The sequence below is a fragment of the Sulfurospirillum arsenophilum NBRC 109478 genome (assembly GCF_000813345.1).
Taxonomy (GTDB): Bacteria; Campylobacterota; Campylobacteria; order Campylobacterales; family Sulfurospirillaceae; genus Sulfurospirillum; species Sulfurospirillum arsenophilum.
The window spans coordinates 459,739-640,000 of sequence record NZ_BBQF01000002.1; the positions used below are offsets into that span (position 1 = coordinate 459,739).

Consider the following 180,262-nt stretch of genomic DNA (forward strand, 5'->3'; position numbering starts at 1 on the left):
GATAACGTGATAAGCTTTTCCTGGTTCATTATTGGTAAAATAGACAGCTGCTTTTTGTTGTTTAGGGGAATAGATAATTTTATAGATATACGTTGGTACTAAGACACTATTACCAATGGATTTGAGTGTTCCCTTATAGATAGGTCCTGTAATAACATACAGTGATCCTTCTTTCTTAGCTAAGTAACGTGTTGCTGATTCTATATTAGACCAAATACCTGTATTATGATTATGATCTTGAGGCACCATATTAGCTAAACTAAAGCTCTCCGCTTGAGCTGATTCAGTTGGCATATCAGCAGAGGGACTCATATGCCCTCTATCGTAACCACTTTTTGCATAATCTTTTAGTTCTGCTCTTTCACCTTGAGGTAAAAGTGTCTCTTCATGAAATTTATCTTTTCTAGGAACATCTGCATCAATGGCTGATGTTGTTAAATACTCTGCACTCCATAAAGGTGTTTTTGAAATACCACTATGCATGACACCAAATGCCTGAAAACATAATTCTTTGGATTTAGCTGCCAGTTTCTCATTTACGATATCTGGTGCTTCACCATCCACGTAAAACTTTGAACAAGCCGTTGGTGCTGCATAGAGCATGATGGAAAACAATGAAGTGAGTAGCAATGCTTTTTTCATAAATGAAGTCCTAACTAAAAGAAGATTCTTTTTAAAGCGGGATATTAGCATATCAATGTGAGATTTTATCTAAATGCACGATATAGCGTCTTCTGTTTTTTGATATATAGTAATTGTAAAAGAAGAATGGACTAACTCCATCCTTCTCTGAAACACAGAAATTTATTAATAAAGAATCCCATAAATATTGTTTTGCTCAACAGTAATATTTTTAAATTGACTGTTGGTAAAATCTTTATCTACTGTTAGTTTTCCACCTTGAAAAGTATAAATTTTCTTATCTTTGAAAAATATTGGTTGTGGTTGATTGTGATATGTTACGTATTTTCCAATAGGTGTTTTGCTGAGATTGATTTCTCCTAGATATGTCAGATGTTGATCTTTGTCCACATTATAAAATTTCGTCAAATGCTGATCGCTTGAGGTTTCACCTATTAAAGAAAATGAACTATCTGCTGGAGTACAATAGATGTATAATAATTGGTTTTCTTCCAGAATTTTTTCCCATTCATTATCAAATTTTGATAATTTTTTTCTGTAGATGATTGTCTTTTTTGCTTTTGGATCGTTACTGAAATCATGATGTTGCAAATAAACCCATCCGTCAGGCGATATTGTTAGGTTGTCACCATATGGAACTTTAATTTTTTGTTTGATTTTTTCAGACTTTGGATCAAATATAACAATATTTTTTTCTTTCTCTATTTTTTCAATAAAATATAATTCATCGCTATGATCACTGACAACGAGATTACAACACTCATCTTTAACTTGGGGAAAACTCATTGTCTTATTCTTGTACAAAAGAACTGTTTTTTCTTGGTCATCTCTTTGTAAATAAATATTGTTTTGACTTTTTACAACATCAAACATGTCAAAAGGACCTTTGATTGGCGGTGAATATTCATAGGATGCCACGAGGTTTTTTAAACTTCCTGTTCCTAGATCGTATATGGTCACTTTGTCCGCATAGAGAGTGGAAAAACACAAAGATAAGATTAAAAAAAATGTTTTCATTGTTTTGCTCCTTTATGCAACACAAATGCCATATTTAGGCAGGATATCATGAAGAACTGTTAGCCTATGCTCCTGAATTGCATCATGAAAAAGCTTCCAATCGCTCTTTAAAAATTCTTTTGAATATGGGAATTTCTCATTGTGATCATCTTTTTCTTCTAACTGACCTGTTGCTTTATGTTTCCAAGAATCTTTGCCTTTGGCAATATATGTGAGATCTTGAGCTTCAAAACTAAAGTCACCTTTTGCAATAGATGCTAGCCATCGTGCATGCCTCTCATTTTCATCTGGTTCAGTAAAAGATTCAAGATTTCTTTTTATTCTTGCAAAGTTGAATTCGGCATTTTCTGTCAACTCATCACTAAGTTCACCCATTCCAGAGTCAAACCTGTATCTAACTAACTCTCCAAACATTGCTTTTGCTGCCATCATAAAATCATCCAAATTATCTCTTTTGATTCTTTCACCTAGACCATTTACGTATGACCATCTAAGATAAGGCTTATCTGGGCATTGCAGGGCGGGACCGTGTCCCATTGGAAAAGTTGCGCTTAAGGTGGCAGAGTTTGCTTTATTAAATAAACCCATATCTTCGTTTTCCATTTCTAAATCTTCTATTTTGTTCATATCGTGGATCATCCCTACAAAACCTTGATGTGCGTATGTATCAGCATAAACGTGCATTGTAATTCCAAGTCTATGAAGGGAGTAATCTTTATCACTGTTTTTTACGCAATAACTAACCATTTCTTTTGCAACATAGCTATCGGGTTTGCACACTAATTTGTCGATAAACGATGTATCAGGGTTTTCATTTTCCATTTTACCTTCATTGCCAGGTAAAAAATGAAAAGGAACCCAAACCAAATGGTTTTCGTATTCATTCATGTGCTCACTCAAATCATACACACCATGTGCAGAGCATATTCTAGAATACATTGCACCATTTTCAAACTTTATTAGTCCCGAATTTGTGGCATCATCTACATACTGTGCTGCATATGCAATTACCTCCGCCTCTTCGTGTTTAAAACCCGCCATTCTCGCTAGAACATATGTCATACCATGGTGACAATCTATTTGCATCTATACTCCTTTTTAAGAATTTCTATTATTCAATTATTGAATTATTAAACTCTATTGACCAATTATAACCTTCATCTCTGTTGTAATTATAGAGGACCACTGTTCCATGGCTATTATCCATATAGGTTCGCCCCATATTAAGACAAAATGACGCTTGAGCGCTGACAAATAAACAAACTTTTTTATGTTGACTTAGTCTTTCTATATATTGAGATAATTCTTTTAATAAGTCATCTTGAGAAATTTTGTTTGAAAGTAAATCATGTCCCATTCCCGCAGAGTTTTTGAGATAGAGCGTTTGGTTTTGCAAATGGGTAGGTAGGGAACTTTTTTGAATCTCAAAGGTATACGATAGTGCTATACCTACTTCATTGCCTTCATTACTCTGTAGTTGTAAAATGATGTTTTCTATTGTGTGCCCTTGAGGATGCTTATTATCGTCTAAGACGCTATGTACGTGATTACCTATTTCGCTCAATGTGTACCATTCGCTCCTACCCCTATTATAATCCATTATATTGACTTTTCGATAGCCATTTCTTAGCAAACTTCCTAGTAGAAATAAATAAGGAAAAGAACCAAGAGAGGCCATATAGATATTTTTTGCTTCCCTGTGCTCTATATGTCCTCGAAAAGTTTTTTTGTTATATTTGTAATCATCTACTACTTCATTTTTGTTATAGGTGTCAATTTGTTCTAAAGGTACAGAAATGCAAAAAGCCTTTATAAATGAAGGTAAGAATTTTTGTGCTTCATCTTGAGAAGTACCATGAATATTTGCCCCTAAATAAAGAATAGACATATTGTCTTTATTGGCATTTACAAATTTATAAATACACATCCCTAAGCCAACAATGATCAAAATGGAACCAAAAAAAGTCAACGCATATGAAGGTGGTTGAAATGACAAAGCCCAATCAGCTTTTGAAATAACAAACTGCTGTAAGAGCGAAGTGAATATGGGTCCTCCTGTTAATAATACAACCCCACTTCCTAACATATAAGTTGCAATTCTGACTTGAGGATCTTTTTTAAAAAGCTCAAATACCCTGAGGGCAATATTAAGCAGTTTGTCAAACATTTTTTAGCCTTTCAATATTGATTTTCCTTCGTGCTAAGCAAATCTTTTCAGCTTTTTTTATAACCGTATTCTTAGTTTTAGAATCAATTTCTGAATTTGAATTTTTAGCTTCTTTCTCTCTTATTTCTAAAACTTCAGGATCATTTGGCTCAAGTCCTCCACCTTTCCATTCTCCAGAATATAGCCACTCTTCATAGTAATATAACCATAAAATTGTCCAAGGAATGTATGTATCTGGCAAAGTCTTACTGCTTTGCCATTCGTTATAGTCTGGAAAAGTTAAACAAAGTCTTTGTGTCTTATGATTGTAGATATGAGGAACAGGATATCTCTTACTCCCAGTTTTTGGGAACATCGGATAGAGTAAATAGATATAAGGGTTGTACCCAATAAATTCAATAAAGAGAATTCTATACTCTTCGCTTATTGGAGTGGGCTTAATTGAGAATTCAAACCAAAAATAATCATTGTCCCGATGCCACTCTTTTTGATAGATAGGAATATTGCCTTTGTAGTTGGTACAATGGATAAAATCTAATAAAAAGCTTTGTAGTTTTTTGGGCCGAGAATTTTTTTTATTCCGACGTTTTTTATTTTTTGTCAATTGTGTTGCTCGCTACCATAAAAAGTATTTTTAGCGACATTGCTAGATAAACCATTATGACTTGATATGATACCTCCAGCTAATAACCCATTTGCTCTACTATTCGCTACTTCGTGATTAAGTGATTCCATTGCCAATGTGACATATTTTTGACCAAAAAAGTCATTCATTCTGTTGCCAACAACATTTAAGCCTTCAAGTTTCAATATATCCTCAATATCATTGTAGAGACTTTCTTGCCATAGCTTAAAAGCTGTATAGTAGTTCTTGTCTGTGTTCCACTTTTCAGCAAAATTTTCTTGCGCATTTGTTGGGTTTTCAACCCAATATTCTCCACGCAATGTTTTTATGCGATTAGGTAAGTTCCTAATAATGATTTTTAAAAGTTCTATAGGTGAAGCAGAAATACCACCCTGCACTAAATCTTTATATAAGTTGGCTGTCATAGTTGTTAATAGGATAGAGATAGGCTTATAGTTAGTTAATTCTTTATTTTTTTCAGCAAAATAAACATCTCGATGCCTTTTGAAAAGTTGAATACTTCGTTTTAAAAAGCCTTTAAATGCTTCAGCGGAAGGTAGCATTTCGATATTTGCGTCAAATGCCAAACCTCTATTTTCATTTGAAATTGAAACTGGCATAATTTTATCTATCTCGTCAAACCATTTAGCAAATCCTTTAGGATTGCTATCTTTCCAATCTTGAAGCTTTTTATCTGGAACATATTCGGCATCATGTCTGTAAGGATTTGTACCAAAATGTGTATTAGTATTAGGTATTGAAGGTGTGATATCCATATGAAAATCACCTGCATAATTTAATCTCCACCCTCTATTTAGAGGCTCTAGTATAGTCTTATAGTACCCATGTTCCAATAATCTTTTCCCTATGAGATTTCTTATTACATTTGGATTGTTATCCATTGTTATGTTTGGTAAATGTGCTACCAAATCAATATCAAATTCTTCTTCATTGTAAGGTTTAATTGTAGTTCCTAACCTCATTGAACCTTGTGGATAAATATCTGTTTTTGCAAAATGTCCATCCCCTGAATCTGCAAGCCATCTAGCAACAGCTAAATATTTTCCTTCTGCGTCCTCAAATTTTGATTGTGGTAAACTCATTTGATCCGTAATGGCAACTAATAATTTCCAATACAAAGAGTCTTTTTGTTGTAAAGCCAAGCTGTCTCCTTTAAGAAGATAATATTTTTATTATAATATTAGCACTATTAAGAAACACAAACACTATATATTTCAAAATGAAATGCTAATATTTAAAAAAATTAACAAAAGGCTAGTTGTTAATCTTCCACTCATCATATCCTCGTTACAATAACTGATAATTCATCTCGTTTATTTAAAGGTCACTTTGTGTCATTATTCATTATTGCTGATACGCACTTTTGCCATGACAATATTAAACTCTATGAACCTTTACGTGAAAATATTGATGATGAAATGATGATTGATTTATGGAACAGTGTTGTGCGTGCTGAAGATGAAGTGTGGCATTTAGGTGATTTTGCCTTTAAATCCAAAGGTTGGGATTATGCCAAAGTGCTTAAAGGAAAGATTACACTTTTAAAAGGTAATCATGATTTTAAAAAAAGCACCTCTTTTTTAAAAGAACATGGTTTTGAAAGAGTGATTGATTCGATTGTGTTCGATATCCCTTTAGAAGAAAAGCAAGTAATTGAGCAACGTTTGCAGGATACTTTCTCTCAAGAACTTTTAGACTCATGTATCTGTTGGATTCAAGACTTTCAGGGCAAACGTATCTTATTCTCCCATTACCCTTGCTTTTATCATGATGTGTATGCACAAGAGATCGAGAATGAACGCAAAGCAGTATTAGAAACATTGTTTGATTGGTGCCACTGTGATTTAAATTATCATGGGCATATTCACTCTAAAATCAACGAAGATAAGCGTTGTGTGAATGTTGGTGTGGAACACACACGGTTTATGCCTTTAAAGCTCTGCTAGATAGCTTAAATAAGGAAATCCTTTCTCATGAAAATTGATATTCTCAGTGACACCCATTTTGATAGCTGGTTTGGATACTCTCATACACAAAGTCCTACCTTCTTTCCTTCCAAAGATGCCGTGATTGGTTTTTGGCGTACGTTTAAACCCAAAGGGAATTATTTAATCCTAGCAGGAGATATTGGACACAGTATTGAACAAAACATTCATATCCTCAAACATCTCAAGGAAGCTTTTTATCAAGAGATTATTCTGGTCTTAGGCAATCATGACTATTATCTTATTGGACATGAATACATCACCACGTATACAAAAGGCGGTCTTCAAAAAGCAGAAGCTGCCAAAGAAGCGTATAGAAATAATGGTTTTATTGTATTGGATGGAACCACAGTTACATTAGAGGGAATCACCTTTGGTGGTGCTATGGGGTGGTATAACAGTGCTTATGTTCAAAAAAATCTTCACTCTCTTAAAGCCATGCAAACATTAGCCTATTACTATGGTGATATTGAAGCTTTTTTACAAGATCTTTGGGGTGATGCTATCAATGATAAGAAACACATGAAGATTGATTATTTCGATGCCCTATACCAAGAAGAATATACCAAATTAGAAAGTATTCATCAACACTGTGATGTTATGATTAGTCATTACAATCCAAGCATTGATATGAAACATCAAACACCTGGTTGGGAGAAGAATCCAACCACATCTTTTTTCTGTTTTAATGCAGAAGAACTGATTCAAACAATGCGTGCCAATCTTTGGATATATGGGCATAACCATACCTCTTATGACTACACACGTCAGGATAAACGCTTTATCACTAATGCGTTAGGTTACAAAGGGGAAGCTAAGGAGATGAAGATTGTTACGATTGAGTTATAAGAGTATTTATATCAAGGCTATTTTATGAGTAACGAGTTTGAAGCTGGTGTGTACATTGATTCATTATAGTATGAATTAGTACAAGATACTTTGAATGTTCACAACACTTGGCAGATCACCTGAGAGTTGATTAGTAATACAAAATCAATACAATCTTTGGCTTGCAAAAAAAGGCATTGAATATTGGAAGTTAAAAGGTTGATTTGGCATTAAATATAATATGCCAAAGAGTAACCATAAATTGTGCTACAATTTTCATCTCAAAAGTAGTGTGATGTATGCCCCCTTTTAGTTGGACATTCCAGTGTCCTTCCACTTCTCACATGTACTATCTTTTCATAATGATGCTAAGGTCGGAGTGCTAAAGGCTCGGGCCTTACTATTTTCACTTTTTATTTCTTATTTCTGAACCTATAATTCAACCATATAAATATCACATTTTTAAGGAAGGTATATAAAGAGCCTAATTCAAGGGCTTTTTTTATAAGTTAAATATCACATTTATAAGTCAATGATGTTAACTTACAAGAAACGATTAGAATATCGCATCATCTTGTAAGTTAATTTGTAAGTTTATTAGGCGAAGTATGTGACATTATAGGTGGCTATTTTAAACTCTAACGCACTGAGTAAAAGTGGGATAAAAAGCAGACTCCAACGGATCAATTGTCACTCCCGATCATCGGCTCAAACTCGCCTGACTCGGTGTTAAAGTACTCAAGTTCTCCTGTTTCTAAATGATAGTACCATGACCTTATAAAAAGATCGCCTGCATGAACACGACGCTCAACATCAGGATACGTTAAAAGATTTTTAGATTGAAACAACAGTGAAATTTTCTCGGTCAACTCTAACCTTTCAGGTTGAGTCACATCTTGACTAATCAACTTTTGAGTGACATAATTTTTAGCGTCAAGTCCTAATTCAAGCCATTTTTTGACATGCACTAAGTTAATGTCGGTGATTTTGGTGTACATCGTCTCAATCGCGCCACAATGCGAATGACCACAGATGATAATGTCCGTTACTCCCAAAACCGAAACCGCATACTCAATACCCGCCGCAGTAGCATGAAAATCGTTGTCGGGGGCAAAAGGAGGAACGAAATTGCCAATGTTTCGCAGTACAAAAAGCTCTCCCGGTGCAGAGTTGGTAATCAAAGAGGGATCAACCCGTGAATCGCTACACGCGATAAATAAAACTTTTGGATGTTGACCATTTTTCACAAGATCCAAAAATTTATTTTCATACTTTTTAAATTTGGTATCTTTAAACTTCTCATATCCGCTAATAAGCTCAGCTATCTTCATCATCAAGCACCCTTTTGAATTTTAGATGGGTAATTATAGTGAATCAGAATGAAAAAGAAATTACAAGCACAAAATAACTATAATTGCATCTATATCATTCATTATAAAAGGGAAAAAATGGAATTTAAAAATGTTGCTGTAAAGAAAAAAGCAAACGTTTACTTTGATGGCAAAGTCATCAGTTATACGCTCACATTTGAAGATGGATCAACCAAAACACTTGGCTTCATGCAAGTAGGAGACTATACGTTTAACACAGGTGCTGCCGAGATTATGGAGTTTTTTAGCGGAGATCTTACGGTAGAGCTTCCAAACCAAAAAGAGCCTTTAGTCATTCACGGCTCTGCCATATTTGAAGTGCCTGCAAATTCAAGTTTTACATTACATGTAACTTCTATTGCAGACTACTGCTGTTCTTTTGTACAATAATCTCAGGCGCTCTGAGTAGCGCTTCTAAATCGGTGACATTCAAGGGTTTACTAAAGTAGTACCCTTGAGCTTCATCGCATCCATTTTCTTTTAAAAAGTCTAACTGCCCTTTGGTTTCAACACCCTCAGCAATGGTCTTAAGTCCCAAACTTTTACCCAATGCAATAATCGTTTTAACAATCGCGCGATCTTCTGGATCAACGTCAATGTCGCGAATAAAGCTCTGATCAATTTTAAGCTTATAGACTTTAAAACGTTTCAAATAACTAAGTGACGAATACCCTGTACCAAAATCATCAATGGAGAGACGTATTCCTTTTGCAGAGAGCTCATTCATCGTCTCTATCGCATGAATAGGATTTTGTGCTGCGGCACTTTCGGTCAATTCAATCTCCAAAAACCATGGTGGAAGCTTAACTTCATCGATGATGGTACTGACCAGTTGTGAGAGATGTGCATGGTGAAACTGAACAGCTGAGAGGTTGACTGCGACACTTATGGCTGGAAAGCCCATGTCGATCCACGCCTTCATTTGCTTCGCGGCAGTGCGCATTACCCATTCACCAATCAACAGTATCTGTCCACTCTCCTCTGCAATAGGAATAAATTCTACAGGAGAGATCATACCAAGCTCTGGATGATGCCAGCGAAGTAACGCCTCAACTCCCACAATTTTACCATCGCTCAATGAGATTTGAGGCTGATAATGAAGAGTGAGTTCGCCTCTTATATGCGCATAACGAAGTGCATTTTCAAGACCTAAGATACGAGCAGACCTGCTTTGAATCTCAGAGGTAAAGAAACGATAATTATTTCTACCATTTTGTTTTGCCAAATACATCGCAGCATCGGCACATTTAAAGAGTGTATCGATATCTTTGCCATCATCGGGATAAAGCGCTATACCAATGGAAGCGGTAATAATCAGTTCATTATTTTCTAGCTTAATAGGCTGTTCAATCGCTTGCAGAAGCCTTTTTGCCATATGCGCGGCATCATCCACGCTCACCCCTGGTAACACAACGATAAATTCATCGCCACCTTGGCGAGAGAGTGTATCGACTTGACGAAGCAGTGGTTTAAGTCGTTTGGAAACTTTCACCAAAAGATCATCACCTATGGCATGCCCTAGTGTGTCATTGATATTTTTAAAGTGGTCAAAGTCAATAAACAGTACCGCCAACTGTTCATTTTGGCGCTGAACGATGCTGAGATCATGCTCTACGCGAAGACGAAGTTGGAGTTTATTAGGAAGTGCCGTAAGCGGGTCAAAGTATTCTAGTTTTTGAATTTTTTCTTCATTTTCCTTACGTGCGGTGATGTCACGAGCAATACCAAGAACACCTAATAACTCTTTTTCTAGGCCATAAACAGGTGTTTTAATGGTTTCAAAAATCCCGTTATACCCATCTTCTTTAAAACTCAGTTCTTCTTCATTTCGTGTTGGAGCTTCTGCTTCCATCGCAATAATATCATGCGTTCTAAAAAAATTTGCAAGTTGAAACTCTACAAAATCATAATCGCTTTTACCTACAATATCTTTCTCTTTTGCACCAAAAAAACGCTCAAATGCTTTATTGCAAAAGAGATAAATACCATTAGGGTCTTTCAGCCAAATAAGATCGGGAATGGCATCTAAAAGAACTTCAAATTGACGCTCTAATATGTTTTTTTCGCCTGTCGTTTGAATCACTTTGGATTCAAGTGCAATTTTAATAATTTTAAGCTCAATTAACAGCTTTGCCATATACGCTAACATTAAGGCAAAGACCAATGCACCAAGCTCCAGCAGCATAAAGGCCATAGGGTTACCCCACCCTTTTGTAGGTGCTAATGTAATCGTCCATGTATTATTAGGGACTTCAAATGTATACGAAATGGGGTCGATCAACTGTGTATGCGCGGACTTAAAGATGATCTGTTTCTCGGACGTATCAGGATGTTTACGCCACATCTCATACGAAAGCCCTTCCGCTTCAAGCTGTACATTTTTAGCCGTATCAAAAATCTCAGAAATGCGAATAACGGCTACTGCAAACCCAAAAAAATTCTCTTTTTTAGCTCTATCTTCAAAAATAGGCAAACGACCGAGTAAACCAATGCCGCCTTGAACCAATTCAAGGGGACCTGCTAGGGTTAGATTACCGCTTTCTCGTGCTAAAAAGGACTCTTTACTTTGATTTTTTGCTTCAAAGAGATTAAGGCCAAGCGCTTTTTCATTGCCAGCAAGAGGTGCTACTTGCTCAACGATACCACGAGGAGCAATCGCAAGTTCAATGACACCCGGATAGGAGGGTAAAATTTCCGTTACAATTTCTTCAAAATTGCGGATAAATTCACCATTATTTTGTTTCAATAAAGCTTCAAGGGTATAGGTAGACGAGAGTGCTCGCTCAAGGTTAAATTTGATGTCATAACTATAATTTGCAGCAATAGTATAAACTCTTGCACGCTCTTTTTCAGATTCAAGCGTGTGGAAATTAAAAACGGTTAAAGAAAGCAGTGAAAAGGAGAGTGCAAAAACAATGACTAAGATAGTTTTAGGATTGCGTAGTTGAAGTAAAATAGATTTATTCACGCTACACCCTCTTTTTAAGATACTTCTATTGTATCAAAAAATTGCTTTGGCAAGAAGGGAAGCCGATGCAAACGCCCACTGGAAGTTAAACCCGCCAAGCTCTCCTGTCACATCCAGCACTTCACCAATAAAATAAAGATCTTTGCATTTTGTGCTCTCAAAACTAAGAGGATTGATTTCATCTGTACAAACCCCTCCCCTTGTCACTTCAGCTTTGGTGTAACCAAAATTGCCCGCAGGTGCAAATGTATAGGCTTTAAGCGAACACAATGTTTCTCGCTCTTGAGCAGTAAGTTTAGAGAGCACTTTATCTTCCATACCACCTGCATCCAAAAATGCTTTAATCAAACGTCTAGGAAGCCCCAGTGCGGTGATAATCTGTTTTTTACTCTGCTGTTTAAAAAGAGTATCCATGTTCTTAATATGCGGAAGAAAATCAATCGTGATGTTACCTTTTTTCCAGTAGAGCGAACCACTCAGCACAACAGGACCACTAATGCCTTTGTGCGCAAAAAGAAGGTTTTCGCTAAAGCTTTTTCCCTCTACATGTAATGTGACAGGAAGTGCTATGCCACTCAGCTCCTTCATCCAAAACTGCTCTTTTTGAAGCGTTAAACCAACCAGTGCAGGTGAAGGACTCACGATGGTGTGCCCAAAATGCTCTGCAATTTTATAGCCTATATCACTCGCCCCAATGCTAGCATAACTAAGACCTCCACTGGCAACAACCACTTTTCTAGCATAGATTTCGCCTTTGTCTGTTTGAATAACAAAGTGCTCATTTTTCTTTACATGTAAAACTTTTGTTGAGAGATAAAAGGTGCAGTAAGATGTGAGTCGCCCAAAGATAGAAACCAACTCTTTAGCACTGTTGGCACAAAAAATCTGCCCGTGAGAGCGTTCCTCAAGGCTAAGTCGGTGTTTTTTAACAAAAGAAAGGGTTGCAGAAGCATCAAAAGAAGAGAGCACCGGTGCTATAAAAGAGGCATCACCCAGATAATTCTCTGAAGTTGCAAAACGGTTGGTGAGATTGCATTTTCCACCACCCGAGATAAGCAGTTTTGCACCTATTTTAGGGTTGGTATCAACAAGCGCTACATCGTGCCCTTCAAGATGACTTGCCGCCATCAGAGCGCTTGCACCCGCGCCAATGAAGAGAATATCGTGGATTTTCACGCTTGTTCAAAACTCTCAAAATTTTGACGAATCGCATCGTAGAGAATAATACCAGCAGAAGTGGCTTGGTTCAAGCTTCTGCCAAGTTTGCCCATAGGAATGGTAATCGCATTTTCCCATTTGAGTTGCATAAGCTCCATCGGAAGCCCTGTGGATTCACCACCGAAAAAGAGAAAATCACCTGGTTTAAATGAGGCTTCAAAATAGGTCTTTTTCGTTTTGGTTGTGGCAAAAAAGAAATGATCTACTTTGTCTTTATGCGCCTCTAAAAAAGCGTCTAAATTTTCCCAAACTGTAACGTCCAATAAATGCCAATAATCAAGCCCTGCACGCTTAACAGTCTTATCGCTTATCTCAAACATCGTGGGTTTGATGATGTGCAGTTTACAGTCAGCATTGACGCACATGCGCCCAATGCTACCTGTATTTTGAGGGATTTGAGGGTGAACTAAAACGATGTTAAACATAAAATAATCTCCAAATTAACAAAACTGACCACGATCTTCTTTCTGCCACGCATGTGGCTAGCTTTAGTGCCTAGTGCAACGTAGCTTTTCGGGCTTTGCCCAAAAAGCGTGTAGGATTAAAATATGATCGTTTTGTTGTCATGAACAAAAATGCGCTCTTCAAAAACCAAATCAAGCGCATTTGAAAGGACATTTTTCTCGACATTTCTGCCTGCACGTTGCATATCTTTCCATGTCATTTCGTGATTGATGTGAATGACATCTTGCGCGATGATCGGACCTTCATCAAGATTGTTATTGACAAAATGTGCAGTGGCTCCAATGATTTTAACACCACGAGAGAACGCTTGTTTGTAAGGGTTTGCTCCAATAAATGCAGGTAAGAACGAATGATGAATGTTGATCATTTTCTCTTCATAATGACCTACAAATTCGCTCGATAAAATACGCATGTATTTGGCTAAAACGATGTAGTCCACAGTATAAGCACTTAAAACTTCCAACACTTTTGCTTCGTGTTCTGCTCTGTTTAACCCTTCATGGCTCACGCAGTGGAAAGGAATGTTAAACTTATCGCTTAAACTTTTTAAATCTTCGTAATTTGAAACGATCGCTAAGATGTTTGCATTCAGATCATCGCTATCGTGTTTGAGTAAAATATCACCCAAGCAGTGTGTCTCTTTCGTACCCATTAAAATGATGTCTTTTTTGCGTGCTTCAGCCACATAAATATCTGAATTAGCAGGTAGCATCGCTTGGAGTGTGCCTTTAAATGCACTCATATCCATTTCACCACTCAGTTCTGCTCGCATAAAGAATTTGCCATTGTCACGGTCAACAAACTCATCATTCTTAATGATGTTCAGCTGATATTTAAAGACAACATCCGCAATACGGTAGATCAAGCCCTTCTCATCCGAACAGTCAATTTTTAAAATATAATTTTTAGTTACTTCCATTTTTCATGCCTCACACAGTTGTTTTATTTTTTCAATTCGTCTTCTTCGTAACTCTTCACCGATGTCACGCCCCGTAAAACCATCACGGATCACCTCTTGGACATTGACATTTCCGCTAAATATCTCATCCCAAATGCCAAGCGCGCACGCTCGCTCTTTAATGCCTTCACGGTAATTTCCAAGCCACAATTTGATAGGCATCTCTAAGCTTACATGTAAAAGCATTTTATCGCTTATCTCCCCTTCAAAAAAAGGCTGATGCTTGAAGGTTTGCAGGTAATGATTGGGTGCATCAAGCATCCTAAACCATTGCAAAGGTTCTTGCTTTAATCTATTGGCTACGATATAAACAAAATAGTAAGGCTTAAGTGCCTCTTCAAAATTTTGCTTGTATCGTAGCAATTCACGTGCTATCTCAAAAAAGCGGTTTTCCACTTTACATGTAAAGCACTTTTCAAAGAGACCCAGAGTGTACATGTAAAATAATCCGTAGTGCAAATAAGAAGCTTTGAAAAGCTTTTCAAACTCCCATAAAATGCGCGGTTTACTTAAATCAAGCAGTGAAATGCTTCGCATCACTTCCACACTTTTGGACTCTATTCTAAAGCCAAGGCGCGCGCTAAACTGCATGGCTCGAAGCACTCTTAGGCTATCTTCTCTAAAACTCTTTTCATCAATCATTTCAAGACTCTTGCGCTCAATCGCCTCTTTGCCACCCCAAAAATCAAGGAGTTCTCCATTGAAGATGTTTAGCATCATGGCATTAACGCTAAAATCACGACGCCTAGAAGCCTCTTTCTCATCTTGACACACGTGTACATCAAAAGCCGTATGTCCAACACCACTTTTGCGCTCAACACGAGGCAGTGAAAAGTCAATGTTTCCAAGTTTATACACAAAAAAACTTTTGCCAACCCCCACAGCACCAACGCTGTGCATCAACGCTTCAAAAGCGACGGGTTCAATGTCATACACTTCAATGTCTAAATCATGCAAAGGCTCATCCAAACAGAGATCTCGCACACTTCCCCCAACCAAATAAGCTCTCTTGGTATGAGGTTTTAAAAAAGCGATTGCTTCTTCTATTTGGCTTTGAAAATGCGCAGGGAAAACGCAATTTAGTTTCATTTTTTGGACGTGTCCATATGCTCCAATTGCTCGTCAATCGTCGCTAAAAGGTATTCTAAAAAATTGAGTGTTAAATCGATCTTGGCTTCAATATTTTTATTATTAGGCGATTGGAAACCTTCAAAAAGTACCAAAATACGCTCTCTTAGATTCATATAGAACTGTTTTTGACTATACTCATCTTCCACTTCTTCATGAGGCATAGCGTATGCTTTGAACGTATTGATCTCTTCAGTAATTTCTAAAAGCGGTTCTGGTTCAAATGAAACTTCCTCAGATTCACGCTTGCGTGGTGGTTGAAGTATTTGTTGTTGCTCTTCCTTGGGTACTACCTCTTCAAGCTCTTTGAGCGTTGAGAGAATCATATCTTTTAATTCCATAGCTTTACCAACCACCTTTCAAATTCTAAAAATTCCACTTCTGAGTTCATATTTAAAAAAAACTTCTTCATCTCTTCGTCCACACCACGATACTTTTTACGAATCCCTGAAAGGCGTTTGATGGCAATTTTGGCATCTTTGTTATCAGGATTTTCACGCAGTAACTCTTTGTAAATCTCCAAAGCCTCATTTTTGAGGCCTTGAAGTTCGTAGATCGAAGCTAATGTAAGGGTCTTCATATTTTAGCTACATAATCCGCAATAATTGAACCCATTTGTGTTGTTGAACACACCTCTTTGGCGCCAAAATCCGCTAAATCTTTCGTACGATAACCATCTTTAAGTACTTGCTTAATCGCATTTTCAATACGATCCGCCGCTTTCGTCTCACCAAGAGCAAAACGAAGCATCATAGACGCACTTAAAACCGTCGCTAAAGGATTGGCAATGCCTTGACCTGCAATGTCAGGAGCGGAGCCGTGAATTGGCTCAAAAAGACCCACTTTGCCACCAATAGAAGCAGATGGTAAAAGACCGATAGAACCACTAATCATACTGGCTTCATCGCTTAAGATGTCACCAAAGATGTTACCGGTTAAAATAACGTCGAATTGACGAGGATTGCGTACTAATTGCATCGCTGCATTGTCAACGTACATGTGTGTCAGTTTGACTTCTGGGTACTCTTTAGCGATCTCATTAACCGTATCTCTCCAAAGTTGTGAAACTTCAAGAACATTGGCTTTATCGACAGAACAGACTTCTTTACGACGTTTCATCGCAGACTCAAACGCAACATGGGCAATACGCTCTATCTCAGGTTTGGTATAAACCATCGTGTTGTAGCCTTTAAAGCCATCATTGCCACGAGGTTCACCAAAGTAGATGCCACCTGTTAACTCACGAACCACGAAAAGGTCAACCCCTTTAAGTACTTCAGGTTTAAGGGTACTAGCATCCAAAAGCTCATCAAAAACAGAAGTTGGACGAAGATTTGCAAAAAGTCCTAACGATTTACGAAGTTTCAAAAGTCCTGATTCTGGGCGAAATTCACGGGGTAAGGTATCCCATTTTTGACCGCCAATAGCACCGAAAAGAACGGCATCTGCTTTTAGACAGCCTGCAATCGTCTCATCAGGAAGGGGTGTGCCTTTAAAATCATACGCCACGCCACCCATAAGGTAGTCTTCATAACGAAGCTCAAAATCCTCTTTCACACATACGCTGTCTAAAACTTTGATCGCTTCATCAATGATCTCAGGACCAATGCCATCGCCTCTAATAACCGCTATATTGTAGATTTTTTTCATTTCTTCATCTCTTTTTGTGCGTAATTCATAAGTCCACCAGAAGAAAGTAATTCTTGCATGAAAGGAGGAATTGGAGTAAATTTATAGGTTGTTGCACCATTCTTAACTTCACCACTCTCCATAGAAATAGCGATGGTATCGCCTTCTTTGATGGTATCGGTTTCAGCAAGCTCAAAAATCGGAAGTCCAGTGTTAAACGCATTTCGGTAAAAAATACGTGCAAAACTTTTTGCAACAACAGCACTCACACCCGCAGCTTTAAGCGCAATGGGAGCGTGTTCACGACTGCTACCACAGCCAAAATTTTCGCCAGCAACGATGATGTCACCCGCTTTGACTTTGTTGACGAACTCTGGATCTGCATCTTCCATAACATGTTTAGCAAGCTCTTTAGGATCAGAAGTGTTCAAATACCTCGCCGCAATAATAAGATCGGTGTCGATGTTATCGCCAAAGTGCCATACTTTTCCGCTAATAGTACCCATGATAATCCTTGGTGGTCTCTTGATTTGATTAAAAATTTTATCTAAATGGGGTTGTGAAAAAGTTTAATCACCCAACACTTTGAACAAAATAGCGTCCTTTTTCACACTTTACATGTAAAGGAAGATCAAAAACATGCGAAAGGTGCTCATCATTTAAAAGCTCTTCTTTCTTACCTTGAGCATAAATATGTCCTTGTTTGATGAGTACGACTTGCGAAATTTCCTCAAAAATCTCTTCCAAATGATGTGTCACCAAAATGATGGTGCGCTGTGTTGCAATTTTACGTAACATCTCTATAAAATTGAGCTGTGCTTTGATGTCAAGTCCCACCGTTGGTTCATCGAGGATCATCGCCTTTGGATCATGCACCAAAGCTCTTGCAATAATACATTTGCGAATCTCACCTGTGGACATTTCAGAGATGAGTTTATCGCGCAGATGTGTGATCTCTAGGTAGTGTAAAACCTCTTCCACTTTCTTTACATGTAAAGGTGAAAATTCTTGGTGCTCGTAGATGTGAAAGCTACTAAAAAAGCCTGAAAGCACCACTTCGAAGCCTTTTAAAAAAGCCGCTCTTTGGGTAAATTCGTAATGCAAATCGTTGGTGATGATGCCCAACTGCTTTTTAAGCTCCCAAATATCCCACACCGTTTTGCCAAAGACCTCTTTGGTAGTCGCTTCATTAAAACGTGGATAAATATCATTGGAAAAAAGTTTCAGAAGTGTGGATTTTCCTGAGCCATTTGCGCCCAATATAACGGTATGTTGACCCTCTTTAATGCGTAAATTGATCTCATGCAAAACATTTTGTTCTTCATAAGCGACATTAACATGCTCAAAATGAATAATTTCCATAGTACAACTCCTCATACAATCTCACGATTATATCACATCATTATTCACAAAATTTAGTTAGAATGTGACATTTGTAAACATAAGTAAAGGTAATGCGTCCCGATGTTTTCTAAATTTTTTATCAACCGACCCAATTTTGCCATTGTTATTTCACTTATTATTGTTATCGCTGGTATTATGGCGATTCGCACACTACCTGTTCAAGAGTATCCCGACATTGTCCCTCCCCAAATCATTGTCTCTACAACCTATGCAGGTGCCGATGCGGTTACGCTGGAAAACACCGTAGCATCCGTACTGGAAGAGAAAATCAATGGTGTTGACAATATGCTCTATATGATGTCAACAACGTCCCCTAGTGGTTTACTGACGATGAACCTCTACTTTGAGGTGGGTACGGACATGAATCAGGCAAAACTGGATGTCAATAACCGTGTGCGCCTTGCGGAGAGCAAACTCCCCGATGCTGTTAAACGCCAAGGTATTGAAGTTGCAGAACGCTCCAGTGATGTTTTACGTATCCTTGCTTTAACGTCACACGAAAATCGTTACAGCACTACGTATATGGCAAACTACGCCATCAACAACATCCTTGAAGAGTTCAAGCGTATTCCCGGAATTTCTGAAGCCATTGTCATTGGAAATCAAGAGTATGCCATTCGTGTCTGGATTGATCCACAAAAACTCTCTTTTTATAACATCACAACAACCGAAGTTATTAACGCGATTAAAGCACAAAATGAGCAGTATCCTATGGGGCAAATTGGACAAGAGCCTGTTCAAAAAAACATTGCATTTACCTATACCGTTTCATCCACAGGAAGGCTCAACACACCCGAAGAATTTGAAAAAATCTTAGTCAAATCAAACCCTGATGGTTCCTCCCTAAAACTGGGCGATGTTGCTGAAATTGAGTTAGGAGCAGAACGCTACTTTTTCAAGGGAATTTTCAATAAACAACCCACATCGATGATTCGAATTACGCTCACCTCAAAAGCCAATGCTCTTGAAGTCTCTGAGTTACTCGACAAAAAAATTGATGAGCTCAAAAAAAGCTTCCCAGAAGGGTTGAAAATTGATGCTACGTACGATCCTACGCAATTTGTAAGAGCTTCCATTAAAGAGGTGATTGAAACCCTTTTAGAGGCTGTTGTTCTGGTCGTTTTTGTTGTCTATCTCTTCTTGGGCAATATCAGGGCGACCATCATCCCAGTTCTGGCTATTCCCGTCTCCATCATAGGCACATTTGCAGGCTTTTACGCTACGGGCTTTTCCATCAACCTACTCACCCTTTTTGGCTTAACTTTAGCCATTGGTCTTGTAGTCGATGATGCAATTATTGTTATTGAAAATGTCGAGCGGATTTTGCGCAAAGAAGCACTCAGTGTTAAAGAAGCGACCATTAAAGCGATGCAAGAGATCACAGCGCCCGTTTTAGCCATCGTTCTTGTTTTGAGTGCTGTTTTTATTCCGTCTGCATTTATGGGTGGGCTCAGTGGTACGATGTCGCGTCAATTTGCCATTACCATTGTCATCTCCGTTGCCATTTCAGGGCTTGTTGCCTTAACACTAACCCCAGCACTTTGTTCACTCCTTCTGAAACATGAAGAAGAGGAACCTATTTGGATTATTCGTAAGTTCAACGCCTTTTTTGACTACATTACCCACCACTTTGGCCAAATTGTACAAACAACCATTCGCTATAGCCTTTTCAACCTTCTTATTTTTGCCATTATCATTTTTGCCATTACAAAACTCCTGCATACGATTCCTTCAGGGCTTGTCCCCAAAGAAGACAAAGGTACGTTTTTTGCCGTGAGTACACTGCCTCCTGGATCTTCACTCTCTCGCACCCATGAGGTCAATGAATTTGTAAGTGAGGTTTCACTCAAACACCCACTGGTCACGCTAGTCGGTGGTTTTTCAGGCAGTGATTTTAGCTCAAAAGCCTATACAACTGACGCAGCATACAGTTATGTACGCCTTGCTGATTGGAGCAAGCGCACGGGAGAGAACCAAAACATCGATGCTGTTGCCAAAGAAGTTATGGCAGAACTTTCCAAGAATAAAGAGGCAAGAATTATGCCTGTTGGCTCTTCAACGATTATTGGGCTTGGGGTTGCAGGTGGATTTGAGATGTATGTGCAAAACAAAACAAGTGGCAATTATCTACAGTTAGAAAGTTACGCTAAAGAGATTGTAGCCAGGGCAAGTGAGCGCAAAGAGCTTCGTGCTGTTAGGAGTACGCTCAGTTCAAATACGCCACAATACCGCCTTGAAGTAGACCATCAAAAAGCTAAAGCATATGGCATTGATATTGCCGACATCTACGCTACGATTCAAACGACTTTTGGAAGTATGTATGTCAATGACATCAACATTTTTGGACGAAATTACCGTGTCAATGTCCAAGCTAAAGGTGATTTTAGAGAAGATACTAAAAATTATCGTGATATTTTTATACGATCAAACGATGGAAATAGCATCTCATTAAGTGATCTTATCACACTCAAACGTGTCATCAATCCTAATATTACCAAACGTTTCAACATGTTCCCATCGGCTCAAATTTTAGGTGAAACCAACATGGGTTACTCTTCCGGTGAAGGGCTTAAAATCATGGAAGAGATAGCGGCAGAAGTGTTACCGGAAGGCTATTCCATCGCATGGGGTGGAGCTTCACTTCAAGAGAAAAAACTCTTAGAAACAGGCAATCTCTCTTTTATCTTTGCGATTATTTTTATTTTTCTTATTCTCGTTGCACTGTATGAAAGTTGGATGATTCCTTGGGCAATTGTTTTAGCCGTTCCTTTTTCCTTTTTGGGTGCAGAACTGAGTGTTTGGTTACGAGGTCTTCAAAATGACATCTACTTCCAAATAGGACTCATCACACTGGTGGGACTTTCGGCTAAAAATGCTATTTTGATGGTCGAATTTGCACTGCAAAAGCTCGAAGAAGGCTATACGCTCCTTGATGCGACAATAGAGGGAGCAAAAATCCGTTTTCGTCCTATCATCATGACCTCCTTTGCTTTCATCGCAGGGACTCTTCCTCTAGCACTGAGTTCTGGTGCGGGTGCCAATAGCCGTCATGTCATCGGTACTACCGTTGTGGGCGGCATGATCACGCTCACCCTCATCGGTGTCTTTTTTACCCCACTCTTTTTCTATCTTATTATGAGACTAAAAGAAAAAATATCACTTACGTTCAAGTCCTAAAAGCCCAAAGCCAAGAGCGATGAAAATCGCTCCGCTTATGCGGTTAAACCACAACGCTCTTTGGTTGGTCAAAAACCATGACTTTAAACGCTTCGCAAAAAAAGCGTAACTCATAAGCGTGATAAATGAAAGTACCATGAAAGTAAATGTTAAAATGAAAAACTGCTCTAAAAGTGGTGCTTCTGGATTTAAAAATGGTGGAAAAAGTGCCGTAAAAAAGATGATTGGTTTAGGGTTTGTGATACAGATTAAAAACCCTTTTTGAAGAATCTTTACATAGTGAGCAACACCTTTTTTATGCGTTAACTCAACACTCTTAAAAATGCTACTAAGCGTACGAAACTGCTTGATTCCAATGTAAATCAAATAACATGCTCCTAAAATTTTAAACGCCAAAAAAAGCACTAATGATGTTTTTAGAACAACGCCAAGACCAAGCATAGCAGCGCTAGAAAGCGCAAAAAGCCCAAGAATATTACCTAAGGATGAAAAAGCGGTGGCTTTAAGATCATAGATGATCGAATTGTTGATAGCAAGCAATACCGCTGGACCAGGACTCGCGATAGCAATAAGTGCGACAGTGACATACAAAAGCCATGTGTGAAGTTCCATTTTGTTGCCTTTTTATTTTCGATATATTATAGCTTATTTTATATATCAATATATCTTGATATGAAAATCTCGTTGTGCTATACTGTCAAAAAATAAATTGTGAGAAACCCTATGGATAATTTTTTAAAAACGGTTGGAGCGCTGAATGATGAAACGCGTGTACAAATCCTTCGTTTCATTCACCAAAAAGGTGAAGTGTGTGTCTGCGAAGTCGAAGATGCTTTTTCGATGATTCAGTCGCGCATATCAAGGCATCTTAAAATCCTCAAAGATGCAGGTTTTTTACGTGTTGATCGTCGTGGGAAGTGGGCATATTATGCTATACGCTCGCCACTGGATCGTTTTAGGCTTGAATGCCTAGAAGAGATAAGCTACCTAGAGATGCCCACACCCTCTTCTGTTTGTGAGTGCAAGGATATAAAATGATACTCGCTTTTTCACTTTTTCTCATCACACTGTTGTGTGTCATCATTCAACCTCGAGGGCTTCAGATTGGCACTTCTGCCATCATTGGTGCAGGCTTTGCCCTCCTCTTAGGCGTGGTGAACTTTGCAGATGTCTTAGTCGTCACCAACATTGTTTGGGATGCCACTTTAGCGTTTATTGGCATCATTATTCTCTCATTAGTCCTCGATGAAATCGGTTTTTTTGAATGGTGTGCGATTTGGATGGCAAAATTCTCAAAAGGCAATGGACACTTGATGTTTGTCTATTCGCTTTTACTGGGTGCTCTTATCTCTGCCTTGTTTGCCAATGATGGAGCAGTGCTCATTCTAACGCCTATTTTACTGGCTAAAATGCGCATCTTAAAACTTGAACCCAAAACCATTGTGGCGTTTTTACTTGCAGGCGGATTTATCTCAGATTCGGCTTCGCTTCCGTTTGTCTTTTCAAACCTCACCAACATCGTCACCGCAAACTATTTTAACATTGGATTTTCCACCTATTTAAGCATGATGTTTACGCCTTATGTTGTAAGTACCTTCGTTTCCATCACGGTTTTGTGGCTCTTTTTACGCAAAGATATTCCTTTACATGTAAACGTGGAACTCTTAAAACATCCCGATGAAGTGTTAAAGTCCAAACCACTTTTTTACCTCGCATGGGTTTTTATCGCAGCCCTTATGGGAAGCTACTTTGTGGGAGAACAGTACCACATTCCGATTAGCTTTATCGCTCTTGGAGGCGCTCTTCTTTTTCTTGCTATCGCACGCTACTTTAAAGCAGTACAACCATGGCAAATTATCAAAACGGCTCCGTGGCAAGTGGTGTGGTTTAGCATCGGGCTTTACATCGTTGTTTACGGGCTTAAAAATGCGGGACTTACAACGTATCTGAGCCACATTTTAAATGCCCTTAATGCCCAAGGCAATACCATCGCTATTGTAGGAACGGGTTTTATCGCGGCAATTTTAAGTGCTGTCATGAACAATATGCCCAGTGTTATGATTATGGATATAGCCCTGCACGACATCCCCAACTCAGCGCTTGCCTATGCGAATATCATCGGATGTAACTTAGGACCTAAGATGACACCGTTTGGCTCACTCGCAACCCTTTTGTGGCTTCATGTTATGGCAAAAAAAGGGGTAAAAATAAGCTTTTGGGAGTACTCAAAGTTTGGACTACTTATCACCCCACCGATCCTTTTAGTCGTACTTCTAAGCCTTGTTTAGTCTTTACATGTAAAAAGGAAAAATAATGGAAATGACCCTACGAAAAGCGACAGAGAATGAGTACCGAGCCATCATTCATCTGCTTGCATCAAACGCTCTTCCAACGGCTGATATTTATGAGAAAAACATCACCCTTTTTGTGGGGTTGATAGACAATGAAATCGTCGCAACGATTGGCGTTGAACAGTATGGTAACGAGGCACTTTTGCGTTCATTGTGCGTCAAAGAGGGATTTAAAAACCAAAAGCTTGGAGCAAAAATGCTCTCGTATCTTCTGAGCTTTTGTGCCAATGAAAATATTAAAACGCTCTATCTGCTGAGCACAACCGCTGAGCACTATTTTGTGCGCTATGGCTTTACAAAAATTACACGAGATGAAACACCAAAATCCATCCAAAATACCCGCGAATTTAAGGATATCTGCCCAGCTTCAGCTATTATTATGAAATTAGAACTCTAAAATAAACTCTCTTTACATGTAAAAGGAAAATTGATTATGAAACTGGTCTCATGGAACGTGAATGGTATTCGCGCTGTTGCCAACAAAAATGCGTTTGCGTGGGTCGATGAGCTCGCTCCTGACATCTTGTGTCTGCAAGAGATCAAAGCTGAGGCTGAGCAGATTCCTACTCCTCTTTTTAGCCATGCATTTACATGTAACCATGTCAATTCGGCTTCGAAGAAAGGCTACTCAGGCACGATGAGTTTTTCAACGCTTGCTTTTGAGAAAACCGACACCGCTTGGCACATCGACCATACACACGAAGGGCGCATTTTGGAGCATCACTTTGGCGATGTCGTTTTGTTTAACGTCTATTTTCCAAACGGTCAACAAAACGAAGAGCGCCTCGCACACAAGATGAAATTTTACAGTGATTTTTTAGCGCATACAGAAGCTTTAAGACGTGAAGGAAAAGGCATTATCATCTGTGGTGATGTCAATACGGCTCACCGAGAGATCGACCTTAAAAACCCTAAAGCCAATGAAGACACTTCGGGGTTTTTGCCGATTGAGCGCGCGTGGATCGACACATTGTTAGACAAAGGCTACATTGATACGTTTAGACACATCCACGGCGACATCACAGAAGCCTATTCGTGGTGGTCGTACCGCTTTGGAGCGAGGGAGCGTAATGTGGGATGGAGGATTGATTATTTTTTCATTTCTAAAGAGTTAGAGCCTCGTTTAAAAGATGCGTTTATACTGAACCACATTGAAGGCTCAGACCATTGCCCAGTAGGCATTGAGATCGATTTATAATACACGCTAAGGCTTTACATGTAAAGCCTTAGGAGCATTTCAATTTATACTTCTCTAGCGTACTTCGAAGATCGTGAATATCCGTGTGTGTTCCGACAACTTTGGACGGATAGCCATGTTGATTATACGAAATCACTTTGGCTTGATCTAATACCCATTTGTAGCTTCCATCCTTACACAGCATGCGATGTTGATGCTGATAATGATCGCTTCTGCCACTTAAAAGCGCGGTTAACGCATTGAGACAGTTGTTCAAATCTTCAGGATGAATGAGCGACATCCATTTGTCTTTAGTCTGCTCAAACTCTTTATAGTCGTATCCTAGCATGGTCACCCATTGTTGCGATAAAACGATGCGATTACCGATAGGATCCCACTCCCAAAATCCATGCCCTATGCACTCTAAAATATTTATATATTCTTTTTTCATTATCTCTAACCTTTTATATCTATCGTTTTCAATGAGAATTTTACAGTGCCAATGTGACATTTGCGTTATATTAATCTTTACATGTAAAAGTTTTTACCACCAATACGTCGGATAGTGCCTTTGAGAGTTTTGAGAAAGATTATTGACCAAAAGTGCGACTAATAGCATAATGAGCGCACCTGCCCCAATAGGGGTAAATGGATACACCCAACCCAAAGCGTGGATATGTTCATTGCCCATAACATAAATGAGTGCGGTTGCGCCGCCTGGGGGATGCATGGTACGACTAAAGTGCATCACCATAATCGAGACAGACACACTCAGTGCGCAAAGCAGTTCTGTTGAGAAGACTGACGAAAAAACTTTCAGCAGACAAACCGCTACTAACGCGGAGAGAACATGACCACCAATGATGTTACGAGGTTGCGAAAAATCCGCCTGAGGAGCACCATAAATCAATACTGCCGAGGCTCCAAAAGAACCTAAGAGAAAAAAATTGTCTTCAATGGAAAAGTAGTAACCAAAAATGGCAACCAAATAGATACCTAAAAAAGCCCCAAACCCCGACCAAAGTATCTTACTCAAAGGTTTTCGAGAAGGTGGTCGTGACTTTGCTTTCATTCTTCGTACATAACTTTTTATCACAAATTCTCCAAAATAATTTTAGGTATTTTAGGAAATTTGACGTTTTTTTGGTATGACACACATCAAGCCACTTGTGTATTTTTCCTCATTTTTTCTTTTAAATTTACATATAATTTACGTAAACTCACTACGATACGCGCCAAAACAAAAAGGAGAACTATGTTATTGGCGACGATCAAAAACAAACTTGCATTTTTACTCATTATTATTTTTTTAGGATTTAGTGCATTGGGACTTGAAAGCCTCAAAGAGGGAAACGATGCGAAAATGGCAGCAATTCGACTCACCAATATCGCTGATATTGAAAATACGATGATGGCATTGCGCGTTGAACAGCGTGATTATCAGCTCTATTTTAAACAAACCAATTTGGATCGTTATGAAAAAACTTATCAACAATTAATTGGAGATTTGGACGCGCTGAAACTCATTCTTCAAAGTCCTTCAAATCACCAACGTATTGAAACGCTTAAAAAACTCTTGGTTCAATGGCATGATGTCAACGTTCCACGAATGCAACTTTTTAAAAAATACGGCGCAACCATGCATGAACCAAGTTTCGCTCAAAATTATCCTGAAGATGCCAAAAAACTTGATGAGTACTACAAACAAAGCAGCCAAAGCTTTGTTGTTCTCTCGGAAAAAATAGACGATTTGGCAAGCTCTGTGAAGAAAAATAACTTCAACCGCCTTGACACCAACATCATGATGTCTCAAATTACGTTAGGTATCATTTTGGTCATTGTTCTGGTCATCTTTTTCATTGTAACGCGTTCGATTAAAAACTCTGTTGCGCGTGCCAAAGTGGGATGTGAATTGATGCGCCAAAACAAAGATTTGAGTATGAAGATAAACATTGATTCTAAAGATGAGATCAACGACATCATCCAAGCGGTTAACTCCCTTGTTGCAGATGTAGCTAGTGCGCTAAATGATGCCAAAGACAATGCCATCGAAAATGCTTCTGTTGCGGAAGAACTCTCCAGCACAAGCCTCCAGATCGGGAAGCGCGCCGAAGAAGAGGCAAAAGTCGTTTTTGAAACAACCAACGATGCCAAAGAGGTTGCGAATGCCATCACTGATGCCAGTGTGCAGTCACAAAATGTTAAAGACATCACCGCACATGCCCAAGAGAGCCTTCTAAGTGCGCAAAAACTGCTCAATGAAACCATCTCGCAACTCAGTAATACGTCTGAGGCAGAAGCAGCCATCAACGAGCGCCTGAACCACCTCTCAAACGAAGCCCAACAGGTCAAATCCGTTCTTGATGTCATCGGCGACATCGCTGACCAGACCAATCTTCTAGCGCTTAATGCCGCCATTGAAGCAGCAAGGGCGGGTGAGCATGGGCGTGGATTTGCTGTCGTTGCCGATGAAGTGAGAAAGCTGGCAGAACGTACCCAAAAAAGCCTTATCGAGACCAATGCCACGGTCAACGTCATCGTTCAGTCCATCAGTGACATCAGCGGCGAGATGAATCACAACGCCAAACGCATCCATGAACTCTCCGAATTTTCCAACCAAGTGACGACCCAAACCAACGATGCCGTAGGCATGCTTGACCAAAGTGTTCTTGCAACCGATGAAGTCGTTGAAAAAGCAAATAGCAATGTCAAGCTCATCAAAACAGCGGTCATCGAAAAAATAGGAGAGATCAACACACTCTCAAGCTCCAATGCTAGAAGTGTCGAAGAGATCGCCGCTGCGGCAGAACACCTCTCCAAACTCTCTTCCACACTTAGCCATACTCTAGCACAATTTAAAACAGCCTAACCTCCTTCGTCCAAAGAGAAACAACCTCTTTGGACACTTTTTTAACCAATAATTCGCTATCATTTTGGACTTTACATGTAAAAGGTTTGACGTGTTAGAACAGACTATTTCCTTGAAACTCACTCCACTTTTTAAACCACGCGATGAGAAGCCGAGCATTCTTTTAGGTTTTTGTGGCGATGCCCTTTTGATGGCAGTGGACGGCACGTTGCCTCCTTCGCATCTTTTTGAAAATTTGGGTAAACCACGCCATAGTTTTCACATCGGTGAGATCGAAGAGTCACTCTATACGCTCCTTATTTGGGATGAAACGCTTGCCCTTCCTGAACACCTTGTCAAAACCAATCTTCGAGAGTTCCTTGACTTCCACCCACCGCATCTTTTTGCCATGCTCGCTCGAGCCAAACAGCTCGCACACTGGCTTTACGACAACCAATACTGCGGTCGTTGTGGCGATCCCGTAGGCTATGCTCCTGAGTTTTCAGCGCTTACATGTAAAACCTGTGGCTTTACTATTTTTCCACGTCTTTCACCTGCGTGCATTGTGCTTATCACCAGAGGCGAAGAGATACTGCTAGCCCGTTCACCCTACTTTCAAGCAGGCATGTACAGCCTTTTGGCTGGCTTTGTGGAAGCGGGAGAAAGTGTTGAAGAGAGCGTACATCGTGAAGTGTTTGAAGAAGTAGGCTTACGCGTCAAAAACCTTCGCTATTTTGGCTCACAACCATGGCCTTTCCCTCACTCGTTGATGATCGGCTTTTTTGCAGAGTACGAAAGTGGCGAACTACGCTTGCAACCCGAAGAGATCGAAGATGCCAAATGGTTTACCAAAGAAACGTTGCCAAAACTTCCAAACCTTGCCACCATCTCGGGAATGATTATAAACGAGTGGCTTAAAGATCATTGATTTTTTATTGATATTTCTGTGTTAGAATGGATGAACTTTGTAAGAGGAGTTTACCATGAATATCACCCCCGAAGCACTTTTTGAGGCACGTCGCCACTTTTTAAAACTCGGAGCTGGAGCTTTGGTGAGCAGTACCGCCATCTCACAGCTTTTAGCCGAGCTTCCCAAAGACCTTAGCCTCTCTTTTACACCCGATGCCAACCTACTAAAACTCTCATCCAACACGTTTGAGCAGATCACTAACTACGTCAATTTTTACGAGTTTTCTACCGATAAAACAGCACCGGTAAAACTCTCTCAAAATATGAAAACAACCCCTTGGAATGTTAACTTCTCAGGGGAACTCAAAACCAAACAGACACTCGAAGTGGATGATCTTATCGCTAGATTTGGACTGGAGGAGCGCATTTACCGTTTTCGCTGTGTTGAGGGCTGGTCGATGGTCGTTCCGTGGATCGGCTTTCCGCTTTACAAACTACTCGATTACCTCGATCCAACCAGCAAAGCCAAGTATGTTAAGTTCACTACACGCCATGACCCTGCGATGTTTCCAGACCAAGCAAAAGGTATCTTTTCATCCATCAACTACCCTTACGTCGAAGGACTTCGCATGGACGAAGCGCGCCATCCACTCACCTTCATCGCAGTAGGCATGTACGGAAAACGCCTACTTCCGCAAAATGGCGCACCGATCCGCCTCGTCGTGCCATGGAAATACGGCTTTAAGTCCATCAAATCACTCGATAAAATAGAGTGCGTCGAAAACGAACCACTCAATACATGGCAAGTACAAAACCCCAAAGAGTATGGCTTTTACGCCAATGTCAATCCAGCCGTTGACCATCCACGCTGGACGCAAGCTAAAGAGCGCTTACTTGGAAAAATCACCAAACAAGAGACACTACCGTTTAACGGCTACGAAAAAGAGGTCGCAGGGCTTTACGCAGGAATGGACTTAAGGAAGTTCTTTTGAAAGCCTTCCTCATCCTTCTTGCCCTACTTCCTTTAGTCGTTGCCTATTACACATTGGACAATGCCATAGACCCGATTAAAATGATCTACAACACCACAGGCATCGGGGCGATTTTGCTTCTTTTACTCTCACTCGTACCTTCTACATGTAAAAGAGTCTGTGGGCTAAATTGGCTTCGATACCGCAAAACCATCGGCTTGCTTGCATTTGCCTACGCCCTTTTACATGTAAGCGTTTTTGTAATCTTAGACAGTGAATTTGACTTCGTCACTATCTTTGAGAAAAGCCTCAAAAAGCCATTTATCTATGTTGGAGCTATCGCTTTTGTCATTCTGCTTTTGATGGCGCTCACCTCATTTAAAAAACTCTTTGCCAAGTTTTCCAAGTACCATAAAGCGGTCTATCTCGCTCTTGCACTTGCGCTTCTTCACAGCTTCTGGGCACAAAAGGTAGCGGGAGTATTTGAGTATAGTGTTGTTACCGTTGGTGTGGTGCTTTTAGGGGAGAGAGTTTGGGTGTGGAGAAAGGGCTGAAGTTTTACATGTAAAACTATTTTCGTTATACTCTGCAAAATTATTTCTAAAGAACCAATATGCAAACATTTGAAGAAATTTTCAATACGTATCAAGAAAAAATTGATCGGCAATGTCAAGAATCTCAAACTAGGCAAATAGCATTAACAATTGACCAACAGACTACCCATAATGCATCAATAAACACTAATGTCTTTGAAAAAATTACAAACACATCTTACGATTATGAAAGAAAAATTAAACTTGAACAAATAGCAATCGACCTTAAAAAGGAAGATCAACTATTTAACAAACTTGAAGCAAAACGACTTAAACCTCATTTATCAGATATTTTTGAAACTCCTGAGTCAATTATTGAACTCAAAGATATAGACTTTGGCAAATTATTTTTGACAAGGAATGGTTTTAAATGTGGTGATTTAGTCATCGTTATTGACAAGCATTGTAAATTCGTCAACTGCAATATAACATCGCTAAAATTTGAAAATTATTCTAATTTAGTGGAAGAGCAAAAATATGATCTTATATTTGATGACCTTCATAATAAAGATGATAATAATCTCAATATCCTTATTGAAAATTCTCATTTTTACGGTAAATTTTATATCAATAGAAAAAATCTACAAGAAAATACCTTTAATGAAAGAGATATAAAAATTAAAAGCTTTTATATCAAGAATTCTACATTTCACCAGAATTTCAAACTACACAATGCCTCAGTTGAAGAGTTTGACATTAATGATTCTAATTTTGAAGATAAGGCAGATTTTTTCAAAACGCAGTTTATTAAAGGTAAAAATCAAAAATCACTTATTAGTTTTTATGCCATAAATTTTAATGAACTTGCCATTTTTGAAGAGTGTGAGTTTTGCGAAAAGGTGGATTTTACCTATGTAACGTTCAAAGGGTTAAGCCAATTTAGAAAAGCTACTTTTAAAAAAGGGCTTAATTTAGACAATACCAATATTGAAAAAGATATGAACTTCTTTGAGATTCAAAGTGTTGATTCATCCGAATCAAAAAAGCAGACATCTCAAGAAACCTACAGAATCATTAAACACCAACTTGAAAAACAAAATAATAAAATAGAAGCCAATCGTTATTACAGTTGTGAACTTGAAAAAAGAAGAAAAAACTTACAAGATATTCTTAAAAATATTAAATTAGAAAAATTCAAAGAAAATATCTCAAATAATTTAGAAAATCTCGGAAGCTATCTTGTTTTTGCTTTACATAACATGACTTCGGCACATGCAAGAAACTGGTTTTTAGTTTTACTATGGATACTTACAACTGGACTTTTTACAACATTAGCACTTAATAATGAAGTCGGAAAATCAATATTAGGTTTTTTAATAACCATTATTTTAATGTCTGGACTTTTTTGCCGTACTTATGTACCAATTATTTTAGGTCTTATAGCTTCATTTGGAATGTTTTACATACATCAAATCACATTTTTGAATGTAGAAAACATATTTCAATATACAAGTTTATTAGCAAAATTAGATTCTCAAAAACCAGATACTTCTTCCTTCTCATTAATTCTTTTTGCCAATAAAATTGCTTTAGGCTATCTATACTATCAATTTATCACATCCGTGAGAAAAGATACGAGTAAATAAACTCTTTACATGTAAAATACTATTTCACCACAAAGAACACCCATGAACGCATTTATATCAGGTTTTAGTCTAGGAATTTCTCTCATTCTTGCCATTGGAGCGCAAAATGCTTTTGTACTCAAGCAAGGTATTAAAAAAGAGCATGTGTTTGTCATCTGCTTTGTCTGCGCGCTCTCGGACGCCATCTTGATTTTCGCTGGCGTTTCGGGTTTTGGGTATTTGGTGGAGCAATTTCCCTCTCTTCAAACCGTCGCAAAGTATGGTGGTTTTGCCTTTTTGTTTATCTATGGTTTGAAAAGCTTTTACTCTGCTTGGAGCATGTCACATAAGCTAAATCCGCTCGACCAACCCACAACATCGCTTGCAAAAACCATTCTTCTCTCCCTTGCGTTTACGTGGCTCAACCCTCATGTTTATCTGGATACCGTCATCTTACTCGGGTCTGTCTCGACCAAGTTTGGCTCCCTTGCACCGCTGTTTGGATTGGGAGCCATGACATCATCTTTCGTGTTTTTCTTTTCACTCGGTTATGGAGCGAGGATTTTAACGCCTATTTTTCAAAAGCCAATTTCATGGAAAATTCTTGAAGTACTCATCGGCATTGTCATGCTCTCTTTAGCCTTTATGCTGTTAGGTTTGTAGAGTGGAGATAAAGCGCTAACTTTATCTCCGTAACGCAGAAGAAAGAAACGAAGTTAAGACTTAAATTGGTTCAGTTTACTATTGAGATTTTCCGCTAATTTAGAGAGATGATCTGCCGCAGAGGCGATCTCTTCAACACTACGTGCATTTTCGCTGGTGAGGGAATTGATGTTGGTGACCATAGAGACAATTCTGTCGGTATCACTGGCGATGCGAATGGAGTTTGCCGCACTGGTTGTTACAGAAACAACACTCTCTTGCATCACACTGGTTGTTCCAAGAATGGTCTCTTCCACACCTGTTGAAACATCGGAAAGGCGTCTAATGTTTTTTGCATTTCGTCCCATCTGTTCTGAAGAATCAACGATGGACTGAACGATGACGTTAATGGTCGCATTGATCTCGGTAAGTGAGTTTTGAGTTCGCTCTGCCAGCTTTCGTACTTCATCGGCTACAACGGCAAACCCGCGTCCATGCTCCCCTGCTCGTGCGGCTTCTATGGCGGCATTAAGTGCTAAAAGGTTGGTTTGATCGGCAATATCAGAGATGACCGTCAAGATTTGTTTTACTTGGTCAGCATCCACACTCATCTGCTCCAATTTAGAAGCTAACGCGGTTTCCGCTTCACTCGCAAGTCCTACTTCATTACGAAGGCTTACCACTTCATTTTTGGCATTATCAAGTCTTTGTCCAGCATCGGTGATGCTTTTTTTCATCTGCTCTGAAAGCATCGCTGTCTCTTGCACAAAGGTTTTAATCGTAGCAATCTCTTGAATGGTACTTTCAACGATCGTAGTACTCTTCTCTGCATTTCGACCTATTTGCATACTGGTGGTACTGAGTTCATGTGACACCGAAGCATTTTCACTCGAAGAATTTTTGGCATCAACAATGGTTTGTTCTAGTGTGGTGATTAAGGCATTAAAACTATCGGATATATCTTTAAGTTCGTTCTTCTTATCGTAATTAATTCTAAATTTGAGTTCTTTATGTTGAACAAAAGAGACCATGCTATCGCGGATAATATGTACCCCTTGGATGATATTGCGACGGATAGACAATCCAATTAATAAAAGGGTAACAACAGAAGCGATAGAGAGAAAAATCATCATAAGTGTAGCATTTTGTTTTTCATCTATTGCGTTATCTGCTGATTTTTTCGCGAGATCAAAGTTATATTTCATATGCTCAGCAAAGACATGTGTTAGATTCTGAATGATCGGTTTATTGGCACCAACCATTGCATTAATTTCTGACTGTTTATTTTCTCTTGAAAGGCTTATTAATTTACCAAGTAAAACATAATACTGTTCGATTGCTTCATTATCTTTGATGAAAAGCTCTTTGTCTTTTTCATCAGAAAGTAAAAGCTCGTAACGTTTCATGCTATCTTTAAGGGCGATTTTTGCTTTTTCAATATTCTTTTCTACTCTTTCCCACTCTTTAATCTCTGATTGCGAAATATGCTCCCATATAGACAATCTTAAACTAAACGCACTTTGCATAGCTTCATTCAGTGCTAAGATACTCGGAAGGGAGTTAACATTACTGTAGTTTGTCTCCTCAAAGACCGTATTCATTTTAGCAAAACTAATTCCAAAAATAGTAAATGTAGCCAGGATTGCAACCGCAAGCATCACTAAAAGCTGTCTTGAAATACTCATGATAAACTCCTTTTCTTTTGTATTACGAAATCATATCGATCAAGTGTTGCAAAGGAGTTGTATATTTTTCGATGATGCATAACATCAAATAAAATAATTTAAACAGTACCTATCTTTGATTTTACATGTAAACGTAAAATAACACTGGTGATTATCACTTTTTAGAGAGGTTGCGTTATACTAATCCAATGATAGATTGAAGTAGCAGGAGTACATGATGAAATGTAAAGATGGCTATGAGAAGCTTGCTCAAAAGCTCGAAGAAACACTTAAAGTTCAACTGTTCGATCAAAATTTTGCCATTGAGTCAATAACCAAGACACTGGTGCAAATGCGCCTCGTAAGCTCCAAAGTTAGAGCGCTTTTTACCTTCATAGGACCTCCCAATTGCGGTAAACGCTACCTTGCAGAACTTCTTGTAACAGCTGATCCACAGATACACCAACTCAAAACCTTTCAGATGGATCAGTACAATGATACGTATAGCGCTGAGCAACTCTCCGCTTCAAACATTGAGGAAGATGTCACCGAATTTGTCGAAAAAAATCCTAACGCTATTTTACTGTTTGAAGACATCGACAAAGCAGACACGCAAGTGCAACTCTCTTTATACACGCTCTTTTCAGACTCAGAAAAAAATATCGTTGATTTTTCGCATGTCATTGTCATTATGACGACAACACGTCTCAGTTCACTTTTAGGACGCCAAGACTTACTGGAACTTTTTAAAAATGATCCTCTGCAAGCGCATACATTTTTAATGGAACGCTTGGGGCAAGAAGAGATTGTGATTAGCGGAATAAAAGAGAAAGTGTTCGATAAAAAGCTTCTTTCCCTACTCAATGAATGCACGCTTGTACCTTTTAACCGTCTCAGTCTCACCGCTCTCATCAAAATCGGTGCCCAAAGCTTGCATGGTATGTCACAAAACTTTATCAAAGACAGTGGCATTGAGATCGAGTACACCAACATCGATGTGCTTATTTCTCTTTTAACACTTTCTCTAGCGCCTTATCTCAACGCTCGTCACATTCGCAAAAAGCTTCCTGAAGTCGTCTTTAACCGCATCTATGACATGCTCAAATGCCATGAAAACATCACTAAAATAAGCTATAAAGTCTCTCAAAAAGCAGGTGCTTTTGTCAAAGAAGCACTTAAAGACCAGCCTTTACTGCTGAAAAAAATCAGCAAACAACATGAAAGCATTGAGCTTGAATGGCATGTTCGTGTTCTCAAAGGAGTGGCAGAATTCACCATCAAAAACGCTTTTTTCCGCAAAGAAAAATTACCCATAACATCCGAAGATGCCCTACATGTTTCGGATGTCACATTTGATGCTATTGCAGGGCAACAACGTGTTAAAGCGGAACTTTTGGAGATTCTAACGCTCATTAAAGAGCCTGCACGTCTTAAACAGTTTGACATGCCTCCTCCAAAAGGAATGATACTCTATGGACCTTCGGGTATGGGTAAAAAATTACTCGCGCGTGCCTTTGCAAACGCCGCAGATATGCCTTTTACCGTAGTGCGTGATGCGGACTTGTTTGATGCGGGTAAAATTCACAAAGCTTATGCTCAAGCGTATAGTTCCGCTCCTGCCATTGTACTTTTGGAAGATATTGATGTGCAAGGTCTTGTCGGTGGCGTTATCGCAACGATGAGCATCCAACCCTTGATCGACGAGTTAGATGCGATCAATCAGAGTTTTGATGCACCCATTTTTACCATCATCACCATTGGTGAGAGCAGTCCCATCCCTGATCCGTTGGTGCAAACAGGACGCATTGATATTCGCATCGAAGTGCCAAAACTCGACATGGAAGCCCGTCGTTTTTTCATCGAAGAGATTTTAAAAAAACCGCACGATGCGAACATTGACATTGAAAAAGTGGTGCGCTACATCTCAGGTATGGGTGGTGATGAGCTGAAACGCATCGGACAAGAAGCGGCACTTTTTGCGGCACGAAAAGGACTAAAAGAGATCACTGAAGAGATACTTTTAGAGCAGATCAACATCATCAAATACGGCAATAAACTTGAAAACAAACAGATACGCGACATTGAAATATCGATGGCAAAAACGGCTTACCATGAAGCAGGACACGCTGTACTCTCTTATGTTCTTTGCCCAAACATCAAGATAGAGCAAGTCACCGTTGCGCCTCGTAGTGATGCGCTTGGCTTTGTTTCATACCATAATGACGACTATGTCAATGCCATTTCCAAAGATGAACTGTTTGCCAATATCTGTGTTTTGCTAGGCGGTCGCATCGCCAATATGGAAAAATACGGCAATGCAGGTATGGAAACGGGTGCTATTACGGATCTTGAAATTGCGAGTATGCAAGCGTATTCTGCGATTGCTCTGTTTGGTATGGATGAGGAACTAGGCTACATTAACATCAGCGGTATTGAAGACGCGTACGACAAAGAGCTTTTAGCAGAGAAGTTGGAAACAAGGCTTTTGAGCTGGATAGATGAAGCTAAAAAGCAGACTGAAAAAGAGGTGAAACGACTCTGGCCTGCCATCGAAGCAGTCGCCCTTGCACTCATCGCAAAAGAGGTCATTGATGGGTTGGAACTTAAAAAAATCATCGAAGAGAAGATACCAAATCTCGCGAAATAATCTTTACATGTAAAAGTTTATTTCGCTGTTTTTAGCTCTGTTTTGAAAAATCACTTTGGTGCTTGGTATCGCTTTTGGGTGGTAGTCCATACATACGTGTGTACTCTCTGCTAAATTGTGAAGGGCTGGCGTAGCCTACTTGAAATGAAGCATTGGCGGCATCAACTTTCTGTGATAAAAGCAGTTTTCGCGCCATCTGTAAACGCACCTTTTTTTGGTATTGGATGGGAGTTAAGGTCGTCACTTTTTTAAAATGTCTGTGAAAAAGTGAGTTACTCATGCCAAGTTGATGTGCCATCTCAGTGATGCGCAATGGCTCTGCAAAATGGGTATTGATGAGACGAATGGCTTGCATAATACGGTAGGCATAGCTTCCCATCGTCGCAAACTGTTTGATAAACATCTGAGGATGATGGTCTAACAATCGGTACAAAACTTCTTTAATAATGAGCGGTGATAATGCTGAAATCATTTTTGGATTTTTTAAAAGTGAAACCAAACGTATCAACGCATCCAAAAGCGCTTCGTCCATCGCTCCCATCACCAAAGCACAATCACATTTTTTAGTACACGGTTGAGCAAATGCATCGCCGCTTTCTTGCACCACTTCCATAATTTCATCCAAACTAAATGTCAGTTTAAGCGCCAAGTACGGAGCTTCTTGGCTCGCTTCTGTGATCTTTCCACTCAGAGGTAAATGCACCGAAGAGAGCATATACGTAGAAGCATCGTAGGTATAAATTTGTTCTGCCAAATGAACTTCCTTGACACCTCTGGCGATAAAATAGACCGAAGGCTCGTACATCGAGCAGGCAAACTCTGATGTTATAGAAACCTTAGAAAGGCTCAAAGCAGCAATGTCAGTTTGTAGCAGCCCATCTTCTGGCAAAAGAGACTCTAAGAGCTGAATAAAATCATTATGTTTGGAAACAGAATACATTTAAATCCTTTGGCATCAAAAAATATATTCTACAGTAATAGGCAATAAATTTATCTAAATAGTCTATCGCTCTTTGAAAGAGTTACGTTACAATTCAATCAACAAGTACCAAAAAATAGAGGAGATAGAAGAGTATGAAAGTAGTAGCCATCAATGGAAGCCCGAATAAAAAAGGAAATACCGCACAGCTTATTGATACGATTGCACAAGAATTAGCCAAAGACAACATTACCACGGAAGTGTTGCACATCGGCAATAAAACCATTCGTGGCTGTTTTGGCTGTGGTGGCTGTGCAAAAAACCAAGATGAGCGTTGTGTGGCAAAAGACGATGAATATGTCAATGAGTGCATTCAAAAGATGAAAGAAGCCGATGGAATCATCCTTGGAACACCTGTTCATTGGGCGGGCATCGCAGGAACGATGAAGTCCTTTTTAGATCGCGCTTTTTATGTCTCTTCTGCCAATGGCAACCTTTTCCGTCATAAAGTCGGTGCAAGCATCGTAGCCGTTCGTCGTTCTGGTGGCGTGAGCACCTTTGATGCGATGAATCACTACCTTACGTACGCTGAGATGATTATGCCAACAACGAATTATTGGAATGTGGCACACGGAAGAATGCCAGGTGAAGTACATGAAGATTTAGAAGGTATTCAAATCGCACGCATTTTGGGGAAAAATATGGCATGGACACTTAACGTCATGCAAAATGCTAAAGAAAACAACATCGTAGCTCCAGAGCGTGAAGCAAAAATTATGACCAATTTTGTACGTTAAGCGCTTTTACATGTAAAGACTTTCTAGGGCAAAACTGCCCTAGAAATGAAGATTATTTTTGAATAAGATAACGAATGGTTGGACCATCTTGGATGATCTCTAAAACCGTATAGCCGTAGTTTTTTGCATCGTGAGGAATGTTGTTGATCGACTGAGGACAGTCGCTAATCACCTCTAAAATCTCGCCTTTTTTGAGTGTTGGTAACGCTTCAAGGGTCGCTATTGCTGGGTAAGGGCAAGGCTCGCCACGCATATCCAGTGAATAATTGGGTACGATAACTTCTTTCATAACGTGCTCCTTTATTGATGATTATTTTGGTATTGGCTTTTTTTAGCAAGGAAACGTCGTTCCCACCAAACCACAAATGCAAATGATGCCGCCATGAGCGCATAGTTCACATACAAACCACCATACGTTCCGAACATCTTAAGCATGTTGATCTTCTCATAACCATACACCAAGCTTGGCGCTAGGCTATCCCATGAAAGTGCTAACAGAAGAGAACCTAGAACATTACCGATGCCAACCCACCAAAAGTGAATTTGCCCTTCCATAGCTCTATACATCCAACCCGTCTCACAACCACCCGCGATCACGATACCAAAACCAAACATCAAACCACCGATGATGGCATTGGGTCCTGCCCACATGATTTTTGGCTCCATACCTGTTTGCACAAACGCAAAAACACCGATGGCACTCACCGCCATACCAATGATAATCGCTTTTGCAAGCAAACCACGTCCGGTGATCCACATATCACGAAACGCAGACGTAAAGCAAACTTGCGCCCGTTCGATACAAATACCAAAACCTAAACCAAAAAGCATCGCCATACCTAGTTTTGGTGCATCAAAGCTTCTCGTAATTGCTGTAATCGCAATCGCAAAAAAGAGCATACTCCCGATAATAAACTTGATCTTTGCACTTTGTTTGTTCTTCTCAAGAGGCGTCGCTTCGGTAACTTTTTTGAGTTTCAAAGGGATGCGAAAGAGAGAAAGCATCGAAACTTTAGCGCCTGCAAAACAGCCAATAGCTGTAGCAACAGCAAAAAACCACGCATGAAGGGAAAACTGAGGAATACCCGTAAAAAACGCCGCCAAGTTACATCCCATCGCCAAACGTGCACCAAAACCAGCGATGATGCCACCCAGCAATGCTTGGAAGATGCGAATACGGGTTGATGGCAAACGAAGCTTGACATTGTCCGCCCAAAGAGCTGCCGCGAGAGCACCCGCAAACATACCGATGATCATCACACCATCGATGCGATCCCAAGGTGTTCCTTTAAATCCAAGAATTTTAAGGTACGTCCACTCAGCAGGATTTGCGCCAAAAAGTTGAGCCAAGTGCCCACCCCAGCGCGTAAACTCACCCGTCACTGCCCAAAACGTTCCAAGCAAACCAAAATAATAGGTCGATAAAATCCCCAGAGCAATTACCGCAGGAATAGGCGACCAAAAGCGTACAAGATAGTGTTGTTTAAATTCACTCCACCATGACATAAAAACTCCTAATATAAAAAGTGAGTTTTGATTGTGAAGTACATAAGAAGGATTTAGCAAAAGCTAAAAGGAGCAACAAAAGAAGAGATTTTTGAGCATTATGTACTCTTGCGACCGCAAGCAAACCAAAAAAGAGACTTTATCAGAGTTTCTCTTAAAACTCGTTTTTCTGACGAAAAAAGTCGAAGTTAGAGGCTACTTACGCATGCCTCTAAAAAGCTGAGAAAAACGTGAACGTCTGCTTATCTCGGTAGGGAAACTAGGATCGCTTGCGTGTCTCACATCTTCGATGGAGTAAACCGCTTGAGGATTGTGCAGGGCAATCAACTCTCGAACACGGGTAATGTCGGAACGTTTAATGACCGTAAAAATGATATTTACAGCACCGTTGTTGCCCTCACCTTCCACGACCGTAACACTGTAACGAAGAGCGCGAAGGGCTGCGACCAATATATGCGAATCACGCTTGGTGATGATGCGTACAACCACCATACCGATGGCTAAACGACTCTCGATGAACATACCGATGTAATTTCCCAATGAAAAACCAACAGCATAGGCAATGTAATTTATAGGATTGGTAAGATTTGCCATAACTTTAGAAATGGCTAAAAGCCAAATACTGACTTCAAAAAAACCAAGAATGGGAGCCCAAAGTCTGAGTCCTTTGGAGACAAAAATGATGCGTAGTGTACCAATGCTGACATCGGTAATACGTGCAAGGGCAATCAAAACAGGAATACCGTACAAAGTAAACCACTCTTGTTGAAGCAACTCACTCATAGTTTCTCCTCATATTATTTCATTTTTTATTAGACTTCTTGCATAATGCATTGACAAAAGCCTATTATAACACCGCCACTTTAAAGCTGGCAAAAGCGTAAAATATGGGATTAATTAAGAAGTTACCTCATAATCCTATGATACTATTGTATCTGTAATAAAATATATTCTGTATAGAGAACTCCATGCTTGTAAAACTCTTTTTTCTTTCTCTTTTCCTGTTGAACACTGTGCATGCTAAAGAGTATATTTTTGCGATATACCCTTCCAACAACCCAACAAAAATCATACAAGCGGTAACGCCTTTAATGGAGTATCTAAGCGAGCAAAGTGGCGATACGTTTAAACTTATTGTCACCAAAGATTACGATGAACTCACACAGCGTATTGAAGAAAAAAGCGTTGATTTTGCATGGGTCAATAGCAAAAATTTTGTTTTACTCAAAGAAAAAAAGCCCTCACTTCGTTACCTTGTCACCTACCTTGAAAACTCTAAAAGTGGTCAAATTACCCCTTATTATCGGTCGTTTATTATCGCACTGAAAGAGACAAACATCACCACGCTTGAAAATGCTAAAGGAAAACACTTTGCCTTCACCGATAAAGAGTCAACCTCAGGTTATGCTTATCCGATGATGATTTTTGAAGATCATCACCTCAATCCCTATACCTTTTTTCAAAAAGTTTTTTTTCTTAAAAAGCATGACAAAGTCATTGAAGCACTGATCAATCATTCTATTGATATTGGTGCAATATCCGATGGTACATACTACAGTGCTCGTGAAAAGTATGGTGACAAATTTAACATTCTTGCCTCCTCCGCACCCATTCCCCTTGATGCCATCGTCGCTTCTGAAAATGTTTCGATTGAAGAATCCCAACGCATCTCAAAACTTCTTGAAAATATTCCCAAAGATGCACCTTCCAACAAAGCTTTTGAAGAGCATCTAGGGTGGTTAAGTGCAGGCTTTGTGAAAAAAGATGAACACTTTTACGATACATTCAAAAAAACACTTAAAGTGCCTATCTATGAAACTTTACGATAAAATTCTACTCCTCACTACCCTGCAAATTGTTGCCATTTTTATTTTTGGCATTTATCAAATTCAATCACTCTACCTCACTCAAAAAAAGGCATTTGATCAAAAAAATCTCATCCAAATAGAGATGATTCAAAAGCGCTTTGAAGAAAAACTGATTGAGCTTCAAAAAACAGCTCATATCTTAATCAATTCGCAAGAAGTCATTACGGGAATTCTCAGTAATGACACCGATATGCTTTACAATTGGAGTAAACTCTTTCTCTCTTCGTCCATTGATAAAATTCATTTTATAGATTTAGATGGTACAGTGATCAGCCGAGGGGAAGCAGAATTTCGTTTCGCAGATGATATCTCCAAACAGTTTTACACACAACAAGCTCTTTTGAACAACACTTTTTTGGGTATAGATCGTGTCGATGGAGAAGAGTGTTTGGTCTATACTGAGCGCGTCAAACAGTATGGAGAAAAACCTATAGGTATCATCAGTGTGGCTTTGGTGATTGACCATGAATTTCTCTCCTCCTTGGTTGAAGGAACAACGATGAGCCTCGCCTATCAATCAGAGCATCAAAGCATCTCAACCGCCAAAGAGAGAACGCTCATCAACGCCTCTTCATTATCGTTGATGTTGCAATCAGGAAGCATCAACGATGCAACCTTTAGCATCGGCTTAACCTCAGAGAAAGAACTTCTTGCACTCAAAGAAGCCCGTACCAATTTTTTTCTTGGCATTGCACTTGCGTTGATTGTTCTTGTGATTGCTTTACATTTTACGCTGCTAAAATACCTCAAAGAGTATGAAACATTGGCGCAAGTTTTGATTGATTTTTATGAAGATCGCCTTGATATAAAAGATGTCATTGGCAAAATAAAACTCTCCATACACAAGCAACCGACCACAGAAATCAAAAAAATTGCCGAAGCACTTTTTAATATGAGTCAAAAAGTCTCAGACACCCAAAATGCACTCGAGCTTTTAAGCAGTACCGATCAACTTACAGCCCTTGCCAACAGACGTAAATTGGAAGAGTATTTGGAACAAAAACTCAAAGAAAGTAACAGAGGAAACTTTTTCTCAATTGTGATGCTCGATATTGATCGTTTTAAAGTCATTAATGACACCTATGGCCACGAGATAGGTGACCACGTTTTAATTCATACAGCAAACCTTATGCAATCGGTGATTCGAGAGAGTGATATGTTAGGGCGTTGGGGTGGTGAAGAGTTTTTACTGATTTTACCTCAAACGAATTTAGAAGGTGCGTTGGTTATGGCAGAACAGTTGCGCTCAAAAATTTATCATTACCAATTTGAGCACTACCCACAACGTGTTACGATGTGTTTAGGAGTTGCAGAATACCGCGTTAACGATACGCCTAATAGCATTCTAAGACGTGCAGATCACGCACTCTATCGTGCTAAAAACAATGGTCGAAACAAGGTTGAATATGAAAATTAAACGCCTTTTATCAACCCTTTTATTACTTTGTATTTCACTGTTTGCCAATGAAAAAATTGTTTTTGGTGTCAATCCCTATAAAAGTCTTACCGAACTGCACATGATTCATGCTGAACTCATTGCGTATCTCGAAAAAGAGCTTGATAAAGAGATTGTTTTCGTGGTATCCAAAGATTACAATCACCTCTTAACACTGATAGAAGAAGGGCATATTGATATTGCTTCGCTTTCTCCAAAGCTTTTTGCCACCTCCCGACAAAAAGGGATGCAAACACATTACTTAGCAACATTCAAAATCAATGATGACCAAGAGCATGCAAGATGTACCTATCATAGTTTGATCGTCACACACAAAGAGAGTTCCATCCAAACGATGAGCGATTTAAAGCACAGAAGCTTTGGATTTACCGATACACAATCAACATCAGGCTACTTTTACCCTCGCCTTTTGATGCGCCAAAATGGCATTGATCCCCAAAAAGATCTTGGAAAAGTGTATATGTTGAAAAAGCACTCTAAGATTATTGAAGCTATCTTGGAAAAGTCAATCGATGCAGGGGCATTTTACGAGGGCACGTATATGACACTTGCAAAAGAGAAGCAAGAGAAAATTCGCATTCTCGCTACCTCGGAAGAGATACCTTACGATGCGATGGTCGCATCCAAACGACTCGATAAAGCATTGGTATCAAAAATTCACGATCTTCTTTTGAAGTTTCATTCTACCCAATCAAAGCCTTCTAGCATTGCGGGATTTGGGGAAAAACCTCTTTTTCTTTACGATAAACTCAACCAATTGGAATGATTTTATCTTTTTACATGTAAACGTGAAAATCTTAGAGAATGATCTCTTTCACACGCCCAACTTCACCGCTCTCTAAACGTACTTTGATGCCATGTGGATGATTGGATGAGTTTGTGAGTATATCTTTAACCACACCCTCTGTGAGCTTGCCACTACGTTGATCTTCTTTTAAAACAATTTGTACTTTAACACCTTTGTGGATGTTACTTCGACTCTGTCCTGCACTCATGTTTATCCTTTACATGTAATCGTTATATTATACCGTTTTCTTTACATGTAAAGCCTATGAGAGCTTGGCGCACAGCTCCAAAAAGGCTTCGCCATACCGCTCAAACTTCACTTCACCCACACCACTCACATCGAGCATTGCTTCTTTATCATGCGGCAATTTCTCCGCCATCTCTTTAAGTGTTTTATCACTAAAAACCACGTAAGGAGGGATGCCATTTTCTTTGGCGATCTCTGAACGAAGGGTGCGTAAACGCTCAAATGTGGAGAGCTCAAACGCTCCGCTAGCAACCTTACTCGCTTTTTTAGAAGCTTTTTTGCGCTCTTCTAAGCGCTTGGCATGAATGCTGACAGATAAACGCTCTCGAATCATCTGAGCGCCGTATTCACTCAAACTCACCACACGATATTCTCCTACTTTGAGTGCTTCAAGCTCCATGAGTCTGTCACCAATGGTTAGCCACTGGGTTTTCGTTTTATCTTTGCCGATGCCAAAAACAGAGAGACTTTGATGCCCATTTTGCTCTATCTTTTCGCTGTTTGCACCCATTAAAACATCGACCACATATTGCAGTCCAAAACGCTGCCCCGTTCGGTACACGCTCGATAGCAGTTTGAGTGCTTCATGCGAGATATCCACACTCTCTTTTTCGCCATCCACACAGTTATCGCAACGTGTTGTACACAGAGAAATCGTATCATCAAAATAAGTCGCAATCTGTTGGTGTCGACACACTTGAGATGCGGCAAACTTGGCGATAGCATCCAGTTTTTCATAGGCTACTTTTTGATACTCAGATGCAGGTTGCTCGCCGATGCGACGTTTATGTTCTACAATGTCGGACGTTGAGAAGAGAAGTAAGGTCGAAGACGGCAGTCCATCACGCCCTGCACGCCCTATCTCTTGGTAATAGTTCTCAATGGTCTTAGGCAGTGACATGTGCACTACAAAACGGATATTGCTCTTATCGATGCCCATACCAAATGCTATGGTTGCCACAACAACTTGAATCTCATCGTTTAAAAATGCGCGAAAGGTCTCATTTTTCTCTTCAGTGGGAAGTCCGGCATGGTAAGCACGTGCGAGAATTTTGTGCGTTCCTAAAAACAGCGCTAAACTTTCGGTATCTTTTCGACTCAAGGTATAGATGATGCCACTCTCATTTTTAAATGCACTTAAAAAACCGAGAAGCTGATCGCGTCCATTGGCATTGCGATACTCTGCTTTGATCGTTAGATTGTCTCGTTCCACTTTCGCACGAATGATTAAAGGATTGACAAGACTTAACTGATGAAGAATGTCATGCTCAACGATTTTCGTCGCCGTAGCCGTAAAAGCCGCAATGGGAGTATTGGGAAAGTAGTGTTTGAGGCGAAACAGTTGTCGGTAATCTTCTCTAAATTCATGCCCCCACTCACTCACACAATGCGCCTCATCGATGACAAAAAAATTGATGGAAAGGGTTTGTAAGAAGTTTAAAAACGACTCACCTTTTAAGCGCTCAGGTGCGACATATAAAAGTTTAAGCTCACCATTTCGGCACGCTTGCATCGTCTCTTGTATCTCGGAAGGTGACTGCATCGAAGAGATCATGGAAGCTTTAATGCCAAAGGCAGAGAGTGCGGTGATTTGGTCGTGCATCAAGGCTAAAAGAGGCGAGATCACCACGCTCATGCCTTCCATCACTAAGGATGGAAGCTGATAACAGAGTGACTTTCCAGCCCCAGTAGGTAAGATCATCATAATGTCTCTGCGCTCTAAAATCGCATTGACTGCCTCTTCTTGATTGGCTCTAAAATGGTGGTGTCCAAAGACACTTTGGAGAATTTGGTATTTTTTATCCACCTACAGTTCTATCTCGTCTTTATCTTTTCCATCGCTCTCAAACCACTCATCTTCTATGAAATCATTTTCAACGATTTGTGTAACATTACGCTTCATATAGCGACCTGATGCGGTGACGGCTATTTCGCCATTAGGAAGTATAAGCTCACCTGTGCCTTCAAAAATACGCCCTTTATCGCTCGTCATACGTCCCACGACTTTGAGTTCAACATCCAAAGGAACGGGCTTTTTATATTTTAAATTCAGCTCTATCGTCACACCAAAGCTCTCTTTCCCATAATACGCCATAATCGCCCGACCGATCGTCTCATCGAGAATCGTCGCGGAAATGCCACCATGTAAAATACCAGGGTAACTTTGAAGGTAGGTATGGGGCGTAAAATACGCCACAACCTCTTTGTTTTCAAGCTCGTAAAATTTGGTTTTCAAACCACAAGGATTTTCTACACCACACACCAAACAGTTTTTGGAAATGTGCTGTTTCCCCGTTACTTTAAATTTCACTCCCCTACTCCATGCACCTTTTCAAGTTCTTTGCGCACTTTGGAGTAAAGTTTGAGATCAACAATTTTATAGCTTTTTAAAAGCGCATCCAAAAGAGCGGCTTCAAGCTCGTTGTGATCTTCTTTATTTTCTGGAACAATTTTATCTTTGACCGTACAGTTGTTATAAAAATCATAGACGTATTTCAAATCAACCTGATAATCTAAACGGTGTGTCAATTCATTTTTAAGTTTTCTCGTCTCATTCATAATGACAAACTCTTGCTCGTTGATAACCTTTAACGCTCTCAACTCTTCCAGCAATTTAAACTGTGTCATGCTACGAGAAGTACCAGGGATGAGCACTTCTGCGACAAATTCATAGTACGCTTCGACTGCCAATACCATCACATAAAGGTTCTTCCCGATTGGGTTTTCCTCTTTCTCAATAAACTCTTTAAAATAGTGCAATTTTTGCATTTCAACCATCATGTATTCGCCTTTTACTTATTTTACTTTACAATTTTTAGCACCAACACCACACGATGTTTTAGCCGCTTTTTTAGCTTTTGATGCTTTGATCTCTTCGCGTTTTTTACGAAGACTCATTGGTTTTCTATTGGCTTTATCACGATCAATCTTCGCTTTGATCGTATGTTTCTTTGACTCTTTATCAACCCACTCTTTAGTCTCAAAACCGGGATAGAACTCTGTTTTAAGCGTGTATTTTAAGATCTTCTCAATCTCTTTTAACCTTAATTTTTCTTCTTGGCAGACAAACGAAATCGCCCGTCCCTCTTTACCAGCACGACCCGTACGTCCTGCTCGGTGTAGGTAATCTTCCGCATCGCCTGGGAGTTCATAGTTAATGACATGAGGTAAATCTTCGATGTCAAGACCACGAGAAGCAATGTCTGTTGCTACAAGCACACGAATGGAATTTTCTTTAAATGCCGCAACCGCCTTGGTGCGTTGTGAGTGTGCTTTGTCACCATGCAATACCAATGTTTTTAAGCCACTTTTACTGAGGTAATCGCCCACTTCATCGGCACTCTGTTTCGTTTTGGTAAAGACCAAAACTTGATGCCAGTTTTCAGTACCGATCATGAAAGAAAGCATCTCGCATTTGCGTTCTTTGTCCACCACGTAAATGGTTTGTTGTACATTCTTGGCAAATTCACCTTGGTTGTTAATAGCCACAGTGATGGGCTTTTTCAGACTCACTTCGGAAAGGCGTTTGACCGACTTTGAAACACCCACGGAGAAAAGAAGGGTTTGACGTTTTTTAGGTAAAAGTGAAAGCAATGTCTCAACCTCATCCCAAAATCCCATATCGAGGATTCTATCGGCTTCATCGAAGACAAGCATCTCCACACGAGAGAGATCAACATTGTCCAGTTTGATATGCTCAAGAAGCCTTCCAGGTGTGGCGATAAGAACATCAATGCCCTTTTCTAACCTCTTCACTTGCGGTGTAAACTTCACACCACCGTAAATCGCCCCAATATTTAACTCAAGGTTTTTACCATACTCTTGCACGTTCATATTAACTTGCGATGCCAACTCACGAGTCGGCACTAAAATAAGCGCACGAACGACTTTTTTCGTGGTTGATTTTTGTGTTTTTTTGCTCAAAATTTGTAAGAGTGGAAGTGCATACGCAGCCGTCTTTCCCGTGCCCGTTTGTGCCGTTGCCATAACATCTTTACCCTCTAATACCAAAGGGATGACCTTTGTCTGCACAGGCGTTGGTTTTGTGTACCCAAGTTCAGTTACTGCTTCTTGTATTGGTGCAATCAAGCCTAGCTTTTCAAATAACATCTCTATCCTTTATTTATCTTAATGACACGATTGTATCTAAGTTTTATTTAAAGAATCGAACTGCCCTTGTTTAAGGCATCTGAATGCTAAAGCTATTGCTGCCTTTACATGTAAAAGATTTATTGCCAAATTTCATTAAAGTAGCCTGTCCCCTTTATTTTCATTTTGCTATTCCTTGATTAGTTTGTTGTTTATATGGATTAGGAATGATTTTTTGTTTAAAATCATCTTCAAATATCGCTCCATAACTTGTCCCTTTATTGTGTCCAAACATAGACCAAGCTATATTGAAGAACCAACCACCCCAAAAGGTTATTTCTCTATTTTTGCCAAGAATCTCTTGTGTTTTTGTGTCTTTCATGGTTCTTGTATCTATTGTAATTGAAAGAGGAAGCAAAGTGATCCAACTCATAGATGCACTATATTGACTCTTAGGCACTTTGATTACATTTTCCAAGTGGTACTGCGCGATAAGCTCGTCGGCATTGGTGCATGATTTTTTGTAGTTTTCATGCTCTTTTGGAAGGGTATTGTAGGTGTCGATGCAATAATTGAGATAGACTATTTTAAAACCATCTTTTGCACAAACACGATTTCCAACAGTGCCATCTTTTACTAAATTGGTACAAATACCTCTTTTTACAAGACTATTTTTTTCCAAATATTTATATTCTTCATCATTATAGGAATTATTAAATACATTCAATCCCTCATAAAACCAATACGCCCTTTGCTCTTCTACATTAGTAACTGTTTTATAGATATGCATACCACCGACACTAAAGCACAAAGCTTTATAAACGACATATCCTACAATATGGTCGCCTATAGGAAAAAGTACTAATAACCAAAAGAAAATAGCTTTTTTACGTTGGTTTTCGATTTCTTCGATAATACCTCTATTCACTAGAGGTACAACTATTGAATAATAGATAATAAGCGGTACAACTAAAATTATTAGCCCCATATTCTTTCCTTTACATGTAAAGCTAAAGTTTTAACGCATAATTCCCACCAAGAAAATAAGGGGTCAGGGCTAAACTTTTAACTTTCATTTATCAACTCCATCAATAAGCACAATGAAACTCATGTAAAACGTATTGAAAAACTATTCAACCCCTCTTTACATGTAAGCTCAAATCCAAACCCATGTTTTTGCACGATTTTTTTGACAATACTAAGCCCCAGTCCAAATCCTTCCACGCCTCTAGCATCATCACCTTGGGCAAACGGTTCGCAGTAATAATCCAAAGTGTGTTCGAGTGCTTCGCCTCTGCTTTTAACGCTAATCGTGTGCTCTTTTACTTCAATGACGATAGGCTTTTGAATGCCGTATTTTAGGGCATTATCGATTAAGTTTTTAAGCGCGATGGAGAGGTAATTGAGATCACCCTTGATTTCAAAACTCTCTTCGATGTGAAGCTCCACCAAGCTTTCATCATCAATCAGTGCGCGTGAAAGGGACTCTGAGATGAGTGTTTCGGCATCGAAACGCGTAAGGTTAAGTTGTTCCATATTGGCATTAAGCCTCTCAATATCTAAAAGCTCTTTGGTCAGTTCATCGATCTGCGAAATCGCTTTTTTAAGACTCTGCTGATACTTCCCCTCGCCTAGCATTTCCAAAGCAAGTTTGGATTTGGCAAGAGGCGTTCTTAGTTCATGTCCTATGTCACGAAGCAAGCGTTGACGTGAGAGAATAAGCGCTTCGATGTTGGAAGCCATCGCATTGAAGGTGTCTGAGAGCTTTCCAAGCTCGTTGGAACCAAAGCGTTTCATTCTTACATGTAAAGCACCTTCACCAAAGGTTTGAAGCGTTGAAGCGATCTGTTTGAGGGGAAAAATAAGCTTCATAATCATCAAAAAGGTAAGGACAAGCACAAAAATATCGGCAAAGATCAGATACGTCACTATGCCTTGCCCTAAAATGCTCTCATCTTGTCCCCTATCTCGCACCAGTAAACTTTCATCCAAATAACTCATCAGCAAAAAATACCTATCTTTTGGATCAATCAGAATTTTGATCTCCCCAAAAGAGGTGTTTTTTTCATACACTGTTTTTGAAAGTTCTAACACACTTTGCGGACTAGAAATCACTTCAAAATCTAAGGATTGAAGTCTCTTTGTCAGAGCATTTTGGTCATTATTGGCAAGGTCGCGAAAGAGGTCTGTTGAGGCTTGAAGGTACTTCTCTTTTAAAAGCATCTCAATTTTAGCTTGGGTCAGTTGGCTGGTTTCGCGCGAGACAAAGAGCATCAAAGAGAGGCTGACGATAAAGAGTAGAAAAAGTTTGGTAAAAATGGACATTCTAGCCTACCAACTTATAACCGATACCCCAAACCGATTTAATGTACTTGGGATTTTTGGGATCATCGCCTATTTTGGCGCGTAGGTTACTGATGTGCATATCAACCGTGCGATCTTTTGAGTTGTAACCGATGCCATTGATGGCGTTGAAAATCACCTCGCGAGAGAAAACTTTACCTTGATTGAAGAGTAAAAGAAGCAAGATGTCAAATTCGATTTTCGTCAAATCTAAAAGATAGCCTTCCAAAGAGACTTCCATCTTCGCTTCATCGATCTCAAAATCACCCACGCACTTTTTCGAGAGAGTATTTCTGCGTAAAAAGGAGTTGATTTTAAGCACCAATTCTCTGGGTTCATACGGCTTCGCGAGGTAGTCATCCGCGCCTACACCATAGCCTAAAATTTTATCGCTGAGTTCATTACGTGCGGAAGAGATAATAATATGCGCATCACTAAAAGAACGAATTTCCTTGCAAACATCAAAGCCATCCATCTGAGGTAACATAAGATCAAGAACGATGACTTTATATTGTGTGGGACTCTCTTTCAGATGAGAGAGCGCCTCTTTGGGTTTATCGTAAGCTTGAACCTCAAAGTCATAATTTTGAAGGTACTCACAAATGAGAGATTGCATCTCCAAATCATCCTCGATGAGTAAAATTTTCTCGCTCATTCGACTTCCCACTCTTCAAGGTTGCGTGCAAATTTTTTGCGTTGCTCTGGGGTTAAAAGGTTGTGCATTTGCACTAAAAAACGACTCTCGATTGTACTGGCTTTTTGGCTGATCGCTTGGTTGATTTTCTGCAAATCATCTTCATTTAAAACCTCACGCATCACTAAACTCTCTTTTTCATCTTCCATCTTCTCTTTAAACTCACGAAAGGCTTTAATGTCTATGCGAAACTGTTTAATAATGCCTTTTGCAATCTCTTTTTGCTCAGAGGTCAATTCCAAAGAAGAGAGATCTTTGCTAAGGTGATGCTCTTTTTTACCATCACCGGCATACAATGAAAATGCAAGTAAAAAGAGTAGTAGTAGTTTCATTTACAGCCTTTTAATGTCTCTATTGTTAAGTAAGCCATTTTCAATATTATCATGGCATGCCTTACAATTGGATGGTTTTCCGATTTCTTTTTGTGCAAAAACAGCTTTATCGATCTTTTTGTGGCGATTTTTCCAAAAAGGCGTTTCGGTGATAGCAAGATAAGTTTTCTCCTGTTTCAAGCTTGCTAGAATACGTAAAGAAGACTCTTTAGTGGAAGACTCTGCGCTGTTTTTCACTAAAAATTCCTTAATAGATTCGTTCGTTTTTACATCCAAAGAGGCATCGTCTCCAAAATGGTTTTCCAATGTGTCCATCATACTCACCCACGACTTTTGTGGCAGTAAAAAGGGAGGATAGAGTGTATGGCAACTGATACACTCTTTGTAAAACGCTCCATTCTCTTTGGTATAGTCCATTTTCGGGTTACCATCGGCGATCAAAAGACTATTGGGAGCAAATAGCATATAAATAAATGCAAAAATAGAAAAACCAAGCGCTAAAACACCAAATATTTTCTGCAACAGTGTAAGTTTCAAACCCTCTTCGTCGCCTAGCTTATAACCATCCACCATTGACTCTAAGGCACATGACTTATGCACAATTTTATCAACCAAAACACCGGCGATGTGCGCAAATATAACTGCCATTAGCGCGTTAGAGAAAAACTCATGTACCTCTTTGAAAAGCTTCATATCGCGAAAAAGCGTATGGTTCATAAAAGCAAACACGCCCATGCCCTCTTTCACACCGTACGTTAAAGCACCGGTGATAACGGCTAAAAAAGTCAAAACAATCATCGCGATAATGGCATAACTCGATGCTGGATTGTGTCCTATGTACTCTTTTTTGTTGCCAAAAATGGCGAGCATATATGCTTTAAGAGCCATCAAACTAAAATTAAAATCTTTAAATTGAGAATACTTCACATCCATAAAACCCCAAAGAATTCTAAAGAGGAAAAGCAGTGCGAGTGTGTATCCCAGCGCTACATGTAATGTAAGGAGTCGTTTGACTTCAGGTGTGAGAAAAACCGCCAGCATCATGACCATCAGCATGACATGGGAAACGCGTGTGTAAAGTCCCCAGACTAAGATTTTTTTCATTCCCATCTCCCGTAATTTGGAATTACAATAGCACGTTCACTGTAATTACCTTTATCTGCTGTGGTGTGGCACGCTAGACAATTAGCGATTGAATTCACCTCTTTTTGCTCAATGAATTTTGCAGGAATTTTGCGATGCTCTTTCATAAAATAAGGTGACTTTGTGATCTGCATAGAACTATTGTTAGCGGTTATTTTACCACTTCCTGCGTTGGTAACAAGATAGTTCAAAATCTGCTCACGCTCAACCTTGCCCAAAGAGGCGTCTGTACCAAAGTGATCACTGAGATTTCCCATTACCTTTTCCCACGAAGCTTTGTTAAGAAGGGCGGGTTGATAACCAAAATGGCAACTCGCACACTCTTTTTGGTACTGGGCATTATCAGCGGGTGCGACACTGCCTGCAAAGGCGAGGCTCAGTCCAAGTGCTGTGATTAAAAGTATCTTTTTCATGGTATATATCCTTATTGGTTAATAATGTACGTTAAAACATCACCTTTTTCAAGCGCACTTCCCTCACGCGCAAACACATCGTTAAAATTACGTCTTAGCCACTTTTCGACCTCAGCAACATCGGTAAGTCGAGCAGCATTTGCGGATGGTGCAAGGGCTGTGATAGGCTTGTTGGTATTGACATTTTGCCCACCGTTTTTGAGATTGGTTGAGTGACAGGTGGTACAACTCATCTCGCTTCCTTTTTTCCCCGTGTGTTTTGAAACAAAAATTGCCTCACCACGCTTGGCATCAAAGCCCGCAAAATTTGGATTTTGAGCTTTTGCTTCCGCGCTTAATTCGTTCATGTAGGTTTGCATAGGCTCATTAAACGCTTTGGCATTGAGTAGTGTCAGTGTCAGTAGTATAAAACAGAGTGTTTTTTTCATGGTTAACTCCTAAATTGATACTGAAATCTTAGGATAACAGTGTCAATTTAGGATTGACGTTTCCTTTACACTTTCTTTACATGTAAAGATTTAGAGAAGATCAGTTCGCGGCTCAAACGGTGAGATATTGTTTAAAAACAGAGGCCCATACGGTGTCTGCTTTTCGATGTCATAGTAACAATCAATCAGTGTTTTGTCGGAGACGATGGCTCCTTTAATGATACGAAGAATTTTTGCGGCATCGGTTCGAAGAATATGGTTTGGCGCTTGAGAAGCAGAAGTAAAATAGCGATGCATACGGTAAATCAGCTTTTTGTTTTGAATCTCAACGATAAGCGAGTCAATAGGCATTTTAAAAAACATAAAATTTTGTTTGACATTGATGGAGATGTACGCTGTATCCATCCCGTATACCTTTGTAGAATGCGAGTCAAAGAAATAGAGGCTTTTGTTGTAGTTGTCATAAAAGGTATCGTGCATCAGCTCTAAGATTTGTATCTTTTCATTTTTTGTGTAAAAATTACCTATACGTGAAAAAGAAAAACGCAAAAGTGATTCGATGGAGTACCACTCGGTTGATTCAAACGCATAATTAGAAATCTGATCATACCGCAATTTTTTAAGTTCAACCGCTTCGGCGGAAATAACCCGTTTATAGGGAGTTGGCACAACCTTATCTCTATACGCAGGCCCAGGAAACTGCGGATGAATCACAAAGCGATCTTGCGCCTCTTTATCTAAAATATACCGAAGCCCACCCTCATACCCTTGATCGATAATGCGTATCTCATCTTTAGGAATATGTTCCAACATATCTTCAAAATCAACCCCGTTACACTCACTTTCCCAAATGGTAGCAGGATAGCGAAAGAATTTTGAAATGGAGATTTTAACCTCAGCAGACGGCTCTTTGGTGACCAGCCTGTCGATCCATGCGGTCAAGGTCCTGCGGTCTTTGTTAATGATGGAAGCAAACTTAGAAATACTCAGTCCCGAACGGTTGTAAATAGCAACTATCTTATCGATGGCGTTATCGTACATTGAGCTCACCTTTTAGTACTTTTTTTATCCATTTTGTATGAAAATTGTACGAGTTTAGCATCTATGTCTAAAAATTGTTTTAAAAAATCAAAACTAGTACACTGAATTAAACCTTAAGTCGTTATATAATTGTTCAAAATTTGTACTATAGGAGATCCACGTGTCATCGAAGTATGAGTCAACCTACAAAGAATCCATTGAAAACCCAGAGAAATTTTGGGCACAAGCGGCGACGAAAGTCCATTGGTATCACCAATGGGATAAAGTCTTAGATGTAGTCGATAACCACTATAGATGGTTTGTTGGCGGGTGCATGAACAGCTGTTACAATGCGCTGGATTTGCACATAGATAACGGTAGAGGTGACCAACTTGCCATTATCTACGACTCACCTGTTACAGATACCAAAAAGACTTATACCTATAGAGAGCTTCGTCAAAGAGTCTCTAAAACCGCTTCCATTCTTGTGAACAAAGGTGTGGTAAAAGGGGATCGTGTTGTCATTTATATGCCGATGATTCCTGAAGCAGTCATCGCCATGCTCGCATGTGCACGTATTGGTGCTATTCACTCTGTTGTCTTTGGTGGATTTGCAGCGCACGAACTAGCCACTCGAATTGACGATGCCAAACCACGCGTCATCATCAGTGCCTCGTGCGGTATCGAAATCAGTAAGCTCATCAAATACAAACCTCTTTTGGATGAAGCGATCAAACAATCAACCCATAAACCAACCACCTGCCTTATCTGGCAACGTCCGCAAGAGAGAGCCAATATGCTTCCATGGCGTGACATTGACTGGGAAGTCGAAGAGGAAAAAGCAGGCTTGGTCGAGTGTGTCCCTGTGGATGCGACTGATCCTCTCTACATTCTTTACACTTCTGGAACAACGGGTAAGCCTAAAGGTGTTATCCGCTCCAATGGCGGTCACTCGGTTGCCATGAAATGGTCGATGGACAATGTTTATAACGCCAAACCGGGCGATGTCTTTTGGGCAGCCAGTGATGTGGGTTGGGTCGTAGGACACTCGTACATCGTCTATGGTCCACTCATGAATGGCTGTACCACCGTCGTTTATGAAGGAAAGCCTGTACGAACGCCAAATCCAGGAGCTTTTTGGAGAGTCTGCGATGAGTACAAAGTCAATATTCTTTTCGCAGCACCTACCGCATTTCGTGCGATCAAAAAAGAAGACAGCCAAGGCGAATGGGTTAAAAAATACGACCTCAGCTCCCTAAAAAGCATCTTTCTTGCGGGTGAACGCTGTGACAGCGATACGCTTGAATGGATCACTAAAATTACCAATAAACCAGCCATTGATCACTGGTGGCAAACCGAAACGGGTTGGGCAATTGCCGCCAATCCTATGGGACTTGATCCGATGCCTATAAAAGCGGGTTCTCCAACTAAGCCTATGCCAGGGTTTAACCTCAAAGTCCTCGATGAACAAGGTAAAGAGTGTAAACCAAACCAACTGGGCAACTTGGTACTCAAACTCCCTCTTCCGCCTTCATGCTTAATGAGTATTTGGTCGGATGACACACGCTATAAAAAATCTTACCTTAGCTTTTACCCAGGCTACTACCTCACAGGCGATAGCGGCTACATCGATGAAGATGGTTATGTGTGGGTTATGGGTAGGATGGATGGCGTTATCAACGTCGCAGGACACCGTCTCTCTACGGGTGAAATGGAAGAAGTCATCTCCAAACATCCCGATGTGGCTGAGTGTGCGGTTATCGGTGTGGATGATGAACTTAAAGGTGAAGTGCCGATGGCATTTGTCGTTTTAAAAGATGGCATCGAGCGCGATCATCGCTCCATTGCTGATGGTGTGGTGCAATTGGTACGTGAAGAGATCGGTGCGGTTGCGGCACTTAAACTGGCTACCGTGATCGAAAAACTTCCTAAAACACGTAGTGGTAAGATACTAAGAGCTACCATGCGTTCCATGGCGGATGGTAAAGAGTGGAGTGTTCCCTCCACCATTGAAGATGAAAGTGTACTACCTGAAATTCAAAAATCAATCGAAAAACTGGGATACCCAATCCCTAAAAAAGGAAAAAAATGAGTATGATCAGCGCAGGAGCTACTTTTAGAAAAGCGGTTAAAGAGAATCATCCGCTTCAAATCGTCGGTGTCATCAACGCCTACAGTGCGATGCAAGCAGAGCGTGTTGGTCATAAAGCCCTTTACCTCAGTGGTGCAGGCGTTGCAAATGCCAGCATCGGACTACCCGATCTTGGTATGACTAACCTAGAAGATGTCTGCATTGATGTTAGACGCATCACAAGCGCAAGCTCATTACCTCTACTAGTCGATGCGGACACGGGTTGGGGTGGAGCTTTTAACATCGCTCGCTCCATCAAAGAACTTACCCGTGCAGGTGCGGCGGCATGTCACATTGAAGACCAAGTGGCACAAAAACGTTGCGGTCATCGTCCCAATAAAGAACTTGTCAGCAAAGAAGAGATGTGTGATCGCATTAAAGCTGCAATGGATGGCAAAATTGATGATGAGTTTGTCGTTATGGCACGCACCGATGCTCATGCTATGGAAGGTCAACAAGCCGCCCTTGAACGTGCTCAGGCATACGTTGAAGCGGGTGCTGACATGATCTTTGCAGAAGCCATTCATACACTTGAAGAGTACAAACAATTTACCAAAATCATCAAAGTACCTGTGCTTGCCAACATCACCGAATTTGGTCAAACACCCTACTTTACATGTAAAGAGTTAGAGTCCGTTGGCATCTCTATGGTGCTCTACCCACTCTCAGGTTTTCGTGCGATGAATCAAGCAGCCTTAACCGTCTTTAAAGACATCTTGAAAAATGGCAGTCAGAAAAATTCGATCCCGCTCATGCAAACGCGTACAGAGCTTTACGACATGTTGAACTACCACGCTTTCGAAGAAAAAATAGACGCTCTGTTTACATGTAAAGATCAAAAATAATCGTTTACATGTAAACATTTCTGCCAACACCGTTGGCAAGCTTCAGTGCCCCAGTGGCTAACGTAGGTAAAGGAGCTTTGCTTCTTTACCGTGTGAGAATGAAAAGTATAAAGGATAAAAAATGGAAGCAAAAGAGAAGAAAAAAACGGGTGGACTCGCAGGTGTTGTTGCAGGTCGTTCTGCTATTTGTACCGTAGGAACGGGGCATGGGCTTAACTACCGAGGTTATGACATCTACGATCTTGCGCAAAATGCAACTTTTGAAGAGGTCTCTTACCTTTTAACCAAAGGCGTTTTACCAACGCAAAGTGAGCTTGAAACCTATAAAAAAGAACTTATAAAAGCACGTGCATTACCAGAAGCACTCAAAGTGGTTCTTCGCACACTGCCTAAAAATGCTCATCCGATGGATATTATGCGCACAGGCTGTTCAACACTGGGTTGTTTAGAGCCAGAAGCCGATGATTTTAGCGATCAAGATGCAAAAATTACGCGTTTGATGGGCATTTTCCCTTCCATCTTACTTTACTGGCATCATTACCACATCAATGGCAAAGAGATCGATACGAACAGTTCACAAGATACCATCGGTGGTTATTTCCTCGAAAAACTACACAACAAACAACCAAGCGAACTGTGGATCAAAGCGATGCATGTCTCATTGATTCTCTACGCAGAGCATGAGTTTAATGCCTCAACCTTTGCGGCACGCATTGGCGCTTCTACGCTCTCCGACATCTTCTCCGCAATTACAGGCGCTATTGGCGTCCTTAGAGGACCATTGCATGGAGGGGCGAATGAAGCGGCAATGGAGCTTATCTCAGAGTATAAAACTGCCTCTGAAGCGACAAAAGGTATTCATGCCAAACTGGAAGCAAAAGCAAAAATCATGGGCTTTGGTCACCGCGTTTACGTCAGCAACGACCCACGTAACATCGTTATCAAAGAGTGGTCACGTAAACTCGCAGACGATGTGGGCAATACAAACATTTTTCCCATTTCAGAAGCCATTGAAAAAGTAATGTGGGATGAGAAAAAACTCTTTCCAAATCTTGATTTTTACAGCGCTTCAACGTACCATTTTATGGGTATCCCCACAGCGTACTTTACGCCTATCTTTGTCATGAGCCGAACAGCAGGTTGGGCAGCACACGTGGTCGAACAACGCGGTGATAACAAACTCATTCGCCCAAATTCAGAGTACATAGGACCCGAGAACAGAGCCTATGTTGACATTAAAAACAGATAATTAAAGGAACACTATGAGTACAGATATGGGTATTTTAGATACCAAGCGACCAGAATTTGATCCACTTTTAACGGACATCGCACGCTATGCTTCTGAATTTGCCATTAAAAGCGATGATGCTTACGATACAGCGCGTTACTGTTTGATGGACACCCTAGGATGTGGGCTTTTGGCCCTTAAATTTCCTCAATGTACCAAACTTTTAGGACCTGTGGTTCCAGGGGCTTCTATGCCACAATTAGGTGCAAAAGTACCGGGTACTTCGTACCAACTCGATCCTGAGCGTGCCGCATTTAACGTGGGTGCGATGGTACGATGGCTTGATTTTAACGACACATGGTTAGCCGCTGAATGGGGACATCCTAGCGATAACTTAGGCGCCATTTGGGCGGTGGGCGATTACATCAGCCGTCGCAATATCAGCGAGGGCAAAGCACCCCTTAAAGTCAAAGACATTTTAACTGCGATGATCAAAGCGCATGAAATTCAAGGTATTTTAGCGCTTGAAAATTGCTTCAACAAAGAAGGTATGGATCACGTTCTTTTAGTCCGTGTAGCTTCCACGGCTGTTGCTGCAGCAATGCTTGGCGGAACGTTTGAAGAGATCAGAAATGCTGTCTCACATGCATGGGTCGATGGTGGAGCACTTCGTTGTTATCGCCATGCGCCCAATACAGGTTCTCGTAAATCATGGGCTGCAGGCGATGCCAGCAGTCGTGGTGTGAATCTTGCCCTTAAAGCACTCGCAGGCGAGATGGGTTATCCTTCCGCTCTCAGTGCAAAATTTTGGGGTTACGAGGATGTCAAAATGGGCGGGAAGAAACTCACCATTCCACAACCATTTGGCAGTTACGTGATGGAGCAAGTGCTGTTTAAAATCAGCTTCCCAGCCGAATTTCACGCCCAAACAGCGGTTGAGTGTGCAGTAAAACTTCATAATGAAGTCAAAGAGAAACTTGATACCATTGAAAAAATCGTCATTACCACTCAAGAGTCAGGTCATCGCATCATCAACAAAGTAGGCCCTCTAGCAAATCCAGCCGATCGTGACCACTGCATTCAGTATATGGTCGCCATTCCACTGATTTATGGTACCTTAGTAGCAGAACACTATGAAGATCTTTATGCAAACGATCCTCGTGTCGATAAACTTCGCGATAAAATGGAAGTTGTTGTGGACGCGCGTTACACCAAAGAGTACCTTGAAGCCGATAAACGCTCCATAGCCAATGCCGTGCAAATCTTCTACAAAGATGGTAGCAAAAGCGAAAAAGTCGAAGTCGAGTACCCCATCGGACATAAACGAAGACGCGTCGAGGGCATTCCTCTTTTGATCTCAAAATTCAAACACAATCTAGCAGGAAGACTCAGCCCAAAACAGTGTGCAACCATAGAAAGAGCATGTGAAAATCAAGCAACTCTAGAAGCCATGAATTTTAACGAATTTAGTGATCTCTTTGCACTTTAAGCGCTAAGAAGCCCTTTTCAAAGGGGCTTCTTCTTCCCAAACGCTTATTAACATTTCTAATGTACAATAGCATATCTCGTTTTTACATGTAAGGACTTTTTATGCGTACACTTATGACGACTCTCCTTCTGTTTGCAACATTTATGTTCAGTGGTTGTGCCCCAAAAGAGGTTAATTTAGCAACCATCAACCCCGTTTTAAGTCCCGCACCCAACCAAATTATTGCTATCTATGATCCTGATCGAGATACGATTATGTTTCATGAGTTCTCACTTAAAAATGCTGTTTTGGTAGAGCAAACGTGGGGCAAAGTCTTACCCTTTCGAGTCGAGTTTATGGATATGTGGGTTACAGGCTTGGGGCATGATCTTCGTCGTCTCACCAATGGAAATGCAGAAACCATCAAAGATGCTCTCATGTATGATGCAGGATTACAGGGAATGCAGACATTACATGTAAACCAAAAAGATTACATCATCAACTACGAATTTGCTCGAGATATGGTGACTGCCATTGATCGCTACGAAGAGAAAATTAAACGCTATGAGAGAGACCGAGAATTTCCCTATCTTCTAAGACGTTAGTGGCTGTTTAGCTCTTTTTGAGGCGTGAAATGGCATACTCATAGGAAATAAACTAAAGAGAGATACGATGCAACTACCTGCTTGCCCTAAATGTAACTGTGAATATACCTATGAAGATGGTGAAATGATCATCTGTCCTGAATGCGCCCACGAGTGGTCTAAAAATGCTGCTTCAAACGAAGAGAATACATCTGTCATCAAAGATGCACACGGCGCTATTTTAGCGGATGGTGATACCGTTGTGGTCATAAAAGACCTTAAACTCAAAGGCTCTTCTGCGGTGATTAAAGGTGGTACAAAAGTTAAAAATATCCGTTTAAACTATGAGAGCGACCACAATCTTGACTGTAAAGTCGATGGTATCGGTGCGATGGGGCTTAAATCGGAATTTGTTAAAAAGGCTTAAAGCACTTTTTGAATAAGTACCATATAAACCAGTGTTGCGATAAAAATGCTCAGAAGCGCATTTTTAAACTTTACATGTAAAGCGATCGCAACACAAACCCCAATGATTTCTGCCAAACCATACGGGTAACTTTCCCACTTTACATCTTTAAGCGCATAAAACACTAAAATGACCATAATCATCAAAGGCATGTTGAGTTCAATGTACTTAATCAATGGCGATGGTTCACGGGTACGAAAAAGTAAAAACGGAATAATGCGCGTAGCATATGTCGCTAAAGTGGCAACAATAATGCTTCCAATGATGTAACTACTTTCCATTTTCCATACTCCTCTTAAAAACAACCAATACAAATGCAGCGGCGCAAAGTGATAAAATCAGCATCTTTTGCGGTGGAAATAAAATCATGCCAAACAACCCAATAATGAGTGCCACAAAAAAGGGCTTATGCAGTCTATTTTTCTTATACAACTCAATGGAAAGCACCACAAAAAGAGCTGTCAATGAAAACTCGATGCCTTCATAATTAAAGGGCAGTATATTACCAAGCATAGCCCCCACAACACTTCCTATAATCCAATAACATTGGTTTAAAACGCTAATCAGTAAATAGGCTTTTTCGCGATTAACTTCCGGCACTTCACTGGTTTTCAAGAGTGCAAATGTCTCATCGGTCAGACCAAAAATAAGATAATGCTTTTTCCATGAAAAACCTTTAAAGGTCGAAATCATTGAAAGACCGTAAAACGTATGGCGAAGGTTGAGCAAAAAAGTGGCGATGCCAATCTCTAAAATAGTCGCTTGTGAAGCAAAAAGCGTGAGCAGTAAAAACTGCCCCGAGCCCGCATAGATAAAAGCACTCATAAAAAAGGCGTAATACCACGGGATCAAAAGCTTTGAAAGCAGCAGTCCAAAAGCCATACCAAGAGGAATATAGCCCATCATAACAGGGATTGTGAGTTTAAAAATTGTCAAAAAATTCATCTGTTTTCTTTTACATGTAAAGGTTATTTTTTGATGTAGCGATCCAGATACTTCTGCGTAGCATTCATATCGCTTGCCTTTTGCTGTAGCTCTTTTTTAGAGCTTGTATCTTTAGGAGTTATGTCACTAAAATAGAGCTGATCGATCGCGACAATAATCGCGACCAAGATCAGAAGAGGCACTAAAATGAGCATTTTAAACTTATTGTTTCAAGGCGTTAACAGTTTGAAGCATCTCATCACTGGTCGTAATCGCTTTTGAGTTTGCCTCATACGCACGTTGACCTGTAATTAAGTCCGTCATCTCTTCAACCAATTGAACGTTACTCATCTCAACAAATTGCTGTCTTGTTTGACCAAGACCATTAAGACCAGGGTTACTGACAATGGGATCACCTGACGCACTTGTATTAATAAAGTTATTATCGCCTAAAGAGTGAAGACCTGCTGGATTGATAAAGTTGGCAAGTTCAATTTGACCAATTTGCTGAGTCGCAGTTGCACCTGCTTGAAGGACGGAGACCATACCATCCACACCAATGGTAATTTGTGTCGCATCCGCAGGGATTGTTAACTGGGGTATCATTTGATAACCATCGCTGTTGATGACATTACCATCAGCATCCAATTTAAACGAACCATTTCTAGTATAGCCCGTTGTTCCATCGGGAAGCAAAATTTGGAAGAAACCATTTCCTGTAATCGCCATATCCAACGAGTTACCTGTCTCTTTAAAGTTACCTTGTGTAAATATCTTTGCAATAGCAGTTGGACGAACACCCAGACCGATTTCAATACCTGTTGGTGAAACCGAAGTACCACTGGTTGACGTTCCAGCATACGTCATGGTTTGGTACATCAAATCCGCAAACTCAGCACGTTGCTTCTTATAACCAATCGTGTTAACGTTTGAAATATTGTTTGATGTGGTATCAATCTGCGTTTGTTGGGCAATCATTCCCGTTGCGGCAGTATAAAGTGATCGAATCATTTTTCTTCCTTACTTATTATGCTTTAGTCGAGGCGAGTTTAGAGATAGCTTCTGAATTGAGGTCATTCATATGCGATTTCATAACTTTTTGATACATATCTACAAATCTATTGGTTTCAATCAGCCCAACCATTTCACTGACAGGATTGATATTACTGGTTTCCAAAAAGCCTTGCATCACCAAACTTCCATCTGTCAGTTCGGTTAATTCATCGGTACTTTTGAATTTATAAAGGCTAGCGCCCTCTTTGATGAGTGACTTGACATCATCACTTTCAACAATGTAAAGACGTCCAAGTTCATCGTCTCGGTTATAAATTCCACCGCTTTGATCGACTCTTAACTCGCCATCATCAGGTATTGTAATGTACTGTTGATTTTGAAAATAGGTTGCGGGTAAAACAGGATACCCCTCTTTTGTAGTTAAAACACCTGCACTGTTAAAAGAGAAAGAACCATTTTGTGTTAAACGAATACCATTAGGAGTCTCCACCATAAAAAAGGCATCATCACGCTTTAGTGCAAAATCAAGCGTATTACCCGTGTTTTTAATTGCACCTTGGTCGTATTTAATATACTCTTCAACCACTTGAGGCACTCTTGTTCCAACGGCATTGATAAACTTGCTTGCTTCTTTGGTATTGTCACGAAGGGGCATCTCATCTTTGTATTCTTGAAAAATACGTTTAAAATCACCCACAACAACATCATCTCTTTTGAACGCTGTGGTATTTAAATTGGCAAGATTGTTGGAGATGACATCCAGTTTATTAAACTGTGTGACCATCGCTCCCGTTACGCTGTAATAGCTGCTTTGCATTGTTTTTCCCACTGTTTTTAGAATCTTTCCCTAGTTAAAGCAACTCCTGTTCCACTTTATGAGATGAGAGCATTCAATGACATTTAAAAAAAAACTCGGTATAATCCACATCTTTTATTAAAGAAATTTAGAAATTTTCCACCTCCACATACCTTACTCAAGGAGAGTTACACTTATGGCTTCAAAAGAACTCTATACAGCATTAGAAGAACTTTTTGCAGAAAATGAAAAAGCATACGTCACTTACGAAAACGTAATGGATCTTTTTATCAAGCCTCCAACCCCTGCAAATGTTAAAAAACTAATGACCCTTTTAGAAAAATACAAAGTCACCTTAATCTCTTCTGCTGAAATTGCCAAAATGCGCAACAAAGAAGAAGCGAGAAGAAGAGAAGAAGAGCGCCAAAAAATCAAAGATGATGCTCTTGAAGAAGAGTTTGACCTTGCCAGCGAAAAAGAACTCCTAGAGTGGTCACGCAGTGATAGCCCTGTTAGAATGTATCTTCGTGAAATGGGACAAATCTCACTTCTAACCAAAGATGAAGAGATCGACATCAGTAAAAAAATCGAATTCGGTGAAGATATCATCATCGATGCGTTCTGTTCCGTTCCTTACCTTATCGACTTTATTCTAGACTATAAAGAAGCACTGATCAACCGTGAACGTCGTGTAAAAGAGCTTTTCAAAACCTTTGAAGATGACAGCGATGATGGTGATGATGAAGAAGAGTTTGACGAAGAAGATGGTGAAGAAGGTGAAGAGAAAAAAACCTTCTCAAAAAAAGACAACACGAGAACTGAAAAAGTTATCGAGAGCTTTAAGTCATTAGAGAAAGCGAAAAAAGATTGGCTCAAAAGTCTTACAAGACCACCTGAAGAGAATTTAGATGATGCTGAAGAGATGATGAACTACGATCTTGGTTTGGCGTACAAAAAGAAACTTCTTAAAGACGCATTGATGGATCTAGGGCCTACCAGTAAGCTCATTAACGAACTTGTAAAATCTATGGAAACAGCGCTTAAAAGTGACTTTGAGTTCGATAAAGAGCTTAAGCGTTTAGAGTACCGTTTACCACTTTTCAATGATACACTCAGAGAAAATCACGTTAAACTTTTGACGAGCATTGTTGATCTTAACAAAGAAGACATCACCACAATGGTTCCTGAAGCCACAATGGTTTCTACCTATATGGAGATCAAAAAGCTTTTCCAAACCAAGGAAGCGAGTAAACAAGGTTTCGATCTTGATCCTGAAAAACTCAAAGAAGTTCTTGAGCAGATCAAACGGGGTAAGAAAATTGCTGACGAGTCTAAAACCCGTATGGCAAAATCAAACTTACGTCTGGTTGTTTCCATTGCAAAACGTTACACCAACAGAGGTTTACCATTCTTGGATCTTATTCAAGAAGGAAATATCGGTTTGATGAAAGCGGTTGATAAATTTGAGTACAAAAAAGGCTACAAATTCTCGACTTACGCCACATGGTGGATTCGCCAAGCCATTTCACGTGCCATTGCTGATCAAGCGCGTACGATTCGTATTCCGATCCACATGATCGAGACAATCAACCGTATCAATAAGATCATTCGTAAACACCTTCAAGAAGAAGGTAAAGAGCCTGACATCGAAACCATCGCTTTAGAAGTGGGTTTGAGTGCCGATAAAGTTAAAAACGTCATCAAAATCACCAAAGAGCCTATTTCGTTGGAAGCACCTATTGGTAATGAAGACGATGGTAAATTTGGCGATTTTGTTGAAGATAAAACCTCTGTTGCACCGCTTGATTTCATCTTGAAATCGGATCTTAAAGATCAGATCGATGAAGTACTCGATCAACTCAATGACAGAGAAAAAGCGGTTATTCGTATGCGTTTTGGTTTAATGCACGATGAGAGTGATAGAACGCTCGAAGAGATTGGTAAAGAGCTTAACGTAACGCGTGAGCGTGTTCGCCAGATCGAAAGTTCTGCGATTAAAAAACTGAAACATCCTAAAGTGGGACGTAAACTTAAAAACTACATCGAAAGTTAACCATGAGTAGTTTTGCAGAAGCATGGATTGAACACGATTACAATCCTTTTATTGTTTTTGATAGTACCGGTAAGATCATTTCCCTCAACCAAGAAGCGCAATACCTTCTTGGTGAGGTCAACCACAAAAAAATCTTTGATATCGCCCAAACCTATGCCAGTATGACCTATGGTTTTAAAACCACCATCGTGGATATCTCGTTTAGTTCGTATAAATTTTATGCGATTACGGTGGGTTATACCGATGAAACATCCATAGGCATCAAGCTTTATAAGAGTGCCACTAAGAAATTTGCAAATGTTGAAGAGTATGGCGAGAGCGTGAACATCTACGCACTTCTAGATCTGTGCATCAGCGCTTCTTCTACCAATGCAAATATCAAATTTAAAAAAGAGTTTGACCCAACCTTCCCAGATGTTCGACTCAAAGTCGAAGACTTTATGAAGCTCCTCACCAAAGTCTATCAGTCTCATATCAACTCTACCGTCATCACCACACGTTTAGCGCTGATTACAGGTGAATACATTCGATTTAACACTAAAAAATACCCTATTTTTGCCATCTCCATCAAAGGTGATAGCAGAGATAGGAACTATGAAAAAAACATTGAAGAGATTGCCGTAAAAGCTAACTGCACCATCCATTTTGAAAACGATGAAACACTGATTCACTCGGCGATGGTTTCCTAAAAAATCTTTACATGTAAAGTCATTTGGCTTTACATGTAACTTTTATTTATGAGCTTAAACACGATTCTCCATCAAGCGCCTCACCTGGTTTCATATGCTCTTTTCCCCACTGATACATTAAACTTAAAATAGGTATGAGCGTTTCGCCCTCTTGCGTGAGTGAGTATTCCACTTTCGGAGGTACTTGATTGTACTGTTCCCTGTGAATAATGTTATTACGCTCTAACTCTTTGAGCTGTTGGCTTAATGTTTTGTGTGCAATGGGCTGTAACATCTCTTTTAAGCGATTGTAGCGAATGACTTTTGATTCAGATATCTTCCACAAAATAATCCACTTCCACTTTCCCTCCAAAATCGACATCGCATAATACATAGGACATTTTTCGTATTTATCACTGAAATTTTCCATTTTTTGCTCCATTACTTCCCTTTTGGTTAGTATATAACTAAAAAGTTCATTCTATACTTAAGTCATAAATAACCCTATAATTCAATTCAACAAACTCTTTAGAAGGAATACCGATGAAAATTATAGCGATCAATGGGAGTCCACGCAAAAATGCCAACACCGCAACCCTGCTTAAAAATGCCCTTGAAGGTGCCGCAAAACAAGGTGCGCAAACAGAGCTGATCCATCTTTACGATCTTAACTATCAAGGATGTGTGAGTTGCTTTGCCTGTAAACTCAAAAGCGGAAAATCCTATGGCAAATGCGCGCATAAAGATGAGCTCAAACCCCTTCTTGAAAAGCTACGAGATGCCGATGCCATTCTCTTAGGCTCACCCATTTACTTTGGAAATATTACTGGCATGATGCGCTCTTTCATCGAACGATTAGCCTTTCAATACACCCTTTACGATGTCAATTACTCCTCTTTATTTCCCAGAAAAATACCTATAGGATTAATGTATACGATGAATTTAGATGAAAAAAGAATGCGAGAATGGGGTTATGTTGAAGCACTTAGTGGTCTTGAAAAGAGGCTTGGAAGTATTTTTGGTTCTTCTGAAGCACTTTATGTCACCGATACCTATCAGTTTAAAGACTACTCCAAATACGAAGTAACCGCTTTTAGTGAACCTCTCAAAGCCAAAAGGCGCAAAGAGGTGTTTCCAATAGATTGTGAAAAAGCGTTTGATATGGGCGTACGATTTGCCACACAAGGTGTTTCATCTTCTTTTTACAGTGAAGTTGAGCCTCATTAAAAGCAGAGTAACGTTTACATGTAAAGTTTTCAATTTTACATGTAAACATTTTTAATGCAAAAAAGCCTATAGCCCCAATCGTCTAATATTGCTTAACGAAATAAGATGAGCTGTCATAAAAGGGGTAGCTCCTTTTTTGTAGATATCAAGCTTTTTCTTTTCACTTAAGTGAGCCAGTTTTTCTTCATTAAGCGTAAAAAATCCATTAATGGTATGTGCTTTACCTTCTTCATCGAGAACATTGGCACTTTGTTGAACCAATAATTCCCACGTTTCTAACTCTTTAATAAAAGTGTTACACGCGTGTAACTCGCCTTGGAAACGAACAAGAAAATCCAAAGTATTTTTTGTCAAATCACTGGGTGTTTTATCGTCCTTAAAGAGAGCACGTTGTTGGTTAGATGCCGTTAATTCCTCCAAAGCATCTTCTTCAATTCCTAAAGAAAAACCCTCTTGTCCTTCATTTTGAACCAAAACAAACGGATAACGTCTCAAAAATGCAGGAAGATATTTTCCTTTTTTAAAGCGACGATTTTCATCCAAGTAAACATTTTTATCGTTAAAGCCAAGGAGTGCAATAGCGAGCCAATCTCCTTCTTGATTTTTAGTAAACAAAATCGGATAATCTTTGCATGCTTCGTAAAACTCTCCAATTCCCAAGGGTACGCTTATCATCGTTTCTAAGTTGGGGTAACGAATTGCGTCATTGACGGCTTTAGTTTGATCGTGTGGTTGGTTTATAATATGCATTGCCATGATGTTATGTTCCTCTAATTGGTAGTTGTATAGAGTGTATCATAGCATTTTCAGTACAAATTTTTACTTGCTTGGTGGAAGAGAGATGAAGTTATTTTGTTTAGATAAAGAAGCGGTTACATTTTACATGTAACCGCGGTGAAAGACTAAAATTCGATAAGGTTTTGGATTTTCTCAACGATACTTGGATCTTCAAGCGTTGAGATGTCTTGCGTAATAGGCTCTTTTTTCGCAATTGAGCGAAGGATTCTGCGCATGATTTTACCACTTCTAGTTTTTGGTAAACCCGGTACGAAGCGGATTGCATCAAGTTTAGCGATATTACCGATCTCTTTAACAATGAGCTTGTTGAGCTCTTGGATCATGTAAACCTCTTCACTGAGTGAATCCGTACTCTTAATAACGATGTATGCAAAGATGCCCTCACCTTTGATCGCATCTGGGCGTCCGACAACAGCAACCTCTGCAACGTTTTCATGGTGAGCAAGAACTGCTTCAATCTCCGCTGTACCGATTCTATGTCCTGAAACGTTGATAACGTCGTCTGTTCGTCCTGTAATGACGATGTAACCATCATCATCGTACATCGCACCATCGCCTGAGAAGTAAACCGGTTTACCGTCTTTCTTACAATCCCCAAAATAGGACTTCACAAAACGGTCACTATCGCCCCAGATATTACGAATCATTGAAGGCCAAGGTTTGGTGATACACAAGAACCCTTTTTCACCTTTTGGTGTTGGATTGCCGTGCTCATCAATGATTTCTGCTTTAATGCCCGGAAGTGGGAATGTAGCAGAACCAGGTTTAATCGGTGTTGCACCCGGAAGTGGCGTAATCATATGACCACCCGTCTCTGTTTGCCACCATGTATCAACGATTGGGCAGTTTCCTCCACCAATTTGCTCATAGTACCACATCCACGCATCAGGATTGATCGGCTCACCAACAGTTCCAAGCACTTTTAGAGAACTTAGGTCGTACTTTGAAGGAGCATCCGCACCCTCTTTGTGAAGTAAACGAATCGCTGTTGGAGCGGTATAGAACTGATTGACTCTGTGTTCTTCGATCATACTCCACCATCTGCCTACATCTGGGAATGTTGGAACACCTTCATACATAATGGTCGTTGCACCCATCGCAAGTGGACCATAAACAATGTACGTATGTCCTGTAATCCAACCAACATCCGCTGTACACCAGAAAGTGTCATTCTCTTTAACATCAAAAACGTGTTCCATCGTGTACTGTGCCCAAAGAATGTAGCCAGCACTTCCGTGTTGAACACCTTTTGGTTTACCTGTACTTCCTGATGTGTAGAGCAAGAAGAGCGGATCTTCTGAGTCCATCCACTCAGGATCACAGTACTGAGACTCGTTCATTATAATCTCGTTGTAAACATAATCGCGTCCTGGAACGTACTCGATATCTTCAAAGTTTCTCTGAACGATAAGCACTTTTTCACAACATTCACAGCCAACGCTAAGAGCTTCATCAACAACAGGTTTTAACATATACGGTTTACCACGACGGAATGCACCATCGGCTGTAATAACCAATTTTGCCTCAGCATCTTGGATACGATCACGCAAAGCTTCAGCAGAGAATCCACCAAAAACAACAGAGTGAATCGCACCAATTTTTGCACAAGCAAGCATCGCAAAAGCAGCCTCAGGAATCATTGGCATATATAAAACAACCCGATCGCCTTTTTTGATACCAAATTTATTACGCATCAAGTTCGCTAAACGGTTAACGCGGTAAAAAAGTTGAAGATAGGTGATGATACGACGTTTACCATCTTCACCTTCCCAGATAATCGCCGCTTTATTTTTACGTGTCTTTAGATGACGTCCCAAACACTGATGCGTAACATTTAATTTGCCACCTTCGAACCATTTGTAGAACGGAGCATTATCTTCATTTAATACTCTGTCATAAGGCTTAAACCACTCAATTTTCTCACGTGCTAGCTTATCCCAATATCCTTCAAAATCCTCGTCTGCTTGGATACAAAGCTCCTTATACTCACACATGTTCTTAATTCTGGCTTCTTTGCTTAAAGCTCTACTTGGTTCAAAAAGTTGTGACATAGTTACTATCCTTTTTCATAATTTATTAACACCTCTTGGTTTTATCCAAGAGGTTGAATTTTTATACTATTTAGTGACTTGAAGAGCCTTCCGCTCCGATACCTGTTTGACTTCTGATATACTGATGGTCATACGCCGCTATCTCTTTTGCCGCATTTTCGCTCTTATCCATTAAAGAGAAGATCCAGATGCCTGCAAACGCTATGGTCATTGAAAACAACGCTGGGTTGCCGTAAGCATAGATCGCTGTTTTATTGCCTAAAACATCCACCCAAACTGCTTTACTAAGAACAACCAACACAATCGCTGTTAAAAGTCCCAAGCTACCGCCCCAGACTGCACCTTTAGTTGTAAGCTTTCTCCAGAACATTGAGAGGAAAAGAATCGGGAAGTTAGCACTTGCTGCAATCGCAAACGCAAGTCCTACCATGAACGCGATATTTTGCTTTTCAAATGCAATGCCTAAAATAATCGCTACGATACCAAGAGCAATCGTAGAGTACTTAGAAACTCTCATCTCTGTCATTTCATCCACACGACCTCTTGCAAATACGTTTGCATAAAGATCATGGCTTACAGCACTTGCACCTGCAAGTGTAAGGCCAGAAACAACCGCTAAAATCGTTGCAAATGCAACCGCTGAGATAAATCCTAGGAATAAGTTTCCACCAATCGCATGTGCTGTGTGAATCGCAGACATGTTACCACCACCGATGATACCACCTTTGATTGGATCAAGGTACGTTGGATCATTTGTAAGTAATACGATAGCACCGAAACCTATGATAAATGTTAAAATATAAAAATAACCTATAAATCCAGTTGCAAAAAAGACAGATTTTCTTGCCTCTTTAGCATCGCTTACAGTAAAGAAACGCATCAAGATATGTGGAAGACCTGCGGTTCCAAACATCAAGGCAATTCCTAAGCTAATCGCTGAAATTGGGTCACTTACCAAGCCTCCGGGAGCCATGATAGATGCACTTTTTTTAACAGCAACCGCTTGTGCAAAGAGTGACTCAAAGCTAAATCCTACTTTGTACATAATCATGATTGCCATGAACGATGCACCTGAAAGAAGTAAAACTGCTTTGATGATCTGAACCCATGTTGTTGCCAACATGCCACCAAAAGTAACATATAAAATCATCAAGATACCCACCATGATGACCGCATACTCATAATCAAGTCCAAATAAGATCTGAATCAACTGACCCGCACCAACCATTTGAGCGATCAAATAAAGTGCTACCGTTGCCAATGAACCAAGGGCAGCAAGTACACGAATCGGTGTTTGTTGTAAACGATACGATGCAACATCACTAAAGGTATATTTACCTAAGTTTCTAAGCTGTTCTGCGACCAAGAAAAGGATGATCGGCCAACCGACTAAGAAGCCGATAGAATAGATAAGACCATCAAATCCTTTGAGGTAAACAAGTCCTGAAATTCCTAGGAATGATGCAGCAGACATGTAGTCACCCGCGATCGCTAGACCATTTTGGAAACCTGTAATGCCTCCGCCTGCGGTGTAAAAATCTTTAGCCGTTTTGGTTCTTTTTGCAGCCCAGTAGGTAATGCCTAATGTTGCAAAAACAAAGAGAACAAACATAATGATTGCAGAAACATTCAAGTCTCGCTTACCACTAAATTGAGCATCGCCTGCTGCAAATAAAACATTTGAAAGTGCTAAAAGTAATAAGCCCCATTTCATTTTTCACCCCTTGCTTCTTCTTTGATTTGATTGGTTAAGTCATCAAATTCACCATTGGCTCTTTGAGTATAAATACCCGTAAGCACAAACGCAATAATAATAACGCCAAGTCCTACAGGAATACCAACTGTAGTAACGCCCTCACCAAGCTTAATCGCAAATGTGGTAGGGGAAAAAGCAATTACAAGGATGAAAGAGTAGTACACAACCAGCATAACAATCGCTAGTTTCCATGCAAAACTACTTCTTTTTTTTACGAGTTCGGCGAATTTTGGATTGGCCTGTACTCTGTCGTAGATGTTCTGACTCATAAATGCTCCTTCTATTTGATGTGGTAGCTATGATGTCATTGTAAAGAAGTAACGTAGCATTACCGTAGCATTTGCAAGTTTGAAAGAAAAGGAGGATTTTTTTTAAATAATATGAGTAAATAAGTAACTTTTAACGGTTTTTCTCTGGAAAGTACTTCTCTATTTTATAGCCAACACCTTTGAGATTTATAATAAAATCTTCTTTAAGAAGCTTGCGAAAACGGCTAATTTCAGCCCTAATTGAGGCATTATCAATGGGTTCATCGTTCCAAACATAACTTCTGAATTTTTCAAAGTCAACAACGACGCCCATATTCTCACAGAGCAATGTAACAATTTGTAACTGTTTCTTCGTAAGCACTTGAACATTGTTGTTGTAAAAGAGCATCTGCTCTTCTTTGGAGAAGACATACTTAGAACTGAGGATGATATGCTGAAGCTTTTTAATCTCATACTCTTTTTTAATTTTATCGATGCGAATTCCCAACTCTTTAAGATGAAATGGCTTTTTGAGGTAATCTGAAGCTCCTAGTTCAAACGCACGACTTATGTCATCAATGTCAACGTTGGCACTAATAAAGATAGTAGGAAAAGCATGTTCTATTTCATTCAGTGCCTTAAGCAAGCTCAGACCATTCATTTTAGGAATGTTGATGTCTAACAGCAAAAGATCAAACACATCTTTTTTGATCGCTTCATACGCCTCTTCACCATTGCCATACGCTATGACTTTATGACCCAGTGCTTCTAAGTACTCTTCAATGGAGCTTCTAAGCATCAACTCATCTTCAAGCAGTAAAATCTTCATAGTTTATCCTTTAGCAAAGCGGTAGCGGAAAAGTGTCTTAGCCTCATCGGAGAGGACGGTAATAGCAACATCATTGGCATCGCAAATCTCTTTAACGATATTTAACCCCAAGCCAAACCCACCACGCGCTTCATCTTCACGGTAATAACGATTAAAAAGCTGATCGGGTGCTTTGATCTTTTCGCCAGAATTTTGTACCTCAAAAACAATACTCTCTTGCTCTGCATAAAGCTTTACATGTAAAGGTTGTTTTTCGTAGCTGTACTTGATGGCATTGGAGAGATTATTGTCACAAATGCGCTGAAGTTCGATCTCGTTAAAAACGATAAACAGATCACGTTTTATATCGGTAATGATATGCAGTTTATTGCCCTCAGCGACATCTTCAAAGTACTCTACCCTCTCGGTTAAAAACTTAGAAAAATCGATCATCGCTTTTTCATACACAACTCTGTCTTTTTTCACGACATACGCCAAATCTTCATAGATGTTGTCAAGCACTTTGACGGCGGCTTCGATTTTGAGTAGATACGGATTTTTCTCATATTTTAAGTTGTAAAGATCTATGTTCATCAAGATAATGGATAGTGGTGTATTGATCTCATGAATCGCATTTTTAATAAACCGATCCTGCTTTTCAAGCAATTCTTGCGTAAAGTCAACGGAGCGTTTTAGCTCTTCCGTCTTTTGCTCAACGATCATTTCAAGATTGCTATTAAGCTCCACAAGTGCGTGATTTTTACTCTTAATCTCTTCGATCATCACATTGGCATGCGTCACAATCTCTTCAAACTCTTGAAACTTGATCTTTTCCATATCAATGAACTCATAACTTTGAGAAGCTTTCTTAAACGAATAGACAATAAAGCGAATTTCACGCTTCATAATGTCGCTGACATAGCGATACTCAATCGTACTAACCAAATACAAAAAGAGTGTTAGCATATAGATTTTAAGGACAAAATTGATGATTTTATCTTGATAGTCTTTCTTTTTCTGCGCCAACACATCTTCAATGCTACGCGTACTCACGCCACTGCCTAAAATAAGCCCTAGTGGTTCAAATGCCTTGGTGACAACGATGTCTTTACTCGTCTCTTCAGCAGGCGTTATAGGAGAAGAACGGTAAAGCATCTGCCCAGAACTGCGCTCTAAAAAAAGGTAATTTTGCGTTTCCGTGTTCGCCATTAATGCGGTGACATCTTCTTTGAGTTTTTGGTATATCTGCTCTTTGGGAAGGTTTTGACTCTGTTTGTAGCGATACTCGGTAATGTTATAAAGAAGATTGAGTTGCGTTGATGCACTCTTTTGTTGCGTTTGGATGTAACTCTCTTCAATAATTTTAATCTCTTTTTGAAACTCCAAATACTCATTAACGATGACTAAACACGCAGAGATAAAGGCAAAAAGACCTGCAAAAAGAATCGCCATAAAATTAATCTGGTTGATACTTTTGTTATCTTTTTTTTTCAGTAGCAAAAAAATCCTTTACATGTAAAAACTTATGGAGGCTATTTTACCTATATTCTCCCCAAAAAAGGAGATACAAGCCATTTTTGGTATAATTTGATTCAAACCTACGCTACAGGGAGTGACACAATGAAAATCCGAATACCTGCCGAATGGGAAGAGCAAGAAGCACTTATCGTCGTTTTCCCTCCAAAAGAAAGCGATTGGGCACACTCAATTAATGAGATCCATCAAACGTATTTGACGTTTATCACAACCATTGCACGCTTTCAAAAGTGTATGGTTATATGTGAAGACAAAAAAGCACTGGCAAATTCATTGCCAAATCTACAAAACATTGAACTCATCCAAATGCCGACAAATGACACATGGATACGCGATTTTGGTGGCATCAATGTTTATAAAAATCATAAACGTCGCACGTATGATTTTATCTTTAACGCTTGGGGAAATAAATTTGAAGCCAGTTTAGACAATAGCATCACCAAACAACTCTTTGAAGAGGGTTATTTGGAGGGAAAACTCAAAAGCTTAGACTTTGTACTAGAAGGTGGTAGCATCGACAGTAATGGTCGTGGCGTTATGCTTTCAACGGCATATTGTCTGTATGAACAAAATCGTAATTCGCATTTATCCAAAAAGAAGATCAAAAAAACACTCATCGATCTCTTTGGACTCAAAGAATTGATCGTGCTTGAACATGGCGCTCTGATGGGTGATGACACCGACTCTCACATCGATACTTTGGCTCGTTTTATCAACAAAAATACCATTGCCTACGTGAAGTGTTATGACAAAGAAGATGAGCACTATAAGGAACTTCGTAAAATGGAAAAAGAGCTTCAAAAAACAGACTTTCATCTGCTTCCGTTGCCTCTTCCATCAGCTAAATACTTTAACAACCACCGCATTCCAGCGACCTATATGAACTTTGTGTTAATTAATAACGCCGTACTGGTTCCAACCTATAGCGACGCATACGATGCAGAAGTTTTAGCCATCTTTGCAAGATGTTTTCCAGAGCGCGAAGTTGTGGGTATAGAATCTTCCATACTCATTCGTGAACACGGAAGCCTACACTGCGCTTCAATGAATATTTATAAAGAAAGAGACAACGACGAATGACTTTACAAAAGAAAGCAACGGTTATTTCCAGTGGAACTGCCACTGTTCTTATTATTATCAAACTTTTTGTGGGAATCATGAGTGGCTCTGTTGCCGTTTTAGCTTCTGCCATTGACTCTGTTTTAGACTTAATTGTTTCCGCCTTTAATTACTTTGCTATTAGCAAAGCCGAGCAACCCGCCAACAAGAAGTTTAACTATGGCAAAGGTAAGATTGAAGCTTTAGCCGCAGTTATTGAAGGAACGGTTATTACCGTTTCAGGTCTTTTTATTTTTTACACTGCTATCAAAAAAGCTATTAAAAGTGAACCATTAGAGTATCTTGGCAATTCGATTATTGTTATGGTCATCTCACTGGCATTAACCATTGCACTGGTCATTTTTTTGAACTATGTCGCTAAAAGAACACGAAGTATGGTCGTCAAATCAGACGCGCTTCATTACAAAACAGACGTTTTAAGCAATGGCGCTATTCTTGTCTCATTAGTGCTTATTCAAGTCACTGGATTTGAACTAATCGACTCCATTATGGGTGTTGTTATTTCTATCTATATTATCCACTCCGCCTATGAGATTATTCGTGATGGTGTCTATATTTTGCTGGATGCATCACTGGATGAAGAGATGGTTGAAAAAATGCGAAATTTCATTTTAGAAGAGAAAGAGATCAGTGATTTTCACTACCTCAAAACACGTAAATCAGGTAACACCAATTTTGTCGATGTCCATTTGGTTTTTAGCCCAGGTATTTCATTGATGCGAGCACATCATGCGGGAGATAGGATTGAAGAGAAGATCAAAGAGCTTATTCCGGATGAAGAGTGGGTCATCAACGCTCACCTCGACCCCTACGATGACTCAGAGATGAACGATAAAAATGCGGTAAAGATGGCGTAGTCTATTAACGTTCTTACAACCTTGCAAGAACGTTTTACACGCCTTTAGAGCAAAGCTCCAAAGACTACGCTAACGCTGTGTTTCCCTCGGCGGGAAGCCCGTGCACCTTCGGTACTTTCTTACTTACCCTCTTACCCTAACAGTAACGCTACTCTATACCCAACAAATGCCAATCCCCACGCAATCGCAGTCGTAAAGACAAAAAGATAAACGAGATACTTATAACTTCCACTCTCTTTTGTAAAGACAATGCTTGCTGCCATACAGGGCAAATAGAACATGACAAAAATGATAAACGAAACTGAAGAAGCAAACGAAATCTGTTGTTGAAGTGCTCCGATGAGACTCTCATTTCCCTCATCCACACCTGAACCAAGAGCATATAACACACCCAAGGTTGAGACAACAACCTCTTTAGCCGCTAGACCCGATTCTAAGGCTATCGTCATTTTCCAGTCAAAGCCAATCGGTGTAAAGAGCACATCGGTTGATTTGCCGATCATCCCTAAAAAACTTTTCTCCAAGAGTAGTTGTGCTTTTTCATTTTCAAGCGTTACTTTTTCTTCAGTGTTTTGAGCCAGCTCAATTTTTTGTGCGAAACTCTCTTCAATGCTTGGATATTTTGGATAGTTACTGGCAAACCAAATAAGCAAGGAAGCCCCTAAAATGAATGTCCCCGCTTTTTTGAGATACATAATCGCCTTGGTTGCAACCGTATGCCAAATAAGTCTCACTGAAGGTAAACGGTACTTCGGCATCTCCATAACAAAAGGCTCATCGACCCCTCTAAAAACAAATTTTTTCAAAAATTTTGCCGCGATCAACCCTATAAATGCGCCTGCAATATAGATGAGAAAAAGGACATTTCCCGCATGCTCTTGACCGAAAAAAGCACCTGCAAAGAGAACATACACAGGTAGTTTCGCGCCACAGCTCATAAAGCCGATGATAAAAAGCGTAATGAGCCTGTCTTTATCGTTTTTCAGTGTACGCGCACTCATATACGCAGGCACAGAACAGCCAAAACCCGTTACCAATGGAATGAAACTTTTACCATGCAAGCCAAAACGGTGGAAAAAGCCATCGAGTAAAAATGCGACGCGCGCCATATACCCTGTCGTTTCCAAAAGCGCGATACCAAAAAAGAGAATGACAATGTTAGGAAGAAACATTACCACCGCACCCACACCAGAAATGGCGCCATCAGCGATCATCGAGCCAAGCTCTCCATTCCCAAAAATCGTTTTCGCGTAATTTCCGAGTGACACAAAAAAAGTGTCAATCCAGTCCATAGGGATGGAGCCAAGCTCGAAAGTAAGTTGAAACAAAGCCCACATCAAAAAGATAAAAATAGGAATACCAAAAAATTTATGAATCAAAAGTGCATCTATTTTTTCGGTCATATTTCGAGACACGCTCTTTTTACATGTAAGCGCTTCCGTGACAGCACCTTTTGCAAAAGAAGCTCGCTCTTCCGCAAAAATTTCGCCAACATCTTTCGTCTCATGGTGCAAATAAAGATGCTCCAACGCCTCTTTCAGAAGTGGCGAAAACTCAAGCCAAATCGGCTCATCGTGCATCTTATGGTAAATTTTCGGGTTTTCTTGTAGAAGTTTCAGTACCAAATCACGATACACCAATTCTGTTTTATAACGCTTTTGCTTTAAAAAGAAAGAGAGTTTTTCCACCTCTTCTTCCACAACATCGCTGTAAATGAGCTTGGACTTTTCATGCGGGAAATTCGAGATGTCGACAGTACGGTTGAGAAGCTTCCCGATGCCTTTTTTCGTTGCAGCTGAAACCTTAACACAGGGCACACCCAAAATGGAGCTTAGAAGCTCATGGTCAATGCTGATGCCCTCTTTTTGAGCTTCATCCATCATGTTTAATGCTACGATCATCTTTTTATCAAGTTCTAAAAGTTGCGTCGTGAGGTATAAGTTGCGCTCCAAATTGGTCGCATCAACGACGTTAATGATAAGATCGTAATGCTCATTTTCCAAAAAATCTTTCGTAACACGCTCATCTTGCGTATAGTCATTGAGTGAGTACGTCCCGGGTAGATCAACGATTTTGATAGCGCGATCTTGCGTCATAAAACGCACTTCTGCTTTTTCAACCGTCACCCCTGAAAAATTGCCAACTTTAAGACGTGCATCAGCAATGGAGTTGATGAGCATACTTTTGCCAACATTGGGTTGTCCCACAAGTGCGATGATAAGTTCGTTCATGCTCTTTGCACTCCAATGTGTTTGGCTTCTTCAAAACGAAGTGCAAGAAGTGTACTTCCCACTTCGATCTCCATCGTACTTTTTGCGATACTTGTAGCTTTGATTTTGAGTTGACTTCCCTTGCGAAGTCCAAAAGAAAAAAGTCTCTGTTTTAATTCGCCATCGGCTTCAATGAGCGTCACAATGGCGTTCTCTCCAGCATTCATTTCAGATAATGTCATTCTAATGTTCCTTAATTGATAATGCTCATCAAGATAATAAGTTAAAACGGATTAAAAGCTCATTAATGTATAATAAGTTATTCAAAATAACTCATACTAGGTGGATTTTATGAAAGTCGGACTCATCCAACACGCAGTAGAAAGTACCAAAGAAAAAACCATAGCCAAAACCGTTTCACTCATCGAAAAAGCTGCCAAACAAGGCGCACAATTAGTCGTTTTACAAGAACTTCACCAAGACCGCTACTTCTGCATCAACGAAGATGTAGCATGTTTTGACCTCGCAAGTTCATGGGAAGCCGACATCGCTTTTTGGTCAGACACCGCCAAAGCCAACAAGGTCGTTTTAGTCACCTCACTTTTTGAAAAACGCTCCGCTGGACTTTACCACAACACTGCGGTCGTCTTTGAAAAAGATGGCACCGTAGCAGGGAAATACCGCAAAATGCACATCCCCGATGATCCAGGTTTTTACGAGAAATTCTACTTCACCCCAGGTGATCTTGGCTATGAACCCATCCAAACCAGCGTAGGAAAACTAGGTCTTCTAGTCTGTTGGGATCAATGGTACCCAGAAGCCGCGCGTTTAATGGCGCTCAAAGGCGCAGAAATGCTCATCTACCCCACCGCCATTGGTTGGTTCGATGAAGACAGTGAAGATGAAAAAACACGCCAATGCGACGCATGGGAGACGATCCAGCGAGGTCACGCCGTAGCAAACGGACTTCCCGTCATCAGTGTCAACCGCATCGGCAAAGAAGTGGACAATCATAACGTGCTAGATGGCATCCGCTTCTGGGGCAACTCCTTTGTCGCAGGCCCACAAGGTGAGATTATCGTTCGGGCAAGTCATGACCAAGAAGAAGTGCTCATCGTCGAAGTTGACCTAGAACGCGGTGAACACGTCAGACGCATCTGGCCATTTTTACGTGACCGTAGAATTGAGACTTACGGGGATTTGACGAAGCGTTTTATTGACTAAACCATTTTTTAATGCATTGTAACTTCCAAGGAAGTTGCAACACTAACACTATTTTTCGTTATTCCTAAAGTACCACATCAGCGCGAACATCAAGCCTGATGTGGTTGCGATACTCTCATCAAACATAAATTCAAGTGTCTCTTCGCGTTTAAGGTAAATGACTTCGATGTTTTCATTGTCGATGCCACCGCCCTCGTCTACTTTCATGCTATCATCAAGGACTGCGTAGTAAAGTGTTTGGCGACCACCTGCAAAGCCAACGGCGGTGTAAAATGAGGAGATTTTCTCAAGTTTATCAAGAGGAACATCGTAACCCGTCTCTTCCAAGACCTCTTCTTTGGCGATTTCGATGAGGGTTTTGTCTTTATCGACGATGCCTGCGCAGAGTTCATAGGTAAAGCCATCTCTGTTTTTGACGTAAATGGAAGGGCGAAACTGTTTGACAAAGACAAAGGAATCTAAATCTTTGTGGTACAACAAAATGGCGACACTATTGTGTGTATCGACGATATCCCAGCGCTTTTCAACGCTATTGTGCAAGTAGTACATACTTTTAGGTTTAATATACTCCGAGCTTACGCACTCTTCGATTTTAAGTACCTCAATCGTATGTTTCATGCTCTAAATCCAACCCTTCTTTTTAAAATAAGCGAGTGGAGTAACCGCAGAGAGAACCATCAAAAAGAGCGAAAAGGCATACCCATAATCCCAACGAAGCTCAGGTAAAATATCGAAGTTCATACCGTAAATACTCGCAATAAGCGTTGGAGGAAGGAAGATAACGTTCATAATGGTAAAGATTTTGATAACTTTATTTTGCTCAATATTCAAAACACCCAAGAAGATATTTTGTAAGTAATCCAGTCTTTCAAAATTGAATTCACTATAGTCAATCAACGACTTAATATCTTTAAGCATGATGACAATGTCATTGCGTAAAGAAGTGTCATATTTGTTTGATTTTATAAAAGAGGTCAAAATGCGCTGTTTATCCATAAGGTTCTCACGGATATTCATATTGAGATCTTCAAAAGAGGAGATTTTTTCCAACATTTCAGCATCATCATTGGTATAGTCTGTAAAGACATGTTTACGCAGACGTGTAATATCTTTAGAAAGCTTTTCAATAACATCGGCATCCGCATCGATTCTGATGTCTAAAAGTTGTGTAAAGATGTAGTAACCGTTTTTAAATTCACGAGGAGCATAGTAAAAACGCTTACTAAATTCTTCAAACGTTTTAAGTTCTTTATAACGAATGGAAATGAGAAGATTGTCTTGCAAAATAAACGAAACCGTCTCATTATGAGCATTCTCTTCATCGGTAATCAAGAAAAAACTGTTAATTTCGATCTTTTTATCTTCTTCCCAGTAACGCGAACTGATCTCAATCTCTTCAGATTCTTGTTTTGTCGGGAAATCTATGCCAAATGTCTTTTCGACAAATGTGATCTCATCACTTGTTGGCAGGAGCATATCAAGCCAGACAACTTTACTTTTTTTATCTTCATCACCATCAAATTCGCTCAAATCGGTAACGACTTCAAGTTTATTACTGTTCTTAAAAAAACATCGTATCATAGTGGACTCTTTTTGATCATTTATTAACGCTTCTTAGGCAAAGCCAAAGAAGCTACGCTCGCCGCTATGGCGCTAAAGCTTGCCTCTTTCGAGGCAGAAAAATTCTTGCTTTTTTGCAAGAGCTTTATTCTATCGCAAAACGGTTTCATTTTGTTTACATGTAAAAACTAACTTTGACTTTTTTCTAAAGGATAAGAGAGATTAAAAAGCTCTTCTCTAAATGGCGGTGTCTCAGTTTCTAAAGCATTATCAACTTTTTTTCTAAGTCCCATAGTATAATCTATAAAGGCTTTAAGTTCATTTCCGCCTAGCGCACTTTTAGCAATTTTAACAACACTTGCAGGATTGATCGCGACATTGCTACGATACAAACCAAAATGCAAATGCGGTCCACTGCTTAAGCCAGTGTTCCCCACATAGCCAATAACTTGACCTTGTTTAACACCTTGTCCGCCACGAAGACCTTTAGCAAAGCCATTAAGATGACCATAAAGTGTCTTGAAACTACTATCATGATTGATCTCAATCGTATTGCCATAGCCTCCTTTTTCACCCACAAACAACACTTTGCCATTACCTGCAGCTTTCACCGGTGTGCCAACGCTTGCCGCATAGTCAATACCTAAATGCGCACGGTATTTTTGCAAAATAGGATGCCATCTGTTTTGTGTAAAAGGAGATGAAATACGCGTGTAATTAACAGGATTTGAAAGTAAAAAACTGGTTAACTCTTGACCTTTTATGTCGTAATAGTTCTCTTTATAGTAGAAAATATAATTTTTCTTTTTTGCTGTCTCTATCATGGAAACATCTATTTTCATAGAACCAAATTGTCTGCCAAGACGACGCTTTTGTTGATACACAAGTACCAATTTATCGCCTTTTTGAAGGTTACGAAGGTTAACTTCTCCTTTAAAGGATTGGGCAAATTCATTGGCTAAAATATAATTATTGGTAGCACTAAGAATGTCAACATAAGGTGAATTATGAATTTCTATGGCTAAAACATGCTTCTCATTTTGAAGCATGATAGGCGTGATTTCCATAATAAATTTGTCATCTTTTTTCTTAATATGCATTTGAAGCTCTTCACCAATTGGGATTAAGACTTGTTCTAATTGGTTGTCTTCACTTTTAAGAACCTGATACTTAACGCCCGCTACAATTTCTGCGGCAAGTTCTTGTTCTTCTTTATCAAGCGTATAATAAATCGATTGTGGTAAATTGTTTTTGACTAAAAATGTCAGAAACGTTTCACCCTTTGGCCACTTCAACTCTTCAACGTATGAAGCGGATGCAAACGATAAAAAAAGAAATAATAATGTTATGATTTTTGCCATTCGCACCCCCTAGTTCTTTTTCGATTTTATCTGAACAAATCTTACAAAACGCCTAAAACACTTCTCTGGAGAAAAAGAAGTTTTTTTAAAACAGTTATAGTATAATCTCTTTCATAAAAATAAAAGGGGCGTCATGTACCCTTCAAGGAGTTCCCGTTGAACAAGCTATTTTTGGTTGTATGTCTATTTTTACTTGGCACTTTTGCGCAGGCCGAATCGTTTTTTAAAGAGTATAAAACGAACGTTTTAGAAGCCAATGAAAAACAAATCGTCATTGCTGATTCTCCAGAATTTATCGTTGGTGCAAGCGGTGTTGTTACCCATAAATTTGATGCGAAAAGTACAACTATTATCGCACGTGTCGATGTCATCAGTAAAAATGGTACAAAAGCTGTTTTACGTCTTGAAAAATTTGAAATGCTTTCTCAAGGTGCATTTCCTGATACAGGCATCAAGCCAGTCGTAGGGGATGAAGTAACAATCAACTATCTTTACGATCGCGCACTTATCGTAACTCCTAATCAAGGTGTTTATACCGAAGTAACTAAAAAATTCAACACGATCACATGGGTTCACCCTGACATCGTTGGCGCTTATTTAGCAAAACTGTACCGTCCAAATCCCGATAAAAAAATCTTCCAACAAGCATGTTATCAAAATGCCGCATCTATCATCTTTTTTGGTATTCAAAATAAAGGCTACTTTGTTGACTGCCATAATTTTAATATCGTTAAAAATATTGACATTACCAATAATGGAGAAGTACAACTTCCTTTTTATTCACGTATTAAAAATATTGATAGCACATGGTTTAGCTGGGATAGTTCAAAAATAACCGATTACAACAATTACTATGCCTATATTTTAGGTCAAACAAACGAGCTAAAAGGAAGTGGCGTTGATGGCATCCTTTTGAAATTACCATTTGATGTTGTAGAAAAGAAAGATACGCAATGGAAATAAAACACATTAACTACTTTAAAAACCTTGTCGGTTCTGACAATGTTTATGATGATAAAGCACATTTGATTGCCTACTGTTACGATGCAACACGTACACGCTATGAACCTGATGCTGTCATTTTTCCTCGCCATGAAGAAGATGTAAGTAACATTTTAAAGTACTGTAATGAACATCACATCATCATTACTCCTCGTGGAGCTGGAAGTGGCTTTACAGGTGGTGCATTACCTGCAAGTGGTGGCATCATTTTAGCGTTTGAAAAACATATGAATAAGATATTAGAGATCGACATGGAAAATATGGTTGCTGTCGTTCAACCTGGTGTTATTAACATGGCATTGCAACGAGCTGTTGAAGAACATGGCCTTTTTTATCCGCCAGATCCTGCGAGCGAAGAGTACTCTACTATCGGGGGCAATGTCAGTGAAAATGCAGGCGGTATGCGTGCGGCGAAGTATGGCATCACTAAAGATTACGTTATGGCGCTTCGTGCAGTACTTCCAAATGGAGAGATCATCCGTGCTGGAAAACGTACCATTAAAGACGTGGCTGGTTATAACATTGCGGGTATTATTATTGCCAGCGAGGGAACGCTTGCGTGTATTACGGAGATTACCCTCAAACTGATCGCGAAACCTAAGATGGCACAAACCGCTATGGGAATTTTCCCAAGTGTCGATGATGCAATGAACGCAGTTTATAAAACCATGGCAGCAGGTGTAACCCCTGTGGCTATGGAGTTTTTAGACAATCTTTCCATTAATGCCGTTGAGAAAAAATACAACAAAGGCCTTCCAAAAGATGCAGGTGCTATTCTCATCACAGATGTTGATGGCAATTCACAGGAAGAGTTAACGAAACAACTTGATGTCATCGAAAAAGCATTTGGCGAAAACGGATGCAGTGGCTTTAAACGCGCTCAAACACCGGATGAGTCTAAAAATCTCTGGTTTGCTAGACGAAATGCCAGCCAATGTATCAACATCTATGGTAGTAAGAAACTCAACGAGGACATCACCGTTCCACGTAGTAAACTCCCTGCTCTCTTGAGTGAAATCCGTAAAATTTCTGAAAAATACCATGTCACTGTTCCGTGTTTTGGACACACAGGTGATGGCAATGTTCACACCAATGTTATGGTAGATGGAAGTGATCCTAAACAACTTGAGATTGGGCACCAAGCCATTGAAGAGATATTTAAAGCAACTGTAGCCCTTGGCGGTACTTTGAGTGGAGAGCATGGCATAGGACTGAGCAAAGCACCGTTTATGCACCTTGCTTTTACGGATGGGGAGATGGAACTTTTCCGTTCTATCAAAACAGCATTTGATCCTAACAATATTTTAAACCCTGCAAAAATGGGACTTTAATTGTTAAGCACTAAAAATTGTGTTGAGTTTTTTAAAAAGCTAAGAGACGTAGAGCTTGCGCACTACGCCTCTTCACTTAGTTTTCACACGATTTTAGCGCTTATCCCAATTCTGCTTATAACCTTTAGCATTTTCACCAAAATGCCTCTTTTTGAGGTTTACTATGAGAAACTTCAAACGTTTATTTTTAGCGCACTAATTCCTACACAACAAGACGTGATGATTCACTATCTACGCGATTTCATGGCAAATACTGGCAATATGGGTGTTATAGGCATTATTTTTGTTCTATATATTTCCATCATGTTCTTTTTGGATTATGAAAAGATTGTGAGCAAAATCTTTGAGATTCCCTCACGCAGTTTTTGGGAAGCACTCTCTACTTACTGGACGATGGTGACACTCATGCCTCTTGGCCTCATCATCTTTTTTTACAGCTCTGCGGTGGTACAAGAGTTTTTAGAAAGTAGCGAAGTTACCAGTTCTATCAACCTTGTTCGGTTTACACCCTATTTTATCGTGTGGGGGCTTTATTTTATTATGTACAGTGTCTCCGCTAAAATCAAAATTCATCTCAAAAGTGCCTTACTTTCTTCGTTTACAGCCTCTTTGTGTTGGTATATCTCGAAAATTCTTTTTGTCTATTATGTCACCTATAACAAAACATATTTGAGCATCTACGGCTCGTTTAGCATTCTACTTTTCTTCTTCTTATGGATCTATTTTTCATGGTTTATCTATCTTTATGGATTGAAATTCTGCTTTTTACTGAATGAAAAAGAGACTGAGAAACGCAAAGCCTAAACAGCCATAAAGCGCAACTTTAAAGCGTATTGACACAAGCGAAACTCCCACATACAAAACCAATACCCACCACGGAAAACTCAACAGATAACTCTGTGTCTTTACATGTAAAAAATCTAGCAAATACCCATCTAAAATTCCACCTAGATTCATTACATGTAAAAGTACACTTAAGGGGTAAAAGACGATAAACACAAGGCTTGAAAGTGGCGATGTCAGTTGTAAAAACGTAAAGAGAGGGAAAAAGGTATGAACGATGGGAACCATTAAAAGAAAAACGCCAAGATCAATGATGCCAAGCAATACCCAACGATTTAAACTTTGAAAATGATGTAAAAAAAGGAAAAGATAAAAAACACCCGCCACGGAAAACCAAAAAGAGAGCGAAAAAATAAGCGTTGGAAAGAGTGCTAAAAGCCCAAGTGATGTAAGCCCTAGCATCTGAAATGAAAGTACTTTTATGCCTCTTGAATAAAAGAAAAAGCCTAAAACACTCATAGCAAATGCTCTTAAAAAAGAGGGGACAAAGTCGATGATGACCATGTAGGCAAATAACACAACAAGCACTACCAACGTGAGATCAGCGGTGGCGTTGCAGTAGGGAAAATAACGGCTTTGAAAAAATTGATAGAACGGTTTGAGAAAAAAGAAAAGCAGAAAAGAGATCACGCCTACATTGTAGCCACTAATAGCAATGAGATGCGAAATACCCCATTTTTGAACCTCCTCCCGAAGTTCTTTTGAAATGGGCGTTGCAAATAACAGTGTTTTATAAAGCTTTGCTATCGTTTCATTTTCATGTTGATTGTCGATCCAGCGATAGAGCGGCTTTACATCAAGCGGTGGGTCATCTTCGTAGATTTCATACAAAGACAAAGAAGGTGCAAAAAAGCCTTTAAGATAGTCTAAAAAAGTGACTTTATCGACTTTCAGTTTCACCTTCACACGGCTTTTTAGAGGTATAGACGTAACGCGCCATGACGTGGTATAAACCTCTGCGCCACTGCCATCTAATTTGAGCTTGAAAACATCGTAGGTGCGCCCTTTTTCATTGGTTTTAGCATAATGATTCAGCACGGTAGCAGTGTTTACATGTAAAGGATTTTGAGTCAATTTTTGGAAATGGTAGAATTCAAGAAGCAGTGAACATGAAGCAACAAAAAGCACCACTGCAACTGTCAGAAAAAATTCCTTTTTACTGACAAAGAGTGGTACGTTTAACATGCTTACAGTGGAGGCAAGCTAATCTTCGCCTCTTGGGAAATCGAGGCATTGTACTGGACGACTTCAATCGGAATAGAATTTTTTCCGCCATCCACAAAGCGCGTACACGCTTTTTGAAAAACAAGGTTGGCAACACCAACAGGTCCATTTCTATTTTTACCGACAATGACTTCGGCTAACTCTTCAGGTCTTTCAAAAAAGTCACTTTTATACTCTTTGCCCTCAGTTCTGGCTTTTTGCTCTTTCTCTTTCTCTTCACGCATACGGTAAACATCGTCACGATAGACAAACAAGATCATGTCTGCATCTTGCTCAATGGCACCAGACTCTCTAAGATCGCTTAGCATTGGGCGTTTATCACTTCTGGCTTCCAACCCACGGTTAAGCTGCGAAAGTGCGATGATAGGAATGTTAAGCTCTCTGGCTAAAAGTTTAAGTCCACGACTGATATCACTGACCTCGATATGTCTGTCTCTCGTTCCAGCCGAACTCATCAACTGCAAGTAGTCGATGATTGCCATAGAAATTTCTGGGTGTTGAGACTTGAGTTTGCGAAGCTTCGCTCTGACTTTATGAATATCCACTGAGCCATTATCGTCCACGAAAAATTTGCGTTTACTCATCTCATCCGCAGCGCTCGTAAGTCTTCCCCACTGTTCATCGCCCATATCGCCCACTTTGAGCTTTTGAAGAGGAATGGAAGTCTTTGCGCTCAGCATCCTGAGCATCAACTGCTCGGCTGGCATCTCAAGGGAAAAGATCGCAACGCCTTTACCTCGATCTAACGCATTTTGCGCCAAATTCAAACAAAAAGCTGTTTTACCCATCGCAGGACGCGCCGCAACGATGATGAGATCGCCCTCGCCAAAACCTGAGGTCAAACGGTTGATTTCAGCAAATCCGCTGTCCACACCAACAACACCAGAATTTCCACGTTTTTTCATCTCATGAATGTGTGCAATGGTCGCATGCGTCATCTCAGGGGATTCACGAAACTCTTTACTACCGCTTTCTTGTGTGATCTGATAGAGCTTTTGTTGAACCAAATCAACCACTTCATTGGACGGTAAATCTTTCTCAACAGCAATCTCTTTGATGTCGCTGGTCAGCTGTACAAGCTCTCGCTTGATCGCTTTTTCACGAATCTCCTCCACGTATGCTTTAGTGGCGGGTAGAGGATTGGTGGAGAGAATCTCCAACATCGCGTCTTCATCAAAACGCCCTTGTTGGTTAAGCTTTTTCTTGATAAACTCCTCATCAATCGGCAGGTCTTCTCTCTCACATGCCTCCATCGCTTCGTAAATGTAACGATGACTTGGCAAGTAAAAATCTTTCGCGCTAATGACCGCAGCTATATCTTCAAATGTTGCAGGATTAAATAAAATGGAGCTAAGAACCGAGCGCTCTATGTTGACATTGTGCAGATTGCTCATGCTTTGTACTCCTTGGCAGCAAGCTCTACGGCTTCTAAAAATTTATCGACAAGGTCTTCTTCTTTGAGTTTTGCCACCACTTCACCTTTAACCATGACAAGACCCTGTCCTTTTCCAAAAGCAATCGCAACATCGGCATGCTTGGCTTCGCCAATGGCATTAACCACACATCCCATAACCGAAATGTTGAGAGGTGCTTTGATGTGTTTCGTGCGACGCTCTACTTCAGCAACGGCTTTGACGAGGTTAGCTTCCAAACGCCCGCATGTTGGGCAGGAGATGATGTTTAAACCTTCAGCTTCCACCCCACTGTCTTTTAAAATAGCGCGCCCTACTTTGATCTCTTCTTCAAGCTCACCTGTGATGGAAACACGCATCGTGTCACCAATACCATCCAACAAAAGAGTCCCCAAAGCAATAGAAGATTTGATGGTCGAATGAAACAGTGTCCCCGCTTCCGTGACGCCTAAATGAAACGGATACTCCACCAAAGGTCTAAGCATACGATACGCTTCAACAGTACGCTCAACATCGCTCGCTTTTAGCGAGACTTTCATGTTCGTAAAGCCAAGGTCTTCAAGGTATTTGATGTTATATAAAGCCGACTCAACCATACCTTTAGCGGTAGGTCCATACTTCTCATCAAACTCTTTTTCTAAGCTTCCACTGTTCACACCAATGCGAATAGGAATACCTCGTTCATTACACGCTTTAACCACTTCTTTAACGCGATCTTTGTTACCAATATTACCAGGATTAATGCGAATACAATCCACCACTTCCGCAGCAATCAACGCCAAACGGTAGTTAAAGTGAATGTCCGCAACAATCGGTAAAGTGGATTGCTCTTTAATCGCTTTCAGCGCATGTGCATCGTCATAATCGGGCACAGCCACACGCACAATATCAGCTCCAGCAAAATGCAAACGGCGAATTTGTTCCACCGTAGCTTCCACATCGTGAGTTTTAGAAAACGTCATCGACTGTACAGGTATTTTGGCATTGCCTCCCACAGGAACATTGCCGACAAAAATTTGTTTGGTTGGGTATCGTTTGATCATTGTTTATCCAAAAGTGTTGAAACTATGAGACGTTTGCACTACGTCTTTTAATATAAAGTGATTATATCTTTTTTGATATTAAGAAAATGATAACGGATCGATATCCGCTTCTACATGTAAAAGTTTTACAGCATGGGCAAGTTCCAGTAACGCTTTGCTTGAGTCACTGCGCGCCAAGAGCTCATAGCGGTATTTGTTGGCTATTTTGGAGATGTTGGCTTTGCCGTGTCCTACCACTTCGACCTGCGGAAAATTTTGTGCGATGAGAGCTACTTTTTCGATCAACTCTTTGGCTTTTTCATCTTTAACGTGAGAACTCATCAGTCTCAGCATCTTTTTAAACGGAGGGTAAAGCCCTTTTCGAAACACCAATTCATCGTTTAAAAACTGTTCAAAATCACTCAAGTAGTGCTTGAAAAAGTCGCTATTTTTACTCTGAATGAGCACTTCGCCATACCCTTTACGCCCTGCTCGTCCTGCGATTTGTTGCACCAACGCTAAGGTTTTTTCACGCGATCTAAAATCGCTCATGCCTAAAAGTGCATCTACGCCAAGAATGACGGCAAGCCCTACACCGTGGTAGTCATGCCCTTTGCTGAGCATCTGAGTGCCGACCATAATGTCGATTTTATGCTCATTAAAGTCGCTCAAAATGGAAGAGAGCTGTTTTTCGGTTCTCACCTCATCGCGGTCAAACTGTTGCACGACATGCTCAGAAAAATGCTCCGTAAGCTTTTGACTGACCTCTGCCGTTCCCATGCGCGTTGCCACGATCTCTTCGCACCCACATTTTGGGCACACTTTTGGGATCACTTCGGTGTAGTTACAGTAATGGCATTTAAGCGCGTTCATATTGTGATGAATACTCATCCCAACGCTACAAAATGGGCACTCAACATTTGCGCCACAGCTTTTACATGTAATGTACTTAAAATTCGCACGTGTTGGTAAAAAGACGATGACTTGTTTTTTGGCATTTAACGCTTTTTGGATCGCTTGCGTCATTTTAAAACTTAGCCCATGCTCGCCATCGTCGTACATGATGTAACTTTGTGACTCAAAAAATGTGCCCTTAAGCCTAAACGTTGGAACTTTGTGAAAGCTACCTAAAGTGGGCGTTGCACTGCCTAGAAGCACTTTACATCCAAGTTTTTGTCCAAAAAGAAGCGCCAAATCTTTAGCGTTGTAGCGAGGACGATTGCCCGACTTATAACTCTCATCATGCTCTTCATCAACGACGATCAAACCAAGATGCGCCATTGGTAAAAAAAGTGCGGAACGCGTCCCTGCGATAATGGAAACCTTTCCCTCTTGAAGATCACTGAGTATCTGCTCTTTTTTCTTCGCACTAATCTTAGAATGCCAAATGGCAACGTGTGTTCCAAAATGATGTTTCAAACGGTTTTTCATCTGAGGTGTCAGACCAATTTCAGGAAGCAAAAAGATGGCTTGTTTGCCTTCATTGATGGTTTGCTCAAAGAGTTTCATATAGATTTCAGTTTTACCACTTCCCGTATCGCCAAAAAGGAGTGATATAGGATGTGTTTGTATAAATTCATACGCTTTTTGTTGTTCAATGGAAAGCGCTATATCTGTCACAATCGTTTCGTTTACATGTAAAGTATTTTGGGTATAAGGCACAAAAAGACTCAACGCTTCACCCAAAGAGCAGACATAATACTCTGCGATAAAACGAGCAAGTTCAAGCGTTTTGGGAAGATAAAATGTTTTACATGTAAGAGCAATAGACTCGCAGTCAAAATCAGGTTTTGCAACTTCGGCAATGACAACACCATGTGTGGTATGTTTCGAAAGAGAGACTTCAACAACACTTCCAACTTCGAGCATCTGCTCAGACTGGTAGGTTAAAGGAGAAAGAGGAGATTTTAAAAGAGCAATATGATAGTAAAACATCACCTATCTTGTTAATTGGTCGCAGTAGGTTCCCGCTGTGCAATTAAATATACCTGTATTGGCATCATAAAAAAAGGAATGCACAATACCCATAACTCTAAAAGCATATGTATTTGCAGCTGTTTTTACCCAACTACCATCTTGATTGGATTGTGAAAAAATTGGATATTCTAAGATATTTGAAGTATTACCATCATTAAAATTAAAAAGTCTATTACCATCTACGCTCGCAGCTACTATAGTATCAAGTGCTGTAGGAATAAAAGGTACAGTACCTTCTAACATACGTTTTGATTTTTGAAGAGCAATACCACTACGAATAGCGGATATTTGCGATTTTCCTTTGACAATAACTGCATCATCACGACTAGCACCAAGTCGTGGAATAGCAACCGCTGCCAATATACCAAGAATGACAATAACAAATACAAGCTCAACCATGGTAAAAGCAGGACGAATATCGCCCTGCTTAAAGTAGCAAGCTTTTAAACTTTTTACCATTTAACACTTGATCCACGTAGTCCAATTTGAGTATTAGTCACACCCATATTGGTTAGGACTTTGACTATTCCATTGTTTGTCGAACTATTAATATCAACAACTAACCATGGAGCAAAAGTCCAAACAAATGTACTTGCAATAGGGTCTGCAGAGGTTACTGATGCACTCGTTGCTGCAGTAGCAGAGCTATTGGCATCTACAATTTTTATTGTTATATGGTCAGAATCAGAACTATTCTCTTTATATGTATATTCTACTTTAGAAGCTGTTTTTTGCCAAATGCTAGTATCAAAACTCATCGCTCCAACAATAGTAAGCTCTTTCTGTCCTTGATACCATGCTGGAACTGCATTGAGAACTGTTCCAATATCCGTTTTAAGTGCTGCAGCTTTTGCATCATCCCTCGTTGCTGCAAGCTTCGGAATCGCTACCGATGCTAAAATACCTAAAATAACAATAACGAAGATCAACTCGATCATCGTGAAACCTTTTTTCATACAAACTCCTTAATGTGTGTTGATCAATACACTTATTGACCATGTGAAATCGATTTTATAACAATTTTTTTAAAGTCAGACTTAAATTTCGTCCATTTTCTTGACAAGCGCTGTGATCTCTTGTTCTATCATAAAATTATCGTAACATTTGCCCACGTAAGCGAACAGAAGCTCTTTAGGATCAATGGTGCTTTTACCTTTAAACTTCTCTTTAAAGTCGGCTTCAAATTGCTCGGCAAATGCACCTTCTAACTTGATGTCAAAGTCTTTGCCACCAAGGCTAATGGTTATTTTACTCATCGACCCAGTACTGCTTCGATTTTACTGAGCAGATCATCGGCATTGACATCTTTATTGATGAGATCTTGCTCTAGTTTTGATATCTGCACATTTTTAGCTTCTGCCATTGCTTTGGCTTTGACTACTTCTTGGCGAAGGGCTTCATTTTGAGCCAGAAGGTCTTTGTATTTTTCCAAAAGTTCAGTTATCTTTTGGGTTAATGTGCTAATGTTTCTCTCTTCTTCAAACATTTACGACTCCGGTTGTGGACTGTTTGCTATAATTGTAACAAAATAATGGGAAAAGTATCAACTATGAGTGAATTTTATTTAGAAAGTCCCTATCAACCATCGGGTGACCAACCGCAAGCCATCGAAAAGCTTGTAGCGTCTATTAAAAAAGGAAGTCGCTACCAAACACTCATTGGTGTTACGGGAAGCGGTAAAACCTACACCATGGCGCAAATCATTCAAAAACTAAAGATGCCTACCCTTATCATGACGCATAATAAAACACTTGCCGCGCAACTTTACAGCGAATTTAAGGGCTTTTTTCCTAAAAACCATGTGGAGTATTTTATCAGCTATTACGACTACTATCAGCCTGAGGCATACATTCCACGCAGTGATCTTTTCATCGAAAAAGACAGCTCTATCAATGAAGAATTAGAGCGTTTGCGCCTTAGTGCCACTGCTTCTTTGCTTAGTTTTGATGATGTTATCTGTGTCGCTTCCGTTTCTGCCAACTACGGCTTAGGTGATCCGAGCGAGTATAAAGAGATGGTACAAGTCATCGAAAAGGGTGATACCATCAACCAAAAAAAGCTTCTTTTGCGCCTCGTCGACATGGGGTATAAACGCAATGACACCTTTTTTGATCGAGGATGTTTTAGGGTTAGTGGCGATGTCATCGACATTTACCCAGCATACAGTGAAGAAGAGGCGGTTCGAGTGGAGTTTTTTGGTGATGAAGTGGAGAGCATTAACTACTTTGAAGTCTTTCTCAACAAAAAACTGCAAAATCTCAACAAAGTTGTCATCTATGCAGCCAATCAGTTCATTGTCGGACACGAGAGGCTTCAAAAGGCCATCAAATCTATCGAGCAAGAGCTTGGGGAACGGCTTCAATACTTGAAAAAAGAGGACAAACTGGTCGAGTACCAACGCCTCAAACAACGTGTCGAATTTGACCTTGAAATGCTAGGCTCCACAGGAGCGTGTAAAGGTGTTGAAAACTACGCACGCTACCTTACAGGCATTGAACCAGGTGCTACGCCCTACTCGTTGTTTGACTATTTCGAAGCGATGAACAAAGAATATCTGGTCATCGTCGATGAATCCCACGTCAGTCTTCCACAATTTCGCGGTATGTTCGCGGGCGATCGCAGTCGTAAAGAAGTTTTGGTTGAGTATGGTTTTAGGCTTCCCAGTGCCCTTGATAACCGCCCTTTGATGTTTGATGAGTTCATCAACAAAGCACCACGTTACCTTTTTGTCAGTGCGACACCTAAAGAGTTGGAGCTAGGACTCAGCGGTGATAATACTGCCGAGCAGATCATCCGCCCAACGGGTCTTCTTGATCCTGAAGTGGAAATTTTAAGCAGTAAAAACCAAGTTGAAACCCTTTTTGATAAGATCAAAGAAGTGATAGCCAAAGATGAAAAAGTCCTTGTGACGGTGCTGACGAAAAAGATGGCAGAAGAGCTAACACGCTACTACGCCGATCTTGGTATCAAAATAAGATACATGCACTCCGACATCGATGCGATTGAACGTAATCAGATTATTCGCTCACTTCGTGTGGGAGAGTTTGACGTACTTGTCGGCATTAACCTTCTTCGTGAAGGACTTGACCTTCCTGAGGTTTCGCTTGTCGCCATCTTGGATGCCGATAAAGAGGGCTTTTTACGCTCGGAAACCAGCCTTATTCAAACCATGGGACGCGCTGCTAGAAATCTAAACGGCAGAGTCATCATGTTTGCAGAGAAAATTACAGACTCGATGCAAAAAGCAATTGAGACAACCTTACGGAGGCGTGCGATTCAAGAGACCTACAATCAAGAGCACAACATCACACCAACCAGCACCACACGTAAAATGGATGAGAATTTAAAACTCGAAGAGCATGCTGACATCTACAATACCTTTGATAAAAAAGACAAAATTCCACCGAGTGAAAAAAAGAAAATTATCACCGAACTTACTAAGGCAATGCACGAAGCAGCAAAGATTTTGGAGTTTGAAAAAGCAGCGAAATTACGCGATCAAATTGAAAAATTGAAAAAGATGTAAAAAATCTTTACATGTAAAGGAATTTTGGAGTAAAATAGACTCGTTTTAGGAGGATACTATGCAAATAGATAGCTTTTTAAACGCCTCTTATGTACACATTAACAACACTCCTCTGTCATCAAACACTACAACTACGTCCGCTACATCTGAAAAAAAAGATGAAAATTCTACAGAACTTACAGCTTCCGAACAAGCCTTAATAGCAGAGCTTCAAGCCACCGATACTGCCGTACGAGCACACGAGAGTGCTCATATCGCAGCAGGTGGAGGGGTTATTCGCGGTGGCGCCGTTTTTACCTATGCACAAGCTCCCGATAAAAGACTCTATGCTGTAGGTGGCGAAGTTGGCATTGATACATCTGAAGGGAGTACCCCTGAAAACACGGTAACAAAAATGCAAACGGTACGTACCGCCGCACTTGCCCCCGCAGACCCTAGTGCCACAGACTACCAAGTCGCTGCCACAGCATCCATGCTTCAAATGATGGCTAGACTTCAAGTCTCACGTCTTCAACAAGAGGAACTGTTAGCGAAGGCCAAAGAGAGCTATTCATCTGCCAATAATGAAAATACCACCTCACTTCTTTCAAATTATGCATAATTAATCACACACCGTTACCTTTTTATAACTTTTTTCTGATAAAATAATTAGTACTTTTTAAAAAGGATAGAACGTGCCTGATTTAACTGACTCTAGTATGTACCTTAACCGTGAGCTTTCATGGCTCAAATTTAATACCAGAGTCCTTACTCAATCCATGAAAAAAGAATTACCCCTTTTTGAGCGACTCAAATTTTTAGCTATTTATGCAACCAACCTTGATGAATTTTATATGATTCGTGTTGCAGGACTCAAACAGCTTTTTAGCGCTGGTGTTATCGAAACGGGAGCGGATCAAAAAACACCTCTCGATCAACTCAGAGAAATCAGAACCTACCTTGCTAGCGAAAAAGAGGTCATTCAGAGCAGTTACGAAGAGATCGTAAAAGACCTTGAAAAAGAGAACCTTTTTATTACAGACTATGATGATTTAAACCCAGCTCTGGCAAAACTTTCAGATGATTATTTCTTCTCAAATATCTTGCCTGTTATCGTCCCCATTGCGGTGAATGCAACGCATCCATTCCCTCATCTTAATAACCTTAGCTTTTCACTCGCGGTTAAACTTCAAGACAGTGAGAGCGAAGAAGAGAGCAACTACAAATACGGCATGATTCGCATTCCACGCGTACTTCCACGCTTTTTCCAAGCAGGAGACAACACGTATGTGCCGATTGAAACCATTGTTAAAAAACATACGGAAGAGATTTTCCCTGGCTATAAACTCATTGCTTCCGCGGCATTTAGAGTTACCAGAAATGCTGACATGGTCATCGAAGAAGAAGAAGCGGATGATTTTATGATGATTATGGAGCAAGGGCTAAAACTACGCCGTAAAGGTGCTTTTGTACGCCTTAATATCCAAGAAGGAGCGGATCCTGATCTACTCAATTTCTTAAATTCACATATGCAGATTTTCTTTAAAGATATTTACACGTATAAAATTCCACTCAACCTTGGAGCACTTTGGCAAATTGTGGGCAATAAGGACTTTTCGCATCTTGCACTACCACCGTACAATCCAAAGATATTGCCACCGTTTGATACCAGTGAGTCTGTCTTTAAAGTGATTGACAAAGGCGATGTTCTGCTCTTTCATCCATATGAGAGCTTTGACCCCGTGTTAAGACTTATTCGTGAAGCATCTAAAGATCCTAAAGTTGTCTCGATTCGTATGACACTGTACCGTGTAGAGAAAAACTCACAGATCGTTCAAGCGTTGATTGATGCAGCCAATGAAGGCAAACAAGTCACCGCCGTTGTGGAACTTAAAGCGCGTTTTGATGAAGAAAACAACCTTCACTGGGCAAAAGCATTGGAACAAGCGGGTGCGCACGTGGTTTATGGTATCACGGGCTTTAAAGTTCATGCCAAGATCGCACAAGTTATTCGTCAAGAAGAAGATGGCAAGCTTAAATTTTACATGCACTTTAGCACTGGTAACTACAACGGCGCTACGGCGAAGGTTTATACCGACACCAGTTTCTTTACATGTAAAGAGGATTTTGCGAAAGATGGCACGATGTTCTTTCACATCTTATCGGGCTTTTCAAAGCATAAAAAACTTGATACGCTCTCTATGTCACCGACACAAATCAAGCCTAAAGTCATTAGTCTTATCAACAATGAGGCCAAGTATGGAACAGAGGGACGCATTATCGTTAAGATGAACTCTTTAGTCGATTCTGATGTTATTCAAGCTCTCTACGATGCTTCGATGGAAGGTGTACAAATCGACATTATCGCTCGTGGTATCTGTTGTTTAAGACCTGGGGTTGAAGGGATTAGTGAGAATATTCGTGTCAAATCTATCATTGGAAAGTACTTAGAACACGCTCGTATTTTCTACTTTAAAAATGGCGATCCAACGACAACGTTCATCTCAAGTGCTGACTGGATGCCTCGTAATCTTGAGCGAAGGTTAGAGCTTATGACGCCGATTTTTGATAAAGCGTTACAACAAAAGCTTTTTGAGATTTTACAACTTCAGCTCAATGACAATGTACTAAGCTGGACACTTGGAAACGATGGCGAATACACAGAGATTGAACCATCCGATGAGCGTGCTATCAATAACCATACCGTTTTGGAAGATTATATGAATAAAATCTACAAAGCACAAAAGAAAGATACCAGTTCTCACAAAGCAGAAAAACTCGCAAAACGCCTTTTCAAGGAGAGTTGATGATAATGGAGTTTCAAGGTACAACGCCTTCCATCGCTTCGGATGTTTTTGTAGCCCCCAGTGCTGACATCATCGGTGACGTGATCATCGGTGAGGGAAGTTCTGTCTGGTTTGGCTGCGTCATCAGAGGCGATGTCAATTCCATCTCCATTGGGAAGCGAACATCCATCCAAGACCTCAGTATGATTCATGTGACACATTTCAAAAAAGAAGATCGTAGTGATGGATTCGCCACAACCATCGGCGATGATGTTACCATAGCGCACCGCGTTATGCTGCATGGCTGTACTATTGAAGATGCTTGTTTGATAGGAATGAGTGCAACGATACTTGATGGTGCAGTGATTGGCAAAGAGTCCATTGTCGGAGCAAATTCATTGGTGACCAAGAATAAAGTCTTTCCACCACGTTCACTCATTATGGGAAATCCAGCCAAAGTTGTACGCGAGTTAAACGATGCGGAGATCGCATCGCTTTACCATTCAGCCGATAATTACGTACGATTTAAAGCGATGTACCAGTAGACGGTTTAACAGGCTTCTCTTTTTTCTTCTTTTTTTGATTTTGCGGTTTAGTGAAATCAATCAACTGCTCTACCGTTTGAACACCTTCTGGCAACTTCTCCAACGCTTTAAAAAACACTTGCGCCGTGGCGCGTGCATCACACAGTGCTCGGTGATGGTTTTCAAACCCAATTCCCAAATATTCTGTCAAAGCACCCAGCCCATATTTAGGTGCTTCGATGCATTTTTTCGCTAAATCGATCGTATCAAGCCTGCGGTTTAAAAGAGGTCCGAAACCTGCTTGTTCAAGTGCGTAGGAGATAAAATAGTAGTCAAAATTAACATTATGTGCCACAAAGACGGCATCTTTAATAAAAAGTCTAAATGCTTCCAATACAGAGTTTAAAGAAGGTGCATGTTGCAGTTCTGCAAGCGTAATGCCCGTAAGCTGCTCGATGCTATCAGGCAAAATATCAGCTTTGACCAAAGAGGAAAACTGTGCTACCTCTTTGCCATTTTCAATCATCACAGCACCAATTTCAATGATCTGATGCAGTGTAGGCTTACTGCCATTGGCTTCAATATCAACCACACAAAACTTTCCCTGACCTATTGGCGTTGTAATTGTTTCCAGGGTAAAGGCATAGTTATTGTACTTGGTGATAGGAAGTCCTAAAAGTTTAAGCATGTCAAGGTCTTCGACATCGACATGTTCAAGCTCTTTAAACGTGTGCATTTTGGCAAAAAACTCTTTGTGAAAAATGGGTTTTTGCGTCATCTTATAGATGTAGCTATCCAATGCTCTCACGCTTTAGCTCTTTGTATAAAGGCTCTTACTTTATCGTGATCTTTGATGCCTTTGGCTTTTTCCACGCCACTGCTGACATCAACCCCATAGAAGCCTAAAGGTTTAAGTTGCTCAATGTTTTCAGGCGTTAAACCACCCGCTAAGATGATATTCTCATAATCAGAATTTTCAAACCATGAAAGATCGATCCTCTGCCCTGCTCCACCGTAGCCTTCAACATAGGCATCCACAAGTCTAATCAAACCTTTGTATTGTTCAATTTCACAAGCTTCACGCGCACGTACAACGCGTAAATAGGGAACTTTAAGCGCACTCCAAAAATCTTTGTCAACCTCAAAATGGATCTGCGCCATATCCATCTGTGCCTCTTTACATGTAACGCCAATCTCCTCTGGTGTGACATCTACAAAAAGCCCGATTTTCTTTACATGTAAAGGCAATTTTTCTGCAATGGCTTTCGCATTTTGAGGTGTAATGTAACGAGGAGATTTTGGATAAAAAACAAATCCAAGTGCGTCTGCTCCAGCGTCTATTGCACATAAAGCATCTTCAAGGTTGGTGATACCACAAATTTTGACCCACATATATTATACTTTTAAAGCATCAATAGCATGTTTATAATCGTTCGAACCAAAAACATAATTACCTGCGACGACAATATCCACGCCCGCATTGGCTAAAGCGTGAATGTTTTGATTATTCACTCCGCCATCAACCTCGATAAGTGTTTTTGCATTTCTTTTTAAAATCATCTCTTTTAAGATAGGTGCTTTTTCAAGAACACTTGGGATAAATTTTTGACCACCAAAGCCGGGGTTGACACTCATTAAAAGTACCATATCCAAATCTTCCAGCAAATATTCGATATGTGAGGGAGGCGTGTGAGGGTTCAGAACAATTGCTGGGGAAATACCCAAGTCTCGAATTTTCTGAATCAAACGATGAGGATGTTTCTCTTCTTCAATATGAAAAGAGATGTATTTAGGTTTTAAGGGTGCAAAAAGATCGACAAAAAACGTATTGTTTTCCACCATCAAATGAATGTCCAATGGCTTAGTAGCTGCCTTGGCAACAGCGCTTACCACAACGGGTCCAATGGTCAGATTGGGTACAAAATGTCCATCCATAACATCTACATGCACAAGATCACATCCTGCTTCACAAATCGATACTATCTCTTCTCTTAACTTACCAAAATCAGCAGAAAGGATACTTGGAGCAACTAACATATTTAGCCTTTATACGATCAACATAAAAAATTTATTGAAATTGTATCAAAATTTATAATATTTTCGATATAATCTCAGGCTGCATTGAATTAAGCGTTTCTTTTGCTTGTTTCATGTACAATTCACGAAAAATTTTAAGGATATCGATATGGCAAGAAAATGTGCTCTTACTGGAAAAGGCCCTATGGTTGGTAACAACGTAAGCCATGCGAACAACAAAACTAAAAGAAGATTCCTTCCAAACCTTAGAACTGTCCGTGTGACACTTGAAGATGGAACGACTAAGAAAATTAGAATTGCTGCTTCGACACTTCGTACAATGAAGAAAAACGGCTAAAATTTCTCCTTTTACGGGGAAATTTTATGCTGCTTAATTGTTTTTGCTCTTACCTCATACTTTCACACTAAAATCCTAAAGGGTTTACCCATGTTTACCATTCTTCCTCTTCAAAATGGACTTGATAATGTAGCTGGTTTTTTCTGCCAAGGCGTTCACGCAGGGTTTAAACCAAACGGCAATAATGATGTTGCGTTTATTCGCTCTAACGAACCGTGCGATATTTCGGCAGTTTTTACAACCAATATTTTTCAGGCTGCCCCCATTAAACATTTTTTACGCTACCCAAAAGGATTTCAAACCAATTTCATTTTGATGAACGCTAAAAATGCAAATGCGATGACAGGAGCGGAGGGTATTGCAGATATTGAAACGCTTTTTGGCAAACTGAAGACAAAATTTCCAAGTTTGCACAATCCAATTATGAGCTCCACAGGTGTCATCGGGTACCGTCTCAATGTTGACAAACTTTCAACAGCATTCGATAAATTTGACTTTAATGCTAAAGATTCTCACGCTACTGCTTCGGCGATTATGACGACGGATAGTTTCAAAAAAGAACTTTGTTTCAAGGTGATTTTAGAAGATGGTAGTTTCTTTCATATTGCCGCCATCTGCAAAGGTGCAGGTATGATCAATCCTGCAATGGCAACAATGCTTTGCTTTATTCTAACGGATGCCAATATTCCTAAAATGGATATGGATGAGCTTTTATTGCCATCAATTGAGAATTCATTTAATGCCGTCAGCGTTGATGGCGATACTTCGACCAATGACACCGTGCTACTTCTAAGCTCTAAACAGAGTGGCGCGTACCATAAAGAGGCGTTTAATGAAGCACTTCGCCTGATTACCAAAGAGCTTAGCCTTATGCTTGTTCGCGATGGAGAAGGTTCAACGAAAGTCGTTGCATTTGAAGTCAGTGGTGCGAAAACTGAAGCTGAAGCAGAACGTGCAGCTAAAGCGCTTAGTAACTCTCTACTTGTCAAAACAGCACTTTTTGGTGAAGATCCAAACTGGGGACGTATTGCTTCGACCATTGGAGCCAGTAGAATTACTTGTAATGAAGAAAGCCTTGTCATTCATTATGACGATGTCTTAATTTACAGCAAAGATCAGCGCTCGCTGAACGCTGAAGCGGAGAAAAAAGCAGCGGCTGTTATGAAAAAAGACTCTTTCCGTATTCATTGCGAACTCGGAGTTGGAGAGGCTAGTTTTACTGCCTATGGCTGTGATTTAGGGCATAAGTATGTTGAAATAAATGCGGATTATCGCACCTAGTCGTAAAATTAAGCACTTTTTGATAAAATAAAGAACAAATATAAAAGGAGACCCAATGCTACACGAATACAGAGAAGTTATCTCAAAACTTAAAGTTGACAATGCACACTTTGCAAAAATTTTTGAAAAACATAATGAACTTGATCAAAAAATTACCGATGCAGATGAAGGTAGAGCACATATCAGTGATGCTGAGCTTGAGACAATGAAAAAAGAGAAACTTAGACTTAAAGATGAAGCGTATGCACTTATCGTTGCATACAAAAAAGAGAACAATCTCTAAAAAACCTGTTTGGGCTTAAATGCCCAAACTTTCCACGTCAACAATTTTCCCACGACTCTTTTCTTTACAAAACTCGACAACTTTTCCATGAAAACGTGCATAAAGCTCATTTAAACCTATCTCTTTGCCATAGAGATGATTAACTTTTGTTTGGTTGTTCACGATTCCCTCTACCATCCACTCTTGAAGTGCTCCGTACGATTCAAAACTGTATCCAAAACCTGCAAGTAAACGCGCCGTATACGCATCAACAACCATTGCTTCTTGTTTACACGCATAGCAGAGTATAGAATCCGCACTCTCTTCACCAATTCCTTTTTGCGACAACAACCATTCACGATCCACATTTTCAGAAAAAACCTCAAAAGAGCCAAATGATTCAAGGATTGCTTTGGATAAAAGAGAAAGGTTTTTCGCTTTGGTATTGTAAAAACCAGAAGGTTGAATAGCCGTTGAAAGAAGTTCAATGTCGAGAGTGGAAAGTTTTTCCAAACTATCAATGCCTAGATGCTCTAAATTTTCCATACTCTTTTCAACTTTTTCCCACTTGGTTTGCTGGGTTAAGATAGCACCAACGACCACCCAAAACGTGCCAGAACGTGGCCACCACAAAGGATCACGTGTGGTTTTAAGATAACCTTGTTTTTTGAGTGCGACTAAAAGATCAAAGCTATTCATGCACAGCTCTTGCAATCAAGCGCTCTTGATCATCAAACACTCGCAATTTAAAAGCCTCAACACATTTGCCCTCTTCTATTTCCATGATGACCATCTGTAAAATTTTCTTGCATTTTTTGGGAATTTCAAGCGAAGCTGGAAGCCCTGTAAGAAAACGTTTGAGTGGAGCATCTTTATCCATGCCTATAACGCCATCACGTGCCCCGCTAAGACCAACATCGGTGACATAGCATGTTCCCTCTTCTATAAGTAGATCATCCGTTCCTACGTGCGTGTGGGTACCTAAAATGGCACTCACCTTTCCTTTTAAAAGCATATGCATAGCACGCTTCTCTGAAGTGACTTCTGCATGAAAGTCCATGATGATGGTTTGAACACCTTCATCACGAAGTTCTTCAACAACTTTTTGGGCGCGCAAGAAAGGATTTTCAACCATCGGCATGCCATAATGACCCATGACATTGATGATGGCAATCTTCTCATCCTTTACATGTAAAACACTCACCCCTCGTCCAGGAACACCCACAGGGTAATTTAAAGGTCTAAGAATGGGCATCACATCTAAAAGTGAGATAATCTCTTTTTTATCCCACGAGTGATTTCCACCCGTGAGGATATCGGCTCCGTAAGAAAAAAGCTCTTTGGCATGAAGCGAGCCTAAACCAAAACCGTGACTGGCATTTTCACCATTAGCGATAACGAAGTCTAGCTCATACTCTTTGCGTAATTTTCGAAGATGACTTTCAAGCATACTTCGCCCAGGTTTTCCTACAATATCACCAATAAACCCTACCCTCACGCTTTGATCCTTAAATGTGTTAACACGGTTGCAATGACATCGTCATCGTCACGACTGCGTGATTGTAAGGTGATCTTTTTTTCATCTTCGTATTTGATGGTGATGTTCTGTCCGTAATTAGAGATAAGGACAATGTTTTGCCCTGTCGCCAAAATTTTGATCTCAATGAGTTGTAAGAATTGCTTGGTTGGAACATCCAGTTTGCCAAAACGATCCACCATTTCCTCTTCGATCTCTAAAACATCGTGAATGCTGCCACATTTGCTCAGACGTCTGTAAAGCTCTAATCGTACACGATCTTCGGTGATATAAGTATCGCTGATAAACGCGCTGATAGAAAGTTTGATGTCCACTTCGCGTGAAGCAATCGGAGTTTTACCCAAAAGCGCATTGATAGCATCTTCAAGCATTCGCAGATAAAGTGAATACCCAATATTTTTGAGATGACCACTTTGTGCCTCGCCAACCAAGTTACCGCCACCTCTGATTTCAAGGTCATGGTATGCGAGGATTGAGCCACTTCCCAAATACGAATTCGATTCTAAGGCTATGAGGCGTTTTTTAGCAGATTCCGAGAGTACTTCTTTATCTTTGACCAAGAAATAGCAAAACCCTTGACGACGTGAACGCCCCACACGACCACGAAGTTGGTGAAGATCTGCCATACCAAAGTGATCCGCGGAGTCAATAATAATCGTATTAACATTAGGGATATGAATGCCTGATTCGATAATTGAGGTACTTAAAAGCACATCATACGCCTTCTCTTCAAAATGCAACATCTCTTTTTCGGTTACCGTTGCACTGATCTCTGAGTGAAGCGTTAAGATGCGAAGATTTGGCATCATGCCGAGTAACTCTTTGCGTTTAGCTTCGATGGTCGCGATGCGGTTGTGAACAAAAAAGACCTGTCCACCGCGCCTCATCTCACGAATAATCGCCTCTTTAATGACCTTCGCATCGTACTCTTTAACAAAGGTTCGCACATCTTCTCTATCATTTGGAGGTGTGAGAAGCTGTGAGTACTGTTTAATGGAACTGAGCGCCATATTGAGACTCCTCGGAATTGGAGTGGCACTCATTGAGAGGATATGCACGTTTTCTCTAAAATTTTTGAGTTTTTCTTTTTGCTTTACGCCAAATTTATGCTCTTCATCGACCACCACAAGGGCTGGATTAAACAGTTCAACTTCAAAAAGTGAATGCGTCCCCACACACACATGCAACTCCCCGCTTTTGAGCTCTTTTAAAATGACTTGCTTTTGCACTGCTGTTGTAAAACGATCTAACTGAGCTACTTTAATGTTGTACTTTGCAAAACGAGATGATAGGCTTTTAAAGTGTTGGGAACACAGAAGTGTCGTAGGAGCAATAAGCAAGGCTTGAAACCCTTTGCGTACGGTTGCAAAGATGGCATTCATAGCCACTTCGGTTTTACCAAAACCTACATCGCCACTTAAGAGTCTGTCCATCATTTTGCCGCCGCTAAAATCAGTCAAGATTTCATTGATGACACGCTTTTGATCTTCGGTATAGGCAAAACCGGCATCAGACTCAAACTGAGCCATCTCACCCTCTTCTACTTTTATACTCAGTCCATCAACCATCTCACGCTTAGCTGCAATAGCAACAATTTCACTCGCTATTTCTAAAAGACGTTCTCTGGTTTTTGCTTTGAGTTTTTGAAAACTTCCCTTACCAAGGCGATCAACACTGACCAAACCGCCGCTCTCACCAATGTAGCGATCGATTACATGTAAATTTTCAACCGGCAATAAAAGCTTATCATCCCCTAGATACTCAATCAAAACAAAATCTTTGGTTGCCCCCAACACTGTGGCTTGAGTAAGTCCTTTGAAAATACCAATACCGTAGTTTTCATGCACCACATAATCGCCATTTTTAAGCTCATCGAGCACGATATTGGCACGTTTACGCTTGAGTTTCATGGAAGGTTTATTAAGAGAGAGGATAATCTCTTCGGAGTTCATGATGTTAACAATGCGCTCACTCTGAATCCATTTTACATGCAAAGAGTCCACATCCACCATGCGTAGTAAAACTTCATTTTTAGCTAAGAGTGTAATTTTCTTTTTTTGATGGAGTTCTATAAATGTTTTAACATTGGAGGGTGCAATTTCACGGTAACTTTTCGCTTCGGGTATGTGAGGAAGATTTTGCAGACTTTTAGCACCCTCTTCATCAAACAGTGCGATCTCACCCAGTTCTTCTACCGCGTCAGCACTCAAAAAAGTTTTAAAACTCTCGGTATAAACAGCTCCACTCTCTCCAAGTACCCAAAGTCCAAGAGAGTGAATATCTTTGGTAAAACTGTCACTTTTAAGCGAATCTATGCGTTTTTGCATCAGGGTATGGCGCTCTTCATCCAGTGCAAAAAGTGCAGGGAAAAGTGTATAGCTTTCCAATTCCTCTTTGGCACTTTTTTGGCTTTCGCAGTCAAAGAAACGAATGCTCTCTACTTCATCATCAAAAAGACTGAGACGAAGAGCTTTTTCACTATCGGGAGGGAAAATGTCGATGATGTCTCCACGAATGGAAATTTCACCTTTACCTTGTACTACATCTACCGCAAGATAACCCCAGTAAAACATCTGCTCACGAAAGCGTTCCAAATGCAAACGCATCCCAAATTCAAGGACAAAAGTGCTAAAAAGTTCAGCTTTTGGAAGTGGCGTTAGAAGCGTACGCAGAGGTGCAATTAAAACTTTTTTGGTAGAGTGATCTTGGTAAAACGCATGAAGTACGCGTAAAAGATCCACCATCTCTTCATGAAAAGAGAGCAGATCATCGCCCATATTGGCTCTAAGATCGGGTAGAACGTAGCTTTTTTTACCAAGGTAAAGGGCTACTTCGGAGGCTAAGAAAGCCTCTTTTTCGCCTTTAACACCTAAAAGTTGGAGGTCATTTTTGGTCTGAAAAAATTCATAACACGCAGCTTGTAACAATCAATCCCTTTGTTCTTCATATGAAGGTGCTTCCACACTCTCCATTTTAATTTTACTTTCACCTTCAAAAATAGCTTTTGCTTCGATGACAAGCTCTTTGGCAATGACTTTTCCTAAAAATTTGCCACCTTCTAACACTTCAACATTGTCGCAATTGGCATTGCCTTCAAAAAGACCGTTGATAATTAAACGGCTTGCATTGATTTCACCGTTAATTTTTCCTTGTTTGCCAATAGTCACGATACTATCAGAGAGGATTTTACCGATAATCTCGCCATCTACATGTAAGCGTGTTTGGCAGTTAAAAATACCCTCAATTTTGGCTCCACTGGCTACTATGGTTGTTTCGGAAGCGGGTACTGTTGTTGTGAATTGATCAACTTTATTAAAGATTCCCATGTGACTCTCTTCTCCTTTTGAAAGATTTCTTTAAAGTTAGCACCCTTCCACCTTAAAAAAGGTTCAGGGTCTAAAAGACGTCCTATAAACTTAATTTCATAATGTAAATGTGGACCTGTGGACATACCGCTGTTTCCAGAATAGGCAATCACATCACCTTTTTTAACAAACTGTCCTTCTTTAACAATAGGTTTATTGAGTAAGTGTGCATAATAACTTTCAAATCCATAATTATGGCTGAGAGAGACAACATTGCCATAGCCACTATTTTGATTGTACTGAACAAATTTTACAACACCATCAGCCGGTGCTAAAATGGGTGTTCCTATAGGTGTGCGCAAATCAGTACCCGCATGAAATTCTTTACGTTTTAAAATAGGATTTTCTCGCCAACCAAAGCGCGATGAAAACTCACTGTATGCCATAACATCGCCACTAGGGATATTATCAAAAAAAGTCTTTTGCTGTAAAGCGGCTAAGTCAATCTCTTCCAATCTGGTATCAAGATTGTCTTCATCGTTCACTCGCAGACCAATCAGTTCTTCAACATTACTTATTTTATCGCGAATCGCTTCATACTCTTTTGATTTTTCTGAGATCTCTTCTTGTAGAGAGTCATTTTGGGCTAGCAATACATTGCGTTCTTGGATTGCACTCTCTTTTTTCCCTTCAAGGGATGAAACCTCGTGCATTAAAAATAAAATCACAAAACTGCCCACTAAAATAACCAAGGCAACAAACAACGTAAAGTAGAGCAAAAATTTCTTAATGATCTGATGCAACAAAAAGTGCCGTGCACCATGCACATCTGAAATCGTAACGGTAAATTTATTCTTCACATAAAACCTTTAAAAATGCCTCAACAACAGAAAAAGAGCCAAATACCAAATACTCTTTATCGCTTTTAATGGCAGAAAAAGAAGAGATAGGAAGCTTTAATGCCTTTGCTGCATCGTATAAATCACTCTTCTGTGCAGCCCGAGGGCTGTCAATTTCAATCACTAAAATCTCTTTGATAATTGGTTTTAAAATCGCTAAAATCGTTTTAAAATCTTTATCTTTGTAACTATTATAGACCAACATAACCTTTTTTTTGCCTAAACTCTCAACCAATGCCTCTGCTGCCATGACATTGTGCCCTACATCTAGGGTGACATTGGGCATTAATTTTTGGCAACGCCCTTGTAAAACCGTTGGTAAAAAAGTTTTAAGATTACTATCATACCCCAGAATATTTAATGCGCAAAGTGCTGTTTTAAAATTTTCTTGCAAATAAGCGGGCAAGTTATACTTCGTACCAAATGCACTCAAAGCTTCCTTCGTCGCTTCATCAAAAAATGTTTCAACACAGTAAAGTTGGCTCTGAAGCTCTTGCGACTTGCGAAGCGCTATAGGATAGACTTTAGCATCATACTGTTTTGCTAAAACTATATCTGTGGTTGCACTGTTAATCTTTGTTTGTGCAATTTCCTCAATACTTTCGCCTAGAAAAGATTGATGATCTAGCCCAATCGGTGTAATAATTGAGAGGCATTTAGGGAAAACATTGGTGGCATCGTATTCGCCGCCAAGGCCAGCTTCGAGGACAACATAATCGCACTGCTTGGAGAAAATACTCATCGCTAAAAGAGTAGTGTATTCAAAATAAGAGAGAGATTGCGCTATGGATGGCTCTAACAATGCAAGCAATGTTTGATGGGTTTGCTCTAAAAGAACATCGTCCACATCTTTACCATCGAGCCAAATACGCTCGTTAAATTTCAGAATATGCGGAGAAGAATAGTGCCCTACATGTAAACCATTTGCGAGAAGCATATGTGCTAAAAAACGTCCTGTTGTTCCCTTTCCATTAGTACCAACAAGATGAATGATTTTTGGAAGTTTAAAATGAGATTGAATGCTTTGGTACGCTTTGGGCATACGCGCATAATCAATCTCATCATAAAAAAGCGGTTTGGTTTCTAAAAATAGTTCGAGTTGCATTAAAGCACAGGCATCACTTGATTACGACCTGCTTCTTTAGCTTTGTATAAAAAGCCATCTGCTGCACTCAGTGTTTCATCTTTAGACTTTTGTTGTGAGCGTTGAGAGACACCACAACTTACGGTCACATTGATACGTTCATTTTTATAGAGAAATTTAAACTGCTCGACAATGGCTCGAATTTTATCGGCAAAATGAATCGCTTGCGCAAGTTCGGTACTTGGAAGAATCACTAAGAACTCTTCGCCACCATAACGTCCTACAAAATCAACTTGGCGAATGTATTTGCGTAAAATTTTTCCCACGGTTGAGAGAATAACATCCCCTGCTTCATGGCCATACGTATCATTGACCATTTTAAAGTGATCAATGTCAATAAAGCAAAGCGTGTAGTCAATTTTATAGCGCATAAAAGCATCTTCAACGCGATTCATCTCATTGGCAAGGGCTCTTTTGGTTGCCACATGGGTAAGATAATCTTCTTTGACCTCTTGTTTAGCAACCAAGAGTGCTGATTCGAGTTTAGAAATACGGTTTTGAAGTTTCGTTATAGTCTCTTGATTGCTGATCATCTTCTCACTCAATGATCTAGTCTCACTCTCTAAAGAGGAGGCAATATTGAGAAGTTTGACTTGCACAGTCTCAAAGCTATCTTGTTGAAAATTGATACTTTGCAAATCTTTTTTAATCACTTTAACCTGTTCATGGCTAAAGTTACTGCTTTGGATGAGTTCAAGAATCTTTTTATTGATCTCATCAAGAATTTTATCGAGGGCTGCAACTTTTTTCTGCACTTCCGCCTTATCAAGATCAATACGCTTGCTAATCAAATGCTTAATCTCTTGTTGAAGAGCAGGCGTTCCTAGAGCATCGGGAGAATTGCGCAATTCATTGCTAATAGACGCTAACTCATCATTCATGCCCGATGCAATAGACGGTGAAAGTGACGCAATAATTAAAGGAACCAATGTTTTATAAAGTTCAGTGCTGTCATCTTTGCTCAAAATTTTAATTAAGTCTCGAACCATCACTTCAAGATCATCTTTCGTAACATGCCCAAATGCATCTAATTTTTTGAGATAGCTATCATCATAGTTAGAAATAAAATCAAACCATTTTTCTTTCACAAGGTCAATGGACTGTAAATTTTGATGAAAATCGAGACGTTCTAGCGAAGCATTCGCAAGACTGGTTGCTTTCGTATCGTGCAAAAGGGTGATAGCCTGAAGTACACGTTTGGTCAAAGTGGCCAAAGTATTGACCATTTTAAGTGCGTCTCCTTCATTGGCACGATTAAGTTTTGCAACCAAAAAGGCAAGAAGTTCGTCAATATTCCCAATATTAAAACGTTTCATATCGGTCACAATATTAGGATCTAGCTTTTTTGTGTATTTATCAACTTTTTGGCAGTCTTCAACAATCACACCTTTTTGCTTAGCTACTTTACAGAAGACTTTGGCATAATTATCAGGTGTTAAATTAAGATGTTCTGCTTTGATAAGCTCTAGCGAATCCCTAATAATTTCATTAATCGTTGTTGCCATCTCGGAGTCCTTTTATCGCTATCTTAGAAACAAACTCATTTAAAGCATCGGTTGCAGCATAACGGATAGCTTCAAAGCGATTCGTGTCAGAAATAACACTATTGGCTTCAATAGAGAAGTCATACTCTCCGGAAGCTGTTAATTTTTCGACTTTTTTAGTAACGTTGCTTTCATAGTTCATAGCTAAGATAACCGTGGCTTTGTAAGCGATAACATATCCATATCTATCATAGACTGTCGGTGAAAAAGAGATAGACTGAATCTTTACATGTAAAACGCTATCTGCCTGTTCTTTTACAGTCAATTTACCACTAAAACGACTAACAATAGCTTCATTAACAGCATCTTTTATTAAAACACTATTTCTTGGATCTTGTCTTGAGATCGTAACTTCTGCATATATTTTATTGCCTAACGCTTGCTTTGCATAATAGGATGATGGTTTATAACTGCATCCGCTGATAAAAGCTGCTATCAAGAGTCCAAGAAAAAGTTGTTTCATATTACTTTACCACCAAGTTAATCAATTTATTAGGAACATAAATCTCTTTAATGAGTTCACTTCCCTCTAACCATTTTGAGACACTCTCTTTACCTAGGCGCAAAGCCTCTTCTTTTGAAATAGTTGTTTCTACTTCAATTTCTGAGCGTTTCTTGCCATTAACTGTTACTGCTAAAATCATACTATCTTCTACAAAAACTTCTTCTTTAAGTGCAATAGGAGCTAAATTTACGCAACCAAAAAGAGCTTCACTCATTTCCCAGCTTATGTGTGGAACAATGGGCTCTAAGATATTGAGAAGTACAAAATACCCCTCAGACCATACCGCTGAATCATTTTGATCATTCAGCGCATTTAGGGCTTCCATAGATGCTGCAATCAACGTATTGAAAGTGTAACTTCCCTCATATATCTCATTTGATTTTTTAAGTGCTTCATAGACTTTCTTACGTGCATACTTGGATTCTTTGCAAAGCGAAGCATGCTCTATACTCGGAATTGCTTTACATGTAATCGCATTTTCGCTCTTTTGTGCAAAACGTTTCAAAAATCTAAAAGCACCCTCAACCGCACTATCGTTCCACTCTAACTCTTTTTGAGGAGGAGCAGCAAAAAGAATGAAAAGACGCGCAGTGTCCGCACCATAGGTTTTAATGATTGCATCAGGATCAACCGTATTACCTTTAGATTTGCTCATTTTTGAGCCATCTTTAAGCACCATTCCTTGCGTTAGTAAATTTGCAAATGGCTCATCACAACTCACATATCCAAGATCACGTAGTACTTTTGTAAAGAAACGTGAATACAGTAGATGCAGAATCGCATGTTCAATGCCACCAATGTATTGATCGACATTCATCCAGTAGTTTGCACTCTCTTTATCAAATGGCACGTCATTCCATAAGGATGGATCAGTGGTATAACGTAAGAAGTACCAACTTGATTGGAAAAAGGTATCCATGGTATCGGTTTCACGAACAGCTTCGCCATTACATGTAGGACATTTGGTGTGCTTCCATGTGGGGTGTTTATCGAGAGGATTGCCTTCTCCTTTAATCTCAACATCATCAGGCAATGCCACTGGAAGATTTTCAATCTTTTCTGGTACAAGTCCACATTTTGGACAATGAATCATAGGAATTGGAGCACCCCAATAACGCTGACGGCTAATACCCCAGTCACGAAGTTTATAGTTAATGACTTTGGTGCCCATTTTTTTTGCTTCAAAATGCGCAATGATCTTCTTTTGAGCACTTTTAGAATCAAGTCCGCTAAACTCACCAGAATTGACCAATGTGCCATACTCCGTAGTTGCTGCGCTTCCATCAAACGGTGTACTATTTTCAATGCTTTGGATAATCGCTAAATCATACTTGGTTGCAAACTCAAAATCTCTCTCATCGTGAGCAGGAACAGCCATAACTGCACCCCCACCGTACTCGATTAAGACAAAATTTGCTACCCAAACAGGTACATTTTTACCTGTGAGAGGATGAATGACGTCAAGTTCTAAACTTACACCCTCTTTAGGAGCTTGAGCTCGATCGCGCGCACCCACACTTTGCATCTTTTTAATTTGCGCAATTTTTTCTTCACTTAAAAGCTTATGCTCAATCAAATATTTAACAATTGCATGTTCAGGTGCAAGGGCAGAATAACTGACTCCATAAATCGTATCAGGACGTGTCGTGAAAACTTTGTAGCTTTCAAATTGATTACCCAGTTTTGCCTTAGAAGCATCGCTGAGTGTAAAAGAAAACTCTAACCCTTCACTTCTGCCGATCCAGTTCTCTTGCATCGTCAAAACTTGACTTGGCCATCCCTCGCGGAGTTTTTCACAATCATCGAGTAATTCTTGTGCGTATTGCGTAATTTTAAGGTAGTAACCTGGAAGTAAGCGCTGCTCTACGGGGTTATCACAACGCCAGCAACACCCCTCTTCGACTTGCTCATTGGCTAAAACCGTTTGACACGTATTACACCAGTTTAGTGTGGCGCTTTTTTGATACACCAATCCTTTATTAAACATCTCAATAAAAATGCGTTGCTCATGTTTGGTATAGAGTACATCACTTGCGGCAAATTCTCTTTTTTTAGAGAAAGAGAGTCCTAAAGAAGCCAATTCTTTGCGCATGTAGTCTATATTCTCATACGTCCATTTTTTAGGATGAACACCATGTTTAATCGCAGCATTCTCAGCAGGCATACCAAAACTATCCCAACCGATTGGATGCAAAACATTAAAACCATTTTTGCGGTGATGACGCGCTATGGCATCGCCAATAGTATAGTTGCGAACATGTCCCATGTGGATACGTCCACTCGGATACGGGAACATGCTTAAAATATATTTTTTCTTTTTGCTCATATCAGCAAGGGGTTCAAACGCATTGGTTTGTTCCCACGTTTGCTGCCATTTTTTTTCAAGTTCTAAAGGATTGTATTGCATCTTCTCTCCATCAAATTACACGGTACCTTTTTCATACTGTGAACGCATTTTGTTCTTTTCAATTCTATTTTTCTCTTTGATCGCAATCTTCTCTTTGTATTTTTCAACACTAAAACCAATCAACGTTAAAAATGGTGCTGAGATAAAAATAGAGCTGTATGTACCGATAATAACACCGAGTAACATTGTAAAACTAAAGCCATTAATAATTTCTCCACCAAAAACGTAAAGGGTTAGGACAACAAAGAAAACAAGTAGAGAAGTAATGATTGTACGAGAGAGTGTTTTAGAAACACAAATATCAATAATCTCAGAGAAATTCATATTTTTAGTCTCATCAAGCTCTTCTCGAATACGATCGAAAATAATAATGGTATCGTTAAGCGAGTAACCAATCAATGTTAAAACGGCCGCTAAAACATCAAGGCTAAACTCAATATCAAAAAGAATAATTGCTCCCAATGTAATGGTAATATCATGAGCTAATGTAATAATAGAAGCAATAGCAAATTTCCACTCAAAACGTACGGCAACATAAATCAAAATACCGATCATCGCTAAAATCGCTGATATAATACCTTTTGATCGTAGTTCACTTCCTATTTTTGGCCCTACAATATCCACTTTTCGTATATCAAAAGAACCGGTGTCTTTTAAAAGTACTCTAATATGATCCCCAATATCTTGCCCAACACTATCGCTCACAGCTGCAAAACGAATGACAATCTCTTCAGCTGAGCCAAATTCTGTAATTTGAGCTCCTGCAAACATTTTGTCTTTTGCAAGGTCTTCTCTGATTTTATCAAGAGGAGCTTTTGCATCATACTTGAGCTGAACAACGGTTCCACCTACAAAATCAACACCGTAATTAAATCCTTTTGTAAAGACAAGGATAACAGAGACAAACGCTAAAAAAAGTGTTGATAGCACGAAGAGACGTGCATATTTCATAAAATTGTAAATTTTACCTTTTGAAAAAAACTCCATTAGTGACCTCTCTTTTTCATGCCAAACCAAAAATTAATACTATGATTTTTTTCAATATAAGACATCAACGCTTCATACATTCCATGTGTACCTAAAATTGCTGTCAACATCGAAATCAAGTTACCAATAAGCATACTGATTGCAAAGCCTTTAATTGGCCCTGTACCGTACACATAAAGGATCACAGAAGAAACGGCTAGCGTTAAGTTACCATCAACAATGGCACTCATAGCATTTTCATACCCTTTTTCGACAGATTGTCTAATGGCGACACCTTGACGCAAGAGTTCACGAATCCGTTCGGTGATAATAACGTTTGCATCCACGGCCATACCAAGGCTTAGAACAATACCTGCCATACCTGGTAACGTAAGCGTTGCTCCAAAAAGTGCCATAATGGCAATCAATAAGAGAAAGTTTACTAAAAGCGCAAAGCTAGCAAAAACACCCGCCATATGATAATAAACTATTAAAAATCCAACAATAAGAATAAATCCAGAGATTAAAGCAATAGAACTTGCTTGAATACTATCTGCACCTAAAGATGGTCCCACACTTCGTTTTTCAAGGAGTGTAACGGGGGCTAAAAGAGCACCACTACGAAGTGCAATAGCCACATCGTGCGCCTCTTTAACACTAAAGCCACCGCTAATCTGACCACTTCCTCCACCAATTCGTTCACGAATAACAGGATCAGAATAGACTTTATTATCTAAAACAATTGCTAAACGATTGCCAATATTATTGGCTGTGAAATCACCAAAAATTTTTGCACCCTCAGAGTTAAGGGTAAAGTTAATCACAGGTTGATGCATGTCACTAAAAGCTACTTTGGCATCGGTAAGCATGCTGCCATCGATGATAGGAATCTCTTTGAGAATATGGCGAATATTATCGCCTCTTGCATCACTTAAAATAACATCACCGTATTGAGCTGCCTCTGTAGGACTCATACTATTCGCACGATCACGTTTTTTTTCATCAACGGCCATCAGTTGCAAATGTGCTGCTTTTGCGATCAACTCACGAGCACGTTGCTCATCTTCCGCTGTTTTAATACCTGGAAGTTCGACCAAAATTTTATCACTTCCTTGTTTTGCAACATTGGGTTCCGCTAAACCAAATTGATCCAAACGATTACGAATTGTCTCAACAGCTTGAGAAATAGCATACTCTTTAATAATTGTTTTTTCTTGATCTGTTAGGTTTAAAGAGTAACGTAAAGCTTCTTTTTGAACGTGCAAGCCACTGACAGTTTTAAGCATTTCATCAATTTTTTTCTCTTCATCTTTGTCAAGAAGTGTGAAAGAGAGCACCTCTTCATCAAGACGAAAATCATCAATAATAATGTCATTACTTTGCGCAAAAAACTTGATACTGGAAGCAATAGATTTAACTTTTGATTTGATAGCTTCTTCCGTTTTTACACCTAAAAGCATATGAAGACCGCCTTGAAGATCAAGACCCAAAGCAATTTTAGCCCCTTTTTCACTTTGCAAAAAAGTAGGCATTGACATGCCTACTCCAAAGATAATTGCAATGAGAAAAATGACTAAACGGTAATTGAATTTACCACTAGGCATCGATTTTCTTTGCAATATATTCTCTTGAAATCTTCACCATGACGCCTTCATCATTAAGCTTAACTTTGATAGAATCTTCTTCAGGTTTCACGACTTCACAGATTAAACCACCACTGGTAATAACTTTATCACCTTTTTGAAGTGCTTCAAGCATTTCTTTGTGTTTTTTCACCTGTTTTTGTTGCGGCCTAATCACAAGAAAATAAAAAATTGCGAAAAGAACAACGAGTGGAAGTAAAGAAGAGAGTAAACTTGCAGAACCTTGCATGGAAATCCTTTGTGAAAAAAAATTTAGAGATATATTTTACCCGCATTTATATAATAAAAGCCTTTGTTATCGCCTTACTCCTTTCTGCTTTTATTTACCTAAGCTATTTTGAGATCACCTTGCGTCCTCTCAATTCTCTTTTAGCAATCGCTGGTTTTTACCTTCTTTTGGGCGAAAATCGCATCGTCTGGTTTTGGAGTGGCCTTTTTATTGGACTTATGTGGTTTTACTGGATTAGCTTTAGTTTTGTCTATTATGATTTGAGCTTTCTTATTCCTCTCATTATTTTTGGTGTTGCTTTCGTTTATGGCATTCTTTTTTGGCTGATTGGACGATTGGGAAGTTCCATTTATGTGCAACTACCACTGCTTTTTAGTGTCAGTTTTATTGATCCTTTTGGCTTTAATTGGTTAAAACTTGAAGTTATCCTTATTGATACCTATTTTTCAACCACACACCTTGCCTTTGGACTCTTTTTAAGTGGTATTACCCTTTTAAAAGCACTTCCAAAATGGTTTAAAACGCTAGCGCTTATCCCACTTCTTGGAGCTCTTTACCAAACAACACCCAATGTAACTCTTCCTAAAATGGATGTTGCGATACCTACGATGCATATTCCACAATCCCAACGTTGGGATACTGCGTATCAACAAAAAGCGATCGATCTTAATTTCGCATTGATTGAACAAGCCATTGCTCAAAACAAAGAGCTGATTATTTTTCCAGAAAGTGCATTTCCACTCTACTTAAACCGTGCTCCTCGTTTGATTGAAGCACTAAAAAATTACTCTGAGCGGATTACGATTGTGACGGGATCATTGACGTATGAAGAAAATGAAGGTTTTTACAACTCTTCGTATCTTTTCAAAAAGGGAGAAATGCAAATTGCTCACAAGATTGTTCTTGTGCCTTTTGGTGAAGAGGTACCTTTCCCTGCATTTATTGTTGAAATTATCAATAAACTCTTTTTCGATGGGGCAAAAGATTATCAAAAAGCAAAAGAGCCACACGATTTTGTGATAGAGGGGATTCCATTTAGAAGTGCCATTTGCTATGAAGGAACAAACGATAAACTGTTTGCGGGAAACCCTAAACAGATGATTGTCATTAGCAACAACGCATGGTTTAGCCCGTCAACGGAACAGACCTTACAATATTTACTGCTGCGTTACTACGCGAAAAAATATCAAACGGTGATTTATCATAGTGCCAATAGTGGCAAAAGTGGCGTTATACTGCCTTAAAGGCACCCATGCGTGAGTGCCTTTAAAAGCTTTACATGTAAACTATTTTTTAAGTGCTTTAAAGATCTCTAAGCTATCCAATTTTTCCCAAGGATAGTCACTCTGCCCTACTTGTCCACGTGCTGCAACATCTGCGTATAAGAACGTTTCACTGCTTGGTTTATCCAAACTAAATTTTTCAGTAATCCAACGAGGTGTCAAACTAAACGTTTCAAGAACAAAGCTTGAGAGTTCATCATCACTGATACTGGTATAGGTTCCAGAGGTATCAACAGCAATGGAGACAGGTTTTGCCACACCAATGGCGTAAGAGAGTTGAACAGAACATTTTTTAGCAAGACCTGCTGCTACAATATGTTTTGCAATCCAACGTGCCGCATAAAGACCACTACGATCTACTTTGGTATAGTCTTTACTGGATTGTGCGCCACCACCGATAGGTGAATAACCACCAAAACTATCAACGATGAGTTTACGACCTGTTAACCCTGAATCGTGAAGTGAACTGTGGTTAACATAACGACCTGTTGGGTTAATATGAATAATGGTGTCATTTGGATCATACAGATCTGTTGGAAGGCCTGTATCATCAATAAGACCCTTAATCAAAGCTCTTACTTCTTCGATTGGCATCGTTTCTGTCGATGGCGCAGAAACAACAATCGTATGAATTTTTTGAGGCTTGCACTCTTCAAAATTTTGTTTGCTACCATAATCAACCGTGACTTGTGTTTTAATATCAACACCCAATTTATGGTTGTGTTTCAGTGCATAATTGTAAACTTTATCGCATAACATTCTTGCGTACGTGATAGCCGCTGGCATAAAATCAGCCGTTTCAGATGAGGCAAAACCAAACATAATGCCCTGATCGCCTGCACCAATTTCACCACTTTCTTGATCGACACCTTGATTGATATCGCTACTTTGTTGATTGAGAAGGACTTGCACTTTGACTTCATCAGGATAGAGACATTGCTCTTTAGTGAAAGCTGACTTACCATCGTAACCGATTTTAATGAGGGCGTCTTTTACGATTTTTTCATAATCAGAAAAAGAGAGGATACTCTTCGTATTGACCTCGCCACCGATGATAACATGCTTACCTGCAACAAAAACTTCACTGGCTACGCGTGAGTTTTTATCGGCAATAATGAGCGCATCAACAATACTATCTGCAATGATATCGGCACATTTGTCAGGGTGACCTGGGCTTACCACTTCAGAGGTAAAAAGGTAGTGTTTTGTGTGTTCCATTTTTGTTTTCCATTTCTTTGTTTTCCAGCAAAAAGCCTAAACCTCTGCATTGTTTTCCATCCTTTTGTTTTCCGTTTATGGTTTCAAGAAGAGACGAAACATAAAATAAAATTAAAAGTTTGAATAAGAGCTCCTATGAGCCCACCGCTTATTAAGAAGAGTATAATACTCTCTTTATTCTAAAAATTTCTTTGGTCATTGTGCTACTACGAAATGATAAGATTCCATACACCAATACTGACAAATGAAAAGAGAATACCTAAAGCAAGGGCATTAATCAACAAATCTCGATTCAGCCCTCCCCTAATTCCAAAAACAACCGCCATCGTCATCGGAGGCATTGCTGTTTCTAAAAAAGTGACCCTAACCCATTCGGCTTTTAAATCGGCAAAGAAATAAAATCCTATAAGCATCAAAAGTGGAGCAATTACCATTTTAAGGCTGAGTGCAACCATATTCTCCTTGAAGTAAAGCGATAAAGTACGAAACTCCAACTTCATACCTACAATAGCAGTAACCAAAGGAATCAGTGTAGCTTGAAACTTATCAAGAATTGTTTCAATGAGTGGAGGAAATTCTGTCCCTTGAAAATAGATTGCAACAACAATAGCAAGAAGCGGCGGTGAAAAAACCATCTGTTTTGCCACATCACGCACACGTTGTTCTTGTCCTCCACCCCATGCAATGAGCGCTATACCAAACGTCATCAAGGCAATAAACGTACCAATTTGATCGTACACGAGAGCATAACTGACAGCATGCAGAGAGTAAAAAGATTCGATGTAGGAAAAGCCAACAAAACCTGTATTGCCAAAACCGACAATGACCATCATCGTGACGAGATTTTTTCGATCCATTTTCATAATGCGACCAGCAAAATAACCCAAAGACAAAGAGAGTGCCATCGTTATGTAGGCAATGAGAATAATGGAGAAAACTTCATGACTAAACGTCATATGCCGTATTTTAGAAAGGGCAAGTGCAGGGAGTGAAAAGTAGATCACAAACTCGGTTAAAGCCTCTGAAATATCGTGTTTGATTTTTTTAAAAAGATACCCTAAGGCAACAAAAATAAAGACGGGAGCAACATTTTCAATCATTCTAAACTTCTTTTACATGTAAAGGCAAAAAGGCGCAAAATCACCACGGCTTTGTCGTGGAATTTTCTAAAGCGTTTTCTAACATACCTAAAAATTTCTCGCGTTCTATGACACACGCACCTAAGGATTGGAGATGATCGGTTGGAAGCTGACAGTCTATAAAATCACCCCCTAAACCTTTCACTTTCTCACACAACCCTACTAAAGCGGCTTTTGAAGCATCACTCTTTGTTGAAAACATCGACTCACCACAAAATACGCCTCCAAGATAAAGTCCATACAAACCTCCGACCAATTTTTCTTCGGCATAACACTCCACCGAATGGGCAAAACCCTTTACATGTAAATCACAAAATGCAGAGATTAAATCTTCGCTAATCCAACTTTTTTGCCCTTTTGCAAGTCTGGTTTCTAAACACAAACGCATCACTTTCTCAAAGCAGGTGTCATAGCGTATCTGAAAGTGTTTCATACTTTTGGCTAAACTTTTGGAGATTTTGATGTTTGAAGGGAGAAGAACAAGCCTAGGATCGGGCGACCACCAAAGAATCGGATCACCCTCATTAAACCATGGGAAAATGCCTTGAACATAGGCCCGAAGCAATCTCTCTGGTTTAAGATCGCCTCCCCATGCTAAAAGCCCCTCAGTACTGGCATCTGTAGGATCAGGAAACGTATAATCGTTTGGATGCAACTGAGGGATGAGTACCTTAGTTGCCACCGCTGTATTCAAAGACCAATTTTTTAGACTTAAAGTCAATTTTACAAACACCACCATTTTTGAGCTTACCAAAGAGTACTTCTTCGGAAAGAGGTGTTTTGATCTGCTCTTGAATGACACGACGCATCACACGAGCACCCATCTCTTTGCTGTAACCCTCACTTGCAAGGTATTTTTTAGCAGCTAAACTTGCTACGATCTCTACTTTTTTATCTTTGAGTTGCTCGGTGAGTTCACCTAAAAGCTTCTCGACAACATTGATCATCACAGACTCTGAAAGCGGAGCAAAATGGATGACTTCGTCCAAGCGGTTTCTAAACTCAGGCGAGAAGAACTCTTTAATCGCGTGATCCGTTCGGCTGTTTTCACTCTTTGTAAAGCCCATTGTTGGAGCTTCTTTTGTTCCAAGATTGGACGTCATGATGATAATAACATTGCGAAAATCAATCTTCGTTCCATTGTTATCAGTCAAGGTCGCACTGTCGAAAATTTGAAGCAAGATATTCAGCATATCAGGATGCGCTTTTTCAATCTCATCGAGCAATAACACGGTATAAGGATGCTTTTTGATCGCTTCACTCAGTTGTCCACCCTCATCGTACCCCACATAACCAGGAGGCGCACCGATCAGACGACTGACAGTATGTTTTTCCATATATTCGCTCATATCGTAACGCTCAAAATGCACACCAAGCTCAAAGGCAAGCTGTTTAGCCACTTCGGTTTTACCCACCCCTGTAGGTCCTGCAAACAAGAAAGAACCAATCGGCGAGGTTGGGTTACCAAGTCCAGCGCGACTTCGTTTAATCGCTTTAGCCAATGCCTCGATCGCGGCATCTTGTCCAAAAATTTTGGATTTAAGGTGCATTTCTAACTCTTGCATGACAGCACCCTCATCCTTAGTGACACTACGACTTGGAATGTTCGCAATTTTTGCAAGAACCGCTTCAAGATCGCTCATCTCGACTACTTTTTTACGCTTTTTAGCGAGGTGAAACGACGCACCCACTTCATCGATGAGATCAATTGCAGAATCGGGTAAAAATTTGTCGCTAATGTATTTTTTGGCAAGCTCCACTGAAGCTCTTATGACTTCATTAGGGTACTTCACGCCATGATGTTTTTCATAACTTCCTTTAAGTCCTTTGAGGATCAAAAAGGAGTCTTCAATGCTTGGCTCTAACACATCAATCTTGGCAAAACGACGGCTCAGTGCTTTGTCTTTATCGAAGAAATTACGAAACTCGCCATAAGTGGTAGCACCAATGCAGCGAATTTTTCCAGAAGCAAGTGCTGGTTTTAAAAGATTTGAAAGATCCATAGACCCACCACTCGTTGCACCGGCTCCTACGATGGTATGAATTTCATCAATAAATAAAATAGCCCCTTTTTTCTCTTCCAATTCTGTAAGAATTTCTTTGAGACGTTTTTCAAAATCACCACGGTATTTGGTACCTGAAAGCAGCGCGCCCATATCAAGCGCATACACAGGTGTATTTTTTAAGATTTCAGGAACTTCCCCTTCGCTAATCTTTTCAGCCAAACCTTCAACAATGGCCGTTTTACCAACACCTGGTTCGCCTACCAAAAGAGGATTGTTTTTCTTTCTGCGACACAATACTTGCATGACGCGTTTGACCTCATCAGCACGTCCAATGAGTGGATCGATCTGTTTTTGTTTTGCAAGCGAAATCAAATCAAGCGTATATTTTCCAAGTGCGCTCTCTTTTTGCTCACCAAGACTTTGCTCTTTATTTTGAGGAGCACTGAGCGCGGTTACTTCTTCAACAACAAGTAGTTTATCCACCCCTTGTTGCAATAAAAGAGCAACACAAAAAGCATTGCTCTCATCCATCATGGCTATTAAAAGATCAAACACACTTGCTTCAGATTTGCCCGCACTTTTTACATGTAACATCATCGACTCAACCACACGAGAAAGCGCTACGGTTTCTAGTGGTTCATAACTCTCTTCGCTTGGAACGACCTGAGGGTTAGCTACAAAGTACTTCTCCATGGAGCGTTGCAAGAAAGTAATGCTGAGTCCACAGTTGATAAGAAGCTCAGCCACATGTTCATTGCTCAACAAAGCAAAAAAGAGGTGATCAACGGTAATGTATTCATAACGATGCTTCCTAACAAACGCGATGGCATCATTGAAAACGAAATTGAGTTCTTGACTAACCATAATCTTCTCCTTTTTTACGTTATAAGCTTAGAAAAAGAGTTACTCTTCTTCCATAATGGCACGAAGCGGAAATTGCTCCTCTTTTGCCATTTTTCGTACATGCGCCACTTTTGTCTCAGCAATTTCATAGGTATAAACGCCACAGAGCCCTTTACCTTTTTCATGAACACTGAGCATAATTTCGTTTGCTTTTTCAAAACTATGATGAAAAATCTGCATCAAAACTTTAATGACAAACTCCATACTACTATAATCGTCATTGAGCAACAAAACTTTGTACATTCTGGGCTCTTTGATCTCGATGGCGTCGATCGTTTCGTTTTGAAACTCCCCTTCTAAGTGGTGCATTTAAAGCCTCTATTTTGCTGTGAGTTTGTCAATATCTTGTTGGATAATATCCAAACCTACTTTTCCGATATAAAATTTATTCTCTGGATTGGAAGCATTGTAAATATCCGTCACTTTTTGGTATTTACCCTCTTTCAGGACAATTTTAAACGGTACTTGCAATGTTCCTTTATACGCGATGTCTTGAACGATTGTCTCGACTATTTTTTTGTTTTTAGGAGAGTTGGTAATAAAATAATATGCATTGTATTTTGCTGCAAAATTCTCGACCACATACTCATCGCTGACTTCTTCAAAATAGTTAAGTCCAATAAGCATGACATCATCAGCATTTTGAAGTTGAAAGTCCATCAAAGAAGGAGCTTCTTCTTGACATGGGACACAAAACGTACCAAAAATATCGATCAATACAATCTTACTTTCATCATCTTCAATCACAAAACCACCGTTTTTACGAAGCAATGTCAGTTTTGCACCTGAAACGCTTTTAAGCTCAACTTTATCGCCCTCTTTATAGGTCTCCTTGGCTGTAGAAACCGTTGATGTTTCTGAACCACATCCCAAAAACAGAAGTGATGTCATAACTGCGATTAAACTGATTAATTTTTTCATGTTTCCCTCGTACTAACTTTTAGTTTATTCTACTTTATTAAGATAAATAATATGTAAACTACTCTTTGTAAGCATAATTTTTGATCGCTGTTTTAGCTTCTCTTTGGGCATCTTTCTCTTTTAAGCTCTCTCGTTTGTCATGCTCATTCTTACCACGTGCTAGTGCGATCTCAACTTTAGCAAGATTTTTGGCATTAAAATAGATCGCAAGGGGCACGATGGTAAGTCCATCTTTCGCTACTTTCATATCCCATTTGCGTAACTGCTTCATATGTAAAAGTAGTTTTCTTGGAGCCCTCTCATTAGGAGCATAATTTAGATTCGCCGTTGAGAGATGCGAAATATGTGCATTGAGCAAAAACGCTTCCCCTTTAATGATCTTTACAAACGAGTCTTTAAGATTGACTCTACCTTGACGAATCGCTTTCACTTCACTACCTTGAAGCACAATACCCGCTTCAAGTTTTTCTAAAATTTCATAGTCATGGAACGCTTTTTTATTGCGTGCGACAGCTTCACCCATTTTTTACCTTATGCGCTAATCTGAAAAAACTACTTCCACTACCACTAAAAAACCATCCCTCTTTGGCATATGTGCCAAGTTCCGGGTATGCTTTTAAGCATGCAGGGAAAAGATCATTGAGCTTTTCTTTACTAAAATTATCCAACAGTTCAAGGCTCTTTAATGCTGCCATTCTCGAAGCTAGCGCTTGATCTATGGATTGCAAGAAATATTCCCTATAGGTTTTATACACCAATGCTGTGTTGCATGCAAGTGGCGGCGTAAAGACCTCAATGTCAAGAGCTGGCTCATCAAACTTCTCGACAACCTCACCAATGCCACTGACATTGGCACTATCAAACCCTGAAACAAAGAAAGGAACATCCGCACCCACTTCGCTTCCAATGCGCATCATCTCTTCAACACTTAGCCCTAAAGTTGCCACCTCATTAAGCATCTTTAAAAATGTTGCACTGTCACTACTTCCACCACCAAGTCCTGAGCCTGTAGGAATTGCTTTCTTTACATGTAAAGCATTTTCACTCATCACACGCTCGATCTCTTTAGCAAAACCGTGTTGTTTGAGTACCATGAACGTGCGGTACAGGGTATTGTGCTCCAGCGCGCAATTAAAATCGCCTACCAACTCAAAAGGATGAGTGCTCTTTTTAGGTACAAAGCTCAATGTGTCATATAAAGAAGGGACCAGCATAAAGCGCGAAAGTAACTCATGGTAATTGCCACGGGTCCCAACGATTTTAAGAAAGACATTGATCTTTGCGTGCGCTTGATAATGCATTATTTAAATTTCTCACTGAGGCTTGAAAGAGCACTATGGTCGGTACTTTTACTTGCCTCAATATTGGACTCTTTAATGGCACGTTCTAGCTCTTCGCGAAGAATGAGCATGTTTTTGGGTGCATCAAAGCCTAATTTGACAACACCTTTTGAGATTTCAATGACACGCACCGTTATATTCTCATTTAAAACAACACCCTCTCCAATTTTTCGTGTGAGTATTAACATGTTACGCCCTTAGCGATAGTGAATTTAGGAGATATTCTACTCCATTTGCGCTGATTTCCACAACGCTGAGCATCTCATCAATAACGATTTGATAAATGCCCTCTTCTTGCTTTTCAAAATTTTGAGCACTAAGCTTTCGACCCAAGAGTATATCTTGAGGTTCACTGAGATAACGATTTATGGGAAGATCAAGATAATCCAGTGGGTTTAACGCACGCTCATTGTCATAAAAAAAATCGCCTTCATTAAGACGTTCTAATGCACTTAAACAACCACGAAATCCTAGTTTCTCAGCAATCAATGCGCCAATACTTCGCACATATCCCCCCTCTGAAATCGTAATCTCAAAGGTCAAAAAAGGATGTGAGTAGTGAACCAAATGGCAGTCATAAATAGTGCTTGTGATGGCTTTGAGTTCAAACTCTTTATCGTTGCGTGCCAAATCATAGGCACGTTGTCCATCAATCTTCTTAGCCGAATATTTAGGTGGCAGATACGTTTTTTCACCTACCATGCTTTGCAATACAAAGTTTACAGAGTCAGGATGAAATGGCATCATCTGCTCAACGTTTTCAACTTTTTCGATGTCTAAGGTAGGACTTGATGCACCCATCCACAGTGTTGCTCGATACGTTTTTGGCGCTTTTTTCAAAAAACGAAACAATTTTGTAAATTGCCCAAAAGCTATAATCAAAACCCCTTGAGCAAACGGGTCAAGCGTGCCTGAAAATCCCGCTTTTTTCATATTGTAGCGTCGTTTAATGCGACTTAAAAAATGGTTTGAAACCATACTCGCGGGTTTATAAGCAACAAAAAGGCGATTGTCCACTATATCTTCTCCACAAATGACGCTAAGATATCCCTTCTAGTACCACTAAAGTTGATCTGCAATTTAAACTCGCGCCCTACTTTACTCACTTCGGTCACACGCCCAATGCCAAAGATTTTATGCTTCACTAAATCGCCTTTTTTAAACGAAGTCGTTTTCTCTAAAATCAGACTTCCCTCGCAGACACCTGCTTCTTTAAGAAATCTACTTTTGGTAAGTTCAGTTCTTCGTCCTTTGTAAAAACGACTTCCAGAGAAGCTCAGGGTTAGCTCTTTTTTAGCACGTGTAATGGCGACATAACCCAAACGACGTTCTTCTTCAATGTCGCTACCATCTCCAATGAGGGGGAAAAAGCCCTCTTCCAAACCAATGACAAAGAGATATTCAAACTCCAAGCCTTTACTTGCGTGAATGCTCATAATCGAGATATTTTCACTATCAATCTGATCTTGGTCACTTTGGAGTGCTAGTTCATTTAAGAAGTCATCCACACCCATTTGTGGATTTTGCTTCACGTAATCACGGAAAAGTCCGTAAAACTCATCAATGTTGGAAAGACGATCTAAGGAATCAGGTTGATTGTTGTAATACTCTTTAATCGCAAAGGACTCTTCAATCGCATCGATCATATCGTACGTAGAGTTTTGCTGAATGCTCTGCATATGGGCAATGTTTTGAACAAACTCTTTGAGGGCTAGCGAAGCTTTTTTGGTTGCGTCTTTTTCAATCGCAGCTTCATTACATGTAATGTACTCATAAATCGACTGATGGTTGTCGTAGGCTGATTTAAAGATACGATCAATGGTCACTTTACCAAGACCTCGTTTAGGGCGATTGATAATGCGCTTGATGGAAAAATCATCATGGGGATTGGCAATCACACGCAGGTAACTGATGACATCTTTGACCTCAGCACGCTCATAAAACTTGACACCACCTACCATATTGTAAGGAATTTTCTCTTTGTTAAGCCCTTCTTCGAGTGAACGGCTAAGAGCATTAATGCGGTATAAAACAGCAATTTCATGAGGGTTTACACCACTTTCAATCAGCTTTCGAATACGCTTTGCAATGGAGTGAGCTTCTTGATTTTCATCATGTGAATCCATCACCTCAATCGCTTTCCCCTCACCTTTTGTACTCTCAAGCACTTTACCAATACGTCCACGATTGTGTTCGATGAGATCGTTCGCCGCTTTGAGAATTTGGGTGGTTGAACGGTAGTTTTTCTCTAATTTAACGATTTTAACATTGTCAAATGATTCATGAAATTCTAAAATGTTTTTAATGTTCGCACCACGCCAGCCATAAATACTCTGGTCATCATCGCCCACAACACAGAGATTACTGTGGGTGAAACAGAGCTTGCGAAGTAGCTTGTATTGCAGTTCATTCGTATCTTGGTACTCATCCACCATAATGTATTGATAACGCTTGCTTACCTCTTCGCACAGAGCGTCATCGCCCTCCAAAATTTTATACGGAAGCACCAAAAGATCATCAAAATCGACTAAGTTATTGGAAAGCAAATAGTCTTCGTATTGCTCATAAATTTTAGCAATCGCTTGATAACTTTTCTGCTCTGCTTTCTCCCACGCCACTTTGGGGTCAATCAACGAGGTTTTATAGCGTGAAATCTCACTGGAAATCATGCCTGTTGAAAGTTCTGTCGTGGAATTTAAACTTTTTAAAATACGCTTTTTATCATCGGTGTCGATAACAACGAAGCTATTTTTTCGTCCTATTTTTTCAATGTGAAACTTTAAAAAAAGTAGACCAAATTTATGGAATGTACACAAAAGGGGTGGATAGCTATGCTCTTCGATCATCGCCATAGCGCGTTCTCGCATCTCACTAGCCGCTTTGTTGGTAAAGGTCAGTGTTAAGGTATTTGCAGGAGGAATCCCTAAGGAAAGTAAATACGCTAAACGCGAAGTGATCGTTTTCGTCTTTCCACTACCTGCACCTGCCAAGATAAGCACAGGACCATCCACACACTTTACGGCATCTTGTTGTGACTCGTTTAACATCGCTAAATCTTGCATGCGTTCATCTACTTTTTTGTGATATAAATTGTATTTATTATAGCGAAAAAAGTTTAAGCAAAACTCCATAGACTTTGGACAGACACTCCACACCTAAAGAAGCTTCTGTTTTTAAAGACAATGTCATACTTTTGTACATTGTTTTTAATATTATTTTTCGTTATAATCATTCACGTGTTATAAAAGAAACTTATAAGGATAATTCAATGCTGAAAGATTTCTCTAAAGTAGAAACCTTTTTAACGGTTGTGCGCGAGAAAAGCTTCTCAAAAGCCTCGAAAAAATTAGGAATCAGCCAACCTGCAGTCACCCAACAAATTAAACTTTTAGAAGAGTATTTGGATATTCAAATTGTCGATCGTAAAAAAAACGGTATTAAACTGACTACCGCTGGAGAAGAGCTTTACAAAGTTGCTATCAAACTTGAGAAACATCTCTTAGCAGCTGAGCGTGAAATGCTTCGTTTAGTCAATAAAGAGGTTATTTTTGTCCTTGGTGCATCACCCGTCATTGGAAATTATATCTTGCCAGATTTTCTCAATGACATTCAAGAAGCCATTAAAAACAATGTCATGCTTAAAGTCGAAGACGCCGCAGGCGTTACTGAAAAATTACTCGATAAAAAGGTCGATTTGGCCCTGATTGAAGCACCTATTTTTCAAGAAGGTATCATTTACCGTGAATGGTTGGAAGATGAACTTGTGATTACAAGTCGTTCACCGCTTCCGAAGATGGTTAAAAAAGAGGATTTACTCTCCTTCAACTGGATTTGCCGTGAAGAAGAGTCCAATACGCGCAAAATCATTCATGAGACATTTGAAAAGATGGATGTGGATTGTAAAAGTTTTAAAGTGAAAAGTATCGTTACAAGCTCTACGGCTGTCAAACATACCCTCATGAAAGCGAACATTGAAGAGACACCTACAGTTTCGATTCTCTCAAAACATATTATCGCAGACGAATTGGAAAACGGACAACTTTACACCACAAAAATGAAGGGGTTAAAGCTCACACGCATGCTCTATCTTTGCTATATTAAAGACCGCAAACATGACGCCTTGATTGACAATGTCATCAACTACATTATGAACAAACACGACATTAAAGCCTAAATACTACTTTTTAATCAATTTTTGATTGTTAGGATTGGACATTAACGCTTCCATAGAGCGCTTAATTCCAGTCTCTTTAGGTATTTGGGCAACGACCTTTGGAGGTGTGCTCAAGTTGATAAAAATCGGTATCTCTTCAATAATAATCTGTAAAATCGCTTCAATAGGCAGACTGACCAAAGAGCCAAAATTATCATTTCCAAAACCTGCTTCAAAGCTGATTTTACCATTGTAAATTTGGGTACTCTCAAACGTATAACCCGCTAGAAAAAACATCGTAATGGGCTTAAAATTTTGACTGATCTGCGCAGGCAATGCTGGGTCAAAGGAAACATCAGAGATGTTGGTCAAAATCGAAAAATTAACCCCACGTTTAAGGAGTAACTCCAATACCTCTTTGGCGTGTCTTTTCATCTGTCCATGAAACTCTTCACTTCCCAGTAAGCCTTCAAGCATCACACATTCCTTTAAACTCTTTCAAGAGGGATTCTATTTCACTAATACCTAATTGCCAAAAATGCTCATCTTCAATGTCAAAACCAAATTTTTTAATCAACTCTTTAGGGCTTTGGCTACCGCCCGCACTGAGGAAACTGGTGTAGTTTTGCACAAAAGCTGCTTTATCACTTTTTTTATAAAGCCCATAAAGTGCTAAGACCAGTAGCTGTCCATAACTGTATGCATAGCAGTAAAATGGAGAGTGAATAAAATGGGGAATATAGCTCCACCAAAGGTCATAATCTTTGCTCAGCGTAATACTCTTGCCAAACATTTTTTGACTCTCTTGCGTCCAGTAATGATTGAATGTTGCAAGGTCCAGCTCACCCTCATGGGCATGTACTTTACGCTCAAACGTGGTAAAATTGATCTGTCTGTAAAGGGTAGAGAAAATATCTTCGATTTTACTCGCATACAACGAACGCTTTTCGCTCACACTCAAATTATCTTTGATCGCATCAAACACCAGCATCTCTGCAAAAACGGAAGCTGTCTCTGAGGTTGTCAAAGGAGTATCACTTCCCAAATACCCTACATCGCGTGAGAGGTACTGATGAATCGCGTGTCCTAGTTCATGAGCAAGGGTGAAAAGATCGCGTCTGGTATCGGTATGGTTTAAAAGTACATATGGATGCGTACTCGGTGTTGCAGGATGGGAAAAAGCCCCACCTCTTTTTTTATCTTTAGGTAAAACATCGATCCACCCTTTTTCAAATGCAATAGAAGCAATTTCATAAAATTTAGGATTAAACTTTTTAAAAGCATCTAAAACGATTTGCTTGGATGTTTGAAAATCAAACGTAGCACTCGAAGCTTCAAGTGGAGCGTAACGATCGTACTCGTAAAGTTCTGGCAGACCCAAAAGTTTTGCTTTTTGCACATAATAGTCTTGCACCAAATGAAAGCTACTCTCCGCACTTTTCACCAAAGCATCAACACTTTTTTGCGTGATTTTATTGTCCATATGGCGTGGTTGTTCTGCATTTTTATAGCCACGAAGTTCGCACTCACTCGCAAGATCAGTTTTAATCATATTAAAGATGTACGCCAAAAGAGGTTGATGTGGTTTTAAACCCTTAGTAAAGGCACTGGCAGCTTTTTGTCGTACATTACGATCAGCATCTTGGAGTTTACTCAGGATCTCTTCTTCAGAGAGTTTTTCACCCTCATAGGCAAACTTTAAACGGCTAAAATGTTCATCAAAAAGTCGGCTAAAGGCGGAAGCAGAAGTCATCTCTTTTTTAAGAAGAATGCGCTCCTCTTTTTGGCTGAGTTGATAAGGCTTTTCTTCGACCAATGACTCTAAATAGTACTTATACATGGGAGCAGAAGCGATCAATTCTTCTTGCTTAGATTTTGAAAGTTTGTTAAATTCAAGTTCAAAAAAGAGAAGGTTTTCAGCAATGTTGGAATGTGCTTGCTGATACTTGGCATAAAAGCCACCATTATCACTGTTTGTTGCAAATTTCAAAAATGCATACGTCATAATACGACCAAGCTTCTCGTTAATCGATTCATACTCTCGAATGGATTCTAAAAATTCGTTTACATGTAACTCTTTGAGTTTTCCTTTGCAAACACATTCTAAGCTTTTTGCACGCGATGCGGCATCCTTTAAATCTGCCTCTAATAATGCTTCGTTTTCATACAGTGCCGATAAATCCCAATTCAATAGTTAGTCCTTAATACATACATTTTTAATTATTTTAAATCCTACAAGCGCATTCATTATAGCAAATTTCTCCGATTTTTGGAGGCTTTTGATGTCCAATAATTCAGCCTTAATCATACCACTGGCTAACAATCTAGCTCTGGTTGTTCCCTCTAAAAACGGACGAAGCGGTGTTTTCCATTCTCCATCTATAAAGAGTGCAATATTGGCAATGCTGGTATCTTTAAGTTCGCCTTTACATGTAAAGATGACATCATCGACGTCTTCGCGCAAATGCGCATTTAAAGCCTCTCTGTTGCAGTATTTGTAAGCGTAGTCTATGTCAGCTTCTACGAGTGCAAATGTTTGTAAGTTGCGCGGTGTGTAAGGAATATACTCAATCTTTTGAATCTCATTGGCATACTCAACGCGCACTCTACATGTAAACTCTTTGGGTGGGAACAAATGCTCGGAAAGCACGATCTTTTGCGTTGTGCCATAAAGCTCTTTACGCGTTTTATCAAACCGTGCTTGATGAAATGCAATATGCCCTACTTCGCCATCCACCGCTTTTAGCGTTTCAAAACACGGGGATATAGACTTTATCACACAACTCATCGTACTCCTTTTGCGCCTCACTTAAAAGCGTTATACCTCCACCACTTTTAAACACATGCCCCTCTTTCGTTTTTTCCAAAAAGCGAATCATCACCGCACTATCCAGACTTTTCCCATCATAAATCCCAAAAATACCCGTAAAAAAGCCTCGTGAATAGCCTTCAATGCGCTCTATGATCTCCACACTACTGCGTTTTGGTGTTCCACTGATAGAGCCTGCTGGAAGAAGTGTTGCAATAATATCGCCGACATTTTCATGCCAATTTTCGTCTAATTTTCCCGTGATTTTTGAGCTTACTTGAAGAAGTTCTTTCGCTCCTGCTTGTATCTTTTCCACATAACGAAACCGCTCAACACGCACTTCGCGAGAGACCATGGAGAGGTCATTGCGCAAAAGATCCACAACCATGACATGCTCAGCCTTCTCTTTTTCATCGTTTAAGATGATATGTTCAGCATTGGGAATACTCGCATCAATCGTCCCTTTCATGGGATAAGTACTGATGTGATTGTCTGCAATTTGAACAAAACGCTCAGGAGAAAAACAGACAAATTTTTCGTGGTAGCAGAGTTTAAAAGGAGCATTAGCCGTGTAGAAAAGATTTTCTAAACTGCAAGAGAGGTTCACTCTGGTGGGAGCTGTAAGATTGAGCAGATAGGTATTTCCCGCTTTTATCTCTTCGATCACTGCGTCAACTTGGGAAAGATAATGCTCTTTAAAAGGAGGCGTTTTCTGCCATGAAAATGCTTTACATGTAAAGTTTTTGAGGGCATTGTTTTGAGCTTCTAACTGATATAAAATACCATTGGGTAAAGCGTTGAGAGGGAAAGCCTCGAACTGTTTTGCAGCATAGTCAATGACAAAAAAGAAAGGCTCTCTTTCTCCACCCAAAAGATTGAGTTTGTGCGCAAACTCAATGTTCAATCAGCTTCTCCAAAACCGCCATTCTAACCGCCACACCATTTTTAACTTGCTCTAAAATTTTGGAGCGTGGATCTTTCATCATAAAATCATCGACATCGACATTGCGGTGTACGGGACCTGGGTGAAGAATGATGATGTCACGATCTCCCATGAGTTTTGAAGTGATGCAAAAATCGGTTCCATAATCTTTAAGTGATGCGTAAATCTGGTTTGCATGACGTTCCGTTTGGGCACGTAAACTCATAATGACATCAACCTCATCAATCACCTCTTCAATGCGGTGGTACACTCTAAGATCGGTTTGAGGAAGAAAATGCGGAGGCCCAACCAAAATAACTTCAACACCTACACGTGCTAAAAGTTCGATGTTGCTGTTCGCCACACGAGAATTTTTAATATCTCCCACAATTGCCACTTTCTTACCTCTCACATCACCAAAATGACGTTTCATCGTAAAAAGATCTAAAAGCGCTTGGGTTGGGTGCGCATGAGCACCATCGCCTCCATTGACAATCGGGCAATTGACATAGTTGGCTAAGATGTGAGGAACGCCAGAGCTTTTATGGCGAACAACAATAGCGTCTGGTCCCATGGCATCAAGGTTTGCTGCGGTGTCAAAAAGTGTTTCGCCTTTACTGGATGAGCTACGTGAGACATCAAGGCTCACAACCATCGCGCCCAAACGCTTTGCTGCAATTTCAAAACTACTTCGTGTTCTGGTTGAGTTTTCAAAAAAGATGGTGATGACCGTTTTGTTTTTCAAAATTTCTCGTGGTTTTTCATCTAAAAACTCTGTTGCTCGCTCAAGCAACTGCTCAATCTCTTCTAACGAAAAATCTCGTGTATTAATCAAATGGTTCACGCACCGCTCCTTAATGATTTTGCAAAAATGATAACAAATTTTGACTGTAAGTTTCGTTAACACTTTATTCAAATCCCTGTGCTACAATTCGAAAAAAAGGAGATAACATGAAAAAAATCTTTTATGCGCCGCTTCTACTTTTGAGTTCTCTCCTCTATGCAGAGAGCTTCACGTTTCAAGAAGAAGTGCGTGTTGTTACCAGTAAACCAGAGTACCGTATGGTTACCACACGTACTCCTTTTCAAGAGTGCTGGGATGAACAGCTCGAAACACACTATGCCCCAACCCCACAGCATAATGATGGTAGTGGTGTTGTAGGTGGCGTTATTGGCGGTGTTGCTGGTGGCGTTTTAGGACATCAAATTGGTGGAGGTAGTGGTAAAACTGCCGCAACAGTGGGTGGTGCCATTGTAGGAACATTGGTCGGAAAAAATTTGGCTGAACAAAATAGCTATGCACCACCCCCTCCCCCAACCTACCGAACAGAGAGACGTTGTACAACGCGTTATGAGGAAAAGAGTGCTGAAAAATTTATGGGATACCGCAATACTGCTAACTATAAAGGTCAGAGCATTGTCAAATACTCCGATCAACCTTTAGAGTTTATCCACATGAGTGTCACGGTAAGCTACTAAGCTCTCAAGAATTTCGTCCATATTTTCTTGTAACGAAAGCACTCTACCAAACAGCTTTTTGAAGAATGGTAGAGTGATTTTATCAAAAGAGTCACGATCCTCTCTAAAGTTAATACACCACTCATAATCGTCCACACCAAGCGTATCAAGCAGATGAAGGTTCAGTAAAACATCATTGATGCATCCTAATTGATCGTGTCCAACAAGCAGTGTTTTAGCATGAAAGAGTCGAATAAAATCGTACATGTAAAGATCTTCTTCAATAGGCACTAAAAGCCCACCAGCCCCTTCAATGAGCACAATGTCACAAAGCGCTTCGATCTTTGCATAAGCACTCTCTAACAGCTCAAGGCTAATCTTTTTGCGCCCTTTAGCGACATAGGGAGCAGCAGGAAGTTCAAACTGATACGGAGTGATATCTCTCATCTTCAAAACTTCAAGGGAAGGATTTAACCGTTTTGCGTTCTCAAAAAGAAGCGTAGCATCAAGGGGATGGGTGATAACCCCTGTTTCAATAGGTTTCATCACACCCACTTTAAGTCCTTTTGCGCTGAGCGCTTCAAGAAGTTTGAGCGTGGTGTAGGTTTTGCCAACATCGGTATTGGTCGCGGTAATAAAAATCGGAGGGTATTTCATGGGAACTCTTTTTTGCGTTATTATAGCAAAAAAGGCTTAGAGACGGACGCTCTAAAAGCGCCCGTGAAGTCATTTAGCCTATTAAATAACGTGTCAAAAAAGCAAGTGATGCCGCTACAATATGCGGTGCTCCATACAAAAAAGTCGCAAAAACTTGCACCAAAATGCTTTTTTTAAGCTTCATTCCAAAAATAATGAGCGTTCCTATAAACGTTGTTGCAAAGATGTAAGAGAGCGCATGCATTAAGCCATAGCTTGGATCATGCTTCAAGCTTGCAAGGAAAAGTGTAATCACATACGCAGCGATGAAAAAGCCAATCATATTAGGGAGTGTTTCATAGCGTTGAAACTTCTCATAAAAATCCTCCACACTCGGTGTTGGCAAACCTAGAGACTCTTTAAGCTTTTTAGATGCAATGGCTCTTTTTTCAAAAAAGAGAAACGCAATCAAACTTAGGGTAACTCCAAGTGGAACAATTAAGAACAGTGCATCCATAACAAACTCCTTCGTGACATTTTCGTGATACGAGATGATTGTAACTTTGGTTTGTTTGTTGGTTGCTTAAAAGGATTAATTAATGATAATTTATGCTACTTAAATCGTACTGGTACACAAAAGTCCAAATCAAACGTCTCATCAGCATTGATAAAATGGTTTTGTCTGTACACGGCAAAGGATGGAAGTGACGCCTTTTCATACTCACTTTTGGGTAACCACTCATGGTAAATCACATCCATATACTTTCGAAGATCCCCATAAACACCTTGCAGTGAAAAAACAGCACAAAACGTTTGAGGAATACGCATAACCCCTATTTCACCACTTCGGTAAAACTTCCTGACTGTGGGAAGCTCTAAACATGCCACGTAATGGCATTGTGAAGACTCTACAAAGCGAGGATTACTGTGATGCAGACCTATCATGCTTTGGTGTTTAAAGTCTATTCCTTGACGCAATGCCCACTCTTGAAGCTTCAGCCACGCTGTCTTGATGCTACGATCATACCCTTTGTGCCTGACGTAGGCGACATCAAAACTTGGCATAGAACAGATCTTTACATGTAAAGGTTTATGGGCAAACGTATAGTCTCTGTTTTCATTGACTTGATCGACTTCACGCCATTTGGTTGGCGTTACACCAAAATTCTCTTTAAACGCTTGTGAGAAAGAGGCATTGGAGATAAAACCAACTTCGTGCATGATATGCGTTATCGTAGCATCTGGATTAAACAGTAACAGATTGGCGGCGTGTTCAAGCTTAACACGCTTTATGTACGCATGCAAGCTCTCTCCTGTCGTCTCTTTAAATATACGGTTAAAATGAAAGGGTGACGTTGCCACTGACGTTGCGAGTTCGTCCACCAAAAAGTTCTTTCCAATATCGCCGTGGATATAAAAAAGCACTTCATTCACGCGCTCAATGTGATCATTTTTTGTCATTTGTTTCTGTTTCATAGAAAAATTATAGCACAAATGGACAAAACTAATCCCTCGTTTTGTGTGGTACACCCAATCCATCCTTGCTATAATACGATACATTTTTTATAAAGGCAGAGGATGCAAACTAAATTTGCAAAGCGTGTTACCACGGCATCACGCTCATTTACACGAACTATCTTAGACTTAACAGCACAAAGCTCCATCATCTCGTTTGCAGGCGGACTTCCCGATGCTGCCCTTTTTCCAAGAGCAAACATTGAAAAACATGCAAAGAGACTCTTTGAAATGGGTGATAACCGTTTATTTCAATACAGCAACGCGTCAGGTGTTGAAGCACTCAAAGTAGAAATCGCTAAAAAATATGTAGGCACCACTTCAGCGGAAATCATGCTGACCAACGGTTCGCAACAAGGACTTGACTTGGTCTGCAAAACCTTTTTGGACGAGAAAGATTGCATCATCGTGGAAGATCCAAGCTACCTTGCAGCCCTTGGTCTGTTTCATATGTACAATGCGACCATTAAAGCCGTACCGCTTAGTTCACAAGGCGTTGATACGAAAGTGCTGGAAACCTTATTTAGAGATCATTCGCCCAAGTTTTTTTATACCATTCCTATTTTTCAAAACCCAACTGGCTACTCCTATACACTCGAAAATCGTCAAAAAGTGGTTCGTTTGGCAAAGAAGTATAATGTCATTTTACTCGAAGATAGCCCTTATGAAGCACTTCGTTACGATGGTGTTCAAACCACAGCCTTTGCTGATTTGCTCCCAGAGCTTACCATTGCGCTTGGAACATTTTCAAAAACACTCGCCCCTGATTTTCGCATCGGCTGGATGAAAGCCCCTAAAGAGATTATCAGTGCGCTCACACTTTCTAAAGAGAGTACGGATCTGCAAAACTCAAAGTTTTTCCAACATGTTTGTGCAGCAATGATGCAAAATGGCGAGTTGCAAGAACATACCAAAACTTTGATCGAATACTATCGTCCAAAGCGCGATGCGATGGTCAAAGCATTGCAAGAGCTTTTTGGCGACAGCATTGAGTTTGTTGTCCCTGAGGGCGGTATGTTTATTTGGGTTAATTTTAAAAAGTGTGATGATAGCATGAAGCTTTTTGATGTCGCCATCAAAAAAGGGGTTGCGTTTGTTCCGGGAAGTGTTTTCTTTGCCGATAAACGCGTCAGCTCTTATGGACGACTTAACTACACAAACTCAAGCCTTGAGCAGATTGAAGAGGGTGTTAAAAAACTTCACGAAGCCTATGCAGAGCTAAGTTAAAGTCCCCGTTTACAGATAATATTGCCAAGCTGTGCTCCCACAGCTTTGGCTACCACATTGCACTTCACTTTAAAGAGAAAGAAAATAGGTAGCCCTTTGGTTTCACCCAAACACTCATAATTTCCCATCCCTTTGGCGATGATGCACTCTGCTTTTTCAAAAATAGCACGTGCATTTTCGTTCATGAATTCCATAGCAAGACCAGGTGTTGGCACGCCACTATCAACAATTATTGCTACTTCATCCATCCTTGAAGCTAATGCGTCTTTACATGTAAGATCATTAATAATAGGACGACCACGTACAAAATAATAAACTTCAATGTTTGGATAGAGCTCTTTAATAGTTTGAATATAGAGCTTATCAAAAATTTCTTCACCTGCATTATCCGCCAAATAAACCAATGTTTGAGTATGTGCTAATTGCTTCTCAAGCGCTTTAAAATCATCAATCGCAAAAGGAGTATGGTAAATCTTCTCTAGCTCTTCTTCGAGGTCATACAACATCACAGCGGCCAGATCAATTACATTGCCCGCCACAGCTGTTTTGGTCGCTTCAAAGAGTTTATTCTGAGCATTTTGAATTTTGCTTTTGCAGAAAGGAAGAAAAGCTTTCGCTTTTTGCGATGAAGCTGTTTTAAACTCAGCGTAAAGATCATCGACATTTAAAAGCTCTGCCATAGCTTCATACAAAGGTGCGGCATTGTGAGGAGGTGTTTGGTTCATATCAAATGCTTTAATGTGCTGATGTGCTAAGAGATCAATCGCATGAGCTTGTTCAGTATTTACATGTAAAAGTTCACAAACGCGTTTGGTTTGGTCATAAATACAAGTTAAACAGTGTTCGTGTAGTTTCATGAGGTTCTTTTAAAATGTTTTGGAAGAGGAGAAAAGCGGAAAGGCAGTAACACGATCGATGCTACTGCCCAAAAAGTATTATTTTCTAAGTTCTCTAATTTTTGCAGCTTTACCACGTCTATCTCTAAGATAGAAGAGTTTTGCACGACGTACAACACCACGTCTAAGAACAACGATCTCATCAATGCTGTCAGAATAGATTGGGAAGATTCTCTCTACACCAACACTGTTTGCACCGATTTTTCTTACCATAAAGGTTTCGCCTGTGCCCGTACCACGTCTTGCAATACAGATACCCTCAAAATTTTGAACACGTTGTTTATCGCCTTCAACAATTTTTACAGCAACTCTAAGTGTGTCACCTGCTCTAAAAGCTGGAACATTTTTCTCAGCAATTTGTCCTGCTTCAAAAGCTTCAATAAATTTATTTCTCATCAATTATCCTTTTTGTTCATTCATTCTAATGCTTCACGCTAAAGCGAGAAAACAGATCTGGTCTGAAATATTGTGTCTTAGATTCAGACATTTTATTTTTTAAGCTTGTGATTTTAGCGTGGTTTCCCTTTAAAAACTCTGAGGGCACGGATTTATTTTCGTAAACTGGCGGCTTTGAGAAACACGGTGCCTCTAAAAGTGGGCTCTCAAAACTCTCCATACTTAAAGAGTCCTCGTTTCCAAGAACACCTTTAATGTTACGACTAATCGCATCACTCATCACAAGACTCGGAAGTTCGCCACCCGTTAAAACATAATCACCTATGCAAAAAAGCTCATCGGCAAATGTTTCGATAACTCTCTCATCAATTCCCTCATAACGACCACTTACAAAAACCACATGTTTCTTGAGAGCCAAACGTTTGGCATCATTTTGCGTAAACAGTTTTCCAGACGGTGTCGGGAAAATGATATACGCCTCAGGAGATTCTTGTTTGATCTGACGCAAAAGATCAAATAAGGGTTGAGGAAAAAGTACAAGCCCTGCTCCGCCACTGGCTTGGTAGTCATCCACTTTACCATGTTTGTTGTTTGTATAATCACGAGGATTAGAAAAATCAACACTCAAAAGCTCTTTTGCAATGGCACGTTTCAAGATTGAGTCTTCAAAATAAGAAGCAATCAAGTTTTCAAAAAGCGTTACATAGGTAAAACGCATTAGGAGTTCTCCAGAATTCCTAAACCGTCTTTGCTTAGTACCTCTTTTTTTGTCTTATCAAACATCACAATATAACGATCAATGTACGGCAAATAAAAAGATTTTGCAAACCCTTTTTTCACCAATACCTCATCAGTTTTAATAACCAAATAGTCCGTAACGGCAATACGTTCTATCTCATCTACAACACCCAAAAGTGTTCCATCTTCATCCATAACACGTGCGTCAATTAAATCAAACCAAAAGAATTCACCCTCTTTAAGAGCACATTCATTGATTGAATTTTCCTGTGTTGTGAGTAAAAAAGTATTCACAAGCTTTGCAGCTGCTTCTCTACTTTGATACCCAACAAAAGAGATAAGCCCACGTGCTTGATTAAACGAAAAGACTTCCAGTTCTTCACCTTTTTGGGTTTTAAACGTTTTGCCTTTTTTAAACTGTTCGGGGAAATCACATTGAAGGTGAAGTTTTAACTCACCTTTTAAGCCCACGAGTCGCCCGATTTGAGCGACTTCAATGAGAGAAGATTGATTATTCATCGTTAGCTTTGACAGTCACTCTGTAAGATATGCCGTCTTTGGCTTTACATCCAGAGATAAGCGTCTTGAGTGAATTGATCATTTTGCCATCTTTACCAATCAACTTACCGGTATCAATTTTATCTGCATAGATGACAACTTCGCAAAATGTTCCATCAACATCGCTTCGCTCAACGCGTACACCTGCTGGATTGTCTACCAAAAGTTTGGCAAACTCTTCGAGAAATTTGTCAATCATGATTATTTACCTGTGATTTTAGCAACCCTGTCACTCATCTTAGCGCCAACACTTTTCCAGTACGCAAGTCTCTCAGCATCAAATTTGATTGTTTGAGGATTGCTCAGTGGGTTATAATAACCGATAGTCTCGATTGATCCACCATCACGTTTTTTTCTGCTGTCTGTTACGACGATTCTGTAAAAAGGTGCTTTATTTCTACCCATTCTTGTTAATCTTACAACTGTTGCCATTTTTATGGTCTCCTTAAATTTTTTTACGACTTAGATTTACATGTAAAGCTTACATGTAGATATAAATCGTCACACCTTAACGAAGGTGTGCGTGTTTACTTTGTGAAAGCATATTTTGAAGATCTTGCATTCCCTTTTTACCAGAGAACTTTTTAGCCATCTTCGCAGCATTTCCAAACTGCTTTAAGAAACGATTGACTTCCACTTGTGAAAGTCCTGAGCCTTCTGCAATTCTTCTTTTTCGACTGTTATTGAGTAATTCTGGATCTTCACGCTCTTTTTTTGTCATTGAGCCTATCATCGCTTTAATACGTTTCATCTCAACGGAATTTTCCATATCAACATCTTGAAGCTTGCCTGCCATTTGAGAAAGTCCAGGGATCATCCCGATTAATGACTTCATACTACCAAGCTTTTTCATCTGCTCCATCTGCTCTAAAAAGTCGTTGAAGTTAAATTCACCTTTTTTAATCTTTTTAGTCAGTGCCTTTGCTTGCTTCTCATCGATAATAGCACTCGTTTTTTCAGCCAAGGTTTCAAGATCACCCTCGCCCATCAAACGACTCACAATACGATCAGGAATAAAGTGCTCTAAATCCGCAACTTTTTCACCTACACCGATAAATCGAAGTGGTACATTGGTCTGCTCAGCAATACCAAGTGCTACGCCACCTTTACCATCACCATCAAATTTACTTAAAATGACACCACTGAGCGTAATCTTCTCATGGAAAGTCACCGCACTTTTAACAGCATCTTGTCCCGTCATGGAATCTGCAACGTAAAAGATTTCATCAGGAGTGACTTCTTTTTTAATTGCTTCGAGTTGTTCCATAAGTTCAACATCAATGGCTAAACGACCTGCGGTATCGATTAAAACGACATCATACAAGCCTTCTTTGGCTTTTTTCATCGCATTTTTAGCGATAGCTACGGGATTTGCACTTGTATCTTCCGAGTAAAGATCAATCTCATTTGCTGAACAAAGCTGACGTAATTGCTCAACTGCAGCTAAACGCTGAAGGTCACACGCAACGACTAAAACTTTTTTTTGTTTGAGTTTAAGATAATTTGCTAATTTTACCGTTGTGGTTGTTTTACCACTTCCTTGTAAACCTACCATTAAAACCGTTGTAGGTGGCTTGGAAGCAAAAACGAACCCTTGCGATCCTGGTACAGTTAAGATTGCGGTTAAATTTGTTTTTAAAGAGCGTAAAAAATTGACTTGGCCAATTCCTTGTGCTTTTGTTTCGACTTCTACTTGACGCAATAAATCACGTACGATTTTATGGTGAACATCTGCTTTGAGAAGCGCTTTTTTAAGATTTTCTAGAGCACTTTTTAAAGACTTTTCATCATCACTGAAACGTATTTTATTGATGGCTGAACGAAACGAATCGGTTAAAACCTCAAACACAAACTATCCTTTTAAATCTATTCACATCTACCTGCTTTTGGCAAAGGAATGCAATTTTACAAAATAAATACTTTAAACTAAATTAAACCTTAAAATATATTAACCATTTCAGAACTTAAAATTAACTATAAAGCCCTATTATTGGGCATTACATCTGATACAAACTTTTGTTATCAAAGACTAAATTTAATAAAATCTTCAGGTTCTTTTGTTTGAAAAATGTAGCCTAACAACATGATTTTAGAAGCATGTAACATCAAACGCTTATGAGGACGTCCGCCGTATTCGGTATCTCCTAAGATAGAAGCGCCAATGCTTTTAAGGTGCACCCTAATTTGATGTGTTCTACCTGTCTCGATGCGTACTTTGATTTTTGAACGTTTTCCCTCAATCATCAAAGGCTCAATATGACTGATGGCTTCTTTACCATCGGAGCTGATCTTACTGTAAGCCGTATTACCTTTTTTAATCGTCATGATAGGAGCATTGATTTCGAGGGGCTCAACGATTTTAGATTCAACGATAGCAAGATACTCTTTTTGAACTTCGCGTTTTTTAAAAGCAATAACCGCTTTTTTGCGAAACTCATCATCTTTAGTTAAGAGTAAAACACCACTTGTTTCACGATCTAACCTGTGCAAAAGAGGTAATTTTTTTATCTCCGCAATCTCTTCGGAAGTCATAAAGGCTGGTTTATCCACTGCCATAATGAATTCGTCTTCAAAAATAACTTTGATAGGTGCAATTTTTTCAACTTTAAATTTGGTGGTTTCGCTAAGTTCACCACGTGCCACGCTTACTTTTTTGCCCGCAGAATAGACAACGCCACGATCAATCAAATCTTTAGCTGCTCGATTTGAGATTCCCTCTTGAAGGGCTAATAATTTATATGCTTTTTCCATTTTAACTTCCTAATATTTGCTCTAGTAGTGGCGCAATGTCACTACGGTGAGAGATAGTACTTTTTGGATAATCCTCAATACTATCAAAAACGTTTTTTAAATTTTCAACTTTACATGTAATGATATTTTCCACCGCTTCAAAAAGTACTTTTTGATTGAAAATAAATTCACCACTTATAATTTTAACCCCAAAATAAGCTGGTTCTAACGGGTTATGCCCACCGATACCATCCACAAAGGAGCCACCCAAAATCACCACATCGGCAATAGCGTAAAGGTTGATGAGCTCCCCCATTTTATCGCACAAAATAATATCAGAATCTAACCTAGAGTCTTGCGATAACCGAGTATATGTTTTGCCCTCATCAAGCGCATACTCCCTTAAGAGCTGATCGACTTTTGCAAAACGCTCTGGATGTCTTGGTACGACAATGAGCTGATCGTTTGAGCGTAATGTCAAACGTGATAAAATCAATGCTTCTTCTTGCTCATGCGTACTCGCCATAACGATCACTCTTTTATCCATCGCTTTAGGATAAACATGGGTCACTTCATACGCGCTAAATGCTTTAATGTTGCCACTCACATGAACCGCTTTTGCACCCAAACTTTTAAGTCGCTGCTCATCTTCAATGCTTTGGGCAAATACAAGGTCAATGTGCTTAAATATCCAACGGTATAGCCAAGAAAAGCGTTGATAAGACGCATACGAGTTATCAGAAATACGAGCATTCAGTAAAACAGTTTTTATTTTCTTAGCTTTTGCAACGATAAAAAGAAGGGGCCAAAGCTCGGCTTCCATCACAATCAATACTTTTTGTTTTCGCATCCAAAAAGGCAAAAAGATTTCAAAAGGCAGATAACGTACCTGCGCAGAAGAATGTTTAGACGCTTCTTTATATCCTGTTTGTGTGATAACACTGATACGAACAGATGATGACTCAATTTTATCAATAAAAGGACTTAAAGAACGCACTTCACCAAAGGAGCATGCATGAAACCAAATACCACCTTCAGTAAAGCTAGGATTATTATTCAAAAAAAAGCGTGCTGGAATAGAGTCATGATATTTGGGCTTAAAGCGAAGGTACATCAGATATGGCAACGCTGCAAGGTAAAGCAACGTTGCCAAAAAGTAGTAAAAAAAGCTCAAGCTTACGCCCTAGCTTCCTCTTCTATCTCTTTGTATAAGATACGACCACAATGTGGGCACGTAACGATATCATCTTGTTTTAAAACACTTGCATAGGTTTTGTCATTCATTCTCATAAAACAACCATAACATGCCTGTTTTTTTACAGGAACAACGGTTGTGTTCTCAGCCCATTTTCTAATTTTTTGGTAAAATGTCAAGATTTTTTGGCTCATCTGTAAAACAAGTTCATCTTTTGATTGGTAAACATTTTTGCGTTCTTCATCGATTTGTTGAATCTGTGAATCAATAGATGCTTTGATCTCTTCAGCTTCTTTAACAGCCTCAGCAATTTTTTCTTGCAATCCTGCAATATTGGTTTGTTTAAGATCAATAATTTTATCTAAACGGTTAATTTCATCATTGGCAAAATCACATTGTTCTTTTGAAATTTCTTCTTCAAGTTGAAGTGCTTTGATCTCTTTGGCTGTTTTAACTAAAGAGCTTTTTTTAGCGATGTCTTTAAGCTTTGCTGAAAGTTCCGCTAGGTGTGATTCATTTTTTGATTTTTTGAGTTTTGCATCTGCGATATCCGCTTGGAAAGACTCTGCTTGGAGTTTTAAATCTCTCTCTTTATCTAAAGAAAGCTTCAACATTTTCTCAACTTTGGTAATACGTGGACCAAAATCGTCGATCTCTTTGTCTAACTTTGAAAGCTCAATTAACTGTTCTAAATACTTATTCATATCTTGTGTGTCCTCTATTTATACTCAAACGGATTTTTAGAATTTGACATTATAGCCTTTAATGGCAAATTTTTCAAATAATTAGCCAAACACTCTGGAAAATAGCGCTCGGACTCAAAGTGCCCAATGTCAATTAATGAGAGATTATTTTCTTTTGCTTCCATTGCTTGGTGATACTTTAGGTCACCACTTAAGAAACAATCGGCATCAATTTTGGAGATGAGATCACCTCCTGAACCTGTGGTAATGGCACAACGTCCAATCCATTCTTTCGCTCTCACTAAACGTAAATTTTCAATGCCTAAAATACGCTTTACATGTAACGCTAAATCATCAAAACTTTGATTCACATCACAATAAGCCACAAATTCCTTGCTTTCACTCACCACAAAGCCCAGTTTGGAAGCTACATACGCATTGAGATGGGAGAGATCAAAGTTAGTATGCATGGCAATCAAACTAATCTTTTTTTGAACCATCGTTTGGATCAAATTGGAAGGGTATTTCGCAAAATTAAGCTGTTTTAGCCCACTAAAGATCAGAGGATGATGCGTTATAATCAGTGAGTTCTCAACCACTTCTTCTAAAAGCGCACTATCAACATCAAGACTAAGGTAGATTTGGGCTATCTCATCATCTCTGCTTCCGATCAATAGTCCACTATTATCCCAACTGGCTTGCGTGGAAAAAGGACTTAACGCATCTAAAAAATCGTAAATTTCGCCTAAGCGCATCAACCTACCACTTCTTTGTATTTAACCGCACACCCTTTGGCAAGTTCACGAATTTTAAGGATGTAGTTTTGACGTTGCGTGACCGAGATCGCTTTACGTGCATCAAGGACGTTAAACGTATGCGAAGCCATCAAGCAATAATCATACGCAGGCAACGGTAAATTTTCCTCTAAACAACGCTTACATTCGACTTGTGCATTTTCAAAGTGTTCAAATAACATAGCAACATTGGCGATTTCAAAATTGTATTTACTAAATTCATACTCACTTTGTTTGTGTACATCACCGTACGTTGTCACACCAAATTGGTTTTCGTTCCAGACAAGATCAAAGACGGACTCTTTCTCTTGCAAATACATGGCCAAGCGCTCAACACCGTACGTAATTTCAACAGAGACTGGGTTACAAGGGATGCCACCAACTTGCTGGAAATAAGTAAACTGAGTCACTTCCATACCATCCAACCAGACTTCCCAACCAAGCCCCCATGCCCCAAGCGTAGGAGATTCCCAGTTGTCTTCGACAAAGCGGATGTCATGTTTTTTGATGTCAAGTCCAAGCATTTCAAGGCTTTTAAGGTAAAGCTCTTGAATGTTATCGGGACTTGGTTTGATGAGCACTTGAAACTGATAGTAACTTCCCAAACGGTTTGGATTTTCACCGTATCTTCCGTCCGTTGGTCTGCGACTTGGCGCGACATAAGCCGTTGCCCAAGGTTTGCTACTTAAGCTTCTTAAAAAGGTTGCATTGTGAAATGTACCAGCACCTGCAGGCATGTCATACGGCTGAACAATGGTACAGCCTTGATCTTGCCAAAAAGTTTGGAGGTTTAAAAGCATTTGACTAAAGGTTAACACTATCTTTTCCTTTTACATGTAAACATTTATTTAACCGGTGGGGTATAACCTTCCACCGCTTTATTCCACATCATTTTATATTTTCTCTTGGTAAATTCAAGTTCATCGCGTAACAATTCAAGCTGCTTTGTCAGCGTTTCAATGACTTTACGATCTTCATCGCAAAGCTCTTGCATTGAAAACAGTGCCTCTTTTAAAAAGCGATTCTCGCCTTTGAGGGCATCAAGCGTCTCCTCTTTGGCATCCAAAACTTTTTCATGCAGGCTTAAAATCGCCCCAACTGTTTTTTCAACAAACTCTGAACTCATTGTTACAGAAGAGCCTTCGTATGACTCATCAAGCACAATTCCTCTTGTTGCTGGAATGAGTGCATGCGCACTTCGGCTCACCTCGACAAAGCATTGCCCCTCTTCTTCTTTGGATATCAATTTTCCCTCATCAATGAGTGACCTGATGGCAGAAATATCCAAATTGACTAATTTACTAAACTCTTCAATCTCCAACCAACTGTTCATTGTCACACCTTTTAGAGGATTACTTCAATACCCATTGAGTCTGTTTCGACTTTTTTTGCTTTTAAAATACGATCTTCTTTTAATTTAGCTGCTAACTCTTCATCTTCAATCGCTAAAATTTGCATTGCTAAATACGCACTGTTCACAGCTCCTGCAGAGCCAATAGCTACAGTACCAACAGGCATACCTCCTGGCATTTGAACGGTGCTTAAAAGTGCGTCCATGCCTTCCATAACGCCACCTTTCATTGGAACACCAATAACAGGCTTAGTGGTAAGAGAAGCTACAACGCCTGCTAAATGTGCTGCCATGCCCGCTGCTGCGATAAATACTTTAGCCCCTTTTGCTTCAGCGTTTTTTACATACTGATGCGTTCTCTCAGGACTTCTGTGTGCAGATGAGACGATGATTTCATGCATAACACCAAATTTTTCTAACGTCTTTGCGCACTCTTCCATGACCGTATAATCACTTTTACTTCCCATTAAAATAGAAACAAACTTCACGCTTTATCCTTTTGTTTTTGCTCTTAAAAATGTAAAACCAGGTAACGTTGTCGGTAAAACAATGGCATTGGTATTGCCACTATGAATCTCATCAAATTGTTTGCCATTAGGTGTTCGGAGTTGTTTAAAACAGACTTGCCAAGAATCTTCGTCTTTGAAAATAGTACCGATTTCATTATCCACAGGAGCAATACTCACATGCGCCGGCATAATCAATTCATAGTTTACATGTAAAGACAAAACATCTTTACAAAGGCACTCTGTTCCATCCTCACTAACTTGTGCGATCACTTGATGTGTGCCTTCGCTAATAGAGTGAGCTAAGTTTTGGGTATCGTTCTTCTCATAAGGGCGATTGACCAAATAGCCTTCGCTAAAGCCTCTGTTTTTCGTGGTATCAAGCTCTTTGGTATATTTTTCAGCATCAAATTGATTTGCATAATAATCAACAATAGCTTGGCGATAAGTCTTTGTTGTAATGCCTACATAATAAGAACTCTTCGTTCGTCCCTCAATTTTCAATGAGTCAATCACGCCAGAATCGAGGATTTCTTTCACATGTGAACTCAAATTCAAATCTTTCGCATTCATAATGTGCGTACCCTCTTCGCTCTCTTCGACACGAAAAAGCGTTCCACTCTCTTCATTGTGAGCGTAAAGGGTGTATGGGAAACGGCAGTCATTTGCACAACTACCACGGTTTGAAACACGTCCGCTTTGAACAGAACTGATTAAACAGCGACCACTGTAAGCAAAACACATCGATCCGTGAACAAAGACTTCAAGCTCAAGCTCTGGAAGGCGAGCTTTGATCTGTTCAAGATCTTTAAGGCTTACTTCACGCGCCGCAATAATGCGCTTCACACCCATATCATAATAAACTTCAGCATCAAGGTAGTTAAGAACATTGGCTTGCGTGGAGAGATGCACAGGGATATGCGGAGCAATCTTTTGTGCCAATTTAATAACCCCAGGTGCAGCTACAATAAGCGCATCAGGGTTCATCGCAGCAACACGTTCAATATGTTTTTCTAAAAGTGAAATTTGTGCATTAAAAGGAAAACCATTGATGGTAACATAGAGCTTTTTGTCCATCGCATGGGTGTACTTAATAGCTTCTTCAAAACTCTCATACGTAAACTCTTTGCCTGAACGTATGCGAAGTGAGAAGTGACTCACCCCTGCATACACAGCATCAGCGCCATAAGCCAGCGCTATCTTTAACTTTTCAAAATTTCCAGCAGGAGAAAGCAATTCGACGTTTGACACCTATTTCTTTCCTAAACTAGCGATTAACGCTTCAATATCCTCACTGCTGACAACATCTTCCGTTGTCATATCGCCATGAATATGAACAGCTGAACTTACACGTTTTGAGTCATCTTTAGAGCCTTCAAACAGTGCGCTCATGTATTTAGAAAGGGCACGCATAACATTGATAACACGCTCAATTTTTTGGCGGTGAATATCTTGGTACTGCATAATATCCATCGTCATCATGATCTCGTCTTCTGCCATTTGCGCATTCATTAAAAGATCTTCAACGCGGTCTTTCATCCCTTTATTGTCATCGAGTGCTTTTTGGAACTGATCAATTTTAGGAAATTTTGTTACCAACGTCTCAAAAAGAACGATATTAGACTCAATGAGTTTAATAACCTCTTTTGCATTTTCCTCTGCACTCATCATAAAATTATTAACAATTTCAAGCTTATCAAACACTTGGGAGGCTTTGATTTCAGAATCTTTGGTCACATCGTCCAGTTGGTGAACCATTTTGTGGTCATCTGTTGGTGGTGGCGGTGGCCAAGACATTGTAGATGATGGTCTATATTCATTCATCATTTGGGTAGCGGCTTTATCTTGTTCTATCTCTAATGCATCGCTATCCATAAGCTCTTCTTCTTCAACAGCAGCACTTTCTTCAAGTGCAATCTCTGTTGGCGCGACCTCGTCCATATCGTCTAAATCGCCCGCCATCAAAGCGTCAAGTTCTTCTTGCGTCATAAGCTTTCTCCTCAAATCGACAAATTATGGTCTATTATAGTGAACTTTTTATATAATTTAACTTTAAGACCCTGATACAAGGAAGCCTATCATGATCATTGATTTACATAACCATACCACTTTGTGTAACCATGCAGAGGGAAGTATTGAAGAGTATGTGCAAACGGCCATAGAGAAAAAAATAGATGTTTTTGGATTTTCCGATCATGCACCCATGAACTTTGATGAAGCTTATCGTATGAGCTTTTCACAGATGGAAAATTACGAAAAAGATATTTTACATGTAAAAGAAAAATACAAAGATCAGATCAATATTTTACTCGCGTATGAAGTCGACTTTTTAGAGGGTTACGTTGATGAACAAGTGCTGAAGCGTCCTGTTGATTATTTTATAGGCTCAGTCCATTACCTCGGTTCATGGGGCTTTGATAATCCCGAATTTATCGGTGAATATCGCACGAAAAATATTGATGAAGTCTGGGAGCGTTATTTTGAAGCAATTATGTATCTTGCAAAAAGTGGACACTTTGATATTGTAGGCCATTTAGACCTGATTAAAGTCTTTAATTATCTCCCTAAAAAAGACGTTAGGCTCATTGCACAAGACGCCATTAAAGCCATCAAAAAAGCCAATATGTCCATTGAACTTAACGCTGCAGGTTTTCGTAAACCTGTAGGAGAGCAGTACCCAAGCAATCCATTAATGGAGCTTATTGCGGAGCATGACATTCCCATTACGTTTGGCTCTGATGCACATGCGCTTAGCCATATTGGCTACCAGCAAGAAGCACTTAGGGAGATTGCAAAAGCGTATGGGTATAAAAAATGTGCAACTTTTGAAAGTAGAGATCGAATATTGGTTAATTTTTAATCAATGACTGCAACCTTATTTTCAGTTCAATCTGATAAAATTACTAAAATTTAAACTATAGGAGTTACAACATGGGTAAGTTCGTAAACAGTGTTGAAGAGTTTTTCAAATTCACTACTGAAAATGAAGTTGAATTTGTCGATTTTCGTTTCACTGACATGAAAGGAACATGGCATCACCTTACATATACTATTGAAGCTATTAGTGCAGAATCTTTTGCAAATGGTATTCCTTTTGATGGCTCATCTATCGATGCGTGGCAACCAATCAATAAATCTGACATGCTTTTAAAACCAGAAGCTGAGACAGCATTTTTAGATCCTTTTACAGCTGATTCAACCGTTGTTGTATTCTGTGATGTTTTCGATATTTATAAAGGTGATCTATATGAAAAATGCCCAAGAAGTATCGCTAAAAAAACATTAGCATACCTTGCAAAAACAGGTCTTGGTGATGTTGCATACTTTGGACCAGAAAATGAATTTTTCGTATTTGACGATGTAAAAATCAGAGATGATATTAACTGTTCTTACTATGAAGTAGATTCAGAAGAAGGTGCTTGGAATAGTGGTAAAGATTATGTAGATGGTTACAATACAGGTCACCGTCCAGGTACAAAAGGTGGTTACTTCCCAGTTCAACCAATCGATTCTATGGTAGATTTACGTGCAGAAATGGTACAAACATTGAAACAAGTTGGTCTTGAAGTATTCGTTGTTCACCACGAAGTTGCTCAAGCACAAGGCGAAATCGGCGTTAAATTTGGAACACTCATTGAAGCAGCTGATAACGTTCAAAAATACAAATATGTTGTTAAAATGGTAGCACACCTTAACGGTAAAACGGCTACATTTATGCCTAAACCACTTTACGGTGATAATGGTAGCGGTATGCACGTTCACCAATCAATCTGGAAAAATGGTAAAAACCTATTCTTTAAAGCTGGCGAATATGCGAACCTTAGCGACATGGCAAGATGGTACATCGGTGGTATCTTAAAACACGCAAGAAGTGTTGCTGCGTTCACAAACCCATCAACCAACTCATACAAACGTTTGATTCCAGGATTTGAAGCACCTTCAATTCTTACTTACTCTATGCAAAACCGTTCTGCATCATGCCGTATTCCTTACGGTGCTGGTGAAAAATCAGTTCGTGTTGAGATGCGTTTCCCAGATTCAACTTCATGCCCATACCTTGCATTTGCTTCTATGCTTCTTGCAGGAATTGACGGTATCAATACTAAAACTGAGCCTGTTGGTCCAATGGATGAAGACTTGTTTGAACTTTCACTGGATGAGATTAGAGAGAAAGGTATTAACCAAATGCCACACACGCTAAGAGGATCACTTGAAGCGCTCATTCGTGACAATGAATACCTAAGCCCAGTTATGACAAAAGAGTTTATCGATACATACCAACACTACAAATTTGAAACTCAAGTTTGGCCAGATGAAGCTAGACCAACAGCATTTGAATTTAAAACAATGTTCTCTTGCTAGTCGTTTAAAGATGTTTCAGGGAGTGGGGAGTTTTTTAACTTCTCACTCCCTTTTTTTATTTCTATACGCTTTCCAAGCTAAGCTTGAAAAGCTACGTTGCACTAGGCGCTAAAGCTTGCCTCTACGAGGCAGAATTAAATCTTTCGTTCTCATTATTTCTCAATACTTAAACAGCTTGCTCTTGTGAAGCAAACTGTTTACCCTCTAAAATATTAATCCACCATCTTCTTTAAGTTGCTTTGTATTTGTTTTTGGGAATGGAGACACATCGGTGAAAAACTCTGTTGTTCCATCAATTTTTCGAGAACCTACACCTTCTGGCATTTTAAATTCACGTGTTGTTTCAGGGTGAAGTTCTACATACTTTGTCATAAAATACTTAAAGGCAGGTGCGGCGGACTTACCACCTGTTTCACCTTTTTTAAGAGGTGTATTGTTGTCATTTCCATACCATGTGATCACTTCAATATCAGGAGAAAAACCACAGAACCAGACATCAACACTGCTGTTAGTTGTTCCTGTTTTTCCTGCAATTTCAATGCCTGGCACTTGCGCGTTTCTACCCGTACCACGCTTAACCACTTCTTTCATCATATCGAGCATTAAATAACTCTGTTTAGGTGAAGTAATCGTCTGTCTTTTCGCCTCATACACTTTTTCAACACCTTGACGATTAATCACTTTTCTTACCAATAATGATTCTGTTCTGACACCGTAATTAGGGAACATTGAGTAAAAACTACTGTATTCTAAGGGTGAAATACCAAAACTTCCAAGAGCAATGGAAAGGTCCATTGTAAGGCTTTTAAACCCGTCTTTTTTGAGCTCTTTATAAACAGTATCAAGCCCTAAAAGTGATAAAAGATTGATGGTTGCAAGGTTACGTGAATGCACCAATGCTTCTTTGAGTGTAATTAAACCCTCAAAATCATTTTCATAGTTCTTCGGTGTCCACGTCTCATCCGTTTCACTGTTGACATACGTTCGCGAAATATCAGGAATTTCAGAAAGCGGTGAATAACCCCAATCGAGTGCTTTTTGATACAAGAAAGGTTTAAAACTAGAGCCTGGTTGACGTTTACTTTGCGTTGCTCTGTTAAAACTGCTCTTCGAATAATCAACACCACCGACAAGGGCTAAAACGTTCCCTGTACCATTTTCCATAACGACCATAGCGCCATTGAGTTCAGTTGCATTAATGTCTTTGCCAAGGCGAGAGGTCATCCCTTTGTAACCAACATTTAACGACTCATGTGCAAGCTGTTGAAGTTTAAGATCAATACTGAGGTAAATTTTATAACCACCCTTTTTAATATCATCATACTCCGCACCTAAACTTTTAATAGCTTCATCCACCACATAAGGCGCACGGTTGCGTGTAAGCGTCTCATCATAGACCATTGGATGCTCTAGGGTTGCTTTGGTGTACTCAGTCTCGCTAATCCAGCCAAGGGTATAGAGACGATTCACGACTTGGTTAGCTCTGCTTAAAGAGAGGTCCATATGTTTAGTAGGATCATACGAACTAGGTGCTTTTGGAAGACCTACAAGTATCGCAATCTCTTTGATGGTGAGCGCATCCAATGACTTGTTAAAATAGCCCTGTGCTGCCGTTTTAATACCATAATAGCCGTGACCAAAATAGACATGGTTAAAGTATCGCTCTAAAATCTGCTCTTTGGTGAGAGATGATTCAATCGTATAGGCTAAGATGGCTTCATTGATTTTACGTGTCAACGTTTTTTGACGTGTTAAAACGGTATTTTTGATAAGTTGCTGCGTGATGGTACTGGCACCTTCAACCATTTTCATGGCATGAATATCTTTAATAAGCGCTCTAAAAATAGCTTCAATATTGATACCATTGTGCTCAAAAAAGGAAGTATCTTCCGTAGCAACCAACGCTTCGACCACACGCGCAGGAATATCTTTAAACTCTACGTAAAGTCTATTCTCATCATCAAAAAGATTGGCAACCAATTCACCATTTCTATCGTAAATTTGTGTGGTTAATTTGGGTGTATACTCGATAATTTTGTAAGCATCAAAGCGAATTTGTGCGTATAAAAAGATAATTGCCATCAATACCGCAAATCCAAGCATCGCTAAAATAGTCATAATATATTTCACGTTCTAAAACTCCTTTGTCTAAATCCAGACTCCAATAACTGCTTCGTATAAGCCTCTTTTGGGTCATGTAAAATGTTTTTGGTTAAACCACGCTCGACAATTTTTCCGTTTTTAATAATCCCCACTTCGTCGCATAAATGCTCAATGGTTCCAATATCGTGTGTTACAAATAACAGGTCAAATCCACACTCTTTTTGTAAGGTGTAAATCAGCTCCAAAACCGTTGTTTTGCTCTCTTCATCCAGTGCCGTTGTCGGCTCATCCAATAAAAGTAACTGTGGCTCAATGCTCAATGCCATCGCAATGATAAGCCGTTGCAACTGTCCACCACTGAGTTCTGAGGGGAAACGCTCTAGAAAATCTACATCCAACTCTACCATACGCAAATATTTTTCTGCTTGTTCACGAGGAGCCATAAACTGCTTTTCAATCTTCGTCAGTGGAGAAAGTGCTGTAAAAGGATTTTGCGGCACAAATGCAATGCTCTGCCCACGCGTAAGCGCATAAGAGGCATCGTACTCTAACAAAGAGTCCAATTCTTGTGGCAACATCCCTAAAAGTGCTTTAAGCGTCAAGCTTTTTCCACTACCACTCTCACCAATCAGTGCAAACGACCTCTCAAAAGAAAACTGCACATCCAACAATGTTTTCGCTTTACTTTTAATCAGAAGTTGTTTACATGTAAAGCTCAAAAGCTCCCCTTTTGGATAAGAGAGCACAACGCTTCTAACGACTCAACGCTCTCTCCCAGCCTTGGGATAAGGCGCAAAATAGGCTTTGGAACTGTTGGTGGACGAATAGCACCCACTAAAAATCCCTCTTCGATCAAACGCTGCTGAACAGTGAGAGCATCTACACCTTCACTCAAAGGGTACGAACAAATCAACCCTTCGATTTTTAAACCTAACATGGTTTGCACAACTGCTTGACGCGCTTCTATCTCAGCTTTTAATGAAACTCTATTTTTTAAAATATACAACAACCCTTGGTATCCCAAAGCAATGTCAAATAGAGATGGCGCCGTCGTATAGATGATGGCTTTGGCACGGTTTTGTAAAAACTCAGCAATGTGCTTACTGCACAAAATGTATGCACCATAACTTCCCAGTGCTTTTCCAAGTGTGCCCATTTTGATATGGTTAGCTTTAGGCGTAATGCCAAACAAATCAAACACGCCTCTCATGTTTTCACCCACAACGCCTGCACTGTGTGCTTCATCGACAATCAAAAGTGCATTGTAGCGATCGGCAACTTCAAAAATATCGCGGTTTAAAAGATCCCCGCTCATTGAGTAAATGCCTTCAACGGCAATAATAATGCGGTTGTGATTGTGCGTATTAATCAAGCTTTCAAGATGATTGGCATCATTGTGTTTAAAAAGTACAACTTCGGCATCCACGGTTTTAGACGCTACCATGCCACTGGCATGATACTCTTCATCCAAAATCAAAAGATCTTTTTTACGTGGCAATGCTTCAATGAGTGAAAAATTGGCTAAAAAACCACTACCACACACAAGAGCCGCTTCAAAACCATTATGGCGTATCAAAAATTCTTCAAACTCTTGATGAATAGGATGATAACCATTGACTAAGATGGAAGCTTTAGGCGCATGGGTTTTATACATGGAAACTTGTGCAACAGCACGCTCGAAAAGGGCGTGATTTTGCGCAAAGCCTAGATAATCATTGGAGCTAAAATCAGCTAAATGCTCATCGTAAAGCTTACGGCTTCGGTAGCGATTGGATTTGGTGATGGCTTGAAGTTCGTTTTGGTACATGGTTACTGAGGTAAAAAAGGCAAAAGCTTCTCAACGCTTAGCCCCATGGCGGTACTCTCTAACCCAACCACTTCTTTGATGTAGGATTTACAAAATCCCTCCACCATACATGCACCTGCTTTTCCACGCCAATCATCACCTTCCAAATAAGCATCTAACGCTTTAGCATCGAAAGGCAAAAAGAGATAATCGGTGCTTGAGAGATCAATCAGTTCAATCGTTTTGGATTTGTAGATCATGCAGCTAAGAATGCTGACTTTATTGCCACTTTGCGCTTTTAAAATGCGCCTTGCATCAGCTTTATCTTTGGCTTTGCGTAAAATCTCTCCATTGGCAGTAACAACCGTGTCGGCACACAAAACAGGCATTTCCAAGTCATACTTTTCAAGATAACTTTGCATTTTCCCTTTGGTCGCATGATAAACAAAATGCGCAGGATCAGAAATCTGTAATTGCTCTTCATCAAATCCTGCATCTCTTTGGATAAAAGGAACTCCAAATTTAGTAAGAAGTTCTGCCCTCGTAATGGAAGATGAACCTAAAACAATCGTTTGCATTTTAATAGCCTCGTAAAATCACGCCAAAATAGACTGAAATGATTGAGAGAAGCAGATTGAGAGGGATGAGATATTTGACCATTAAGATCACATTCTCCTCCACCTCAATGTAATTCTCTTCCGCAAGCCCTTTTTTGGCTCTAAGATATTTAAAATACATGTAAATAAAGTTAAACGCTATAAAGGTCCAAAGTGCTTCTTTGGTATGAACCATCACATACGTGGTAGGGTTGCCACTTCGAAATCCCAGTCCAATGTGCATAAACACCGATGTGACGACAATAACAATCATAACAGGCACTAAAAACAAAATGTAGCGGCGCATCATGTTAATGCAACTACTAAACTTGATTTTTTCATCTGCAATAGCTTCCTCAACAGGCTGAATCACAAAACGCATCACAAACATACTGCCGATCAGTAATGCCGAGCTGATGATATGTAAAAAAACAATGATTCTGCTAAAGTCACCAAATATTTCTATGAAAAAATCGCGCATCATTTAACCTTGAAGAACAGATTTAGCATACGCAAGGGCTGCAGATTTAGCTTCTTCGATTTTAGAAGCATCTTTTCCTCCTGCTTGGGCGAAATCATCTCGACCACCACCGCCGCCACCAACGATTGGTGCGATCTCTTTGATCCAAGCACCGGCTTTAATGGAAGCATTTTTAACACCCGCTGCTATCAAAACTTTGTCATCTTTGACTTGAAGTAACAGTACCGCAACCGACTCTTTTTCATTTTTAAGATCATCAATACGCGCCTTAATATCTCCAGCGCCCAACACGTCAACGATGAGTTCAACGCCGTTTACATGTAAAGATTCCACTGACTTTCCAGCGTGAGCATTTAAAGATTCTACTTCGGTTTTTAGGGTTTTGATCTCTTCTTTTAAACGGTTAATGCCAATAAGTGGTTCTTTGTGTTTAACACTCTCTTTGATCGCTTCAATCTCAGATCTAAGACCTTGTGCATAGAAAAGTGCTGCACCACCACAAATCGCTTCGATACGACGTACTCCAGCACTCACACCACTCTCTTTTTGGATAAAGAAGCTACCGATGTTTGCAGTATTGCTGACGTGAGTTCCACCGCAAAGTTCAACGCTCGCATCGCCAAAGCTCACCACACGAACTTCATTGCCATACTTTTCGCCAAAGAGCGCCATCGCGCCGCTGTTTTTAGCTTCTTCAACATTCATAAGTTGTGTTTGTCCCGCGACGCCACTGACGATGACACTATTCACAAACGCTTCAATTTTGGTGATCTCTTCAAAACTCAACGCTTTTGGATGCGAGAAGTCAAAACGAAGTCTGTCTTTTTCGACCAAACTTCCAGCTTGACTTACATGCTCACCCAAAATCTTGCGAAGTGCGCTGTGAAGCAAGTGCGTTGCGCTGTGATGTCTTTCGATCTCTAAGCGTGAAAGATCAACACTCAGGTTCACCTCATCGTTTACATGTAAAGGTTTTTCAAGCTCAACAAGGGAAAGGTTAAGGTCAAAAAATTTCTTCGTATCAAGTACTTTTCCATACCCTTCAATGACACCCTCATCGCCACTTTGTCCACCACTCATTGCATAAAATGGCGTGGTTTCAAACATGACCCAACCATTCTCTTCCAAGCTTTGAACCTCTTTGAAGTTTTCATCTAAGAGTGCTAAAACTTTTGTTTTGGCTTCTTTTTGGGTATAACCGACAAAAGTATTGAGACCAAATTTTTCAAGAAGTGGTTTAAACTCACCTTGGGTTGCTTTATCACCACTGCCTTTCCATGAAGCTTTTGAACGCGCTTTTTGCTCCGCCATCAAAGCCTCAAACTCAGCTTCGTTAACGCTCAAACCTTTTTCTCTGAGCATATCAGCTGTCAAGTCAAGAGGAAAGCCATAGGTATCGTAAAGTTTAAACGCTACTTCACCGCTGAACATTGTTTTGGTATTTGGAAGCTCTTTTTCAAACAGCTCAAGTCCTGAAGCGATGGTCGCAAAGAAACTCTCTTCTTCGTTTCTGATTTGCTCAGCAATGACCTCTTTTTTTGCAACAAGGTAAGGATATTGTTTGCCCATAAGTTCACACAACGTGTCTAAAAGTTTGTACATAAAGGGAGCGCGCATTCCTAGCAAATAACCATGTCTAACTGCACGTCTCAAAATGCGTCTTAGAACATAACCACGACCTACGCGACCAAAGGTTGTTCCTTGTGCCACAAGAAAGGAAACAGCGCGAATGTGGTCTGCAATAACACGATAACTCGCACCCGTTTTATACGCATAAGGTTTACCGCAAAGCTCTGCTACTTTGTCGGTTAAAGGGATAAATAATGAACAGTCATAGTTACTAAACACGCCCTCTTTAACCGCAGTCACACGCTCTAAACCCATACCTGTGTCGATGGAAGGTTTTGGAAGTGGATGAAGCACACCCGCTTTATCTCTTTCGTACTGCATGAAAACAAGGTTCCAGATCTCTAAGAAGCGATCACCATCGCCGCCCATGTAGTCTTCGGGCGTATTAAAGTTTTCAGCCCCTTGATCGATGAAGATTTCGCTACACGGTCCACAAGGGCCTGTGTCGCCCATTTGCCAAAAGTTGTCTTTATCGCCAAAACGCATAATGCGACTGGCATCAATGTGTTTTTTCCAAATCGCTTCAGCTTCGTCATCGCTCTCATGAACCGTTACCCAAAGTTTTTCTTTAGGAAGTTTAAGCACTTCTGTGACAAATTCCCACGCATGTGAGATGGCATCTTCTTTAAAGTAATCGCCAAAAGAGAAGTTTCCAAGCATTTCAAAAAAGGTGTGGTGGCGCGCTGTGTAGCCGACATTATCTAGGTCATTGTGTTTACCACCAGCACGGATGCATGTTTGACAGGTTGTCGCACGTGGAGGATTCGGACGAGGAACTTCGCCTGTAAAAACACTCTTAAAAGGAACCATGCCTGCATTGGTAAACAGAAGCGTCGCGTCATCTGGTACAAGGGGAGAACTCTCGATAATCTTGTGACCTTTTTGTTCAAAAAACTTTAAAAACTCAGCTCTTACGTCCATACTATTGTCCTATTTTGTTATGAAAAATTCATCTATTTTAGCTAAAAAACCTAAAGGGTATTATTAAACACCTTGAAAACACTACTGAAGAGGCAACTACAGTGTGCATTTATCATTTAAACGATACCCAACAATCCACCAACCCAGCACCACGATAATAGCACCTAAAAAGCCATTGAACGTGAGAAGACAAAAAAGCCCCATAATGATCGCAATCATACCTAACACATAGCTTCCAGAGAGCACACTAAAGATGGCAACCACAATGCCCGAAAGCCCTACATAATTGAGATAAACCACTTTGCCAAGAAGCGCTCTAAATTGACATATAGGAAGCAGAGGATCGGCAGCGCACACTTCTATCCACGACTCATTGACAAAAACACCTTCTTTCATGGCTATCAAAAGCAGAGCACTCACAATTAAAATCAAAAAAGATTTTGTAATGCCACACAGCTTGGAAGGAGAAAGCCACAACGTTGAGCCAAAAACCAGCACTAAAACAACCCAATTCAGCGCAAAATCATTACGTGCACTCTCATGCAGTAAAACCGCTAACGCACAAATGAAAAGCGTTAAACCACTGACTTTTTCCATCAAGCCATTCAGCTCTTTGCGCTCTGTGGAAAAGTAAATGACCGCATAAGAAGTGGCGATGATACCCAGCGTTCCAACCTCAAAGTTAAGGTACCTTCCAGCAAACGCTAACGAAAGCGCCATGACAAGCACCACACTGACACTCAGCAGATGCAAGGCATCTTCCCAAAATGTTTCACCTTTAGGTTCACTGAGCGTTATAACACCCATAAATCGCTCCATTGAACCTCGCATTTCTATCTCTTCGTCGATCAGAAAACGAACCAATTTAAGCCACAATACAAACGCAATGGTAAGGCACAAGATCGCCCATGCGTATTCTAAGTTGTTGCGCGAAACGATCCAATAGGCATTGGCTTGCCATGTGAGCGTCACGGAGCCACCAAAGAGGGTTGCAAACCAATACGGTGCTTTTTTACACGAACACGTCGGTATACCCCACAGCCAGATAAGCCCGACTAAGCTTAAAACAAAACTGGCGATAAAAAGCCAAAGAGCATTGGGGAAGTTAGAGACAAACCCATGCAAGATGTGCTTATCGGCACGATCTGCATCAAACAGACCCCAAAAACCACCCACAGCACCTTCGCTCATGCGCTTCCACGGTTGATCAAACGCTTCGATAAAGTTATACTTCCAGCCACCCTCTTCTGCCATTTTGACAAAACCGCGCGTGAAGATAGCTTGATTGACTGCGCTTGGGTATGCACCTTCTCGCATACGCCCTTCACTCGGCCAACCCGTCTCACCGATGACGATTTCTTTGTCAGGAATTTTTTGCTTCATTAACTCACGAATATTCTTTACATGTAAAAGCGCTTTGTCCACACTGATGGGCTTGTCTTCCCAGTACGGCAAGATGTGAATGGTGACGCGATCCACCACAGGAGCGATCTCGGGATGCTTATTCCAAAACTCCCACACATCCGCATAGGTTATAACCATATCGGGAAGGGCTTGTTTCACCTCTTGGATGTAACCCACTAATTGGGAAGCACTCACATCGTTTCGTAAAAGTGCTTCATTACCCACCACAACGGTTTCGATGATGTCTTTGTTCTCTTTGGCTAAACGAATCGTTGTGTCGATCTCTTTTTGTGTGAGTTTTGCATCACTGCTCACCCAAGCACCCAACCACAATTTCAGCCCATGTTTACGAGCAATCTCTGGTAACTCTTCCAACCCAACGCTCGAATACGAGCGAATACAACTCGTAATCGTCGCCAAATGCGCCAAGTCTTTGTCCATCTGCTCGGTTGAAGGGCGAAACCCTTTGGCAATGTTCATCGGCGACTCATCTTTGCCAAATGGCGCATACGAGAGGCATTGTAATTTAACGTTTGGATCTAATGTGATAAGACTACTAGAAGGCAATGCCATCCAAAACCAAAAAAGTCCAAGCGACACAAACATCGCAATATAAAAAAGGATCATTTTAAACGTGTGATTCATGCAATTATGCTCCATCATTATTAATTGCGCGATTATACAGAAAATGGGTTTAAGGGTTTACATGTAAAAACATTTTTAAATCTTTTTGATAGATTAAGTATTACTGTTTGGCTACTCTTTTTCTCAAAACCTCACGGAATAGTTCTTGTATAAACCTCTTTATCACACCAAAAGGAAACATCATGTCGATAGTGCAGTTTATCAAAGAGAATAATTTAGCGTGGCAACCTTCCTTCAACGGCGAGATCGGCAATGGACTTGTCGGATACCGAGGCGCTTTGATCGTTGAAGAAGGAAAACAACTCTCCCCTGATCGCATCTTGCCGCCTAAAGTGCAAGCTAAGCAAGTTTTATTGGTTGCGGATGATGTTAAAGTCACTTTTTTTTCTGCTGAATTAGAGAGTATTTTGCATTTTGAAGCCTTTTTTGCGCGCTATAAAGCATTTTTTACCCCTGCAACATTGGTAGTACTTTATGTCACCGATTTGGATAAAAACGGCACATTTGCCTATGAAGGTGTCACCATTCATGCCTACTCATTAGCAGAAAGTTCTGTGTGGAATGAACTACTTGATCTCTCAGGGCTCGATAAAAGTGAGCTCAAAAAGCTCGACAATAAAAAGAAAATAGAAGTGCTTTATGAAGGACTTTTAAAAACAGACTGTATGTCAAAAACGATGAGTTTTGAAGAGATACTCAGCCATAAAGGCGAAAGTTCCAAAAAAATTATGGGAGCTGTGTAACCTCTCTTTTAAAGCACGCTCTGTTTGATTTCATGCTACACTCTTACATGTAAAGAAAGGAGTGAGCATGAAAATCAAAAAACTCTGTTCTCTTAAAAAAGATGACATCGAAAACTATGCAAAAAAGATCGTCAAGATCGTCTCAAAACCAAAATTCATCTGCGAAAAATGCGCTCGTGTAGCCAAAGATGAAAAGCACTTGTGCCATCCAACATCTCTTAAAAAGCTCTAACGCACCAACCGAACAGCACCCAGATACCCTTTCGTATGGGCATCCACACTTCCATCTAAAAAATTAATCGTGTAAAAGAGCGTTGGTAGCACCTCATCGCCCTCAAGGTAAATGGAAGCACTTAGATAATTTGCACCTTCTCCTGTGTCGTGAAGTTTTCCAAACAGTGTGCTATTGATGACAGGTGATTTACAGCGTTCATCGACCAATGTTAAAAGCTCATCTATGCTCGGCACTCGCCAACCATTTCCCAACAAGCGTGCTTGATTCTCGGCTTCTTTGCGTTTGATCAGTTCTATTTCGCCTACACACCCTTTACCTTTTTGCCACTCTTGTCCTAGTGAACATCGACGCCAGATCAAACCACTTTTCTTATCAACCACTTCACCCTCTTTTGCGATCAATGTGCTGGTTTTAAACGAACACTCTGCCATTAAACTCAAAGTTCCTAACAAGAAAAAGAGCAATCGTTTCATGGGTACACCATTTTTTTACTCACACCACCATCGACCACAAAATCACTCCCCGTGATAAATCCATCTTCTCGCTCCAATAAAAAGCTCACCACCTCAGCAACATCGCTTGGCTTACCAATTCTACCACTCGCATGCCATGCCTTTTCTTCTACAGTTGCGACATAACTCTCATCGGTATTGATCCAACCAGGGCTGATGGAATTAACACTCACCTGACCTGAAAGCGAAATAGAAAGCGCATGCGTTAAAGCGACTATGCCACCTTTTGATGCAGAGTAAGGCTCTGTACCCGCCTCTGACATAAATGCTCTTGTGGATGCGATGTTAATAATATGCCCATGATTTAAAAAGGGTGCAAAGGATTGAGACAATAGATAAGGAGCAGTAAGATTGACAGCAATGACTTTTTCCCAGTCTTGCAAACTCTGTTCATTTAAGGATTTATGGATAAAAATACCCGCATTATTGACCAAGCCATACAAGGTATCTATTTCGTTTTTAATCTGGCTGATTGTCTTTTGCACCTCTTGGGTATTGCTAAGATCACACATGTAAAATCGCTCGAAAAAATGATGTGTTGGAACCTCTTTATCGAGGGCAAAAACGCGATACTGTTGACATAGTTTTTCAGCAATCGCTTTGCCGATACCATGCGATGCACCTGTCACTAAAACTGTTTTCATAAATCACCTCCAAAACGCGTATAAAACGATAGCACATCAACACTTTATCCTCGCAAAAGAATGATTGGAGTAAAATACGCGATATTTTAACCAAAGGTGCGACTATGCAAATCCCTTTTATCGACCTCAAAACGCAATATGAAACCTACAAAGAAGAGATAAACAAAGAAGTTTTAGATGTTTTAAGTTCAACTCAGTTTATCATGGGTCCACAAGTGACAAAACTTGAGGAAAATCTAGCAAAATACACAGGTGCAAAATACGCCTATGCGTGTTCAAGCGGAACAGATGCTCTTTTAATCGCGCTTATGGCAATCGATGTGCAACCTGATGATGAGATTATCACCACACCTTTTACGTTCATCGCAACGGCTGAGACTATCGCACTTTTAAAAGCAAAGCCTGTTTTTGTGGACATTGATGAGACGACGTATAACATTGACCCAAAACTCATCGAAGCGAAAATCACGCCAAAAACCAAAGCGATTATGCCCGTTTCACTTTACGGACAAACAGCGGATATGGACGCGATTAACGCCATTGCTAAAAAACACAATTTAGTCGTTATCGAAGATGCATGCCAAAGCTTTGGCGCAGAGTACAAAGGCAAAAAGTCATGTAACCTAAGCACTATTGGTTGTACTAGCTTTTTCCCGTCAAAACCACTTGGATGTTATGGTGATGGTGGTGCCGTTTTCTGCAACGATGATGACCTTGCAGCGAAAATGAAGTCCATTCTGAACCACGGACAAGGCAAACGCTATGAGCACAAATACATCGGTATCAACGGCAGACTTGACGCGCTTCAAGCAGCCATTCTCAATGTTAAAATGAACCATTTTGAAGCAGAATGTAAAAAACGTATTGAAATTGGTGAACGCTACAGCAAACTCTTAGAAAGTGCTGATGTCATTACTCCAAAAGTGATGGGTGATCGTAACTCTATGTACGCACAGTACTCCATTCGTGTAAAAAATCGTGAGAGCTTAATGCAAAAACTTAATGATGCGGGTGTTCCTACAGCGGTTCACTACCCTATTCCACTTCACTTGCAAGAAGCGCTTTCATACCTTGGTTACAAAAAAGGTGATTTCCCACTAAGCGAGCAAGTCGGAACTGAAATTATGAGCCTTCCAATGAGTCCATTTTTAACCACTGAACAACAAGATTTTGTTGTCAACGCAATTAAGGCATAAGTTATGGTAAAAGTAGCACTAATCGGTCTTGGATCTATGGGTCAAAACCACTACAGAGTTTTGAAAAGTTTGCCAGAGTTTCAACTTACAGCATTGTGTGACATCCAGCAAACCAGAGAGTACGATGAGCCTTTTTACACGGACATTGATGAGCTGTTAGAAAAAGCAGACTTTCAAGCCGTTGTTATCGTTGTCCCAACGTTCTTGCACAAAAGCGTTGCACTTAAATGTTTAGCAAAAGGCAAAGATCTTTTTATCGAGAAACCTGTAGCCTCAAACTGCGAAGAAGCAAAAGAGATTTTAGAAGCAGCAGCCAAAGCAAAAGCAAAAGTATGTGTTGGATACATCGAGCGTTTTAACCCTGTTGTTGAAGCACTCAAAAAAGAACTTGAAGGCAAAGAGATCTACAGTATCGGCATCACTCGTGTTGGACCGTTTCCTCCACGTATCGCAGACGTTGGTATCTTAACCGACCTCTCCGTTCACGACATTGATCTTATTCGCTACATCACCGAACATGAAATCGAAAAAGTCTCTATCTACAAATCACAAAAAATTCATAATCACCATGAAGACAACGCTATTTTATCGTTTCAACTCAGCGGTGAGATCGTTGCAAGCATCACGACCAACTGGTTAACGCCATTTCGTAAACGCACCATCGAAGTCGCAACCAAAGAGGGTTACTATGAGGCTGATTTGATGGCGCAAGATTTGACGGAGTACTCAGAATACCAAAAAAATAACTCTTATGTCATCCGTAAAATCATGCTTAAAAAAGAAGAGCCTTTGATTCGCGAACACAAAGCCTTTGCACAGTATATTGAAACAGGTGATCGTCATGGTCTAAGTACCATTGAAGACAGTATGATTACCCTCGACATCTCTTCACGAAAGGCATAAATGGCACAAAAAGCGCTTGTACTTCTCAATATGGGAGGCCCTAACAACCTAGACGAAGTCAAGCTCTTTTTGTCCAATATGTTCAATGACAAAAATATCATCACCGTTAAAAGTGCTCTTTTAAGACGCTTTATCGCGTTGATGATCACCACATCACGAACTAAAAAAGCACAAGCCAATTACGCCAAACTCGGAGGCAAATCGCCGCTGGTTGGCTATACGGAAAAGCTGGTCGAGAAACTCCAACACGCACTTCCTTCTTTACATGTAAATTTTGCGATGCGTTATACTCCGCCATTTTGTGAAGGGGTTATTCGAGAGATTCAAGAGAAAGGGATTGAAGAGGTTATTTTATTGCCACTGTATCCACACTACTCCACCACAACAACCAAATCTTCCGTTGAAGATTTTAAGGATGTTGCAAAAGCGTTGGGATATACGGGGAAAATAAGCGTGATTGATCGTTTTTACGAAGATGAAAACTATAACCAACTTTTGGTCAAAAAGATCAAAGAAGCATTAGGAGAGAATGATCCTTCACAGATGGAGCTCATCTTTTCAGCACACTCACTGCCTCAAAAAATCATTGCAAATGGCGATCCATATGAGAGCGAAATCACGTTACATGTAAAGCACATTGAAAAGCTTTTGGAAGCATCAAATCTTCATTTTAAAGCGATTCACTTAGCCTACCAATCAAAACTTGGACCCGTTAAATGGTTAGAGCCTTCTTTGGAAACTAAACTCATGTCACTGAATAATAAAAATGCGCTCATTGTACCGATCTCGTTTACAATTGATAACTCTGAAACAGAATTTGAGCTAAGCATGGAGTACGCTGAAGTAGCGCATAAACTAGGATTTGAGCGCTATATAGTAGCAAAATGTCCGAACGACGATGAAGCTTTTGTAGCGTGCATTAAACACTTAATCGCTTATTGAGCATTATTTTGAATTTCAGCAGAAGGTGTTAAGTAACCATTATCAACCAGTTTTTCAATAATCTCTTTAAAAACGGGTACCGCACTTTGTGCCGCAAAGTAAGCTTGCTTTTTCTTGGCTTCACGCACTAAAACACCAATTGTATATCTGTTTTTCTTATCGTTAGCAAAACCAAAGAATGAACCGTTATAGACTCTCACATACTCACCATCTTCTGCAATGTGTGCCGTTCCTGTCTTACCACCAACTTCCAGCCCACTCATCTTTGTACCCGTACCAGTTCCTTGTTGAACTACTTTAATTAAAATCTTCTGCATACGCTTTGCCACAGAAGCCGGCACAACTTGAACTTCAGGCGTTTTTTCAGGAAACAGCTCTTGTCCTGTAGGTGAAACGAGCTTTTTAACCAATGTAGGAGCTAAGAGCCTTCCGTTATTATTGAAGGCATTATACGCCTTAATAACCTGCATAAATGTCGCATTCATACCATAACCATAGCCTACCGTCGCTTTATAGATAGGCGAATTAAATCGATTTAAAGATGGAATAACACCCGGATGCTCAAAAGGAAGATCAACACCGCTCCTGACAGAGAAACCAAAATCTTTCAACCCTTGATAAAACTCTATTGCATCTAGTTTTTGAGCGATCTGTGCTGTTCCTACGTTACTGGAATAGACGATAATATCTTCAGCACTGAGTTTATCCGCTTTATGGGTATCTTTGATAACCTTTGTGCCTAGTTTATAACTTCCGCCATACACATTGACAATATCATACGGGTTGATTTTATTGGCTTTTAGAAGTAGCGCAAACGTGATACTTTTCATAACAGAACCTGGCTCATAAATATACTCAATCGCTGAGATATTGAGCGCACCATAATCTTTTTTATCAATACCATCCGGATTAAAACGATTACTGGATGCTAATGTTATAAATTCACCTGTTTCACTGTTCATCACAGCAACAATAATCTCTTTGGCATCAAGACTTTTTTGATACTTATCTAAAACATTTTCAATAATTTTTTGCATTTTCAATGAAATGGTCAAATGCACATCATACCCATCATAACGACGTGATGAGATGCTGTTACCATCTAAAATAATCGCATTGGAAATATCTCGCGCACCAATCACTAAAGAGTCTTGTACGGAAGAGAGTTTATCTTCATAAAAACGCTCTATGCCTTTAACACCTGTGGATTTCGTGATATTGCGTTGCTCCATTTTCTTAACATATCCCAAAATCGGCGTTACCGAATCTCCGGAAGGATAGAGTCTGTATTCACCACTTTCAAGGACACTCATACCATGTAAAAAAGCCACACCTGTTTTAGGATCTTCGTAACTTTTGAAAACACCCAGTTTATAAAGCTTACGTGAAAGTTCTTGGAGGTATTTGGCACTTTTTGAATCAATTTTATACGACAAAACAGTCGTGCCTGTATTGTTATTCAGTGTTGCAGCAACAGCCTTAGGGTCATCGCCACTGTACAAAGAGTAGAGTTTAACAAAAAGATCAAATTTTTTCGGATCGATATTGCGGGTATCAACGATGGCTTTGTAGAGTTTTTGACTCGTCGCGATTTTAAAACCATCTGAACTGATGATATTTCCACGAAGAGCATAATTAACTTCACTGTGCTCTAGTTTGGGTAATCTTCGATCAATGGTCGCCCAATAAAAGAGCGTTCCAAGGAAGATAATAAATCCAATAAGAACCACAACAAATAAAAAGAGGATTTTGATTTTTTTAGCGTCAGATTGTTCCATGTAGGCAAAAAATTAAATTTGTGTCCTAGCAATCTCTTTATAAGCACTGAGCGCTTTATTGCGAATCTCTAGCATCATTTTCATGCTCGTTTCTGCTTTATTGATTGCAATCGCAGCTTGGTGTAAGTCTTTGACTTCGCCCGTTGCAAGATCAGCCATTGCTTTATCACCTTTGACTTGTGAATCGTTAATTTCTTCAATAGAATCTTGTAAAATTTTTGAAAAGCCACCATTTGTGGTATCTGTTTTAGCAACAGACGTATTGGACTTATTGGTTAATGATGAAATGGTATCGATTGTACTTGGCATTTACCTTATCCTTTTAAAATATCTATCGCACTTTGTGCTATGGATTTTGCACTTTGAAATGCGGAAACGTTTGCTTGATAGGCACGTGTCGCCTCAACGAGGTTGGACATTTCAATCACCGGATTGACGTTAGGATATGCGACATAACCCTCTGAATTTGCATCGGGATGGGAAGGCTCATATTTGTATCTAAATTCGCTCTCATCGCGTACCACTTTATCGACAGCTACGCTCATTATAGCAGGATTGGCATTCTGTTGCAAGAATGGGTCATCCAAGGGATTCTCGTACTCTAGCATATTGTTATCGCCAGAAATTTTTGCATTTAAGGTTTTGTTAAAATCAATTGCTTTAAAAACAACATCTTTACGCTGATAAGGGCCGCCTTCACTGGTACGTGTTGTGTTTGCATTAGCGATGTTAGAGCTAATGACATCCATACGAAAACGTTGTGCGGAAAGTCCATAACTGCTGATATCAAAACTACTTAAATATGCCATTGTTTTTCCTTACACTTTAGACGAATATTCGATAACGCTTTTAAAAATAAGACCATTTTTTTGTAATCCAGATGTTAACGCATTAAACATCATCGCATTTTTACCAAGTTCAGATGATTCTACATCTAAATCGACCGTATTTCCATCATTTCGAGCCATTTGTCCGTCTCTGAGATAAATAGTCGACTTAGAACTATCAAAACCGGTTGCACCATTAAGATGAGCTGCATCGGTTTGTGCCATTTCAAGTTTAGTTGAAGCACTGTTCTCGCCGTAAATTTCTTTTTTCTTTGCAATTAAGGCTGATTCAAAATCAATATCACGTGCTTTATAAAAAGGTGTATCAATGTTGGCAATGTTACTTGAGACCAAATCTTGTCGCATTGCTCTAGCATTTAGTCCTGCTTCTAAAAGTTCATTTGATTTAGAGGTCACAAAGCTCATTTTTCGCCTTCTTTCACGAGATATTTTATACAAGCAAATTATATTCCATATCGCTTCATAATTAGGTTTAATCTATTTTAGTGTAAAATGATATAAATCCTAAACTATACAATAAGAAACCATGGAAACAGATAAAATACTTTTTTCACTTAGCACCCTTGCCATCTTTGTAGGCATTGTTTTTTCATTGTCTCTCCCTGTGTTTACAACACTCTTTTTTGACTATTCCGAGTACCATTTTTTTGTTCGACAATTTGCGGTAGGCATGATCAGTATCACCATTATGTGGGGGCTTTCGCAAGTAGATCCTGACAAATTCTTAATCCATATTGGCTTTACAATTTTCCTTAGCTGTCTTCTTTTAATGGGTGTGATGCACTACCTCCCCGAATCACTTGTTACCTCTGCTGGTGGAGCAAAAAGATGGATCAGACTTCCTGGTTTTTCACTTGCCCCTGTTGAGTTTTTTAAGATTGGTTTTGTTTACTTTCTTGCATGGAGTTTTGCTCGAAAACTCAATAACAATAAAAAGACCCTCAAAGAAGAGATGAAGCTCATTCTTCCTTACTTAGCTGTTTTTGTTTTGGTTATCTACTTGATTGCCGTTATGCAAAATGACCTTGGACAAGTTATCGTTTTAGCCTTAACACTTGCGGTCATGGCATTTTTTGCAGGTACAAGTTTACAGCTTTTTATGCTCGCCATTCTAGGTTCAATTTTTGTCTTTTTAATAGCTATTTTTAGCTCAAGTCATCGTATTTTAAGGATTAAAACATGGTGGGCAACCATTCAAAACATGGTTCTCTCACTCTTTCCTGACAAAATTGCGGCTGTTTTAAGAGTCGATGACGCACCAGAACCGTACCAAATCTCACACTCGCTTAATGCCATCAAGCATGGTGGTATTTTTGGTGAAGGCATCGGAAATGGCATGTTTAAATTAGGGTATCTTAGTGAAGTACATACCGACTTTGCTCTTGCTGGCATTGCAGAAGAACTCGGTGCACTGGGTGTTACATGCTTAACACTGGTCATCATCACCATTATTTATCGTATCTTTAAAATCGCCAGTCGCAGCTCCAATAAAGTCTATTATCTCTTCTCACTTGGTATTGGATTACTCATTGTTTTCTCATTTTTGATGAATGCTTATGGTATTACTTCTATCACGCCGATTAAAGGTATTTCTGTTCCATTTATCAGCTATGGAGGTAGCTCCATCTTAGCGCTCTCTGTGGGCATCGGAATGGTGCTCATGATCAGTAAAAAGGCGAAGCTATGATCGCGATTACAGGCGGTGGTACGGGTGGACACCTCGTTATTGCCAAAGCTATTAAAGAAGAACTAAATCGTCGTGGAATTAAACCTATTTACATTGGTTCTACCGCAGGACAAGATAAATCATGGTTTGAACACGATACAGGATTTGAAAAAACCTATTTTCTTAAGAGTCAAGGCGTTGTTAATAAAAAAGGACTCCATAAGCTTCTTACACTCTTCTCTATCTTCCGTTCAGCCTTTACATGTAAAACTCTTTTCAAAAAACATCAGATCAAATATGTTTTTTCCGTAGGAGGCTATTCTGCGGCTCCTGCTTCATTTGGGGCACTCCTATGCGGTATTCCTCTGTACATCCATGAGCAAAATGCTATACAAGGCAAACTCAACACATTACTTAGACCTTTTAGCAAAGCTTTCTTTAGCTCGTACGATGAAAAAGCTATTTACACGAGCTATCCTGTCAGCGAAGCTTTTTTTGCTATTAGACGAGAGCGTATGCACTTAAAAACCATCATCTTTTTGGGTGGAAGTCAAGGAGCTTCTTTTATTAATGCACTCGCACAAAAAATTGCTCCATTGTTGCACCGCGAAGGTATTGCTATTATTCATCAGACAGGTAAAAAAGAGTTTGAGGCAATGAAAAAGTTTTATGATAAAGAAGACATTCCAGCCGATGTCTTTGACTTTTCGAAAGAGATTTCCACCAAACTTGCGTTGGCAGACTTTGCCATTAGTCGCTCAGGTGCGAGTACACTCTGGGAACTTTGTGCAGCAGGCGTACCAGCTCTCTTTATCCCTTTTCCTCACGCTGCGGCTAATCATCAGTATTTTAATGCCAAGATGCTAGCAGATCAAAAGCTAGCCCTTATTCTTCAACAAAGTAGTACCATTGAGCCTATAACTCTTTTAGAGCAGATCAAACAACTTGATCTTAAAAGCATTTCAAACAACTTGGCACACATGATCCAAGAAGGTGGTGCTAGAGAAATTGTCAATACTATATTACAAACCCAAAAGAAGGAGAAACCATGTTAGAAAACCTTATCGTTCGCATTGCAACCAGAGACGATGCGAAAGAGATCGCAACCTTTAACGTACTTTTCGCCAAAGAAACTGTCAATAAAAATGTTCCTCTCGCCCTTACTACAGAAGGGGTTCATCAAGTCTTTTCAAAATTTCATAATGGGTTCTATATTATTGCAACCATTGAAAATGTCATTGTTGGATTAGCGATGATTACCAGAGAGTGGAGTGATTGGAACAATGGTGCATATTATTGTATTCAGAGTATTTTTGTCACGGATCATGAGCATGAAAAAGAGATTCATGATGCACTTTTAGATAAATCAAAAGATCTAGCAAAAGAGCACTATGATGTATGTGGCATCAGACTTTACGTTCATAAAGACGATAAAGCAACACAAAAAGCATATGAAGAGATGGGATTGCAAAAAACAAAATATAGGGTATTTGAAGAGACGTTTTAAACGAAGTGGTGCGCCCGAAGGAATTCGAATCCCTGACCTCCGGTACCGCAAACCGATGCTCTATCCAGCTGAGCTACGAGCGCACATATTTGTTTGAGGTCGGTATTATATCTTAGCTAATATAAATTAAGTATTAAAAAAAGAGCCAAAATGTCATTTAATGTACAAAAAACACTTAGAACATCCTTGAAAAGCTCTTGGACGATTCTAAAGCTTATTGTTCCTATCTACATTTTGGCAGATATTTTATTTTATTACGACCTTCTCTCTCACATTACATTTATTTTTAAACCTCTCGTTTCACTTTTAGGGCTTCCACAAGAAGCTGCCCTTGCCATCGTTAGTGGGCTTTTCTTGAATCTCTATGCAGCTATCGCCTTTGCCGCACCGTTGGGACTTGGCGGTAAAGAGTGGACGATTTTAGCTGTATTTTTAGGCATTGCACATGCATTACTGGTTGAAACCGAAATCATGAAACGCTTGGGTATTTCAAGGCTTTATTCCATTTGTTTACGATTGGGCGTAGGACTTCTCGTTGGAGGCTTGACTTCAAGACTTCCAGATGCATGGTTTAGTCATACAGCAAGCAGTGTGGCTTTAAGCCCAGCGCATCCAACATACACTTCACTCTTTGCTCTGCTGCAAAATTCTTTGTTCGAATCTTTTTCATTATCGTTGAAAATTATTGCATTGGTTACAATGCTTATCTTTTTTCTTGATTTTATCAAATCACTGCCAATAATCGAAAAACATTCACAAAAAGTTAACAGCGGTTTTTCTATTTTAGTAGGCGTCATCTTAGGTATTACGTATGGAGCGGGTATATTGATTTCAGAGTATGAAAAAGGGATTTTAGGGAAAAGAGAGATTCTTTTTATTGGAACCTATTTGATGATTTGTCATGCCATTATTGAAGATACCCTACTCTTTTTAATCTTTGGAGCCAATCCTTGGATTATCATTGGAATGCGCCTTAGTTTTGCAACACTGCTCGCTTATCTCGTTGTAAAGTATTATAAAACTACTTAACCTCTTGCGCATACACTTCATCGAGTAACTCAACAAAACTCATTGGCTCCATATATCCAGCAAACTCATCTATGATTTTAAGATCACGTGGTGATAAGATTAGATTGGTTGGAAAATACTTTACATGTAAAGCCTTTGGCAACGTAGGATCTTCTTGATGAATGTTTACATGTAAATATTTTTTAGCAATAAGCTGATTAAATTTAGGTACCTCAAAAATCTCTTTTTGCATTTTAAGGCAATAAGGGCACCCCTCTTTTTCAACACTTAAGAGAATGAGCTTATTTTCTCTCATAGCTCTTTGACGCTCAATTTCTAAAAACTCGGCTTTTAATGAGAGTGAACTTAGCATAACCATCATTGCTATTTGAAACCATTTTTTCATCTACGAACCACTTTCATTTTCTGCTGGATTAATAAACCAATTATAATAAAAATAAGACCAATAAACGTTGAAAAAAGAATAGTTTCACCTACAAAAAAAGAGATAAAAAACAAAGATAGGAAAGGAGAAATAAAAATAAGATTTGCAATTTTTGCAGTATTCGTGCTCAGCTTCATCGCTTGTAGCCACAAGACAAAGGTTATCCCCATCTCAAAAACGCCTACATAAATTGAGCCTAAAAAACCATAGATATTAAATGTCAAAGGATGCGATGTCACAAGGGCATAAAGTAAAATACCAGGGACACCAAAGAGGAAATTGATAAAAAGTCCAATCAGCGGATCTACATGTAATTTGGTATTGTAAAGCCAATAAAGTGACCATAGCACCGTTGAAAAAAGTGCTAGAAAAACACCTGTGAGGTTTGAAAAAGAAAAATTTAAAAGATCACCATGTGTAGAGATAACCAAAACACCAAAGTAACACATAACTCCTGCAATAAAATCATACAAGCTGACTTTTTGTTTTAAGATCAAAACAGAGAGATAGGTTAATGTTAATGCCCACGTATAGTTGATAGGCTGTGCCTCTTGTGCTGGCAAAAGCTCATAAGCATGAAAGAGCATTAAATAGTAGATAAACGGGTTTATAAGTCCTAGCAAGGCAAGTTGAAAATAGGTTTTTTTTGAATAGGTCAATAGGAGATAAAATTTCTTTTGGTACCCTATAACAACAAAAAATACACATAATGAGAAAAACGAAGCATAAAGAAGAAGTTGTAACGCATCAAAATAGGCTAATGTGAGTTTAAAAGCACTTGCAACCGTTGACCAAAGTAAAACAGCAGACAGAGCAAAAAAATAAGATTTTGATTGATTTTTTTCCAAGAAAGACCGCCTTTAAATAAGACGAAATGAGGGATAAAAAGGTAGATTAAAGAATAAGGAATCACGGAACTGGCAGCGACCTACGTTTCCATCCCAGTAAGGGAAAGTATTATCGGCGATGAAGAGCTTAGCTTCCTGGTTCGAAATGGGACAGGGCGTTTCCTCTTCTCTATAGCCACCAGAATCGTGAATTAAATCTATGTCGCATTATAGCAAAATAGGCTTAATTCACCATTCTTTCGGTGAGTTTAGTATTGTCTAGTCAACAAAGCGCTTTACACTTAATAAGGAAGTGAAATAGCATTATCATACGTAATAATATGTAAGCCAAACGACCTATTAGTACTGGTCAGCTAAAGGGCTCTCACCCATTACACACCCAGCCTATCAAACATGTAGTCTTCATGAGGTCTTCAGGGAAAGTTAATCTTGGAGTTGGCTTCCCGCTTAGATGCTTTCAGCGGTTATCACATCCGAACATAGCTACCGGGCGATGCTCTTGGCAGAACAACCCGTACACCAGTGGTTCGTTCAACCCGGTCCTCTCGTACTAGGGTTAACTCTCCTCAACTTTCCTACGCCCACGGCAGATAGGGACCGAACTGTCTCACGACGTTCTGAACCCAGCTCGCGTACCGCTTTAAATGGCGAACAGCCATACCCTTGGGACCTGCTCCAGCCCCAGGATGCGATGAGCCGACATCGAGGTGCCAAACCTCCCCGTCGATGTGAGCTCTTGGGGGAGATCAGCCTGTTATCCCCGGGGTACCTTTTATCCTTTGAGCGATGGCCCTTCCACACAGAACCACCGGATCACTATGACCGACTTTCGTCTCTGCTCGACGTGTATGTCTCACAGTCAAGCTGGCTTGTACCATTATACTCTACGAACGATTTCCAACCGTTCTGAGCCAACCTTTGTAAGCCTCCGTTACTTTTTAGGAGGCGACCGCCCCAGTCAAACTACCCACCAGACATTGTCCTGAACATAGATAATATGTCCCAGTTAGCTATCAGAATAAAGAAGAGTGGTATCTCAACAATGGCTCAGATGCAACTGGCGTCACATCCTCAAAGCCTCCCACCTATCCTGCACATCTTTATCCCAACAGCAGTGTCAAGCTATAGTAAAGGTCCACGGGGTCTTTCCGTCTTGCCGCGGGTAGGAGGAATTTTCACCTCCACTACAATTTCACTGGATTTCTGGTCGAGACAGCTCCCATCTCGTTACGCCATTCATGCAGGTCGATATTTAATCGACAAGGAATTTCGCTACCTTAGGACCGTTATAGTTACGGCCGCCGTTTACTGGGGCTTCGATCAAGAGCTTCGCTTGCGCTAACACCATCAATTAACCTTCCAGCACCGGGCAGGCGTCACACCCTATACATCCTCTTACGAGTTAGCAGAGTGCTGTGTTTTTGGTAAACAGTCGGGAGGGACTCTTTGTTGCAACCTTTTCCGCTTTTTGGAGCAAGTCCATATACAGAAGGAGGCACACCTTATACCGAAGATACGGTGCTATTTTGCAGAGTTCCTTAACCAGATTTCTTCCACGCGCCTTAGAATACTCATCTCACCCACCTGTGTCGGTTTACGGTACGAGCAATAACAGATATACTTAGAAACTTTTCTTGGCTCGACGGCATCAACGATTCACCATCCACTCCGAAGAGTATCAAGTGCCTGTCGGGTCTCGAATAAAAGATTACGGATTTGCCTGTAATCTAATCTACGCCCTTCGAACAACTATTCCATCAGTTGCCTCGTTTAGCCCTAAGCGTCCTTCCATCGCGCTCTATTATTGGTGTTGGAATATTAACCAACTTTCCATCGTCTACCCCTTTCGGACTCGACTTAGGTCCCGACTAACCCTACGATGACGAACATCGCGTAGGAAACCTTGGGTTTTCGGCGAACGGGATTCTCACCCGTTTTATCGCTACTCATGCCTGCATACTCACTTCTAGCCGCTCCAGCGCTCCTTACCGGTACACCTTCAATGCTGACTAGAACGCTCTCCTACCACTCTATTAAAAATAGAATCTACAGCTTCGGTGGATAACTTTAGCCCCGTTATATTTTCCGCGCAGAATCGCTAGACCAGTGAGCTGTTACGCTTTCTTTAAAGGATGGCTGCTTCTAAGCCAACCTCCTGGTTGTTTGAGCAACTCCACATCGTTTTCCACTGAGTTATCACTTTGGGACCTTAGCTGGTAGTCTGGGTTGTTCCCCTCTTGACGACGCATTTTATCACCCGCCGCCTGACTGCCATGATTACATATACGGTATTCGGAGTTTGACAGGGTTTGGTACCTTGGTATAGGCCCTAGCCCAATCAGTGCTCTACCCCCGTATACTACAACATGACGCTATACCTAAATATATTTCGGAGAGAACCAGCTATCACGAAGTTTGATTGGCCTTTCACCCCTATCCACAAGTCATCCCAGGACTTTTCAACGTCAACGAGTTCGGTCCTCCACTAGCTCTTACACCAGCTTCAACCTGCTCATGGATAGATCACTTCGCTTCGGGTCTGCAGCATCTGACTAATTCGCCCTATTAAGACTCGCTTTCGCTACGGCTCCGAGTTTTCTTAACCTCGCCAGATACCACAACTCGCAGGCTCATTATGCAAAAGGCAGTCCATCACCCTGATAAATCATAGGGCTCTGAATGATTGTAAGCAAATGGTTTCAGGTTCTATTTCACTCCCCTCACTGGGGTTCTTTTCACCTTTCCCTCACGGTACTGGTTCACTATCGGTCTGTAAGTAGTATTTAGGGTTGGGAGGTGGTCCTCCCGGCTTCAGACAGAATACCACGTGTTCCGCCCTACTCAGGATACTGCTAAGATCTATTAAAGTTTCGTATATGGGACTATCACCCTCTATGGTTAACCTTTCCAGGTTACTCTACTACTCATCAAGATTCTATAACGCAGTCCTACAACCCCAGATGCAAGCATCTGGTTTGCCCTCTTCCAAGTTCGCTCGCCGCTACTATCGGAATCTCTATTTGATTTCTCTTCCTCTGGCTACTGAGATGTTTCACTTCACCAGGTTCGCTCCCCGCAGGGTAACTGACATTACTGTCAGCTGGGTTGCCCCATTCGGATATTCACGGATCAAAGCTTCTTGACAGCTCCCCGTGACTTTTCGCAGTCTAGTACGTCCTTCATCGCCTCTTACAGCCTAGGCATCCACCATTCGCTCTTAATAGCTTACCTATTTGTATTCTAATGCACATTTCACTCCCTTATTAAATGTAAAACATCTAACAAGTTGTAAATTGTTTTTTTTGCGTTTTGTTGACTTTGACAATAATAAATTAAATAACTTTAGACTAAAAAGTCTAATATAAAAACAACACGAATTGTTCTTATATTAGACGTTGTGTCCTCATTTTCACTAACAATGTCTATTGGCAATCTTTCACCACTTTCTAAAAAATGGTGGAGAATAGCGGGATCGAACCGCTGACCTCCTGCGTGCAAAGCAGGCGCTCTCCCAGCTGAGCTAATTCCCCATGGTGGGCTTAAGAGGACTCGAACCTCTGACCTTACCCTTATCAGGGGTACGCTCTAACCACCTGAGCTATAAGCCCCTTTTTCATTCAATCTCTCAAAACTAAATAAGCTTCCCTAGATCAGTTCTCGCCGGAGCACCATTGTGAGATAGTGCCCCAATACTCTAGAAAGGAGGTGATCCAACCGCAGGTTCTCCTACGGTTACCTTGTTACGACTTCACCCCAGTCGCTGAACCCACCGTGGACGGTAACTAATTTAGTATTCCGGCTTCGGGTGAATTCAACTCCCATGGTGTGACGGGCGGTGAGTACAAGACCCGGGAACGTATTCACCGTAGCATATCTGATCTACGATTACTAGCGATTCCAGCTTCATGAAGTCGAGTTGCAGACTTCAATCCGAACTGAGACTAGGTTTTAAGATTTGCTCCACTTCGCAGTATCGCGTCTCTTTGTCCTAGCCATTGTAGCACGTGTGTAGCCCTGGG

At 39.9% G+C, this 180,262-nt stretch carries 184 protein-coding genes, 3 tRNA genes and 3 rRNA genes (2 of these 190 running past the window's edge); 56 read left to right on the forward strand and 134 right to left on the reverse strand.

Going from position 1 to position 180,262, the window contains the following annotated elements; all coding sequences use genetic code 11:
• The 6 genes from SAR02S_RS06605 to SAR02S_RS06630 form a co-directional block, all read right to left on the reverse strand.
• Window positions 1-642, reverse strand: the 5' portion of a protein-coding gene (locus tag SAR02S_RS06605; protein ID WP_041958057.1) for a DNA/RNA non-specific endonuclease. It extends 111 nt beyond the left edge of the window; only the first 642 of its 753 coding nucleotides appear in the window; it begins with the start codon at window positions 640-642; the stop codon falls past the left edge of the window.
• A gap of 165 nt (window positions 643-807) precedes the next feature.
• Window positions 808-1,659 carry a hypothetical protein gene (locus SAR02S_RS06610; protein WP_041958058.1) on the reverse strand — a complete coding sequence of 284 codons (852 nt, stop codon included), beginning with the start codon at window positions 1,657-1,659 and terminating at the stop codon, window positions 808-810.
• A 12-nt stretch (window positions 1,660-1,671) separates the two neighbouring features.
• Entirely contained in the window at window positions 1,672-2,745 is a 1,074-nt protein-coding gene (locus SAR02S_RS06615) for a DUF6765 family protein (RefSeq protein WP_041958059.1), read from the reverse strand.
• Between the two features lie 25 nt (window positions 2,746-2,770).
• Window positions 2,771-3,826, reverse strand: a complete 1,056-nt coding sequence (locus SAR02S_RS06620; protein ID WP_041958060.1) for an SAVED domain-containing protein — start codon at window positions 3,824-3,826, stop codon at window positions 2,771-2,773.
• Complete coding sequence (locus tag SAR02S_RS13205) at window positions 3,819-4,430, reverse strand: type II CBASS E2 protein (RefSeq protein WP_052433554.1); 612 nt, start codon at window positions 4,428-4,430, stop codon at window positions 3,819-3,821. Before SAR02S_RS13205 ends, SAR02S_RS06620 begins: the two co-directional genes overlap by 8 nt.
• Window positions 4,427-5,614: a nucleotidyltransferase domain-containing protein gene (locus SAR02S_RS06630; protein ID WP_041958061.1), complete on the reverse strand. Its 1,188-nt coding sequence runs from the start codon at window positions 5,612-5,614 to the stop codon at window positions 4,427-4,429. The genes SAR02S_RS13205 and SAR02S_RS06630 overlap by 4 nt, the downstream gene beginning before the upstream one ends.
• Before the next feature lie 189 nt (window positions 5,615-5,803).
• Here SAR02S_RS06630 and SAR02S_RS13210 point away from each other — a divergent pair, with 189 nt between their 5' ends.
• A complete protein-coding gene (locus SAR02S_RS13210) occupies window positions 5,804-6,418 on the forward strand; it encodes a metallophosphoesterase family protein (RefSeq protein WP_052433555.1) in 615 nt (204 codons plus the stop codon).
• Between the two features lie 27 nt (window positions 6,419-6,445).
• A complete protein-coding gene (locus SAR02S_RS06640; protein ID WP_041958062.1) occupies window positions 6,446-7,306 on the forward strand; it encodes a metallophosphoesterase in 861 nt (286 codons plus the stop codon).
• 662 nt (window positions 7,307-7,968) lie between these two features.
• Here SAR02S_RS06640 and SAR02S_RS06645 read toward each other — a convergent pair.
• Complete coding sequence (locus tag SAR02S_RS06645) at window positions 7,969-8,616, reverse strand: carbonic anhydrase (protein WP_041958400.1); 648 nt, start codon at window positions 8,614-8,616, stop codon at window positions 7,969-7,971.
• A 117-nt stretch (window positions 8,617-8,733) separates the two neighbouring features.
• Here SAR02S_RS06645 and ppnP point away from each other — a divergent pair, with 117 nt between their 5' ends.
• The gene (gene ppnP, locus SAR02S_RS06650) at window positions 8,734-9,045 is read left to right on the forward strand and encodes a pyrimidine/purine nucleoside phosphorylase (protein WP_041958063.1); all 312 of its coding nucleotides are present in this window, start codon (window positions 8,734-8,736) and stop codon (window positions 9,043-9,045) included.
• Here the strand turns inward: ppnP and SAR02S_RS06655 are convergent.
• The 10 genes from SAR02S_RS06655 to SAR02S_RS06700 all read right to left on the reverse strand — a co-directional run bounded on the left by SAR02S_RS06655 (window position 9,011) and on the right by SAR02S_RS06700 (window position 18,383).
• Window positions 9,011-11,623 carry a bifunctional diguanylate cyclase/phosphodiesterase gene (locus tag SAR02S_RS06655; protein ID WP_041958064.1) on the reverse strand — a complete coding sequence of 871 codons (2,613 nt, stop codon included), beginning with the start codon at window positions 11,621-11,623 and terminating at the stop codon, window positions 9,011-9,013. The two genes, ppnP and SAR02S_RS06655, sit on opposite strands and share 35 nt — an antisense overlap.
• 33 nt (window positions 11,624-11,656) lie before the next feature.
• The gene (locus SAR02S_RS06660; protein WP_041958065.1) at window positions 11,657-12,799 is read right to left on the reverse strand and encodes a BaiN/RdsA family NAD(P)/FAD-dependent oxidoreductase; all 1,143 of its coding nucleotides are present in this window, start codon (window positions 12,797-12,799) and stop codon (window positions 11,657-11,659) included.
• On the reverse strand, window positions 12,796-13,266 hold the full coding sequence (locus SAR02S_RS06665) for a tRNA (cytidine(34)-2'-O)-methyltransferase (protein ID WP_041958066.1): 471 nt from the start codon (window positions 13,264-13,266) through the stop codon (window positions 12,796-12,798). The genes SAR02S_RS06660 and SAR02S_RS06665 overlap by 4 nt, the downstream gene beginning before the upstream one ends.
• Before the next feature lie 116 nt (window positions 13,267-13,382).
• On the reverse strand, window positions 13,383-14,225 hold the full coding sequence (gene purU / locus SAR02S_RS06670; protein ID WP_041958067.1) for a formyltetrahydrofolate deformylase: 843 nt from the start codon (window positions 14,223-14,225) through the stop codon (window positions 13,383-13,385).
• Window positions 14,226-14,228: 3 nt separating this feature from the next.
• Window positions 14,229-15,353, reverse strand: coding sequence for a tRNA nucleotidyltransferase/poly(A) polymerase family protein (locus tag SAR02S_RS06675; protein ID WP_041958068.1), 1,125 nt, complete (start codon window positions 15,351-15,353; stop codon window positions 14,229-14,231).
• Window positions 15,350-15,733 (reverse strand): CiaD-like domain-containing protein, encoded by a 384-nt coding sequence (locus SAR02S_RS06680; protein WP_041958069.1) that lies wholly within the window; start codon window positions 15,731-15,733, stop codon window positions 15,350-15,352. Before SAR02S_RS06680 ends, SAR02S_RS06675 begins: the two co-directional genes overlap by 4 nt.
• Window positions 15,724-15,972 carry a hypothetical protein gene (locus tag SAR02S_RS06685; protein WP_041958070.1) on the reverse strand — a complete coding sequence of 83 codons (249 nt, stop codon included), beginning with the start codon at window positions 15,970-15,972 and terminating at the stop codon, window positions 15,724-15,726. The genes SAR02S_RS06680 and SAR02S_RS06685 overlap by 10 nt, the downstream gene beginning before the upstream one ends.
• Window positions 15,969-17,042, reverse strand: coding sequence for a 3-isopropylmalate dehydrogenase (gene leuB, locus SAR02S_RS06690; protein ID WP_041958071.1), 1,074 nt, complete (start codon window positions 17,040-17,042; stop codon window positions 15,969-15,971). The genes SAR02S_RS06685 and leuB overlap by 4 nt, the downstream gene beginning before the upstream one ends.
• Window positions 17,039-17,527: a 3-isopropylmalate dehydratase small subunit gene (locus SAR02S_RS06695; RefSeq protein WP_041958072.1), complete on the reverse strand. Its 489-nt coding sequence runs from the start codon at window positions 17,525-17,527 to the stop codon at window positions 17,039-17,041. Before SAR02S_RS06695 ends, leuB begins: the two co-directional genes overlap by 4 nt.
• Window positions 17,528-17,594: 67 nt before the next feature.
• Complete coding sequence (locus tag SAR02S_RS06700; RefSeq protein ID WP_041958073.1) at window positions 17,595-18,383, reverse strand: ABC transporter ATP-binding protein; 789 nt, start codon at window positions 18,381-18,383, stop codon at window positions 17,595-17,597.
• Window positions 18,384-18,485: 102 nt separating this feature from the next.
• Here SAR02S_RS06700 and SAR02S_RS06705 point away from each other — a divergent pair, with 102 nt between their 5' ends.
• Window positions 18,486-21,602 (forward strand): efflux RND transporter permease subunit, encoded by a 3,117-nt coding sequence (locus tag SAR02S_RS06705; RefSeq protein ID WP_041958074.1) that lies wholly within the window; start codon window positions 18,486-18,488, stop codon window positions 21,600-21,602.
• Here the strand turns inward: SAR02S_RS06705 and SAR02S_RS06710 are convergent.
• The gene (locus SAR02S_RS06710) at window positions 21,582-22,214 is read right to left on the reverse strand and encodes a LysE family translocator (protein ID WP_041958075.1); all 633 of its coding nucleotides are present in this window, start codon (window positions 22,212-22,214) and stop codon (window positions 21,582-21,584) included. The genes SAR02S_RS06705 and SAR02S_RS06710 overlap by 21 nt on opposite strands.
• 111 nt (window positions 22,215-22,325) lie before the next feature.
• On the opposite strand from SAR02S_RS06710, the gene SAR02S_RS06715 reads away from it, so the two are divergent.
• From SAR02S_RS06715 to SAR02S_RS06730, 4 genes are read left to right on the forward strand one after another with little or no spacing between them, the layout of a single operon-like run.
• Window positions 22,326-22,640: an ArsR/SmtB family transcription factor gene (locus SAR02S_RS06715; protein ID WP_041958076.1), complete on the forward strand. Its 315-nt coding sequence runs from the start codon at window positions 22,326-22,328 to the stop codon at window positions 22,638-22,640.
• Window positions 22,637-23,890: an arsenic transporter gene (locus SAR02S_RS06720; RefSeq protein ID WP_041958077.1), complete on the forward strand. Its 1,254-nt coding sequence runs from the start codon at window positions 22,637-22,639 to the stop codon at window positions 23,888-23,890. The genes SAR02S_RS06715 and SAR02S_RS06720 overlap by 4 nt, the downstream gene beginning before the upstream one ends.
• A gap of 25 nt (window positions 23,891-23,915) precedes the next feature.
• Window positions 23,916-24,350, forward strand: coding sequence for an arsenic resistance N-acetyltransferase ArsN2 (gene arsN2, locus SAR02S_RS06725; protein WP_041958078.1), 435 nt, complete (start codon window positions 23,916-23,918; stop codon window positions 24,348-24,350).
• Between the two features lie 36 nt (window positions 24,351-24,386).
• Window positions 24,387-25,151 carry an exodeoxyribonuclease III gene (locus SAR02S_RS06730; protein WP_041958079.1) on the forward strand — a complete coding sequence of 255 codons (765 nt, stop codon included), beginning with the start codon at window positions 24,387-24,389 and terminating at the stop codon, window positions 25,149-25,151.
• 28 nt (window positions 25,152-25,179) lie between these two features.
• Here the strand turns inward: SAR02S_RS06730 and SAR02S_RS06735 are convergent, their stop codons facing one another.
• Together SAR02S_RS06735 and SAR02S_RS06740 are read right to left on the reverse strand one after the other, a co-directional pair.
• Window positions 25,180-25,581, reverse strand: a complete 402-nt coding sequence (locus SAR02S_RS06735) for a PAS domain-containing protein (protein WP_041958080.1) — start codon at window positions 25,579-25,581, stop codon at window positions 25,180-25,182.
• A 93-nt stretch (window positions 25,582-25,674) separates the two neighbouring features.
• The gene (locus SAR02S_RS06740; RefSeq protein WP_198133089.1) at window positions 25,675-26,202 is read right to left on the reverse strand and encodes an HPP family protein; all 528 of its coding nucleotides are present in this window, start codon (window positions 26,200-26,202) and stop codon (window positions 25,675-25,677) included.
• Window positions 26,203-26,385: 183 nt separating this feature from the next.
• Between SAR02S_RS06740 and SAR02S_RS13660 the strand changes: the two genes are divergently transcribed.
• The 6 genes from SAR02S_RS13660 (at window position 26,386) to SAR02S_RS06770 (ending at window position 32,679) form a co-directional block, all read left to right on the forward strand.
• Entirely contained in the window at window positions 26,386-27,999 is a 1,614-nt protein-coding gene (locus SAR02S_RS13660) for a methyl-accepting chemotaxis protein (RefSeq protein ID WP_041958081.1), read from the forward strand.
• Between the two features lie 91 nt (window positions 28,000-28,090).
• Window positions 28,091-28,906: an NAD(+) diphosphatase gene (nudC, locus tag SAR02S_RS06750; protein WP_052433556.1), complete on the forward strand. Its 816-nt coding sequence runs from the start codon at window positions 28,091-28,093 to the stop codon at window positions 28,904-28,906.
• A gap of 55 nt (window positions 28,907-28,961) precedes the next feature.
• Window positions 28,962-29,879: a protein-methionine-sulfoxide reductase catalytic subunit MsrP gene (gene msrP, locus SAR02S_RS06755; protein WP_041958082.1), complete on the forward strand. Its 918-nt coding sequence runs from the start codon at window positions 28,962-28,964 to the stop codon at window positions 29,877-29,879.
• Entirely contained in the window at window positions 29,876-30,412 is a 537-nt protein-coding gene (locus tag SAR02S_RS06760) for a ferric reductase-like transmembrane domain-containing protein (protein ID WP_041958083.1), read from the forward strand. Before msrP ends, SAR02S_RS06760 begins: the two co-directional genes overlap by 4 nt.
• A gap of 59 nt (window positions 30,413-30,471) precedes the next feature.
• Window positions 30,472-32,037: a pentapeptide repeat-containing protein gene (locus SAR02S_RS06765; protein WP_041958084.1), complete on the forward strand. Its 1,566-nt coding sequence runs from the start codon at window positions 30,472-30,474 to the stop codon at window positions 32,035-32,037.
• A gap of 42 nt (window positions 32,038-32,079) precedes the next feature.
• The gene (locus tag SAR02S_RS06770; protein ID WP_041958085.1) at window positions 32,080-32,679 is read left to right on the forward strand and encodes a LysE/ArgO family amino acid transporter; all 600 of its coding nucleotides are present in this window, start codon (window positions 32,080-32,082) and stop codon (window positions 32,677-32,679) included.
• Between the two features lie 53 nt (window positions 32,680-32,732).
• On the opposite strand, the gene SAR02S_RS06775 is transcribed toward SAR02S_RS06770, so the two are convergent.
• Window positions 32,733-34,343 carry a methyl-accepting chemotaxis protein gene (locus SAR02S_RS06775; protein ID WP_041958086.1) on the reverse strand — a complete coding sequence of 537 codons (1,611 nt, stop codon included), beginning with the start codon at window positions 34,341-34,343 and terminating at the stop codon, window positions 32,733-32,735.
• A 217-nt stretch (window positions 34,344-34,560) separates the two neighbouring features.
• Here SAR02S_RS06775 and SAR02S_RS06780 point away from each other — a divergent pair, with 217 nt between their 5' ends.
• Window positions 34,561-36,969, forward strand: coding sequence for an AAA family ATPase (locus tag SAR02S_RS06780; protein WP_041958087.1), 2,409 nt, complete (start codon window positions 34,561-34,563; stop codon window positions 36,967-36,969).
• A 31-nt stretch (window positions 36,970-37,000) separates the two neighbouring features.
• Here SAR02S_RS06780 and SAR02S_RS06785 read toward each other — a convergent pair whose 3' ends face one another.
• Window positions 37,001-37,909 (reverse strand): AraC family transcriptional regulator, encoded by a 909-nt coding sequence (locus SAR02S_RS06785; RefSeq protein ID WP_041958088.1) that lies wholly within the window; start codon window positions 37,907-37,909, stop codon window positions 37,001-37,003.
• A gap of 134 nt (window positions 37,910-38,043) precedes the next feature.
• Here SAR02S_RS06785 and SAR02S_RS06790 point away from each other — a divergent pair, with 134 nt between their 5' ends.
• Window positions 38,044-38,685: a flavodoxin family protein gene (locus SAR02S_RS06790; RefSeq protein WP_041958089.1), complete on the forward strand. Its 642-nt coding sequence runs from the start codon at window positions 38,044-38,046 to the stop codon at window positions 38,683-38,685.
• A 52-nt stretch (window positions 38,686-38,737) separates the two neighbouring features.
• Here the strand turns inward: SAR02S_RS06790 and yedF are convergent, their stop codons facing one another.
• The 3 genes from yedF to SAR02S_RS06805 all read right to left on the reverse strand — a co-directional run bounded on the left by yedF (window position 38,738) and on the right by SAR02S_RS06805 (window position 40,974).
• Entirely contained in the window at window positions 38,738-38,974 is a 237-nt protein-coding gene (yedF, locus tag SAR02S_RS06795; RefSeq protein ID WP_041958090.1) for a sulfurtransferase-like selenium metabolism protein YedF, read from the reverse strand.
• An 11-nt stretch (window positions 38,975-38,985) separates the two neighbouring features.
• Window positions 38,986-40,191 (reverse strand): selenium metabolism membrane protein YedE/FdhT, encoded by a 1,206-nt coding sequence (gene yedE, locus SAR02S_RS06800; RefSeq protein ID WP_041958091.1) that lies wholly within the window; start codon window positions 40,189-40,191, stop codon window positions 38,986-38,988.
• A gap of 195 nt (window positions 40,192-40,386) precedes the next feature.
• Window positions 40,387-40,974 carry a DUF2179 domain-containing protein gene (locus SAR02S_RS06805; RefSeq protein ID WP_041958092.1) on the reverse strand — a complete coding sequence of 196 codons (588 nt, stop codon included), beginning with the start codon at window positions 40,972-40,974 and terminating at the stop codon, window positions 40,387-40,389.
• Window positions 40,975-41,159: 185 nt separating this feature from the next.
• Here SAR02S_RS06805 and SAR02S_RS06810 point away from each other — a divergent pair, with 185 nt between their 5' ends.
• Genes SAR02S_RS06810 through SAR02S_RS06820 form a run of 3 tightly spaced genes read left to right on the forward strand, consistent with a single transcriptional unit; the run spans window position 41,160 to window position 44,281 of the window.
• The gene (locus tag SAR02S_RS06810; RefSeq protein ID WP_041958094.1) at window positions 41,160-42,020 is read left to right on the forward strand and encodes a phosphate/phosphite/phosphonate ABC transporter substrate-binding protein; all 861 of its coding nucleotides are present in this window, start codon (window positions 41,160-41,162) and stop codon (window positions 42,018-42,020) included.
• A complete protein-coding gene (locus tag SAR02S_RS13215) occupies window positions 42,004-43,476 on the forward strand; it encodes a sensor domain-containing diguanylate cyclase (RefSeq protein WP_052433557.1) in 1,473 nt (490 codons plus the stop codon). Before SAR02S_RS06810 ends, SAR02S_RS13215 begins: the two co-directional genes overlap by 17 nt.
• Window positions 43,466-44,281: a phosphate/phosphite/phosphonate ABC transporter substrate-binding protein gene (locus SAR02S_RS06820; protein ID WP_041958096.1), complete on the forward strand. Its 816-nt coding sequence runs from the start codon at window positions 43,466-43,468 to the stop codon at window positions 44,279-44,281. Before SAR02S_RS13215 ends, SAR02S_RS06820 begins: the two co-directional genes overlap by 11 nt.
• Before the next feature lie 31 nt (window positions 44,282-44,312).
• On the opposite strand, the gene SAR02S_RS06825 is transcribed toward SAR02S_RS06820, so the two are convergent.
• From SAR02S_RS06825 to SAR02S_RS06890, 13 genes are all read right to left on the reverse strand, one after another.
• Window positions 44,313-44,510, reverse strand: a complete 198-nt coding sequence (locus tag SAR02S_RS06825) for a YwbE family protein (protein ID WP_041958098.1) — start codon at window positions 44,508-44,510, stop codon at window positions 44,313-44,315.
• A gap of 54 nt (window positions 44,511-44,564) precedes the next feature.
• Window positions 44,565-46,355 (reverse strand): DNA helicase RecQ, encoded by a 1,791-nt coding sequence (gene recQ, locus SAR02S_RS06830; protein ID WP_041958100.1) that lies wholly within the window; start codon window positions 46,353-46,355, stop codon window positions 44,565-44,567.
• Window positions 46,356-46,859 (reverse strand): PaaI family thioesterase, encoded by a 504-nt coding sequence (locus SAR02S_RS06835; protein ID WP_041958102.1) that lies wholly within the window; start codon window positions 46,857-46,859, stop codon window positions 46,356-46,358.
• Window positions 46,856-47,329 carry a hypothetical protein gene (locus SAR02S_RS06840; protein WP_041958103.1) on the reverse strand — a complete coding sequence of 158 codons (474 nt, stop codon included), beginning with the start codon at window positions 47,327-47,329 and terminating at the stop codon, window positions 46,856-46,858. Before SAR02S_RS06840 ends, SAR02S_RS06835 begins: the two co-directional genes overlap by 4 nt.
• 15 nt (window positions 47,330-47,344) lie before the next feature.
• Window positions 47,345-48,658, reverse strand: coding sequence for a DEAD/DEAH box helicase (locus SAR02S_RS06845; protein WP_041958105.1), 1,314 nt, complete (start codon window positions 48,656-48,658; stop codon window positions 47,345-47,347).
• A gap of 160 nt (window positions 48,659-48,818) precedes the next feature.
• Window positions 48,819-49,625, reverse strand: a complete 807-nt coding sequence (locus SAR02S_RS06850) for a hypothetical protein (RefSeq protein WP_041958107.1) — start codon at window positions 49,623-49,625, stop codon at window positions 48,819-48,821.
• A 119-nt stretch (window positions 49,626-49,744) separates the two neighbouring features.
• A complete protein-coding gene (locus SAR02S_RS06855) occupies window positions 49,745-50,962 on the reverse strand; it encodes an ArsS family sensor histidine kinase (RefSeq protein WP_041958109.1) in 1,218 nt (405 codons plus the stop codon).
• A gap of 1 nt (window position 50,963) precedes the next feature.
• Window positions 50,964-51,635: a response regulator transcription factor gene (locus tag SAR02S_RS06860; protein ID WP_041958111.1), complete on the reverse strand. Its 672-nt coding sequence runs from the start codon at window positions 51,633-51,635 to the stop codon at window positions 50,964-50,966.
• Window positions 51,632-52,006, reverse strand: a complete 375-nt coding sequence (locus SAR02S_RS06865; protein WP_041958112.1) for a Spy/CpxP family protein refolding chaperone — start codon at window positions 52,004-52,006, stop codon at window positions 51,632-51,634. The genes SAR02S_RS06860 and SAR02S_RS06865 overlap by 4 nt, the downstream gene beginning before the upstream one ends.
• Window positions 52,007-53,110 (reverse strand): cytochrome b/b6 domain-containing protein, encoded by a 1,104-nt coding sequence (locus SAR02S_RS13365; RefSeq protein ID WP_198133090.1) that lies wholly within the window; start codon window positions 53,108-53,110, stop codon window positions 52,007-52,009. It lies immediately after the preceding gene.
• Complete coding sequence (locus SAR02S_RS06880) at window positions 53,107-53,562, reverse strand: diheme cytochrome c (protein ID WP_041958114.1); 456 nt, start codon at window positions 53,560-53,562, stop codon at window positions 53,107-53,109. The genes SAR02S_RS13365 and SAR02S_RS06880 overlap by 4 nt, the downstream gene beginning before the upstream one ends.
• A gap of 11 nt (window positions 53,563-53,573) precedes the next feature.
• Complete coding sequence (locus SAR02S_RS06885) at window positions 53,574-53,990, reverse strand: DUF1924 domain-containing protein (RefSeq protein WP_041958116.1); 417 nt, start codon at window positions 53,988-53,990, stop codon at window positions 53,574-53,576.
• Between the two features lie 90 nt (window positions 53,991-54,080).
• Window positions 54,081-55,031, reverse strand: coding sequence for a hypothetical protein (locus SAR02S_RS06890; protein ID WP_041958118.1), 951 nt, complete (start codon window positions 55,029-55,031; stop codon window positions 54,081-54,083).
• A 160-nt stretch (window positions 55,032-55,191) separates the two neighbouring features.
• Here SAR02S_RS06890 and SAR02S_RS06895 point away from each other — a divergent pair, with 160 nt between their 5' ends.
• The 6 genes from SAR02S_RS06895 to SAR02S_RS06920 all read left to right on the forward strand — a co-directional run bounded on the left by SAR02S_RS06895 (window position 55,192) and on the right by SAR02S_RS06920 (window position 61,693).
• Complete coding sequence (locus SAR02S_RS06895) at window positions 55,192-57,102, forward strand: propionyl-CoA synthetase (protein ID WP_041958120.1); 1,911 nt, start codon at window positions 55,192-55,194, stop codon at window positions 57,100-57,102.
• A 5-nt stretch (window positions 57,103-57,107) separates the two neighbouring features.
• The gene (prpB, locus tag SAR02S_RS06900; RefSeq protein WP_304951736.1) at window positions 57,108-57,986 is read left to right on the forward strand and encodes a methylisocitrate lyase; all 879 of its coding nucleotides are present in this window, start codon (window positions 57,108-57,110) and stop codon (window positions 57,984-57,986) included.
• Between the two features lie 121 nt (window positions 57,987-58,107).
• Window positions 58,108-59,235 (forward strand): bifunctional 2-methylcitrate synthase/citrate synthase, encoded by a 1,128-nt coding sequence (gene prpC, locus SAR02S_RS06905; RefSeq protein ID WP_041958122.1) that lies wholly within the window; start codon window positions 58,108-58,110, stop codon window positions 59,233-59,235.
• Window positions 59,236-59,248: 13 nt separating this feature from the next.
• On the forward strand, window positions 59,249-60,703 hold the full coding sequence (prpD, locus tag SAR02S_RS06910; RefSeq protein ID WP_041958124.1) for a 2-methylcitrate dehydratase: 1,455 nt from the start codon (window positions 59,249-59,251) through the stop codon (window positions 60,701-60,703).
• Between the two features lie 101 nt (window positions 60,704-60,804).
• Window positions 60,805-61,287: a hypothetical protein gene (locus SAR02S_RS06915; protein ID WP_232294002.1), complete on the forward strand. Its 483-nt coding sequence runs from the start codon at window positions 60,805-60,807 to the stop codon at window positions 61,285-61,287.
• Between the two features lie 67 nt (window positions 61,288-61,354).
• Complete coding sequence (locus tag SAR02S_RS06920; RefSeq protein ID WP_041958126.1) at window positions 61,355-61,693, forward strand: zinc ribbon domain-containing protein YjdM; 339 nt, start codon at window positions 61,355-61,357, stop codon at window positions 61,691-61,693.
• Here the strand turns inward: SAR02S_RS06920 and SAR02S_RS06925 are convergent.
• The 5 genes from SAR02S_RS06925 to SAR02S_RS06940 are packed head-to-tail and all read right to left on the reverse strand — an operon-like array spanning window position 61,690 to window position 64,487.
• Window positions 61,690-62,013 (reverse strand): branched-chain amino acid transporter permease, encoded by a 324-nt coding sequence (locus SAR02S_RS06925; RefSeq protein ID WP_041958128.1) that lies wholly within the window; start codon window positions 62,011-62,013, stop codon window positions 61,690-61,692. The genes SAR02S_RS06920 and SAR02S_RS06925 overlap by 4 nt on opposite strands.
• Complete coding sequence (locus SAR02S_RS06930; protein ID WP_041958130.1) at window positions 62,003-62,677, reverse strand: AzlC family ABC transporter permease; 675 nt, start codon at window positions 62,675-62,677, stop codon at window positions 62,003-62,005. Before SAR02S_RS06930 ends, SAR02S_RS06925 begins: the two co-directional genes overlap by 11 nt.
• A 23-nt stretch (window positions 62,678-62,700) precedes the next feature.
• A complete protein-coding gene (locus SAR02S_RS13500) occupies window positions 62,701-62,871 on the reverse strand; it encodes a hypothetical protein (protein ID WP_198133091.1) in 171 nt (56 codons plus the stop codon).
• 7 nt (window positions 62,872-62,878) lie between these two features.
• The gene (gene flgG, locus SAR02S_RS06935; protein WP_041958132.1) at window positions 62,879-63,667 is read right to left on the reverse strand and encodes a flagellar basal-body rod protein FlgG; all 789 of its coding nucleotides are present in this window, start codon (window positions 63,665-63,667) and stop codon (window positions 62,879-62,881) included.
• Between the two features lie 16 nt (window positions 63,668-63,683).
• Window positions 63,684-64,487 carry a flagellar hook-basal body protein gene (locus SAR02S_RS06940; protein WP_041958416.1) on the reverse strand — a complete coding sequence of 268 codons (804 nt, stop codon included), beginning with the start codon at window positions 64,485-64,487 and terminating at the stop codon, window positions 63,684-63,686.
• A 175-nt stretch (window positions 64,488-64,662) separates the two neighbouring features.
• Between SAR02S_RS06940 and rpoD the strand changes: the two genes are divergently transcribed.
• The gene (gene rpoD, locus SAR02S_RS06945) at window positions 64,663-66,519 is read left to right on the forward strand and encodes an RNA polymerase sigma factor RpoD (RefSeq protein WP_041958133.1); all 1,857 of its coding nucleotides are present in this window, start codon (window positions 64,663-64,665) and stop codon (window positions 66,517-66,519) included.
• Window positions 66,520-66,521: 2 nt separating this feature from the next.
• Window positions 66,522-67,208: a hypothetical protein gene (locus tag SAR02S_RS06950; RefSeq protein ID WP_041958134.1), complete on the forward strand. Its 687-nt coding sequence runs from the start codon at window positions 66,522-66,524 to the stop codon at window positions 67,206-67,208.
• A 46-nt stretch (window positions 67,209-67,254) separates the two neighbouring features.
• Here SAR02S_RS06950 and SAR02S_RS06955 read toward each other — a convergent pair whose 3' ends face one another.
• Complete coding sequence (locus tag SAR02S_RS06955; protein ID WP_041958418.1) at window positions 67,255-67,617, reverse strand: winged helix-turn-helix transcriptional regulator; 363 nt, start codon at window positions 67,615-67,617, stop codon at window positions 67,255-67,257.
• Between the two features lie 113 nt (window positions 67,618-67,730).
• On the opposite strand from SAR02S_RS06955, the gene SAR02S_RS06960 reads away from it, so the two are divergent.
• Window positions 67,731-68,414, forward strand: a complete 684-nt coding sequence (locus tag SAR02S_RS06960) for a flavodoxin family protein (RefSeq protein ID WP_041958135.1) — start codon at window positions 67,731-67,733, stop codon at window positions 68,412-68,414.
• 66 nt (window positions 68,415-68,480) lie between these two features.
• Here SAR02S_RS06960 and SAR02S_RS06965 read toward each other — a convergent pair whose 3' ends face one another.
• From SAR02S_RS06965 to SAR02S_RS06990, 6 genes are all read right to left on the reverse strand, one after another.
• On the reverse strand, window positions 68,481-69,170 hold the full coding sequence (locus tag SAR02S_RS06965) for a SapC family protein (protein ID WP_041958137.1): 690 nt from the start codon (window positions 69,168-69,170) through the stop codon (window positions 68,481-68,483).
• A 146-nt stretch (window positions 69,171-69,316) separates the two neighbouring features.
• The gene (acs, locus tag SAR02S_RS06970) at window positions 69,317-71,263 is read right to left on the reverse strand and encodes an acetate--CoA ligase (protein WP_041958139.1); all 1,947 of its coding nucleotides are present in this window, start codon (window positions 71,261-71,263) and stop codon (window positions 69,317-69,319) included.
• Between the two features lie 70 nt (window positions 71,264-71,333).
• The gene (locus tag SAR02S_RS06975) at window positions 71,334-72,977 is read right to left on the reverse strand and encodes a cation acetate symporter (RefSeq protein ID WP_041958141.1); all 1,644 of its coding nucleotides are present in this window, start codon (window positions 72,975-72,977) and stop codon (window positions 71,334-71,336) included.
• Complete coding sequence (locus SAR02S_RS06980; protein WP_041958143.1) at window positions 72,974-73,288, reverse strand: DUF485 domain-containing protein; 315 nt, start codon at window positions 73,286-73,288, stop codon at window positions 72,974-72,976. The genes SAR02S_RS06975 and SAR02S_RS06980 overlap by 4 nt, the downstream gene beginning before the upstream one ends.
• Before the next feature lie 130 nt (window positions 73,289-73,418).
• Entirely contained in the window at window positions 73,419-74,096 is a 678-nt protein-coding gene (locus tag SAR02S_RS06985) for a response regulator transcription factor (protein ID WP_041958145.1), read from the reverse strand.
• A 3-nt stretch (window positions 74,097-74,099) separates the two neighbouring features.
• Window positions 74,100-75,575, reverse strand: a complete 1,476-nt coding sequence (locus SAR02S_RS06990; protein ID WP_232294003.1) for a sensor histidine kinase — start codon at window positions 75,573-75,575, stop codon at window positions 74,100-74,102.
• 120 nt (window positions 75,576-75,695) lie between these two features.
• On the opposite strand from SAR02S_RS06990, the gene SAR02S_RS06995 reads away from it, so the two are divergent.
• Together SAR02S_RS06995 and SAR02S_RS07000 are read left to right on the forward strand one after the other, a co-directional pair.
• Window positions 75,696-76,691 (forward strand): agmatine deiminase family protein, encoded by a 996-nt coding sequence (locus tag SAR02S_RS06995; protein ID WP_041958146.1) that lies wholly within the window; start codon window positions 75,696-75,698, stop codon window positions 76,689-76,691.
• Window positions 76,688-77,587: a cation diffusion facilitator family transporter gene (locus SAR02S_RS07000; RefSeq protein ID WP_041958148.1), complete on the forward strand. Its 900-nt coding sequence runs from the start codon at window positions 76,688-76,690 to the stop codon at window positions 77,585-77,587. Before SAR02S_RS06995 ends, SAR02S_RS07000 begins: the two co-directional genes overlap by 4 nt.
• A gap of 131 nt (window positions 77,588-77,718) precedes the next feature.
• On the opposite strand, the gene feoB is transcribed toward SAR02S_RS07000, so the two are convergent.
• A complete protein-coding gene (feoB, locus tag SAR02S_RS07005) occupies window positions 77,719-79,818 on the reverse strand; it encodes a ferrous iron transport protein B (protein ID WP_041958150.1) in 2,100 nt (699 codons plus the stop codon).
• On the reverse strand, window positions 79,815-80,039 hold the full coding sequence (locus SAR02S_RS07010; protein ID WP_041958152.1) for a FeoA family protein: 225 nt from the start codon (window positions 80,037-80,039) through the stop codon (window positions 79,815-79,817). Before SAR02S_RS07010 ends, feoB begins: the two co-directional genes overlap by 4 nt.
• A gap of 109 nt (window positions 80,040-80,148) precedes the next feature.
• On the opposite strand from SAR02S_RS07010, the gene SAR02S_RS07015 reads away from it, so the two are divergent.
• Window positions 80,149-81,021, forward strand: coding sequence for a carbon-nitrogen hydrolase (locus tag SAR02S_RS07015; RefSeq protein WP_041958154.1), 873 nt, complete (start codon window positions 80,149-80,151; stop codon window positions 81,019-81,021).
• A gap of 48 nt (window positions 81,022-81,069) precedes the next feature.
• Here SAR02S_RS07015 and SAR02S_RS07020 read toward each other — a convergent pair whose 3' ends face one another.
• The 3 genes from SAR02S_RS07020 to SAR02S_RS07030 form a co-directional block, all read right to left on the reverse strand.
• Entirely contained in the window at window positions 81,070-81,639 is a 570-nt protein-coding gene (locus SAR02S_RS07020; RefSeq protein ID WP_041958156.1) for an NUDIX domain-containing protein, read from the reverse strand.
• A gap of 3 nt (window positions 81,640-81,642) precedes the next feature.
• Window positions 81,643-82,602, reverse strand: a complete 960-nt coding sequence (gene corA, locus SAR02S_RS07025; RefSeq protein WP_041958158.1) for a magnesium/cobalt transporter CorA — start codon at window positions 82,600-82,602, stop codon at window positions 81,643-81,645.
• Window positions 82,603-82,769: 167 nt separating this feature from the next.
• Window positions 82,770-83,942 (reverse strand): peptidoglycan DD-metalloendopeptidase family protein, encoded by a 1,173-nt coding sequence (locus tag SAR02S_RS07030; protein ID WP_041958160.1) that lies wholly within the window; start codon window positions 83,940-83,942, stop codon window positions 82,770-82,772.
• A gap of 156 nt (window positions 83,943-84,098) precedes the next feature.
• Here SAR02S_RS07030 and SAR02S_RS07035 point away from each other — a divergent pair, with 156 nt between their 5' ends.
• The 3 genes from SAR02S_RS07035 to SAR02S_RS07045 are packed head-to-tail and all read left to right on the forward strand — an operon-like array spanning window position 84,099 to window position 87,079.
• Window positions 84,099-84,905: a plasminogen-binding N-terminal domain-containing protein gene (locus tag SAR02S_RS07035; RefSeq protein WP_084218469.1), complete on the forward strand. Its 807-nt coding sequence runs from the start codon at window positions 84,099-84,101 to the stop codon at window positions 84,903-84,905.
• The gene (locus tag SAR02S_RS07040; RefSeq protein WP_041958162.1) at window positions 84,896-86,275 is read left to right on the forward strand and encodes an FAD-linked oxidase C-terminal domain-containing protein; all 1,380 of its coding nucleotides are present in this window, start codon (window positions 84,896-84,898) and stop codon (window positions 86,273-86,275) included. The genes SAR02S_RS07035 and SAR02S_RS07040 overlap by 10 nt, the downstream gene beginning before the upstream one ends.
• A complete protein-coding gene (locus SAR02S_RS07045; RefSeq protein ID WP_041958164.1) occupies window positions 86,276-87,079 on the forward strand; it encodes a YihY family inner membrane protein in 804 nt (267 codons plus the stop codon).
• Here SAR02S_RS07045 and SAR02S_RS07050 read toward each other — a convergent pair.
• The 8 genes from SAR02S_RS07050 to SAR02S_RS07085 form a co-directional block, all read right to left on the reverse strand.
• Window positions 87,041-88,303 carry a ComEC/Rec2 family competence protein gene (locus SAR02S_RS07050; protein WP_041958167.1) on the reverse strand — a complete coding sequence of 421 codons (1,263 nt, stop codon included), beginning with the start codon at window positions 88,301-88,303 and terminating at the stop codon, window positions 87,041-87,043. The genes SAR02S_RS07045 and SAR02S_RS07050 overlap by 39 nt on opposite strands.
• 2 nt (window positions 88,304-88,305) lie before the next feature.
• The gene (locus SAR02S_RS07055; RefSeq protein ID WP_041958169.1) at window positions 88,306-89,736 is read right to left on the reverse strand and encodes a replicative DNA helicase; all 1,431 of its coding nucleotides are present in this window, start codon (window positions 89,734-89,736) and stop codon (window positions 88,306-88,308) included.
• Window positions 89,733-90,797, reverse strand: a complete 1,065-nt coding sequence (gene ispG / locus SAR02S_RS07060; RefSeq protein ID WP_041958170.1) for a flavodoxin-dependent (E)-4-hydroxy-3-methylbut-2-enyl-diphosphate synthase — start codon at window positions 90,795-90,797, stop codon at window positions 89,733-89,735. The genes SAR02S_RS07055 and ispG overlap by 4 nt, the downstream gene beginning before the upstream one ends.
• Window positions 90,798-90,875: 78 nt before the next feature.
• The gene (locus SAR02S_RS07065) at window positions 90,876-92,711 is read right to left on the reverse strand and encodes a primosomal protein N' (protein ID WP_041958173.1); all 1,836 of its coding nucleotides are present in this window, start codon (window positions 92,709-92,711) and stop codon (window positions 90,876-90,878) included.
• Window positions 92,712-92,714: 3 nt separating this feature from the next.
• Window positions 92,715-93,212: a prepilin-type N-terminal cleavage/methylation domain-containing protein gene (locus SAR02S_RS07070; RefSeq protein ID WP_041958175.1), complete on the reverse strand. Its 498-nt coding sequence runs from the start codon at window positions 93,210-93,212 to the stop codon at window positions 92,715-92,717.
• Window positions 93,206-93,709, reverse strand: a complete 504-nt coding sequence (locus SAR02S_RS13580; protein WP_052433558.1) for a type II secretion system protein — start codon at window positions 93,707-93,709, stop codon at window positions 93,206-93,208. Before SAR02S_RS13580 ends, SAR02S_RS07070 begins: the two co-directional genes overlap by 7 nt.
• Window positions 93,710-93,790: 81 nt before the next feature.
• Window positions 93,791-94,009, reverse strand: coding sequence for a hypothetical protein (locus SAR02S_RS07080; RefSeq protein WP_041958177.1), 219 nt, complete (start codon window positions 94,007-94,009; stop codon window positions 93,791-93,793).
• Window positions 94,006-94,239, reverse strand: a complete 234-nt coding sequence (locus SAR02S_RS07085; RefSeq protein ID WP_041958178.1) for a hypothetical protein — start codon at window positions 94,237-94,239, stop codon at window positions 94,006-94,008. The genes SAR02S_RS07080 and SAR02S_RS07085 overlap by 4 nt, the downstream gene beginning before the upstream one ends.
• 63 nt (window positions 94,240-94,302) lie before the next feature.
• Here SAR02S_RS07085 and uvrB point away from each other — a divergent pair, with 63 nt between their 5' ends.
• From uvrB to SAR02S_RS07105, 4 genes are all read left to right on the forward strand, one after another.
• Window positions 94,303-96,279, forward strand: coding sequence for an excinuclease ABC subunit UvrB (gene uvrB, locus SAR02S_RS07090; RefSeq protein WP_041958180.1), 1,977 nt, complete (start codon window positions 94,303-94,305; stop codon window positions 96,277-96,279).
• A gap of 58 nt (window positions 96,280-96,337) precedes the next feature.
• Entirely contained in the window at window positions 96,338-96,880 is a 543-nt protein-coding gene (locus tag SAR02S_RS07095; RefSeq protein ID WP_041958182.1) for a putative metalloprotease CJM1_0395 family protein, read from the forward strand.
• Window positions 96,881-96,953: 73 nt separating this feature from the next.
• On the forward strand, window positions 96,954-99,065 hold the full coding sequence (locus SAR02S_RS07100) for an RNA degradosome polyphosphate kinase (RefSeq protein ID WP_041958184.1): 2,112 nt from the start codon (window positions 96,954-96,956) through the stop codon (window positions 99,063-99,065).
• Window positions 99,065-99,589 carry a gamma carbonic anhydrase family protein gene (locus tag SAR02S_RS07105; protein WP_041958185.1) on the forward strand — a complete coding sequence of 175 codons (525 nt, stop codon included), beginning with the start codon at window positions 99,065-99,067 and terminating at the stop codon, window positions 99,587-99,589. The genes SAR02S_RS07100 and SAR02S_RS07105 overlap by 1 nt, the downstream gene beginning before the upstream one ends.
• On the opposite strand, the gene SAR02S_RS07110 is transcribed toward SAR02S_RS07105, so the two are convergent.
• From SAR02S_RS07110 to rpe, 3 genes are read right to left on the reverse strand one after another with little or no spacing between them, the layout of a single operon-like run.
• Window positions 99,570-100,376: a 3'-5' exonuclease gene (locus SAR02S_RS07110; protein WP_052433559.1), complete on the reverse strand. Its 807-nt coding sequence runs from the start codon at window positions 100,374-100,376 to the stop codon at window positions 99,570-99,572. The two genes, SAR02S_RS07105 and SAR02S_RS07110, sit on opposite strands and share 20 nt — an antisense overlap.
• Complete coding sequence (locus SAR02S_RS07115; protein ID WP_041958187.1) at window positions 100,373-100,960, reverse strand: phosphoribosylanthranilate isomerase; 588 nt, start codon at window positions 100,958-100,960, stop codon at window positions 100,373-100,375. Before SAR02S_RS07115 ends, SAR02S_RS07110 begins: the two co-directional genes overlap by 4 nt.
• Before the next feature lie 3 nt (window positions 100,961-100,963).
• Window positions 100,964-101,605 (reverse strand): ribulose-phosphate 3-epimerase, encoded by a 642-nt coding sequence (rpe, locus tag SAR02S_RS07120; protein WP_041958189.1) that lies wholly within the window; start codon window positions 101,603-101,605, stop codon window positions 100,964-100,966.
• Between the two features lie 148 nt (window positions 101,606-101,753).
• Between rpe and rpmB the strand changes: the two genes are divergently transcribed.
• The 3 genes from rpmB (at window position 101,754) to SAR02S_RS07135 (ending at window position 103,506) form a co-directional block, all read left to right on the forward strand.
• A complete protein-coding gene (rpmB, locus tag SAR02S_RS07125) occupies window positions 101,754-101,942 on the forward strand; it encodes a 50S ribosomal protein L28 (protein ID WP_012857374.1) in 189 nt (62 codons plus the stop codon).
• 90 nt (window positions 101,943-102,032) lie between these two features.
• Window positions 102,033-103,223, forward strand: a complete 1,191-nt coding sequence (gene argJ, locus SAR02S_RS07130; RefSeq protein ID WP_041958192.1) for a bifunctional glutamate N-acetyltransferase/amino-acid acetyltransferase ArgJ — start codon at window positions 102,033-102,035, stop codon at window positions 103,221-103,223.
• Between the two features lie 55 nt (window positions 103,224-103,278).
• Window positions 103,279-103,506 (forward strand): HP1242/YdcH family protein, encoded by a 228-nt coding sequence (locus SAR02S_RS07135; RefSeq protein ID WP_041958194.1) that lies wholly within the window; start codon window positions 103,279-103,281, stop codon window positions 103,504-103,506.
• A gap of 15 nt (window positions 103,507-103,521) precedes the next feature.
• On the opposite strand, the gene SAR02S_RS07140 is transcribed toward SAR02S_RS07135, so the two are convergent.
• From SAR02S_RS07140 to yajC, 12 genes are read right to left on the reverse strand one after another with little or no spacing between them, the layout of a single operon-like run.
• Complete coding sequence (locus SAR02S_RS07140) at window positions 103,522-104,184, reverse strand: 3-methyladenine DNA glycosylase (protein WP_041958196.1); 663 nt, start codon at window positions 104,182-104,184, stop codon at window positions 103,522-103,524.
• Entirely contained in the window at window positions 104,177-104,983 is an 807-nt protein-coding gene (locus tag SAR02S_RS07145; protein ID WP_041958198.1) for a TIGR00282 family metallophosphoesterase, read from the reverse strand. Before SAR02S_RS07145 ends, SAR02S_RS07140 begins: the two co-directional genes overlap by 8 nt.
• Window positions 104,980-107,949 carry a transcription-repair coupling factor gene (gene mfd, locus SAR02S_RS07150; protein WP_041958200.1) on the reverse strand — a complete coding sequence of 990 codons (2,970 nt, stop codon included), beginning with the start codon at window positions 107,947-107,949 and terminating at the stop codon, window positions 104,980-104,982. Before mfd ends, SAR02S_RS07145 begins: the two co-directional genes overlap by 4 nt.
• On the reverse strand, window positions 107,950-108,348 hold the full coding sequence (locus tag SAR02S_RS07155; RefSeq protein ID WP_041958203.1) for a bactofilin family protein: 399 nt from the start codon (window positions 108,346-108,348) through the stop codon (window positions 107,950-107,952). It abuts the gene before it with no gap.
• Window positions 108,285-109,187 (reverse strand): peptidoglycan DD-metalloendopeptidase family protein, encoded by a 903-nt coding sequence (locus tag SAR02S_RS07160; protein ID WP_041958205.1) that lies wholly within the window; start codon window positions 109,185-109,187, stop codon window positions 108,285-108,287. The genes SAR02S_RS07155 and SAR02S_RS07160 overlap by 64 nt, the downstream gene beginning before the upstream one ends.
• Entirely contained in the window at window positions 109,177-110,331 is a 1,155-nt protein-coding gene (locus SAR02S_RS07165) for a glutamate ligase domain-containing protein (RefSeq protein ID WP_041958207.1), read from the reverse strand. The genes SAR02S_RS07160 and SAR02S_RS07165 overlap by 11 nt, the downstream gene beginning before the upstream one ends.
• Window positions 110,331-111,875, reverse strand: coding sequence for a GGDEF domain-containing protein (locus tag SAR02S_RS07170; protein WP_041958209.1), 1,545 nt, complete (start codon window positions 111,873-111,875; stop codon window positions 110,331-110,333). The genes SAR02S_RS07165 and SAR02S_RS07170 overlap by 1 nt, the downstream gene beginning before the upstream one ends.
• Entirely contained in the window at window positions 111,859-112,377 is a 519-nt protein-coding gene (gene lptE / locus SAR02S_RS07175) for an LPS assembly lipoprotein LptE (protein WP_041958211.1), read from the reverse strand. Before lptE ends, SAR02S_RS07170 begins: the two co-directional genes overlap by 17 nt.
• Window position 112,378: 1 nt before the next feature.
• A complete protein-coding gene (leuS, locus tag SAR02S_RS07180; RefSeq protein WP_041958213.1) occupies window positions 112,379-114,826 on the reverse strand; it encodes a leucine--tRNA ligase in 2,448 nt (815 codons plus the stop codon).
• Between the two features lie 15 nt (window positions 114,827-114,841).
• Window positions 114,842-115,813 (reverse strand): protein translocase subunit SecF, encoded by a 972-nt coding sequence (gene secF, locus SAR02S_RS07185; RefSeq protein ID WP_041958215.1) that lies wholly within the window; start codon window positions 115,811-115,813, stop codon window positions 114,842-114,844.
• Window positions 115,813-117,396 (reverse strand): protein translocase subunit SecD, encoded by a 1,584-nt coding sequence (gene secD / locus SAR02S_RS07190; protein WP_041958217.1) that lies wholly within the window; start codon window positions 117,394-117,396, stop codon window positions 115,813-115,815. The genes secF and secD overlap by 1 nt, the downstream gene beginning before the upstream one ends.
• The gene (gene yajC, locus SAR02S_RS07195; protein ID WP_041958219.1) at window positions 117,389-117,664 is read right to left on the reverse strand and encodes a preprotein translocase subunit YajC; all 276 of its coding nucleotides are present in this window, start codon (window positions 117,662-117,664) and stop codon (window positions 117,389-117,391) included. Before yajC ends, secD begins: the two co-directional genes overlap by 8 nt.
• Before the next feature lie 11 nt (window positions 117,665-117,675).
• On the opposite strand from yajC, the gene SAR02S_RS07200 reads away from it, so the two are divergent.
• A complete protein-coding gene (locus tag SAR02S_RS07200) occupies window positions 117,676-118,908 on the forward strand; it encodes an apolipoprotein N-acyltransferase (protein ID WP_041958221.1) in 1,233 nt (410 codons plus the stop codon).
• A 42-nt stretch (window positions 118,909-118,950) separates the two neighbouring features.
• Here SAR02S_RS07200 and metK read toward each other — a convergent pair whose 3' ends face one another.
• From metK to SAR02S_RS07255, 11 genes are all read right to left on the reverse strand, one after another.
• Window positions 118,951-120,165 carry a methionine adenosyltransferase gene (gene metK, locus SAR02S_RS07205; protein WP_041958223.1) on the reverse strand — a complete coding sequence of 405 codons (1,215 nt, stop codon included), beginning with the start codon at window positions 120,163-120,165 and terminating at the stop codon, window positions 118,951-118,953.
• Window positions 120,166-120,371: 206 nt separating this feature from the next.
• The gene (locus SAR02S_RS07210) at window positions 120,372-121,265 is read right to left on the reverse strand and encodes an AEC family transporter (protein ID WP_041958225.1); all 894 of its coding nucleotides are present in this window, start codon (window positions 121,263-121,265) and stop codon (window positions 120,372-120,374) included.
• Between the two features lie 40 nt (window positions 121,266-121,305).
• Window positions 121,306-121,998, reverse strand: a complete 693-nt coding sequence (aat, locus tag SAR02S_RS07215; protein ID WP_232294004.1) for a leucyl/phenylalanyl-tRNA--protein transferase — start codon at window positions 121,996-121,998, stop codon at window positions 121,306-121,308.
• On the reverse strand, window positions 121,976-124,174 hold the full coding sequence (gene clpA, locus SAR02S_RS07220; RefSeq protein WP_041958227.1) for an ATP-dependent Clp protease ATP-binding subunit ClpA: 2,199 nt from the start codon (window positions 124,172-124,174) through the stop codon (window positions 121,976-121,978). Before clpA ends, aat begins: the two co-directional genes overlap by 23 nt.
• Window positions 124,175-124,213: 39 nt before the next feature.
• Window positions 124,214-124,522, reverse strand: a complete 309-nt coding sequence (clpS, locus tag SAR02S_RS07225; protein ID WP_041958229.1) for an ATP-dependent Clp protease adapter ClpS — start codon at window positions 124,520-124,522, stop codon at window positions 124,214-124,216.
• 9 nt (window positions 124,523-124,531) lie between these two features.
• A complete protein-coding gene (locus tag SAR02S_RS07230; protein ID WP_041958231.1) occupies window positions 124,532-125,134 on the reverse strand; it encodes a TlpA disulfide reductase family protein in 603 nt (200 codons plus the stop codon).
• A 58-nt stretch (window positions 125,135-125,192) separates the two neighbouring features.
• A complete protein-coding gene (smpB, locus tag SAR02S_RS07235) occupies window positions 125,193-125,657 on the reverse strand; it encodes an SsrA-binding protein SmpB (protein WP_041958233.1) in 465 nt (154 codons plus the stop codon).
• Window positions 125,650-126,435 (reverse strand): 4-(cytidine 5'-diphospho)-2-C-methyl-D-erythritol kinase, encoded by a 786-nt coding sequence (locus SAR02S_RS07240; RefSeq protein ID WP_041958235.1) that lies wholly within the window; start codon window positions 126,433-126,435, stop codon window positions 125,650-125,652. Before SAR02S_RS07240 ends, smpB begins: the two co-directional genes overlap by 8 nt.
• On the reverse strand, window positions 126,435-126,662 hold the full coding sequence (csrA, locus tag SAR02S_RS07245; protein ID WP_041958237.1) for a carbon storage regulator CsrA: 228 nt from the start codon (window positions 126,660-126,662) through the stop codon (window positions 126,435-126,437). Before csrA ends, SAR02S_RS07240 begins: the two co-directional genes overlap by 1 nt.
• 1 nt (window position 126,663) lies before the next feature.
• A complete protein-coding gene (gene truB / locus SAR02S_RS07250) occupies window positions 126,664-127,491 on the reverse strand; it encodes a tRNA pseudouridine(55) synthase TruB (protein WP_198133092.1) in 828 nt (275 codons plus the stop codon).
• Window positions 127,491-129,536, reverse strand: coding sequence for an ATP-dependent helicase (locus tag SAR02S_RS07255; RefSeq protein WP_041958430.1), 2,046 nt, complete (start codon window positions 129,534-129,536; stop codon window positions 127,491-127,493). Before SAR02S_RS07255 ends, truB begins: the two co-directional genes overlap by 1 nt.
• Before the next feature lie 206 nt (window positions 129,537-129,742).
• Here SAR02S_RS07255 and SAR02S_RS07260 point away from each other — a divergent pair, with 206 nt between their 5' ends.
• A complete protein-coding gene (locus SAR02S_RS07260) occupies window positions 129,743-130,648 on the forward strand; it encodes a LysR substrate-binding domain-containing protein (RefSeq protein ID WP_041958239.1) in 906 nt (301 codons plus the stop codon).
• A 3-nt stretch (window positions 130,649-130,651) separates the two neighbouring features.
• On the opposite strand, the gene SAR02S_RS07265 is transcribed toward SAR02S_RS07260, so the two are convergent.
• The 5 genes from SAR02S_RS07265 to SAR02S_RS07285 are packed head-to-tail and all read right to left on the reverse strand — an operon-like array spanning window position 130,652 to window position 135,202.
• Window positions 130,652-131,104 carry a hypothetical protein gene (locus SAR02S_RS07265; protein ID WP_041958241.1) on the reverse strand — a complete coding sequence of 151 codons (453 nt, stop codon included), beginning with the start codon at window positions 131,102-131,104 and terminating at the stop codon, window positions 130,652-130,654.
• Entirely contained in the window at window positions 131,097-132,818 is a 1,722-nt protein-coding gene (locus SAR02S_RS07270) for a M3 family oligoendopeptidase (protein ID WP_041958242.1), read from the reverse strand. The genes SAR02S_RS07265 and SAR02S_RS07270 overlap by 8 nt, the downstream gene beginning before the upstream one ends.
• A 3-nt stretch (window positions 132,819-132,821) precedes the next feature.
• Entirely contained in the window at window positions 132,822-133,415 is a 594-nt protein-coding gene (locus SAR02S_RS07275) for an aminotransferase class IV (RefSeq protein WP_041958245.1), read from the reverse strand.
• Window positions 133,378-134,340 (reverse strand): aminodeoxychorismate synthase component I, encoded by a 963-nt coding sequence (locus SAR02S_RS07280; protein WP_369385008.1) that lies wholly within the window; start codon window positions 134,338-134,340, stop codon window positions 133,378-133,380. Before SAR02S_RS07280 ends, SAR02S_RS07275 begins: the two co-directional genes overlap by 38 nt.
• Window positions 134,330-135,202, reverse strand: a complete 873-nt coding sequence (locus tag SAR02S_RS07285; RefSeq protein WP_041958247.1) for an aspartate carbamoyltransferase catalytic subunit — start codon at window positions 135,200-135,202, stop codon at window positions 134,330-134,332. Before SAR02S_RS07285 ends, SAR02S_RS07280 begins: the two co-directional genes overlap by 11 nt.
• 107 nt (window positions 135,203-135,309) lie before the next feature.
• On the opposite strand from SAR02S_RS07285, the gene SAR02S_RS13225 reads away from it, so the two are divergent.
• Window positions 135,310-135,837 carry a glycine zipper 2TM domain-containing protein gene (locus tag SAR02S_RS13225; RefSeq protein ID WP_052433561.1) on the forward strand — a complete coding sequence of 176 codons (528 nt, stop codon included), beginning with the start codon at window positions 135,310-135,312 and terminating at the stop codon, window positions 135,835-135,837.
• Here SAR02S_RS13225 and bioD read toward each other — a convergent pair.
• The 3 genes from bioD to SAR02S_RS07305 form a co-directional block, all read right to left on the reverse strand.
• The gene (gene bioD, locus SAR02S_RS07295; protein WP_041958249.1) at window positions 135,799-136,473 is read right to left on the reverse strand and encodes a dethiobiotin synthase; all 675 of its coding nucleotides are present in this window, start codon (window positions 136,471-136,473) and stop codon (window positions 135,799-135,801) included. The genes SAR02S_RS13225 and bioD overlap by 39 nt on opposite strands.
• Before the next feature lie 73 nt (window positions 136,474-136,546).
• Window positions 136,547-136,969, reverse strand: a complete 423-nt coding sequence (locus SAR02S_RS07300) for a hypothetical protein (protein ID WP_041958251.1) — start codon at window positions 136,967-136,969, stop codon at window positions 136,547-136,549.
• Between the two features lie 95 nt (window positions 136,970-137,064).
• Window positions 137,065-137,913 (reverse strand): AraC family transcriptional regulator, encoded by an 849-nt coding sequence (locus SAR02S_RS07305; protein WP_232294006.1) that lies wholly within the window; start codon window positions 137,911-137,913, stop codon window positions 137,065-137,067.
• A gap of 117 nt (window positions 137,914-138,030) precedes the next feature.
• Here SAR02S_RS07305 and SAR02S_RS07310 point away from each other — a divergent pair, with 117 nt between their 5' ends.
• Entirely contained in the window at window positions 138,031-139,194 is a 1,164-nt protein-coding gene (locus SAR02S_RS07310) for an aminotransferase-like domain-containing protein (protein WP_041958253.1), read from the forward strand.
• Here the strand turns inward: SAR02S_RS07310 and SAR02S_RS07315 are convergent.
• From SAR02S_RS07315 to SAR02S_RS07390, 16 genes are all read right to left on the reverse strand, one after another.
• The gene (locus SAR02S_RS07315; protein ID WP_041958255.1) at window positions 139,191-140,051 is read right to left on the reverse strand and encodes a damage-control phosphatase ARMT1 family protein; all 861 of its coding nucleotides are present in this window, start codon (window positions 140,049-140,051) and stop codon (window positions 139,191-139,193) included. The two genes, SAR02S_RS07310 and SAR02S_RS07315, sit on opposite strands and share 4 nt — an antisense overlap.
• 78 nt (window positions 140,052-140,129) lie before the next feature.
• Window positions 140,130-140,486 (reverse strand): 50S ribosomal protein L19, encoded by a 357-nt coding sequence (gene rplS, locus SAR02S_RS07320; RefSeq protein WP_041958257.1) that lies wholly within the window; start codon window positions 140,484-140,486, stop codon window positions 140,130-140,132.
• 25 nt (window positions 140,487-140,511) lie between these two features.
• Window positions 140,512-141,204, reverse strand: coding sequence for a tRNA (guanosine(37)-N1)-methyltransferase TrmD (trmD, locus tag SAR02S_RS07325; protein WP_041958259.1), 693 nt, complete (start codon window positions 141,202-141,204; stop codon window positions 140,512-140,514).
• Window positions 141,204-141,743 (reverse strand): ribosome maturation factor RimM, encoded by a 540-nt coding sequence (rimM, locus tag SAR02S_RS07330; protein ID WP_041958260.1) that lies wholly within the window; start codon window positions 141,741-141,743, stop codon window positions 141,204-141,206. The genes trmD and rimM overlap by 1 nt, the downstream gene beginning before the upstream one ends.
• Window positions 141,736-141,981: a KH domain-containing protein gene (locus SAR02S_RS07335; RefSeq protein WP_037959462.1), complete on the reverse strand. Its 246-nt coding sequence runs from the start codon at window positions 141,979-141,981 to the stop codon at window positions 141,736-141,738. Before SAR02S_RS07335 ends, rimM begins: the two co-directional genes overlap by 8 nt.
• A 2-nt stretch (window positions 141,982-141,983) precedes the next feature.
• Entirely contained in the window at window positions 141,984-142,214 is a 231-nt protein-coding gene (rpsP, locus tag SAR02S_RS07340) for a 30S ribosomal protein S16 (protein ID WP_041958263.1), read from the reverse strand.
• A 76-nt stretch (window positions 142,215-142,290) separates the two neighbouring features.
• Window positions 142,291-143,631 (reverse strand): signal recognition particle protein, encoded by a 1,341-nt coding sequence (gene ffh, locus SAR02S_RS07345; RefSeq protein WP_041958265.1) that lies wholly within the window; start codon window positions 143,629-143,631, stop codon window positions 142,291-142,293.
• Window positions 143,632-143,804: 173 nt separating this feature from the next.
• Window positions 143,805-144,533 carry an RluA family pseudouridine synthase gene (locus SAR02S_RS07350; protein WP_041958267.1) on the reverse strand — a complete coding sequence of 243 codons (729 nt, stop codon included), beginning with the start codon at window positions 144,531-144,533 and terminating at the stop codon, window positions 143,805-143,807.
• A gap of 1 nt (window position 144,534) precedes the next feature.
• Complete coding sequence (gene waaA / locus SAR02S_RS07355; protein ID WP_041958269.1) at window positions 144,535-145,686, reverse strand: lipid IV(A) 3-deoxy-D-manno-octulosonic acid transferase; 1,152 nt, start codon at window positions 145,684-145,686, stop codon at window positions 144,535-144,537.
• 2 nt (window positions 145,687-145,688) lie between these two features.
• Window positions 145,689-146,411 carry a zinc ribbon domain-containing protein gene (locus SAR02S_RS07360; protein ID WP_041958271.1) on the reverse strand — a complete coding sequence of 241 codons (723 nt, stop codon included), beginning with the start codon at window positions 146,409-146,411 and terminating at the stop codon, window positions 145,689-145,691.
• A gap of 14 nt (window positions 146,412-146,425) precedes the next feature.
• Complete coding sequence (locus tag SAR02S_RS07365) at window positions 146,426-147,145, reverse strand: Nif3-like dinuclear metal center hexameric protein (protein ID WP_041958273.1); 720 nt, start codon at window positions 147,143-147,145, stop codon at window positions 146,426-146,428.
• Window positions 147,145-148,002 carry a glycine--tRNA ligase subunit alpha gene (glyQ, locus tag SAR02S_RS07370; RefSeq protein ID WP_041958274.1) on the reverse strand — a complete coding sequence of 286 codons (858 nt, stop codon included), beginning with the start codon at window positions 148,000-148,002 and terminating at the stop codon, window positions 147,145-147,147. Before glyQ ends, SAR02S_RS07365 begins: the two co-directional genes overlap by 1 nt.
• A gap of 26 nt (window positions 148,003-148,028) precedes the next feature.
• The gene (locus SAR02S_RS07375; RefSeq protein WP_041958276.1) at window positions 148,029-148,517 is read right to left on the reverse strand and encodes a DUF3972 domain-containing protein; all 489 of its coding nucleotides are present in this window, start codon (window positions 148,515-148,517) and stop codon (window positions 148,029-148,031) included.
• Between the two features lie 11 nt (window positions 148,518-148,528).
• Window positions 148,529-149,023 carry a 5-(carboxyamino)imidazole ribonucleotide mutase gene (purE, locus tag SAR02S_RS07380; RefSeq protein ID WP_041958277.1) on the reverse strand — a complete coding sequence of 165 codons (495 nt, stop codon included), beginning with the start codon at window positions 149,021-149,023 and terminating at the stop codon, window positions 148,529-148,531.
• 3 nt (window positions 149,024-149,026) lie between these two features.
• A complete protein-coding gene (locus SAR02S_RS07385; RefSeq protein ID WP_041958279.1) occupies window positions 149,027-150,292 on the reverse strand; it encodes a peptidase U32 family protein in 1,266 nt (421 codons plus the stop codon).
• Entirely contained in the window at window positions 150,293-151,030 is a 738-nt protein-coding gene (locus SAR02S_RS07390; protein WP_041958281.1) for a chemotaxis protein, read from the reverse strand.
• A 91-nt stretch (window positions 151,031-151,121) separates the two neighbouring features.
• Between SAR02S_RS07390 and SAR02S_RS07395 the strand changes: the two genes are divergently transcribed.
• Complete coding sequence (locus SAR02S_RS07395; protein WP_041958283.1) at window positions 151,122-151,901, forward strand: histidinol-phosphatase; 780 nt, start codon at window positions 151,122-151,124, stop codon at window positions 151,899-151,901.
• Between the two features lie 71 nt (window positions 151,902-151,972).
• Complete coding sequence (glnA, locus tag SAR02S_RS07400; RefSeq protein WP_041958285.1) at window positions 151,973-153,403, forward strand: type I glutamate--ammonia ligase; 1,431 nt, start codon at window positions 151,973-151,975, stop codon at window positions 153,401-153,403.
• 204 nt (window positions 153,404-153,607) lie between these two features.
• Here glnA and SAR02S_RS07405 read toward each other — a convergent pair whose 3' ends face one another.
• The 7 genes from SAR02S_RS07405 to SAR02S_RS07435 all read right to left on the reverse strand — a co-directional run bounded on the left by SAR02S_RS07405 (window position 153,608) and on the right by SAR02S_RS07435 (window position 162,968).
• Entirely contained in the window at window positions 153,608-155,533 is a 1,926-nt protein-coding gene (locus tag SAR02S_RS07405; RefSeq protein WP_041958287.1) for a transglycosylase domain-containing protein, read from the reverse strand.
• Window positions 155,530-156,225 carry an ATP-binding cassette domain-containing protein gene (locus SAR02S_RS07410; RefSeq protein WP_041958289.1) on the reverse strand — a complete coding sequence of 232 codons (696 nt, stop codon included), beginning with the start codon at window positions 156,223-156,225 and terminating at the stop codon, window positions 155,530-155,532. The genes SAR02S_RS07405 and SAR02S_RS07410 overlap by 4 nt, the downstream gene beginning before the upstream one ends.
• The gene (locus tag SAR02S_RS07415; RefSeq protein WP_041958291.1) at window positions 156,222-157,313 is read right to left on the reverse strand and encodes an aminotransferase class I/II-fold pyridoxal phosphate-dependent enzyme; all 1,092 of its coding nucleotides are present in this window, start codon (window positions 157,311-157,313) and stop codon (window positions 156,222-156,224) included. Before SAR02S_RS07415 ends, SAR02S_RS07410 begins: the two co-directional genes overlap by 4 nt.
• 2 nt (window positions 157,314-157,315) lie before the next feature.
• A complete protein-coding gene (gene maf / locus SAR02S_RS07420; RefSeq protein ID WP_041958293.1) occupies window positions 157,316-157,870 on the reverse strand; it encodes a septum formation inhibitor Maf in 555 nt (184 codons plus the stop codon).
• 1 nt (window position 157,871) lies between these two features.
• Entirely contained in the window at window positions 157,872-158,369 is a 498-nt protein-coding gene (locus tag SAR02S_RS07425) for a hypothetical protein (RefSeq protein WP_041958295.1), read from the reverse strand.
• A 3-nt stretch (window positions 158,370-158,372) separates the two neighbouring features.
• Entirely contained in the window at window positions 158,373-160,919 is a 2,547-nt protein-coding gene (gene alaS / locus SAR02S_RS07430) for an alanine--tRNA ligase (RefSeq protein ID WP_041958297.1), read from the reverse strand.
• 96 nt (window positions 160,920-161,015) lie between these two features.
• Window positions 161,016-162,968 carry a glycoside hydrolase family 17 protein gene (locus SAR02S_RS07435; protein WP_041958299.1) on the reverse strand — a complete coding sequence of 651 codons (1,953 nt, stop codon included), beginning with the start codon at window positions 162,966-162,968 and terminating at the stop codon, window positions 161,016-161,018.
• A 182-nt stretch (window positions 162,969-163,150) separates the two neighbouring features.
• Between SAR02S_RS07435 and SAR02S_RS07440 the strand changes: the two genes are divergently transcribed.
• Window positions 163,151-163,711, forward strand: a complete 561-nt coding sequence (locus SAR02S_RS07440) for a hypothetical protein (protein WP_041958301.1) — start codon at window positions 163,151-163,153, stop codon at window positions 163,709-163,711.
• A 67-nt stretch (window positions 163,712-163,778) separates the two neighbouring features.
• Window positions 163,779-163,943: a hypothetical protein gene (locus SAR02S_RS13505; RefSeq protein ID WP_198133093.1), complete on the forward strand. Its 165-nt coding sequence runs from the start codon at window positions 163,779-163,781 to the stop codon at window positions 163,941-163,943.
• Here SAR02S_RS13505 and SAR02S_RS07445 read toward each other — a convergent pair.
• Together SAR02S_RS07445 and SAR02S_RS07450 are read right to left on the reverse strand one after the other, a co-directional pair.
• On the reverse strand, window positions 163,940-164,419 hold the full coding sequence (locus tag SAR02S_RS07445) for an Lcl C-terminal domain-containing protein (RefSeq protein WP_052433562.1): 480 nt from the start codon (window positions 164,417-164,419) through the stop codon (window positions 163,940-163,942). The genes SAR02S_RS13505 and SAR02S_RS07445 overlap by 4 nt on opposite strands.
• The gene (locus tag SAR02S_RS07450; protein WP_041958303.1) at window positions 164,416-165,102 is read right to left on the reverse strand and encodes an SDR family oxidoreductase; all 687 of its coding nucleotides are present in this window, start codon (window positions 165,100-165,102) and stop codon (window positions 164,416-164,418) included. Before SAR02S_RS07450 ends, SAR02S_RS07445 begins: the two co-directional genes overlap by 4 nt.
• A 104-nt stretch (window positions 165,103-165,206) precedes the next feature.
• Between SAR02S_RS07450 and SAR02S_RS07455 the strand changes: the two genes are divergently transcribed.
• The 3 genes from SAR02S_RS07455 to hemH are packed head-to-tail and all read left to right on the forward strand — an operon-like array spanning window position 165,207 to window position 168,143.
• Window positions 165,207-166,298, forward strand: a complete 1,092-nt coding sequence (locus SAR02S_RS07455; RefSeq protein ID WP_041958305.1) for a DegT/DnrJ/EryC1/StrS family aminotransferase — start codon at window positions 165,207-165,209, stop codon at window positions 166,296-166,298.
• 3 nt (window positions 166,299-166,301) lie between these two features.
• Window positions 166,302-167,201, forward strand: a complete 900-nt coding sequence (locus SAR02S_RS07460; protein WP_041958307.1) for a Gfo/Idh/MocA family protein — start codon at window positions 166,302-166,304, stop codon at window positions 167,199-167,201.
• Window positions 167,202-168,143, forward strand: a complete 942-nt coding sequence (gene hemH / locus SAR02S_RS07465; RefSeq protein WP_041958309.1) for a ferrochelatase — start codon at window positions 167,202-167,204, stop codon at window positions 168,141-168,143.
• Here hemH and SAR02S_RS07470 read toward each other — a convergent pair.
• Genes SAR02S_RS07470 through flgB form a run of 4 tightly spaced genes read right to left on the reverse strand, consistent with a single transcriptional unit; the run spans window position 168,137 to window position 171,174 of the window.
• Window positions 168,137-169,921, reverse strand: coding sequence for a peptidoglycan D,D-transpeptidase FtsI family protein (locus tag SAR02S_RS07470; RefSeq protein ID WP_041958311.1), 1,785 nt, complete (start codon window positions 169,919-169,921; stop codon window positions 168,137-168,139). The two genes, hemH and SAR02S_RS07470, sit on opposite strands and share 7 nt — an antisense overlap.
• A 12-nt stretch (window positions 169,922-169,933) precedes the next feature.
• Entirely contained in the window at window positions 169,934-170,230 is a 297-nt protein-coding gene (gene fliE, locus SAR02S_RS07475; protein ID WP_041958313.1) for a flagellar hook-basal body complex protein FliE, read from the reverse strand.
• 5 nt (window positions 170,231-170,235) lie between these two features.
• Window positions 170,236-170,730, reverse strand: a complete 495-nt coding sequence (flgC, locus tag SAR02S_RS07480) for a flagellar basal body rod protein FlgC (RefSeq protein ID WP_041958315.1) — start codon at window positions 170,728-170,730, stop codon at window positions 170,236-170,238.
• 9 nt (window positions 170,731-170,739) lie between these two features.
• Entirely contained in the window at window positions 170,740-171,174 is a 435-nt protein-coding gene (gene flgB, locus SAR02S_RS07485) for a flagellar basal body rod protein FlgB (protein WP_041958317.1), read from the reverse strand.
• Between the two features lie 121 nt (window positions 171,175-171,295).
• On the opposite strand from flgB, the gene SAR02S_RS07490 reads away from it, so the two are divergent.
• The 3 genes from SAR02S_RS07490 to SAR02S_RS07500 are packed head-to-tail and all read left to right on the forward strand — an operon-like array spanning window position 171,296 to window position 173,942.
• Window positions 171,296-172,456, forward strand: coding sequence for an FtsW/RodA/SpoVE family cell cycle protein (locus SAR02S_RS07490; RefSeq protein WP_041958319.1), 1,161 nt, complete (start codon window positions 171,296-171,298; stop codon window positions 172,454-172,456).
• Complete coding sequence (gene murG, locus SAR02S_RS07495; RefSeq protein WP_041958321.1) at window positions 172,453-173,490, forward strand: undecaprenyldiphospho-muramoylpentapeptide beta-N-acetylglucosaminyltransferase; 1,038 nt, start codon at window positions 172,453-172,455, stop codon at window positions 173,488-173,490. The genes SAR02S_RS07490 and murG overlap by 4 nt, the downstream gene beginning before the upstream one ends.
• The gene (locus SAR02S_RS07500; protein ID WP_041958323.1) at window positions 173,484-173,942 is read left to right on the forward strand and encodes a GNAT family N-acetyltransferase; all 459 of its coding nucleotides are present in this window, start codon (window positions 173,484-173,486) and stop codon (window positions 173,940-173,942) included. The genes murG and SAR02S_RS07500 overlap by 7 nt, the downstream gene beginning before the upstream one ends.
• 6 nt (window positions 173,943-173,948) lie before the next feature.
• Here SAR02S_RS07500 and SAR02S_RS07505 read toward each other — a convergent pair.
• Window positions 173,949-174,025, reverse strand: a tRNA-Arg gene (locus tag SAR02S_RS07505).
• A 67-nt stretch (window positions 174,026-174,092) separates the two neighbouring features.
• Here SAR02S_RS07505 and SAR02S_RS07510 point away from each other — a divergent pair.
• Window positions 174,093-174,971 (forward strand): hypothetical protein, encoded by an 879-nt coding sequence (locus tag SAR02S_RS07510; protein ID WP_041958325.1) that lies wholly within the window; start codon window positions 174,093-174,095, stop codon window positions 174,969-174,971.
• Here SAR02S_RS07510 and SAR02S_RS07515 read toward each other — a convergent pair.
• The 7 genes from SAR02S_RS07515 to SAR02S_RS07545 all read right to left on the reverse strand — a co-directional run.
• Window positions 174,964-175,356, reverse strand: coding sequence for a thioredoxin fold domain-containing protein (locus SAR02S_RS07515; protein ID WP_041958327.1), 393 nt, complete (start codon window positions 175,354-175,356; stop codon window positions 174,964-174,966). The two genes, SAR02S_RS07510 and SAR02S_RS07515, sit on opposite strands and share 8 nt — an antisense overlap.
• Window positions 175,353-176,243: a DMT family transporter gene (locus tag SAR02S_RS07520; protein WP_041958329.1), complete on the reverse strand. Its 891-nt coding sequence runs from the start codon at window positions 176,241-176,243 to the stop codon at window positions 175,353-175,355. Before SAR02S_RS07520 ends, SAR02S_RS07515 begins: the two co-directional genes overlap by 4 nt.
• Before the next feature lie 67 nt (window positions 176,244-176,310).
• Window positions 176,311-176,426 (reverse strand): 5S ribosomal RNA (rrf, locus tag SAR02S_RS07525).
• 135 nt (window positions 176,427-176,561) lie between these two features.
• Window positions 176,562-179,474 (reverse strand): 23S ribosomal RNA (locus SAR02S_RS07530).
• Window positions 179,475-179,697: 223 nt separating this feature from the next.
• A tRNA-Ala gene (locus tag SAR02S_RS07535) sits at window positions 179,698-179,773 on the reverse strand.
• A 1-nt stretch (window position 179,774) separates the two neighbouring features.
• A tRNA-Ile gene (locus SAR02S_RS07540) sits at window positions 179,775-179,851 on the reverse strand.
• A gap of 90 nt (window positions 179,852-179,941) precedes the next feature.
• Window positions 179,942-180,262 (reverse strand): 16S ribosomal RNA (locus SAR02S_RS07545); it runs 1,188 nt beyond the window's last position.
• The 16S, 23S and 5S rRNA genes sit together here with 2 tRNA genes alongside, the layout of an rRNA operon.

Coding starts and splice junctions, on each gene's coding strand:
- SAR02S_RS06610 (WP_041958058.1), bottom strand. CDS start 1,659: ATGAAAACATTTTTTTTAATCTTATCTTTGTGTTTTTCCACTCTCTAT.
- SAR02S_RS06615 (WP_041958059.1), bottom strand. CDS start 2,745: ATGCAAATAGATTGTCACCATGGTATGACATATGTTCTAGCGAGAATG.
- SAR02S_RS06620 (WP_041958060.1), bottom strand. CDS start 3,826: ATGTTTGACAAACTGCTTAATATTGCCCTCAGGGTATTTGAGCTTTTT.
- SAR02S_RS06640 (WP_041958062.1), top strand. CDS start 6,446: ATGAAAATTGATATTCTCAGTGACACCCATTTTGATAGCTGGTTTGGA.
- SAR02S_RS06645 (WP_041958400.1), bottom strand. CDS start 8,616: ATGAAGATAGCTGAGCTTATTAGCGGATATGAGAAGTTTAAAGATACC.
- ppnP (WP_041958063.1), top strand. CDS start 8,734: ATGGAATTTAAAAATGTTGCTGTAAAGAAAAAAGCAAACGTTTACTTT.
- SAR02S_RS06665 (WP_041958066.1), bottom strand. CDS start 13,266: ATGTTTAACATCGTTTTAGTTCACCCTCAAATCCCTCAAAATACAGGT.
- purU (WP_041958067.1), bottom strand. CDS start 14,225: ATGGAAGTAACTAAAAATTATATTTTAAAAATTGACTGTTCGGATGAG.
- SAR02S_RS06675 (WP_041958068.1), bottom strand. CDS start 15,353: ATGAAACTAAATTGCGTTTTCCCTGCGCATTTTCAAAGCCAAATAGAA.
- SAR02S_RS06680 (WP_041958069.1), bottom strand. CDS start 15,733: ATGGAATTAAAAGATATGATTCTCTCAACGCTCAAAGAGCTTGAAGAG.
- SAR02S_RS06685 (WP_041958070.1), bottom strand. CDS start 15,972: ATGAAGACCCTTACATTAGCTTCGATCTACGAACTTCAAGGCCTCAAA.
- leuB (WP_041958071.1), bottom strand. CDS start 17,042: ATGAAAAAAATCTACAATATAGCGGTTATTAGAGGCGATGGCATTGGT.
- SAR02S_RS06695 (WP_041958072.1), bottom strand. CDS start 17,527: ATGGGTACTATTAGCGGAAAAGTATGGCACTTTGGCGATAACATCGAC.
- SAR02S_RS06700 (WP_041958073.1), bottom strand. CDS start 18,383: ATGGAAATTATTCATTTTGAGCATGTTAATGTCGCTTATGAAGAACAA.
- SAR02S_RS06705 (WP_041958074.1), top strand. CDS start 18,486: ATGTTTTCTAAATTTTTTATCAACCGACCCAATTTTGCCATTGTTATT.
- SAR02S_RS06710 (WP_041958075.1), bottom strand. CDS start 22,214: ATGGAACTTCACACATGGCTTTTGTATGTCACTGTCGCACTTATTGCT.
- SAR02S_RS06715 (WP_041958076.1), top strand. CDS start 22,326: ATGGATAATTTTTTAAAAACGGTTGGAGCGCTGAATGATGAAACGCGT.
- SAR02S_RS06720 (WP_041958077.1), top strand. CDS start 22,637: ATGATACTCGCTTTTTCACTTTTTCTCATCACACTGTTGTGTGTCATC.
- arsN2 (WP_041958078.1), top strand. CDS start 23,916: ATGGAAATGACCCTACGAAAAGCGACAGAGAATGAGTACCGAGCCATC.
- SAR02S_RS06730 (WP_041958079.1), top strand. CDS start 24,387: ATGAAACTGGTCTCATGGAACGTGAATGGTATTCGCGCTGTTGCCAAC.
- SAR02S_RS06735 (WP_041958080.1), bottom strand. CDS start 25,581: ATGAAAAAAGAATATATAAATATTTTAGAGTGCATAGGGCATGGATTT.
- SAR02S_RS06740 (WP_198133089.1), bottom strand. CDS start 26,202: ATGAAAGCAAAGTCACGACCACCTTCTCGAAAACCTTTGAGTAAGATA.
- SAR02S_RS13660 (WP_041958081.1), top strand. CDS start 26,386: ATGTTATTGGCGACGATCAAAAACAAACTTGCATTTTTACTCATTATT.
- msrP (WP_041958082.1), top strand. CDS start 28,962: ATGAATATCACCCCCGAAGCACTTTTTGAGGCACGTCGCCACTTTTTA.
- SAR02S_RS06765 (WP_041958084.1), top strand. CDS start 30,472: ATGCAAACATTTGAAGAAATTTTCAATACGTATCAAGAAAAAATTGAT.
- SAR02S_RS06770 (WP_041958085.1), top strand. CDS start 32,080: ATGAACGCATTTATATCAGGTTTTAGTCTAGGAATTTCTCTCATTCTT.
- SAR02S_RS06775 (WP_041958086.1), bottom strand. CDS start 34,343: ATGAGTATTTCAAGACAGCTTTTAGTGATGCTTGCGGTTGCAATCCTG.
- SAR02S_RS06780 (WP_041958087.1), top strand. CDS start 34,561: ATGAAATGTAAAGATGGCTATGAGAAGCTTGCTCAAAAGCTCGAAGAA.
- SAR02S_RS06785 (WP_041958088.1), bottom strand. CDS start 37,909: ATGTATTCTGTTTCCAAACATAATGATTTTATTCAGCTCTTAGAGTCT.
- SAR02S_RS06790 (WP_041958089.1), top strand. CDS start 38,044: ATGAAAGTAGTAGCCATCAATGGAAGCCCGAATAAAAAAGGAAATACC.
- yedF (WP_041958090.1), bottom strand. CDS start 38,974: ATGAAAGAAGTTATCGTACCCAATTATTCACTGGATATGCGTGGCGAG.
- yedE (WP_041958091.1), bottom strand. CDS start 40,191: ATGTCATGGTGGAGTGAATTTAAACAACACTATCTTGTACGCTTTTGG.
- SAR02S_RS06805 (WP_041958092.1), bottom strand. CDS start 40,974: ATGAGTGAGTTGCTTCAACAAGAGTGGTTTACTTTGTACGGTATTCCT.
- SAR02S_RS06810 (WP_041958094.1), top strand. CDS start 41,160: ATGCTTGTAAAACTCTTTTTTCTTTCTCTTTTCCTGTTGAACACTGTG.
- SAR02S_RS13215 (WP_052433557.1), top strand. CDS start 42,004: ATGAAACTTTACGATAAAATTCTACTCCTCACTACCCTGCAAATTGTT.
- SAR02S_RS06820 (WP_041958096.1), top strand. CDS start 43,466: ATGAAAATTAAACGCCTTTTATCAACCCTTTTATTACTTTGTATTTCA.
- SAR02S_RS06825 (WP_041958098.1), bottom strand. CDS start 44,510: ATGAGTGCAGGACAGAGTCGAAGTAACATCCACAAAGGTGTTAAAGTA.
- SAR02S_RS06840 (WP_041958103.1), bottom strand. CDS start 47,329: ATGATGGTTGAAATGCAAAAATTGCACTATTTTAAAGAGTTTATTGAG.
- SAR02S_RS06845 (WP_041958105.1), bottom strand. CDS start 48,658: ATGTTATTTGAAAAGCTAGGCTTGATTGCACCAATACAAGAAGCAGTA.
- SAR02S_RS06850 (WP_041958107.1), bottom strand. CDS start 49,625: ATGGGGCTAATAATTTTAGTTGTACCGCTTATTATCTATTATTCAATA.
- SAR02S_RS06855 (WP_041958109.1), bottom strand. CDS start 50,962: ATGTCCATTTTTACCAAACTTTTTCTACTCTTTATCGTCAGCCTCTCT.
- SAR02S_RS06860 (WP_041958111.1), bottom strand. CDS start 51,635: ATGAGCGAGAAAATTTTACTCATCGAGGATGATTTGGAGATGCAATCT.
- SAR02S_RS06865 (WP_041958112.1), bottom strand. CDS start 52,006: ATGAAACTACTACTACTCTTTTTACTTGCATTTTCATTGTATGCCGGT.
- SAR02S_RS13365 (WP_198133090.1), bottom strand. CDS start 53,110: ATGAAAAAAATCTTAGTCTGGGGACTTTACACACGCGTTTCCCATGTC.
- SAR02S_RS06880 (WP_041958114.1), bottom strand. CDS start 53,562: ATGAAAAAGATACTTTTAATCACAGCACTTGGACTGAGCCTCGCCTTT.
- SAR02S_RS06885 (WP_041958116.1), bottom strand. CDS start 53,990: ATGAAAAAAACACTCTGTTTTATACTACTGACACTGACACTACTCAAT.
- SAR02S_RS06890 (WP_041958118.1), bottom strand. CDS start 55,031: ATGTACGATAACGCCATCGATAAGATAGTTGCTATTTACAACCGTTCG.
- prpC (WP_041958122.1), top strand. CDS start 58,108: ATGGAAGCAAAAGAGAAGAAAAAAACGGGTGGACTCGCAGGTGTTGTT.
- prpD (WP_041958124.1), top strand. CDS start 59,249: ATGAGTACAGATATGGGTATTTTAGATACCAAGCGACCAGAATTTGAT.
- SAR02S_RS06915 (WP_232294002.1), top strand. CDS start 60,805: ATGCGTACACTTATGACGACTCTCCTTCTGTTTGCAACATTTATGTTC.
- SAR02S_RS06920 (WP_041958126.1), top strand. CDS start 61,355: ATGCAACTACCTGCTTGCCCTAAATGTAACTGTGAATATACCTATGAA.
- SAR02S_RS06925 (WP_041958128.1), bottom strand. CDS start 62,013: ATGGAAAGTAGTTACATCATTGGAAGCATTATTGTTGCCACTTTAGCG.
- SAR02S_RS06930 (WP_041958130.1), bottom strand. CDS start 62,677: ATGAATTTTTTGACAATTTTTAAACTCACAATCCCTGTTATGATGGGC.
- SAR02S_RS13500 (WP_198133091.1), bottom strand. CDS start 62,871: ATGCTCATTTTAGTGCCTCTTCTGATCTTGGTCGCGATTATTGTCGCG.
- flgG (WP_041958132.1), bottom strand. CDS start 63,667: ATGATTCGATCACTTTATACTGCCGCAACGGGAATGATTGCCCAACAA.
- SAR02S_RS06940 (WP_041958416.1), bottom strand. CDS start 64,487: ATGCAAAGCAGCTATTACAGCGTAACGGGAGCGATGGTCACACAGTTT.
- rpoD (WP_041958133.1), top strand. CDS start 64,663: ATGGCTTCAAAAGAACTCTATACAGCATTAGAAGAACTTTTTGCAGAA.
- SAR02S_RS06950 (WP_041958134.1), top strand. CDS start 66,522: ATGAGTAGTTTTGCAGAAGCATGGATTGAACACGATTACAATCCTTTT.
- SAR02S_RS06955 (WP_041958418.1), bottom strand. CDS start 67,617: ATGGAAAATTTCAGTGATAAATACGAAAAATGTCCTATGTATTATGCG.
- SAR02S_RS06960 (WP_041958135.1), top strand. CDS start 67,731: ATGAAAATTATAGCGATCAATGGGAGTCCACGCAAAAATGCCAACACC.
- SAR02S_RS06965 (WP_041958137.1), bottom strand. CDS start 69,170: ATGGCAATGCATATTATAAACCAACCACACGATCAAACTAAAGCCGTC.
- acs (WP_041958139.1), bottom strand. CDS start 71,263: ATGTCACAACTTTTTGAACCAAGTAGAGCTTTAAGCAAAGAAGCCAGA.
- SAR02S_RS06975 (WP_041958141.1), bottom strand. CDS start 72,977: ATGAAATGGGGCTTATTACTTTTAGCACTTTCAAATGTTTTATTTGCA.
- SAR02S_RS06980 (WP_041958143.1), bottom strand. CDS start 73,288: ATGAGTCAGAACATCTACGACAGAGTACAGGCCAATCCAAAATTCGCC.
- SAR02S_RS06985 (WP_041958145.1), bottom strand. CDS start 74,096: ATGAAGATTTTACTGCTTGAAGATGAGTTGATGCTTAGAAGCTCCATT.
- SAR02S_RS06995 (WP_041958146.1), top strand. CDS start 75,696: ATGAAAATCCGAATACCTGCCGAATGGGAAGAGCAAGAAGCACTTATC.
- SAR02S_RS07000 (WP_041958148.1), top strand. CDS start 76,688: ATGACTTTACAAAAGAAAGCAACGGTTATTTCCAGTGGAACTGCCACT.
- feoB (WP_041958150.1), bottom strand. CDS start 79,818: ATGAACGAACTTATCATCGCACTTGTGGGACAACCCAATGTTGGCAAA.
- SAR02S_RS07010 (WP_041958152.1), bottom strand. CDS start 80,039: ATGACATTATCTGAAATGAATGCTGGAGAGAACGCCATTGTGACGCTC.
- SAR02S_RS07015 (WP_041958154.1), top strand. CDS start 80,149: ATGAAAGTCGGACTCATCCAACACGCAGTAGAAAGTACCAAAGAAAAA.
- SAR02S_RS07020 (WP_041958156.1), bottom strand. CDS start 81,639: ATGAAACATACGATTGAGGTACTTAAAATCGAAGAGTGCGTAAGCTCG.
- corA (WP_041958158.1), bottom strand. CDS start 82,602: ATGATACGATGTTTTTTTAAGAACAGTAATAAACTTGAAGTCGTTACC.
- SAR02S_RS07030 (WP_041958160.1), bottom strand. CDS start 83,942: ATGGCAAAAATCATAACATTATTATTTCTTTTTTTATCGTTTGCATCC.
- SAR02S_RS07040 (WP_041958162.1), top strand. CDS start 84,896: ATGGAAATAAAACACATTAACTACTTTAAAAACCTTGTCGGTTCTGAC.
- SAR02S_RS07050 (WP_041958167.1), bottom strand. CDS start 88,303: ATGTTAAACGTACCACTCTTTGTCAGTAAAAAGGAATTTTTTCTGACA.
- SAR02S_RS07055 (WP_041958169.1), bottom strand. CDS start 89,736: ATGAGCAATCTGCACAATGTCAACATAGAGCGCTCGGTTCTTAGCTCC.
- ispG (WP_041958170.1), bottom strand. CDS start 90,797: ATGATCAAACGATACCCAACCAAACAAATTTTTGTCGGCAATGTTCCT.
- SAR02S_RS07065 (WP_041958173.1), bottom strand. CDS start 92,711: ATGTTTTACTATCATATTGCTCTTTTAAAATCTCCTCTTTCTCCTTTA.
- SAR02S_RS07070 (WP_041958175.1), bottom strand. CDS start 93,212: ATGGTAAAAAGTTTAAAAGCTTGCTACTTTAAGCAGGGCGATATTCGT.
- SAR02S_RS13580 (WP_052433558.1), bottom strand. CDS start 93,709: ATGAAAAAAGGTTTCACGATGATCGAGTTGATCTTCGTTATTGTTATT.
- SAR02S_RS07080 (WP_041958177.1), bottom strand. CDS start 94,009: ATGAGTAAAATAACCATTAGCCTTGGTGGCAAAGACTTTGACATCAAG.
- SAR02S_RS07085 (WP_041958178.1), bottom strand. CDS start 94,239: ATGTTTGAAGAAGAGAGAAACATTAGCACATTAACCCAAAAGATAACT.
- uvrB (WP_041958180.1), top strand. CDS start 94,303: ATGAGTGAATTTTATTTAGAAAGTCCCTATCAACCATCGGGTGACCAA.
- SAR02S_RS07095 (WP_041958182.1), top strand. CDS start 96,338: ATGCAAATAGATAGCTTTTTAAACGCCTCTTATGTACACATTAACAAC.
- SAR02S_RS07105 (WP_041958185.1), top strand. CDS start 99,065: ATGATAATGGAGTTTCAAGGTACAACGCCTTCCATCGCTTCGGATGTT.
- SAR02S_RS07115 (WP_041958187.1), bottom strand. CDS start 100,960: ATGTGGGTCAAAATTTGTGGTATCACCAACCTTGAAGATGCTTTATGT.
- rpe (WP_041958189.1), bottom strand. CDS start 101,605: ATGTTAGTTGCTCCAAGTATCCTTTCTGCTGATTTTGGTAAGTTAAGA.
- rpmB (WP_012857374.1), top strand. CDS start 101,754: ATGGCAAGAAAATGTGCTCTTACTGGAAAAGGCCCTATGGTTGGTAAC.
- argJ (WP_041958192.1), top strand. CDS start 102,033: ATGTTTACCATTCTTCCTCTTCAAAATGGACTTGATAATGTAGCTGGT.
- SAR02S_RS07135 (WP_041958194.1), top strand. CDS start 103,279: ATGCTACACGAATACAGAGAAGTTATCTCAAAACTTAAAGTTGACAAT.
- SAR02S_RS07140 (WP_041958196.1), bottom strand. CDS start 104,184: ATGAATAGCTTTGATCTTTTAGTCGCACTCAAAAAACAAGGTTATCTT.
- SAR02S_RS07155 (WP_041958203.1), bottom strand. CDS start 108,348: ATGGGAATCTTTAATAAAGTTGATCAATTCACAACAACAGTACCCGCT.
- SAR02S_RS07165 (WP_041958207.1), bottom strand. CDS start 110,331: ATGCAACTCGAACTATTTTTAGAAACCAAACCGCTTTTTTATGATGAG.
- SAR02S_RS07170 (WP_041958209.1), bottom strand. CDS start 111,875: ATGGCAACAACGATTAATGAAATTATTAGGGATTCGCTAGAGCTTATC.
- lptE (WP_041958211.1), bottom strand. CDS start 112,377: ATGAAACAACTTTTTCTTGGACTCTTGATAGCAGCTTTTATCAGCGGA.
- leuS (WP_041958213.1), bottom strand. CDS start 114,826: ATGCAATACAATCCTTTAGAACTTGAAAAAAAATGGCAGCAAACGTGG.
- secF (WP_041958215.1), bottom strand. CDS start 115,813: ATGGAGTTTTTTTCAAAAGGTAAAATTTACAATTTTATGAAATATGCA.
- secD (WP_041958217.1), bottom strand. CDS start 117,396: ATGCCTAGTGGTAAATTCAATTACCGTTTAGTCATTTTTCTCATTGCA.
- yajC (WP_041958219.1), bottom strand. CDS start 117,664: ATGCAAGGTTCTGCAAGTTTACTCTCTTCTTTACTTCCACTCGTTGTT.
- metK (WP_041958223.1), bottom strand. CDS start 120,165: ATGGAACACACAAAACACTACCTTTTTACCTCTGAAGTGGTAAGCCCA.
- SAR02S_RS07210 (WP_041958225.1), bottom strand. CDS start 121,265: ATGATTGAAAATGTTGCTCCCGTCTTTATTTTTGTTGCCTTAGGGTAT.
- clpA (WP_041958227.1), bottom strand. CDS start 124,174: ATGGTTAGTCAAGAACTCAATTTCGTTTTCAATGATGCCATCGCGTTT.
- clpS (WP_041958229.1), bottom strand. CDS start 124,522: ATGCACCACTTAGAAGGGGAGTTTCAAAACGAAACGATCGACGCCATC.
- SAR02S_RS07230 (WP_041958231.1), bottom strand. CDS start 125,134: ATGAAAAAATTAATCAGTTTAATCGCAGTTATGACATCACTTCTGTTT.
- smpB (WP_041958233.1), bottom strand. CDS start 125,657: ATGGGTGAAGCTGTCGCACGCAATAAAAAAGCGTTCCATGACTATGAA.
- SAR02S_RS07240 (WP_041958235.1), bottom strand. CDS start 126,435: ATGCATTATCAAGCGCACGCAAAGATCAATGTCTTTCTTAAAATCGTT.
- csrA (WP_041958237.1), bottom strand. CDS start 126,662: ATGTTAATACTCACACGAAAAATTGGAGAGGGTGTTGTTTTAAATGAG.
- SAR02S_RS07255 (WP_041958430.1), bottom strand. CDS start 129,536: ATGCAAGATTTAGCGATGTTAAACGAGTCACAACAAGATGCCGTAAAG.
- SAR02S_RS07260 (WP_041958239.1), top strand. CDS start 129,743: ATGCTGAAAGATTTCTCTAAAGTAGAAACCTTTTTAACGGTTGTGCGC.
- SAR02S_RS07265 (WP_041958241.1), bottom strand. CDS start 131,104: ATGCTTGAAGGCTTACTGGGAAGTGAAGAGTTTCATGGACAGATGAAA.
- SAR02S_RS07275 (WP_041958245.1), bottom strand. CDS start 133,415: ATGAGTTGTGTGATAAAGTCTATATCCCCGTGTTTTGAAACGCTAAAA.
- SAR02S_RS13225 (WP_052433561.1), top strand. CDS start 135,310: ATGAAAAAAATCTTTTATGCGCCGCTTCTACTTTTGAGTTCTCTCCTC.
- bioD (WP_041958249.1), bottom strand. CDS start 136,473: ATGAAATACCCTCCGATTTTTATTACCGCGACCAATACCGATGTTGGC.
- SAR02S_RS07300 (WP_041958251.1), bottom strand. CDS start 136,969: ATGGATGCACTGTTCTTAATTGTTCCACTTGGAGTTACCCTAAGTTTG.
- SAR02S_RS07305 (WP_232294006.1), bottom strand. CDS start 137,913: ATGACAAAAAATGATCACATTGAGCGCGTGAATGAAGTGCTTTTTTAT.
- SAR02S_RS07310 (WP_041958253.1), top strand. CDS start 138,031: ATGCAAACTAAATTTGCAAAGCGTGTTACCACGGCATCACGCTCATTT.
- SAR02S_RS07315 (WP_041958255.1), bottom strand. CDS start 140,051: ATGAAACTACACGAACACTGTTTAACTTGTATTTATGACCAAACCAAA.
- rplS (WP_041958257.1), bottom strand. CDS start 140,486: ATGAGAAATAAATTTATTGAAGCTTTTGAAGCAGGACAAATTGCTGAG.
- trmD (WP_041958259.1), bottom strand. CDS start 141,204: ATGCGTTTTACCTATGTAACGCTTTTTGAAAACTTGATTGCTTCTTAT.
- rimM (WP_041958260.1), bottom strand. CDS start 141,743: ATGAATAATCAATCTTCTCTCATTGAAGTCGCTCAAATCGGGCGACTC.
- SAR02S_RS07335 (WP_037959462.1), bottom strand. CDS start 141,981: ATGATTGACAAATTTCTCGAAGAGTTTGCCAAACTTTTGGTAGACAAT.
- rpsP (WP_041958263.1), bottom strand. CDS start 142,214: ATGGCAACAGTTGTAAGATTAACAAGAATGGGTAGAAATAAAGCACCT.
- SAR02S_RS07350 (WP_041958267.1), bottom strand. CDS start 144,533: ATGGAAAAAGCATATAAATTATTAGCCCTTCAAGAGGGAATCTCAAAT.
- SAR02S_RS07360 (WP_041958271.1), bottom strand. CDS start 146,411: ATGAATAAGTATTTAGAACAGTTAATTGAGCTTTCAAAGTTAGACAAA.
- SAR02S_RS07365 (WP_041958273.1), bottom strand. CDS start 147,145: ATGCGCTTAGGCGAAATTTACGATTTTTTAGATGCGTTAAGTCCTTTT.
- SAR02S_RS07375 (WP_041958276.1), bottom strand. CDS start 148,517: ATGAACAGTTGGTTGGAGATTGAAGAGTTTAGTAAATTAGTCAATTTG.
- SAR02S_RS07390 (WP_041958281.1), bottom strand. CDS start 151,030: ATGACGCAAGAAGAACTTGACGCTTTGATGGCGGGCGATTTAGACGAT.
- SAR02S_RS07395 (WP_041958283.1), top strand. CDS start 151,122: ATGATCATTGATTTACATAACCATACCACTTTGTGTAACCATGCAGAG.
- glnA (WP_041958285.1), top strand. CDS start 151,973: ATGGGTAAGTTCGTAAACAGTGTTGAAGAGTTTTTCAAATTCACTACT.
- SAR02S_RS07415 (WP_041958291.1), bottom strand. CDS start 157,313: ATGTACCAAAACGAACTTCAAGCCATCACCAAATCCAATCGCTACCGA.
- maf (WP_041958293.1), bottom strand. CDS start 157,870: ATGCAAACGATTGTTTTAGGTTCATCTTCCATTACGAGGGCAGAACTT.
- SAR02S_RS07425 (WP_041958295.1), bottom strand. CDS start 158,369: ATGCGCGATTTTTTCATAGAAATATTTGGTGACTTTAGCAGAATCATT.
- alaS (WP_041958297.1), bottom strand. CDS start 160,919: ATGGACGTAAGAGCTGAGTTTTTAAAGTTTTTTGAACAAAAAGGTCAC.
- SAR02S_RS07435 (WP_041958299.1), bottom strand. CDS start 162,968: ATGAATCACACGTTTAAAATGATCCTTTTTTATATTGCGATGTTTGTG.
- SAR02S_RS07440 (WP_041958301.1), top strand. CDS start 163,151: ATGTCGATAGTGCAGTTTATCAAAGAGAATAATTTAGCGTGGCAACCT.
- SAR02S_RS13505 (WP_198133093.1), top strand. CDS start 163,779: ATGAAAATCAAAAAACTCTGTTCTCTTAAAAAAGATGACATCGAAAAC.
- SAR02S_RS07445 (WP_052433562.1), bottom strand. CDS start 164,419: ATGAAACGATTGCTCTTTTTCTTGTTAGGAACTTTGAGTTTAATGGCA.
- SAR02S_RS07450 (WP_041958303.1), bottom strand. CDS start 165,102: ATGAAAACAGTTTTAGTGACAGGTGCATCGCATGGTATCGGCAAAGCG.
- SAR02S_RS07455 (WP_041958305.1), top strand. CDS start 165,207: ATGCAAATCCCTTTTATCGACCTCAAAACGCAATATGAAACCTACAAA.
- SAR02S_RS07460 (WP_041958307.1), top strand. CDS start 166,302: ATGGTAAAAGTAGCACTAATCGGTCTTGGATCTATGGGTCAAAACCAC.
- hemH (WP_041958309.1), top strand. CDS start 167,202: ATGGCACAAAAAGCGCTTGTACTTCTCAATATGGGAGGCCCTAACAAC.
- SAR02S_RS07470 (WP_041958311.1), bottom strand. CDS start 169,921: ATGGAACAATCTGACGCTAAAAAAATCAAAATCCTCTTTTTATTTGTT.
- fliE (WP_041958313.1), bottom strand. CDS start 170,230: ATGCCAAGTACAATCGATACCATTTCATCATTAACCAATAAGTCCAAT.
- flgC (WP_041958315.1), bottom strand. CDS start 170,730: ATGGCATATTTAAGTAGTTTTGATATCAGCAGTTATGGACTTTCCGCA.
- flgB (WP_041958317.1), bottom strand. CDS start 171,174: ATGAGCTTTGTGACCTCTAAATCAAATGAACTTTTAGAAGCAGGACTA.
- SAR02S_RS07490 (WP_041958319.1), top strand. CDS start 171,296: ATGGAAACAGATAAAATACTTTTTTCACTTAGCACCCTTGCCATCTTT.
- murG (WP_041958321.1), top strand. CDS start 172,453: ATGATCGCGATTACAGGCGGTGGTACGGGTGGACACCTCGTTATTGCC.
- SAR02S_RS07500 (WP_041958323.1), top strand. CDS start 173,484: ATGTTAGAAAACCTTATCGTTCGCATTGCAACCAGAGACGATGCGAAA.
- SAR02S_RS07510 (WP_041958325.1), top strand. CDS start 174,093: ATGTCATTTAATGTACAAAAAACACTTAGAACATCCTTGAAAAGCTCT.
- SAR02S_RS07515 (WP_041958327.1), bottom strand. CDS start 175,356: ATGAAAAAATGGTTTCAAATAGCAATGATGGTTATGCTAAGTTCACTC.